Raw genomic sequence first — 230,686 nt, 5'->3', positions numbered from 1 at the left:
CCCTCGTGGACGGTCGCCCCGAACAGCCAGGTCGGCCGGAGCTGCTCGTCCAGCGGGATCATCGGCGCGGACCCGGCGGCCTGGTAGAGCAGATAGAGCAGGGTCTCCGAGGCGTTGTCCGGATGCACCGGACAGCCGGGGATGCAGACGATCGGGATGCCCGCCCCGGACTTCCAGTCCCAGCCCAGATAGTCGGGCACCCCCATCGCACCGGTGGGATTGCCCTCCATGGCGTGGATGCCGCCGTAGGTGGCACAGGTGCCGATCGCCACCACGGCCAGCGCCTTCGGCGCGAGCCGGTCGATCCACTCACTCGTGGTGATGGGCTGGCCGGTCTCGGGATTGTCCCCGAATCCGCACCAGTAGCCCTCGTTCTTGATTTCCTCGTTCGGAATGGATCCCTCGATGACCAGGACGAACGGCTCGATCTCTCCGCGCTCGGCCTTGAAGAACCATTCGATGAAATTGTCCGCGCCCTGGACGGGCCCGCATTCGAAATCGATCAGAGGCCAGTGCACGGCCACCTTGGGCAGACCCGGCAGGGCGCCGAGGGCGATTTCCTCGATACTCGGCTGGGTGGCCGCCGTGAGGGAGACGGAGTCTCCGTCGCAGCTCAGGCCCGCGTTGATCCAGAGAATATGGACGGTGGGGAGTTCTTCCCCGTTCGCTTCGGGAGACGTCGCGCCCCCCTCGGTGACCGATGCGGCGTTATCCATCGTCCCCTCCTCTTCGGGGAAGAGCTTCCCTCCCTGGATAACCGAATCCGGCGGGTTCGGTAAGTGCGGGACGGTCCTATGGATCCCGGTGAACCTCCGGCGAACAACAGCACACCGGCCGGCGAAGTGGGCGATGTACCGCTCAGGACGCCCGTACGGTGACCGGACGATTCTTCGTCGGTCGCGTGTGCGATCTTCGGGTCCGAGGGGGGCACACAGCCGTGGAATGGCTCAGCGCGGAGAATGTCGTCGCCGTGGCCACCGCGGCCCTGGGCATCGTGGCCTCACTGGGGGTGCTCTGGTACGAGCGCCGGGTGCCGCGGCGTGTCCGTATCGGCTACCGGGTACAGCTCGACACCCCGGTGAGCAGCGCGGAGCGCACCGGCAGCGCCGGGGTGCGACTGGGCCTCTTCCAGGACAATCCGCATCTCTCCGACGCCACCCTCGTTCTGCTGCGGATCGAGAACGACGGCTCCCAGAGCATCGCCGACGCCGACTACACCGGACGTGAACTCCACGGTCTGACGGCGGAGTTCACCTCCCGGACGATCCGCGGGGTCGCGGTCACCGCGCCGCGGGGCGCCGACCATGTGCTGGACCACTTCACCCCGGCGGCCGGGCTGCGCCACGCCGACGGCACCGTCTATCTGCCCCGTGTGCCGCTCAACCGGGGCCAGCACTTCAAGCTGCTCGTGCTGCTCACCGGGGGAGCGGTCGGGGACACGATCCGGGTCAGCGGAGGGATCAGGGACGGCGAGGTCTCCCCCAACCGCAGCACGACACCCGACGACACCCCGCCCCTGTTCAGCCGCGCGTCCCGGCTGATCACCGTCCTGCTCACGGTCTGTGTGGTGGCGCTGGCCTCGATCATCGTCGTACGGGACGACGTCCGGCCGCCGATGGGGTGCGCGAAGGGGGAGCTGCTCCTGACCGGCTCCACGGCCTTCAAACCGGTCGCCGAGGATCTGGCGGTGAAGTACGAGCAGGACTGCGCGGGCTCCACCGTCACCGTCGACGCGCGCGGCAGCCGCGAGGGCCTCCTGGAGCTGAACGAGCGGGGCGAGGCGGCGAAGGACGGCTCACCCCCGCTGATCGCGCTGTCCGATGTTCCCAAGGGTGACCGCCTCGCCCTGCTGAGCCCGAACGAGGTGGCCGTCTCCGCCTACACCCTCGTCGTCAACGACGCGGTGCCGCTGAGCGATCTGACGACCGAGCAGGTCCGGGCCGTCTACCGCGGTGACATCCGGACGTGGGACGAGCTGAAGGGCGGTCCCGAGGGCCTGCCCGTCATCCTCGCCAGCCGGAAATCGGACTCCGGCACCCGTGACATCTTCGAGAGGCGTGTCCTCGGCGGTCCGGAGAAGGCGTATTCCTCGGTGGACTGCCGAAGGAAGGACAGTGACCCGTCCTCCCCGGTCTTCCGCTGCGAGCTCGACAGCACCGACCGGGTCCTCGCCACCGTCGCGGCCACCCCCGGGGCCATCGGCTACACCGAGCTGCGCTCCGGCAGGCTGCCGAAGGGGCTCCACACGCTGAGCCTGGACGGACGCGGGGCCTCCCCGGACACGATCGCCGACGACGGCTACCCCTTCCGGGAGACCGAGTACGCGTACACCTACGGAAAGCCGCCCGCCGACTCCCTCGTGGCCAGCTTCCTCAACTACCTGCTGCGCGGCAGCGGCCAGGACGTGGTCCGCACCCACGGTCATCTGCCGTGCTCGTCCCCGAAGGGACGGTTCATCTGCGCGGGCCGCGCCGCTCAGTGAAACTGCGGAACGATCAGATACAGGCCGTACGCGACGGCCGCCGCGCAGGCGAGGAAGCACAGTCCGGCGACGGCCCTGGCCGGCACCGGGGGCCGCCGGCCGCCCCCGCCCGCCCCCGGGCGGCCGTCGGACGCGTCCCGCGGCGAGAGGAGGCGCACGCCCAGGGCGAAGACGAAGACGACCCCCACGGTGGCCCCGACGCTGACGAGGGCCACCTCACCCAGCCCGCTCCAGTCCAGGGCCACAGGGTCCGTACGGTCCATACGGTTCTCTTCCATCAGACGTTCGCCTTGGCGGCCCGGGAGCGGACCGTCACGGTGTGCTCGTCGTTGACATTGCCCGAATTCACCGGATTGCGGCGCGAGACGATCACGATGAAGGTCGCCACGGCCGCGGCGGCCAGGGCGACGACGACGGTGCCGACGGTGCCGCCGTATACGACCATGGCGGCGGCCAGCGCGCCCACGGCCGCGGCGGCGGGCAGGGTGACACACCAGCCGATGACCATCCGTCCGGCGATTCCCCAGCGCACCTCCGCCAGTCTTCTGCCCAGCCCCGCGCCGAGGATGGCGCCGGAGCAGACCTGGGTGGTGGAGAGGGCGAAGCCGAGATGGGCGGAGGTCAGGATCACGGTCGTGGCGGAGGACTCGGCGGTGAAGCCCTGAGGGGCGCGGATCTCGGTCAGCCCCCTGCCCATCGTCCTGATGATCCGCCAGCCGCCGAGATAGGTGCCGAGGGCGATCGACACGCCGGCGGAGGCCACGACCCACAGCGGCGGTCCCGAGTCCGGCGCGAGCGCCCCCGCCGAGATCAGGGTGAGCGTGATGACGCCCATCGTCTTCTGGGCGTCATTGGTGCCGTGCGCGACGGAGACCAGCGAGGCGGAGACGACCTGGCCCAGCCGGAAGCCGCGGTTGACGGAGGAGTCGCGGCCCCCGGCGGTGATCCGGTAGGCGAGATACGTCGCCAGCAGCGCGGCGAGACCGGCGATCAGCGGCGACGCCACGGCCGGCAGGATGATCTTCTCCATCACCACGTCGAAGTGCACCCCGTGCCGTCCCGCACCCACCCACACGGCACCGATGAGCCCGCCGAACAGGGCGTGCGAGGAACTGGACGGCAGTCCCAGCAGCCAGGTCACGAGATTCCACAGGGTCGCCCCGATCAGACCGGCGAAGACCATGCCCGGCGTGACCAGGGTGTCGTCCACGATGCCGCCGGAGATCGTCCGGGCGACCTGGGTGGAGAGGAACGCCCCCACGAGATTGAGGACGCCGCTGATGAGGACCGCGATCCTGGGACGCAGCGCCCCGGTGGCGATCGAGGTCGCCATGGCGTTGGCGGTGTCGTGGAACCCGTTGGTGAAGTCGAACGCCAGGGCGGTCAGGATCACCACGCCCACAAGAAAGGTGATGTGGTCCATTCGCCTCATCCAAGCGGAGCGGCGGACACCCGGCCGAGAGGCGCCGTGGGGACGCCGGGTGCTTCCTCCCAAAGGATGAGCGGACCGTACCCCCTGGTGCTCATGTGCCCTCTGTGAGCTCTGGGGGTCCTGTGTGCCGTGTGCGGGGTGTGTGCGGTGATGCCCGGAATCGCGCCGACGGCCCGTCAGCCGCGCCCGGGGGCACGGAGGGTGCCCCGGCGCCGTGAGGCGGCGCGTCGCGGCGCCCGCGCGCCCGGGAGCGCCGGTTCCGGAATTTTGACATTGCCTTGACAAATTAAGAGCCCATTGCCAGGCTGCAAAACTCTAGCGAGATTCCGCAATTACGTTGACGCCGCATCGAATCCACTCCGCCCCACCGGTACGGCTGTTGCACGGGTGACGGGACATCACCCGAGCGCAGGCTCTTCCCCCAGTGACACGGCAGCGCGATGTCGTGCGCCCATGCCTGACTCACCCCCCCCGCAAGGTCAGGAAGGATGCTCCATGTCAGGACCGTCAGGACTGTCAGGACAGAGGCCGAGACGCCTCTGGTCGCGATGGCTCACCGCGTTGGCACTGGTCGTCGGCGGTGGCGCCGTCGCGGTGCCCGCGGCCGGCGCCCCGGCCGCCGTCGCTGCCCCCGCAGCGCCCGCGGCCATTCCGGCCGGTGACTACCAGCAAGTACAACTCGCCCTTGGTGCCGCCGAGTTGGGCGAGGCAATGTCTCTCGCGGTCCTGCCGGACCGCGCGGTCGTCCACACGGCGCGCGACGGCACGGTCCGGTACACGGACGCCGCGGGCAACACGAAGACGGCCGGCAAGCTGGACGTCTACACGCATGACGAGGAGGGGCTCCAGGGGATCGCCGCCGACCCCGGCTTCGCCTCGAACCGCTATCTCTATCTGTACTACTCGCCCAAGCTGAACACCCCGGGCGGTGACGCGCCCGTCACCGGCAGCGCCGCCTCCTTCGAGCCGTGGAAGGGACACCTCAACCTCTCCCGGTTCACGCTGAGGACCGACGGCACCCTCGACCTGGCGAGCGAGAAGGTCGTCCTCGAAGTGCCCAACGACCGCGGCCAGTGCTGCCACGTCGGCGGGGACATCGACTTCGACGCCGCCGGCAACCTGTATCTGACCACCGGCGACGACACCAACCCCTTCGAGTCGAGCGGCTACGCGCCGATCGACGAACGGACGGACCGCAACCCGCAGTTCGACGCGCAGCGCTCCTCCGGCAACACCAACGACCTGCGCGGCAAGGTCCTCAGGATCAAGCCGACGGCCGCCGGCGGCTACACCGTCCCGGCCGGCAACCTCTTCGCTCCCGGTACGGCGAACACCCGGCCCGAGATCTACGCGATGGGCTTCCGCAACCCCTTCCGGATGTCCGTCGACAAGGCCACCGGCATCGTCTACCTCGGTGACTACGGCCCCGACGCGGGCGGCACCGACGGCGGCGGGCGCGGACCCAGCGGCCAGGTCGAGTTCAACCGCATCACCGCGCCCGGCAACTACGGCTGGCCGTACTGCACCGGCACGAACACCGCTGCCGAGACCTACGGTGAGTACACCTTCCCGAACGGTCCCTCCGGGGCGAAGTACAACTGCGCCGGCGGCCCGGCCAACAACTCGTTCCGCAACACCGGCCAGGCCACCCTGCCCGCGGCCAAGGCGAGCTGGATCAAGTACGGCGGCGACGCCGGCTCCCCGCCCGAGTTCGGCGGCGGCTCCGAATCGCCCATGGGCGGACCCGTCTACCGCTACGACGCGAACCTGAACTCCAACGTGAAGTTCCCGCAGTCCCTCGACGGACGGTTCTTCGCCGCTGAGTACGGCCGTAAGTGGATCAAGGCCATCGAGGTGAAGGCCGACGGCACCCCCGGTGTCATCGAGGCCTTCCCCTGGACCGGCACCCAGGTCATGGACCAGGCCTTCGGCCCGGACGGCGCGCTGTATGTGCTCGACTACGGCACCGGCGCCAACAACCAGGCGCTGTACCGGATCGAGTACGTCGGCGGCAGCAACCGCAACCCGATCGCCGCCGCGGCGGCGAACCGGACCTCGGGCCCCGTCCCGCTGGCCGTCACCTTCTCCTCGGCGGGCAGCTCCGACCCCGAGGGCAGGCCCCTGACCTACTCCTGGAACTTCGGCGACGGCGCCACGTCCACCGCGGCCAACCCGTCGCACACCTACACCACCGCGGGCACCTACCGGCCGACCCTGACGGTCAGGGACCCGGAGGGGCTCACCGGTACGGCGAGTCTCGTGGTGACGGCGGGCAACACGGCGCCGACCGTCAATCTCACCGCCCCCAAGGACGGTGAACTGTTCTCCTTCGGCGACACCGTGCCCTTCTCGGTCACCGTCAGCGACCCCGAGGACGGGGCCATCGACTGTGCCAAGGTCAAGGTGACCTATCTCCTCGGCCATGACGAGCACCGTCACGCGATCACCTCGAAGAACGGCTGCACCGGCACCATCGCCGTGCCGACCGACGGCGAGCACGACAGCGCCGCCAACATCTACGGGGTCTTCGACGCCGAGTACACCGACGGCGCCGGGCTGACCACGCACAGCGCCCGGATCCTCCAGCCCCGCCACCGGCAGGGCGAGCACTTCTCCGCGCAGTCCGGTATCCAGGTGGCCGCGCACGGCAACGCCGAGGGCGGCAACACCATCGGCTTCACCGACAACGGCGACTGGATCTCCTTCAAGCCGTACGCCCTGGGCAACGCCAACCGCGTCACCGCCCGCGTCTCGTCCGGCGGTACGGGCGGCACCATCGAGGTACGGACGGGCTCCGCGACCGGCACCCTGCTCGGCACGGTGACCGTACCGGTGACCGGCGGCTGGGAGACCTTCACCGATGTCTCGGCCAACCTGACCAACGCCCCGGCGGCCTCCACGGAGCTGTTCCTCGTCTTCAAGGGACCGACGGGCCAGGGCAACCTCTTCGACCTCGACGCCTTCACCTTCGCCACCGGCAGCACCCCGTCGAGCCAGACGGTGGAGGGCGAGTCGTACTCCTCGTCGCAGGGCGTCCAGGCCGCCGACCACGCCGCGGCCAGCGGCGGCAGGACGCTCGGCTACATCGAGAACGGTGACTGGGCGGGATACGCCTCCGTGCCCACCGCCGGGGGCAAGACCTTCGCCGCGAAGGTCTCCTCGGCCGGGGCCGGCGGCACCATCACGGTCCGCTCCGGATCGGCCACCGGAGCGGTGCTCGGTACCGTGGCCGTACCGGTGACCGGCGGCTGGGAGACCTTCACCAATGTCTCCACCGCCCTGACCGGCACGGCCAGCTCGGGAGCGCTGTTCCTCACCTTCACCGGCGGCGCCGGCTCCCTGTTCGACATCGACACCCTCACCCTCACCAAGTGACCTACGGGAAAGGGATACTGATGCTCCATCAGCTACGCCGGCTCCCGTCGGCCGCCGCGTCGGCCTTCGTCGTCGCGCTCGCACTCGTGGGGGCCTTCCTGACACCGGCCGTGACCGCGCACGCGGCGGACCCGGCCTACAGGGTGCTCGTCTTCTCCAAGACGGCGGGCTTCCGCCACGACTCGATCCCGGCCGGCACGCAGGCCATCCGTGACCTCGGCGCGGCCAACAACTTCACCGTCACGGCCACCGAGGACAGCGCGGCCTTCACCACGGCCAATCTGGCCCAGTTCAAGACGGTGGTGTTCCTGAGCACCACCGGCGATGTGCTCAACGACAGCCAGCAGTCGGCCCTCCAGTCGTATCTCGACGGTGGCGGCGGCTATGTCGGGGTGCACGCGGCGGCCGACACCGAGTACGGCTGGCCGCAGTACGAGGGGATCGTCGGTGCCTGGTTCAAGAGCCACCCGGCGATCCAGCAGGCCACGCTGAAGAACGAGGACCGGGCCCACGCGGCCACCTCGCATCTCGGCCAGACCTGGTCGCGCACCGATGAGTGGTACAACTACCGCGCCAACCCCCGCGGCAATGTCCGGGTGCTCCAGAGCCTGGACGAGAGCACCTACAGCGGCGGGGAGATGAGCGGCGACCACCCCATCACCTGGTGCCACCCGCAGGGCAACGGACGGTCGTTCTACACCGGGCTCGGGCACACCGCCGAGTCGTACGCCGACCCCGCCTTCCGCTCCCTGCTGCTCGGCGGAATCCGCTACGCGGCCGGCTTCGCCAAGGCCGACTGCCGCGCGGAGACGGGCTACACCCCGCTCTACACCGGCTCGACCACCGGCTGGGCCCAGGCGGGACCCGGCAGCTTCACCAACACCGACGCCACCCTCACCTCCACGGGCGGCATGGGCCTGTTCTGGTACCAGGCGAAGCAGTACACCTCGTACTCCCTGAAGCTGGACTGGCGGATGCCCGGGGACGACAACTCCGGTGTGTTCGTGGGCTTCCCCGCCTCCAGCGACCCCAACTCGGCGGTGAACCAGGGGTACGAGATCCAGATCGACGCCACCGACACCGCGGACAGGACGACCGGCTCGATCTACGGTTTCAAGTCGGCCGACACCGCCGCGCGGGACGGCGCGCTCAACCCGCCGGGCGCCTGGAACACCTATGAGATCCGGGTGGAGGGGGAGCGGCTCCAGGTCTTCCTCAACGGTGTGAAGATCAATGACTTCACCAACACCGACCCGGTGCGCTCCCTCCAGCAGGGACACATCGGCATCCAGAACCACGGCACCGGCGACGATGTGTCGTTCCGCAATGTCCGGATCAAGGAACTGGGTGGCGGCACCACTCCGTCGTCGACCTTCGAGGGCGAGTCGTACACCTCCTCGGCGGGTGTCCAGCCCGCCGACCACGCGAACGCGAGCGGCGGCCGGACCCTCGGCTACATCGAGAACGGCGACTGGGCCGGTTACTCCCAGACCTCCCTCACGGGGACCAGGAACTTCAGCGCGAAGGTCTCCTCGGGCGGTTCGGGCGGTACCCTCCAGGTCCGTTCCGGATCAGCCACCGGACCGGTGCTCGGCTCGGTGGCCATCCCCAACACCGGCGGCTGGGAGACCTTCCGGACCGTCTCCACCCCGCTGACCGGCACCCCGTCGGGACCGGTCTTCCTCACCTTCACCGGCGGGGCGGGCTCCCTGTTCGACATCGACACCTTCACGCTGGAGAAGCAGGCGGCGTTACAGGCCCTGTCGGCGAATGTCCATCTCTTCTACTACCCGTGGTACGGCAGCCCCGCCAAGTACGGCAGCTACCGCCACTGGCAGCAGGGCGGCCGCACGCCGCCGCAGGACATTGGCGCCGATCTCTACCCGAAGCTCGGGGCGTACGACTCCGGTGACTACACCGGCGCCGTCGCGCAGCACATGAAGTGGGTCAAGCAGTCCGGCGCGGGCGTCATCGTCTACAGCTGGTGGGGCAAGGACGGCTACGAGGACACCCTCGCCAGGGGTGTCCTGGACGCCGCCCAGCGGGAGGGCGTCAAGGTGGCCTGGCACATCGAGCCCTACGCGGGCCGCACCGCGGCCTCCGTGGTGTCCGACATCCAGTACATCAACGCCACCTACGGCAGCCATCCCGCCTTCTACCGCGACGCCGAACACAACAACCGCGCGGCCTTCTACATCTTCGAGAGCCTCAGGACGACGGACTGGGCCGCCCTCGACCAGGTCACGCAGAACAACACGGTCCTGGCGCAGACCACCGACACCAGCAAGATCGCGCACTTCTCGGGTCTCTACACCTACGACGGCATCGCGGGCGCCACGGCGCCCGGCTGGAAGCAGGCCGGAGACTACGCGCGCGCGAACGGACTGATCTGGGCCCCCTCGGTCGCCCCCGGCTACATCGACGACCGCGCGGTCCCGGGCAACACCACCCCGACCCTCGGCAGGGAGAACGGCGCCACCTACGACAAGGAGTGGAACAACGCGCTCGACCCCGCCATCGGCGGATCACCCACCTGGGTCTCCGTCACCTCCTTCAACGAGTGGCACGAGGGCAGTTCGATCGAACCGGCCTCCTCCGCACCGCCCGGTGGCTTCGGCTACCAGACCTTCTCGGGCGCGTACGGGAAGACCGGCGCGGACGCCGAGAACGCCTATCTCGACCGCACGAAGCACTGGGTGACCCAGTTCGACGCGCGGCGGGTGCGCTGACGCGAGGACGACATCAGGAACCATCCGCACGGATGAGATACACGGACGGGCCCCGGGGCAACCCGGGGCCCGTTCCCGTGCTCGTCCCGTCGCGCGTCCCCGTTCCCCTGCCGGTCCCCGCGCCCGGCTCCGTAGCCGTCCGTCCTTCGCCCGTCCGTCCTTCCTTTGCCCGTCCGTCCTTCGACCGTCCGTCCGGCCTGTCCGCCTGTTCGTCCCTCGTCCGCACGGCCGGGCTTAAGGCGGTGGCTATGCGCCTGCCACCGGCCCGTGGCGGGGGCGTCGCCTTCCGGCCACCACCTCCTGCGAGCCTCCACAGATGCTCGCCCTGAACGCGGATGTGGACCCGAACCGATGCCGGACCCTGGGGCTCGCGGGTTCTGTCGCGCTCACCGCCGGCGGTCTGACCGCGGGCGCGCTGCCGGTACGTGAGGAACTCCTGCCCACCTCCGGCCGCGCCGCGCTGGGAGTGCTCTGCGCGTACTTCGGGCTCGTCCTGCTGATCGCCGCCTGGTGGTGGCTGGGCCGCGCGGTGCGCGGCCCCCGGCCCCCCACGCCCCGCGCGCTGCTGGTGACCCTCGGCACCTGGGCGGCGCCCCTGCTGCTCGGACCGCCCCTGTTCAGCCGCGACGTGTACAGCTATCTGGCCCAGGGCGCCATGGTCGACGCCCGGATCGACGTCTACACCTACGGGCCCGCGCGGTTGGGCGGCCCGCTCGCCACCGAGGTGCCGCCCGTCTGGCAGCACACCCCGGCACCGTACGGTCCCGTGTTCCTCGCCGCCGCGGCGAAGGCCGCCGACCTGGCCCATGCCGATATGTCCGCCGGCATCCTCGGCATGCGGCTGGTCGCGCTGCTCGGCGTCGGGCTGATGATCGCCTTTCTGCCGCTGCTCGCCGACCGCTGCGGGGTGGAGCGCTCCGCCGCGCTCTGGCTCGGCGCGCTCAACCCGCTGGTGCTGCTCCATCTGGTCGCGGGCGCCCACAACGACGCCCTGATGCTGGGGCTGCTCGGGGCCGGACTCGTGGCGGCCCTGGGCGGATGGCCGCTCAGAGCGGCGCTCCTGGTCTCCCTGGCCGCGCTGGTGAAGGCGCCCGCGGCGCTCGGGCTGCTCGCGGTCGCCGTCCTCTGGTCCGGCCACTTGACCGGACGTGCCCGTACCCTCAGGGCCGCGGCGCTGACCTGTGCCGTCGCCCTCGCCACCACGGTGGCCGTCACGGCCGTCACCGGCACGGGCTACGGCTGGCTCGGCGCGCTGAGCACCCCCGTCTCCCCCGACAACTGGTCGCTCACCAGCGGACTCGGCCGGCTCAGCGGGGCACTGCTGGACGCCGCGGGCAGTGGGCTCGCCGATCTGGCCGTACCCGTGTGGCGGTGGCTCGGCCTGGTGGCCACCGCCGTGGCCGTGGTGGTCCTGTGGCTGCGCCGGGTGCGGCTGGGCCCGGTCTACGCGCTGGCGCTGAGTCTGCTCGCGGTCTTCGCGCTGGGCCCGGCCTTCCGGCCGTGGTACGCGCTGTGGGGGCTGTTCCTCATCGCCGCGGCGGCCCCCGACGGCCGGGTACGGCGCTGGGCCGCGGCCGGCAGCGGTGTGCTCGCCCTGGGGCTGCTGCCCAGCGGCTACCCCCCGGACGGAATGCAGTTGACGCTGGCCGTGGGCGGGGGCGCGCTCGCACTGCTCGCGCTCTGGTGGATGTTCGAGATGTCGGCCCCCGGCGGCGTCCCCTCACGCACCCGGGCCGTGTCATGAGAGGGCAGGCCCTGACCCCGGCGACGGCCGCCGGGCGGATCACCGCCGCCGTGTGCCTGGTCGTGGCCACCGCCGTCTTCCTCGTGACCGTCCCCCTGCACCGCGACTTCTTCGACGTCGGTGTCTACTACGGGACGGTCGACGACTGGGTCCACCACGACGGCCGGATCTACGACTATCTCCGTCCCGGCACCCACTACGGCTTCACCTACCCGCCGTTCGCCGCCGTCTCCATGCTGCCGATGGCACTGGTCTCCTGGCCGGTGGCCGTGGGGATCAGTGTCGCGCTGAGCGTCGTGGCGTCGGCGCTGTTGCTGCACTGGCTGGTGGGCCCGCTCATCCGGCGCACCTGCCGGAGCCGCTGGTTCGCCTTCACCGTGGCCGGCTGTCTGTTCGCGCTGCTCGAACCTGTACGGGACACCTTCAGCTTCGGCCAGGTGAATCTGCTGCTCGTCGCGCTCGTCCTCGCCGACGCCCGGCTGCTGGCGACCGGACGCGGGCGGTACGCCGGGATCGGGATCGGTCTCGCCTCCGCGATCAAGCTCACGCCCGCGCTCTTCATCCTCTATCTGCTGATCACGGGCCGTCGGCGGCAGGCGGGCGTGGCGGCGGGCACTGCGTGCGCGGCGACGCTGCTCGCGGCGCTGATCGACCCCGCGGCCAGCCGTGCCTTCTGGACCGACGCGCTGTGGAACACCGACCGTGTCGGCTCGCTCAGCTATGTCTCCAACCAGTCGCTGCAAGGTGTGCTCGCCCGTCTCCAGCCGGACCACCCCAGCCGCGCGGTGTGGCTGGCCTGTGTCCTCGTCGTGCTCGCGCTCTGGGCCCACCGGGCCCGCGCGGCGGTCCGGGACGGGGACGACCGGGCCGGGTTCGCCCTGACCGCGCTGGCCGCGTGCCTGGTCAGCCCGGTCACCTGGGTCCACCATCTCGTGTGGGTGATCCCCGCCCTCGTCGTCCTGGCGGACACCGCGCTGCGCGGCGAACGGAAGGAACGCCGGGCGCCGTCGGTGCTGCCGGTGCTGTCCGCGCCGTCAGCGCTGTGGGTGGTGTGCGCCGCGCTGTACGTGATCCTGTGCAGCAGTGTCGTCTGGCTCTGGCGCTGGAACTCGACCGGCCCGGACGCCTTCCTCGGCGCGAACACCTATGTGTGGATCACCCTCGGCCTGCTGTTCGTACCGCTGCCGCCGCGGAGCCGGCCACCCGGACAGCCCGGCCCGCACGGGGCGGCGGCCCTGGCCGGGGGAGAGGCCGAGGGACATGCCGGGGCAGGGACGGGCCGAGGGGACCGGAGGAGGATCCACCGCTTTTCGGGGTAAACGCAGGGCGGCAGCACATGGGTCGTCGATGGGCGGGTGAGGTGATATGTCCGAACACATCAGGAGTGTGGTGGTACCGGCCGGGCGGACGCGGCCGGCGGGGGCCCGGGGAGCGGCGCGCCGGGGTGCCGTGGCAGCCGCCGTGGTCCTGCTGGCCGTCGGCACGGCCGCGTGCGGTGGCTCGGGCCCGGGTCCGGGACCAGGCTCCGACGGTTCCGCCGCCGTGGGCTCCGCCGTCACGCCCTCGGCGGGCGGTACGCGGGGGACACCCGGAGCGTCGAGCGCACCGCCTGCACCGGCCGCCCCGGACCGGCCGGCACCGCCGGTCTCCGCCACGCCCCCCGTCTCCTCCGCATCCCGGGCCGCCCCCTCGTCACGCTGTACGGCGGACAGGCTGCGGCTGAGCCTCGGCCCCCCGGACGCGGGCGCGGGCAATATCCGCTACGACCTGCGGCTCACCAACCGGGGACCGGACGCGTGCACCCTGCTGGGCTTCCCCGGTGTCTCCCTGCTCGCGGGGGACGGCGCTCCCCTCGGCACACCGGCCACCCGCGAGGGCCCGTCGCTCGGCGCGGTACGGCTCGCTCCCGGTGCCGGCGCGGAGGTCACCCTGCACACCCTGAACCGGGGGATCAGGGGCTCGTCCTGCGAACCCGCGCCCAGCCTTCTGCGGATCTATCCGCCCGGCTCCAAGGACGCGATGACGCTCCGTACGTCCGTGCCGGTCGTCTGCGGCGGCACCTTCACCACGACGGCGGTCCGGCCGGGCTGAGCGCTCGTGGGGGATCAGGTCCCGCCGAAGAGCTGGGTCCAGTAGGTGCCGGCCGGGCCGCCGCCCGCGAAGCCGACGCCGAGATGGGTGAAGCCGGGCTTGAGGATATTGGCCCGGTGGCCCGGACTGTTCATCCATCCCCTGACCACCTCGCGCGGGCTCCGCTGGCCGCAGGCGATGTTCTCCCCGATGCCCCGGTGGGGGGCGCCCGCGGCGGCCGCGCGGTCCCAGGGCGCGAGCCCCTCGGGGGACGTGTGCGCGTAGAAGGCGCGTGCCGCCATGTCGGCGCTGTAGGCCTGCGCGGCCGCCGCCAGCCGCGGATCGTCGGCCAGCGGACGCAGCCCTGCCGCCGTCCGCTCCGCGTTGGTGAGGGCGAGGACCTCGGCGGCCGTCCGTATCAGTCCGCCGGAGGTGAAGGGGCGTGCCCACAGCGCCGTCCAGTAGACCTCGCCCGTGCGGGCGTCGACGGCGCGGCCGAGTCCGGTGTCGGTCAGGGCCGGGTCGTACAGCGGCTCCCGGGCCGTCCCGTCGCCGAGGCAGTACGCCACGAAGGCGCGGGGCGTGCGGGGCCCGGAGACCAGATGCTGGTCGATACGGAGATAGCGGTAGCCGCCCGAGACGATCCGCTGGAAGACGGAGATCCCGTCCGCGCCCTCCGCGCCGAGCCGCCGCTGTGCCGCCATCGCCGCCGCGTGGGCCCGTGCCGCGGCCGACAGGCCGCTGTGCAGGGTGAGGGCGGGGACCCCCGCCCTGAGCCGCTCGGCCCGGACGAGCGCCGCGAACTCGGCCGCGTCGGCCGGCTCCGCCGACGGGCCGCGCCCCACCGCCCCGGCACTCGTGCGGACGGCCCGCGGCGGGGCGGCGGGCGTGGTGGTGGCTTCCCCGGTGACCTCCACCCCGAAGTCCCGGGCGATTCCGGCCAGCCCGTCCGCGTACCCCTGACCGAGCGCGCGCAGCTTCCATCCGGCGCCGCGCCGGTAGATCTCGGCCAGCAGCAGTACCGTCTCGTGCGCCGGGCGCGCGGGGGTGAAGCGGGCGAGAACGCCCCGGCCGCCGCTCGCGCGGACGGTCAGCGTCGGAACCGGCAGCCGGCCCAGGGCGGTCCCGGGCTCCGCCGGGCTGAGGACCACCGTGACCCGGCTCGCGCCCGTCCGCAGCCGCCGCGGATCCACGCCGATCCCGCCGTCGTACAGCCGGGCGCCGGGCGCCGACGGCTGGTTGTAGAAGACGAAGTCGCCGTCACCGCCGACCTTCCCGCTGTCGCCGGTGATGAGCAGGGACAGGTCGAACGGTCCCGGCACCTCGATCGTCAGCGCCGTGTCCGGCAGGGGCAGATTCCCTCCGGGAACCAGCTCGGTCATCGTCACCGCCCGTCGCGTCCCGTCCCTCAGGAGCGCCGGCCTCACGCGGCGCTGCTGGGGGAACGTCGCGCGGGGCCGCCGCGGTTCCGGGCCGGAGCCGTTCCCCGCCCGGCCGCGCCGCGGGCGCCCGGTCGCGACAGCCCCGGCGGGCCGCGACGGCGGTGGTCAGTCGTGGTTGTGCGTGGACGAGGTGTCGGCGGGCGGGACGGTACGGCCGCCGTCGTTGCCGCTGAGGATCACGGCGAGGAGGGCGATGACGGCCCCCGCCGCGGCGAGGCGCCCGCCGAGTCGCAGGCCCCAGCCCGCGCGGGAGCCGGAGTGGGCGCCGGGGCGCGAGAGCCGCTCGGAGCGGCGCGCGGGACGCAGCAGGCGCCCGAGCAGCAGCGCGGCGATGGGCAGTTGCAGCAGCCAGACGGTGGTGCGGAACCAGCCGTCGTACCAGACGTTCGTGCCGTAGAGCAGGGTGTGCCACACGCTCAGGACATAGACGACGATGACGAACCGGTGCAGGACCCGCCAGGTCTTGGGGCCGATGCGATGTCTGATGTAGAAGAGCAGCCCGAGCGGTACGGCCAGATAGAGGGCGGCCTGGCCGACCGGCATGGCGATCTGGCCGGTGCCCGAGTCGTAGCCGCCCGGCACGAACGCCTCGACGAAGGCGGTGGAGAGCCGCGCGTACCAGCCCGCGGTGTCGTGCCGTACCAACTCCGCGGCGAACAGCAGCGCGTGGGCGAGGATGAGGGCGATCGTGTTGAGGCTGGTCGTGCGGTGCAGCCGCTCCAGGCGCTGGCCCGACAGGGGCAGCCGGCCCGGCCGGGGCCCGGAGAGCAGAAGCCCCAGGACGACCGTGGTCCACGCCCACAGCAGGGCCGCCCAGCCGAAGGCCTGGCTGAGGAAGTACATCCAGAAGCCGCCCGCGTCGGCCATGAAGGGCATGACGGACACGGTCGACGACGTCTTCGCCTTGATACGGGCGTAGAGCAGGACGAAGACACCGGCGGTCACCGCCAGGGCGATCAGACCGTCCGGTATCGACGCCCGGAGATCCGACCTGAGGGTGATCCTGGGCTGCGACCGGTCCGTGGCGGCGGGGGCGGTGACGGTGGTGACAGCGGGCTCGGCGGGGCCGGGGGGACCGGCCGGACCGGTGGGGCCGGCCGGCTCGGGTTCGGCAGGGGTGGGGGACGGCTTCATCTGGGCGGCCTTCTCGACGGCTTCGGCGGGGTCACCCGAGCAGTCGGGTCCCGGCCGGGGAAAGTTCCCCGCGAGACGCTGTGACATGGATCACATCACCTGACTGTCCCTCTATAGCGGCCGAACCATCGACGTATCCGGATCAGCGGCCCTTTTCCGATGCTCCGTCACGGGTGACACGATGACCGCCATGAGAGCCGGGCCCGCACTCCGTCTCACACGCGCCGTGGTGTTCGCGGCCGTGTGCGTAGCGGTGTCCGGACTCGGTCACGCGCTCCAGTCCGGCACCCCGCTGCCGTGGCCCGCCCTGGTCCTCGCGCTGCCGGCCACGGGTGGCGCCGGCTGGTGGCTGGCGGGGCGTGAGCGCGGTGCCCCCGCCGTGGTGGGCGCGAGCGCGGCGGGACAGGTGATCCTGCACGCCCTCTTCAGCTGGACCCATGTCCTGCTGCCGGGTGCCGGCGACGCGCGGGCCATGGACATGCCAAGTTCGAGTCGTCCGGGTACGGCGGCGCACGTCCACGCCGGTACGGCCGAGGGGCCGATGGATGTCCTGACCCTCCTCCTCGCCTTCGACGGCCATTCCCTGATGTCCGGCATGGCCCTGGCCCACCTGCTGGCCGGACTGCTCTGCGGCTGGTGGCTCTGGCGCGGCGAAGCGGCGGTCCTCCAACTCGGGCGCTCGCTCGCGCTGTTCGTGAGCGCCCCGCTGCGCCGGGCCTGGCGGGTGCTGTCCGGCGCCGGACACCTGCCGCCGCGTCCCCGGACCGCCGCGCTCCACCGGCCGCACCGCCGTCCGCGCCGGTCCGTACCGCTCTACGGCATCTCCCGCCGCGGCCCGCCCTTCCTCCCGTCCTTCCTCTGAACCCTCGCCGCCGGCCCGTGTCCCCGGGGTCCGGTGCTCCGGCCGCCCCGGCCGGGCCCGTCCAGCGCGGCCGAGGGTCTCCCAGGCACGCACGCGTGCCTGTTCACAGGCATGCCGGTGAACCGTCGCCTCGGCGCGGAGACCGGCCACCGATGGCGCCGCCCTGTCTGCCCGGCGCGGCGCCGAGGACGTGAAGGACCCGGTGCGATGTTCCCTGCTCCCCCAGCACACCCACACTCCGTCAGATCCGGTCGGCGCGACCGGGAGATCACCGCGTGGGCGCTGGCCGCCGGCGCGGGAGACCGCGAGGCGGCCGAGCACTTCGTCCGTGCGACCTATGACGACGTGCGACGGTTCGTCGCGCATCTCAGCGCCGACGTGCCCGGCGCCGACGACCTGGCCCAGGAGACCTATCTGCGGGCCCTGAGCAGCCTGGCCACGTTCGCGGGCCGGTCCTGTGCCCGCACCTGGCTGCTGTCGATCGCGCGGCGCGTGGTCATCGACCGCTACCGCAACGCCGCCGCCCGGCCCCGGGTCGCCGACACCACCGACTGGCAGACGGCGGCCGAGCGCGCGCAGCCGCGCCATCTGCCCGGCTTCGACGAGACCGTCGCGGTGTTCGACGCCCTGGAGGCGATGGACCCGTCACGGCGGGAGGCCTTCGTACTGACCCAGTTACTGGGACTGTCCTACGCGGAGGCCGCCGGCGCCGCGGGCTGTCCTGTCGGTACGGTCCGCTCCCGGGTCGCGCGCGCCCGACGTGATCTGACCTCCGTGTGGCAGCCCGCCGGGGCCGTCCTCCCGTAAGCCGTGTGTACCGGCGCGCCGGGACCCGTTCATGGGTTCCGGCGGCGCCCCGGCGGTCGGTACGCGGGACCGGCCGGCCCCGCAGGGCCGGACCGTACCCGGCCGGCCGTCAGGAACGGCAGAGCCGGCAGGACCAGGCACTGGAGCGACACCGCGAGCCAGAAGCCGGGGACCATCCCCGCGCTCTCCGCGGCCCCGTAGAGCTGACCGCCGGCCACTCCGCTGGCGAACGCGCCGATCCCGGCGGCCAGCCGCTGACGGCCGAAGACCGTGGCCGGGTCGGCGGACGACCGGGCCAGCGCCTCCAGATCGTTCTTCAGGAAGAGGACGATCTCGCCCAGACAGATCAGCGCCGCCCCCGCGCCGATGCCCGCGTACCCGCCGGCGGCGATGACCGCCGTGCCCGCCGCCATCGCACCGAAGCCCAGCCGGATCGCGGTGCGGTAGGCGAGCGCCGCGATCCACTCCGACAGCAGGGGCTGCGCGACCACGAGCAGACACGCGTACCCCATCAGCACCGCGCCGTAGAACGAGGCCGAGGTGCGGGGGACGGCGTAGAGCGCCAGATAGTGCTGGAAGAACATGAAGACGTACACGCTCAGGAGGGTGACGGTGAAGGGCAGCGCCTCACGGCCGGGACGCGCGCGACCGTCCGCGGCCGGAGCCGGAGCCGGAGCCGGGGCGTCGGGCGTGACCGGCGGGGACGGCAGAGAGGGCGGGGACGGCGGGGCGGGCCGCGGCAGCGGTGCCCGTGGCGCCGACGGCAGGAGCGCGTGTCCGAGACCGACGGCGGCGAACAGCAGCGTCACCCCGGCGAACAGCGCGGTCGGCGAGGTCAGGACGAACGGCGCGGCGGCCGGTGGCCCGAGCGCGATCCCCGCGTTGAACGCGGAACCGCTCGCCGACAGCAGCCGGGGCCGGTCCGTGTCCTTCGCGCCCTCCACCAGATACGCCTTGTTCGCGGGCAGATAGAGCGCCGCGCCGCACGAGACCAGGAACAGCGCGCCGACGGCGACCGCCGGGCTGCCGAGCCCCGGCAGGAACGCCGCGAACCCCGCCGTGCGGACCCCCAGCGCGACCAGCATCGTCGCCCGCAGCCCGATCCGGCGCGCCAGCGCCGCGCCCACCACCCCGCCGGAGAACTGCACCAGCGAGGCGACGGCGAGCACCGCCCCGACCGTGCCGAGGCCGAGCCCCAGCCGCTGATGGAGCAGCACCGACATGTACGGCAGCACGGCGAAACTGCCCAGGGTGATCAGGAACGAGCAGGCCAGCAGGAACGACTGCGGTCCGGTCGGCCGCCGGCCGCCCCGAGGACGCCTCAGCCCGGGGAAGCCGCGTCTCTGCCCCCATTCCTGCCCCTGCCCCCGCCCCCGCCCCCGAGCCCAGGCCCAGGGCCGGGATCGGGGCCGGGCCCCGGTACGTTCCCCTCCGCCGCCCTCGCGCTCACCGCCCACCGTCGGCCACGAGGACGGGACGCACGGCCGCCGCGGCGCTCGCCGCCCGGTGCAGCGCCAGCTCCGCGGTGGCCGCCTCCGCCAGGACCATCCCCGTGCAGCCGCGCTGGTCGGCCACGGTGCCTATCGTGTCGCCGGGCGCCCGCACCGGGTACCAGGCCACCGCGCCGGGGTAGGCCCCGAGCCCGTCGAGCCCCCGCCAGCCCGCCAGTTCACCGGGCCCGTCCGGGTAGACCAGCACGAATCCACAGGCGGGACCGGTGTGTTCGAGCGCCGAGTCCATCAGCCGGGGACGGCGTCCGAGCGCGGTGTCGATCATGGCGTCGTACACATTCGTCCCCAGGGACCGGCACAGCACCTCACCGACCAGGGCCCCGCCGATCCTCCGGTTGATCTCGACCAGCTCGGGGCCCCCGGCGGTGAGGATGAACTCCACATGGGCGAAACCGCTGGTGTGCCCTGCCGTACGCAGCACGCGGCCCACCCACTCCTCGATCCCGGCCGACTCCCCGTGCGGCAGCGCGACCGGGAAGGCGGCGGCCTCCTCCCGTACGGCGTGCTCCCGCGAGGTCTGCCGGCTGAGCACCCCCAGCAGCCGGGTCTCCCCGGCCCAGCTCAGGGTCTCCGCGCTGTAGAGCGGACCGGCCAGGAAGGGTTCCGCGAACAGTTCCCCGGCGAAGGAGCGCCGGCCGGCCTCGGCGAGCGCGGCGCGCAGCGCCTCCTCGTCCCTGACCACCCAGACGTCCCGGGACGAGGTGCCCGCGGAGTCCTTGAGGACGGCCGGCAGCCCGATCGTACGGAGCACCTCGGCCGCGGCCTCGTCGGCGGCGGTGTCGGTGTCCGTATCGGTGTCGGTGTCGGTGTCGGTGTACCGGGCGTGCTCCCCGGCGGGGTACGGGCCGGCCGCCGGGTCCTTCTCCGAAAGGACCGGCACGGCGGGGCCCCTGCTCAGTCCCGCGCGGTGCAGCAGCCCGCGCACACGCGCCTTGTCGCGCAGCACCCGCACCGCGGCCGGATCGGGGCCCGGCAGTCCGAACTCGGCCGCCAGATCCGCGGCCGGGACGCTCCAGGTGTCCGTCGTGTTGATGAGACCGGCCAGACCGGGCAGGTCCGCGAGCGCGCGCCGGGTCGCCGTCCGGTCGAAGGTGTCCACGTCCACCACGGTGAGCGCGCCGTCCGGCAGTGTGTCCAGCTCATGCCGGTAGACGGTCCGGTCACCGGTCAGCAGGGTCAGCCGGTGACCCGCGCCGGCCGCCGCGGCGGCCATCCGGGCCAGTCCGAAGGACAGCGACTCCAGTGCGGCGATCGTCATGAGGGCTCCCCCTGCGCCATCGGCTCCGGCCATGCGCCCGAGCCGTCCTCCGGTCCGATGCCGTCCACGGCCGGCTCCTTGTGGGAGCGGCGCTCCCACTCCATCACCGACCACGGCGGACGCAGCTCGTCGAGGGTGTGGATCCGGTGCGGCCGCAGGGCGCGTCGGTCCAGTGCCTCGGCGTGCCGGGCGAACACCCGCTCCGCGTACCGGTGTCCGGTGTCCGCGCCGATGACAAGATGCTGGCGCCCGGGTTCGCGGTCCGCCTCCCAGCCCGCGACCAGATGGGCGGCCCCCGTGGACAGCCCCGCGAACACGGCGTGTTCACGGAGCAGACCGACCGCGCCCGCCATCGCGTGCCGGAAGTCCACCCAGTGCAGCGTGTCGTACAGCTCGTGCCGGACGTTCTCGAAGGGGATGGAACTCCCGATGCCCGCGATGATCGCCTCCGGGTCGCTGAACCGCTCGCTGCCGAAGGTGACACTCCCGAACGGCTGGATGCCCACCAGCCGCACCGCCCGCCCCGACCCGCGCAGCGCCCGCACCAGTCCGCCCGTCGACGCGCCCGTGCCGACGGCGCCGACCACCGTCAGCGGACCGTCGGGCAGCGCCTCGGAGACCAGTGCCGCGAACTCCCGGTACCCCGCGTAGTGCACGGCGTCGTGGTACTGCCGCATCCAGTGGAAGTCCGGCCTGCGGGCGAGGAGTTCACGCACATGCCGCACCCGCCGCTCCTGGTCGAGCCGGAGGCTCTCCGACGGGGGCATCTGGTCGACCGTGGCGCCCAGGACCTCCAACTGGGCACGCATCACGGCGTCGACGGTCGTGGACGCCACGATGTGACAGCGCAGCCCGTACCGGTGACAGGCCATGGCCAGCGCCAGCGCGTAGATACCGCTCGAACTGTCTATCAGGGTCTGGCCGGGGACGATACGGCCGCGCCGCAGCAGCGTACGGACCGCGCCGAGCGCCGCGTACACCTTCATCGTCTCGAAGCGGGCGAGGACGACATCGCCGCCGAGCCGGATCAGATCGGGGGCCTTGATCGCGTCGGTGATGTGCTCGTGTACGGGTGTCCGGGTCATTTCCGGGTCCCCCGTACGATCAGCCGGCGCGAGCGCTGGTCGTAGCCGGAGCCGTCGAAACCCCCGAAGCACTCGACGTCCGTGAACCCGGCCGCCACGAAGAGATCGTGCAGTTCGGCGGCGCTGTAGAGGAAGGAGGTGATCGACGCCGTACGCGCGGTGGAGCCGCGCACCAGCGTCCAGTCGGTCCGCAGCCGGCGCCAGCTGTCGAGGACGGTGTCGCGCTGGACCACATACGAACCGTCGGGGAGGTCGACCGCCTGCGGCCGGCCGATCCAGCCGGCCAGGACCTCCTTGCCCATCACATCCACCAGGAGCCGGCCGCCGGGTACGAGGGACTCACGCGCGTTGCGCAGGACCCGCAGATTGTCGTCCGGATCGTCGAAGTAGCCGAAGGACGTGAAGACATTGAGCACGGTGTCGAACGAGCCGGGCTCGACGTACTCCAGCATGTCCGCCCTGACCAGCCGCGCCTGCGCACCGGCCGCCGCACACGCCGTCCGCGCCCGCTCCAGCATGGCCGCGCTGAGATCGACCCCGGTGACGGTGTGTCCGCGCCGCGCCAGCGGCACCAGGAAGAGCCCGGGGCCGCAACAGAGGTCCAGCACCCGGGAGCCGGGCGGGAGGTCCAGCAGCGGCGAATCCGCCACGATGTCCGCGACCTCCTGGCCGCGCGCGGCCGAGAACATCGTGGGTGCGAAGTCGGACCAGAGGGAGTCGTCCTCGTACCACTTCAACCGTGCTGCCCTCTTTCTGAGCCTCGACGGCCCTGATCCCGGCCCGGTCACCCGCTTCCTTGTCAGTAGTCGGCCGGTGTCCACGGCTGGTTCCCGGGAAATCCGGGACGCAGCCGACGTGCCCGGCGGCGAGGGCGGCCGCCGGGTCACCGCCGGGGTCACTGCCGGGTCAGCCCTCGCGCCTGGCCGCGGCCAGGGCCGTACGGATCGTCTCCCCGTCCGCGCTCACCGCGGGGACATCGAGGGAAGTGCCGTGATCCCGCAGATCCAGCCCGTACGGCAGGCCGTAGACCGGGGCGTCACGCTCGAAGCGCCAGCTCTCCGCGAGCGGCCCCGCGTCCACGACGTCGTAGCCGAGGAGGTCGATCAGCCGCGTGGCGGAGGCCTTCGCCTCCGGGTCGTCACCCGCGATCGGCAGGGCCGAGCGGTCGGGCGCGCCCGTGGGCCGTGCCAGCGAGGCGAGATGCTTGTAGAAGATGTTGTTGAACACCTTGACGACCTTCGACTCCGGAAGGTGTTCCTGGAGCAGACCGCTGGTGGTGGTCTTCTCCGCGTCCAGCTCGGGGATCCGCCCGTCGCGGTCGGGGTAGTAGTTGTTCGTGTCGAGGACCACCTTTCCCGCCAGGGGCGCCACCGGCACCTGGCGGTAGTGCTTCAGCGGGACGCTGACCACCACCCAGTCACCGGCCTCCGCCGCCTCGGAGGGAGTCGCGGCCCGTGCCCGCGGACCCAGTTCGTCCACCAGGCCGGCCAGGGTCTGCGGGCCCCGGGAGTTGCTGAGGACCACGTCGATCCCCGCGGCGACGGCGAGCCGCGCCAGGGTGCCACCGATGTGTCCACTGCCGATCAGTCCAAGAGTGCTCATGGGGGTGCCAGCCGAGGACACCGCGGCGGTATTCCCCGCCGCGGTGTCCGTGCCCCGTACGGAGCAGGCGCCCGCTCAGCGCCCGGCGGCGGGACCGTCAGCAGTTCTTGTAGTCGGAGCGCGTGGAGTTGTACGAGCAGGTGTCGTGCACCGCGCCCGAGGACCGGGTCAGGGTGGCCTTGTCCTTGTCGTTGTTCCAGACGTAGGCGGCGCGCTGCTGGAACACCGTCGTGCCCGTGTTGGTGCCCTTGCCCGTCCTGACCGTGACGGTCTTCCCGGCCTTGAGGGTGAACGCCTTGAACGTGTAGGCGTGCCGGGAGGCGTCGGTCAGCTTCCAGCCCTTGAGGCTCACCGGCTTGGTGGTGCTGTTCTTGATCTGTACCCACTCGCCGTTGAGGCTCGCGTTGGACCGCTTGTCCGAGCCGGGGGAGTCGTACCAGATCTTCGCTATGTGTACGGAACCGGCGGCCTGCGCCTGTCCGGGGAACATCATCAGGGTGGCGGCAGCCGCCGCGAGGGCGGTGGCGCCGGCTGTGCGGGCACGGGGCATGAAGGAATACGTCCTGTTCAGGGAGGGCGCCGCTCGACAGGGCGGCGCGAGGAACCCGACATTACGCAGCGCGTGCCACTGAAACACTGCTTTCCGGTAAATCAGATCAGAAGTACGCTCACGTCTCCGCTGGCTCAGGTCTCCGCCACCTCACAGCTACGTCAACTCCCGGTCCGTCCGGCGCGGTTGAGGACGTCCCGGGAGCCGGCGGTGAGGCGGCGGCCGTGCTCAGTGTGTCTCCCCGTCACCGTGTCTCCCCGTCACCGCGGGCGGCAGCGAGATGGTGGCCCGCGGCCTGTTCCAGATGGACCAGATCGCTGGAGACGGTGGCGAAGGTGAAGCCCTCGGCCAGACGCCTGGCCGCGCTCGCGCCGTCCGCGGTGTGGATGCCCGCCGCGACACCCGCGGCGGCCGCCGCCTCCCGGATCGTCACGAGCGCCGCCTCGAACCGCTCCTGGACCGCCGGATCCCTCGTGGTGGCACCACCGATGCCGAGGCGCAGGTCGGAGGGGCCGACATAGATGCCGTCGAGGCCCTCGGTGGCACAGATCTCCGCGACCTGCGCCAGACCGTCCGCGGTCTCGATCATCGCCAGGACGACCGTCTGCGCGTGCGCGTCCGCCGGGTCGGGCCCGATCCGCAGGGCGGAGCGCACGGGACCGTACGAGCGGTGTCCCAGCGGCGGATACCGGACCGCCGCCACCGCGTCGGCCGCGTCCTGGGCCGTGTCGACCAGCGGCACGATGACACCGGCCGCCCCCGCGTCGAGCGCACGGCCGATCGGCCCCGCGTCATTGGCCTCGACCCGCACCAGTCCGACGGCGGTGCTCCCCTTGGTGTCGATGGCGGTGAGGGAGGCGAGCACCCCGGAGTGGGCGAGCAGACCGTGCTGGGCGTCCAGGGCCACGTAGTCGTAGCCGAGACGCGCGATCCGTTCGGTGGAGACGGGCGAGTCGAGCACGGACCAGTAGCCGATGAGCCGTTCACGGGCGCGCAGGGCGGTGGCGAAGGCGGCGGGCGTACGGGACTGGTCGTGGGGCATGAGGGCTCCTTCGGGACGGTGGGGGAGGGGCGGCGCCGTAGCGTAGCGGCGGGGGCCGCGGCTCGGCAGGCGGCGCGACCCGGCGGGCGGCGGAGCGGCGCGGCGCGGCAGGGGGCGGCAGGGGGCGGCGGCCTGGCGGAGGGACGGCGGGGACGGCGGGCCGACCCGGCGGCTCTTACGGTTACGGTCAACTTCGGGCAGAGCGGTGCGAGCGGCGCAGCCCGTCACGGGCCGGTCCATTCACGCCCATTCGAGCGCCTTTCCGGTTACCGGTTCCGCAGTCGCGGAATGCGAATCCGGGGAAGGGTCGACTTTCCCTGGGCGACTTACTAGGATGCCCAACAAGTTCTTGGTGCCGGCATTTTCGAAACCCGACAGGACCCACCCCGGCACTCTATTCATCTGTCGGCAAAGCACGGTTAAAGACATCTGGCTGCCTGCTGCGTTCCTGTAAAGATCGTCGTGGAGCGAATACCCAGGTGGTTGGGCGTATCGCGCTGTTACGGGGAGATGGAAAACAGTGGGGCCTGGCAGAGGTCTGTACCAAAGAAGAATGCGGAACATTTCCGTCCGGCGATGTCCCGGCGACGTGATGTGCCCAATCTTCGGCACTTTCGCGCGTCGCGGACCCGAGCGTTGATTCGGGGGGCGGGAGTCGCGTGCGTTTTCAGCTTTTGGGCCCCTTGAGCATTGCCGAGGGGCAGGACGCTGTTGTTCTCAAACCGTCCAAACCGGCCAGCTTACTGGCAGCCTTGCTCATTCATCCCGGATCCGTCGTTTCGACCGGTTATCTGCTGCGCGCGCTGTGGGACGAGGACCAGCCGGCCACCGCCAGGGCCGCGCTCCAGAGCTGTGTCCTGCGGCTGCGCCGCCTGTTCGCCAAATACGGCGTCACGGGCAATGCCATCGAGGCGGTGCCCGGTGGCTACCGCATGAACGCCGACGCCGACACGCTCGATCTGGTGCGCTTCCGCACCCTGGTGCGGGCGGCGGACGGTTCGGGGGACGCGGAGGGCGAGCTGTACCGGCTGAAGGAGGCGCTCACCCTGTGGCAGGGGCCTCTGCTGGCGAATGTGCCGTCCCCGATGCTCCACCGCGACGAGGTGCCGGGTCTCACCGAGGAGCGGCTGCGCGCGCTCGAACGGGCCTGTGACATCGAGCTCGCCCTGGGCCGATGTCGCCAGGTACTGGTCGACGTGTGGGAGGCGGCGCGCAGACATCCCGGGCGCGAGCGTTTCTCCGAACAGCTCATCGAAGCGCTCTACCGCACCGGCCGGCAGTCGGAGGCCCTCAGCGAGTACCGCGCCGTGAAGGGCAGGATGAAGGAGGAGCTGGGCATCGATCCCGGCCCGGGACTCCAGCGGCTCGAACTGGCCATCCTCCGGGGGGACGACCTCGGTCCCGCGGCCGTCGACCGGACGGTGTCCCTCCCCGGCGGTACGCCGATGGCCCTCGCGGCCGCGACCGAGCGCCCGGCACTCGCCGCCGCCCCGGTCGCCGTCACCGCACCTCCCGCGCCGGTCCCGCTGCCCGTACCGCCCGTGCCGTCCTTCACCGGCCGGGCCGCCGAGCGGGCGGCGATCACCACGAGCCTCACCTCGGGAGCCCCGGGAGCCCCGGGAGCCCCGGGAGCCCCGGAAGCGCCGGGAGACTCCGCTGTCCCGGGGGCCCGGAGCGGTTCGGTCTCCCCGGGCGGCGCCACCGTCGTGGTCCTCTCCGGCGCCCCCGGCATCGGCAAGACGGCACTGGCGCTCCAGAGCGCCCACGACTGCCAGCACAGCTTCCCCGGTGGCGTGTTCGTCCTCACCATGACCCGGCCCGACGGATCGTCCGTCACCCCGGCCGAGGCGAAAGCGGACCTGCCAGCGCCCGGCGCCGCCGGCGGCCGGACCCTGATCGTCCTCGACGATGTCACCATCGCCGACCAGGTGCGCCCGCTGCTCCCCGCGGCGGCCGGCGGCGCGGTGATCGTCACCAGCAGACGCGGTCTGGCCGGACTCATGGCCACCCACGGCGGGAGTGTCCACCGGCTCTCCACCCTGGACCCCGAGGAGTCCCAGGAGCTGCTGGCCGCCACCATCGGCGCCGCCCGGGTGCACGCGGAGCCCGCCGCCGCCCGTGAACTGGCCCGTGTCTGCGGCCACTTCCCGCTCAGCCTGCGGATCGCCGCCGCCCGGCTGCTCACCCGCCCGGGGCTGCGGATCGAGGACTGTGTGGCCTGGCTGGCCGAGGACCTCCCGGCCAGGCTCTCCCTCGCCGACGACCCGGGCATGTCCGTACCGCATGTCTTCGGCGGCGCCCTGCACCGGCTGGAGCCGCGCTGGCAGCAGGCCTTCCGGCAACTCGGCGACCAGGACGGGCTGTTGCTCTCCTCCGGAGTGCTCGGTGACTCCGCGGAGGCGGAGGAGGCGCTGGAGCGCCTCGCTGACGCCGGACTGCTCGAAGAAGGGCCTCCCGGCCCCTACCGCATCCATCTGCTGCTGAAAATCTACGCGCGTCGGCAGGCGCGCGAATGGAACCGGAACCAGACGGCCACCGCGCCCCACTGACGGGCGAAGCCCGTCCGACCTCGAACGATCCGGCCACCTTGTCCACGTATCCAGGGGTGTCATTGACATGGGCTCAACCTACGAAGCCGTCGCCACGACCTGTCCGCGTATCCGCCGGGATGTGCTGTTCACCGAGACGGCGGACGGAGTGCTGTTCCACAACGCCGACGGCGGGTTCCAGCTCACCGCCAGGTCCGCCTACCGCTTCGCCACACTGATCGTCCCCCACCTCACCGGGGAACACTCGGTCGCCGACATCTGCCAGGGCCTCGGCGACCGGCAGCGCGCCATGGTCGGAGAGCTGGTGAAGAGCCTGTACGAACGGGACTTCGCCCGCGCCGTGCCGCGGGACGGGACCGAGGCGGTGGACACACCGCCCGACGTGGCCCGCCGCTACGCCCCGCAGATCGCCTATGTCGACCACTACTCCGACGACGCGGAGGCCAGGTTCCGGCGCTTCACCACCGCCCGGGTGGCCGTCCTCGGTGACGACCTCGTCGCCCGCTGGTGTGTGCTCAGCCTGATCCGCAACGGCTGCGCCACCATCGGCCTCCAGCCCGGACTGGACGGCGAGTCGAGGGAGATCGTCGAGGCCGAGGCGCGGGAGGCCGCGGACGACGGCTGCCCGGTGACCCTGCTCGACCTCCGCGCGGACGACCCCCGCCGGCCCCTGGACTGGCCGGACCTCGACGCGTACGACATCGTCGTGGTCACCGGCGGACCGGCCGCGCCCCGGCGGCTGTTCCCGCTGCTGCGCGCGGGTGTCCCCGAGGGCCGTACCCTGCTGCCGGCCTGGTCCTACGGCCACCACTGCGTCGTCGGACCGCTGATGACGCCCGGGGCCACGAGCTGCTGGGCGTGCGCCGTCCTGCGTATCGGCTCCCACGGCGAGGCCGCTGCCGCCGCCGACATCTGGAACGCGCTGGCGCTGCCGGGCACCGATCCGGCCGGTGACCTCCCGAGCCGCCCGCTGGCCGCCATGACCGGCAATCTGCTCGGCTACGAGATCTTCCGGATCACCACCGGCGCGCTGCCCGCCGAGACCGCGGACCAACTGGTCGTCCAGGACATGAAGTCCCTCGACGTGTCCGCCGAACCCCTGCTGCCGCACCCCCGTTGCCCCTTCTGCGCCGACACCACCACGGCAGCGGAGGGCGGCGCCGGATCGGGCACCGAGGGACGTGGCGTCCCGGCGGCGGCCGTCGACCTCGCCACGGCCGGGAGCGGCACACCGCCCATGCCGACGGCCGCCACGGCCCGGGACGCCGACGCCCTGGTGGAGGAGCTGAACCGGCGCTCGGTGCTGGTCCGGCCACGGGCCGGGGTCTTCACCCGGTTCGCGGACGAGCCCCTCACCCAGATCCCCCTCAAGGCCACCGTCGTCGAGTTCGGTACGGGCCACGGTCTCTCGCGCCGTGTCGCCGCCTTCGATGTGCACCATGTCGCCGGAGCCCGGCTGCGGGCGCTGAACGCCGCGGCCGGGGTGTACGCCGAGCATGTCGTCCGCACCGCGGACATACTGACCGGCGGCCGGCTCGCGACGCTCCGCGCGGAGCTGCGCGCCGTGGAGTCCGGCGCGCTGACGACGGCGGGCCCGTCCGCGGCCACCGGCCTGCCGGTGACCGCGTGGACCCGTGCCACCTCCCTGCTGAGCGGGGAGCGGCTCCTCGTGCCGGCCGCCGCGGTGCGGACCCTCGGCCCCCACAACGCGGACCGGCTGTTCGAGCCGACCCGGGCCGGGACCGGCGCGGGAGCCTCGGCGGCGGACGCGGCGGCCGACGGGCTCCTCTCCGCCCTGGCCCATGACGCGCTGACCCGCGCGCTGCGCGGCGCACCGGTGGGCCGGGTACCGCTCAAGACCCTCGGCGAAGGGCCGGACGCGGACGCCGAACTCACCTTCCTCATCCGCTCCGCCGCCGTCCTCGACATCGAACTGGAACTGCTCGACCTGGGGGAGAGCGACCGCTCCGGCGCCCATGTGCTGCTCGCCCGGGGAGCGGGCGGCTGGGCCGTCGGCGCCGGGACCGGCTGGCGCGGCGCCGCCGTCGCCGCCGTCCGCGACCTGCTCGGTACGGTGCAGCTCGGCCGTGACGACTCCGCCGCGCCGTTCGACACCGGGGACCCGCTGCTGCGCGACCTCGACGCGACGACCCTCGACGCGGCCGACGCCGACGGCCTGCCCGCCGCCGCGGACCGGGACGCCGTCTCCTGGTCCGGGGTCCTCGGCCGGCTCCGGGCGGCCGGCCGCGACGCCCTGGTGGTGTCCACCGGCTCCGCCGATCTGGCCGCCGCCGGGATCAGCACCGCCCGGGTGCTTCTCACCGCGGAGGCACCTCGTGGCGTCTAGTGCCCTCGCCGCACGCAACGCACGCCCCGCACGCCCCGCCGGGCCCGCGGACCCGGGAGGTGCCGCGGGCCCGCGCCTCACGGAGCTGCTGGGACGCGCCCTGGAGCGGCTCGGCGGACCCGGGGCGGTCCTCACCGCCCTGGGCGCCGACGACGCGTTCGCCCCCGAGGAGGCCGCCGGCCCGGTTCCCCCGGAGCCCGGGATCCCGGTGCATCTGTACGGCGGCCACGCCGTCGTCGGACCGCTGCCGGGCGCCGGCGGCGCCTCCGGGGCGCCCTGCTCGCGCTGTCTGGCCCGCCGCTGGCAGGCCGTACGGTCGGTGGCGCTCCGCGACGCCCTCGAACTGGGCGGCGAGACCAGGGCGGCGGGGGAGTGGCCCTACGCCACCCCGTTCGCGGCGGACGCCCTCGCCGCGCTCCTCACGGCGCTGTGCGAGCGGCCCCCCGTGTCCGACGCCCCCGTGTCCGACGGGCCGTTCCCCGGGATCCGGCTCGTGGACCTGCGTACCCTCACCGTCCGGCACTACCCGCTCGTCCCGGACCCGGAGTGTCCGCGCTGCGCCACACCCCGGGCCGACACCGCCGAGGACGCCCGCATCACCCTGCGGCCCGCGCCCAAGCACCGGGCGGGCACGTTCCGGCTGCGCCCCATCGAGTCGTACGCCATCGATGTGGCCGCGTTCGCCAATCCGGTGTGCGGCGCGCTCGGCCCCTCGGTGGTCCATGACGTCTCCTCGACCTCCACCTCGGCGACCATCGGCTGCTTCTCGATGCGCTCCGGGGAGTATCTGCGGGAGACGTTCTGGGGCGGCCACGCCGACTCGTTCGGCCGCAGCAACCGGATCGGCGTGCTCGAAGGCATGGAGCGCTATGCCGGCATGCGGGCGCGCTCCCGGGTCACCAGCGTCGTGGGCACCCTGGACGAGTTCGGCGCCGATGCCGTCGACCCCCGTGAAGTCGGCCTGTACGCACCGGAGTTCTACCGGGACAACCCGCATGTCCGGCCGTTCGCCCCCGACCGCGAGATCCCCTGGGTGTGGGGCCACTCCCTGCGCGACGACAAGCCGCGACTGGTGCCCGAGGTGCTGACGTACTACCACGCGCCCGGTCTGGAGAACAGATTCGTCCAGGAGAGCTCCAACGGCTGCGCCTCCGGGGGCTGTCTGGAGGAGGCCGTCTACTTCGGCCTGATGGAGGTCATCGAGCGCGACGCCTTCCTGCTGGCCTGGTACGGGCGGCAGCCGCTGCCCGAGATCGACCCGGCCACCAGCACCCGGGCGTCGACCCGGCACATGGTCGACCGCCTCGCGATGTACGGCTACCGGGCACGGTTCTTCGACACCAGGATCACCTTCCCCGTGCCGGTGGTCACCGCCGTCGCGGAACGCTTCGACGGCGGCCCCGGCCGGATGTGCTTCGGCGCGGGCGCCGGACTCGACCCCGAGTCCGCCCTCGACTCGGCGCTCTGCGAGATCGCCACCGACGCGGTGAACCTCCAGGGCCGCACCGAGCGCGACGAGCCCCGACTGCGCGCCATGGCCGAGGACTTCGACCGGGTGACGGCCCTGCACGACCATCCGCTGGTCTACGGCATACCGGAGATGGGCGAGCACGCGGCCTTCCTCCTGGACGAGCGCGGCCCGGCACGGCGGGGCGCGCCGGAACCCCCGCGCGCGGTGGCCGATCTCCGCTGGCCCGGCCCGTCCGGCGCACCCGCCTCCCCGGACCTCCGGGACGATCTGCGCCGCTGTGTCGACGCGGTGACCGCGGCCGGTTTCGACGTGGTCGTCGTGGACCAGACCATGCCCGAACAGCGCGCGCTGGGACTGCACACCGTCAGTGTGCTCGTCCCCGGACTGCTGCCGATCGACTTCGGCTGGTCCCGGCAGCGGGCCCGCACCATGCCCCGGCTGCGGACCGCCCTGCGCGCGGCGGGACTGCGCGAGCGCGACCTGACGCCGGAGGACCTCAATCCGGCACCCCACCCCTTCCCGTGAACCGACCGTCCAGCAGAGAGGAGCGTTCCGTGGGCTACGCCCATGAGTACGCGGCAGCGATCATGCAGCGCGGCCGGATCCCGATGGAGCCCGCCGATTTCGTCCCCGACTGGGCGGACCGGCCCCGGAAGGCGAAGTACTACCCCGGAGTCGAGGCGTTCCCGCTGCCGGACACGGACTTCCCCGCGACGGCGACCGTCGCGGCGGGCTGTCTGCCCGGCGGGGACCCGCTCGCGCCCGGCCACCACGCCGGGCGGCCCGGAGGAGCGTCCGGGGACCGGCGGTTCACCCTGGACTCGCTGTCCGGGATGCTGCGGGACTCCTACGGGCTCACCGGACGCCGGCTCGGTGTCCAGACCAATACCGATCTGGCGGCCCTGCCCCACTACACCCAGGCCAACTGGTCGCGCGGCACGGCCTCCGGGGGCGGTCTCTACCCGGTCAGCGTCTACTGGATCTCCGGCCCCGGCGGACCGCAGCCGCCCGGTGTCCACTACTACTCCGCTCCGCACCACGCCATGCAGCGTCTGCTCGCCGGTGATGTCACCGGAGAGGTACGCGCGGCGCTCGGCGGGCCCGCGCCGGGAGGGGCCCATGACCAGTTCCTGGTCCTGGGCGTCAAGTACTGGCAGAACGCCTTCAAGTACAACAGCTTCTCCTTCCACGCCGTCAGCATGGACCTCGGCGCGATCCTCCAGACCTGGCGGATCTGGGCCCGCGCGCGCGGGCTGAAGGTCGAACCGGCGCTGTGGTTCGACGAGCACAGGCTCAGCGATGTGCTCGGAGTGGACAACCAGGAGGAGGGCGTCTTCGCCGTCGTCCCGCTGAACTGGGAGGGCGCCGTACCCACCGCCCCCGCGCTGTCCGCGCCGCCCGCCGTCCGGCACACCGACTCCGAACGCTCCCGCAGGGTCCTGCGCTTCGAGACCCTCCAGCGGATCCACACCGCGACCACGGAGGCCGCCACCGCGCGCCCCGCCCCGGGCGCGCTGGCCCCGGCCGCCACCGCCCCGCCCGCCGGCACCGGTGTGACCGTGGCGCTGCCGGCCCCCGCACTGCCCCCGGTGAGTGTCCGTACGGCGCTGCGCGCACGCCGGAGCAGCTTCGGCCGCTTCGACGCCGGTACGCCCCTGACCACCGCGCAGTTGGCCGCGACCCTCGTCGCCTGCGCCGCCGCCTCGCTCGGCAGCGACGCCGAACGGCCCGCCGTGCCTGCCCTGTCCGCCACCGTGCCTGCCGTGCCTGCCGTGCCCGACGTCCCCGCCGACAGCGCGGCACGGGAGCGGCCGGTCACCCCGGGGCTCGTCACGCTCTACGCCTTCGTCAACCATGTCGAGGGCGTCGAGCCCGGCGCGTACGCCTACGATCCCGCCGCCCATGAGCTGCGTCTGGTGGTGCCCGGAGCGCCGGGACCCTTCCTCCAGCGCAACTACTTCCTCTCCAACTACAACCTGGAGCAGGCGGGCGCCGTACTCGTCCCCGCCGTCCGGACCACCGCCGTCCTCGACGCCGTGGGAGACCGCGGCTACCGGCTGGTCAACGGCACGGTCGGGGCCGTCGCCCAGACCTTCTACACGGCGGCGTCGGCCCTCGGACTCGGCGCGGGCGTCGCGCTCGGCTTCGACAACATCTCCTACATCGAGGAACTCGGCCTGGAGCGCACGGGTGAGGATCCGCTGCTCATCATGCTGCTCGGCAACGAGCGCGCGCGGCCCGCCGACTTCCGCTACGAGATCGCCTGACCCGGGACGGGGGACTGCCATGACACCGGGCACGAGTACGAACACCACCACCGGCACGGACGCCGGGGCACCGGCGCGTGCGCCCGCCGCGCCCGCCACGACGGAGACCGCCACGACGGAGACCGCCACGACGGAGACCGCCACGACGGAGACCGACTGGCGGCCGGGCCGGCGCTTCATGCTGCGCGTCGCCGGACTCCCCGTCGAGTCCGTGCACGCGCTGCGCTGCGAGGACAGCGGCCGCTGGGCCGACGACGTCCTCGCGGCCGAGGAACGGCTGCGCGCCCGTGGCGCCGAACTCAGCGATCTGCTCCACGAGGTGGTACGGACCACCGATGTCTCCCCCGACGGGGAGGGCGGGGCGCACCGCCGTGAACTGCTCGCACTGCGCCGCCAGATCTTCAACAACCGGCTGCCCGCGGCCCCGGAGGCCGCCGTACGCCTGGTCGCCGCACTCGACCCGCGCGCCGCGGAACCGACCGCGGAGTGGATCAAGGACCGCCGGCAGCTGGAGAAACTGCGGAGCGAGGGGGCACCGCTGCTCGCCGCCGATCTCGGCCGGACCCGTGCCGCGCTGCGCGGTCTGCTCACCGAGGACCGGCTGCGCCGCGGGCTCCTTCTCGCCTCCCCGACCCTGGAGGGGCAGCTCGACGCCTATGCCGCCAAGGCCGCCTCCGGCGCGCCGCACGACAGGCGGATGCGGAAGATCGAGCGCTCCGTACTGGCGTACCTCTACCGGACGGCCTGCAAGACCAGCCCGTTCAGCACCTTCACCGGTGTCGCCACCGGCCTCTTCGACGACGACGGCGACGATGCCGCCGTCCAGGTCGACGAGGAGTGGTCGAGCCATGTGCGGCTCAATGTCGTCGTGCTGGGCCGGTTCGCCGAACTGATCCTCGCCGACCCGGCCCGGCGGGGCGATCTGCCCGTACGGCCGGCCTCCGGCTGGGAGCGCGACGACGACCGGATCCGTTATGTACGCCAGTGGGTCACCGCGGGCGACGACTCCGCCGCGGTCACCTTCGACGCCGTCAAGGACCGGCTGTTCTTCCTGCGCCGCAGCGGCACCCTGGACCGGCTGCTCGCCCTCTTCGACACCGGCGAGGAACTGCGCTACCGCGATCTCGTGGAGTGGCTCCGCGCCGAGCACGGCGCCGAGCCCGAGATGTGCGAGACCTATGTGGCGGCGCTCCTCCAGCTCGGCATGGTGCGGGTGCCGTGTCTGGACACCGATGTCCACAGCCCGGACCCGCTGCGCGCCTTCCGCGCCGCGCTCGGCGGACTCGGACATCCCTGGGCCGACGCTCTCGCCGCGGCCCTCGAAGGCCCCGCCTCCGTCATCGGCCGTTACCCCTCGGCCGGCCGCACGGAACGGGCGGAACTGCTGCGCGAGCTGCGCGCCGGACTGCGTGCGGCCCAGGCCCTGCTGAGCGACGGCGAGGCCACACTGCCGCAGACCCTGCTGTACGAGGACGTCAGCGCGGGCCGCGAGGTGCGCTGCGGTCTGGGCGCGTGGACCGGACCGGCCGGCGGGGCGCTGCGCTCCGTCGAACGGATCCTGCCCGCCTTCGACCTGACGCTCCCTCAGCGCGTCACCTTCAAGGGGTTCTTTCTGGCCCGGTACGGGCGCGGCGGACGGTGCGACGATCTGCTGGGCCTCGTCCACGACTTCCACGAGGACTTCTTCGACCAGTACCTCTCCTTCGCCGGCAAGCGGCGGCCGTTCGACGACCGGGGCGCGTACGTACCGGAGGAGAACTGGCTCGGCCTGCCCGGGATCCGTGCCGTCGACGCGGCGCGCGAGGTGTTCATCGGCCGGATGCGGCGGGCCTGGGAGGCGCGCGGCGACGCGGCCGAGATCCGGCTCGGGGAGGCGGACCTCGCCCCGGTGGCGGACGAACTCGCCCCGGTCGCGGGCGACTTCGTACCCCAGTCGCACCATCTCCAGCTCGCCCGCGAGGACGGTGTCCCGCTGGTCGTGCTCAACCGCTCCTACGGCGGACTCTCCTTCCCCTTCAGCCGGTTCACCCATGTCTACGACACCCCGGGCCCGTCCGGCGAGGCGGAGGCCTTCTCCCGGGAGCTGCGCGCCACCGCCGCCGCCGTCACCCCCGACGGAGCGGTGCTCGCCGAGATCACCGGCGGCGCGGTCACCAGCAATCTCAATCTGCACAGCCCGCTCACCGACTACGAGATCGTCTGCCCCGGCGAGTCGAGCACCGTCCCCGAGGACCGGCGTATCCACCTCGACGATCTCTCCGTCGAGCACGACGAGGCCACCGACCGTCTGGTCCTGCGCTCCGCCCGGCTCGGCCGTGAGGTCCTTCCTGTGTATCTCGGCTATCTGGTGCCGCTCGCCCTGCCCGAGATCCCCCGCACCCTGCTGCTGATGTCCCCGACCTCGATGGCACCGCTCGATGTGTGGGGCGGCGTCCCCGAGGGCGAGGCCGTGGACGGTGTCACCTCACGCCCGCGTGTGCTGCACGGCGAAGTCGTCCTCAGCCGCCGGAGCTGGACCACCACGGCGGGATCGCTGCCGTCGCGCCGTCCCGGCACCGGCGACCAGGAGTGGTTCCTCGACTGGCAGCGCTGGCGGCGGGCGCACCGGCTGCCCGACCAGGTCTTCGCCACCGTCTCCGGCGGGCCCCGGGGCGGCGCGGGCGCCAAGCCCCAGTACGTGGACTTCCGGAGCTTCCTCTCCCTCACCGCCCTCGAAGCGCTGCCGACGCACCCCGACGACCGGGTCGTGCTGCGGGAGATGCTCCCCTCCGAGGACGGACTGCATGTCCGGTCCGCGCGCGGCAGCCATGTCGCCGAGCTGGCCGTGGAGACCTTCACCTCGACCCGACGCACAGAGGGCGCACCGACATGTCAGAGCTGACCCCCGCTCCCGCCCCGGCCTCCGCCGCTCCCGCCCCGGCCTCCGCGGCCGGCCCGGACCTCGCCGCCGCTTCCGCCGTGAGCCCTGCCACGACCGCCTCCGGTGCGGGCGACTGGCAGGCCCTCCACATCTTCTACGCGGCCAACCCGCAGCCCCTGCTGGTGAACTGCGTTCGCCCGCTGGTGGCGGAGCTGACCGCCGACGGACTGCTCGCCGGCCACTTCTTCATCAACTACTGGCTGGAGGGGCCGCATGTGCGACTGCGGCTCAAGCCCGCCGGCGCCGTCGCCACCGCCGAGGTCCGCCGCCGCGCCGAGGAGGCCGTCAGCGCCTTCCTCCGGGCCAGGCCCGCCCTCTACGAGGTGGACTCCGGCTTCCTCAACGAGTTCTACAACACCCTCTTCGAGATCGAGTTCCCGGAGGGCGACCGCGGCGCGTTCATGGACACGGACGGCCGGATGAACCTGCGGCCCAACAACTCCTACACGTACGAGCCCTATGAGCCCGAATACGGCAAGTACGGCGGCCCGGCCGGTGTCGAGCTGGCCGAATGGCACTTCGCGCACTCCAGCGAACTGGTCATGGACGCCTTCCGCACCATGAATCTGCATCTGCGGACCGTGCTGCTCGGCACCTCGGCCCAGCTCATGATGGTCATGGCGGGCTGCTTCCTGCCCGAACGCGGTGAACTCGGCGCCTATCTCGACCGCTACTACGAGTTCTGGCACAAGGCGTTCCCCGGCACCGGCTTCATCGGTTCGAAGGAGTACGACAAGAACTACGCGGAGATGGCCCCCGGTCTCGGCCGCCGCTTCGAGACGATCCGGCGGGCCGTCCGCACCGGGGAGCTGGGCCGGCTGCCCGCCTTCCTGCGCGGCTGGGCCGAACACTGCCTCGAACTCCGCTCCCGCGCCGAGGAACTGGCCGTCCGGGGCGAGCTGGTGTTCCGCTCCTGGGACGGTACGCGCGACGAGAGGGTCGGCGACCCCGCCGTGGCGCTGCCCCTGCTGCTCTCCCCGTATATGCATATGACCAACAACCGGCTGCATGTGACGATCCGCGACGAGGCGTATCTGTCGCACGTGCTGGGCCGGGTGCTGCGCGAGGACACCACAGGAGCCCCCGCCCCGGCGGCGATCCCATGAGCGGCTCACCCGCCGGCTCCGCCGGGACGGGACCCGTCGGCACGACCGCCTCCGCCGGGCACGTCGGACCGGCCGGGTCCGCCTCCGGCGCCGGGTCGGGGGCCGGGTCCGGGGCCGGTGCCGCCTCGGGTTCCGGTGCCGTTTCCGGGTCCGGTGCGTTCCTCTCCCACCGCCCGGCGCTGCGTCCCGGCATCCTGCTCAGCCCCGCCCTGCTGCACGGCCCGGCCACCGTACATCTGATCAAGGACCCGGACGGCGGCGCGGCCTTCGAGGTGGGGGTGAAGGAGCACTTCCTGATCTCCCGGCTCGACGGCGTCCGCAGTCTCGGGGAGATCGGGGAGGAGTACGCCGACGCCTTCGGCAAACGCCTCTCCGAGCCGCACTGGAAGCGGCTCCTCGGACTGCTCGGCACCCGGGGCCTGCTGGCCGGGGCACCCCCGAGGCCGGCCACGGACCGGGCCCCGGCGGCCGGACCCCTCCACGGCACCCTGCTGCGCGGCACCCTGCGGCTGGTGGCCGACGCGCACGCCACCACGGGCCGGCTCCACCGGCTGCTGCGCCCCGCGCTGCGCGCCCCGGTGCTGCTCCCGCTGACCGGCCTCCTGGTGGCGATGGAGGTACTGCTCGCCACCGCCCTGCCCGAACTGGCCGACGACACCTGGTGGCTGTTCCACCAGCCCGTCGCGCTGGTCGCGGTCTTCACCCTGCTCTGGTTCAGCACGGCGCTGCACGAACTCGCCCACGGAGTCGGCGCCCGCCATTACGGGGGCACCGTCAGCGAGATCGGACTACGCTGGCGGCTGCCCATGGCCGTCATGTACTGCACCGTCGACAACTACCGCTATCTGCGCACCCGTTGGCATCAGTTCGCGGTGGCGGGCGCGGGTGCCTTCGCCAATCTGCTGTTCCTGCTGCCGTTCCTGGCCTGGTGGGCCGCGCTGCCCGAGGGGGACCCGACCCGCCGGGTCCTCTCCGGCCTGCTGCTGCTCGGCAGCGCCCAGGCCCTGGTCAATCTGCTGCCGCTGCCCCCACTCGACGGCTACACGATGCTCGGCCACGCGCTGCGCGTCTCCCGTCTCGCACCGGAGAGCGGGCGGTATCTGCGGCTGCGCTTCGGCGACCGCGAGGCCGCGGCCGGCTACCCGCGCCGGGCCCGCACCCTCTACCTCGGCTATGCGCTGGGGTCGGCCGTACTCGTCGTCCTGATACTGGCAGCCCTGGCAACAGGCCTCTACTTCCACCTAGTTCACTGACCCACAACCCCCGAGGGGCGCAGAACCACATGAGCGAGGCCAGGACCATGGCGTCCGTGCCGGACGAGGCAGCCGCGGACGCGGCGATCGTCGTCGATGCCATCCGCAAGCGATACGGCGACCGCCAGGCCGTCGACGGGGTGTCACTCCAGGTGCGCCGGGGGGAGTTCTTCGGGCTCCTCGGCCCCAACGGCGCGGGGAAGACCACCCTCGTCGAGATCATGGAGGGGCTGCGCCAGGCGGACTCCGGGACCGTCACGGTGCTCGGCGAACCGCCCTGGCCGAGAAATGTGGGGCTGCTGCCGAGGCTCGGTGTACAGACCCAGTCCTCCGCTTTCTTCGTACGCCAGACGGCGCGTGAACACCTCCGTACGGTGGCCGCCCTCTACGGGGCCGGGCGCGAGGACGCCGACCGTACCCTCGGCTCGGTCGGGCTGGCCGAACAGCGCGATGTGCTGGTCGAGAACCTCTCCGGCGGCCAGCGCCAGCGCCTCGCCATCGCCTCCGCGCTGGTCCACGGACCCGAGCTGATCTTCCTGGACGAACCCACCGCCGCGCTGGACCCGCAGGCCCGCCGCGATCTGTGGAAGGTGCTGCGCGACCTCAAGAGCCAAGGCCGCACCATCGTCTACACCACCCACCATCTCGACGAGGCCGAGGCGCTCTGCGACCGGGTGGCGATCCTCGTCTCCGGTTCCGTCGTCGCCCTGGACTCCCCGCACCATCTCGTGGCCGCCGCCGATGTACCGACCCGGCTGATGATTCCCGTCGAGCGGATGACGGAGCGGGACGCGGCCGCCATTGCCGGAGTCGACCGGGTCACGGTGCAGGGCGGCTCGCTCGTCCTGGAGACCGCCGTGTCCGGCAAGGTGCTCCAGGCCGTCGACGCGCTCACTGGTCTGGACGGCGTCCAGACCAGGACCGCGACGCTGGAGGACGTCTATCTCGAACTCACCGGCACCCCGGCCGCGGTCGCGGAGAGCGCCCACGGGACCGACGGCACCACCGGCGTCCACGGCGCCACCGGCACCAACGACACGGAGCGGCAGGGATGAGCGCGTACGCGGCACTGACAGGGGCGGGTTTCCGGGCACAGGTCCGGGACAAGGCCACCCTCTTCTTCACCTTCGCCTTCCCCCTCCTCTTCCTGGTCGTCTTCGGACTGATCTTCCGCGGCCAGGAGGTGGAGGAGACCGGCCGTCCCTACATCTCCTACATCGCCCCGGGCGTCATGTCCTGGGGGGTGGCCAACGCCGCCGTCTTCGGGGTGGCCTTCACCCTGATGCAGTGGCGCCGTGACGACCTGCTGCGGCTCATCAGGATGACGCCGACCCGGCTGCCCGCCGTCCTGGCCTCCCGCTATGTGCTCGCGCTCGCCGTGGGCGCCGTGCAGGCCGTGGTGTTCGTGGGGGTGGCGCTGCTGCCGCTGTTCGGACTGGAGCTGGACTCCCGCTGGCCGCTGGCCCTGCCCGTGCTGGTGCTCGGCATCACCGCGTTCCTCACCATCGGTGTGGTGATCGGCTCCTACGCCGATACTCCCGAGGCGGTCGCCGCCATCGCCAACTTCCTGATGGTGCCGATGGCCTTCGTGTCCGGTTCGTTCCTCCCGCTCGACATGATGCCGTCCTGGCTCCAGGCCGTCTCCCGGGTGCTGCCGCTGCGCTATCTCAACGACGCGGTGTCCGCGGCGCTCTCCGGCCGGGGCGGACTCGACGACATCGCGCTCGGCTGCGGGGGCCTGATCGTCTTCACCGTCATCTTCGGCGCGATCGCGCTGAGGACATTCCGCTGGAGCAATACGACATGACGGCACCGAGCACCCCATCATCCGCCCCATCCACGCCATCCGCGACGTTCGTGCCATCCGCGCCCGCCACGGCGGCCGGGGACCGCATACCGCTGGAGCCCGCACGGGAGCGGCTCCGGCGCGCGCTCGCCGAACGGCTCGCCCCGGCCGCCGCTCCCGTGGTGGTGCCCCTCGGCGCCGCGGACGTCCTCGGTCACGGTGACGGCGACCCGTTCGCCGGGGTACGCCCCGGGGCCACGGTCCATCTCACCGCGCGGACGGTCCTGGTGGGCCCCTGGGGCGGCGACGGCGACGCCCCCGCCTGCGGCCAGTGCCTGGCCATGCGGTGGCAGCGGCTGCGCACCCGTACCGAACGGGACGCCCTGGAGACCGGTGCCCGTACCCGCGCCACCGGCCACTGGCCCCGGCTGACCCCGTACGCGACCGACGCCGTGGAAGCCCTCTACCGAGCGGTCGTCCTCTCGGACTCCGTCCTCCCGCCGGAGCGGGCGGACGCCGACCGCCGACTGCCCCAGGTCTCGCGGCTCGACCTGGCCACGCTCGCGGTACAGACCTTTCCGCTGCTCGCCGATCCGCTCTGTCCGCACTGCGGACCGCGCGGCACCGACAGCCGGGACGAGGCGCGGCTGGGACTCGTCAGCCGGCCGAAGCCCTCCCCCGGCGTGTACCGGCTGCGCCGCGCCTCCTCGTATCCGATGCCGGTCACCGCGCTCGCCAACCCGGTCTCCGGGGTGCTCGGCGCCGGCACCTGGATCAATGTCACCTCGCCCACCACCGCCCCGGTCGCGGGCAGCGTCTTCATGCGCGGATACGCGGGCCTGACCGATGTGACCTGGAGCGGGCAGGCCAACGGCTTCGATGCCAGCCGTGATCTCGCGTATCTGGAGGGCCTGGAACGGTACGCGGGAACCCATCGGCGCACCGGAACCACCCTGCTCACGGCAGCCTTCAACGAGCTGCGCCGGGACGGGCAGCCCGCTCTCGACCCGGCCGAGTGCGGTTTCTACGCGCCCGAGACCTACCGAGACGATCCCATGGTGAGCCCCTTCGACCCCGACCGGCCCATCCCGTGGGTCTGGGGCTACTCACTGCGCGACGAGCGCCCCCTTCTCGTGCCGGCCCGGCTCGTCCACTACAGCGCCGGTCTCTCCTCCGACAACTTCGTCTTCGAGTGCTCCAACGGCTGTGCCATCGGCGGCAGTCTGGAGGAGGCGGTGCTCGGCGGACTGCTCGAACTCATCGAGCGGGACGCCTTCCTGGTCGCCTGGTACGGCGACACCCCGCTCACCGAGATCGATCTGGACTCCGTCGGTGATCCCACGGTCCGCACGATGATCGACCGCGCGGCTCTCCAGGGCTATGACGTCCACGCCTTCGACAACCGGATCGACCTGGACGTACCGGTCGTCACCGGGCTGGCCGTACGGCGCGACGGCGGGCCCGGCACCTTCTCCTTCGGCGCGGGCGCGAGCCTCGATCCGGCGGCGGCGCTGGAGGGAGCGCTGTCCGAGGTGCTCACCTATATCCCGCACCTGCCCCGTCAGGTGGCGGAACGGCGCCCCGAACTGGACGCCATGGCCGAGGACTTCACCAAGGTCCTGCATCTGAAGGACCACGCCCAGCTCTACGGTCTGCCGAGGATGGCCGAGCATGTCCGCGGTTACCGGGAACCGTCCGCCGTCGGGCCGATGGCGGAGGTCTACCGCACCTGGGAGGAGCGCGACCGGCCCCGTACCGGCGATCTGCGCGACGATGTGACGCACTGCCGGGACGTCCTCGTACGGGCGGGGCACGATGTGATCGTGGTCGACCAGACCACGCCCGAACAGCACCGCATCGGGCTGCGCACCGTCGCCACGATCGTCCCGGGCCTGCTGCCGATCGACTTCGGCTGGTCGCGTCAGCGCGCCCCGCTGATGCCGAGGCTGCGGACCGCCGCGTACCGGGGCGGACTGCGCTCCACCGAGCTGACGGACGCGGAGATCCGGAGGGTGCCGCACCCCTTCCCGTAGGCACAGGCACAGGCACAGGCACAGGCACAGGCGTAGGCGTAGGCGCAGGCGCAGGCGCGGGCACAGGCACAGGCCCTGTCCGTGGGGAGGCGGGCGGAACCGCCGTCCCACGACGACGGAAAGCGGACGGTACCCGCGAAAGGTCGCAGGTGCCGCCCGCTTCCGTGCCGAGCGCGTGGGATCAGGCGCTGCAGGAGGTGGTGCTGGTGGTGGAGGAGCAGGTCGACGTCGAGCTGCAGCTCGTGGAGCCCGCGAGCACGACCTCGCTGGCGTCCGAGTAGTCGGAGATCTCGAAGGTCTCCGACTCCAGCTCCATGATCTCGTCGGCCAGGGAGGCGAGGGTGCTCTTGTCAGCCATGGTGACTCCTTAGGGAAGGCCCGGTCTCCAGGGGGCTCCCCGGGGACCTGATCTCGTGACACCCGTATTCCAGCGGACGCCACTTGCCGGACGGCACGTGTTCCACTGACCGCGGGTGTCAGCGGTCTGTACGCGGGGGGCCCGGCCCGTACCGCACCATGGACCGGGTGAGCCCTGTCGCGTACCCCGGAGAGAACACCCCCGTCCTGGCCGGGCTGAACGAGGTCCTGCGCCCCGCGGTCGCCCTCTATCTGGACCTCCACCGCCACCCCGAACTCTCCGGCGAGGAACGGCGCACCGCCGCCGCGCTGGGGGAGTGGCTGCGGGCCGCGGGCTACGCGGTGACCGAGGGCGTCGGCGGCCACGGTGTGGTGGGAGTCCTGCGCAACGGCGAAGGGCCGCGCGTCCTGATCCGCGCCGAACTCGACGCGCTGCCCCTGGCGGAGCGCACCGGTCTGCCCTACGCGAGTGAGGGCCCCGTCATGCACGCCTGCGGACACGATCTGCATCTGGCGGCGGTCGCGGGCGCCGCGTCCCTGCTGGCCCGCTCCCGGGGTGCTTGGCGCGGCACGGTGGTGGTCGTCGGCCAGCCCTCGGAGGAGACCCTCACGGGGGCGCGGGCCCTGCTGGAGGACGGGCTGTACGAGCGCTTCGGGCGGCCCGACGCCGTGCTCGCCCAGCACACCGCCCCCCTGCTCGGCGGTATGGTCGCCCACGGGTACGGTCCGATGCTGGCGGGCAGTGTCGGCTTCGAGGCCGTCATCCACGGCCGTGCCGGACACGCGGGCACCCCGCAGCTCGCGGTGGACCCGGTGCTCACCGGCGCGGCGGCCGTGCTGCGGCTCCAGGGAGCGGTGTCCCGCGAGTCCGCCCCGACCGAGCAAGTGGCCCTGAACGTGGGCTCGTTCCACTCGGGCACCGGCAGCAATCTGGTCCCCGCGCTGGCGACCCTCGGTATCACCGTGCGCGCCCTCTCCGAGCGGGCGCTCGACCGGCTGGCCGGTTCGGTGGAACGGATCGTCAGAGCCGAGTGCGCCGCGTCCGGCTGTCCGCGTGATCCGGAGATCACGGTCGTCTCCCGGTCCCCGGTCACCCATCCCGACCCGGCGGCCACGGCGGCCGTGCGCCGGGCCCATGTGGAGCTGTACGGGCCCGAACGCGTGGCGGTCTGGCCCCCGGCCATGGCCACCGAGGACTTTCCCTTCTACGGGGACGCGGGAGCGTCGGTGCACGGGATGACGGGGATCGCGCTGTCGTACTGGATGCTCGGGGTGGTGGGCCCGAAGACATGGGCCGGCACTCCGGGACCGGCCGAGGAGAAGCTCGCGGCTCTGCCACCGAACCACTCGCCGGAGTTCGCCCCGGATGTCCGCACCGCGCTGCCCACCGGTATCACGGCGATGACATCGGCCGCCCTGACCTGGCTCACGGCCGACGGGGGACGCGCGGACGCCGGTTCCGCGGCGGCCACGGGGACAGCGCCCCGGTGAGGGCACCGGCCGGGCGCCGCACGGGTGTTCCGCACCGCCATGGGGTGGAACACCATGTTCTGGAACCACCTCGGCGCATACGGTTCCGGCCAACCGGCCCACGGCGGCGGCACGCTCGCACCCGGCGGACCGTGACGGCGGCGCCGTACACCGCAGGGGGGACAGCGCTTTTGCGGCGTTCGCCGTCATCGGCCGGGCACGGCCGTCCGCCGGGCGTGAGGATGATCCGCATGTCTGACGCCACGCATCCTGAGCCGCTTCCTTCGCCCCTGTCCCCGTCCCCGCCTCCGTCTCCGTCGCCGCCCTCGCCGCGCCGGATCGCGGACAGCTACGCCGACGCCCTGATCGTGCTGGATCCCGTGCTCGGGACGATCCTCGGCGACCGGGACAGCCACGCCAGACTGCCCGACTTCTCCCCTGAGGGCCGTGCTCAGCTCGCGCGACTGGCCGGGGACACACTGCGCCGTCTCGCCGCGACCGGTCGCCCGGAACCGGCACCGGCACCGGACGATCCGGCGGCGGGCCCGCACCTCCATGGGGGCCCGGATGTCCCCGCGGGCCCGGACCTCCACACGGGCCCGGACGCCGACTCCGCGTCCGACGCGGCGATCGAACGCAACTGCGCCCGGCTCCTGCGCGAGCGGCTCACCGCCGAACTCGCGATGCACGAGTCGGGCGAGACACTCCGCTCGGTCTCCACCATCTTCTCCCCGGTGCACCAGATCAGGACGGCGTTCACCCTCACCCCCACCGCCGACGACGAGGACTGGCGGGCCGTGGAGCGCCGGCTCAGGGCACTCCCCGCCTCGCTGGACAGCTACCGCGCTTCGCTCGCCGAGGGCCTGCGCCGGGGACTGCCCGGCGGACCGCGCCAGATCACCGCGATGACTGGGCAACTGGACGACTGGACCGGCCACGGCGGCGGCTGGTTCAGCCAGTTCGTCGCCCCCGGCCCCCGGACGCTGCGCAAGGAGCTGGAGAGCGCGGCCCGGGAGGCCACCTCCGCCGTCGGGCGGCTGAGCAACTGGCTGAGCGAGGTGTACGGCCCCGGGGTCGCGGGCTCCCCCGAGGTGGTGGGCCGGGAGCGGTACGCCGTCTCCGCCCGCTACTTCAACGGGACCGACCTCGATCTGGACGAGGCGTACGCGTACGGCTGGTCCGAATTCCACCGCCTGCTCGGCGAGATGCGGACCGAGGCGGCCAGGATCCTGCCGGACGCGGAGACACCCTGGACGGCGCTGAGCCATCTCGACACCCACGGCCACGCGGTGGAGGGACAGGAGGCCGTACGCGTCTGGCTCCAGGACCTGATGGACGAGGCCGTCACCCGGCTGCGCGGTACCCACTTCGACATCGCCGGGCGGGTCGCCCGGGTCGAGTCCTGTCTCGCCCCCGCGGGCAGCACCCCGGTGCCGTACTACACCTCGCCGTCGCAGGACTTCACCCGCCCCGGCCGCACCTGGCTGCCGACGATGGGCAGGACACGCTTCCCGACGTACGAACTGGTCTCCACCTGGTACCACGAGGGCGTGCCGGGCCACCATCTCCAACTGGCCCAGTGGGCCCATCTGTCCGACCGGCTCTCCCGCTACCAGACCGGGGTCGGGACGGTGAGCGCCAACGCGGAGGGCTGGGCGCTGTACGCGGAACGGCTCATGGACGAGCTGGGCTTCCTCTCCGATCCCGAGCACCGGCTCGGCTATCTCGACATGCAGATGATGCGCGCGGTGCGGGTGGTCATCGACCTCGGGATGCATCTGGAGCTGAGGATCCCCGCGCACTCGCCGTTCCGTCCGGGCGAACGCTGGACCCCCGCGCTGGCGGCGGAGTTCTTCCGGGCCCACAGCGGCCGTCCCGACGCGTTCGTACGGAGCGAGGTGATCCGCTATCTGGGCACCCCCGGCCAGGCCATCGGCTACAAGCTCGGCGAGCGTGCCTGGCTGCGCGGGCGTGAGGCCGCGCGCACGGCGCACCACCGCGCCGGCCGCGACTTCGATCTCAGGCGGTGGCACATGGCCGCGCTGTCCCAGGGCTCCCTGGGCCTGGACGATCTGGAGGCGGTCCTCGCCCGGCTCTGACGGCTCCGCCCCCGCGCGTCCTCACCGGGCCCTGCCGACCGGGCGCTGCCGACCGGGCCCTGTCGACGGGGTCCTGCCGACCGGTATCCGCCGACCGTACCGACCGGTGCCGACGGGTGCCGACGGGTGTGACCTGGGCACTTCCCTGGACGGTACCGGTTAGGTACCGTAAGCCCATGCCATCTCTGAACATCAGCTTCACCGAGGACGAACTGGAGGCTGTCCGCGCCGCGGCGGCGGCCGAGGGCAAGTCCCTCAAGCAGTACGTCCACGACCTGCCCCTGCGGGAGCAGCAGCGGATCCAGTTCGTCCGCTACGCCGTCACCTGGGGCGAGCGGCACCGGGCGGAGTTCGACGAGGCCTTCCCCCACGAGATCCCACCCGCCGGGCACGGGGAGCGGCAGGTGGACGCCGCCTGATGCCCCTGCTCCATGTCGATGTGGCCTGGCTCCTGGACGTCCAGGAACAGGCCGTCCCCGAAGACGTGTCCGTCGCCGACTACTCGGCCCTGGTGGCCGCCGTCGCGCGGCACAAGACCCGTATCCCGCGTCCGGCCACCAGCGACCCCGATGTGGCCTGGCGCGCGGCGGCCCTCTTCCACTCGCTGGTACGGCTGGAGCCGCTGCCGTTCCGCAACAGCCTGTACGCGTGTCAGGTCGTCGCCGCGTACATGCACGCGTCGGGCGAGGGGATCGACCCCCCGTACGGCGCACTCGTCGAACTGGTGCGCGATGTCCAGTCGGGCAAGGTGAATGTGTACCAGGCGGCGGAGCACATCCGCGGCTGGCGCATCTGACGCGCGGGCCCCTGCTCCCGCGTCCGAAGGCGTCTCCCGTTGCCGGGACCGGAACCCTCTCCTACGGTTGGTGATCGTGCGCCTACACCACCGCGCACCCCCTCTGCGATCGGGCTCCGCGATGACCGACGTACACGGACCAGACGTACATGGACCAGACGTACACGGACCAGACGTACATGGACCAGACGTAAACGGACCAGACGTAAACGGACCAGACGTACACCAGGCATGGGCCTCTCCCGCCTCTCCGGCCGCTTACCCGTTCAACCGGCCGGAGGGCATCGAGCTGTCCGAGGATTACGCGCGCGCCCGTGAACTCCCCGGACTGCTCAAGGTCCGGCTCGCCTACGGGGAGCCCGGCTGGCTGGTCACCCGGTACGCCGACGCCCGGCTCGTCCTGGGCGACCGCCGCTTCAGCCGGACGGAGGACGGGCGTGACGGGCCCCGGCAGTGGCCCGAGCCGCGCACCGGCGGCATTCTCGGCATGGACCCGCCGCACCACACCCGGCTGCGCACCCTGGTGGCCAAGGCCTTCACCGGCCACCGCGTCGAGACGTTGCGGCCCGAGGTCGCCCGGCTCGCCGACCGGCTCGTGGACCGCCTGATCGCGGCCGGACCCCCCGCCGACCTGGTCGAGGACTACGCGCTGCCGATTCCTGTCGCCGTGATCTGCCGGCTCCTGGGCGTACCGGTGGAGGACCGCCCGCTCTTCCGGGCCTGGAGCGACGCCGCGCTGTCCACCAGCGGACTGACCCCGGAGGAGTTCGACCGGAACCGCGAGGAACTGCGCGCGTACATGGCGGGGCTCATCGACCGGCACCGCAAGGAGCCCGCCGACGATCTGATGTCCGCGCTCATCGAGGCGCGCGACGTCGACGACCGGCTCTCCGAGACGGAACTCAACGAGCTCTGCGTCGGCATCCTGATCGCCGGTCACGAGACCACGGCGACCCAGATCCCGAACTTCGTCCACGTCCTGCTCGGCCATCCGGAGCAGCTAGGGCGGCTGAGAGCGGACCCGTCGCTCATCCCGGGCGCCGTCGAGGAACTGCTGCGGTTCGTCCCGCTCGGCGCGGGCGCGGCCTTCCCGCGCTACGCCACCGAGGACATCGAGGTCGGCGGCACCCTGGTCAGGACCGGGGAGGCGGTGCTGGTCGCGATGGGCGCGGCCAACCGGGACGCGATCCGGTTCGGCTCACCGGGAACCCTGGACATCGGGCGCGAGAGCAACCAGCATCTCGGTTTCGGCCACGGTGTCCACCACTGCCTCGGCGCCCCGCTGGCCCGGGTCGAGTTGCAGGAGGCCCTGCGCGCCCTGCTCACCCGGCTGCCCGGACTGCGGCTCGCCGGTGACATCGGGTGGAAGCAGCAGATGATCGTGCGCGGCCCGCGCACCATGCCGATCGGATGGTGACCCATGACCTGGCAGCTCGACGTGGACGCGCAGCGCTGTATCGGTTCGGGCGTGTGCGCGGGTATGGCCCCCGATTTCTTCGTCCTCGGTGACGAGGACCGGGCCCGGCCGCTGGCCGGCCGTCTCGAACCCGACGAGGTGGTACTCGACGCGGCCGACTCCTGCCCCGCGGCGGCGATCACCGTCACCGAGGGCGGCCGGGAGATCGGCCCCCGCCCCTGATCCGGCTTGCGACGGCGTGGTCCCCGCGGAACGGACCTCCCGCGGGGGCCACGCCGCGCGTCACGGCACCCGGACCAGATGCACCGCCGTGCTCGCCCAGTCACCCGGGGGCAGGGCGGGCTCGAAGCCGTATCCGGTCAGCACGGCCGCGGAGTGGACGGCGCCGGTCCGCGGGTCGCGGTAGCGGGCGGCGGGGTCGAGACCGGCCAGCCGGAGCGGGGTGCGCGGGGAGCCATGGCGGGGCGCGCGCCGCCAGACCAGCAGCAGGGCCTCGCTCCCGTCCCGCGCGGTGTACTGCACCGCGGCCGGCCCGTCGTCCACGGGACCGCGCGGCCGGTGCAGAACGCCGTGCTGGACGAGATGGCGTACGCGCTTGTACTCCGCCACCAGCTCGGCGCCCTCGGCCAGTTCACCGTCCGACCAGCGGGTGAGATCACCGCCGACGCCCAGCACCCCGGCCATCGCCACATGGAAGCGGAAGCGCAGGGGCACCGACCGGCCGGTGAGCTGGTTCGGCACATCGGTCACCCACGCGGCCATGGTCCGCGCCGGATAGAGCTGGCCGTACCCGTGCTGGATCCCGACACGGTCCGCGGCGTCCGTGTTGTCCGAGGTCCACGCCTGGTCGGTACGGGACAGGATGCCCAGGTCGACACGGCCACCGCCGCCGCTGCACGACTCGATCCGCAGCCCGGGGTGGTCGGCGCGCAGCCGGTCGAGGATCTCGTAGAGATGGCGCACATACGCCGTACCGACCCGGTCGGCGCCGTCCGCCGTCCCCGGCCAGCCCGCCTCGGTGAACGCGCGGTTCATGTCCCACTTCAGGAAGTCGATGCCATGGGCACCGACCAGCTCGGTCAGCCAGCCGTACGCCCAGTCCGCGACATCGCGCCGGGCGAGGTTGAGCACGAGCTGACCGCGCAGCTCGGTGCGGTCGCGGTGCGGGAAGTGCAGCACCCACTCCGGGTGCGCCCGGTAGAGATCGCTGTCCGGGTTGACCATCTCCGGCTCCACCCACAGCCCGAAGCGCATACCGAGCCGGTGCACCTCCTCGACCAGGGGGGTGAGCCCGTCGGGGAAGCGGTCGGGGGACGGTGTCCAGTCGCCGAGCCCCGCCGTCTCGCCGCGCCGCGCGCCGAACCAGCCGTCGTCCATGACGTACAGCTCGACGCCGAGCGCCGCCGCGCGGGCGGCCAGCGCCCGCTGGCCGGCCTCGTCGACATCGAACCCGGTCGCCTCCCACGAGTTGTAGAGCACCGGCCGGATCTCCCCGGGATGCGGCAGCACATGGGCGAGGGTGTACGCGTGCCAGGCCCGGCTCGCCGCGCCGAAGCCGCCGTCGGTGTACAGACCGGCGAGGAGCGGGGTGGTGAACTCCTCGCCGGGGCCGAGCGGCAGGGCTGTACCGTCCTGTCCCGCGCCACCGGTGAAGCCCGCCCGGCCGTCGGGTGTGCGCTGCACGGTGAGCCGCCAACTGCCGCTCCAGGCCAGGGCCGCTCCCCATACCTGCCCGTGCTCCTCGGTGGCGTCCCCGGCGTCCACCATCACCCAGGGATTGGCGTGATGGCTGGTGACCCCCCGTCTGCTGGTCAGCACGGTCTCACCGAACGGCAGCCGCTCCCGGCGCAGTTGGGTCTCGGCGGACCACTGCCCGGTGACATGGCTCAGCCGGTAGTCCTCCCTGGCCGGAAGCGTCCACGCGGCGGAGTCGGCGCGCGTCAGCACCACCGGGTCCTCGCCGGTGTTGCGCAGCACGGTCCAGCGCTCGATCACATCGCTGTCGTCATGGACGCGATAGTGGAGCGTGACCTCCAGGGGGTAGTGGCGGTCCCTGAACTCCAGGGCCAGTTCGGCCGATCCCGCTCCGGACCCGGATCCCGGTCCCTGGCCCGGTGCCGATTCCTGGCCCGGTTCCGGTTCCTGGCCCGGTTCCGGACCCGGTTTAGTGATCCGGTGGCCGGCCGGCCGCCACTCGAAGGCCCGGGTGCCGTCGGCGAAACGCACCTGGAGCGAGGGGGGACCGAACCGCGCCCCGCCGTCGACGGGCAACTCCTCGCCGACGGCAGGCCGTCCCTCGAAACTGCTGGCCTCGGGCGCCGGAGGAAGGGCCAGCTCGTCCGCCTCCGCCGGCGTCAGCCGTGGTCCCCACGCGAGATGACAGGGCGCCCCCGACGCGTCGACCCGCAGCGCGTACGAGGTGCGCGGAGTGGAGAGCAGCCAGACCCCGGTGTCAGGGGCGAAGGAGATCACAGGCATGGATCCTCACGTTCGAGTAGCGCCACGAGAGCAGTCCGCAGCCAACTCTCCCTTCGATCACCTGTCAATACCCAGGAACAGTCTCTTAATTGCATGATCCGAACCCTTCCAGTTGGCACTTCGAAAGGAGCTTGCTTCTTTCATTGACAGCGGAAAAGAACCCACCTACGTTTCGGCCATGCGCTCGACCCCTCGCACCGAGGCGGTTCCGGTACCGACACCGGCCGCCTCCCTCGTCTTCACCACCGTGCTGTCCCACGGCCCGCTCACACGGCTCGGGATAGCCCGGCGCACCGCGCTCTCCTCGGCCGCGGTCACCAAGGCGGTACGTCCGCTGATGGAGGCCGGCTATCTGGTCGAAGGCGTGGACGAGGAGGCACGGCCCGCCCTCGGACGTCCCGCCAACGCCCTGCGGGTGGACGGCGGCCGGGCCCTGTTCATCGGGGTCAAGGTGACCGGCGACGAGATCATCGCGGTACTCGCCGATCTCTGCTGCCGTATCCGGGTGGCCCGGCACCTCCCGCTCACCGCCCGCGATCCGGGCGCCGTGCTCGCCTCGATCACCGGACTCGTGCAGGAACTGCTCACCGAGGCCGACGGCTTCGGGGTGGAGGTACGCGGGCTCGGTCTCGCCGTCTCCGGTGATGTGGACCGCGCCGCCGGGGTGGTGCGCTACTCGCCGTTCCTGGAGTGGCGCGACATACCGCTCGCGGAACTGGCGAGCACGGTGACGGGGCTGCCGGTCACGGTCGACAACGACGTCCGCGCCCTCACCGTCGCCGAGCAGTGGTTCGGCGCGGGGGCGGGCATCTCCGACTTCGCGCTGGTGACCGTGGGCGCGGGCATCGGCTGCGGTCTCGTGGTGCACGGACGGGTCGTCTCCGGCGCGCACGGCGTGGCCGGTGAGATCGGCCATCTCTCCATCGATCCGCTGGGCCCGCCGTGCCACTGCGGCAACAACGGCTGTGTGGAGGCGATCGCCGGGGACTCGGCCATCCTCCGCCGGGTCAGGGAGGTGACCGGCCTGCCGGTCACCGGCTCCCGGCAGGCCCTGGAACTCGCCCACCGGGGCGACCCCGGCGCCCGGGAGGTCTACGCGCGGGCCGGCGAGGCCATCGGCCGGGCCATCGGGGCCGTCGTCAATGTCCTGGGACCGCGCCGGGTGATCATCTCCGGCGAGGGCCTGGCCGCGTACGACCTCTTCGCCGAGCACATCCGTGACGCGTTCACCGCGTCCGCCTTCGGGACCGCCGCGCAGTGCGACGTGATGACACGTCCGCTGCCCTTCGAGGAGTGGGCGCGCGGGGCCGCGGCCACCGCCATCCAGTCCTTCATCGGAACAGACACGCATTAGGAGTAGCGATGACGCTGAGCCGCACCCTCTCGCACACCAGTGGGCCCGGCCGACGCGGTGTGGTCCGCGGCGCGCTCGGAATCGGTGCCGCGGCGCTGGCCGCGCCCGCCCTGACCGCCTGCGGCGGCGGACCCTCGTCCGACCCCAAGACCGTGACCTTCGGCTCCAACGGCGCCGACGCCACCCCCAAGTCCGCCTACGCGGCCGTCACCGACGCCTTCACCAAGGACAGCGGTCTCACCGTCAGGACGAACACCGTCGACCACGACACGTTCCAGAAGAGCATCTCCACCTATCTCCAGGGCACCCCCGACGACGTCTTCACCTGGTTCGCGGGCTACCGCATGCAGTACTTCGCCAAGAAGGGCCTCGCCCACCCCGTCGACGAGGTGTGGGAGAAGATAGGCCCCGGCTTCAGCGACGCCGCCAAGCAGCTCTCCCGGGGACTGGACGGGAAGTACTACTTCGTCCCGCTGTACAACTACCCATGGGCCGTCTTCTACCGCAAGAGCGTGTTCCAGGAACGCGGATACGCGACGCCCCGTACCTGGAGCGAGTTCACCGCGCTCGCCAAGCGGATGAAGAAGGACGGCCTCTCGCCCATCGCGTCCGGTTACGGCGGCGGCGACAGCTGGTCCATCCTCGGTGCCTTCGACTATCTGAACCTCCGCGCCAACGGCTACGAGTTCCATATGTCGCTGATGCGGGGCGAGGTCTCCTGGACCGACCGCCGCACCGTCAGGACCCTCGACCTCTGGCGCGAGCTGAGCCCCTACTACCAGCAGGGCGCGGGCGGCCGCTCCTGGCAGGACGCCGCCCAGTCGCTGCTCGACAAGAAGTCCGGCATGGCGGTCATCGGACTCTTCCTGGGCCAGCAGATCACCGACGACACGCTCCGCGAGGACATCGACTTCTTCGCCTTCCCCGAGATCGACCCCTCCTTCGGCCAGGACACCGTCGAGGCACCGACCGACGGCTTCATGCTCAGCCGCCGGCCGAAGAACCCGGACGGCGCCAACCGGCTGCTGGAGTTCCTCGGCAGCGCCAAGGCCGAGAATCTGTACATGGGCGTCGACCCGAGCAACGTCGCCGTGAACGCACGGGCCGACACCGGCTCGTACAACGCGCTCCAGAAGAAGTCCGCCCAGCTCATCGCCTCGGCCAAGCACATCACCCAGTTCGGCGACCGCGACAGCGACCCGGGCTTCATCTCCACCGTCGTACTGCCGGGACTCACCCAGTGGCTGGGCCACCCCGACGACGGCTCGGCCCTGCTGAAGACGATCGAGTCCCAGCGCTCGCGCTTCTTCACGGCCTGACCAGGACCCGGGAAGGTTCCACATGTCCTCCGTGCGCCCAGCGCCGCCCTCCCCGTCGCGCCACCGGTCCGGGCCCCGCCCGCGCCGGCTCGGTGCCGGTGACCGTCTCTTCCTCACGGTCCTCATCGGGATCCCGCTCGTCGCCCTGCTGGTCTTCGTCTGGCTGCCGGCCCTCGCCTCCCTCGGACTCTCCTTCACGAGCTGGGACGGCATCGCCCTGTCCGACATCCACTGGACCGGGCTGGGCAACTACCGGGAGATCTTCACCAACTACCCGCCGTTCTGGCCCGCGGTCCGGCACAACGTCGTCTGGCTGCTGTTCACGGCCCTGCTGCCGACCCCGTTCGGTATCTTCCTGGCCTACCAGCTCGACCGGAAGATCCGCTTCACCCGGATCTACCAGACCGCGATCTTCCTGCCCATGGTGCTCTCCCTGGCCGTGGTCGGCTTCATCTGGGAGATCATCTACAACCCCGACAACGGGCTGCTCAACGGCGTCCTCAACGGGGTGGCGCCCGGCCATCACATCGACTGGCTCGGCGACCCGGACCTCAATCTGTGGGCCGTCCTCGTCGCCTCCGCCTGGCGGCACACCGGCTACATCATGATTCTCTATCTGGCGGGGCTGAAGGGCTTCGACCCCGCGCTCAAGGAGGCCGCCGCCCTCGACGGCGCCAACGAACGCCAGACCTTCCTGCGCGTCGTCTTCCCCGCCCTCAAACCCGTCAACATCATCATCCTGGTCGTCACCGTCATGGAGTCGCTGCGGGCGTTCGACATCGTCTACGTGCTCGGCGGGGGAGTCGGCAGCAAGCCCGGCATGGAACTGCTCTCCCTCCTGATCACCGACAACATCATCGGTGAGTCCAGCCACATCGGTTACGGCTCGGCCCTCGCGGTCATCCTGCTGCTCGTCTCGCTCGCCGCCATCGGGACCTTCCTCTTCCAGAACTTCCGCAAGGAGGACCAGTGACCGCGACCGCCACACCGCCGGCCGCCGGCTCACGGACCCGCCGTACCCCGTCCCCGGACGGCGGCGGCCCCTCCCGCCCCCGGCGCGCCACCGGACGGCATCTGCTGCTCGGCGGGATCGCCCTGCTCTGGCTCGTCCCGCTGCTCTGGGCCGTCTACACCTCGCTGCGGCCGTACGAGGACACCAGCAGGAACGGCTATCTCTCCTGGCCGCGCGGGCTGAGCCTGGAGAACTTCGCGGACGCCTGGAACCAGTCGGGGATGCCGCACTTCTTCTGGAACTCCGTGCTCATCACGGTCCCGGCGGTCCTCGGCACCCTGCTGTTCTCCGCCGCGGTGGCCTTCTTCGTCACGCGCTTCGACTTCCGGTGGAACATCGTCCTGCTGATGCTCTTCACGGCGGGCAATCTGCTGCCGGCCCAGGTGCTCATCACCCCGTTGTACCGGCTCTATCTGCTGATCCCGCTGCCCTGGTGGATGAGCGACTCGCTGCTGCTCTACAACTCGGTGTGGGGCATCATCGTGATCCATATCGCCTACCAGTGCGGCTTCTGCACCTTCGTGCTCAGCAACTACATGAGGACGATCCCCAAGGAGATCACCGAGGCGGCGCTGGTCGACGGCGCCCCTGTCTGGCGCCAGTTCTTCCAGATCGTGCTGCCGCTGTGCCGCCCCGCGTTCGCGGCGCTCGCCACGCTGGAATCCATCTGGATCTACAACGACTTCTTCTGGTCGCTCGCCCTGATCGAGACCGGCGACAAGCGTCCGATCACCTCCGCGCTGGCCAACCTCCAGGGCCAGTACTTCACCAATCCCAATCTCATCGCGGCCGGCGCGCTGATGACCGCGGTCCCGACGCTGCTCGTGTACTTCGCGCTCCAGCGCCAGTTCATCAGCGGACTGACCATCGGCAGCGGCAAGGGCTGAGCGGCACCGGGCCGCCGCCCGGACACGGACGCCCGCGCCGCGCCGCGCAGTTCCCCCCTCGGCTCCCCGGCCCCCGTTCCCGTTCCTGTTCCCGTTCCGCGCCGCATCCCTCCCGGTAGCCCTCGCAGGCCCCGTTACCCCCGCCCGTACCTCTCGTACGTTCCGTGCTTCCCCGCACCTTCGCACGCCCCGCTCCGCCATGCCCCGACAACAGGAGGTCCCGGCCCATGCGGTCACCCTCGTACCCCTTGCGCACCCTGCTCGCCCTGGCGCTCACCGCCGGACTGACCACGGCCGTCCCCGCGGCGGTGGCGGCCACTCCCACGGCGCCCGCTGCCCCCGCGGCCGCCGCCCCCGGTGCCCCGGCGGCTTCGGCGCCCGCCCAGAAGCCGTACATGGGCTGGACGAGCTGGAGCATGCAGTCCTCGAAGTACCCGGGGCTCAACCCCGACGGCGACTACAGCTACCTCACCGAGAAGAACGTCCTCAAGCAGGCGGGCGCCCTGGCCGCCAAGCTCAAGAAGTACGGCTACGAGTACGTCAACATCGACGCCGGCTGGTGGCGCGACATGGCGTGGAAGCCGGAGTTCGACGGCCATGCCCGGCAGGCCGCCGATCCCGGCCGCTTCCCGCGCGGGATGAAGCCGGTCGCCGACGACATCCACGCCAAGGGACTCAAGGCGGGCATCTACCTCCCCGTCGGCCTGGAGAAGGAGGCGTACGGCGGCGGCACGGTGCCCATCTGGAACGCCGAGGGCTGCACCACCGCCGATGTCGTCCACAGCGATCTGCGGACCACCAACGGCTGGGACAGCGCCTACAAGCTCGACTTCTCCCGCCCCTGCGCGCAGAAGTACATCGACTCGCAGGCCCAGATGTTCGCCGACTGGGGGTACGACTTCCTCAAGCTCGACGGCGTCGGCCCCGGCTCCTTCAAGACCGGCGACAACTACAACAACGTCGCCGATGTCGCGGCCTGGCAGCAGGCGATCGCCAGGACGGGACGCCCCATCCATCTCGAGATCTCGTGGTCGCTCGACATCAACCATGTCGCCGACTGGAAGAAGTACTCCAACGGCTGGCGGATCGACACCGATGTCGAGTGCTACTGCAACACCCTGGTGTCGTGGGAGAACTCGGTCGACGACCGGTTCGACGACGCCCCCAAGTGGGCCCGGTTCGCGGCTCCCGGCGGCTGGAACGACCTCGACGCCATCGACGTCGGCAACGGCGAGATGGACGGTCTGACCAAGGCCGAGCGGCAGAGCTATATGACCCTGTGGGCCATCGCCAAGTCGCCCCTCTACACCGGTGACGACCTCACCCGCCTGGACGACTACGGCGTCTCCCTGCTGACCAACAGGGACGTCATCGCGATCAACCAGGGCGCCACCCCGCCCGCGCGCCCCGTCACCGCGACCGGTGACCAGCAGGTCTGGAGCGCGAAGAACGCCGACGGCAGCCACACCGTCGCCCTCTTCAACCTCGCCGACACCTCCGCCGCCGTGACCGCCGACTGGCAGTCCCTGGGCTTCACGGGCCAGGCCAGGGTCCGCGACGTCTGGAACAAGGAGGACCTCGGCACGTTCAGGGACAAGGTGACCCAGGCCCTGCCGGCCCACGGCTCGCGCCTGTTCACCGTCACCCCGCGGGGAGCCGCGTTCCAGAGGACGGCCTACGAGGCCGAGTCCCCGTCCAACACGCTCAGCGGCAACGCCTCGATCGGCGACTGCGGCGCGTGCTCGGGCACGCACAAGGTCGGCAACCTCTACCAGGGCGGAAAGCTCCAGTTCAACGACGTGGTGGTGAAGAAGGCCGGCCACTACATGGTCGACGTCTCCTACATCAGCGGTGACGCGCGCCCGGCGAAGATCTCCAGCAACGGGAACGGCGCCACCGGTCTGAAGTTCCCCGCCACCGCCGACTGGGGGACCGTCGAGACCGTCACGGTCCCGGTGACCCTCAAGGCCGGTGCGAACACGATCACCATCGACAGCGGTGACGACTTCGCGCCGGACATCGACCGGATCGCCGTACCGCGGCTCTGAGCCCCGGTCCCGCTCCGAGCCCGCCTCCCGCCCGGCACACCGGTGCGGGGCCCCGATCGCACGGGCCCCGCACCGGCCCCTTCCCCCGCCCCCGGCACCCGCAATGCCCGCACCGCCCTTCCGGAATGGAGCGCACCGTGGACGACCAGCACACCGGCACACCCGCGTCAGCCCCCGACTCCTCCCGCCGCCCGAGCCGGCGGGAGGTCCTCTCCCTCGCCGCCGCGGTGGGCACCTTCACCGCCCTCGGCGGGCTGCCCGCCTTCGCGGCCTCCGCGCCCGTGGTCCGGCAGACCAGGTCCCCGCTGCTTCCCGAGGCGTCGGTCACCGGATTCCGCTACCGGTCCCCGGCCTCGGACACGAACATGATCGAGCAGGGCCTGCCGGTGGGCAACGGCCGCCTCGGCGCCCTCGCGGGCAACGATCCCTCCCGTGAGGTGCTCCTCCTCACCGACGCCACCCTGTGGACCGGCGGTCTCAACGGCACGCTCGACGCGGACGGCCAGTTCCCCTACGGGCGCCAGGACTTCGGCTCGTTCACCCTCCTCGGGCGGCTGACCGTCGACCTGCCGGACCACGACCTGTCGTCGGTCTCCGCCTACCGGCGTGACCTCGACATCAGCCAGGGCGTGGTCTCCTCCTCGTACGTGCGCTCCGGAGTGACGTACGAGCGCCGGATTTTCGCCAGCCACCCCGACGACGCCGTCGTCGTGCACTTCTCGCAGAAGGGCGGCGGACGCTACACCGGATCGGTGAACCTGGCCGGCACCCACGGCGAGGAGACCACGGCGGACCGCTCCCGCACCCACGCCTCGTTCCACGGCTCCTTCCCGGACGGCGGACTGCGCTACGGCGCCGCCGTGACGGCGTACAGCGGCACCGGCACGGTGAGGGTCGACGGCACGCGGATCACCTTCGCGGGCTGCGAGGAACTGACGGTCGTCGTCAGCGGCGGCACCGACTACGCCCCGGACGCGGCCACCGGCTACCGCGACCGCGGCCTCGATCCCGAGCGGCTGGCCAGGACCAAGGTCCTCGCGGCGGCCCGTCACCCGGTCACCACCCTGCTGCACAGCCATGTCGCCGACCACCGCGAGCTGTTCGAGCGGATGGAGATCTCACTCGGCGAGTCGTCGGAGCTCCAGCGCGGCCTGGACACCTGGGAGCGCGTCAGGGCGCGCCACACCGACGGTGAGGCGGACCCCGAACTCGAAGCCTCCTACCTCCAGTTCGGCCGCTATCTGATGATCGCCGGATCCCGTGACAGCCTGCCGGTCGCACTCCAGGGACTGTGGCTGGACGGCAACGATCCGGACTGGATGGGCGACTACCACACCGATATCAACATCCAGATGAACTACTGGATGGCCGACCGGGCCGGTCTGTCCGGTCTGTTCGACGCCTTCGCCGACTACTGTCTGGCGCAGTTGCCGTCCTGGACCCGGCTCACCCACGAGCTGTACAACGACCCGCGCAACCGGTTCCGCAACTCCACCGGGAAGATCGGGGGCTGGGCCGTCTCCTTCTCCACCAACATCCACGGCGGCAACGGCTGGTGGTGGCACCCCGGCGGCAACGCCTGGCTGGCCAACTCCCTCTTCGAGCACTACGAGTTCACCCAGGACACGGCGTACCTCGCCAAGATCTACCCGCTGCTCAAGGGCGCCGTCGAGTTCTGGGAGGCGCGACTGATCACCACGACCGTCACCGACGCGGCCACCGGCAGGACCCGCGAGGTACTCATCGACGACAAGGACTGGTCGCCGGAGCACGGCCCCCAGGACGCCCAGGGCATGACCTACGCGCAGGAACTGGTCTGGGCGCTCTTCGGGAACTTCCGTACCGCCGCCGCCGTCCTCGGCAGGGACGCCGCGCACAGCACGGCCGTCGGCGCCCTCCGGGAGCGGCTGTACCTCCCCGAGGTGAGCCCCACGTCGGGCTGGCTCCAGGAGTGGATGTCGCCCGACAACCTCGGTGAGACCACCCACCGGCATCTCTCCCCGCTCATCGGCCTCTTCCCCGGGGACCGTATCCGCCCCGACGCCTCCACCCCCCAGGAGATCGTCGACGGCGCGGCCGCCCTGCTGACCGCGCGCGGGATGAACAGCTTCGGCTGGGCCAACGCCTGGCGGAGCCTGTGCTGGGCGCGGCTCAAGGACGCGGACAAGGCGTACGAGCTCGTCGTCACCAACCTCAGGCCTTCCATCGGCGGCACCAACGGCACGGCGCCGAACCTCTTCGACATCTACGAGGTCGAGCAGGGACGGGGCATCTTCCAGATCGAGTCCAACTTCGGCACCGCCGCCGCCATGATCGAGATGCTGGTCTACTCGCGGCCCGGCCATGTCGAACTGCTGCCCGCGCTGCCCTCGGCCTGGGCGGACTCCGGCCGTATCACGGGGGTCGGGGTACGGGGCGGCTTCGTCGTCGATCTGAGCTGGCGGGACGGACAGGTCACGCAGGCCAGGCTGTGCAGCGTCGGCGGTCGCACCACCACCGTCGCCCACGGCGGGAGAAGCCGGAAGGTCAGCCTCCGGCCGGGCGGCTCGGTCACCCTGCGGGACCTGGCGTGACCCGGCCGGGGCAGCGGTCGTTGCGCCGCCGCTGTGCGGTGGCCGCCGTCTCCGCGCTGCTCGTCACCCTCTGCGCGCCGGCGACCGCGGTGTCGGCGGCGGCCCCGGCTTCCGCCGGGACCTCCGCCGGGACTTCCGCCGGGAGACCGGCGCCCGCGGGCATGTCCTCCGCGAGCGCGCCGGGCCGGCACCAGGTCGTCACCTGGGGCGCGAGCGCGGACCGGCAGGCAGAGGCGCCCCGCGACCGGAGCTACCGGATGGTGGTGCGCACCAGCGTCGGCGGCGCCGGCACACGGGTCCGGCTGTCCAACGCGTTCGGCGACCGGCCGGTGACCTTCGACAGCGTCCATGTGGGCGAGCGGCAGGAGGGCGCGCGGGTCGTACGCGGTACCAACCGCGCGCTCACCTTCGGCGGCGCGGGGTCGGTCACGGTCGCGCCGGGCGGAAGCGTGGTCAGCGACCCGCTGTCCGGCCGGGTGGCCGCCCGGAGCGACCTGGCCGTCAGCTTCCACGTCCTGAGCGCGGGCGGCCCTTCGACCGGCCACGGCATGGCCATGCAGACCTCGTACGCGACCGCGGGTGACCACGCCGCCGAGGAGGGCCCCGACAACTGGACCGACCGGACCGGGTCCTGGTACTACCTCGACGCGGTCAGTGTGGAGACGGACAGGACCACGGGCGCCGTGGTCGCCCTGGGAGACTCCATCACCGACGGCTGGCAGTCCAGCACCGATACGAACCGCCGCTGGCCCGACTATCTCGCCCGCCGGCTCCAGGCCGCGGCCGGCACGGGCATCAAGGGGGTCGCCAACGAGGGGATCTCCGGCAACAAGGTGCTGGCGGACGGCGCCGGCCAGAGCGCGCTGGGCCGGCTCCGGCGGGATGTGCTCTCCCAGCCCGGGGTCCGTACGGTGTTCCTGTTCGAGGGCATCAACGACATCAAGGCCCACACCGGGGTGACGGCCGCCGATCTGATCGCCGGGTACCGGGAGATCATCGACCGGGCGCACACGGCGGGGCTCTGTGTCGTCGGCGCGACGGTGCTGCCGTTCAAGGGGTGGCCCGAGTTCGACCCCGAGGGGGAGGCCGTGCGCCAGGACGTCAACGAGTTCCTCAGGAACAGCGGTGAACTGGACGCCGTCGCCGACTTCGACAAGGCGCTGCGCAGCCCCTACGACCGGGAGCGGCTGCTGCCGGTCTTCGACGGAGGTGACCATGTCCACCCCAACGACAAGGGCATGCAGGCGATGGCCGACACGGTCGGCATCGAGACCCTGAGCTGCGAGCGCTGACCGACCGCCCTCTCCTGCCGCCGGTGCTCTCTCCCGTATGATCCACCGGCTCCGCTTCCCCTGGGCCCCGTCGGGACCCCGGGGGAAGCGGCCATGTCCGGAAGAACCCACACCCCACGAGGGAGCGCTCCCATGACCGGCGCCAGCGGCACGGCACCGTACGCATCCGAGATCAAGGACCTGATCGGCCGTATGACGGTCGAGGAGAAGCTCGGCCAGCTCCAGCAGCTCTCCTGGACCGGCGACACCGGGCCCGGCGAGGGACAGACCCACGAGGTGGAGACCGCGGCGCGGGCGGGGCTGCTCGGCTCCGTCCTCAATGTCACGGGCGCCCGGCACACCAACTATCTCCAGCGCATCGCCGTCGAGGAGTCCCGGCTCGGGATTCCGCTGCTCTTCGGCCTCGACATCATCCACGGCTACTGGACGACCTTCCCGATCCCGCTCGCCCAGGCCGCGAGCTTCGATCCCGGGGTGTCGGCGCGGGACGCCGAGGTCTCGGCCGGGGAGGCGCGCTCCAACGGGCTGCACTGGACGTTCGCGCCCATGATGGATGTCACGCACGAGCCGCGCTGGGGGCGGATCGCGGAGAGCGGGGGCGAGGACCCGTATCTCAACGCGCGGTTCGCGGCGGCCAAGGTACGTGCCTACCAGGGGGACGATCTCGCCGCCACGGACCGGATCGCCGCCTGCGCCAAGCACTTCGTCGCCTACGGGGGAGCGGAGGGCGGCCGGGACTACAACACCGTCGACGTCTCCGAGGCGCGGCTGCGCAACCACTATCTGCCGCCGTTCAAGGCCGCCGTCGACGCGGGTGTCGCCACCGTCATGGCCGCGTTCAACACCATCAGCGGCGTCCCGGCACACGCCGACCCCCACACCCTGACCGGCATCCTCAAGGAGGAGTGGGGCTTCGACGGTTTCGTCGTCAGCGACTGGACCGGGGTCCATGAGCTGATCGCCCACGGCTTCGCCGCCGACGGCGCGGACGCGGGCCGGCTCTCCCTCAACGCCGGGGTGGACATGGAGATGGTCTCCACGCATCTCGCCGAGCACGGAACGCGACTGCTCGCCGAGGGACTGGTCAGCCCCGAGCGGCTCGACGACGCCGTGGCCCGGATCCTGCGGCTGAAGTTCCGGCTCGGCCTCTTCGAGCGGCCGTACACCGACGAGAGCGCCGTGATCTCGGCGCCGACCGACGCGGCCCGCGCGGCGGCCCGGGAGGCGGCGGCGCGCTGCATGGTGCTGCTGAAGAACGACGGGGGAGTGCTGCCGGTCGGTGCCGGGACCGGATCGCTCGCGGTCGTGGGCCCGTTCGCCGACTCCACCGATCTGCTGGGCACCTGGATCGCGCCGGGGGCCGCCGGCTTCCCCGCGGTCACGGTTCTCGACGCCGTCCGGGCGGCGGCGCCCGCCGCCGAGGTCACCCACGCGCCGGGGGTCGCGGCCCAGGGCCAGGACACCAGCGGCATCCCGGAGGCGGTCGCCCTCGCCCGCGCCGCCGAGCTGACCATCGTGGTGGTGGGCGAACCGGCCGAGATCACCGGAGAGGCGGCCACCCGGTCCGATCTGGCGCTGCCGGGGGCACAGCGCGAACTCATCGCCGCGGTCGCCGCCACCGGACGGCCCTTCGTGGTCGTTCTCGTCAACGGCCGCCCCCTGACCGTCGCGGACTGGCTCGACTCGGCCCCCGCGGTGCTGGAGGCCTGGCACCCGGGCACCGAGGCGGGCCACGCCATCGCCGATGTGCTGTTCGGCGAGGTCAATCCCGGCGGCAAGCTTCCGGTCACCTTCCCCCGTACGGTCGGACAGGTCCCGGTCTACTACAACCACGAGAACACGGGCCGCCCCTACCGTCCGGCGCACTCCGACGAGAAGTACGTCTCCCGGTATCTCGACCTGGCGGACGGGCCGCAGTTCGTTTTCGGACACGGCCTGAGCTACACCGCCTTCACCGTCGGGGAACCGGTCCTGAGCACCGACCGGGTCACGGCCGGGGAGCTGCGCGAGGGCGCCACCGTCGAGGCGGCGGTGACCGTGCGCAACACCGGTGAGCGCACCGGCGACGAGGTGGTCCAGCTCTATGTCCACGATGTGGTGGCCGGGCAGGTCCAGCCGGTGCGCCGGCTGCGCGGCTTCCGGCGCGTCACCCTCGCCCCGGGCGAGTCCGCCACCGTCCGGTTCCCGCTCGGGGCCGAGGACCTCGGGTTCTGGTCGGGGCGGGGTGAGCCCCGGTTCACGGTCGAACCGGGCGACTTCGACATCTACGCGGGCAACAGCGCACGGGCCGACCGGAAGCGGACGCTGACCGTGACCTGATGTGAAAGGTTTCAATACCCCTCGGCGCAGAACCCTTGACGCGACGTACCCGGGTCTCTAGTTTCCCGCCTAGTTTCCCGTGGATGAAACGATTCAACGTCGAGTCGCAACGGAGCCGAGTGTGATCAGCAGAAGACGACTGCTCAGTACCACCGCCACCGCCTTCGGGACGGCCGTCGCCACCGGGACCGTTCCGGCGGCGACGGCCGCCGACGGAAGGTCCGCCGCACCACGCGCCCTGAGGGCGGCGCCCGGCGGGCCGACCGTCGAGTACGTCAGAAACCCGCTCGGCCTCGACACCCCGCGCCCCCGGCTGAGCTGGCCCCTGGACGCGGACCGCCCCGGCCGGACGCAGAGCGCCTATCGGATCCGGGTCGCCACCGACCCGCGCCGGCTGTCCCGGCCCGACGTCTGGGACAGCGGCAGGATCACCTCGGGGGAATCGGTCCTGGTCCCCTACGCGGGCCCGCCGCTCAAGGCCCGTACCCGCTACCACTGGTCGGTGCGCGTCTGGGACACCGAGGGCGGCGTCTCCGGGTGGAGCGAGCCGTCCTGGTGGGAGACCGGACTCCTCGGCGCCTCGGACTGGTCCGCCCGCTGGATCGGCGCGCCCGCCGCCCTCGTCGGCGCGCCCGCGCTCGACGGCGCCTCCTGGATCTGGTTCCCCGAGGGCGACCCGGCGAGCGGCGCCCCGGCCGCGACCCGCTGGTTCCGCGCCCGTTTCGACGTCCCGGCGGACCTGGTCCGCGCGCGCCTGGTCCTGGCCGCGGACGACGGCTGCACCGCGTATGTGAACGGCGCCCGGGTCGCGCACACCGACGCCGACGGCCCCGCGGAGAACTGGCGCCGCCCCGGCGTCGTCGATGTGACCGGCCGGCTGAGCCCCGGCCCCCAGGTCATCGCCGTCTCCGCCACCAACGCCTCGGCCGGGCCCGCCGGTCTGATCGGCGCGCTGGAGCTGACGACCGCCGACGGTGTCCGTACCGTCGTCACCGGCACGGCCTGGCGCGCCACGGACCAGGAGCCCTCCGGCGACTGGCTGTCCACCGGCTACGACGACACCTCCTGGCCCGCCGCCCAGGCCCTGGCTCCCTGGGGCTCCGGCCCGTGGGGCCGGGTGCGGGCCTCGTACTTCCCCGCCGCGCAACTGCGCCACGAGTTCCGGCTCCGGGACAGGGCCGTCGCACGGGCCCGGCTGTACTCCACGGCACTCGGGCTGTACGAGACGCATCTCAACGGCCGGCGCGTCGGGGAGGACCGGCTCGCACCCGGCTGGACCGACTACCGCAAGCGGGTCCAGTACCAGACGTACGATGTGACCGCCCTGCTCCGGCCCGGCGCCAACGCGCTCGGGGCCACCGTCGCGGCCGGCTGGTACGCCGGGAACATCTCCTCGTTCGGCACCCACCACTACGGTGAACGGCCCGCCCTGCTCGCCCAGTTGGAGGTCACCTACACCGACGGCTCCACCGAGCGGGTGCTCTCGGGCACCGACTGGCGCGCCGCGGCCGGCCCGGTCGTCCAGGCCGACCTGCTGATGGGGGAGGAGTACGACGCCCGGCTGGAGACCGAGGGGTGGACACGCGCGGGCTTCGACGACACGCGCTGGAGCCCGGCGGAGGCCGTCGACGGGGTCACCGCCGCACTGGTGGCGCAGGTCGACGGCCCCTCACGCGTGGAGCGCGAACTGCCCGCCCGTACGGTGACCGAGCCCGAGCCCGGCGTCTTCGTCTTCGACCTGGGACAGAACATGGTCGGCACGACCCGTCTGACCGTCTCCGGCGCCGCGGGAACGACCGTACGGCTGCGCCACTCCGAGGTGCTCAACCCCGACGGGACGCTCTACACCGCCAATCTGCGGACCGCCCGCGCCACCGACACCTACACCCTCAAGGGCGGTGGCACGGAGACCTACGAGCCGCGCTTCACCTGCCACGGCTTCCGCTATGCCGAGGTGTCCGGCTACCCGGGCCGCCCCCCGCTCGACGCGGTCGTGGGGCGGGTCATCCACACCTCGGCGCCGTTCACCCTGGACTTCACCACCGATGTGCCGATGCTCAACCAGTTGCACAGCAACATCACCTGGGGCCAGCGCGGCAACTTCGTCTCCGTACCCACCGACACCCCCGCGCGCGACGAGCGTCTCGGCTGGACCGGTGACATCAATGTCTTCGCCCCCACCGCCGCCTACACCATGGAGTCCGCGCGCTTCCTCACCAAATGGCTCCAGGACCTGCGCGACGACCAGGCGGCCGACGGCGCCTTCACCGATGTGGCACCGCTCGTCGGCCCGCTCGGCAGGGGCGCGGCGGGCTGGGGGGACGCCGGGGTCACCGTGCCCTGGGCGCTGTACCAGGCGTACGGGGACAGTCTGATACTGGAGCGGTCCTGGGACTCGATGCTGCGCTGGCTGGACTATCTGGAGGCGCACAGCAGCGGATATCTCCGCCCGGCGGAGGGATACGGCGACTGGCTCAACGTCCGGGACGAGACGCCCAAGGACGTGATCGGCACCGCCTACTTCGCGCACAGCGCGGACCTGGTCGCGCGGACCGCCGAAGCCCTGGGCAAGGACCCGGCGCCCTACCGTGCGCTCTTCCACGCCGTACGCGACGCCTTCCGCACGGCGTATGTGTCCCCGGGCGGCCGGGTCACGGGCGACACCCAGACCGCGTATGTGCTGGCCCTCTCGATGGATCTGCTGGCCGAGACGGACCGCGGCCCCGCCGCGGACCGGCTGGTCGAGCTGATCAGGGCCAGGGACTGGCATCTGTCGACGGGCTTCCTCGGCACCCCGAGGCTGCTGCCGGTGCTCACCGCCACCGGCCACACCGATGTCGCGTACCGGCTGCTGTTCCAGCGGACCTTCCCGAGCTGGGGCTACCAGATCGAGCGGGGCGCCACCACCATGTGGGAGCGCTGGGACTCCGTCACACCGGACGGCGGCTTCCAGGACGCGGCCATGAACTCCTTCAACCACTACGCCTACGGCTCGGTGGGTGAGTGGATGTACGCCAACATCGCGGGCATAGCCCCGGGCGCTCCCGGCTTCCGCAGGATCGTCGTCCGGCCTCGCCCCGGGGGCGAGGTGACGGAGTGTCAGGCCCGCTTCGACTCGCCGTACGGTCCGGTCACCACCCGCTGGAGCGCGGGCGACGACGGCTTCCGCCTCACCGTCTCCGTGCCCGCCAACACCACCGCGGAGGTGTGGATCCCGGCGTCCGTCAGGAGGGAGGTCAGCCACGGCCGGGCCCGGTTCCTGCGGATGGACGACGGCTGCGCCGTCTTCACCACGGGCTCCGGCACCCACCACTTCGCACGCGGGTAGCCGGACCCGCGGCGGACCACACCGGGGGGCCGGTGAACACCCCGTGATTCACCGGACCCCTCCCCTCCGTTCATGAAATATCCACCGCGGGGCAACAACTGACTTGCCCTCACCAGCCCCGTCCGGATAGATCTACCTTCACGACCTGGGGAGGGACGTCGTCGTGGGGGGATTCCTCCGCCGTGCCACGGGCCGGCGGCCGTACAGCGACGCCATGACACATACGGGTGCGCACCACCGTGCGCGGTCCGGGCCGCTCCCCGCCCCGGGGTCCCTGTATCTCACTGGAGGCGGTATGCCCGACCACGCAAGACCCGGGGCCCAGTGGCCCCGCCGTATCACCCGCTCCGCCGTGCTCGGCTGCGCCGGGCTGCTCGTGAGCGGCTCCCTGATGGTCACGGCCTCGGCCGCGGAACCGGGCGCGGGCGCGCACGGCCCGGTCACCCTGCCCGCTCCGGCGGCCGGGGACCGGCCCACCTTCACCATCCCGGGCCGTGGAGACGGCGCTCCCGCCGCCGGGGAACGCCGGCTCTCCGCCGCGCGCGCGGCGGCGGGCGCCGCCCAGCGCACGGACCTGAACGGTGACGGCGCGGGCGACCTGCTGTACCGCCTCAGCTACGGCGAGGTGTGGGCCGACTGGGGCAGCGACGGCGCGCCCGTCATCTCCTCGGACGACTCGCAGGTCAAGGACCTGCTGCTGCCCGGTGACCTCACCGGCGACGGCAGGGCCGACCTGCTCAGCCTGACGCCGACCGGCGCGCTGCGGCTGCACAGCGGGGCGAACGCCACCAGCGCCGGCGGCATGACCTCGTACACCACCCTCAGCTCCGGCTGGCAGGCGTACGACAAGCTGCTCGTCCCGGGCGATCTGACCGGGGACGGCACCCCCGACCTGCTGGCCCGCGGCACCGCGGGACTGTATGTCTTCCCGGGCACCGGCAAGGGGTTCGCCGCCGGGACCAAGGTGGGCGGCGCCGGCTGGAGCCAGTTCGACCAGCTGGTCGGCGCCGACGACCTCACCGGCGACGGCCTGGCCGATCTGATCGCGCGCAACTCCACCGGGCTCTATGTCTATCCGGGCAACGGAGCGGCCTCCGGTTACCCGTTCGCGGAGCGTGTCCAGATCGGCGGCACCGGCTGGCTCCAGTACAACCAGCTCGTCGGCGGCGCGGACTACGACGGCAACGGCACCGCGGACCTGGTGGCCCGTTCCTACGACGGCACCCTGTACTACTACGCGGGCAACGGCACCGGCACCTTCGCCGCCCGTGAACCCGTCGGTACGGAGTGGGGCGCCGTGACCCAGTTCGCGGGCGCGGGCGCCCGGCCGCACTTCGGCAAGGGCGGCGTCTTCGCCCGTACCTCCGGCGGCACGCTCTACTACTACGACGCCACCGGCACCGGCCGGCTCACCGCGAAGTACCTCATCGGTGACGGCTGGGACCGCGCCGCGGCCCGGCTCACCCACGCGGTGTCGCTGCGCGCCAACGGACTGTCCGATCTGATCGAGCACAGCACCTACGACGGTCATCTCTACAACACGGGTGTCTACGCGCTGTCCGATCCGGAGATCGCGGGCGGCTCGAAGTCGTACAACCTGGTGATCGGCCCCGGGGATCTCGACGGAGACGGCAAGAGCGATCTGCTGGCCCGCAGCTCCACGGCGCTGTACTTCTACGCGGGCTCCGGCACGGGTCTGTCGGTGAAGCCCCGGGTCCAGATCGGCGGCAGCGGCTGGCAGCAGTTCAACAAGATCGTCGGAGCCGGGGACCTCACCGGAGACGGCCGCGCCGATCTCGTCGCCCGCAGCTCCGCCGGTCTGTATCTGTACGCGGGTACGGGCGGGGCGGGTACACCCTTCGGGGCGAAGGCCCAGGTGGGCGGCGCCGGCTGGAGCCAGTACACGAACCTCGCCGCGCCCGGGGACCTCAACGGGGACGGAGTGGCCGATCTGCTGGCCTCGAACGCGGCGGGCGAGCTGTACTTCTACGCGGGCACCGGCCAGGCGTCCGCGCCCTTCAAGGCCCGGGTGAAGATCGGCAGCGGAGGCTGGAACCAGTACGCCGATCTGGTCTGACCCGGGCTGGGGCCTGTCCGGCCCGGTCGCCGTTCGCCGCCGGGGATTGAGGCATGGAGACCGTCCTGGGCGGCGCTCCTCGTGAGCCGGCCGTCGCGCGGACCGGGGCCGTTCGGCCCCGGTCCGCGCGGCAGCGGCGGTCTGCGAAGCAGCGCGAGGACCCTCCCGCACCAGCCGGAATGGCCCCGGAGGCCGCCCCGGCCGCCCCCCCCGCTCCAGGGCCGCCCTCGCTCCAAAACCGCCGGCCGGGCCGGCCGGCGGGGCCGGGGAATACCGCTTCGGCCCTCTGCCGTGGATCAGTCTGCCGTGGATCAGTGGGCGAACCGCAGTACATAGCGCCGCTGCCACGGCGTCTCGACGGCCCGGCGGTGGTAGTGCCGGCGTACGTACTCCACCGACCGGTCAGCGGGCACTCCGTCGAGAACGGCCAGACAGGCCAGCGCCGTCCCGGTCCGTCCACGGCCGCCGCCGCAGGCGATCTCGACACGCTCGTCGGCCGCGCGCGCCAGCGCCTCACGGAGGACCTCGCGCGCGGAGGCATCGTCGCTGGGCAGCCGGAAGTCGGGCCAGCGCAGCCAGTGCGCCTCCCAGGGGACCTCGGCGGGCCGCTTGCCGAGCAGATGGACGGCGTAGTCGGGCCGAGGACCGGGCGGCAGCGGCCGGCGGAGCCCGCGCCCCCTGACCAGGCGCCCCGAAGGCAGCCGCAGAACACCGGGGTCGGCGGGATTCCAGGTCTCGGTCATGCGCTCACGATAGCCGCGTGACCACGCCACCGTGCCAATGTTCCGCAGCCCGCAGCCCGCAGCCCGCAGCCCGCAGCCCGCAGCCCGCAGCCCGCAGCCCGCAGCCCGCAGCCCGCAGCCCGCCCGGCTCGGCGGGATGCCCGCTCGGCGGCTGAGCGTTCAGGTCAGGGTCGACGCCGTATGGTGGTGACGGTCGAACGCCACCCGGAAGCGCGGGAACCGTACGGACCTCGGATCCAGCAGATCGAGCGGAGCGACCAACTGCCGCTGGATCCCTTCGAGTCGGACGACCGCGGGACCGACGTCCTCGGCCTCCGACAGCAACGAGCCGCGCCTCTTCCGCAGCGGCCGCCCCGGGCACCTGTCACGGGATGGCGTCACCCGGCGGATCCGCGTGCTCGCGTACGGTGCGCCCCACTGCTCCGAACAGGCGATCCCGCGGTGGAGGCCCGATGATGGAAGGCCAGGAGGGCAGGACGGCGACGGGTAGAGGCTGGACCATGGCCGTGTGGCATGTGCGGGACTTCGCTCCGGACGATCTGGAAGCGGTGGTGCGGCTCGACAGCGACAGCGCCACCACCGACCGGCCCCCCGTCTTCGGCCTCTCCGAGGTCGTCGCCGCGCTCCAGGCCCAGCATCCCAGTGTGGTCGCGCTGGCCGACGATCACCTCGTGGGCGCGGCGGTGGGCCGGGTCGACGGCGACCGGGCATGGGTGCTGCGGATCGGTCTGCATCCGGCCTGGCGGAATCTGGGCCTGGGCACCGCGCTGCTCTCCGCGCTGGAACACCGTCTTCAGGGCGCGGGCGCCAAGACGGTCGCCGCGCTGCTGCCCGAGGAGGAGACCGGCGCCACCGCGCTGTGCAACGCGGGATTCCGTCCCCACCGGGGCCTGAGCTACTACGAGAAGGCGCAGTCGGTGACCGCGCAGGACTCCGCGGTGCTGTCCTCGCTCGGCGCGGTGGTACCCCCGTCCGGACTCTGGGAGAAACTCAGCGGGATGGCCGACGAGAAGCAACTCGTCGAACGGCGTCTGGTGCTGCCGCTGGCCAATCCCGAACTCGCCGACCAGCACGGGGTCGAACCCCCCAGGGCCGTGGTGCTGTTCGGCCCGCCGGGCACCGGCAAGAGCACGTTCGCGATGGCGGTGGCCAGTCGGCTCGGCTGGCCGTTCGTCGAGCTCTTCCCGTCCCGGATCGCCCTGGAGGACGGGCTGGCGAACGGACTCGGCCGCCGCTTCGACGAGATCGCCCAACTCGACCATGTGCTGGTCTTCATCGACGAGGTGGAGGAGGTCGCGGGTGCCCGTAATCTCGCCGACCCGGTCTCCGTCGGCGTGGTCAACGAACTCCTCAAGTCGATCGTCCGCTTCCGTGATCACGACGGCCGGCTGCTGATCTGCGCCACCAACACCGTCGCCGCCCTCGACCCGGCCTTTCTGCGCCACGGCCGCTTCGACTACGTCCTGCCCGTCGGCCCGCCCGATCACGAGGCCCGCAACGCCCTGTGGACCAGCTATATCGCCAAGGCGGGAGCCCACGCCGACACCGAGGTCCTCGCCGACGCCAGCGACGGGTTCACCCCGGCCGACATCAAGCAGGCCGCCCGTACCGTCGCGCAGAGCATCTTCGAGCGCACCCTCGACAGCGGGCAGCGGGCCCGGCCCACCACGGAGGACTATCTCCGCACCATCCGCCGTACCCGCCCCACCGTCACCACTGAGATGGCCCTGGAGTTCGCCGACCACACCATCCGCTACGGCCGCACCTGAACCCCGGTCACCGCGCCCGCCCGCCAGGCGCCGCGTCCGCCGATGAGCCGCAGCCACCGGGACGTCACCTGCTGCCGGGCCAGGGTCCGACCTCCCTGCCGGGTGGCCGTCGGCACCGGCCGCCGGCCATCAGGCCGGTCGTCCTACCATGGTGCCCGTGACCACGATCGATGCCCAGGACGTCCGCCGAATCGCACTGGCGCTCCCGGAGACGGTGGAGAAGGAAGCGTGGAGCATGCCCACGTTCCGCGTCGCCGGGAAGATGTTCATCACGGTTCCCGACGACGAGACCTCGTTCGCCGTGCGCTGCCCCCGGCATGAGCGGACGGAGCTGATCGCCGCGGAGCCGGAGAAGTTCTGGGTGCCGCCGCACGAGGCGAGTTCCGCGTGGGTACGGGTACGGCTCGCGGCCCTGGAGGACCTGGACGAGCTGCGCGACATCCTCGTGGACTCCTGGCAGCAGGCCGCGCCGGACCGTCTGCTGGAGGCGTTTCCCGCCCTGGCGGCCACATCGGACCCCGGCGCCCGCTAGGTCCTGTCGCTGTCGCTCCTGTGGTGGCGGGGGTCGCCGCGGGCACCACCGGGACCGGTTCCGATGTGCGGATCCCGGGTCCCGCGGTACCGCCGATCCGGCCGATCCGGCGGTGGGAGCGTCCCGTTGGCGGACGGGAGCCGGGCGGGCGCGAGCCGCTGACTCTTCCGGGCTAGTCCCGCATGCCCGGCGGAGCTTCCTGACCCCATGCTGATGGGCGAGGCCCCACTCCTTCGTGAAGGGAAGTGCCATGGCTTCATCCATACCCGAGGGTTCGCGGCGCCGGGCGCGGTACGGCCTGGCGGCGACATCCACCGCGGCGGCGGCCGCGCTGATGAGCGGCTGTGCCGGTCCGTCGGGGCTCCCGGCGGCCCCCAACGCAGGTCACCCCGGTGTCGCCGTGGCCCAGGCCACGCCCGCGTACCCGTACGCTCCCTGCGGCAATCCGCCCGTGAAGCTGGAGCCCCTGGACCAGGAGTTCCTGAACCAGCTCGCCGCCGAGGGCGGCCCGCCCCTGTACGACCTGTCGTACGAGGCGGCGCGTGAGGTGCTCAACAAGCTCCAGTCGGGCCCCGTCGCCAAACTGCCCGCCGAGATCAGCGAGCGGACCGTCCCCGGCGGTCCGACCGGGCCCGTGTCCATCCGCGTCGTCCGCCCGCCCGGAGTGGAGGGCCCTCTGCCCGGCATCGTCTACCTCCACGGCGGCGGCTGGATCCTCGGCAACGCGGAGACCCACGACCGGCTGGTGCGCGAGATAGCCAACGGCGCCCGTGCCACGGTGATCTTCGTCAACTACACGCCGTCCCCGGAGGCACAGTTCCCCGTGCCGCTGGAGCAGGCGTACACCGTCGCCCAGTGGGTCGCCGAGCACGGCAGCGAGATCAACGTCGACTCCTCCCGGCTCGCCATCGCCGGCGACTCGGTCGGCGGCGACATGACCGCCGCCGTCACCCTGATGGCCAAGCAGCGCGGCGGCCCCACGTTCCTCCAGCAGGTCCTGCTGTACCCGGTCGTCGACGCGCGCTTCGACACCCCGTCGTACAACCGGTTCGCGGAAGGCTGCTGGCTCACCCGCGAGGCGATGGAGTGGTTCTGGGACGCCTACGCCCCCGACCCCGCGGTCCGCGAACAGCCCCTCGCCTCCCCGCTGCTCGCGACCGTCGACCAGCTCCGCGGTCTGCCCAAGGCGCTCGTGATCACGGACTCCGACGTCCTGCTGGACGGCGCGAACGCGTACGCGGAGAAGCTGCGCAGAGCCGGGGTCCCGGTCACCAACCGTCACTTCGGGAGCATCACCCACGACTTCATGATGCTCAACGCCCTGGCGGACACCGAGTCCAACAAGGCGGCCGTCGCGGAGACCACCAAGACCCTCCGCGACGCCCTGTACGGGGAACAGAAGTCGGGGACCCGTACGAAGTAGGTGAGCCGACGGGCCCGGCCGGGCCCGGCGCCGGTCCTCCGCCGGCCGTCCGGCTCCCTCCCGCCGCTCCACCGGAACCGTGGCCGTGCCCGCCCCCGGGCACGGCCACGGCGTGCGTCCCGGCCCGTTCACGGAGGGGCGGACGGGCCCCTGAACCGCCGGGGCCGTCTCCGTACGGCGGGTCACAGCCACAGCGCCTCCGCGAGGGTGATGCCCACGAAGACCGCGCCGAGCCCGGCGATCACACTGGCGACGACATTGGCGGCCGCGTAGAACGCCGCGCCGTCCTCGGCCAGCCGCAGTGTCTCGTAGCTGAACGTGGAGTACGTCGTCAGCGCCCCGCACAGCCCCGTACCGAGGAACAGCTCCACCGGGGAGGACGCCGCACCCGCGGTGACGGCCCCCGTCAGCAGCCCGAGCACCAGACACCCCACGACATTGACCGTGAACGTCCCCCAGGGGAAGAGGGTGTCGTGCCTCGCCTGCACCGCCCGGTCGGTCAGATACCGCAACGGTCCGCCGATCGCCGCCCCGGCCAGGACGAGGAGCCAGTTCACCGGTCCGCCTCCCGGCCCGCGTACCGGATGACCTCGCAGTCGTCGAGGACGACCAGGCCCTCCGTGACCAGCTCGTCGAGCTGCGGCAGGAACGCGCGGATCTTCTCCCCGGCGTCCACGATCACGATCGCCACCGGCAGGTCCTCGCTCAGGGACAGCAGCCGCTGCGTATGGATCAGCGACGACGCCCCGTACCCCTCGATGCCGCGGAAGACGCTCGCCCCGCCCAGCCCCGCCGCGTGCGCCCGGTGGACGATCTCCGTGTAGAGGGGGCGGTGATGCCACAGATCCGATTCCCCGACGAGGATCGTCGCCCGCAGGGCCGTACCCGCCAGCTTCGTCATGTCTGCCTCCACGCCACGACGCGGCGCGTCACCCACACCGCGGCCCACACCGCCGCGAGAGCCGCGAGCAGTGTCAGTCCCAGATAGGCCATGCCCGCGCGCGCACGGCCGGCATCCACCAGACGCGCGATGTCCACCGCATAGGTGGAGAACGTGGTGTAGCCGCCCAGCACACCGGTACCGACAAAGGGACGGACCAGACGGTGTGCTGTCCACACATCGCTGATCATCACCATGAACACGCCGATCAGCGCACAGCCGGTGACATTGACGGCGAACGTCGTCCAGGGGAACCCGGCCGTGGCGGTGGGCCATATCAGGGAGGCCCCGTACCGGGCCGCGGCGCCGCACATCGCGCCGAGCGCCACGGCGGCCACCACCGGCCACAGCACCCGCGCACGTTCGGGGCGGTGCGCGGGGAAGGAGAGGTCGACATCGGGATCGGTGGGCTCTTCCACCACACGGCTCCGGGGAACTCGCACCACAGGGCGTCTCCTACTCGCTCGGCGCCCTCCGCGGGCGCACTCCTTCGCAAGTAGGGACCGTTGGCGGCTGATCGCCGCGGTTCGGGTACGGCGAGCCCCACCGCCGCGCGGCACCCGGGGGGTGCCTCTCGTTCCAAGGCTAGCCCCAGGGGCCGTCAGGACGCCAACCGCCTCCGCCCGCTGCCGGTCACGACCGGCGCCGTGCGCCGGACTGCCCCGTGCCTAGGACGCCCCGCGCCGCCGGGGCGTGGGATCCGGTTCCGCTGCGTGCAGGTCGGCCAGCAGTTCGGCCTGGCCCGTCAGCACCCCGGACAGGATCGTGCGCGCCACCTTGAGCAGTTCCGCGACCTTCGGGCTGGCCAGGGTGTAGTAGACGGCCGAGCCTTCCCGGCGCGCGGTGACGAGGTTGGCACGGCGCAGGACGGCAAGCTGCTGCGACAGATGGGACGGCTCGACACCCACCTCGGACAGCATCTCGGAGACCGCGTGCTCGCGCTCGCTCAACAGCTCCAGCACCCGGATGCGGACCGGATGTCCCAGCGTTTTGAAGAACTCGGCCTTCAGCTGGTACAGCGGCGCGCTCACCGAACCCGCCCCACGCCGCAGAAGACCGCCGCACGGCCGGATCGCCGCCGCCGTGCGCGCTGAGCGCGTCGCACGCATCGAGAACTCTTCGTCATAGGGCCATCCTCGCGCCTTCCCGCCGAAGTGATGACCTTCGGAACTCCCAAAACCCGCAATTCGTCCGCCGGCGCGTCGGCTCGCCGGCGAGCGCGTCGCGGTCGCGCGGAGCACGGACGAGCCGACGACAACGGACGACAACGGACGAGCGGACTACAGGGGAAGGGTGACCCAGATGCTCTTGCCCCGGCCGTCCGCGTCGCCCCGTACGACCGCGGTCCCGCCCAGCCCGAGGGTGAGTTCGACCACGGTGGCCAGCCCGCCGCCCCCCGCGTCGGTGACCGCCGCGTACAGGGCGGGCTGATAGGGGTGGCGGTCATGGACGGCGAACGCGAAGGTGTCCGGGCCCGCCGCGAAGACGACGGTGATGCTGGGGGACAGGGCGGCGGCGTGGCGCACACTGTTGGTGACCAGCTCGCTCACGATCAGCAGGGCCGGATCCACGCTCGGATGACGATGGCTGATGCCCCACTCGGTCAGCACCCTCTCGGTGGTCTCGCGTGCCAGCCGTACCGCCGTACCCATGGCGGGCAGGGTCAGTACGTGCCGGAGGGGAAGGGCGTCGAGCCGCGTGATCACCGGACCTCCGCGTGGACGGGACGGAAGCCGGCGGCGGTGACGGTCATCGTGAGGCCTCCTCGGCGACGGGAGCGGGCCGGCCGGGCGCGGCGGGCAGGAGTCCGGTGTCCCGCAGATGGGCGCGGGCCGCGGCGACGGCCTCCGGCGTCGTGGCGTACTCCCGCCCTTCCCGCAGGAGCGGTGCGAGGGCCCCGACGGAGTCGAGGGTCCGACGGTGATCCGGCCGTACCCCCGCGACCATGACGGCGATACCGCGCCGGGTCAGTTTCCGCACCGCGTCCTTGAGGGCCAGGGCGCCGGTGGCGTCCACCGTCGACACCCGCGACATCCGCAGGACGACCACCCTGACATCGGCGACCTCGTCCAGTTCCCGCAGGAAGCGGTGGGCCCCGGCGAAGAACAGCGGCCCGTCGATCCGGTAGGCGACGATGTGCTCGGCGAGCAGCGCGTGCTCCTCGTCGGTGTGTCCGCCCGGCAGATCGGGACGGAAGTCCACCCGATCCATCCGGGCCTGTCCGGCCACCGCCCGCAGCGCCAGCGCGCCGGCCACCACCAGCCCGATGATCACGGCTTGGACGAGATCGAGCACGAGCGTGGCCGCCGCGGTCAGGACCAGGACGGCCGCGTCCGAGCGGGTCGCGCGGACCATCGCCCGGAGCGTCCCGGTCTCGACCATGCGGATCGCGGTCGCCAGCAGCACTCCGGCCAGCGCGGCGAGGGGGATCCTCGCGACCAGCGGGGCGGCGGCGAAGACGATCACGCCCAGGACGGCGGCGTGGGTGAGCGCGGCGAGCCGGGAGGACGCGCCGGTACGGACATTGACGGCGGTACGGGCGATCGCGGCCGTCGCAGGGACGCCGCCGAACAGCGGGGCGGCCAGATTCGCCAGGCCCTGCCCGAACAGTTCCCTGTCCGGATCGTGCTTCCGGCCGGCCGTCATGGTCTCCGTCGTACCGCCCGTCGCCCCGCCCGTGGCGCCGGCCGCCGTGTCATCCCTGTCATTCCTGTCATCCGTGGCGCTGTCCGCCGTGCTGTGCGTCATACCGTCCCGCATGCCGTCCGCGACCGTGGCCGACAGGAGCGACTCCAGGGCCGCGAGCGCCGCGACCGCCACCGCCGGAGCGAGCAGCGAGCCGAGCGCGGACAGATCGAGGAAGCCGAGGGAGGGAGCGGGCAGCCCGGACGGCAGGGGCCCGATCGGGGCGGCGGCGTCGAGGTGGAACACCTGCGCGACAACGGTCGCGGCGGCCACCGCGACCACGGAGAACGGAACGGCGGGCCGCCACCGCGCACCGAGCAGCATCACGGTCGCCACGGCGAGGGTGAGGGTGACGGCGGTCCAGTTCGGTGTCCGTACGAACTCCTCGACCGCCCGCCAGGTCACCACCAGGACCTTCTCGCCCTCCGGTTCGGCCACCCCCAGCGCGTTCGGGATCTGCTGGAGTCCGATCACACAGGCGATGCCCAGGGTGAAGCCCTCCACCACCGGGGCGGGGAGGTACCGCATGTACCGTCCCGCGCGCAGCAGGGCGAGCCCGATCAGCAGCACACCGGCCATCAGCCCGACCGTCAGCACACCGCCGGGGCCGTGGGCGGCGACGATCGGCACCAGGACGACCGTCATCGCCCCCGTCGGCCCGGAGACCTGGAGGCCGGAGCCGCCGAACAGCGCGGCCAGGGCGCCCGCCACCACGGCGGTCGCCAGACCGGCCTCCGCGCCGAGCCCCGAGGACACCCCGAACCCCAGGGCGAGCGGCAGCGCCACGACGGCGACCGTGAGACCGGCCAGCAGATCACGACGGGGGTGACGGCCCATGGCCACGAAGTCGGCCCGGACGGGCAGCAGGGAACGGACCCGGCCCCGGGCCCCGGCCGACGGCGCACTCACGCGCATCGCGCGGAAACCCCGGCGCGACCCGGGTGCCGGGCGCCCCGGCCGACGGGGGCGGGGCGGAGCTGATGCGCCGGGCCGCCCGGCGGATCCTGCCCCGGACGCCCGCCGGACGGAACGGGTCGCTGGACGAGCCACGGGAGACCCTCGCGGGTGGCGGTGACGATTGCCGGACCCTCCTCATCAGCCGGGCGCGCCAGAGGGCAGCGCTCCCTGCCGTGCCGTCCGCCGCGCGGGCGGACACCTTCGGAAACAACCCCCACAGCATGGAGTGAATTGCAGAATTTTGCAATTCATGTAGCCGCTAGGTCGATACCGAGGTCCGGCCCGGGACGGAGCCGTCGCGGGCGGGGCAGCCGGCCGGACAGGGCCCGGCAAGATCCGAACGAAAGACCCTAGCTGTCGAAGTCGACCGCCAGGGTCTCGGAGACGGGGAAGGTCTGGCAGGTCAGGACGTATCCCTGCGCCACTTCGGAGTCCTCCAGCGCGAAGTTGCGGCGCATGTCGCCCTCGCCCTCGGTGATCCGGGCGCGGCAGGTGCCGCAGACGCCGCCCTTGCAGGCGAACGGGAGATCGGGGCGGCTGCGCTGCGCGCCGTCGAGGAGGGTGGTGCCCCGGGGGAGCGCGGATGTGGTGGAGCGGCCGTCGAGGGTGATGGTGACCTGGCTGACCGGCCCGGCCGTCACCGGGTCCTCGTGGCGGAGCGAGCGTACGGGCTGGTCGTCGGCGTAGAACAGCTCCCGGTGCACCCGGCCGGAGGGTACGTCCAGCTCCGCCAGGAGCCGCTGGGCCTCCTGGACCATCGGCTGCGGACCGCACAGCCACCAGTGGTCCGTCGTCCCGATGTCGACCAGTCCGCCGATGAGAGCCGTCAGCCGCCCGGCGTCGAGGCGGCCCGAGAGCAGTTCGGCCTCGCGCGGCTCACGGGAGAGCACATGTCCGAGCTGGAGCCGGGTGCGGTAGAGGTCCTTCAGATCCGCCAGCTCGTCGGCGAACATCACCGTGTCCGTACGCCGGTTCCCGTAGAAGAGCGTGACCCGCGAACGGCTGTCGGCGGCGAGGACCGACTCGGCGATCGACAGCATCGGGGTGATGCCGGAGCCCGCCGCGATCAGCACATGGTGGCCGGGCGTGCCGAGGTCGGGGGTGAACGAGCCGGTGGGCGCCATCACCTCGACGGTGTCCCCGGGGCGTACGTCGTGCACCAGCCAGGAGGAGAAGAGCCCGCCGGGAACCATCCGTACGCCGATCCGCGGCGCTGTTCCCTCGGGGGAACAGATGGAGTACGAGCGCCGCTCGTCGCGTCCGTCGATCTCCCGGCGCAGGGTGAGGGACTGTCCTGCCCGGTGCGCGAACTCCCCGGCCAGCGCGGCGGGGATGTCGAAGGCGATCGCCGCGGCGTCCTCGCACAGCCGCTCGACGGCGGCCACCCGCAGCGGATGGAAGGCCGGCCGACGGCGCGTGCCCGCGCTCCCGGCGGTGGTCGGGGCGGTCGGGGCCATCAGATCTCCTTGACGTACTCGAACGGTTCCAGACAGGCGCGGCAGCGCCACAGCGCCTTGCACGCGGTGGCGGCGAAGCGCGAGGTCTCCTCGGTGTCGGCCGAACCGCAGCGTGGGCACGCCACCGCCCGCCGGGTGACCGACAGCTCCAGCGGGACGGGCCCCGCGGGCCGCCGGCGCACCGGGCCGGGCGGCGCGATGCCGTGTTCGGTGAGCTTGCGACGGCCCTCGGGGGTGATCCACTCCGTGGTCCACGGCGGATCGAGTTCCGTCCTGATCTCCACCCGTGTGAAGCCGGCCTGCCGCAGGCGTGACGCCACATCGGCGCGCATCTCCGCCATCGCCGGGCAGCCCGAGTAGGTCGGGGTCAGGCTCGCGACGACCGTGCCGTCCGCCCTGAGTTCGACGTGCCGCAGAACACCCAGATCGGCGAGGGTCAGCATGGGCAGCTCGGGATCCGGGACGCGCTCGGCGACCCGCCGGGCCCGCCGGGCGGTGAGAGAGGCATGCGCGTGCGCGGTCACCATGTCGCCTCCGGATCGGCGCGCGCCACGCTCTGCAACTCGGCCAGCAGGGGCGCCAGATGAGCGGTGTGGTCGCCGTCCCGGCCACTGCCCGCCAGGGGGTCCACATCCGCGAGGGTGAGCCCGGCGGCGTCGAGGACCTGGCCGAGCACCTCCATGACCTCGTCGCGCACGGACGCCGCGTCGACACCGAACCCCGGTTCGGTGTCGAGGAGTTCACCGATGTACGGGGTGATCTCCCGCAGCGCCGCGGCCATCCGGCGGTGGGACTCGTCCGTCCCGTCCCCCAGCCGCAGCGTCCAGTCGGCGGCGAACTGGCGGTGGTAGGCGAGTTCGTTGACGCCCTTGGCCGCGACGGCCGCCAGCACCGGATCCGGCGCCACCGCCGCGAGCCGTCCGAAGACCGCCAGCCGCCAGCAGGACAGCACGAGCAGCCGCACCACGGAGAACGCGAAGTCACCATTGGGGAGTTCGGCGAGGCGTACGTTCCTGAAGTCGTCGGCGTCCCGGAAATAGGCGTACGCGTCCTCGTCCCGTCCGGTGCCGTCGGCCTGTCCCACCCGCGCGTAGAGCAGCCGGGCCTGGCCGAGCAGATCGAGCCCGATATTGGCCAGCGCCACCTCCTCCTCCAGCTCCGGCGCGCGGGTGCACCACTGCGCCAGGCGCTGCGCGCCCACCAGGGCGTCATCGGCGAGCGCGAGACACCGCGCGGTCAGCTCCCGCGCGTCGACCCCGTCCGGCACGGTCGTGTCCACCCCGTGCAGCGGGTCCTCGAAGCCGGTGCCGAACGCCCACCGGGCGTCGCCGTCGTCATGTCCCTCGGCCAGGGAGAGATACACATGGTCGTCGCTCATGCCCGGCTCCTGGATGCGCTCATACCCCGGCTCCTAGATATGGGGGACATCGTCGGGGATGTCGTAGAAGGTCGGATGGCGGTAGACCTTGTCCGCGCTCGGTGCGAAGAAGGGGTCCTTCTCGTCACGGGTGGAGGCCGCGATGTGCTGGGAGCGCACGACCCAGATGCTGACGCCCTCGTTGCGCCGGGTGTACAGATCACGGGCGTGGCTGAGCGCCATGGTGTCGTCGGCGGCGTGCAGCGAGCCGACATGGACATGGTTGAGACCGCGCTTGCCCCGGACGAACACCTCGTACAGCGGCCAGCCGCCGGTGCTCTCCCCGCCCTCCCCGGTGCTCTTTTCGGTGCCGCTCATGCCGCCGTCTCCTTCTCGCTCCGGGCGGCCCGCCTCGCCGCGTGGGCGGTCGCCGCCTCACGGACCCAGGCACCCTCCTCGTGCGCGGCCCGCCGCCGTGCGACGCGTTCGGTGTTGCACGGTCCGTCGCCGCGGATTACCCGCTGGAGCTCGGACCAGTCGGGGGTGCCGAAGTCATGGCGTCCCCGCTCCTCGTTCCAGCGCAGTTCGGGGTCGGGAAGGGTGACCCCGAGCTTCTCGGCCTGCGGCACGGTCATGTCGACGAACCGCTGGCGCAGCTCGTCGTTGCTGTGCCGCTTGATCTTCCAGGCCATCGAGGCCGCGGAGTTGGGGGAGTCGCCGTCGGGCGGCCCGAACATCATCAGCGACGGCCACCACCACCGGTCGACCGCGTCCTGCACCATCGCGCGCTGGGTGTCCGTACCGCGCATCATCGTCATGAGCAGTTCGTAGCCCTGCCGCTGGTGGAAGGACTCCTCCTTGCAGATCCGCACCATGGCGCGGGCATAGGGCCCGTACGAACTGCGGCACAGCGGAACCTGGTTGCAGATCGCCGCGCCGTCCACGAACCAGCCGATCACCCCGACATCGGCGAAGCCGGGCGTCGGATAGTTGAAGATCGAGGAGTACTTCTGGCGCCCCTCGATCAGCCGCTCGGTGAGATCCGCGCGGTCGGCGCCCAGGGTCTCGGCCGCGGAGTACAGATAGAGGCCGTGCCCCGCCTCGTCCTGGACCTTGGCGAACAGGATGGCCTTGCGGCGCAGCGACGGGGCGCGGGTGATCCACTCGCCCTCCGGCTGCATCCCGATGATCTCCGAGTGCGCGTGCTGCGCGATCTGCCTGATCAGCGTCTTGCGATAGCCGTCGGGCATCCAGTCGCGCGGCTCGATCCGCTGGTCCCGCTCGATGGTCGCGTCGAAGTGCGTCTGGAGACGTGCCCCGTCCGGGCCGGTGGCCGCGGTGGCGGCGGCGGACGAGGAGGCGACGGACGAGGCGGAGTCTGTCGTGGTCATCGATACCAGCTTCCCAACCGACCGTTCGTTCGGTATGTAGGGTGACGAGTCTACCGTCGGCGCGCAGGCCCCGCCAAGAGGGTGCGGCGCCGGGCCGGCGGGGCCCGGTGGCCGTCTCCCGTGGCTGTCGTTCACACCCGCTCCACCAGCATCGCCACGCCCTGGCCGACGCCCACGCACAGGGCGGCCAGACCCCGGCGGGCGTCCTCGCGCTCCAGCCGGCCGAGGAGGGTGAGCAGGATACGGGCGCCCGAGCAGCCGAGCGGGTGGCCGAGGGCGATGGCGCCGCCGTCGGCGTTGACCCTCTCCTCGTCGAGCTTCAGCCGCCGTACGACGGCGAGGGCCTGCGCGGCGAAGGCCTCGTTCAGCTCGACCGCGCCCAGATCGCCGGTCTGCCAGCCCGCGCGCGTGAGGGCCTTCTCCGTGGCGGGCACCGGGCCGAGACCCATGAGGTTGGCCTGGACCCCCGCCGACGCGGTGGTGACGATCCGCGCCCGGGGGGTGAGCCCGTAGCGCTCGACGGCCGCCCCGCTCGCCACGACCAGGGCGGCGGCGCCGTCGGAGAGGGGGGAGGAGGAGCCCGCGGTGACGACGCCGTTCTCGCGGAAGACCGTGCGCAGCGCGCCGAGCTTCTCCGGCGTCGTGCCGGGGCGGGGCCCCTCGTCCACGGTCACCTCGCCGCCCTTGACGGGGACCGGCACGATCTCCCGGTCGAAGCGGCCCGCTTCCTGGGCGGCGACGGCCCGCCGGTGGCTGCGCAGCGCGAAGGCGTCGGACTCGGCGCGGGTGATGCCGTCGAGCGCCGCGACCTCCTCCGCGGTCTCCCCCATCGACAGGGTCACCTTCACCGCTTGCGGTCCGGCGCCGGAGGGTACGGCCCGGTCGGCGGCGGCGAAGCGCGGGTTGGTGAAACGCCAGCCCAGCGACGTGTCGTACACCTCGCCCGGCTTGGCCCAGGGGGTGCCGGGCTTCGCCATCACCCAGGGGGCACGGGTCATCGACTCCACACCGCCCGCGACGACCACATCGGCCTCGCCCGAGCGGATCGTCTGCGCGGCGGAGGCGACGGCGGTCAGTCCCGAGGCGCACAGCCGGTTGACGGTGTAGCCGGGCACGGTGTGCGGAAGCCCTGCCAGCAGGACGGCCATCCTGGCCACATCGCGGTTGTCCTCGCCGGCCTGGTTGGCGGCGCCGAGGATCACCTCGTCCACGGCCTCGCCCGGAACGCCCGAGCGCAGCACGGCCTCACCGACCACCAGGGCCGCCAGGTCGTCGGGCCGTACGGTGGCCAGGGCACCGCCGTAACGGCCCTGCGGGGTGCGGGCCCCGTCGATCAGATAGACCTCGTCGGACATCGGTGCGCTCCTCGGCGGACGGGGACGGTCAAGGTCTTCCGGGGCGAAGTCACCCCTCTTGACAGGCGAGGGTGATGCTTGATTTCTTGACAACGCCGACGCTAACCGAATGTTCGGTCGGTCTACAAGGTGGTGGAAACCGTGACGCAGGTCACTGGAAGCGCATCCGGTCCGGTGGAGGAGATGTTCGCCGCGGACCGCGCGTCCCGGGATCTCGGCATCGAGCTGCTCGAACACGGCGCCGGAGCGGCCGTGCTCCGTATGACGGTCACGCCCTCGATGGTCAACGGGCACGGGATCGCCCACGGCGGTTTCCTCTTCCTCTTCGCCGACAGCGCGTTCGCCTGCGCCTGCAACAGCCACGGTCCGGTCACCGTCGCGGCCGGCGCGGACATCGACTTCATCGCCCCGGCCCACGAGGGGGACGTGCTCGTGGCGACGGCGACGGAGCGCGTCCGGTTCGGCCGCAGCGGTGTCTACGACGTCAGCGTCCTGCGCGGCGACGAGGTGATCGCGGAGTTCCGGGGGCGCAGCCGCACCGTCCGACAGGCGAAGGAGACACGATGAGCAGTCCGACGAGCCGGGCGGGCGCGCGGACCCGCCGGGGAGAGCCGCTCCCGTACGACCTGCTCGACGCCGCCGAGCGCATGAGCCGCGAGGAGCTGAGGGCACACCAGCTCACCCGGTTGCGGGCGACCCTGCGCCACGCCTACGACCATGTCGAGCTGTACCGCAAGAAGTTCGACGAGGCCGGGGTCGGCCCCGACGACTGCCGGACACTGGCGGACCTGGCCCGCTTCCCCTTCACCACCAAGGCCGACCTGCGGGACACCTACCCCTTCGGCATGTTCGCCGTGCCCATGGAGGATGTGCGCCGCATCCATGCCTCCAGCGGCACCACCGGCCGCCCCACGGTGGTGGGCTATACCGAGAACGATCTGTCCCTGTGGGCCGATCTCATCGCCCGCTCGATCCGTGCCGCCGGCGGCCGGCCCGGCCACAAGGTGCATATCTCCTACGGATACGGCCTGTTCACCGGAGGCCTCGGCGCGCACTACGGCGCCGAGCGGGCCGGCTGTACGGTCATCCCCGCCTCGGGCGGAATGACCGCCCGTCAGGTGCGGATCATCCAGGACTTCCGGCCCGAGATCATCATGGTCACCCCGTCCTACATGCTGACCCTCCTCGACGAGTTCGAACGGCAGGGCGTCGATCCGCGCACCAGCTCCCTGAAGGTCGGCATCTTCGGCGCGGAGCCGTGGACGGAGGAGATGCGCCGGGAGATCGAGGAGCGCATGGACATCCACGCCGTCGACATCTACGGGCTGTCCGAGGTGATCGGCCCCGGGGTGGCACAGGAGTGCGTCGACACCAAGGACGGGCTGCATGTGTGGGAGGACCACTTCTGGCCCGAGATCGTGGATCCCCTCGGCGATGAACCGACGGCCGACGGCGAGAGCGGTGAACTCGTCCTCACCTCCCTCACCAAGGAGGCGCTCCCCGTCATCCGCTACCGCACCCGGGATCTGACCCGGCTGCTGCCCGGCACGGCCCGCCCGGCCTTCCGGCGCATCGAGAAGATCACCGGCCGCTGCGACGACATGCTCATCCTGCGCGGGGTGAACCTCTTCCCGACCCAGATCGAGGAGATCGTTCTGCGCACCCCGGGCGTCGCCCCGCACTTCCAGCTCGAACTGACCCGCCGGGGCCGGCTGGACCATATGACCGTCCGGGTGGAGGCGCGCCAGGACACCGGGACCGAACGGCGTGAGGCCGCTGCCCGGGAGATCGCCGGAGGCGTCAAGGACGGCGTGGGCGTGAGCGTCGACGTCCTGGTCGTCGACCCCGACACCCTGGAGCGTTCGGTGGGCAAGATCCGCCGCGTGAGGGATCTGCGCCAGGGCTGACCAGCAGACGGGCTGACAACAGTCCGGCCGACCAGCAGACGGGCTGATCAACAGTCCGGCTGGTCAACAGGCCTCCCCGGAGTGGCCGCGCGGTCCGTCCGCTCCGCGCCGGGTCACGGCAGCAGCGCCGCCGCGAGCATACGGGCCAGCCACGGCCGGTACTCGGACGCGGCCCAGCCGCGCCCCCGGGTCAGGCGCTCATGGACCTGGGGGGAGGTCAGCAGCCAGCAGGCGTCGGCCGCCCGGACCGGGTCGAGACCCGGACGCAGCATCCCGGCCGCCCCGAGATGATCGACGAACGCCCTGGTGCCGGTCAGCCGCTCCCGGTCGGTGACGGCGGCCAGCTCGGCCAGCTCGGGATCGGCGGCGGACAGAACGGCCGTCAGGGCGGCCAGCCGCTCATGGACACCCGCCACGAAGCGCGCGTAACCGGCGAGCTTCCCCGCCGGGTCGCTCTCCGCGAACACGGCGCGCAGCTCCGGCCTGGCGTGCAGGGGCACCGGTTCGTCGTCCTGCGCCAGGGTGGTGTCGTAGACGGCCTTCACCAGCTCCCGCTTGCCGCCGAACACCTTGTACACCGTCGGTACGGAGACGCCCGCGCGTACGGCGACGGCCTGGACCGAGGTGGCCCGGTATCCGTCACGCAGCAGCAGCTCCCGGCAGGCGTCGAGGATCGCGGCGCGGTTGCGTGCCGCGACGGCCTGCCGTCCGCTGCTGTCGTAGCCGCGCCGCGTCCGGTCCGGTCCGGTCATGAACCCTGCCCCCTGATTTCGGTATAGTCGATTCTACTGAAAACGGTTCGCTGCCGCGCGGCCGGACAGTACGCCTGGGAGCAGCCATGGAACAGACCCCGCAGTGCCCGCCCGGCGTACACCGGGTGGGCGACGACCTGGTCAACTTCTATCTGGTCGAGGAGCCTGACGGACTGGTCGTCGTGGACACCGGGCTGCCGGGACACCGGCGCGGGCTCACCGACACGCTCGCGAAGCTCGGCGCGTCCGTCACCGACATCAAGGCCGTGCTGATCACGCATGCCCATATCGATCACCTCGGTCTCGCGGCCCGGCTCCACCGCGAGGCGGGGGCCACCGTCTGGGTCCATCGCGCGGACGCGCCCACGCTCGCCGCCGCCCGTCCCGCACGGGCGGGCGTCACGGCGGAGCGTTCCATCGTGCCGTATCTGCTGCGCCGTCCCTCGGCCGCCCTGCTTCCCCTCCGGCTGGCGCTCCGGGGAGGCTTCAGCCCCGAGCCGGTACGGGAGCCCGAGACCTTCGACGGGCGTCGTGTCCTCCGCCCGGTCCCGGGATCACCCGAAGCGGTGCCGCTGCCGGGCCACACCCCCGGGAGCACCGCCTACCTCTTCCCCCGGCACGGCGCCGTCTTCACGGGCGACGCGCTCATCACCCATGACGGCCTCACCGGTGCCCGGGGCCCCCGGCTGATCTGCCGGGCCTTCACCCATGACAGCGCCGCCGCACTCGCCTCGCTCGACCGGCTGGCCGAACTCACCGAGCACGACGGAGAGCTGACGCTCCTTCCGGGCCACGGGGAGCCGATGGCCCACGGTCTCGCCGAGGCGGTCACCCGGGCGCGCCGGCTCGGCGTGGTCTGAACCCTCCCGCGCCCCGACACCCCGACGCCCCGACGTCCCGGCGGACCGGCCGGGAAAGCCGGGGGCGCCCGCGCCCCCACGTAGCCTGACAACCGGGCATCCGCCCGACGGGCGAGAGGAAGGACAACGGATGGCGCAGCCGCCGACCGGAGCCGCGACCAGGGGAAGGGGGAGACCGCCGCGTCTGTCCGAGGAGCAGATCGTCGAGGCCGCCGTCGCCCTGCTGAAGCGCGACCCGGACACCGCGCTGACCATGAAACGCGTCGCGGACGCCGCGGGCTCCGCGCCGATGGCCCTCTACCGCTACTTCCCCGACCGCGACGCGCTCCTCCAGGCGGCGGCCGACCATGTCATGGCGGAGGTGAAGCCGAGCGAACTCACCGGTGACACCTGGCAGGAGCAGATCCGCGCCTGGATGCGCGCCAGCCGGAACCGGCTGCGGCCGTACTCCCAGCTTCTGTCACACATGGCGTCGACCCGGCAGCCCGTGGGGCTGCCGACCCTGGACCGGCTGGCCAGGATTCTGCGCCCGCTGGGCCTGGACGACGACGATCTCGCCCTGGCCCTCGTCCTCATCAGCTCGACCAGCATCAGCTACGCGATCTATGAGACGCATGTACAGCCGGCGGACGAGATCGCCGGCGCGCTGCGGGCCGGGCTGGAGCTGAGGACCGAGGAGGAGAAGCGGAACCTCGGTCCTGTGCTGGAGCGTTTCCCCCCGGCCTTCGCCCGTCTCCACGAGGTGATCGTCGAGCGGACCATCACCACGATCGAGGCCCTCGCGCCGCCCCGGTGACCGGTCCGCCGACGTCCTCGAACGGATCGCACACGGCCGGCGCGGCGAACCGGCACGATGGACCAGCACGCTGAACACGTACGACGGACCAGCTCGGGCATCGGTATCAGAAACCGGCCGGCACGAGGAACTCAGCGAGAGGAGTCACCGGCAATGACCTTCGACGTGGCATCGGTACGGGCGTCCTACCACGCGCTCGGCGACGGAACGGCCTATCTCGACGGCGCGGCGGGCACCCAGGTGCCGGCCGCGGTCATCGACGCGATCACCGCCGTGTACCGGACCGGGATCGGCAACGCGGGCGGTACCTTCACCTCCAGCCGGTACGCGGGGGAGATCGTCGCCGACTGCCGCCAGGCGGTCGCCGATCTGGTCGGCGGGGTCCCGGAGGGCATCGTCCTGGGCCAGAACACCACCTCGCTCGTCTACCGCTTCTCCCAGACGCTGTCCGCCACCTGGCGGCCCGGTGACGAGATCGTGGTCTCCCGGCTCGACCACGACGCGAACGTCCGTCCCTGGGTGCAGGCCGCGGCCCGCGCGGGCGCGGTCGTCCGGTGGGCCGAGGTCGACCCGGCGACCGGCGAACTGCCGGTGGAGCAGTACGACGGTCTGGTCGGCGAGCGCACCCGGCTGGTGGCGGTGACCGCGGCCAGCAATATCCTCGGCACCCGCCCCGATGTCGCGGCCATCACCGCCAAGGCGCACGCGGCCGGCGCCCTGACCTATGTCGACGGGGTGCACGCCACCCCGCACGGCCCGGTCGACGCCGCCGCGCTCGGCGCGGACTTCTACGCCACCAGCGCCTACAAGTGGTCCGGCCCGCACATCGGCGCGGTCGCCGCGGATCCGGCGCTGCTCGACTCGCTCCACCCCGACCGGCTGGCCTGCTCGCCCGGCACCGTGCCCCTTCGCTTCGAGACCGGGACGCCGCCCTTCGCGGACCTGGCCGGGGTCACCGCCGCGGTCGACCATCTGGCCTCGCTGGCCGGATCCGGCACGGGGGACCGCCGCGAGCGGCTGCTCGCCTCCATGGAGGCGGTGGAGTCGGCCGAGCACGAACTGTTCGGGGTGATGCTGCGCGGGCTGGAGGAGCTGCCCGGCGTCACCCTCTACGGAAAGCCCGCGCGGCGCACCCCCACCGCCTACTTCCGGGTGGCGGGACACACGCCGAGGGAGGTCGCCGAACATCTCGCGGCCCGTCGGGTGAACGTCTGGGACGGCCACTGCTACGCGTGGGAGCTGACCGAGGCCCTGGGCCTGCGGGAGACCGGGGGCGCGGTCCGGGCCGGGCTCGTGCACTACAACGACCGCTCCGACGTCGACCGGCTGCTGTCCGGCCTCGGCGAACTGGACGCGGACGCCTGACGGCGACGGCGCTCGCCGGGGGCATTGTCAGTGGCGGGTGCGATCCTTCCTGTCATGGACGAACTGCTACGGCGGCGACGGGTGTACGGAGCCGACCACGACGACCCGGACCCGGGACCGCGGCCCGGTCATGTCTACCGGGAACTGGTCGCCGGGCCGCTGGACGGACTGCTGCTCGATGTCACCGGCTGGAGCGACCGGCGGCTGCGGGAGGGCGCGGTGCTGGACACCGAGATCGGCTCGTACGGGCCCGGCGGCCACACCCTGTACGGGCCGGGACCGGCCGGCCAGGACCGCTGGGAGTGGCAGGGGGACACCCCCTGACCTTCCCTGGCGCCCCCGCGCTTCCGGGGCGGTCAGGGGCGGTCAGGGGGCGCCCCCCCTGGCGGCCGGAGGGCCGGGGTCAGCAGGGCCGGCGCCAGGCGTCGAGAGCGAGGTTCTTGCGCATGGACGAGAACCCCAGACGACGGCTCTGCGCGCAGAAATCCTCTGCGGGCACCGCGTATTCGACATGGAGGACGGCCTTCCCGGCCTTCACGAAGGGGGTGAGCAGCGCGCACTCGTCGTACTGGGCGCACTCCTCGTTCACGGCGAAGTCGAAGGTGCCCACGAGCGCGGGCACCTGCGGCAGATCGTTCTTCAGGCCGACCGACATGCCTCGCTCGTGCGCGATCCGGGCGATCATACGGTTGTAGGCGAGCTGATGGGCGGCGCCGAGCGGGAATCCGGTGTCGTTGAGATGGCCGTCGAGCAGATCGGGTTCGACGGCGTCGAACCCCTTCGCCCGGCACATGTCGAAGCGCTTCTCCATCAGGGGCCCGAGGATGTCCAGCCGCCGGATGTCGAGCCAGCGCTCGCCGTCCCACCCGTTGGCCCGGCCGAGGACGGAGCCGGGGAAGGCACCGCTGTCCGGACGGAAGTCCTCCCAGGCACCGGCGTTGATGTAGCAGATGACCTTCCGCCCGTCCCGGTGGAGACGGGCGACATCGGCGGCGGTGTTCTCGAACCCGTCGATGTCGTACACCGGCACATCGGGCCCCGGATCCACGCGCCCGTCGAGCTGCCACTGCCAGAGGGTGCCGGGCCGGGGTGCCCAGCGCTCCGCCGGGGCCCGCCCCGGGCCGTCCGCCGAGCAGCCGGTCACCAGAAGGAGAAGCACGAGAACCACGGGCATCGGCTTCACGGTGTCTCCCGGAGGAGAGCGAACGGGGGCGCCGCCCATGGATTGGGCAGTTCCCCCGCGACCGGGCAGGAGACGGCCGCGCCCCGCTCCAGCGCGGTGCGTACGGCGAGACGGGTCAGGGCGGGCGGCACGCCGTACACGAGATGGCAGAACCGCTCCGCCGGGTGGCGGGAGGTCCAGCGCGGACGGACGAAGGAGGACAGATAGGCCGTCCAGTGCCCCTCGAAGGTGACGACCACATCGGCGATACGGGCATAGCCGCGCGCCGGATGGACCCCCGGGTTGAGGACGACCGTGTCCGCTCCCCGGCGCCGTGCGGCACGGACCAGCCGGCGGCAGCGGCGCAGTTCCGCGGCCCCGGCCGGCGCGCGGTCCAGGAAGCAGCCGTCGACGTCGTACCACTCGCGGTGGCGGTCGAGATCGTCCCGTACGGCGCTGCCCGGCCGCTCGCCGTAGGCCAGATCGACATAGCCGAGGACACGGGTGCCCGCCTCCCGCAGGGCGCGGGCGGCGGCGGCGAAGGACGGATCGGGGGAACGGCCGGGCCCGTCACCGGGGTTGAGCACGACGCCATGGACACGGTCGGCCGCCGAGGCCAGCAGCCGCCAGGCGGCGGGGTCCTCGGCGGGATGGATGTAGAGCGGTACGAGGAGGGTCATCGGACACGGTCCCCGGCCGGCGCCGGCGCGGGCCCGCCGCGCGTGGAGTCCCACAGGGCGGTGAGGGAGTCCTCCAGTGTGTACCGGGGGGACCAGCCGAGCGCCCGCTCGGCGGCGCTGATGTCCGAACACTGCCAGGGCACGTCGGAGGAGCGCGGCGAACCGTCCCGGCTCTCCTCGACCGTCCCCCGGAAGCCCGCCGCCCGTACCAGACCGTGCACCAGCTCGCGGACCGGGCGGGCCCCTCCGCCGCCGATGTTCAGCACGGGGGGCAGCGGCCCCGCCGCCGTGGCGGCCAGGAGGACCGCGCGGGCGATGTCCCGTACATCGACGAAGTCGCGGTACGCGGAGAGATCACCGAGACGGATGACGGCATCGGGGTCCTCGCCCGCCTGCCGGAGCCGCTGGACGACCCGGCCTGGCAGCCCGGCAGGCGGAGCCCCCGGCCCGACCGGATTGCCCACGCGCAGGACCACGGAGTCCAGCCCGGACGCGGTGACGGCGACGGTGCCCGCGAGCTTGGTGGCACCGTAGGGACCCACCGGGCGGGTGGGGGACTCCTCGGTGACCCGTTCGCCGTGGGCGGTCCCGCCGTACTCGGCGGCGGACCCGAGATGGACCAGCCGCGCCCGGGGCGCCGCCTCGCGCAGCGCGGCACAGAGCACCGCCGGCCCCCGGGCGTTGACCTCGGCGAGTGTCACCGCGTCCCCGCCGACGGCCCCCGCGCAGTTGACAACCGCGTCCGGGGCGAACGCGGCTGTCACATCGGCCAGTTGGCGGGGTCCGACCGTGGCGAGGTCGAGGGCGGGCCCCGGCGCCGTGGTCCGGCCGACGCCGAGCAGCCGCGCACCGGGCAGGGTGCGAAGCTGTTCGGCGGCGTGTCCGCCCAGGTATCCGGTGAGGCCCAGGACGAGGATGCGCATGGAGGGTTCAGGCTCCCTTGAGCAGGAGGGACCGGTAGGTGGTGAACTCGGCGTTGGCGCGGTCGTAGTCGTCGGGGCGGCCGATGTCGAGCCAGTATCCGTCGAACTCGTAGGCGTGCGGGGGATTGCTCGATCTCAGCAGGTCGAGGACGAGTTCGTCGAAGCCGAGCGGCAGCCCGGGGGTGTAGGCGTCGAGGGTCTCCCGGCTGAGCCCGTACGCGCCCATCGAGACCCGGTAGTCCACGCTGGGCTTCTCGGTGAACCCGACGACCCGTCCGGCGTCCGTGGTCAGCACGCCGAAGTCGATGTGCACCTTGCGCGCGTAGGTGGTGATCGTCAGGGGCGCGCCGGAACTCCGGTGGCGCAGCAGGACATCGCGGTAGTCGAGATCGGTGAGGATGTCGCCGTTCATCACCAGGAAGGTGTCGGGCAGCCGGTCCCGCATCGTCAGGAGCGGACCCATGGTGCCCAGCGGGCTCTCCTCGTTGGAGTAGTCCACATGGAGCCCCCAGCGCGAGCCGTTGCCGACATAGGCGCGGATGATCTGCCCCAGATGGCCGATGGCGAGGGTGCAACTGGTGAATCCGGCGGCGGCGAGCTGGCGGAGGACGATCTCCAGAATCGCGTGCTGGTCGCCGATCGGTACCAGGGGCTTGGGCAGAGCCGTGGTGTAAGGGCGTAATCTGACGCCCTTGCCTCCGGCGAGGATCACTGCGTGCATGGGATGTCTCCCTATGTCTGGGGGTGGCCCGCGGGGGCCACCGGTGAGGGTCGTCCAAAGTGCCGTGCCGTGCTGAGCACGCCGTGCTGAGCGACGTGCCGTGCGGTGCGCAGTGCCCGCGCGGTGCGCGGTGCGCGTGCGGAATCGGGTGCGGGTCAGACGTTGTAGATCCCGGCCTTGTAGCGGGCGAGGCTCGCGGGATCCCGGAAGAAGTCGGCGGTCCGTGCCAGTCCGCTCTCCAGGTCGTGCTCCGGTGCCCAGCCGGTGGCCGTGCGCAGCCGCCCGGCGTCCGCGACCAGCCGCATGACCTCGGAGTCGGCGGGGCGGATACGCCGCTCGTCCTCCCGTACGGTCAGTTCGGCGTCCATGACCTTGCCGATCAGCCGGACCAGATCACCGATCGAGATCTCGTCGCCCGTGCCCGCGTTGAAGGTGCGTCCCACGACGGTGGCGGCGGGGGCCGTCCCCACGGCCAGAAAGGCACGGACGGTGTCGGACACGAAGGTGAAGTCGCGGGTGGGGCGCAGATCCCCGAGCGTGATGGTCCGGGAACCGGCGGCGACCTGGCCGATGACGGTGGGGATCACGGCCCGCATGGACTGGCGGGGACCATAGGTGTTGAACGGGCGCAGCACGACCACCGGAGTGCCGAAACTCGCGTGGTAGCTGTCGGCGAGCCGGTCACCGCCCGCCTTGGACGCCGCGTACGGGGACTGGGTGTGGATGGGATGGTCCTCCGTGATGGGCACGGTGCGCGCGGTGCCGTACGTCTCGCTGGTGGAGGTGTGCACCAGCCGGGGCGTGCCCAGGGCGCGGACCGTCTCCAGCACATTGAGGGTGCCGGTCACATTGGTGTCCACGTAACTGTGCGGCGCCTGGTACGAGTAGGGGATCGCGATGAGCGCGGCCAGGTGGTAGACGGTCTCGGCGCCCTCGGCCAGCAGCCGGACGGATCCCGGGTCACGGACGTCCCCGAGGACCACCTCCACCTGGTCGAGGACATCGGGCGGAAGGCCGTCCAGCCAGCCGTAGGAGGAGAAGGAGTTGTACTGCACCATGGCCCGGACCCGGTGTCCTGACGCCACGAGCGCCTCGGTCAGATGCGAGCCGATGAAGCCCTCGGCTCCGGTGACGGCTACGAGCGGTACGGATGTCAACGGGTGTCTCCTCGCGGTGTCTGCGATGTCTGTGGTGTCTGCGGTGGCTGCGGTGGTCAGGGACGGAGTGGGCAGGGGACGGAGGGGCATGGACGGGGAACGGTGCGCGGAGCGGTGGCCCGGTTCCTCGTGCGGGGCGGGCGCGGCGGGCCGGGTCAGGCGTGCGCCGTCGGTCTGCCCAGCCGCCGCAGCGCCCAGCAGAAGAGCACGACCGCCGCGGCGCCGCAGGACAGCGAGAGCGTCAGGGGCCCCGGTGGACCGTGCAGGAGATGGACGGCGGTGAGGCCCGCGGCCGGCGCGGAACAGATCACCGCGGGCGGCCGCCCGACCCCGAACGCCTGGAGCAGCAGGGCCGTCCACAGCGTCGCCCCCAGCGCGGCCAGCGCCACGGGATCCGCCCCGGTCAGCAGCGCTCCCGGTATCAGCGGCAGCACATACGCCGTCAGACAGCCCGTCAGAACGGCCGCGGAGCGCAGCCGGAACCCGCGCGGTGTCGTGGTGGCGCGCAGGGCCGCCACCGAGAGCCCCCGGTAGCGGTACAGCAGCCACTCGGCGGGGCCCATGCTCACGGTCAGGACCACCACCGCGAGGGTGTGGCCGCGCCCCACGGCCAGCACCAGCAGCCCGGCCGCCAGACCGAACAGACCGTACGGCAGGGAGGCCGTCAGAGGAGGCCGCCGGGTGCCGGGCACGGCGGGCGCCCTGAGCGTTCCCCGTACGGCACGGACCGCCGCCGCGGTGGCCAGGACCAGGGTGAGCAGGGGAAGCCCGGTGCGTGGCAGGGGCCCCGGCTCCCACCAGGGCAGCGCCGCCGCGCCCGCGGCCACCGGCGCGAGCGTGGCCAGCAGGACGCGCTCCCCGCCGAGCACCAGCAGCACCCCGGCCGCCGCGAGATAGCACGACTGCGCCACGGCGAAGAGGGCCGCGGAACCGGACCCGGCGACGGCCGCCCCCACCGCCGACGCCAGCAGCGCTCCCGCCGGGGCGCCGACGAGCAGGACCCGGCCGGCCTCGTGGGGGCCGACGGCGAGCCGCAGATGGGTACGGTGCCCGAGGGCCTGGCCCCATGCCCAGGAGAACAGCGCGGCGGCGATCAGCCCCTGGGCACCGCGTCCGCCGTGCCCCAGCGGGGGGACCAGCAGATAGGCCAGCGCAGGCAGGGCGAACAGCGCCCCGCGCAGCGCGCACCGGACATGGTCCGGCGCCCAGGGATCGCGCGGGGGAGGCGGCTCGGGGAAACTGCGGGGCACCTTGTGGAACAGGTCCTCGGCGAGCGAGAACAGATCCGGATGCCCGTACTCGTGCTGTATCCGCTCGCCCGTCAGCCCCTCCGACTCCAGCAGCGCGGCCACCTCGTACGCGTGCACGGCGGGCCCTATCCGTTCGGCCAGTTCGGCCGCCAGCCGGTCCACGGGATCGTCGGTGCGCGAGCGCCCCCCGACATGGCCGGTACGGGGCAGACGCAGCGTGAGCGTCGTGTCCCGCGTCAGCGCCAGGGAGAGGGCGTCGCCCTGTCCGCCGTCGGGCTCCAGGGATATCGGACCGCTCATCCCGCCCTTCCTCCGAGCTCGGCGACGGCCGGGTGCCCGGCCGTCGCGGGAGCGGTACCGGCCGGCGCGAGATCCGCCACCCTCGCCGCGGCCGGGAACCGGAGGGGGGCCACCGCCGGGTGCCCCGCCGCGCCGGCTGTCCACGGCGCGGCCGGAGCCTCGGGGCCGCGCGCCGCCAGCTCCAGATAGATGGCCCGGAAGGTGTCCACCGTCTGCCGGAGAGTGAACTGTTCGATCACCCGCAGCCGTGCCGCCTCGCCCATCGCGGTGCGGCGGGGCGGATCCGCCAGCAGCTCCAGCGCCGCCGCCGCCATGGCGGCGGGCTCGCGCGGAGGGACCACCAGACCGGTCGGCCCCACCGCCTCGCGCACCCCGCCGACATCGGTGGAGACGGTCGCCCGCCCGCACGACATCGCTTCGATCAGGGTGAAGGGGAAGCCCTCGCTGATACTGGAGAGCATCACCACATTGCCCGCCGCGTAGGCGTCCTTGATGTCGTCGACGCGCCCCTCGAAGGTGACCGCGTCACCGTGGCCGAGGGAGGCGGCGAGTTTCTCGCACCGCTCCCGGTACGCCTCGCCGCCGCGCGGGGTGCCCCCGAAGAGCCGCAGCCGCGCCTGTGGCAGTTCCGCGCGGACCCGTGCGAACGCCTGTATAAGGGTCTCCAGGTCCTTGATCGGGTCGACGCGTCCCGCCCAGCTCAGGGTCGGCAGGTGCGGCTCCGGTCCCGCGGGCGGGAACGCCGCGGGATCGACCCCGTTGTAGACGGTGCGGATCAGCCGGGGATCGGCTCCGCCCTGTTCCTCCCAGAGCCGGTTGTACCGGTTCCCGGGGGTGATCAGCGCGGCCCTGCGGTACGTCTCCTCCGCCAGCAGACGGAAGAAGCCCAGCAGGACCGCCTTGACGGGCCAGCGGTAGGGGGCGGTGCGGTAGCCGAGATAGCGCTCCCGCAGATAGACACCGTGTTCCGTCAGCAGCAGCGGGACACCGTGGAGTTCGGCCGCGGCCAGGCCCGGCAGCACGGCGACACCGCCGCTGACCGCGTGGCTCACGCCCCGCTCCGGAGGGCGCGCGGCGAGGGGACGCAGCGCGTGCTCCAGGAGCCCGGTGGCGGTGACCGCGTCGTACAGGGTGGGGCGCGCCTCCCGTACGGGCAGCCCCGGCCTGTTCCACACGGCCGTCAGTATGCGTATCGCGCGGTCGTCGCGCAGGGCGGGGCTGAGCGTTCCGTCCCGCGCGGCGCGCGCCAGCTCGTAGAAGGCGGGCGCGAACCCGCTCTCGGCGGCCGGATCGAGCAGCGCCGTCAGGAACCGTTCGTAGGCGGCCGTCAGCCGGCGCAGCGCCCGGCCGCGCGGCATGGCTCCGTCGGGGGCGGGCCCCCACATGGGGACCGGGTCGAGACCGGTCACCTGCGGGGGCAGCTCCCACACGGCGCTCTCGCGGCCGGTGCCGGTCACCGCGACGACATGGAAGTCCATGTCGGGCATACCGCTGACGAGCTGGTCGCACCAGACGCTCACGCCGCCGTGACTGTGGGGATAGGTGCCTTCGGTGAGCAGGGTGACACGTGCCGCGCCGGGACGTGGCGGGCGGTGACGCAGGGGCATGGAAGCGCTCCACGGCGAGAAGGGTGCGGAGGCGTGACGGGTCCTGCCGGCCGTGCGGCGGGCAGGACCCGGTGCCGGGGAGGGACGTGCCGGGATCAGCGCCCGATGCCGGGCTGTACGGGCCGCAGCACACCGGCGGGCACCGGCAGACGCGGCGCGGTCCGCGGCGCGGGCCCGGCCGTCGGGTCCGGTGCGCCCGCGACGGCCGGCGCGGTGCCGGCGGGCGCCGGAGCCGTGGGCAGCGCGAGGGTGACGCGGTCCTGGCCGGCGGCCCGTGAGGCCCAGCCGGAGACGGTCTCCGCGTACGGCTGTCCGAAGCCGGTGGTCCCGGCCGGAAGGCTCTGCGCGGTCCCGGCCGGCATGGTGGCCGGTACGGCGACCCCCGCCGGGGCCTCCACGGTCACGGCGTCGCCGATCCGGTAGCCGGTGACCGTGCCGTTCCCGACGGCGGTGTTCCAGGCGGTCCGCCGGCGCAGCTCCTCGCCGATGTCGCTCATCCGCAGGTTCACCAGGGGGGTGCTGTCGGCGTGGAGAGCCGCGTACTGGTCGAGGACTCCGTCCAGCACCGGGTAGCCGATCCGGTCCTCGGCGAGGTTGGACTGGTGCATGAAGTGCGGGCGCGGGTCGTTGGCGAGGACGTGCCCCAGGGCGATCCTGGTCTCCAGCGGCACGATGTGGCCGGTGTAGCCGGTCGCGATGTCCAGGGGCGCGTCGAGGCAGGTGGTGTTGGCGAGGTCCTCGCACAGACCGCTGCCGCCCTGCGCCCGGCTGGTGTACAGCCAGTTGTACTCGTCGACCTGCTCGGACGTACGGCCCGCGTTGTAGAAGATGTTGATCGGATACCGGGCCACGGTGAGGGCGGTGCCGACCGCGCGCTGCCCCGGGTCACGGGAGTTGTCGGACGCGAGCCAGGCGACGCCGTTGTCGGAGAGCGCGGGAGCGAGATGGGGGTTGTCGTCGGGCTGCTGGGGGAGCACCTTCAGCCCGGAGTGCTCACCGGTCACCAGCTCGTCGTCGCGCAGGGGGAGTCCGGCCCGCTCTCCCCACTGCCGGTTGTCGGAGATCTGCCCGGAGATGTCCGCACGGCTGACATAGCGGGTGCTGCCGTCGGGGTTGGTCGCGCACGTCCACGGGACGACGGAGACATTCTGCTCGCAGCCGAGGAACGCGTGGTCGTAGGTGTGGTTGACCCAGCGGAAGTCGGCGCGCCTGGCCAGGAATGCGTCGGCGACCGGATCGGCCCCGTCGTGGTCCGCGCGGTGCTGCTCGCTGCCGCCGCCGTTGTACGCGAGATCGAGGGCGAAGCCGCGCCGCTGCGACCAGGCCGAGGCGTCGCGCACATCGTCGACCGACATCCGGATGGGGTTCTGCGTGCCCTGGCCGGGCGGGCAGTCCACATCACCGGGCGTGCAGTTGAGCAGGGGGTCCCAGCGGTCGTCGGCGCCGAAGACGTCGTCCACGTGGACGGCGAAGTAGTTCCGGGAGGCGCCGAGGCGCACCTCCTGCGTCATCCAGTCGACGATGCCCCGGGCCAGCAGCCTGAACTGCTGCTGATACTGGTTGTATACAAAAGTCACCACCAGTTCCCGGCGGCCGTCGTGCCGGTACTCGCCGACCAGGGACCCCCTGGCCGCGGAGCCGGGGATCGGCGCGTCCACATAGGTGGTGAAGTCGGCGCCCGCGCGGGGCCGGGACAGATAGGCGTAACTCTCGCCGACGTCGGGCGCGTTGTCCTCGAAGGGGACCGCCCCGTCCAGATAGCCGAAGGGGCCCGCGCTGCCCGCGGGGGTCACCTGGGCCCGTACCCCGTCCACGGAGCCGCTGTAGCCGCCGCTGGTGGGAACCTCCAGACCGGCCTGCGGCCGCGCGTAGGTGTACGCGTCGACCTGGGGGATCGCGTACGCCTTCTCGTAGGCGACGAGGGCGGCCATCTCGGGCGAACCGGCGGCGAACGGGTTGTCGTTGGGCAGGACGACGGCCTGGAACTTCGCCCGTGGCCGGCCGTCCACCGTGTCGGCCAGGAACGCCGGCCCGATCACGGGCCGGTCGGAGCGTCCCAGATCCACCAGGGTGTACGGCGTACCGGCGGTGTCGAGTTCGGCGGCGATGGCGGCCGTGGCCGGACCGCCGTCGGTGACGACCAGGACCCGCAGATCGATCCGGGGAGCCGGTTCCTCGGCGCTCGCCGGTGCCATGGGTAACGCGAGCGCGAGCAGAAGTGCCCCGGCGGTCAGTGCGGTCGTGCGAATGCTCCGCTTCATGCGGTCGGAATCCCTCCCCGGCGGGTCCGGTCGGCTCTCCCTGCCACCGGACCCCATCCCCCAGCACGGCGCCGGCCCTCGCGGAGAGGACCGGCGCCGCGCTCTGATGTCTCACATCGTGATGGGTGCGTGCGCGTTACGTGCGCCGGTTGTGAAACATGACGGAAAAACGCGGGCGATCCCGGCGCCTCATCCCGTCTTCACCGGCGGGTCTGGCATGTCCGTCATCGTCCATTTTCCGTGCCCCGCCCCCGTGTCACATCGGAAAACGGGATACGGGCGGCCGGCGCGCCCCGCCCGCTCCCGCCGGTGGTGCGTTCTGTCGCCGGACGTCTTGTTCGGCGGGATTGCGACGCTCGTGGTGTTGTGTTACCGCGAGGGCGGCGCGGCCCGGGTGCGGGACGGACGGGCCGTCGGCCGCAGCCGTCAGGCGCGGGCCGCGGCCGGCGCCGGGGGCGTCGCGCAGTTCACCCGGGTGGTCGGGGTGGGGTAGGTGCCGTCCTTCACGTTCTGGCCATAGTTGTACTCGTAGTAGAGGTACGAGTAGAACGCGATGTCGGCGTTGCAGCCCGAGTCGGCGGCGATCTCGTAGGTGAGGGTGACGGTACGGGTCGCTCCGGGCGGCAGCGGAATCTCGTAGTTCACCCCCAGGGTGGTGGTGCCGGTTCCGGTGCAGGCGACGCCGTCGGCGGTGCACGACGTGAAGGCGTACTTCAGGTCCTTGCGCTGTGTGGTGGTCCAGGTGGGCTGGACGGACTGGTAGACGAACCAGATGTCCGTGGCCTGGTTGTTGGTGAGCGTCATGGTGATGTTGACCGTGGAGCCCGGGACCGTGGTCGGCTGGTCGACGGAGAAGGCCAGGTCGGGGGTGTCGGCGCCGGCGGGCTGGGCCAGACCGAACAGGGCGACGGCGAGGGCGAGTACGACGGAGAGACCGAAACGTCTCAGGTGTGTGGTTGGCATGGCGGGGAGGCTAGGAGACCGTTCGGCCCCCCGTCTGCCCCACCGCGCTCCGGCTGTCCCGTACCGGCTCGAACGGCACGCCCGCATCCCGCGCCCCGCGGCCGTGGCTCCGGCACCCGGCTCCCGCGAACGCGCTGGGTAGCGGCATGGCGACACTGTGTGCGGACGAGGGGAGTCCGGAACACGGGCAAGCCCATGAGAATGGCGCATTCCGCGCGCGGAGGAAGGACTGGCATACGGACGGGCCGAGTTGCCCGGCTGTCCGGGGGCCAGCACAGTGGACGGGACGGAGCGGTCATCCGGACCCATGGCCGTGTGCGCGCTCCGGTCGGAGTGTGTGTACCGGTCGGAGTGGAACGCGGGCGGACCAGGGAGACGGCGATGACGCGGCGAGAAGACCTACCGGCACCGTCACAAGGGCTGGTGCTGACGCATTTCCTCACCGTGCGTGATGTGCGTGTGTCGAGCCGCTTCTACGCGGATGTCTTCGGCGGCGAGGTGGTGCTCGCCGAGAATCCCGCCATCGTGAGGATCGCCAACGGCTGGATCATCATGAACCCCGGCGGCGGGCCCACCCCGGACAAGCCCGATGTCGTCCTCACCCCGCCCGCCCCCGGTGACCCTGTGTCGTCCTTACTGAACGTACGGGTCGCCGATCTGGCCGCCTTCTACGAGCAGGCCACCGCGAAGGGCGCGCGCTTCCTGACCGAGCCGCTCGACCGCAAGGCGGAACTCCGCTGCTATCTCCGTGACCCCGACGGATATCTGGTCGAGGTGGGACAGGCCACCGGGATGGTGCACGGCGTCTTCGCGGACCGCCCGCCCGCCGACGGCGGCTGAGCCACCCCGTACGGGCCGGGCACCCGCGGGCAGGGCACCCGTACGGGCCGGATGTCCGTACAGGTCCTGAGGCCGGTCCGTGGGCCGGTGTCAGGTGTACGGCTGCCGGTCCCCGGTGACCGACAGGAGCTGGAGCTTGTCGTAACTCTCCGTCCCGGGAGTGGCGGTGTAGACGAGAAGGGCCTGGGCCTGGTCGTTGTCGAAGAGGACCTGGCAGTGCAGTTCCAGCACGCCCAGTTCCGGATGGCTGATCCGTTTGGAATCGTCCCGGACCACGCCGATCTCATGCGCCCCCCACAGCGCCGCGAACTCCTCGCTCCGTTCGAGGAGCGCGTCGACGATCCGCCCGGCGGGGGAACCGGCGCCCTGGCGCGAGTAGACGGTGCGCAGTTGGGACGCGAAGAACCGGCTGTGCGTGGGGTGGTCGTCCTCCGGATAGATCAGCCGTGCCCGTGGATCGGTGAACCAGCGGTGGATCAGGCTGCGGTCCAGGCCGGTGTGGCGGGTCTCGTCGCCGAGGAGCGCCACCGCCAGTCTGGTCTGGGTCAGGGTCTCCGCGAGCCCGGTGATGACCTGGGCCGGAGTGTCGTCCAGACGGTCCAGGATGCGCATGATCCCGGGATTCACATGGTCGGTGCGGAGCATCCGGCCCGGGGTGTTGTGCCCGGCCGTCCGGAAGAGATGGTCGCGCTCGTCCAAGGACAGACGCAGACCGCGCGCGATCGCGGCGAGCATCGGTTCCGAGGGCTGGGGGCCGCGCCGCTGCTCGATCCGGGTGTAGTAGTCGGTGGACATCCCGCACAGGGCCGCCACTTCTTCGCGGCGCAGACCACGGGTGCGCCGGCGCGGGCCGCGGGGGAGTCCCACGTCCTCGGGCTGGAGGGCCTCGCGGCGGGTACGGAGGAAGTCCGCCAGTTGCGCTCTGTCCATCTGCTCAGTCTCCCTCGTCCTGCTCGGTCTCCCTGCTCGGTCTCCCTGCTCGGTCTCCCTGCTCGGTCTCCCTGTCACGGGTGTCCGGCGTCGCGGGTGGCGCGCGGGGTCGTCGAACCGCGCGCCACCCGCCGCTCATCCACGGCTCAGAGCAGGGTGCCGCCCGACGCCTCGATCCGCTGACCCGTGATCCAGCCGGTGTTCTCGGAGAGCAGCGAGGCGACGACACCCCCGATGTCCTCCGGGCGCCCCACCCGTCCCAGCGCGGTCTGGCTGTCCAGCAGGGCGCGGAACCGCTCGTTGTCGCGGATCACACCGCCGGCGAAGTCGGTGGCCACGGGACCGGGGGCGACCGTGTTCACGGTGATACCACGCGGGCCGAGTTCCTTGGCGAGATAGCGGGTGAGGACCTCGACGGCGCCCTTCACCGACGCGTACGCCGAGGCGCCCTGCCCGGTGAAGCGGGTCAGACCGGTGGACACATTGAGCACACGGCCGCCGTCCGCGATGACCGGTACGAGCCGCTGGGTCAGGAAGTACACACCGCGGAAGTGCACGTTCACCAGCTCGTCGAAGCCCTCGGGGGTGGTCTCCGCGAACGAGGCCGTCAGGGAGCCCCCGGCGTTGTTCACCAGGAAGTCGAAGCTCTCCCGGCCCCAGCGGTCCTTGAGCACCCGGCGTACGTCGTCGGTGAACCGGTCGAACGACTCGGCCCGGCCGGTGTCGAGCGGAAGGGCGACGGCGGTACGGCCCAGACCGGCCACGGCGTCGACGACGGCGTCCGCCTCCTCGCCGTGGGAGCGGTAGGTGATGATCAGATCGACACCGTCCTCCGCGAGCCGGAGCGCGGCACTGCGCCCCAGGCCCCGGTTGGCTCCGGTGATGATCGCGATCTTTGGCTGTGTGGTCATGGGACGGCTCCCTCATGGCGGGTGGCCGCCGCGTGCCGATCACGCGATCCGGACGCACCACCTCGCCACGCCCCAGCCTGGGCGGGGCCCCGGACAGGATGAAGGGCTCACCTGTCCAGGGACCGGCAGTCCCAGGTTCAGCGCCTACCGGCCTACCGGCCTACCGGACTACCGGGCTGCCGGGCTACCGGACGCGCCGGTAGCTGCTGCCGTCCTGGGGGCGGGCCAGCAGACCCGCCACGACGAGGTAACGGCGCAGTGCGGAACAGTCCTCGTGGACCGTGAGCAGCGCGTCGTTGACCTCGCGCTCGCTGTAGGTCCTGTCGCGCTCGAACAGCGTTTCCGTGAGGTGGACGAGAAGCTGCTCCCGGCGGGCCGCCTTGCGTGGGATCGCCGTCAGCCGCCCGTGCGAGAACAGGGCGGCCACCCCCTGGGCACCGCTGGATCCGTTGTCAGACATGGCGGGGAGCCTTTCAGCCCGCCCCTCCGCCGTGCAACGCGTTTTCGCGGGCGGGCGGCAGGGCCCGCAGCCACTGCACCAGCAGCCGGTTGGTCTCGTCGGCGCGTTCCTGCTGGATCCAGTGCCCACAGCCTTCGAGGACATGGGAGGAGAGCAGGCCGGGAAGAGTCGCCGGGTAGTTCTCGATGGCGTCCGCCAGCCAGGTGGTGGACGCGTCGAGGGCGCCGCCGATGAACAGCGAGGGCTGGGTGACCGCAGACCCGTCCCACGCGGCGAGGTCCTCCCAGTCCCGGTCGGCATTGCGGTAGCGGTTCAGCGCCCCGGTCAGTCCGGTCCGTTCGAACTCACCGGCGTAGAAGTCGAGATCGGCCTCGCTGAGCCAGGACGGCAGGGTGTCACCGGGGAAGCGGTCGGAGAGCCGCGCGCCCGGGGGGACGAAGAAGAGACTGTCCTCGCCGGCCGCCGGCATCGTCTCCGCCGAGAGCCCGGCGTAGAACCCGGCCAGCCACTCCCGTACGCCGGGTTCTATCTCGGCCTCCGCGCGGCCGGGCCGCTGGAAGTAGCTGACGTAGAACTCCTCGTCCCCGCCGATCCGCGCGAAGGCGTCGGTGGGCCGGGGTCCGCCCCGTGGGGCGTAGGGAACGCTCAGCAGTCCGACGGCCGTGAAGATCTCCGGCCTGAGCAGGGCGCTGTTGGCGGCGATGGCCGAGCCCCAGTCGTGGCCCACGATCACCGCGGTCTCCTCGCCCAGTGCCCGTACGACGGCGACGTTGTCGTCGACATGGTCGAGCATCCGGTACGCCTCGACCTCGGCGGGCTTCGACGAGCGGCCGTACCCGCGGACATCGACGGCCACCGCGCGGAAACCCGCCTCGGCGATCGCCGGGAGCTGATGGCGCCAGGAGTACCAGGACTCGGGAAACCCGTGCACCAGGAGGACCAGCGGGCCGGCGCCGCACTCCACGAGATGGATACGGCCGGCGGGGGAGTCCACCAGCCGGTGCGTCCGGTCCGGGAGCGAGGCCGGGGCCCGGTCAGGAACCGGCTCCGGAACCCCGGCCGGGACGGGCGAGGGGTGGGCGGGCTGCGACATGCTTCCTCCTGGATTCTCGCACCGGGGTGCCGGGGTGCCGGGGTGCCGGGGTGCCGGGGTGCCGGCGTAGCGAGGGCGGCTGTCCGGCGGTCCGGCGCGAGCGCGTGACCCCGTCCGCGGCACTGCCACGATCATGCGCGGCACCCCGCGGCGACACGAGTTCCGTTGCCGGTCCGGCAAATCCGGGGCGCGGCGCCCGGGAGGGATCCCGTCCGCCGATCCGTCCGCGGCGCGGAGCGGCCGCGCCTACCGTGCCCCAGGGGCTGTTCCGGCAACGAATCATGCCAGTCAGCGCAAAAATCCAACGACTGGACGCAGTTGAGTGGCAATGAAACGAAATCAGTTCGCAGGAACCTTGTGGAACGGGCTGTGCGGGTCCTACTGTCACCTCACCCTCCCGACAGAAACGAGCATTCGATGTCATGGAGCATCACAGGAGCCGCAGTCCGGCAGTCCGGCAGACCGCCGCGCAGGACCGCCGGGGCCGCCAGGGCCGCGAGGGCGGTCGCGGCGGTGACCGCGGCCGCCCTCGGTCTCGGTGTGCTGGCAGGCGGTACGGCCCTCGCGGGCACGGGCGCTGACGGAGCGTCGGCTCCTGTCGTGACGCGCGCCGCTCTCTCCCCCTCGCTGGTCGCGGGCAGGGGCGCGAAGGTCGACTTCGTGGAGCAGGAGGCGGAGAAGGCGGCGACGAACGGCACGGTCATCGGGCCGGACCGGACCGCGTACACACTGCCCGCGGAGGCGTCGGGCCGTCAGGCGGTCAAGCTGACGCCGGGACAGCACGTCGAGTTCACACTGCCGAGCGCGGCCAACGCGATCACCGTGCGCTACAGCATTCCGGACGCTCCCGAGGGCGGCGGCATCACCGCGCCGCTCGATGTCACGGTGAACGGCAAGAACCGCTCCACCATGACCCTCACCTCGCAGTACGCGTGGCTGTACAACCAGTATCCGTTCTCGAACGACCCGAACGCCGGTCTGCTGCACCCCGACTGGTGGATCACCGAGTGCTCCTGCGTGCCGAGCGGGACGACACCCGCCCCGACGATCGACAAGCCGTTCCGGCCCAACCACTTCTACGACGAGCAGCGCCTGCTGCTCGGCAAGAAGTACCGCGCGGGTGACCGGGTACGGCTCACGGTTCCCGCCGGGAGCAGGGCCGCGTGGACGGTCGTCGACCTGCTCGACTCACACCTCGTCGGCCTGCCGCGCGTCGAGCTCGCCGCGGCGAACGTACTGGCCTTCGGGGCCGACCCGTCCGGCCGGCGCGACTCCGCCGACGCGTTCGACAGGGCGATCGCCTTCGCGAAGCGCGCGCACCTGAAGGTGTACCTGCCGCCGGGCACCTACCAGGTGAACCGCCACATCGTCGTGGACAAGGTGACGATCGTGGGCGCCGGCAACTGGTACACGATCATCAAGGGCCGCGAGGTGGACCTCGCCACCCCCGCCCCCGACGGCTCGGTCCACACCGGCGTCGGCTTCTACGGCAAGGACGCGGCGGACGGCGGCAGTACCGATGTCCATCTGTCCGGGTTCGCGATCGAGGGCGATGTCCGCGAGCGCGTCGACACGGACCAGGTGAACGGCATCGGCGGCGCGATGAGCGACTCCACCATCGACGGCCTCCACATCCGGCACACCAAGGTGGGCCTCTGGTTCGACGGACCGATGTCGAACCTCCGGGTCACCAACAATGTCATCGTGGACCAGATCGCCGACGGCCTCAACTTCCACACCGGCGTGACGGACTCGGTCGTGTCGAACAACTTCGTCCGCAACTCCGGGGACGACGGTCTCGCCATGTGGTCGGAGAAGACGTCCAACGCCGGCAACACGTTCGACCACAACACCGTGCAGACTCCGGTGCTCGCCAACGGCATCGCCATCTACGGGGGCAAGGACAACACCGTCTCCAACAACCTCATCGCCGACCCGGTCCGGGAGGGCAGCGCCATCCAGGTCGGCTCGCGCTTCGGCGCCGAGGCGTTCACCGGGCATCTGCGGATCACGGACAACACCACGGTCCGCGCCGGCACCTACGAGCTGAACTGGAACATCGGCCTGGGCGCCATCTGGTTCTACGCGCTGGAGAAGAACATCGACGCCGACATCCAGGTGACCGGCGACCACTTCCTTGACAGCACCTACAACGCGATCATGCTGGTCAGCGACTGGCCGGTGAAGGATCTGTACGCGATCACGAACGTCCACTTCAAGGACATCAGGGTCGACGGTACGGGCACCTCGGTGGTCAGCGCGCGGGTGGCGGGCTCCGCGTCCTTCCAGAACGTGGACGCCCGCAATGTCGGGGCGGTCGGTGTGAACAACTGCGGGTCGTTCAACTTCACCCCCGCCGGCTCGGAGTTCTCGCTGACGGACCTCGGCGGCAACGACGGGGGCGGCACCACCGGTGCCTGGCTCGCCCCGTGGGAACTGCCGAACACCATCACCTGCGACGACCGCCCGCCGGTGGTGAGCCCGCCGGCGCCGTCCCCGTGGTGACACCCGCCGGGCCGCGCGTCCACGGCCGCTGATCCTCCCGCCTCCCACACCTGTCCGGCCCCGGTCCCGACCGGGGCCGGACAGGTGTGGGCCCCGCGGCCCGACCACTCCCGGTCGCCTCGTACGCCGCCGTGCCGGGGCGGACGACGACCGTACCCCGGCGCACCCTGTGGCCCGGTCGACGACGTGCTGGTCAGGAAGGTCCTCCGTAGGCGAGTTCGCTGGCCAGCAGTGCGGCTCCGACGACCCCGGCGCGCGGGCCGAGTTCGGACATCACGATCGGCAGATTCCCCGTGGCGAGCGGGAGCGAGCGTTTGTAGACGACACTGCGGATCTCGGCGAGCAGCACATAGCCGAGCCCCGACAGGCCGCCGCCGATCACTATCATCGACGGGTTCATAAAGCTGACCAGGGTGGCGAGGACCTGTCCGACCCGATGGCCACCGTCCCGGATCAGATTGACGCAGACGTTGTCACCGCCCGAGGCGCATTCGGCGACATCCACGGCCGTCAGCGTCCCCTGGGCGGCGAACCGCTCGGCGAGGGCCGGGGACCGGCCGGAGCGGGCGGCCTCCGTGGCGTCGCGGGCCAGCGCGACGCCGCCGAAGTACGCTTCCAGACAGCCGGTGTTGCCGCAGGAACAGACGGGTCCGTCGGCCTCCACCTGGATATGGCCGATGTCGCCGGCACAGCCCTCCGCACCGCGGTAGATACGGCCGTGATGCTGCATCCCGGAGCCGATCCCACTGCCGATCTTGACGAAGAGCAGATGGTCGACGGCTCGGGCCACACCGCTGTGCGCCTCGCCGAGGGCCATCACATTGACGTCGTTGTCGACGACCACCGGGCAGCCGTGCTCGCGGGCGAGGGTGTCGCGCACGGGGTAGCGGTTCCAGCCCACCATGATCGGCGGCGAGACGGGCACACCGTTGCGGAAACTGACCGGGCCCGGCAGGCCTATGCCTATGGCGTCGAGACGGGTGAAGTGGCCCTGGGCGCGCAGCTTGTGGAGGAGTTCGCTGACCCGGCCCAGCACGGCGACCGGTCCCGAGCGGATGTCGGCGGACTCGGAGCAGGCGGCCACGGGTTCGAGACCGCCGTCGGTGATCTCGATGTCGATCGAACTGGCGCCGAGGTCGACGGCGGCGAACCGGAGACCGGGAGCGAGCTGGACGAGCGTGGAGCGACGCCCGCCGCGTGAGGCGGCCGGACCCGCCTCCAGGACCAGTCCGGTGGCGACCATACGGTCGAGTTCGGCGAGCAGCCGGGGGCGCGGCACCTCCAGCCGGTCCGACAACTGGGCCCGGGACAGTGGACCGTTGTCGCGCAGCATGCTCAATACGCGGTACTGAACGCTCACGGGCTCCACTTCCTCAAAGGCACCTCGGGCCGTCCGGCCGGACCGCCGGGCACCGGTACCCGGCACCCGCGCGGGGCGGATGCCGGGACGTCCGGGCGGCTGTTGTCCAAGCCTTACTGTTCGATCGTATGAAACTTTCGCTCGGCCTGCTAAAAGTTGGCCGAAGCGCTGCCCCGGACATCGGGACAGCGCTTCGGACAGGGCCTCCGGGAGACGTCAGTCGGCCAGCTCTCCCCTCACGGCCCGTGCGTCACGGGCGAGGGCCGCGCCCGCCGCCGCGTCGTTCACCAGCGTGGTGTCTCCGGCCGATACGGCGAACGACTCCAGCACCGCCGCCGCCTGGCTGATCCGCCCGGCCTCGGCGTGCGCCCGTGCCTGGTCGAGCCGGACCGTCAGCCGCTGCCGGCCCTGCTCCGTGAGAAGACCCTCGGCGCGCAGCCGCGGGATCAGCGCGGTGAGATCGGCGAAGGACGTGCTGGTGGTGAAGTGCACGGTCCTCGTGCTGGTGTTGCCCGCCCGGTCCCGGGCCGTGACCTTGAGGTCATGGCCGCCCAGCGGCAGCCGCCAGAGCTGTACGGGCTGACCCGAGGCGACGGCGGTCCCGTCCAGGGTGGCGGTCGCGGTGGCTCCTCCGGACACCGTGTCGGTGGCCGTGATGACCGGCACCGGCTGTTCGGAGTCGCCGTGGCCGCCGTCGGCGTCCAGACCGGTGACCGTCACCGAGGGGCCGGTCCGGTCGATCCGCACGGTGAGGGTGCCGACCTCGGAGACATTGCCGCCGCTGTCGGTGGCCCGGTACGAAACGGTGGTCGTGCCCTCGGCGGAGAGCGTCACGGCGGCGTTGGCCGACAGCCAGGTCGTACCGCCGTTGACCGAGTACTGGCGGCCGCTGACCGTGCCGTTGTCCGTGGCGGTGACGTTCAGCGACACATTGCCGGTGTACCAGCCGTCGCCGCCGTCGGGCCGGGCCGGGCTGAGCGTGGCGGTGGCCTTCGGCGGCGTCTTGTCGGCGACCCCGGGGCCCTGGAAGGCCAGGGAGTCCAGATCGACCCCGCCCGAGGTGGTGACATACAGCCGTCCGCTGCCCGAAGGCGCCTCGGGCAGCGCCGTGGTGACGGTCTGCCAGCCCTCACCGGCCGGCACGGACACGGTCGCGAACGGGGCGGCGGCGGCGGAGTTCCAGCGCAGCGCCAGGGTGCCGGCCCCCGAGGCACGGGTCTTCACCCCGGTGATGCCGGTGAAGGAGACCGGGTCGTAGGAGAGCCAGTCCCCGGCGTCGAAGGAGGTCACCTTGCGCTGACCGGACGCGCCGCTGTCGTCGGTGATCGTGACCCCCTGCGCGGAGTCGTGGTGCTCGGCCTGCATGAGGGCCGGGTTGAGCACCACCTGGGCCTCACCGGTGGCCGGCGGAACACCGCCCGCGCCCTTGTCGGTGTAGGTGACACCGAGCACCCCGAAGACGTTCTCGGTGTCACCGTGCCCGGCGTCGGCCGGTGTCACGACCGCTCCCGAGCAGCCGGTTCCGCTGTTGACCGGGTGGCCGTGCTGGTTGTGCCCGAGCCCGAAGGTCCAGGCCACCTTGGCGCAGTCGGCCTGGTTGCCGTCCTCGACGTCCTCGACCGCGACCCCGTACGGCACGGCGTCGCCCCAGTTGAAGAAGGAGCCGTCGGGCGGCGAGGTGATGGCGACGGCCGGGGCGGTGTTGCCGACCGTGATCTGACGGCTCGACAGCCCCGTTTTGCCCTGGGGGTCGGTGACCTTCAGCCGGGCCTGGAACTGGCCGTTGTCCGGGTAGGTACGGGTGGCCGTGGGGCCGTTGGCGTCGAACGTGCCGTCACCGTCGAGGTCCCACTGATAGGTGAGTTCCCCGTTGTCCGGGTCGCTGGAGGCGGTGGCGTCGAAGGAGACGGACAGCGGTGCCTGGCCGGAGGTACGGTCGGCCTTGATCACCGCGGTGGGCGCCTTGTTGCCCTCGGCGTAGTCGATCCGGTAGAGACCCGCGTCGGGGTTCTGGCGGAAGAATCCGTCGCCGTAGTCCAGCACGTAGAGCGCGCCGTCCGGGCCGAACTCCAGGTCCATCGGGTTGTCCCACGGCGGGATGCCGTTCTCGGACCGCTCGCTGTTGGGGAGTACGTTCTCCAGCTTGGTGACCGGGCCGTCCGGTCCCGCGAGGGTGAGGGCGGCCACGTAGTCCTGCGAGAACTCGCCGAGGAACGCCTTGCCGTCCCAGTACGCGGGGAACTTGCCGGGGGAGGGGTTGTCCGCGTCGTAGTGGTAGACCGGGCCGCCCATCGGGGCCTGGCCGCCGGGTCCGCCGGGGCCGCGGAACGCGGTCAGCTCGGGCCACGGCTGGTCCGTGTCGCGGTCTCCGTACCAGAGCGTGGCCGGGGTGGCCGGGGGCAGTTCCGTCAGACCGGTGTTCCAGCGCGAGTCGTTGACCGGCGCGGCGCAGTCGAAGGCCGGGCCCGGGGTGAGCGTGGCGAAGTCGAAGTCCCGGTAGGGCTTGGTGTTGTCACCCGTGCAGAACGGCCAGCCGCTGTTGAGGGGCTTGGTGGTGGTCTGCCACTCGACATATCCCATGGGACCGCGGTTCGGGTCGGCCGTGCCCGCGTCGGGTCCGTAGTCGCCCCACATCACGGCTCCGGTGGCCTTGTCCACCGACAGCCGGAACGGATTGCGCAGCCCCATCACGAAGATCTCGGGGCGCGCCTTGGCCGTACCGACCGGGAAGAGGTTGCCGTCCGGGACGGTGTAGCTGCCGTCCTCCTCGACATGGATACGGAGGATCTTGCCCCGCAGGTCGTTGGTGTTGCCGGCGCCGCGGCGCTCGTCGAGCCCGGGGTTGTAGGTGGGCGCGTCGTTGATCGGGGTGTAGCCGTTGACATTGGGCCCCGACGCCGGGGTGTTGCCGCCGGTGGCGAGATACAGATTGCCGTCCGCGTCGAAGTCCACGTCTCCGGCGACATGGCAGCACTGGCCGCGGTTGGCCTCGACCCGGATGATCTCCTGGGCGGTCGACAGGTCCAGTTCGTCGCCCGTCCACTTGTAGCGCGTGAGGCTGTCATAGCCCTTCCAACGGTCCCAGTACGAGTCGTTCTCGCCCGCGGGCAGTTGGAGGGGGGCCGAGCCGGCCGGGGTGTTCAGCGGCGGTGAATAGTAGAGATACACCCACCCGTTGGTGGCGAAGTCCGGGTCCAGGGTGACGGTCTGGAGCCCCATCTCCGAGTTCTGGTACACGTTGATGTGATTGACGACCTTGGTCACCCCGCTGCCGGGGTCGGTCAGCCGCAGATCACCGTTGCGCGCGGTGTGCAGCACACGGTTGTCGGGCAGCACGGCCAGGTCGATCGGCTCGCCCGTGTCCTTGGTGAGGGTCACCTTCTCGTAGTTCGCCCAGTCCAGGGCGTGTTCGGTGCCGTCATGGGCCTGGGCGGCGGGCGCGAGGGCCACCATGCCCAGCGCGGGCAGCGCCGCGAGCAGGACGCCTGAGATCAGGCGTCTGAGGGTACGGTGCACGGTGATGCGTCTCCTTGGTCGCTGGCGGTCAGGAGGGTGCGCGACCGGGCCGGCCCGTCGGCCGTACCGTGACAGCGGTACGGGACTCCGGCGGGCCGGGCCGGTGGGGTGCGTGCGGGTGGGGGCTCTCACGCGGAGGCGGTTCGGTCCCGCGGTCCGCCCGTGGTCCGGGCGGCCCGTCCTCAGCCGAGCAGTCCCTTCAGCGCGCCGAAGCTGCGCTCGGCGGCACCGAGGGAACCGGGCGGGTTGGGCTGGGTGTTGGGGGCCGTGTCCTGCTCCCAGATGCCGATGTGGGCGGCGCGGGGGCCGATGTCCCGGATGAACTTCTCGTACGGCAGGTCACCGGCGCCGAACTCGACGATGTCGAAGCCGTCGGCCTTCGACGGGTTGGAGTCGCCGTCCTTCATATGGAACAACGGGTAGCGGTAGGGCTGGTCGCGCACATACGCGGCCGGGTCGAATCCGGGCCAGCGGTACTGGCCGACATAGGCCCAGTAGACGTCCAGCTCCAGATAGACATGGCGGGGATCGGTGTTCCTGAGGAACACGTCGTACAGCCGTACCGAGGGCTGGTCGGTGGCGAAGGCGAACTCGCCCGCGTGGTTGTGCTGGTAGAGCTTGAGGCCCCGGGCGGTCGCCGCGGCGCCCCAGGTGTTGAACTCCTCGGCGGCGGCGAGATAGCCCGCGACCGTGTTCACGTTCGTCGGCGCGTTGGCGGTGCCGATGTGCGGCATGCCGAGGATCTCCGCGGCGTCCAGTTCGGCCTGGAGATTGCCGCGCAGATTGCCGATGCCGACATGGCTGCCGACCGCGCGGAGCCCGTTGTCGTCGAGGAGCCGCCGGATCTCGGGGAGCGTGATCTGCCGGCCCAGGATGGAGGTGTTCTGGGTGTATCCGGCGAACTCGATCTCCCGGTAGCCGATACGGGCCAGCTCCGGCAGGACGACGGCGAAGCCGAGCGCGGTGACCTTGTCGCGGATGCTGTAGAGCTGGATTCCGATGCGGTCCTTGGGGATGGACAGGCCGCTCGTCGCGGCGGAGGCGGTGGCCGCCGTCGCTCCGGTGACCGAGGCGGCGGCGAGTGCCACGGTGGTGCCCACCGTGGCGCGCAGGAAGTCCCTGCGGTCGAAGGACTTGTGCAGATGGCCCATGGCCACTCCTGAGGGAGGAAGTATGCGGTGAGGAAGGTCGGGGGCACCGCGCCGTGCTGCCGCGGTGCGGGGTGTCGCGCTGGTGTGATGCGGCGCCAGTGACGCCCGGCCTGTGACGCCCGGCCTGTGATGCCGGGCCTGTGGCGCCCGGCCTGTGATGCCGCGCCTGTGATGCCGCTCCGCCCCGGGTGTCGCGCCGCCGTCGCGCACCGGTCCCGGCCGACGGGCAGGGGCCGGAAGGGGCTTCGGCGGTGCGGGGCGGCCGCGGTGTGTTACAGGCGGGTGGCGCCCGCGGTCCGGGCGGCGGCACGGGCCTCGGCGGCGCGCTCGGCGGCCTTCTCGGCCAGATCGCTCCCGCGGTCCCGCGGTGCCGCCTTGGCGGAGCGCGCGGCGGCGGCCGACGCGGCCGCGGCGGTCTCCCCGGTTATGCCACCGCGGACCCGGGCCAGCTCGCCGACCTGGAGGACGGGGGAGTTGCCGGTGGCCGTGAGCTTGCCCCGCACGATCGCGTTGTCGAGCACGGCGTTCGCGGTGTTGTCGGTGACCGTGAGGTCCTCGTCGAGGTACGTGGCCCCGGCGCAGGATCCGAGCAGCCCCGCGCCACCGAGCTGGAGCGTGTCGGAGTTGCCCTTGTACACGGCGTCGCCGTACACCTCGGTGGCGCACAGGACGCCGCCCAGCGTGTTCCCGTTCACGGTGAGCGTTCCGTCGACCGTGCTGTCGTAGACGTCCGTGTACTGGTTGCCGTCACCGGTGAGGCTGCCGTCCACGGTGCTGCCGGAGACGTACAACTCGCCCGCCTGGGCTCTGACGTTCCCGTCGAGAGTCGAGTCGACGGCGTACAGGAAGCCCTGGTCGGTGGTGATCGCGCCCTTGACGGTGCTGTCCTGGAGGTGTGCGCCGAAGGCCGCCCGCGCGGTCACGGCGCCCTTCACCGAGGTGTCGGTGAGGTCCACATAGGCGTTCGCACCCACCGTGACCGCCCCGTTGAAGGTGGCGCCCGAGGCGACCAGATCGGCCCCGGCCTCCACCGTCACGGTGCCCTTGACCTTGGTGCCGGTCAGCGTGCACGACGCGCCGGCCGGTACGACCAGGTCGCCGCCGACGGTGACCGCCCCGCCGTCGCCCACACAGGTGGTGTAGAGCGCCGCCTGCGCGGGGCCGGCGAACGCCACCAGACCTCCGGAGGCCACCAACGAGGCCGTGGCGATGAACGTGCGGATCTTCATATCGCTTCCCTTCTCCTGCGGTCACGACCGCGCGGGTTGCGCGGCCGGATACCCCGTGTGACGACGTCCGTCGGCGTGAGCCGAGGGGGGCTGCAACAGTGCGTGCGCGTACGGCCGTCGCGACGGCCGACACACGGCGCCTAGGGACGGGCGGCGGCCCGACCGTGGGGGGAGACGTACAAAGACAGGTGTGGTGCGAGGCGTTCGCGTGAACGCCCGGTGGTCGTGGTGCGGTTGAGCGGTAGTGGTGTTACCGCGACGAAACACGTGCCTGGTCGGGCGAGACATTAGGGCGGCGTATGGGGACTGTCCAGAGGTTCGGATGAAATCTCCGGAACTTTCTCATGATCCGTCAAAAGATAGAGCGCGCAGGTGAAAAGCTGGTCGGCGGCTCGCCGGAGCGTGCACCGGGGGGCCGGGCTGCGGTGAACGGCGCGGACCGGGGCGTTTCTGGGCTGTTCCCGGTGCTCGACACGGAGCCGAGGGCCCGGGGCACATGAGCGGAGGCGGCTTGGGCCCGGAAGTGGGTCTGCGGACCCTGCCGTTGGGCCCGAGTTCATTCTTACGCTGCGTTCCGTTCGGGGGAACGGTTGCGGCGTGGGGTGAGGAGTGAAGGGTGAGGGGCGCCAGAGGTCTCCCGGCTTGGCATGCGCATGGCGATAAAGGCCAGGGCGGGGTGGAGTATGTCGCGATGATCGGGGTCGTCGCCCTGATCGTGGCGGCGATCGTCGGGCTGACGGTGCCCGACGACGAGGCGGTCGGGCTCAAGAACGCCGTGTGCAGAATCATTCATGCCGCCGACGGCGGGTCGGGGTGTGCCTCGGGTGAGGACGGCGGCGGGGGCGGTGGCGGAGGCGGCGGGGGAGGCGGAGGTGACGGTGAGGATCCCGTCGTACCTCCCGACGACCCCTTCCAGCCCGCGAAGTGTCTGCTGTCGCAGGACCAGACCAAGGACACCGTCGTCATCCAGATCCTCTTCATCAAGATCAGCGGCTCGGAGTATGTGAAGCTCCAGCAGTGGTCCGACGGCACGGTCACCCTGGAACGGGTGACCGAAAGCGGAGCCGGTGTCACGGCGAGCATCTCCGCCGGGATCCCCGGACTGAAGGACTGGGGCGGCAGCGCCTCGCTGAGCGGCAGCTATATGGCGAGCAGCGGCAGCGGCGGACAGTGGTTGTTCAACGGGAACAAGAGCGACAATCCTCAGGCGGACCTGGAGGCCAACCTGGAGGACGCCAAGCAGTTCACCGAGTTCCTCAAGGCCCAGGACAAGTGCAACAGCCGTCCCGCGGGCCCCCGTTCGTCCGAACTCGGGATGATCTGCGGCTACCACGCCGACAAGAAGAAGCCCGACATCCCGCCGGAGCGGGCGCCGGACGTCGACATCACCAAGACGACCACCGAGGTGTCCGGCGGGGTGAGTTTCGGCAAGTCGTTCACGAAGGGCAGCGGGAAGGGCGGCGAGGACGGCAAGCCCAAGGAACTCGGCAACATCTCCGGTGAGGGCCTCTCCGGCTCGATGACCGAGGACGTGGTGGTCCTGCGGACCAAGACCGGGCCGGACGCGGGCAAGGTCACCTTCGTCTACACCTTCTCCGTCAGCGGCAAGGCCGGTGAGGTGGGCCAGGTCACCGGCACCCGGATGCAGCAGGTGGCCGTCACCTACGACGCGGCCATGTACGACGAGGAGGAGAAGAACGGCCAGCCGCACCGCCCCCAGAAGATGGTGATCACCACCAGCGAGGAGGCCGGCGAGGGCCCCGGCATCAATGTCGGCGCGGGCGCCAACGCGGGCCCCGTGACGATCGACGTCGGCGGGGGCGGCGGGGAGATCGAGTCCCAGATCCACACCGAGTCCGCCGAACTCGTCCTCGACAACGACGCCGACAGCACCCTCGTCGAGGACTGGCTGCGCGGACGCGGCGACTTCCCCGCCAGTGACGCCCTGCCCTCACCCTCCGACGCGGCCGAGGCACCCGGCGCCGACGCCGGACCCCTGGAACGCCTCCTGCACGACAAGGGCAAACTCTCCCGCCTCGACTACAAGGCCAACACCGACTGGTGGAACGCCTCCCTCGGCATCGGCTTCGGCATCTCCGCGGGACAGGTCACCGTCGGCTTCAAGCTCTTCGGCATCGACATCACCCACGAACACAAGGAACAGACCATCACCGGCAATCCGACCTACGCGACCGGTCCCCAGAGCGGCGGCACACGTCCCTGGGTCGAGTGGAAGAAGTGCACCCAGACCACCCCCATCACCACATGAGGCCCTGACACCCCGACAGTTCCTCTCCGGTGCCTCCTCTCCCTCGACTCCCCCGACGCGGGTGCGCGGCGGGCAACAGGCCCGCCACGTACCCGCGCCGCGCGTCCCGTACCCGCGCCGCGCGGCCGGTCTCAGCCGGCCGGCCGCGCACCGCCACGAGCGGGCCGGCCGAAGCGGACGGGGACGCCGGGCGAGTAGAGCACGCTCACCGGATCTCCGGCCGGCGCGGGCAGCCCCCCGGCCGTCAGCAGGTCCTCGGCACACTCCAGCAACTCGGCGCGGTACAACGGCCAGCGTGGGTGGGTGTTCGGCAGATACACCGTCCGGCCGAGCACGGTGGTGTGCATCCCCCAGCGGGCGGTCACGAAATGTTCCAGGGCGCTGGGCTCCGCGACCGGCTCGCCCACGCGGACCAGGATTCTGCTGTGCGCCCCACGCGGTCCGGGCCATCGCCGCCGCCCGGTGTATGTCAGGGTGTCACCGGCCCGGTCGACGGTCATCCGGGACCAGACGTACGGCAGCCGGAAGACCGTCCGGCCCACCGCCACCGGGATGAGCCGGGAGGCGTCGAGCGAACGGAACACCACACCGCGGCGCCCCTGTGAGTCGACCGAGTAGAGGCGGACATTGGTCTCGGGGAAGCTCCCGAGGTAGGGGACACCGGGCAGCCGCAGCCATCCGACGCGGTGCATCCGGAAGGCCACCAGCCCGACGTATGCCGTTCCGTCGAGCGTGTCGGGGACCGTTCCGGCGGGCAGGAGCGGAGCCACGTCCGAGGGATCGGCGGCCCAGTGGAGAAAGGCGAGGTCCAGCCATGACTGGGTGAGCAGCGGGCGGGGCTCGTCCCGGGGCGGGTCGGGTGTCACGGGCTCCGGCATCGAGGAAGGAGACGGCACCCCGCCAGCATCCCAGAGAGCGCCCCCCCACGCCCCGCCCCCCACGCCCCGCCCCTACGGCCCCGCCGCCCCCACGCCCCGCTCCCGCGTCCCGGCGCCAAGCCCGCCGGGCCCGCCGGGCCGCCGTCCGGGTCGGCCTCCGTCCGCGCCGGGTCATTCCCCGTGTCGTGCCCGTCGCGTCGCCGGTCGCTCGCCCGGTGCGTGTGGGCGACCCCCGCGAGCCGGGCACACCCTGCCCCACGGCGTCTTCGACGGAGCCGGTGTTCCGGCCGGCCTCCTCGGCCTCGACACGGGCGTACGACGGGTCGCGCGGCCCGCTGTCACGCGGCCCGCTGTCCCGCGCGTCCGGCTCCTCGCCGCTCCACGCCACGTCATGTCCGGAGTCGCTCTGCGCATGATGACCATCCCGTCCTCGTTCGGTCGTGCAGGGGTTGCCCCTGCGACACCGGAAGCCTTCTGGCACATCAGTCGAGGAGAAAGACCGATCGGCTGTCCCGGACAGGCACACGCCGCTGACCTGCGTGTTCAGCGGTGTCCCGGACAGGGCCGTCATACCGTCCGGCCCGGACGCAGCCGAAACCGTCCTCGACCGGCGAGCCGACGGGCTCGACGAGGAAACGCCAGGCGGGCTCGTGCTCCGCACGGGTGTACGCCGACAAAGGCGTATATCCCGTGAACACCACGGCAACTGTTGCCTCGCCGGGCCGAGTTGACCGGACCGGCGCTTTACCGTTCTCCCATGACGGAATCCGGGGCAGAGAAGGAACCGGTGCGCCTGAGGCCGTGGTATCTGTTCGTCCGCGTGACCCTGTTCGAGCTCGTCGGTCTCCTCATCTGGGGAGCGCTGACTCTGGTGACGCTGCAGTTCGGCTCCTCTGTGAGCCTGGAACTCGCGGCCGGGACGGCGGGCATGTTCGCCGCCGACACGGTGGTCGACCACTACCGCGCCAAGCCGCCGCGCAGGCGCGCCGCTGCCGCCGCGGCGCTGCTCACCTGGGCGGGGACGACGGTTCTGGCCGACCTGGTAGCCGGCCGGTTCCTCCCGGAGACCCTTCCCGACAGCCTGGGGTTCTTCGTCGGCTACCTCGTCGGGCTCCCCTGCGGTGCGGTCGTCTTCGCCCGGGTGGTCAACCGCGCGAGCGCCGTCTGACCGCCCGCCCCGCCCGGTGCCGTTCGGCGGACAGTCACCCTTCCTCACCGACCGCTCACCGACCGCTCGCCGGGTGACGCCGGTGCTTCCCCGCGCCCCTCACCGCAGGCAGACGGGCACCCGGCGCTCGTACACTGGGTGTTTCCGGGGGTTCTCTCGTCCTCCGACGATGGTGGTGACATGGCGAACCCGACGATCCTGACCGTCGACGACGATCCGGCTGTCTCCAGGGCCGTGGCCCGCGACATCCGGCGCCGGTACGGCGACCGGTACCGCGTCGTGCGCGCCGTCTCCGGAGCGGAGGCGCTGGAGGCGCTGAACGAGATCAAGCTGCGCGGCGAGCGGCTCGCGGTCATGCTCGCCGACTACCGGATGCCCTCGATGAACGGCATCGAGTTCCTCGAAGCGGCGATGGACGTCTTCCCGCTCGCCCGCCGGGTGCTGCTGACGGCGTACGCGGACACCGGCGCCGCGATCGACGCGATCAATGTCGTCGATCTCGACCACTATCTCCTCAAACCGTGGAACCCGCCGGAGGAGCATCTCTACCCGGTGATCGACACCCTGCTGGACGCCTGGGCCGCCACCCCCGACCCGGCCTCGACCGAGACCCGGGTGGTGGGTCACCGCTGGTCCGCCCCCTCCTTCGCCGTACGGGACTTCCTCGCGCGCAATCTGGTGCCGTACCGGTGGCTCCAGGCCGACGAACCCGAGGGCGCCCGGCTGCTGGCCGCCGCCGGAGTCACGGCGGCCGAGGTGCCCCTGGTGGTCACGTCCGACGGCACATCCCTGGTGGCGCCCGCCGAGGGAGAACTCGCCGCGTATGTCGGGCTGAGCACCACACCCACCTCCGACTTCTACGACCTCGTGGTGGTCGGCGGCGGCCCCGCCGGGCTCGGAGCCGCCGTGTACGGCGCGTCCGAGGGGCTGCGTACGGTGCTGGTGGAGCGCGAGGCCACCGGCGGGCAGGCGGGGCAGAGCAGCCGGATCGACAACTATCTGGGATTCCCCGACGGCGTCTCCGGTTCGCAGCTCACCGGCCGGGCCCGCCGCCAGGCCCTGAAGTTCGGGGCCGAGATCCTCAGCACCCGGGAGGTCGTCGCCCTGGAGGCGGCCGGATCGGGCAGGGTGCTGCGGTTCGGCGAGGGGGCCGCGATCACCGCCCATACGGTGGTGCTGGCCACGGGGGTCTCGTACCGACTGCTGGAGGCACCCGGCCTGGAGGAGTTCATGGGCGCCGGGGTGTTCTACGGGTCCGCCGTCACGGAGGCGCCCACCTGCGCGGGCGACGAGGTCTACATGGTGGGCGGCGCCAACTCCGCCGGTCAGGCGGCCGTCCACTTCTCCCGCTTCGCCAAGCGGGTGCACATGCTGATCAGGGGCGCCGATCTGGTCCGGTCGATGTCCTCCTACCTGCTGGAGCAGATCAGCGCCATCGACAACATCGTGGTGCACCCGTGGACCGAGGTGGCCGGCGGGAAGGGCGACGGGCATCTGGAGCAGTTGACGCTGCGGGACGTCCGCTCGGGCGCGGTGGACACGGTCGACACCTCCTGGCTGTTCGTCTTCATCGGCGCGGAGCCGCGTACGGACTGGCTGGACGGTGTGGTCGCGCGCGACGAGCGGGGGTTCGTGCTCACCGGCCCCGACCTGATCGCCGACGGGCAGCGCCGGGCCGACTGGTCCCTGCCACGGGATCCCTACCACCTGGAGTCCAGCGTCCCCGGGGTCTTCGCGGCCGGCGATGTCCGTGCCGCCTCCCTCAAGCGGGTCGCCTCGGCCGTCGGTGACGGCGCGATGGCCATCTCGCTGGTCCACCGTTACCTGGAGGCGCAATGACCTCTTCGGCTCCCTCGGCTTCCGACCGGTTGACGCCCGAGCAGGTGCGCACACTGTTCCTCTTCGAGGCACTGGACGACCGGCAGCTCGCGTGGCTGGCGGAACGCGGCAGGGTGGAGACGCGCGAGGGGGGCAGCGCCGTCTACAACGAGGGCGAACCGGCCACCTGCTTCTTCGTGCTGCTCAGTGGTGCGGTGACACTCAGCCGACGGCTGCACGGGGACGACATCGAGGTCTCCAGGACCGACCGGCGGGGCGTCTACGGCGGGGCGACCCAGGCGTATCTGGGCGATCGTGTGGACCAGGCCTATCCGAACACCCTGCGGGCCGTCAGTGACGCGGAGTTCTTCGTGCTGCCGGCCGACGAGTTCGCCCACGCGGTGCGCACCTGGTTCCCGATGGCCCTCCATCTGCTGGAGGGGCTGTTCTTCGGTACGCGCGCCGCGGAGACGGTCATGGGCGAGCGGGAGCGGCTGGTCGCGCTCGGCGCGCTGTCCGCGGGTCTGACCCATGAGCTGAACAACCCGGCCGCGGCGGCGGTGAGGGCCACCGAGGCGCTGCGTGAGCGGGTGACCGGGATGCGGCACAAGCTCGCGCTGATCGCCGACGGACGGCTGGACGGCACGCGGCTGCGCGGTCTGGTGGAACTCCAGGACGCGGCGGTCAAGCAGGCCGCCGCGGCGTCCGAGCTGTCGGCGCTGGACGCCGCCGACGCCGAGGACGAGCTCGGCGACTGGCTGGAGGAGCACGGGGTGGCGAGTCCCTGGGATCTCGCCCCGGTCCTGGTGTCGGGAGGGGTGGGTGTGCCGTGGCTGTCCATGGTCGCCGAGGCGGTCGGCGACGAGCATCTGGACTCGGCGGTGCGCTGGCTCGCGTACACCATCGACACCGAGCTCCTGATGGGGGAGATCGACGACGCCGTGACCCGGGTCTCCGACCTGGTCGGGGCGGCCAAGCAGTACTCCCAGCTCGACCGGGCGCCCCACCGGACAGTGGATGTGCACACGCTGCTCGACGCCACCCTGACCATGCTGAAGGGGAAGATCCCCGCCGGTATCCGGGTGGTCAGGCAGTACGACCACGAGCTGCCGTCGATCCCGGCGTTCAGCGCCGAGCTGAACCAGGTGTGGACGAATCTGATCGACAACGCGGTCGACGCCATGGGGGACAAGGGCACCCTCACCCTGAGCACCCGCCGGGAGGGCGATCAGTTGCTCGTGGAGGTGGCCGACACCGGGACCGGGATCTCCCCCGAGGTCCGGCCCCGGATCTTCGAGCCCTTCTTCACCACCAAGTCGGTGGGTGACGGTACCGGCCTCGGCCTGGACATCTCGTACCGCATCGTCGTCAACAAGCACCACGGCGACATCAGAGTGGTCTCCCGGCCGGGCGACACCCGGTTCCGGATACTGCTGCCGATCGCGCAGGCGCCTTCCCCGGACCTCACGGACCCCTCGGGCCCTGCGGACTCCTCGCACTCCGCCGACCTGTCGGATCTCTCGTCGGAGGAGTGAGGCGTCGTGACAGGTGGTGGGGGCCGTCGTGACGCGTGACCGGGGCCGTCGTGACGCGTGACGGGGGCCGTGGTGAGACATGACGGTGACGCGGAGCCCCGCGCGGGCGGGCCCCGCGCGGGGCTCCGCGTCACCGGTCCGTCAGCGGTATCCGGTCGCGTCCGCGGGCCCGCCCGCGTCCTGGACCTCGACCAGATAGCGCCAGGCGTCCGGCCGGCTGCCGTCGAGGTCGGTGAAGCCGTAGACCTGGGCGAGCCCGCCGCTGGAGAGCGAGGTGCCGTTCCAGCGTGCGACCTCGGGGTCGGCGGCCAGGGCCGCGACGGCCCGCCCGACGTAGAACGGGGTCTCGGAGATGGCGAAATGGGGCTGGTCCCCGAGCGCGTCGCGCCAGTTCTCCTCCGTCACACCGAAGTTCTCCAGCATGATCTCCGAGCGCAGCCAGCCGGGTGTGAGCGCCACCGCGGTGGCGCCGCGCGGCCCCAGCTCATGGCCCAGGGAGAAGGCCATACGGAGCACGGCGGTCTTGGCGAGGTCGTAGAAGAACGAGACCCGGTAGGTGTCCCGGTTGTAGTCGGCCGTTCCGTCGGTCATCTCGACCACCAGCCCGCCCGGCGTGCGCAGCAGCAGCGGGAGGGCGTGATGGCTCGTGATCGCGTGGGTGTCCACCGCGAGCCGGAGCAGCCGCAGACCTTTGTCGAGGTCGTGCTCCCAGACGGTGGCGTCCCATCCGAAGAGCAGTTCACCGCCCCAGATGTCGTTGACCAGGATGTCCAGCCGGCCCTGCTCGGCCTCCATCCGCTCCACGAGCGCACGCACCTGCGAGGGGTCCAGATGGTCGGTCGGCACCGCGATGCCGAGGCCGCCCGCCGCGGTGACCAGATCGGCGGTGTCCTCGATGGTCTCGGGGCGGTCGTACTCCGAGCGCCGCTCGCGTGTGCTGCGGCCGGTCACATAGACGGTGGCCCCGGCCGCCCCGAGTTCCACCGCGATTCCCCGGCCCGCCCCGCGCGTTGCCCCCGCGACCAGCGCGACCTTGCCTTCAAGTGGTGCTGACATGCCCGTCCTTCCGTGTCTTCCCGCTCTTCAAGCCCTGCTCCGGCCCCGACTGTTCCCGACCGGCCGCTGGACGATGCTGACACCGAAATCCGACATCCTCTGTCGTGTTTTCCGTCGGCGTCCGGCTCCGGCAGGCGGGCAGGAGTGCGCGCGAACCGGCCACCGGGACGCGAGGAAAACGGCTCGTCACCGGGGGTGCTGGGCCCCTAGCATCCGTCCGTGACCGAGAACACGACGGACGAGACGGCGGCGCGGACGGACCGGGAACGGTGCTGGCGGGGGAGGGGAGTCGGGTTCACCCCGCTTGAGGCCGATGACGCCGAGGCACTGCACCGATGGCGTTCCGACCCGGTGGCCGCGCACGAGGTCGGCCTCTGGCCCCGGCCGCTCTCCGCGCTCCGCGAGCGCGTCGAGCGGGACATCGACGACCAGAACCGTGACGACTTCCTCGTTCTGCTCCCCGACGGCACACCGGTCGGCCATGTCGCCCTGCTCGACGAGGACATGGTGGACGGTACGGCGCAGGCCTACCTCATGCTGGATCCGGACCACCGAGGCCAGGGGTACGGCACGGACGCGCTCGACGCGCTGGCCGATCTGGCGTTCGGTGAACTGCCGGTGCACCGCCTGGAAGCGATCACCCACACGGACAACACGGCCGCGCTCGCCGTCCTGAGGAAAACGGGGTTCGTCCCGGAGGGCGTCCGCCGCTCGGCGTGTCTGCACCGGGGACGCCGCTACGACCTCGCCCTCCTGTCCCTGCTGCGCGCCGAGTGGGAGGCGCTGCCACGCCCCCGGTCCTGGGACCTCTGACCGGGGGACCCGCGGCCGGTTCCGCTCGGCGTCCCCTGCCGTCCTCCAGGCATCCCTCTTCCAGGGAGCAGTGGGCCGCCATGGACGGGGTGCTGAGCGGAGGCCTCAGCGGCGCCGCACCTGAGGTGCCGGCACCAGGCGTACGACGGTGTTGAGCACATGGTCGATCGCGTCCCGTGAGGGCTGGTCGGTGAGGTTGGAGAGCAGCCGGGCCAGCATCCTGAGCAGGAACGGCGAGCCCATGACATACCGGTTGAGGACCGGCTGGAAGCCCGACCGGCTGAAGACGAGGTCGGCGGCGGCGTTGCCGAGACGGTAGTAGCGGCCCCAGCGGCGGTTCATCTCCACCGGGTAGTTGTGCAGCGCGCGCTCCCGCCTCGGGCCCTGGGGGAGGGCCAGCGCGAGCGCGGCGTTCTCGGCGGCGACCTCACCGGCCTCCATGGCCTGGGCGATGCCCTCGCCGTTCCAGGGGCTGATCATGCCTCCCGAGTCGCCGACCAGAAGCAGGCCCCGGGTGTACAGGGGGTGGCGGTTGAAGCCCAGGGGCAGAGCCGCGCTCCGTACGGGGCCCTCGGCGTTCTCCTCCCGCAGTCCCCACCCGTGGGGGGTACGGGCCAGCCACTGGTCCAGAGCGGCCCGCAGATCCGCCGTGCCGTACCGCCGGTGCGGCAGTGCGCCGAGACCCACATTGACCCGGCCGTCGCCCATCGGGAAGATCCAGCCGTACCCGGGCAGATAGCGGTCGCTCCCGGGGAAGCGGAGATCGGCCCACAGCTCCAGATACTCCTCCTCGGAGCGCTCGGGGCTGTGGTAGTAGCGCCGGGCGGCGGTCGCGATCTGACGGTTCCTGTCCCGCTCCAGACCGAGGGCGAGCGCGAGACGGGCGGAGGCACCGTCGGCGGCGATGACGATCGGCGCGCGGTACACCGCCGGTTCCTGTCCTTCGGTCACCGCGCCGACACCCGTGACACGTCCGGCGCGATCGGTCTCCGGGCGGGTCACCTTCACCCCGTCGCGCAGCCGCGCTCCGGCCGCGACCGCGTGACGGGCCAGGATGTCGTCGAAATCGTGCCGGCTGCGCGAGAGGCCGAAATCCGGGTAGCGCCCCAGACCGGGCCAGTCGATATGGACACGGTGATCCCCGGCCACCCACCGCATACCGCGTGAACGCATCCATCCCGGGGCCTTGATGTCGACGCCCATCCGGATGAGCTGGTACACCGCTCGCGGGGTGAGGCCGTCTCCGCACACCTTCTCCCGGGGGAAGCGGGACTTCTCCATCAGCAGTACATCGACGCCCGCCTGTGCCAGATGAAAGGCGGCGGACGAGCCCGCCGGCCCCGCCCCCACCACGATCACGTCGGCCTCTTCCGTCGAGGCCGGGGGACGGCCGGACCGTTCGTCCGGCGAGGACCGGTCTGATGTCGTTTCCCTCATCAGGAACTCCCTTCCTGGGACGGCCGACGCGCACCGAAGACACAGCCCCGCACGTCATCATCGGACAGGAGGGGCCGGCGGGGAACCACGCACAGTGATCAACGGGCCCCGGCCGCGGGTGTGTTCCGGCCTCGGCGCCGGACCGGACGGCCCTTCGCCGGACGGGACGATCCCGTACCGGGACGACCGGGACGACCGGGACGACCCCTTACCGGGACGGCTGGTCCGTGTCGGTACGCGCGGCGGACTTGCCGGTGCCGTCCGCCGTGTCGTAGCTGAGCGAGACACGGAACCGTCCGCCTTCGCGCGCGTCGAACTCGTGCACATGGCCGCTCATGCCGTTCGGAACGCGCCATTTCCGGATCGCGTCCGCGTCGAGAAGGGCGCGGTAGACAGCGGCGCGTGGGGCACGCAGGTGCCGGGAGACCTGAGTCGCGTACATGAAGTCAACGTAGCGCGGAAAATTGCGGGTTATGCGGGTCCCCTGTGCAGTACGGTCCCGGCCATGGACGATGACGACGGCTACTTCGACGAACGGGTCGCGGCGACATACGACGCATCGACAGGAGGCCCGTTCGAACCGAGCGCCGTGGAGGCGGCGGTCGACGTCCTGGCCGGGCTCGCGCGGGACGGCCGGGCGCTCGAACTGGCCGTCGGGACGGGACGTGTCGCACTCCCGTTGGCACGCCGCGGGGTCCCGGTCCACGGCATCGACATGTCACGGGCGATGGTCGCGCGGCTGCGCGCCAAACCGGGCGGCGACGAGATCGGTGTGACCATCGGAGACTTCGCGACGACGAGGGTGGACGGAGCGTTCTCCGTCGCGTATCTGGTCTTCAACACGATCATGAATCTGACGACCCAGGCGGCGCAGGTGGAGTGCTTCCGCAATGCCGCGGCTCACCTCGAACCCGGCGGGAGCTTTGTCATCGAGGTCATGATTCCCGAACTGCGGAAGCTTCCGGTCGGCCAGAACGTCGTACCGTTCCATGTGAGTTCCACACGGTGGGCGTTCGACGTCTACCAGGATGTCGCCAGCCAGGCCATGAGCTCGAACTATGTCGATGTGGTCGACGGCCGCGGCGAGTACCGGTCGGTCCCCTTCCGGTATGTCTGGCCCGCCGAGCTCGATCTGATGGCCCAGCTCGCCGGACTGCGGCTGCGTGAGCGGTGGGACGGATGGACGCGGGAGCCCTTCACCATCGAGAGCCGCCAGCATGTGTCGGTCTGGGAGAAACCCGCCGACTGAGGTGCGGTCCCTCTCCCTCCCCCGGCGGTGGTGTCCGGGGCACCGGGCCCCGGACACCACCGATGGCACTCGGCCACCGATGGCACTCAGCGCGGCGCGCGCGGCGCCGTATCCGCCTCGGCGCGTGCGAGTGCCGCCCCATGACCGAAGAATCCGGGCAGCCCTCCGGTGTGCAGAAACACGGTACGTGTGCCGGGAACGATGTCACCGGCCTCGACCGCCGCCATGAGTCCCGCCATCGCGCGGCCGGTGTAGACCGGGTCCAGGACGATGCCCTCCGTCCGGGCCGTACGGGTCAGCGCCTCCATGACCGGTTCGGTCAGGGCGCCGTAACCGGCGCCGACCTGATCGAGCGCGATCCTGAGTTCTCCGGGATCACCGTGTGTACCGGTCACCCCGCCGGCCAGCGCGGACACCGTAGCGGCGGGCTCCCGTACGGCACCGCAGTGGACGCCCAGCACCCGCTCGCCGCCCAGCGCGGCGACCAGGCCGGCCATCGTTCCCCCGGAGCCGAGCGCCACCACGACGGTGTGCAGATCCGGGGCCTGGGCCAGAAGCTCGTGGCCGCACTCGACATAACCCCGGGCCCCGAGCACGCTCGAACCGCCGAACGGGATCAGCGCCGGGACCGCCCCCTGCCCACGGAGCCGCTCGGCCTCCTCCTCGGCTCGTGACCGCAGTTCCCGGTCGTCGGCCTCGCCCGCCCATACGATCGTGGCGCCGAGGAGCCCGTCCAGCGCGAGATTGCCCGACGCCGACGCACCCGGTGATCCGGCCAGGACGAGGACGACCTCCATTCCCAGCCGTGCGCCGGCGGCCGCCGTCAGGCGGGCGTGGTTGCTCTGGGGGGCGCCGGTGGTGACCAGCACGGTGGCGCCCTGTTCCACCGCCGCGCCACAGGTCCACTCGAGCTTGCGCACCTTGTTCCCGCCGCCGCCCAGCCCCATGAGGTCGTCACGCTTGACCCACAGATCGTCCGCGCCGAGACCCAGGGAACGGGCCAGCCGCGGCATGGGCTCAAGGGGAGTGGGCCAGGTCCCCAGCATCACGCGCCGCGCGCTCCCGCCGTTCTCAGCCGCGCTCGCCTTCATCCCGCGCACCGTCCGTTCCGCCTCTGTTCCGCTTCCGCTCCGCCGAGCCGTTCCGAAGATCAGCCTGGCACATCCGATCTCCGGCGGGTCCGGCCACCCGCGACCACCGACGCGTCGGCCGTCACGGGACAGCGGATCAGGCCGGGGAGGAGGCTGGCGAGGCCGAGTGCGGCCGGGGCGGTTCCCAGCCAGGGCGGTGCGCGCAGGCCGTGGGTGTCGATGGCCGGGCCGCCGAGGGAGGATCCGACCGAGCGATGCACTACGGGCGGTGAGTGGGTGTGCCCGCGTCATCGGAGGCCCGCTGGCCATCCCTCCCGGTAATTTCGCTCGGCTCATCAAATCATGACGGCGATCAGTCAAGAATTTTCAGTCCTTCGTCTTGCCCGTGGCCTGCCGCGTCCCTACGTTGTGTGGGGCCGCACCGTGCCCCGGGGCGCGGACACACCTGTCGCACCCCCCACCACGATCCGGAGAGAAGCACCGACCTTTCCCGCACGTCCGTACGCAGAGCCGAATGCGAGGAATTCCGTGGCTGTTTCCAGACGAGCCGTCATCACGTCCGCAGTGGCCGGTGCCGGAGCGGCTGTGGGCCTGGCGGGCCAGGCCCAGAGCGCACAGGCGGCCTCCCCGCCCGGAGATGTCGTCGGCAAGATCACCGTCGGGTACCAGGGCTGGTTCGCCTGTTCGGGGGACGGCGCGCCCATCAACGGCTGGTGGCACTGGTCGCAGAACTGGGGCCAGTCACCCTCCCCCAGCAACACCGCGATCGTGAGCTGGCCCGACGTACGTGACTACACGAACACCTACCGCACCGCCTACCCGGCGCTGGGCAGCGGACAGCCGGCCACCCTGTTCTCGTCCTACGACCAGCAGACCGTCGACACCCACTTCTCCTGGATGCAGCGGTACGGCATCGACACCGCCGCCCTCCAGCGCTTCAACCCCAACGGCGGCGAGGGCGCGACCCGCGACGCCATGGCGGCGAAGGTGCGGAGCGCCGCCGAGAAGTACGGGCGGAAGTTCTACATCATGTACGACGCCACCGCCTGGACGAATATGCAGCCGGAGATGAAGGCCGACTGGATCAACAAGATGAGGGTGTACACGGATTCCCCCGCCTACGCCCGGCAGAACGGCAAACCGGTGGTCGGCATCTGGGGCTTCGGCTTCAACGAGCCCAACAAGACATGGTCGGCCGCGGTCTGTCTCGATGTCGTCAACTGGTTCAAGGCGCAGGGCTGTTATGTGATGGGCGGGGTGCCCACACACTGGCGCAGCGGCAACGAGGACTCACGAGCCGGATACCTCGACGTCTACCACGCCTTCGACATGCTCTCGCCGTGGATGGTCGGCCGGATCGGGAACATCGCGGGCGCCGACAACTTCTACGCCAATGTCAACTCGCCCGACCAGGCACACTGTGACGCCCACGGGATCGACTACCAGCCCTGCGTCCTGCCCGGAGATCTCCAGTCGGGGCACCGCGCGCACGGCGACTTCATGTGGCGGCAGTTCTACAACATGTGCCGGCTCGGTGTCGCGGGGATCTACATCTCCATGTTCGACGAGTTCAACGAGGGCAATCAGATCGCGAAGACCGCCGAGAACTCCCTCCAGATACCGGCGGGTTCCGGTATCCGGGCCCTCGACGAGGACGGTACGGCCTGCTCCGCGGACTACTATCTGCGGCTCACCGGCGACGGCGGCCGGATGCTGAAGGGCCAGCTCGCGCTGACCCCCGTCCGCCCCACCCCCACCGGAGGCGGCACCACCCCGCCCCCCACCGGGGACCTCGCGCTCCGCAAGGCGACGAGTGCGAGCAGCCAGACACAGAACTACGGCGCCGGCAACGCCGTCGACGGTGACAGCAACAGCTACTGGGAGAGCGCCAACAACGCCTTCCCGCAGTGGATCCAGGTCGACCTCGGCTCCGCCCAGCCGGTGAAACGGCTGGTGCTGTCGCTGCCGCCGAACCCCGCCTGGGCCACCCGCACCCAGACGGTGTCCGTCCTCGGCTCGACGGACGGGGCGGGCTTCGCCACCCTGAGTGCCTCGGCCCCCCGTGTCTTCGACCCGGCGAGCGGCAACTCCGCGACGGTCGCTCTCACCTCCGCCGTATCGGCACGGTACGTACGGATCCAGTTCACCGCGAACACCGGCTGGCCGGCGGGCCAGCTCTCCGGACTGAGCGTCTACGCGGAGTGAGACGACGTCGGCGGAGGTCATGAGGGCGTACCACCGACGCTCCGCACCCCGTACCCACGCCCCACGCCCGGCCGGCCGGACACCGACAGGTCCGGCCGGGCGGGCGCCCCCGCGCCGGTCAACGGGCGCACGGCGCGCCCGTCTTCAGACTCGTCTCCCCCTGCCGGTAGGCACCGCACACCACCACGGCCAGCGGGCCCTCGGCCGACTGGCGCAGCAGGACCAGGGTCTTGTCCACGGGCAGGGTGTTACTGCCCTGGTCGTACGAGACGTACCCGGTGGCCCCGTCGAAGGTGACGCCGCCGCCGAGCGCGATGAGGACGGACTCGCGCTCCACGGCGTCGTCGCGCAGCCCGGCCCGGTACACCGCCTGGGACAGCACATGGAACGCGTCGTACGACACGGCCGAGTGCCCGTCCTGGCGCCAGGGGTCCTCGACGGCGCTCCCCACGAACGCGTCGTACGCCTCCACGAACTGGCGGGTCTTGTCGCTGGCCCGCGGGTCCGTGACGGGAAGGCGGTGCGCGCTGTAGTAGAGCCGCAGCCAGGTCTTCCTGTCGAACGCGCCCGTCAGCGCGACATTCGTCAGCTCGTTGCCGCCGAGCACGGTCAGGTCGTCATGGATACAGGTCCCCTGGTTGTCCATGGCGTTGATGAACGCGCTGAAGTCGGCGGCCCGTGCCGACCAGTACACGACGGAGTCGGGCTCCGCCGTGAGCTCCTTGCAGAGCTGCGAGGCCAGTTCGGTGGCGCTCGGCACGCTCAGGGCGCCGGGAGGCGCGTTGCCGAAGTCGCCGTCCTGGTTGAAGTTGATCACCCGGACCGTTCCGGTGAACTCCCTGCGGAACTTGTCCGCGAGACTCCGGCTGTAGAGGTCCGCCGAACTCTCGATCACGATGGCCTGCCGCGCCGGGCTGCATCCGCCGCCGTCACGCCGCGCCACGATGTCGTACCCGCTCGCGAAGTCGGCCGCGATCCGGGCCTCGGTGCTGTTGGGCGGTGTGAACGGCCAGTAGCTGAGGCCCGCCTCGCCGTCCAGCATCTCGTCGGCGGTCGCGGTGGTGCCGACCACGGGAATCTTCTCCTTGCCGAGGATCTGGAGGGCCGCCCTGGTCTCGTCCCGGCTCTGGGCGAACCCGAGGACGCCGACCACCTTCTCGTACTCCTCGCCCTCCTGCTCACGGGCCATGTCCGCGACCAGTCTCCTGGCCGCCCCCTCGGCGTCCACGAAGCCCTTGCCCGTGGTGCGCACATCCACACGGAGCGGCACACTCGCCCGGTCGGCGACCGCGTCGTCATTGAGCTTGCGCTGCCACAGGGCGATACCGCGCAGCTCCGGGATCGTCCCGTCGAACAGCGTCTCCGTCTCGGAGACCGGCCGGCTCGACCCGAAGTGCACCACCGTACGTACGGTCCGTCCCTCGGCGGCGAGCCGTTCCGCCCGCTCGTTCTGCCACTGGATCTCTTCGAACGCCGCGTCGTACCAGCCCTTGGGATCCACCTGGACCGGCTCGGCCCGGGTGGTGGCGACGGTGTCGTCGCCCCCGACACAGGCGTGGTCGTCCTGGGGCAGCAGCATCGGCCCCAGCAGCACGGCCGCTCCCGCCACCGCCAGCGCCGCCGCTCCCGCGACGAGCGAGGTGGCCGTCCGCCAGTCGGTGCGGAACCGGCGGGGTTCCACCTGACGGACGGGCAGCCCCGGCCTGGCGAGGGCCACCTCGCCGAGGGTCACCAGGACCGGTGTGCCGTCCCGCTGGCCGAGGTGCACGCCCGCCTGGGAGAAGTTGCTCTCCGCCGGGTCGCCCAGATCGGCCAGCAGACTCCCGGAGGGCCGGCCCACCGCGACGACGAGCGGTCCGGGCGGCGGCGCGGTGACGCGCGCCCGGTGGTAGGCGCGCAGAAAACGCTCGGCCGCGCGCGCTCCCTCCGTCCCGGGCGGCGGCAGTTCCACCAGCAGCACCGGCCGCGCCGTCCTGCGCCGCCGCCTGGGCAGGATCCGGCCGACGGGCGGCACCCGCAGATCTTCGAGGAGAGCCCGCACCAGGAGCTGGTCGAGTTCCTGCAACGCCGCTTCGTGGCGCGCGTCGTCCGGGGGATGGGCCAGCCGGACGGCCTGCACGGCCGCCACATGATCCATCACCCGGAAGAGCTTGGTGCCGCCCGCGGCGACGGGCTCCGCGGCGAGCCAGCGCCGCATCACCCTGCGCGACATCCAACGGGCCCAGTACCACCGGGGCAGCGTCTGGGTGAACGACAGCCACCCCACACGCAGGAGCCAGTCCTGGATCCCGCCCCCGCCCTGGGGCGGCTCCTGTCCCGCCGGTCCTCGCAGAAAACCCATCATGCCACCGCGCTCGCCCCGCATCGCGGCGGCGTGGTCGCGCAGCTCCCTGGCCCGGGAGCCGGGCCAGCGCTCCGGGTGCTCCACGATGTAGGTGACGAGGTCCCGCACCAGATGGAAGTGCGGGAACCGGTCGGGGGTCATACGCGCGGGCGGCGCTTCCTGCAACGCCAGACCCGCGATCCCGGACAGGAGCGTGGAGTCCTGTCCGGCGGCGAGATGCGCGTACGGCACGAGCTTGCCGCGCTCGTCCAGAGGCGCGCGCAGCGCCTCCACCACGCGGTGCACACCCTGCTCGTACGCCGGGCCGTCCCCCGGTATCCGCAGGATGAACAGCGGCGGCCTGGTCATCAGATTGTCCCGGTTGGCGGGGGCGACCGCCGTCGGGAACTCCCGTACGAAGACATCCGCCCTGTCGTCGTCGGGGAACCCGGCGGGACCGCCGGCACCACCCGGTCCGCCGTATCCGCCGAATCCGCCATATCCGCCGTGAGGAACGGCCATGGGACAACCCCCGTTGCCAACGCGCCGCGACAGAAGCGACGTTGAAAGACTACTCGGCGTCCCCGCCCCCTCACAGGGGATGGTGGAAAGCCCTGCCCCGCCCCCGCTCCCGCACCCGGCGCTCAGCGTTTGATGCGCCCCCGGACGGTGAGAACGGCGAGGCCGAGCAGAACGGGTTCGACGAGCCGGGAGGTCATCTCGCTGTAGGTGCCGACGGTGGTGAGGTCCTGACCGGAGGAACGGAAGATGACCGAGTTGACGACCACCCGCAGGCTCCTCTCGAACCGTTCGGTGCTCAGCCGCTCCTGGAGGGGGCCGGTGGGGTTGACGGGGTCGGGGGTGTCGGTGGTCAGCTCGACCTGGCGCCCGGTCACCGTCCCCGTGGAGACCGGCCGTGGATCGTCGCCGGGCACGCCCCACAGCATCATCACCACCAGGGTCACGGTGATGGAGGCCAGCAGCCAGAGGAGTGCGCGGGTGGCGCGCAGCCCGTATCCGGACAGGGCCCAGTACACGGTGAGCAGCCACCGTTCCGCCGGCGGGGTCTCCTCGTCCGCACGGCGCATCACCATCTCGCCGTAGTAGAAATCCGCCGCGCCCGGCTCGTTCTTCCCGTCCTCGAACGCCTTGCGCAGTGACCGGTACACCGGCTCCAGCACCGCCGGCCCCTCCACCTCCTCCCCGTCCCGGGCCACCGCCCAGCCGGGAACGGCCGCGGGCCGCGCCGCCTGCCAGTACTGCTCCTCGGCGAGCGTGCGCCGCCGGGTGAACCGCACCAGGCGCCATCCGCGCCGGTGGAGCCCACCGGGCGTCGGCGCGAACACCGTGCGCCCCTCCAGCCGTAGCTGGTCCAGATGGACGGTCCCGGCGAACCGGCATACGGACAGGTCCAGGCCGGTCAGGACGAGATGCCCCGCGTCCACGCCCCGCAGGGACAGCATGCGTACCCTCTCGGGCCGCCCGGACAACGCGCCCTCCTCCATCACCCCGTCCTGGGGGAGGGCGAAAGGCTGGGGCCGGGCGGCGACACTGAGCGGATACTCGAAGACGGCTTCGGTGAAATCGACCTCGGCGTACCGCAGCCGCAGACCGGCCGTCGACGACCATCGCGTACGGCGGCACACCACACGCCGGGCGGCCGCCTCGATCGTCACCGGGCTGCCGAACGACGCGGACGTCAGATCGAGCTCCCCCGCACACATCAGCGGGCCCAACTGGGACGTCCGGTCGAACACGGCAGTGGGGAACCGGGCGTTGCGGGCGAAGGCCGCGGAGTCGAAGCGGGCGTGACGGCTGAAGGAGGCCGAGTCGAACCAGGCGTCCGCGCTGAAGGCCGTGGAGACGAACCAGGCGTCCCGGGCGAAGGTGGCCAGGTCGAACCAGGCTATGTCGGTGAAGACGGCGGAGTGGAACCGGGCGTCACGGCCGAAGGAGACGAACGGGAACCAGGCGACACCGGTGAAGGCGGCGGAGTGGAACCGGGCCTCACCGTTGAAGACGGCGGAGATGAAGCGGGCCTCACCCGCGAAGGTGGCGAAGTCGAACCAGGCGTCCCCGGTGAAGGTGGCGGAGTCGAAGCGGGCGTCCCCGATGAAGGCGACGGATTCGAACCGCGCTTCACCGGTGAAGGCGGCATCGTCGAACTGGGCGGTCCCGATCTCGCTGATGCCCGTCCCGGGCACCCGTAACGCGTCGAGCAGCCGACGAAGGAGGTCTCCGTCCACTACGGTGCCGCGGTGGTCGAGGGGGCTGCCCGGGGTGAGGGCGGCGAGGTAGGCGTCCCGCTGGTCCGGGGTGAGATGGGTCAGGCACGCGCGGAACGGCTCCACACGGCGACCGCGACAGCCGACCGGATCGCCTGAAGGATCGGCTCCGCTGCCACAGTGCGGCCAGTCCGACGGTGCGGGGGCTGAGGTCATGACGTAAGGGATACCCGGCGGACACGGGCGAGCGCCGCCGGACCCGAAGCTGTTCAGGTGCACCCGGCGGGCCGGGCAGGACGGGACGGACCGAGGCGGCCCCGGCCCACCGGAGGGGGCCACCGGGGAGGAGGCCGGGGAGGTCGTGATCCGGGCCATACTCGTCTCCGCGGGGCCGCCGGGGCACCGCATGACGAGGGGAGCGACATGGCCGAGGTGTTGCTGTTCCATCACGCGCACGGGCTGACGTCCGGGGTGCGCGCGTTCGCCGGGGGACTGCGGCGGGCCGGTCACACCGTCCATGTGCCGGACCTGTACGAGGAGCGGGTCTTCGACACCATCGAGGACGGTGTGGCCCACGCCCGAAAGATCGGATTCGACGTGCTCATCGAGCGCGGGAGGGCCGCTGCCGAAGGACTGCCCGGCGACCTCGTCTACGCGGGATTCTCGCTCGGTGTCCTGCCCGCGCAGCTGCTGGCCCAGTCGCGGGCCGGTGCGCGCGGTGCGCTGCTGTTCGACGCGTGTGTCCCGACCGCCGAGTTCGGCGGCGCGTGGCCCCAAGGGGTCCCGGTCCAGATCCATGGCATGGACGCCGACGCGTTGTTCGTCGAGGAGGGCGACCTCGAAGCCGCCCGTGCCCTGGTCCGCACAGCCGCCGACGCCGAGCTCTTCCTCTACCCCGGGGACCGGCATCTGTTCGCCGACGACAGCCTGCCCTCCTACGACGGGCCGGCCGCGTCGCTGCTGACGGAGCGCGTGCTCGGCTTCCTCGGCCGCTCATGACCGGCGCGGAGAAGCGAGTGCACCCGGAACCACCGCCCCGGAACCCGTCGGCTGCACGGGAGGGCGCCGCCCGTGCCACCGTGGGACACGGTGGACTGGGACGCCGCCCCTGTGGCGGGACAACGTGACCCGCTTCCGCTCCCGCGCCCTGGTCGCGGAGGCGCCGGCAGACGGCGATAAAATCGCTCACCGTCTTCTATCGCATGGAAGTACGATCAGACGCATGAATATTCACCCGGTCTCCTTCGGCCACCCCGACGCCGTCAAGCTCAACGATCGCGTACAGCTCGAGTACGCGGAGCGCTACGACGACGAAGGGGACCTCACGCCACTCGACCCGGCCATGTTCGAACCCCCGCGGGGCCTGTACCTGATCGTCTACGACGACCAGGGCACCCCGGTCGCCACCGGCGGCTGGCGCAGCCAAGACGAGAACGATCACGGATACGCGGACGGTGACGCGGAGATCAAGCGGATGTATGTGATCCCGGAGGCGCGCGGCCGTGGCCTGTCCCGGCTGGTGCTGTCCGCCCTGGAGGACGACGCCCGCGCCGCGGGCCGCACCCGCATGGTCCTGGAGACCGGTACGAAACAGCCGGAGGCGATCTCCCTCTACACCTCCAGCGGCTACGAACCCTGCGCCAAGTTCGGCCTCTACCGCTTCGACGAACTCAGCCGCTGCTACGCCAAGCCACTGACAGCGTCCCCCACCGTCCCCCCGCCCACCACCGCCGCCGCCCCCGCCGTGGCGACCGGCCCCCGGACCGCGGCTCTCTGAGCCGAATCATCGACCGCAGCGGCCCGCATTTCCGGACCAGGTTCCGGCCTGAGGTGGCGGCGGCCCGCAAGGACAGCGGCGCCTTCACGGCGACCGTGTGGATGCCGCGCCGGACAGTCAACCGCCCTCATGGGCGCGGGATCGCGCACCGGGACCCGAACTCGGCGGCTATTTCGAGGCGCGATGTCAGTGCCATGAGATACAACGTCTTCAGCCAAGGGAGTTGCACCAGCGACCGGCTCGCTCTGCCGGCCAGGCTCTCATTCACGCGTCTCCGGGGGGATACCAATGATCAGATCACGCGCGGTCCGGGCCGTCGCGGGAGCCGCCGTGCTCCTGCTGACCGGCACCACCGCCGCACACGCCGCGCAGGCCGCACCGGGACAGGCTCCCGAAGTGCGGTGGGCGAGCAGCGTCTCGGACGACCTCGGGACCCTGGCCGTCGGCCTCAGATCCGACAGCGCCATCACCGAGATCAAGGCCCATATCGTCTCCAGCGCCACGCAGCAGGAAGTCGCCGTCGTGGGCGATGACAGCTTCGCGCGCTTCTCCGGAACCGCCGAGGACGGCGTCTGGCGTACGAAGGAGCCACTGAAGCTCGACGCTCTCGGCAGCTATACGGTCCACATCGAGGCCACGGACGCGGACGGTGACCACACCACCAGCAACTCGGCGGGGTCCCTCGCCTATTACGTGGTCGCGCAGTTCGAAGACTTCCGTACGGACCGCACGGAGATCGACATCGATCATCCCGACGTCGTCGTCGAGGGCGTGCTGAAGGGGCGGTGGCCGGGGACTCGCGAGCTGAAGCCCCTGGCGGACCGCCTGGTGGACATCGACGTGGACTACTGGACCAGTGCCTCCGCCCGGACCGACGCACAGGGGCGTTTCTCGGCCTCGGTACGTCTGAGCAACGCCGCACCGGTGCAGGCCGTCTATCGCCACTCCAACGAGCTCCCGTACGTCCTCTTCGGCGAGTCCCCGGCCACGCAGATCTCCGTCCAACAGGTGGCCACCCGCTGGAGCGGCGTACGAACCACCTCCCGCAGCGTCGACTACGGCGGGCAGGTGACCGTCACGGCGAAGCTGGAGCGCAGCACCGAGGAGGGCTGGGTGCCTTTCGCCGGTCAGGAGGGTGGCGTCCTGTTCGTCCCGCCGCCGGGGAGCCAATCCGAGACAGTCGGCTATTTCACCACCGCGGATGACGGCACGATCAGCCTTACCCACACTCCCTATCAGGGAGGCCACTTCCTGCTCACGTCCTACAGCGAGGACCCGTTCATCGCCGCGGCCTCCGCGCGGAGCGCCGAGATCAACGTCCTGCGGGCCTCACGGTTCACCGAGTTCGAGGCCACCCGCACCTCGGCCGAGCAGGTGCACGTGCGGGGATCCATCGACTTCCCCGACGGCTGGACGCCCGCGTTCATCGACATACGGGTCCAGTTCTCCTCCGACGGCAGGCACTGGACCGAGGTGGCTGCCACGGAGGCCATCTGGTCCGGCAGCGGGAACGCCTTCTCGGCAGATGTCACCCACCGCCGTACGGGCTACTTCCGCGCCCACTTCCGTGCCACCGACTCGTTCCGGTCGGCCACGTCGGCATCCGTCCACGTAGCCCGATAGCCGGGCGTTACCGGCGCGTTGCCGCCCGGTCGCCACGACCGGGCGGCGGCCGCCACACCACATGCTGCGCGCGGAGCGGTTCCGCCGGAACCGCTCGCCGTGACCCCGCGTCTCTCGCAGGCATGAGCGAAAGAATCATGGAATGGGCCACGCGTGCCCATCCGAAGACCTGGGGCGCCGCCGCACGCTTCTTCGCCGGCCTCGGCGCGGCGACCGGGGCGCTCGTCTGGGCACCGCGGGCCGCGTTCAGCATGGACGGCGGATTCGAGGGCGAGGCCCGTGATCTGAGTGTGGTCTTCGTCGATCTGCCGCTCATCCTGCTCGGGGGCGCTCTGGTTCCGCTCGTCGCCTGGACACTGACCACGAGGTGGGCGCGCCGCCCCTGGGTCGCGGCACCCGCGGCCGTGGCCGCGCTCGCGCTCGGGGTGTGGGGACTCACCGAGTGGTGGACACCCCGTCAGCACCCTGCCCCTGGGTACGGCCCCGGGCTCTGATCGTGGCGCCGCCCACTGCAACCGCGCACAGCAACCACCCCCCCTCCTCGCGGTCACCGACATCCGCATGGCAACCGCCGCGGCCTTCGCCGAACCGGAGCGGTTCCACGGCGTCGAGCCCGGACCGGCGCGGGCGAACCGGCTGCGTGGTCACTTCCTGAGTCGCCGGGGCCGTGCGTCCGTGAAGGTCCGATCGAGGAAGGACCGCATCAGACTCCCGATCTCCGCCGCCTTCTCCTCCAGCGCGAAGTGGCCGGTGTCGAGGGCGTGGAACTCGGCATCGGGGAGGTCGTCGAGGAAGTGCCGCATGGCGGACTCCGGGAACACCCCGTCGTTGGCGCCGGTAGCGATCAGGGCCGGCGGCTGTTCCTTGCGGAGGAACTCCTTCGCCGCGCCGAATACGGTCTCCTGCTTCGAGATGTCGTACAGGAGATCCAGCATGATCTCGTCGACCCCCGGGCGGTCGAGCAGCGCCTGGTCGATCAGCCAGCAGTCAGGGTCGATCAGAGAGGCGTCGTGTGTTCCGTCGAGGTACTGGTCCCTGGTGCATTCCGGCGTCACATAGGACCGGGCGGTATCCCGGTGCTCGTCGGATCCGTCGCCCCAGTAGGGAATGAGGTCCTTCCAGAATCCGTCGTCGCCGCCCTCCGGATACAGCGGCGCGTTCTGGAGGACGACGGCGCTGATCCTCTCGGGGTGTTTGACGGCGAGACGCCAGCCGATGGAGCCGCCGAAGTCCATCATGTAGGGCGTGAACTCCCTTATGTCCAGGCGGTCCAGCAGCTTGTCGATGATGTCGGCTATGTGGTCGAAATCGTAGGTGAATTTCTCCCGGTCGGGTACGTCGCTGTGTCCGAAGCCCGGATAGTCCGGCGCGATAGCGTGATAGCGGTCCGACAGGTGCGGAATCAGATTTCGATACATACGCGACGACGTGGGGAAACCGTGCAGCAGAAGCACGACGGGCGCGTCCTCGGGACCGGCCTCACGGTAGAAGACGTTCACTCCGTCGATGTTCTCGCTGCGGAAATGAGTGGCCGGCCGTTCACGGGTCGGGGTAGCCGTAGACATACATTCCTCCAGTTGCATTGTCCCCGAGGAAATAGTCCCGGACAGCGTCCCGGATAACTCTGTGCACCGCCTCAGTTTACTGGCTCTGCGGATCTCCGGGCGGGGTGGACGAACCTCACGTTGCCGCCGTAGATCACTTCGGTTCGGTCAGGTCAGCGGCGACAGCAGCCGGTCGTACAGTTCCGGCCGCTGAACGGCGTCGGGCCCGTGACCGATCGTCGTGACCGGCCACGGGCTTCCGATCGCCTCAGTTCACCAGCACGATCTTTCCGCGGGCGTGGCGGCTCTCGCTCAGTTCGTGCGCGGCCGCGGCCTCGGAGAGCGGGAACGCCGCCGCGACCGGGACCCGCAACCGGCCCTCGCCGGCGAGCGTGACCGCGATCGTGAGACCGTGCAACGCCAGCGGGTCGGCGGCTCCCACGGCCGCGCCCGTGTCGTCGGCCGGCGCTCCGTGCGACATGTGCACGCCGTGGGCCGCCGCGGTGACGTCGGCGATCGTCACGACGCGCGCCGGGTCCCCGGCGATGGCGACGAGGTCCGGCAGCGCCCCTCCCGCACAGTCGAACACCGCGTCCACCCCCGCCGGCGCCAGCGCGCGGATCCGCTCGACGAGCCCCGTCCCGTACGTTGTCGGCTCCGCGCCGAGAGAACGCAGGAAGTCGTGGTTGTGCTCGCTCGCCGTACCGATGACGGTGGCGCCGCGCGCGACCGCGAGCTGGACGGCGACCGTGCCCACCCCACCGGCCGCGCCCTGTACGAGCACGGTGTGCCCGGCGCCGACCGCGAGCAGGTCGAGGACCCGGGCGGCCGTCTCGACGCCTCCCGCGGCGCCGCCCGCTTCCTCCCAGCTCCACCCGGCCGGTTTGGGCGCCCAGGCGGCCAGGACCGCGAAGTCGGCATTGGCGCCGCGCGCGGCCGAATGGGTCATGCCGAACACCTCGTCGCCGATGCCCACACCCATGACACCGGCGCCGACCTCGTCCACCACGCCCGCGGCGTCGAATCCGGTCCGATACGGGAACGTCAAGGGCACCACGTCACGCAGCTCCCCGGAGCGGATGCGGATCTCCCCGGGCGAGACCCCGGAGGCCCGTACGGCGATGCGGATCTCGCCCGGTCCGGCGTGCGGCGCCGGCACCTCGGCGACGTGTACCACGCCGGGCGGGCCGTACTCGGTGAATTGAATCGCTCTCATGCGCCGACCGTAACGGAGCACCCCGTCCGTTTGGCTAAAGTGAGAGCGGTGACGACTCAAGTGGTAGCGAAGCTCCGCTCGGACGCCCGTGACAACCGCGAGCGCATCCTCGTGGTCGCTCGCGCGGCCTTCGCCGCCGAAGGCCTCGACGTACCGATCCGGGAGATCGCCCGGCGTGCCGAGGTCGGTGTCGCGACCGTCTACAGGCACTTCCAGACCAAGGAAGCGCTGCTGGCCGAGGCCTTTGCAGAGCAGATGGCCTCTTGCTCGGCGGTCGTGGAGGAGGGGCTGGCGGCGAGCGACCCGTGGAGGGGGTTCTGCCTGGTGATCGAGAAGCTCATGGAGGTGCATGCCCTCGACCGGGGCTTCGCCCGCGCGTTCACCTCGCAGCTTCCCCAGGCGGTCGACTTCGCCGCGGACCGCGATCGCACGCTGCGTCTGCTGCTCGAACTGGTGCGGCGCGCGAAGGAAGCGGGCCCCCTGCGGGCGGATTTCGTGCTGGAGGACATCAGTCTGGCGCTGATGGCGAACGAAGGCATCCGCGCCGAGTCACCCGAGCTGAGGGTGGCGGCGTCGCGCCGCTTCGCGGCCCTGATGATCCAGTCGTTCCAGGCGATCCCCGTCCTGACGCCGCTTCCGCCGGCCGTCCGGCTGCCTCTCTCCAGACGCTAGGGCCTCTCGTTTGAGTTCCTGTTCCGCGCGTTCCTGTTCCGCGGAATCCGCGTTCGGATCGCCACGCATCCGTTTTCGCGTCGATCTCACGTTGTGTGCCGCTGGCGCGTCTACGGCCTGTGAGCACCGATTCGTTCGGACAGCGGATTCAGGAGAGGAACCAATTCGATGAGCAGCCAGAGCAACCAGAGGGCTCAGACCATCCAGGGGACCCAGGGGACCCAGGGGACCCAGGGGACCAAGAGGACCCAGAGGACCCAGAGCGCCCGGAGGACTCACCGGACGCATACGGTCATCGACTCGCCGCTCGGCGGGCTCACCGTGGTTGCCGAGGACGGCGCCCTGACGGGGCTGTACTTCGAGTCCCACCGCCGGCGCCCCGCGGCAGAAGAGCTGGGCACACGGAGCGACGAGGGTTTCGAGGAGACCCGGCGACAGCTCGACCAGTACTTCACCGGAGAGCGGCGCGCCTTCGACCTGCCCCTGGCTCCGGCCGGTGACGAGTTTCATCAGCAGGTGTGGGACCTGCTCAAGCGGATTCCCTATGGTCGGACACGGTCCTACGGCGATCTCGCCCGCCAGTTGGGGGATCCGTCCCTCGCTCAGGCGGTGGGCGCCGCCAACGGCCGCAATCCACTGTGCGTCCTCATCCCCTGCCACCGCGTGATAGGGGCCGACGGCAAGCTGGTTGGCTACGCCGGCGGGCTCGACCGCAAGCGGCATCTGCTGGAGCTGGAACAGCCGGCCCGGGGCAAGGCCGATCGGCTTTTCTGAGGTGCCGGTCTCACGTTCGGTACCTCCGGGTCGTTTACCAGATGTGACCAAGCCACCCTTCCAGCAGATCGTGACCGACCACGGGCCCATGGTGCTCCGCGTCGTCCGGGCCGTCCTCGGCCCGGACGACGCGGACGACGCCTGGTCGGAGACGTTCCTCTCGGCGATGAAGGCCTACCCCGACCTGCCGGACGAGGCGAATGTCGAGGCATGGCTGGTGACCGTCGCCCACCGCAAGGCGATCGACGTCACCCGGACCAATGCCCGGCGTCCCCTCCCTGTCGAGGAACTGCCCGAGCACCCGAGCCGCACCGGCCGGCCGCAGGACTGGGACGGGGACCTGTGGCGGGCCCTCAGAGAACTCCCCGACCGGCAGCGGCAGTCGGTCGCGTACCACTACCTGGCCGGACTGCCCTACAAGGAGATCGCCGCCCTCACCGGCGGCAGCACCGACGCCGCGCGCCGGGCGGCGGCCGACGGAATCAAGACCCTGCGCAGCACATATCCAAGAGATACCGACCAGATGGGAGCGGGCCGAAGGTGACGAACACACCAGATTTCGAGAACGAGCGCATGTTCGCGGCGCTGCCCCGGTACGACAACGACGCCATGGCGAGACTGCTCGCGGCATTGGCCTCGAAGGCGGGCCAGGAGGGGGTCCTCGATGTCGCCTACCGCACCGTGGACACACCGGTCGGCTCCCTCCTGCTGGCCGCCACCGAGCAGGGGCTCGTCAAAGTCGCCTACGCGGTCCAGGACCACACAGCGGTGCTCCAGCAGCTCTCCGACACCCTCAGCCCGCGCATCCTCCTGGCCCCCGCACGGCTCGACGAAGCGACCAGGCAGATCGACGAGTACTTCGCCGGCCGGCGCGAACAGTTCGACCTCCCACTGGACTGGCGCCTGAGCAAGGGCTTTCGACGCGATGTCCTGAGCCACCTCACCCGGATCGGCTACGGGCACACCGAGAGCTACGCCCAGGTCGCCGTCGCCTCCGGCAGCCCCCGGGCGGTCCGCGCCGTCGGTACCGCCTGCGCCACCAACCCCCTTCCCCTCGTCGTGCCCTGCCACCGGGTGGTGCGCTCCGACGGCACCGCAGGACAGTACGTCGGGGGCAAGGACGCCAAGCACGTCCTTCTCACCCTGGAGACAGCAGCATGACCACCTCAACGAAGACACAGGACACCTTTGCCCGACGCACCGGCGCCGCAGACTGGCTCACGGTCACTGACGAGATCAACGACTACGGGTGCGCGCTCCTGCCGGAGCTGCTGACCCCCGCCGAATGCGCGGAGCTCGCCGAGCTGTACGAGCGGTCCGATCTCTTCCGGGCCACGATCGACATGCGGCGCCATCGCTTCGGCGAGGGGGAGTACCGCTACTTCGACCGGCCCTTCCCCGAGGCGGTGCGGCGGCTGCGCGAAGAGCTGTATCCGCGGCTGCTGCCCATCGCCCGCGACTGGTACGCCAAGCTCGGCCGCGACGCCGAGTGGCCGGACTCCCTGGAGGAGTGGCTGGAGATCTGCCACTCCGCCGGACAGGAACGGCCCTCACCGATCCTGTTGCGCTACGAGACGGGCGGCTGGAACGCCCTGCACCGTGATCTCTTCGGGGACAAGGTCTTTCCGCTCCAGGTCGTCATCAACCTCAACGCCCCCGGCGAGGACCACAACGGCGGTGAGTTCCTCCTGGTCGAGCAGCGCCCCCGGGCGCAGTCACGCGCCACCGCCACCCTCATTCCCCAGGGACACGGGCTCGTCTTCACCACCCGTGACCGGCCGGTCATGTCGAAGCGCGGCTGGTCCGCCGCCCCCGTACGGCACGGAGTGTCCGCCGTGCGCTCGGGCAGGCGCCACACCCTCGGCCTCGTCTTCCACGACGCCACCTGAACCCATGGAGGAGATGGTGGCGGAGATGAAGGACAAGACCCGCGCCCTCCTCGGAGCCGACCGGGAGACCTGCCCGGGGACCTGCCGGAGGGACCTGCCCGGGACGGTCAGACCGGGAAGCTGACGCCGGTCAGTTCCTCCGAGAGCGTCCACAGGCGGTGCTGGGCGGCCGTGTCGTACGACTGCGCGCTGGACTCGACCACCGTCGGGTGTCCCTTGCTCTGCTGGAAACCGTTCGGGCCGTAGTACTCGCCGCCGCGGACGGCGGGATCCGTAGCGGCGCGCAGGGTGGGCAGCGCACCCATCCGCGGTGACTGCAGCAGAAGCGGCCGGACGACGAGCGCGAACGCCGCCCGGGTGATCGCGGAGGAGTGGGACATCGCCGTCCTGGAGCCCCCGGTGTCGGAGCCGCCGGGGTGCGCGGCGGTGGCGACGGTGCCGCCGCCGTGAGCGGTCAGCCGGCGCTGGAGCTCGTAGGTGAACATCAGGTTGGCCAGTTTGGAGTGCCCGTAGGCGGCGGTGCGGTTGTACTCGCGTGTCTCCCAGCCGAGGTCGTCGAGGTCCATCGGTCCGCCCATCCGGTGGCCCGCACTGCTGACGGTGACCACGCGGGAACCGGGCACCTTCAGCAGCAGGTCGAGCAGCAGCCCGGTGAGCGCGAAGTGGCCGAGGTGATTGACGCCGAACTGCAGCTCGAAGCCGTCGGCGGTGCTCAGGCGCGGGGTGTACATCAGACCGGCGTTGTTGATCAGCAGGTCGATGCCGGGCCGGGTCGTACGCAGTTCGTCGGCGGCCGCGCGGACGGAGTCGAGCGAACCGAGATCGAGGCGGCACACCGTCACGTCGGCGTCCGGTACGGCGGCGGTGATCTCGGCCGCGGCCTGATCGCCTTTGGCCGTGTCGCGTACGGCGAGCACCACGGACGCGCCGTGAGCGGCGAGCACCTTGGCGGTTTCGAGGCCGATCCCGGTGTTGGCGCCGGTGATCACGGCTGTTCGGCCGTGCTGGTCGGGGACGTGCTCGGCTGTCCATCGCTGCTGGCGGGCCATGGTTCCTCCGGTGTGCTGGGGGTGCTGGGGGTGCTGGTGGGGTGTGGGGCGGGGCGTGCTGGGCGTACCGGGCGCAGGGCTGGTGCGGGTGCCCGGTGTGTGGCCCGTGCATGGTGAATGCCATTCACCATGCCGTGGTTAATAGTGTTAACCTAGATGCCCGTGGCAGTCAAACGACGCCCTGCGGGCAGGTGTCACGGAGATCTGCGCAACGCTCTTGAGCAGGCCGGGCTTGTCCTGGTCACGGAACGCGGACCGCACGGCTTCACACTCGCCGAGGCATGCCGACGGGCCGGAGTGAGCGTCTCCGCCCCCACCTCATGCCCGTCGCCCGCCGTATCGCCGCCGAACCGGCGGCGGCCTTCGACCTGCTGGTGCGGGTGGCCGCGGCCGCGCACGGGTCCGCCCTCTTTCTGCGGCAGAACATGCTTCCGGCTGCGGCAGAACATGCTTCCGGCCGGGCGGGACGACCTCGCGGAGGCCGAGGAGCGGGCCGCACACACCGCCCACGCCATCGTCGACCGGGTGGCACGCGCGGAGGGCTGAACCCCTCGGCGCCCCCGCGCGGCGGAACCGGCCCCTTGAAGGATGCGCCGGACGACATGCCGGCACCGGGCGAACCGGGCCGGGTGTGTGAATCCCCCGTTTAGGTGTTTTGCGTAGAATGGACGTGTGTGTGCGGCCCATGAAGCACGTGAGCTAAGGAGAGGGAGGCTCTCTCATGTCGAAGAAGCGCCAGCAGGGAGAAGGCCCGAGCCGATTCGAGGGACGTGAACAGCACGGGTGGGCGCCGGACGTGGACGAGACCACCCAGCAGGCCAATCCCAGTGCCCACCGTTCCTTCCACCCGGACAAGCACGCCCCCGAGCCGGACGCGAAGAGCGGTGCCACTGAGAAGAGCGGGGCCACTGAGGCGGACAAGAAGGCTTCGACGGTCGGTTCCCCCGTCGAGAGCCGCTCCCGGCGCGGCGAGGACCAGGGGAAGGATTCGAAGGGCCAGGGGATGCACGACACCGGCCGCAAGGGCCGCGCGAGGCGTCCCACCGGCACGAAGGACGCGTCCGCCTACACCGGAGTGGATCCGCAGGAGCCGCAGTCGAAGCGGTCCGACTGACAGTCGCGTACGTGATGTGATCCCGGGCTACGACAGTGTGCCGGCGACCACGGAAGCCGCTTCCGCGATCAGTCTGTTGTCGTAGTCGGCCTCTTTCCGGCTGCGGTTCGACATGATCGCCATAACGATGGGGGCGTTGTCGGGCGGCCACACCACGGCGATGTCGTTGCGGGCGCCGTAAGCGCTGCCGGTTCCGGTCTTGTCGCCGACGACCCAGCCCGTGGGCACCCCGGCCCTGATGAGTTCGGCCCCGGTGGTGTTCGTCCGCAGCCACTTCGTGAGCCGCGCGCGTTCCTCCTTGCCGAGGATGTCCCCGAGCACGAACGCGCGCAGATCCTCGGCCATCGCCCGCGGCGTACTCGTATCCCGCGTGGTGCCCGGCGCCCATCGGCTCAATTCGGGCTCGCGGCGCTCCATCCGGGTCACGTCGTCGCCGATCTCCTCCAGTACGGTGTCCAGGCCCCTGGGCCCGCCGAGCGTGTCGAAGAGCAGATTGGCCGCGGTGTTGTCGCTGAAGCGGACGGCGGCCTCACACAGTTCACTCAGGCTCATCCCGGTCTCGACGTGCTTCCCGGTCACGGGGGAGTGGGCGATCAGATCGTCCCTGGAGTACCTGATCACCCGGTCCATTCCGCGCGGGGAGTACTTTCGCAGCACGGCACCGGCGGCCAGCGCCTTGAACGTGGACGCGTAGGCAAACCGCTCGCCGTCGTTGTGGGCCACCTCCCGCCCGGTGCCGGTGTCGACGGCGTAGACACCCAGCCGCGCGTCGAACGAGCGCTCAAGTTCCTTGAACGCACGGGCGAACGGCTCGGCGGTCGCATTCGGCCCCGTAGCCGCGGTCTCACTCGCACTCGCACGCGGCGTCGTTGTCACGGCTGACGGAGACGACGAGTCCGAGGAGTCGCCCTGGCCGCAGGCCATGAGCGGGACGAGGGAGAGCGTGGCAAGCGCACCGAGAACGGCGCGCCGGGCACGGGTGTACTGCATGGTCCAAACCTCCGGGGCGCCCCGCACCAGGGGCGCGTAGGGGACAGAACGACACGGCCTATCTTGGCGCGCCGACCCGACGACCGCCCCGGCATAAGTCCCCCGCACGCACGCCCTGTTGCCGTCGCCGAGTCGAAGGTGGCTCGGCGGGGCGCGTGGGGTGTCACAGAGTGGCCGATTCGCCGGGTGCGAGGACGAGCAGTGTGTCCAGTCCCTGGCGGGCGAACGCGGCGCGCAGGTCGTCGGGGCCTTCGGTGAAGTGCTGCCAGCCCTCGGCGTGCACGGGAACCACGGTGCGGGCCCGAAGGAGCCGGGCGGCTTCGGCGGCCTGCTCGGCGGTCAGCGTCAGGTAGCCGTCGACCAGGGGGGTACGGGCCGCGCCCGCGAACAGGACCGCGACATCGACCGGTGCGAACCGGTCCGCGACCTGCTTCACCACGTCGAGGGAGGCGTTGTCGCCGCTGACGTACACCGTCGGGGCGTCGTCCGCCGTGAGCACGAACCCGGTGACGGGTCCCGTGATGTGGTCGGTGCCGTCCGGGCCGTGCTGCGCCGGTACCGCGGTCACCCGCACGCCGCGCCCGCCGGGGGCGTCCAGGTCCGCGTGCTGCCAGACCGGCATCCCCGAGGCGGTACCTCCCAGCCGTTCGGCGCCCACGGGCGTGGTCAGGGTGAGCGGCACATGGGCCAGCAGTGCGCGGCCCGCCCGGTCGAGATTGTCGGCGTGATGGTCGTGCGAGAGGAGTACCGCGTCCACTGCACCGATCTCCTCCACCGGGACGGCGGGCCCGGCCGTCTTCACGAGGGTGCGGTTCCCGCTGGCGATCGGACCGGGGGCGTCGAAGGCGGGGTCGGTGAGCAGCCGCAGACCCAGGTACTCGATCATCGCGGTCGGTCCCCCGATGAGCCGCATGCCGATGCCGTCGCCGGCAGGGCTCCGGTTCGGTATGTCCATAGGACTCATTGTGTGCACCAGGACTCATTGTGTGCACCGCGCCCACCCCCGCGCCTCGCGACGCAGGGACGACGGGCGCGGGGGGACCGTCGGACACGGGGGGCCGTCGGACACGGGAACGACGCGGTTGCCTCACAACCGCATAACGAGTGCAACGTCCAGGTGAACAACTGTGTCCGTAGCTGCATGAAGATTTCTTTCCTCATTCACAACGCCTATGGGATAGGGGGGACCATCACCACGACGTACAACTTGGCCGGTGCGCTGGCCGAGCGGCATGAGGTGGAAATCGTCTCGGTATTCCGGCACCGCGAGAGCCCCAACCTGACTCCGGACCCGCGAATACGGCTGCGTCCGCTCATGGATATGCGACAGGAGAAGAAACACCCGCTGCATCTGAACCCGGCGAAGGTGTTCCCCTCGTACGAGTACCGCTACGGGCAGTACAGCGAGCTCACCGATCAGCGGATCGGGGAGTTCCTGGGGGCCACGGACGCCGATGTCGTGGTGGGCACGCGGCCGGGCCTCAATGTGCACATCGCCCTCCAGGCCCCGGCCCGGACGGTACGGGTGGGCCAGGAACACCTCACCCTGGACAACCACCCGCCGAGACTGCGCCGCGTACTGCGCCGGGTCTATCCGCGCCTGGACGCCCTGACCACCGTCACCCACGCCGACGCCGCCGCGTACCGCAAGAAGATGCGGCTGCCGGGCGTCCGTGTGGAAGCGCTGCCCAACAGTGTCCCCGACCCGTCGCTCCCGCCCTCGGACGGCACCGCCCCCGTCGTGGTGGCAGCGGGCCGGCTGGTCCCCGTGAAGCGGTACGACCTGCTCATAGAGGCGTTCGCGGCCGTGGTGGCCGAGCGTCCCGACTGGCAGTTACGCGTCTACGGCAAGGGCGAGGAACACGACCGGCTGAGACGGCTCATCGAGGAACTCGGCCTGTACGACAACGTTTTCCTGATGGGCGCCGCGACGCCGATGGAGGCGGAGTGGGCCAAGGGCTCGATCGCCGCCGCGACATCGAACTTCGAACCCTTCGGCATGACGATCGTCGAGGCGATGCGCTGCGGTCTCCCGGTGGTCAGCACCGACTGCCCGCACGGCCCGGCCGAGATCATCGCGGACGGCGCGGACGGCAGGCTGGTGCCCGTCGGCGACCGCGAGGCCCTTTCGGCCGCCCTCCTCGACCTCGTACGCGACGACGACAAGCGCCGCCGGATGGGGCGCACGGCACTGAAGAACTCCGAGCGGTACGCCCCCGGGCCGGTCGTGGCACAGGCCGAGGAACTGTTCGACGCGCTGACGTCGGCGAGGGCGGCCGGACGGCCGGCCGCCGCGCGCACCACCGGCATCGACCGCGCCTTGGTGACCGGCGGCTACGCGGCCCGCGACGCCGCCTACTCGGCGGCCAGCACCCTCCTCAAGACCGTACGGAAGGCGAAGCGATGAGCCCGGACCGCGACGCAAGCGTCAGCGAAGGAAGCGTCCGCGACGGAAACGCGCGCGAGGAGAACGCGCCGGGCGAGAGCACCGAGGACAAGAGCGCCGAGGACAAGAGCGCCGAGGACCGGAGCGCCCAGGACGGGAGCGCCGAGGGCCGGAGTGCCAAGGACGGGAGTCCACGTGAGGAAGGCGGATCCCCCACCGAGGGACCGCGCCCTCGCGCCGACTGCACGGTGGACGGGGAGAACCGGATCGTCATACGGCTGACCGCCCCGGCCGCCCCGGCCACGGCGACAGCCTCCGCCCCGGCTGCGGCCTTCCGGCCCCGACTGCTGCTGCGCCTGCGCCCGCCGAAGGGGCGGCCCGAAGAGGTCAGGCGCGTGTTCGACCTGGAACCGGCGCCCGGCCAGGACCGCTGGCAGGCGACCATCGACCCGGCGCCCGCCTTCGCGGAGGGCCGGTGGGACGCCTACGTCCTTCCCGCGCCCGGCGAACCGCGCCGGCGGCTCCTGTCCGGCGTCCGTGACCTGCGGGCCCTGCTGACGGATCGCGCTCCCGACCGGACTGCCTCGCCCCTGGCGGTCCGCATCCCGTACGCCACCCTGGACGGCTACTTCGCCGTACGCGCCTGGCTGCATCCCACGCACGCGGAAGTGGACCGTATCCGGGTCGCCGACGGCGGGATGACGGTACGGGGCCGGCTCTTCGGCGCCGGACTGGACACCGGAGCGGCGGCACTGCTGCGCCGCCGGGGGAAGGGCGGCACCGTACGGGAGGCGGAGCTGACCGCCGAGGGCGAGCACGCCTTCTCCTTCGTCGTCGGCTACCGGGACCTGCTGGGCGCGCCGGGCGGCAGCGCGGGCCCGGCGGTGTGGGACGTGTTCGTACGCCCCTCCGCGGACGCACCTCGGGTCCGGGTGGCCCGGCTCCTGGACGATCTCGCGGACCGCAAGAAGGTCTTCGTGTATCCGGCCACGGCACTCGACGGCCTGCATGCGCGCCCCTACTACACGGTCGACAACGACCTGTCGCTGGAGATCACGGCAGGCTGACCGGGGCCACCGGGGCCACCGGGGCCACCGGGGCTGCGGGGGACTGCTGGCCGGTCCGGGGCCCGGCGCCCCGGGGCCCGTGAGACTCCCGGGCGCCGGGCGCCCGCACACAGTGGTGACCGCCCTGTGCGGCGGCCCCGGCCGCCGGGCCGGGCCGGGGGGGGGGGGGCGGGGGCCCCCCCCGGGCCCGCCCCCCCCCCCCCCCCCCCGGGCCCCGGGGCGGGGGGGGGGGGGGGGGGGGGGGGGCGGGCCCGGGGGGGGCCCCCGCCCCCCCCCCCCCGGCCCGTGGACCGTGTCCCTTTATCGCGGTGGCGTGGGCGGCTGCCGCGTGTCGGTGTCGGTGTCGGTGCCGGCGGTGGTGGGGAGGTGGTGGTCGCCGTTGTTCTGTCGGAGCCGGCCGGTGTGCCGGCCGATCGTGGCGACGCGGGCGGCGAGATCCGTGTGGTGGGCCGGCAGATGGATGTAGGTGTCGGTCAGCGGTCCGACGAGGTTGGCGGGATCGTTGTCGGCGAGGGCTTCGGCGAGTCTGGCGAGGGGGCCGTCGGCGGCGGTGGGGAGGTCGGTGAGCGCGATGATCTGGCCGGCGATCTGGCGCAGATCGGCGGCGTTGTCGCGGGCCCAGGCGGTGATGCTGCGGTCGGCGGCGCGGCGGCCGCGGGTCGCCTGGACACGCTGTTCGCCGGTGGTGCCGGGGGTTCCGGGGCGTACGCGCAGGTAGCGGCGCTCGGCGGCCTGACGGCTGGCGACGCCGAGGGACGGCGCGAGCTCGGCCCAACTGGCGCCGGCCGCACGGGCTGTCTCGATCAGCCCCGGCTCCCATCCGGCGAGCTGCTCACGCAGTTCTCGCAGCAGGAGCAGGGCGGCCAGGGCCTGTTCCGAGCTGGCTTGCCCGGGTTGGGCACGCTCTCCGGCCGGGGGGCTCTGCGCGGTGCTCACCGCCTCTCTGATCGTGCTCAACGCCGCCGCGGCGGCGAAGAAGGACGTGGGGTCGTTGGGCTGGTCGGCTGCGGTCATGGACGTCCTCCCCTGGATGTCACCCTTCTGACGACATCGCGCTTGTCATCGTTTGGATGACATGCTACAACGGTGTCAGGTGAAGCGCATTGGCAGTTACTGCCCGAACCTTCTGGAGGTGTTTCGCGATGTTGATGCGCACCGACCCGTTCCGCGAGCTCGACCGCATCGCCCAGCAGTTGACCGGAGCCACGGGCACGTGGTCCAGGCCCTCGGCGATGCCGATGGACGCGTACCGCGAGGGCGAGGAGTATGTGATCGCCTTCGATCTGCCCGGTGTCGCGAAGGAAGCGATCGATATCGACGTCGAGCGGAACATGCTGACCGTCAAGGCCGAGCGCCGTCCGGTCGCCAAGGCTGATGACGTGCAGATGGAACTCTCCGAGCGGCCCCTGGGCGTCTTCTCCCGGCAGCTGGTCCTGGCCGACACCCTGGACACCGAGCGCATCAGTGCCGACTACGACGCCGGGGTGCTGACCCTGCGGATTCCGATCGCCGAGCGAGCCAAGCCCCGCAAGATCGCCATCGGCGGGACGTCCGGGCACCGGCAGATCAGCGGCTGAGCACGCAGTCCCGACTCACCCGTGCCGACGGCGCAGGACGGGAACGGTTTCCCTTCCGGTCCCGTCCTGCGTACGTCGTACCACGTCAGCACGAGGGGGCACCCGAGGGGCCGGTGGTGGCCGTGCGACGGGGACACCTGGCACCCCAGGAATGGGGACACCTGGTACCCCAAGAGAAGTCACCCGTCCCCCCGGCAGGTCACCCGGCCCGGCCTTCGGCAGCAGGCTCAGCAGGGCAGGCCGGGGTCCCCGCCCCCGTTTCCTGTCCGTCCACGAGTTCCATGTCCGCCCACGAGAGGCCTCAGGCCGAGAAAGGCAACCGTTCCTCCGATGCTGTCCCTGCCCCAGCCCGCCCCGGTCGCACCGGGCATGACGTTCGACCAGATGCTGGAACGGATCCGTTACGACGGCGCGTATCCCACCCGTGAACGAGCCGAGGACGTCACGCGCTCCGTCCTGGCCGCCCTCGGCCGCCAGCTCACCGGCGAGGAACGAGTCGACCTCGCCGCCTGTCTCCCCGCCGAGGCGGCCCTCGCCCTCACCTCCCAGATCCCCGACACCGAACCACTCACCGGCTGGGGCTTCGTCAAAGACCTCGCTGCCCGCACGGGCCGCACCCCCGCCACGACACGCTGGGACACCGGGGCCGTCCTCGCCACCGTCGCCCACCTCGCAGGGCCCGGACTGCTCGACCGCATCCTCGCTCAGCTCCCCACCGGCTACGCACTCCTCTTCGGCCGGGCCGAACTCACCCAGGCCGCCTGAGGTCCCGAGCGGATACGAGGCCGGCTGCTGCCGCGTGAGGCATGGCTCATATGACGCGTGGCCCAGGCGGACGCTGAACGCGCCTGTCAGTCCAGCAGGCCGCTGAGGCTGACATAGAGGCGGACATGGTCGCCCGGGTCGTCGACCGTGCCGTACTGATTCGACACCTCCTGGACTCCGATGCAGAGGTCGCGCCGGTCCAGCAGCCAGCCGTTGGGGCGGCAGGTCTCGTGGGGGCGGTTGAGTTTCCGAAGGATCTCATCGCGGGAAAGCCCCGTCGTACTGCCGATTTTCAGCAAGTGGGCGCAGCTCGACGAACCGCAGTGGCCGCCCCGCGAGAGCACCGTGAGGCCGGCCGGCAGCGGAGGAATGTCACGGGAGGAGGGCATCGACGCCTCGGTCTGCAACAGGGCATAGAGCAGACAACCGCAGACGGTGAATGCCAGATGGAGCCGCAGGAGGCCGACGGCCCAGTTCCATCGGCGACTCCCTTCCGCGGTCCCGGGCGCTTCGCGATCACGCTCCAGCTTTCTCCCGAAGGCGATGAGCAGCGCCGCGAAGACGGCGTATAAGGCGTGGGCTTCGGCCTTGTACGCGAACACCCGGCCATGCTGCACGGCGATCAGCAGACAGGCGCAGACCAGCAACGCGGCACCGACGGCGGAGCCGACTCCCGGGGTCCGCGCCATCTTCCCCCACGCGATCAGGGGTACGGCGGCGAAGAGCAGGCCCAGAACGCCCCCCATACGGTGCACCTCCAGCAAAGGACGACAGGAACACCGCAGGGGACGTCGCACCGCCGCCGTCCGGTTCCCCCGTATGAGCGGTTTGACGTGCCGTCCGACAGGCGGAGCCGCGCGGGCCCGTCGGGAGTCGCTCCGCCCGTGTCCTGCTCGCGCCACCTGTTGGGACACCGATCACCGGCGTGGACGTCAGATGGCGGTGGCACCGCCGTCCACCGCGAGGATGGAGCCGGTGACGTAGCTGGAGCGGGGGGAAGCGAGGAAGAGGATGGCCTCGGCGATCTCGGTGGGTTCGGCGGTACGGCGCAGGGGGAGGCCCTTGCCGAGTTCGGCCACACCGTCGCCCCATTCGACCAGCACGCCTTCCGTGATGGTCGGGCCGGGGGCCACGCTGTTGACGCGGACACCGCTCGGGCCGAACTCGGCCGCCCAGGTGCGGGTGAAGGAGGCGAGCGCGGCTTTGGTGGCGCTGTAGCCGGAGGCTCCGGGCACGCCCATGGAGGCGGCCATGGTGGTGACGTTGACGATGCTGCCGGCGCCCTTGGCGAGCATCGCCGGTGCCAGGGAAGCGGTGAGGAAGAACGTGCCGCGCACATTGGTGTCGAACATCTGCTGGAACGCGGCGACGCTCTGCTCCACGGTCGTGGCGACCGGGAACGCCGCGGCGTTGTTGACCAGGATGTCGACCGGGCCCGCCTGCTCGGCCAGCGCGCCGACCGCTTCCAGGTCGCCCAGGTCGGCGGCGACGAAGCGCACCGAGCCGGGGCCGTCCCCGATCTCGGCGACGGCGGCGGCGCCACGCTCGGCGTTGCGGCCCGAGATGACCACAGTGGCTCCCTCGCGGACGAACAGCCGGGCGGCCTCCAGGCCGATTCCCGCCGTCCCGCCGGTGATGAGTGCGACCTGATCCTTCAGTTCCATGGTGTGACTTCCTTCGGGTAGTCGAGGCCCGCCAAGCCGCCTGCCGCACGCCGTGCGGCAGGCGGCCGTACGCGGCGGCTGCCGGTCGCACAGTCCTCGCGAGGCATGACCTCGCGGACGCTTCGTCAGCGGTTCTGGGCCGCTGACCTGCGCCTTACGGGGTCATGAGCGATGGCCGCCTCATGTTTTAGAGTGCTCACTCTATAGTGTGGCGGCGGGGTATCCCTGTCAAACGCGCCCCTCCTGACGTCGTATCCCGCGCCGTGTGCCACCCGTATCCCGCGCCGTATCCCGCCCCCATCCCGCGCCGGGTCCACGGCTGGCGAGGCACGCAAAAAGCAAAAGCGGTCCAGCGTTGTGGCTGGACCGCTCGCGGGCGGGGAGGGTGCGTCGGTGGTGGTTTCGAAGGCGGTCAGGTGGCGACGGGCCGGTGCATCACGCGGTGGCGTGGCAGCGGATACGGTCGATCATCGCGTTGAGGACGGCTTCCAGAGCGACGGTGTCGCGGCGGGCCTGCGTCATCAGCAGACCGCCCTGCAACGCGGTGAGCAGCGCCAGGGCCAGATAGTCGGGGTCGGCGTCCTCACGCAGTTCCCCCCGGCCCCGCATGGCCACGAGACCGTCACGGATCGCGCCCTCCCACTGGCTGTAGCCGGCCACGATCTCCGCACGGGCCTGCGGGTCGTGGTCGGACAGTTCGGCGGACAGGGATCCGATCGGGCAGCCGCCCTGGCAGTCGCCGGCGCGCTGGACCTCGATGATGGCGTCCCGCCAGGCTTCCAGCGCCTCGAAGGTGTCCAGCCGGCTCAGCAGCGGGCGCTGAAAGTCGAGGACATACGCGGTCTGATGGGTGATGACGGCCTGGACGAGCGACCGCTTGTCACCGAAGTAGTGGTAGAGCTGCGAAGGGCTGGTGACCCCGGCGGCCTTCACCACGTCCTCGGTGGTGGTGCCCGCGACGCCCCGCTCGAACATCAGCTTCGCCGCGGCCGCCACGATACGGCTGCGTGTGGCCTGCCCCTTGCGGGTCAGCCGCTGCGGAGCGGCGCTGCTTTCCATCGCGTTACCTTCCCAACGATTCCGGAGCCGGGTTTCGCGGCCGGAACGACTCCCGGGTCGCGCCGAGCATCGCTTTCACCCCCGCATGCTAGCAAATTCTAGACTAATCACTCTATACGCAGATCTCCGGCAGTCTCCACGCTCGACCTGCCCCACGGGCACATGACGGACCGCGCACACCACCTGCGGCGACGCACCGGCCGGCCCGGTGCGGGCACACGCACTCCACGCAGGCGTGTGCTGGGTGGGTGCGCCGCACCCAGGCTCATACACCCTTCTCCGCCGTCCTCGTACGGCGAAGACTGGACGTCATGCAGAGAGAGACCATCGCTCCCGAGATCGCCCGGGAAGCGGTCGACGCGTGGGTGGAGCGTTACGTACACGCCTGGCGGACGAACGATCCCGCCGACATCGCCGCGCTGTTCGCCGAGGACGCGGAGTACCACGAGACCCCCTATACGACGCGCTGGGTCGGCCGCGACGAGATCGTGACCGGCTGGCGCGACCGCTGGGAGTGGCAGCAGGGCGGCTGGAGCTTCGAGTGGGAGATCCGTTCCGTCGAGGGTGCCACCGCTGTCGTCCACGGAGTGGGGCATTACACACGGCTCGGCGATTTCGACAACCTCTGGACGCTCGCCTTCGACAAGGCCGGCCGGTGCACTCGATTCCACATGGTGAACACGGAAAAGGAAGACACGACCACGTGACCGACTCCAAGATCGTCCTTATCACCGGTGCCAGCAGCGGCATCGGCGAGGCCACCGCGAGGCGTCTGGCCGCCGACGGCCACACCGTTGTCGTCGGAGCCCGCCGCGCCGACCGGCTGGCCGTCCTCGCGGAGCAGATCCACGTCACCGGCGGAACGGTGGCATTCACCGAGCTCGACGTCACCGACCTGGCCAGTGTCCGGCGATTCGCACGGCTCGCGCTCGACCGCTTCGGCCGCATCGACGTTCTGGTGAACAACGCGGGGATCATGCCGAACTCCCACCTCGCCGAGCTCCGCGTGGAGGACTGGAACCGCATGATCGACGTGAACCTGCGCGGTGTGCTCCATGGCATCGCCGCGGTCCTGCCGGCCATGGAAGAGCAGCGGGCGGGCCACATCGTGAACATCGCGTCCGTCTCCGGCCACCAGGTCGATCCCACCTCGGCGGTGTACTCGGCGACCAAGCACGCGGTCCTCGCGATCAGCGAGGGCCTGCGCCAGGAGAGCACCCGGTTCCGGGTGACGGTGATCAGCCCCGGCCTCACGGCCAGCGAGCTCACCGATCACATCCCCGGTGCGGACACGCGCGCCTATATGAAGGGCCTCACGGACGACAACGGCATTCCGGCCTCCGCCGTCGCCGACGGTGTCGCCTACGCGATCGCGCAGCCCCCCGAGGTCGACGTCAACGAGATCATCATCCGTCCGGCCGCCTTCGCCTGACCTCGTGGGGCCCCACGCGCGGGGGAAGCCCCGCGCGTGGAGGCCCTTTGGTACCCCCCGCCCGTGGCCGGAGGGACCGCACATCCGTACCTGTTCCCCGACCCGAGGTAGCGTGAGAACCATGCCCGCGCACGAGAACCCGCTCGGAGAGTTCCTCCGCGCCCAGCGAGCGCGCGTCTCGCCCCGCGATGTCGGACTGCCCGACATCGGCAGCCGCCGCGTCAAGGGCCTGCGCCGCGAGGAGGTCGCCGTACTCGCGGGCGTCAGCGCCGACTACTACGCACGCCTCGAACAGGGACGTGAACGCTCCCCCTCCGCCCAGGTGATCGACGCGACCTGTACGGCGCTGCGGCTGAGCCCCGATGCCCGCGCCCACGCCTACCGCCTCGCCCGGCTCGCCCCGTCGACGAGGGCCACCGGTGAGACGATCAGCCCCGAACTGGTCCAGTTGATGGACGGCTTCGCCCATGGCGCCGCCTACGTCGTCAACCCGGCTTTCCGTGTGCTCGCCACCAACGCCACCGCCGTCGCGCTCATCGGGCCCGAACAACTCGACGCGGGCGCCATGCCCTATCTGTTCCTGAACCCCGCGGCCCGCGCGTACTTCGTGGAGTGGGAGGTGGTCGCCCGCGCCGCCGTCAGCGCCCTCCGTCTCGCCGCCGGCTACACCCCTGCGCACCCCGAGGTGGGACCGCTCGTCGAACGCCTGCGCCGCGAGAGCCCGTCCTTCGCCGCCCTGTGGGACGACCACGAGGTCACCGGCCTCACCATCACCTACAAGGTGATCGACCACCCCGATGTCGGGCGGATCAGTCTCTCATACCAGACCCTCGACGTCCGCGACGCCCCTGGCCAGCAGCTCATCGTCGCCACCGCGCCGCCGGGCTCGCCCAGCGCCGACGCTCTCGCCCTGCTCGGGTCCATCGATGCCACCCGCCGGGGTCAAGCCGTCGACTGAGCAGGTGAGCAGGCGCCGCCTGCTCATGATCTTCGAGTCCGACAACCTCGGCACACAACCTCGGCACACCCGATAACCTTGATCGGCAGATCGCGTTTGTGATGTCCAGTCGGTCGCTCGATCCGACGGTGGAGGATCCCGTTCCCATGGCGACGTACGTATTGATCCATGCCGCGGCGGTTGACGCGTGGTACTGGGGGCCGCTGTCCGCCGAGTTGCGCGACCGCGGACACGAGGTGGTCGCACCGGACCTGCCGTGTGATGACGCGTCGGCCGGACTCGCGGAGTACACCGACACGGTGGTCCGGGCGATCGGCGGACACACCGGTCTTGTTGTCGTCGCCCACTCGATGGGAGGTTTCACCGGCCCCCTGGTGTGCGAGCGGGTGTCGGCGGATCTGCTCGTGATGCTCCAGGCCCAGGTCCCGGCACCGGGGGAGTCACCGGGGCAGTGGTGGGACAACACCGGTTACGGGCCGGCGCGGCAGGAGGCCGACCGTCGTAGGGGTGTCGCAGAGGGCACGGAGGAGGACGTACTCTCCCTCGTGCTGCACGACACTCCGGTCGACCTGGCCGCCGCGTTCGTGGCGGAGCATCAGCGGAACCAGGCACCGACCCCCTTCGGGGAGCCGTGGCCGCTGGACGCCTGGCCGGACGTACCGACCAGGTTCCTGATGTCGTCCGACGACCGGTTCTTCCCCCCTGAGTTCATGCGTGGGATGGTCGCCGAGCGCCTTGGTCTCCGGCCGGACGAGATGCCCGGCGATCACTGCCCCATGCTCGGCCACCCGAAGGAACTGGCCGATCGCCTGGAGGCGTACCGCGCCGACCTGTGACGGGCCGATCGCGGCACGCGGCGGGCGCGGGTCCGCTCACTCGACCGGGTTCTGCCGGTGGTTGGCGGCGTCGGGATCGTCCGCGGGGGTGGGCAGCTCGCGGTGGCCCTCGGAGTGGTGGTTGACCCAGCCGCACACGCCGCAGCTGTAGCGGCCGTCCAACCCGGCGATCTGGGTGCCGCAGCGCCGGCACTCCGCGTAGGTGATCTGCGGGCCGCCGTCAGACGCCGGGGTGGGCACCGGTTCGACCTCCAGGGGCCGTCCGCTCGACGCGCTCATGGCCGGAGACTACCGCCGTACAGGCAGCGGCAACCCCTGTCCTCCATCCGCACTGCGCGGAGCAGGACCAGGACCCGTCGGGCGCCTGGGAGGCGGACGCCCCGCAGGACGGACAGTTCATACGCCATCAACTCCCCTCTCATCAAAGGGACGTGGCAACGCCCCGGCCGGTTTCCCGAACGGATCGCTGATTCTCGCCCGGAGACGCGGGTGTGAAGGCCGGTCTCTCGTACGTCAACGAACGCGGCGCGTGTCCGTCACGGATCCCTCCGGCCTGGCACCGGGGGATACGCGGTCCGCGCTCACGTGCCGGAGGTCCGGAACGCGGAGTCGGACCGATGGACAACAGAACCCCGCTCTTCCTCCTCATAGAAAATCTGTCACGGCGGCGGTAGACATCCGCGCTTACCGGGGTTAGTGTCTTCCATGTAGCCAAGGAGTCCATGAGGTGCGGCAGAGACGAACTGCCGCACATGCGGGACCGAAGCAGGATGTGGCACGGCGGTGGAGTGGTGGGGCCGGAAGGATCTCGGGGTCCCCTCGCTGACCGCCGGGCCGGGCGGCTGATGGAGGCCGTCGGCAGTACGCAGGACACGCAGGAGCAAGCAGTTCGACCAGCAGGAAGGAAGAAGGAGGCAGACGCCATCAGGATCGCCCGGGTGAGGACGTAACAGCCCGGGTACCGCAGGCCCCGGAACGGAAGGTGGTCCCACGGTCACGCATCCGCGATCCCCGCACTCGCTCCCGTCCCCCGGGCGACAGTGCGGAAAGAGAAGCCCGGCACCGCAGTAAGCCGGCAGATGGTGTTCAAATCCCTCGGGGCCCTGGTGCTGTACGGCATCAGGGCCCCTCGACGCGTTCCCCGATCAGAGGTGCACATGACCGCAGAAAACTCGTTCGGCCGTCTCGACGATGACGATTACCCCGCCTACACCATGGGAAGGGCCGCAGAAATAATTGGCACCACACCCGCCTTCCTGCGCGCCCTCGGCGAAGCCCGTCTCATCACCCCGCTGCGCTCCGAGGGCGGACACCGCCGCTACTCCCGCTACCAGTTGAAGATCGCCGCCCGCGCCCGCGAACTCGTCGACCAGGGAACCCCGGTCGAGGCGGCCTGCCGTATCGTCATCCTTGAGGACCAGCTCGAAGAAGCCCGGCGCATCAACGAAGAACTGCGCCACCAGGCCACCCCGCCCCGCCGCACAGCCGACGCCTGACACCGTCGCGACGTCCCCTCCTGTGCAGTCACCGGAGGGTGAGCCGTCTCGGTTTCATCTCCCGTCCCGTCCTGCCCCAGCCGTCGCTCCTGCCGCTGTCCTCACCCCGTCCGGAGCGGTTACCGCGGTGACCGCGGCAGCACCGCTCGCAACCCGGCCTGCTCGCTCGCAATCCGGTCCGCTCGCTCGGAACCCGGCCGGCGGATGCGGGGCCCGGCCTGGCCCCCGCCGGCCCCCGGCGCATGCGACCGGGCCCGGCCGCCCCGTCCGCGCCGGCGGGCTCGGCCCGGCTCGCCGGCGGTCAGGCGGTGGCCGCGAGGGTGGAGTCCAGCCAGTCGAACATGACCTGGTGTGCCCGGCCCATCGCGCCCATATGGCAGTGCTCGTCGGCCCCCTCGGCCTCGGTCAGGGTGACAAGGGTGGCGGAGGCGTTGGTGAGGGCCTTCTCGACCAGGTGCGGCTGGCCCTTGAGGAACTGGTCGTTCTCGGCGTCCATGATCAGTGTGGGGGCGGTGATCCGGTCGGCGATGCCGTCGAGGGTGTACGCCCTGGTCTTGCGGACCAGGTCGGCGAAGGACGCGGCCCCCATCGCCCAGACGCCGTTGCGCAGCGCCCAGCGCACCTGGGTGCCGGTGCCGGTGCCGGACAGCATCGTCAGCACCGGAACCGCGACGTCGTCGCGCTCCTCGTCGATCCACCGCTCCAGCGCGGGCGGGAGCATCCGGTCGAAGGCGGCGTGGAAGTCATGGACGCCGTCGTCGAGGATGAGCGCGGCGACGCGGTGCTCGAACGCCGCGCTGCGGGCGACCAGATAGCCGCCCAGGCTGTAGCCGAACAGGACGATCCCGTCGCCGGCGATCTCGGGACGGCTCACGGCGTAGTCGACGACCGGAGTGGTCACCGCCTCCCAGTCGGGGCGGAAGACCAGCTTCTGCTCCCGCAGCACGGCGCCCTGCCCCGGCCCGTCGAAGGCCAGCACGTGGTAGCCACGGCGCAGCGCGGCGGCCCCGACGGCGAAGTAGGACTCCTCCAGAGTCGAGTCGTAGCCGCTGGTGTACACGACGGTCGGGCGCGGCGTGCCGGATCCGTCGACCAGATAGAGGTAGCCGGGCAGGGTGGTGTCCTCATAGGGAATGTCCACCGCTTCCACCGGCATGTCGAACAGCCCGGCCGCGGTGGCGAAGGCGTCCCGTGAACGGGTGGACAGCAGGGTCACCTCAGGGTCGGCGGCGGGGTTCTCGCGCAGGAAGAACTCGGCCGTACGGTAGTAGTTCGACGCCCGGAGCAACGCTTCCCGTGCGCTCACACGGTGGCCGTCTGCCAGCGCCCGCTCTCCGATGCCCCGGACCCGTTCGGCCGTCGCCTTCCAGGACCGGTGCCAGCTTTCCTCGTCGCCCTCCGTGATGTTCCGCGCGGTGGCGATGATCTCGCCGAGGTCGGCGCCGCCGTAGTTGGCGAACCCCGCCGTGCGCAGCGTCTCGAACGAGAAGGACTCGTTGTCGAAAAGGAACTTCACCGGACACATCCCCTTGCTATCCGAGTGCTACACGAGACGGACCCGTTCCGCCTCGCCTGAGCCCGACGGTACTCCGGGGGTATGCGAGACGCAACCGTTCCGTCTCGTGTACGGTCGGAGGCATGACCAGCAGACCTGCACCTGCCGGGAAACGGCCTCCGGGGGGACCCGTCCTCCAGCAGGACGTGACACGTGCCCTGGAAACCGCCTTCTTCGAAGAGCTCGCCTCCGTCGGATACGGCAAGCTGTCGATAGAGGCCGTCGCACGACGGGCCGGCGCCGGCAAGGCCGCCGTCTACCGCCGCTGGCCCTCGAAGCAGGCCATGACCGTCGAGCTCGCCTCGCAGGCCGCCCTCAAGGCCGTGCGCGCCCCCGACATGGGAAGCCTGCACGCGGACATCGCCCAGTTCATCCGCGAGACCATGACCGCTCTGAGCCATCCGCTGGTCTCCCGTATCGCTCCCGACCTGCTGGCCGAGACCGCGCGGAACGAAGAGCTGGCCGATGCCCTGCTCTCAGGTATCCGCACCCCCCGGCGTGAGAATGCCGCCCTCGTCCTCCACCGGGCGATCGAGCGCGGGGAACTGCCCGCCGACACCGACATCGAACTCGGCCTGGACTTCCTGGTCAGCCCGGCGTACTGGCGACTGGCCGTGATCAGGACCCCGGTGGACGACGGCTATGTCGAGCGCCTGACCGTCAAGATCATCGCCGCGATGAAGGCCTGAGAAAGCCCGCCGGGCCTCCGCCGCGCCGCGCTCTCGGCGAAGCCCTCGCCAAGGCCCCGGTCAGGCGCGGGGCCGGGCGGCGGAGGGCCGGATCTGGAGCAGCCATTCCTCCGAGCCTCCTCCACGCCGTCGTTGTAGAGCTCCTGCCCGGTCAGGGCGGCCGCCTCGGCCCGGGCGCGACAGTGGACGCGTACGTGACAGGGGCCGGGCGGCAGGCCAAGCGCGTCCCCGACAGGTCCCCCGTCCCAGGTACGCACGCCCAGGACACCGGAACCGGTCACGATATCCGCGTCTTCGATCACGTCCCACGGTGTGTCTTCCACGTCCCACGGTGTGTCTTCGCCGGGTGGTTCCTCGTTCCAGGCTTCGACGCGCACGGCGGGGCAGAAGCCGTTTCCCGCCGTCGGGAGCGGCGCGGGTGAGGTCGCGTTCCGAGATGCCGAGGGCGGCGAGGGCCTCACCGCGCCGGGTGCTGTTCCGCCCGCCTGAGCGGGGGTTGACATCACCATGATGCATATACAACGCTGTAGGTGTGAGTACCTCTTCCATAGACGAGATTGTTGGCGACTGCCTGGCGGTGCGCGTCCGGCTGATCGGTCGGGCTCTCACGAGCCTCTACGACGGTGCCCTCGATGGTCATGGTGTGACCATTGCCCAGGTCAACCTTTTGGCCGCTCTGGGCAAGGTCGGTCCGTGCGCGCCATCAAAGCTCGGTGAGGTGCTGCAACTGGAGAGGTCCACGGTCAGTCGGAATTTGAATCTGCTATTGACCCACGGTTGGATAGAGGTCTTGTCGTCTGATGCGAAAGGAATGCGGGAGGTTGCGCTTACCCGTGTCGGCCAGGCCAAAATCGAGTCCGTGATGCCCGAATGGCGGCAGGCCCAGCGGAAGGCCGCGGAGCTTCTTGGGGTGACGGGCGTGAACGCGGTGCAGAGTATTGCGAACGGTATGGGGTATGCGCCAGGTGCCTAGGTGGACAGACGTTGACTCAAACGCATCACAATAGGCACATGTTGCATATACATCAGGAGGAGGGAGAAGGCTATGAAAGCTTTGTTCGCGAACAAAGTGGTATTGGTCACGGGCGCCTCGCGAGGGATTGGCAGAGCTGTCGCGCTCGCGTTTGCCCGAGAAGGAGCACAGCTGGTTCTCGCTGCTCGCTCGGTCGACCGACTCGCCCAGGTGGAGGAAGAGGTTCGCGATCTGGGTTCAGAAGTGCTGTCGGTGCCGACCGACGTGACCTCCCATGGTGCTGTGGCAGCCCTGGTAGACGCTGCGATGCACCGATTCGGAAGAATCGACGTGCTGGTGAACAACGCAGGGATCGGGAAGGTGGGCGCTATTGAATCGGCGGGGTTCGAAGACGACGTCCGTCAAACACTGCAGGCGAGTCTTTTCGGGATGATTAACGTAACGCAACGCGTACTCCCGGCATTTCGGCAACAGGGGTCGGGCGCGATCGTCAATATGTCGTCCGTAATGGGGCGCAAAGCTTTTTCCCGATTCGGATCCTATGCGATCGTGATGCACGCGGTCTCCGCATTCTCGGACAGTCTTCGCCAGGAGGTGGTCGGCGGAAATATCCGGGTCTCGGTGATCCATCCAGCGCTCACCGCCACCGACCTGTTGAGGGAGGCGGAGGAAGATGAGATGCCTCCCCCGTTCCGACATATGACTCCGCTGTCATCGGAAGATGTCGCGCGAGCCGTGGTGGCTGCGGTCCGGCGTGGGAAGCGACGTGTCGTGCTGCCACGAACGGCTAATATGCTGCTGCTCGGCGAGGCTTTGTCACCTCACATCGGCGACTCGATCGCCACCGCTCTCACGCTGCGGCCCATCGCCAGATTGCTCGGAATGAGCCGCGGGAAGACGTACCACGAAACGATCTTGAGTCACCCAACTCGCTGATAAAGCAGCCTTGGTGAAATCCGTGTACGTAATGCATTGGTGCTCCGGCTGCAGATCGAGATCTGCATGCTTCAGTGGCTTGCCGCTGATAGCGACCGGCTAGGGTCTTTCGTTTGGATCAGGCTGGATGAGGGAGCGGGGTCCGGTGCCGTGGATCGCAAGGCGGAGGAGGGAGCCCACGCGGAGCGTCGGCTCCCTCCTCCGCCGTCAACGCCGCGAGGCGCGGGACCAAGGCACGCGAGCCCAGCACGATCCGAACGAGAGGCCCCTAGGGGATCGGGCCTGGTGTCGGCGTCGCCAGCCGGACCAACTGAGCCGGTGGTCGCGAAACGACCTGCGATCCGGGTCATCAGGCCAATGCATCCTGCCACCGGGCCGGGTCTGCGCTGTGCTGCGGCCACCGCTTGATCGTTCGTTGCCTTCACAAACCACGATGAGCACCGGTGCCCGCAACCATCTCGTCCCTGGTTCGCATGGCGGGACCGCGCGGCGACGGCAGGGATGCTAGGCCATCCAGCAGTACAGGTCGTGCTCCCGAGAGTCTCCCAGGGGGCTGCGGGGCTGCGGGGCTGTGCGGCGAGGTGGCGCGTGGGAAGAGACCTGACCGGCTACGCGGAAGCCCCGTCGTCGGCGAGGGTGAGGAGTGTGAGGCTGCCGGGGAGAGCCGCGACGGCCTCGCGGAAACGGGTGGCGAGAGCCTCGGGGTCCGGACTCCCCGGCGTGAACCGTCCGTCCTGGGTGGGTGTGCCGGCTTCCCAGCCGGCGAGGGCGTAGCGGAACGCGGCGATCATCATGTCCACGGCAAGTCGGGGTCGAGGATCGTCCGGGCCGTCCGCGGCGAGCCGTCGGTCCAGGATCTCCATCGCGGCCCCTGTGGTGCGTTCGCAAAAGTGGAGGCTGTGCGCGTTCACCGCCGGGTTCCGCTCGGTCAGCCGGTAGCTGAGCAGAATGCGGCGGGCCCACTCCTCGTCGCCGAGGCGTTCCAGTGCCGTCAGTACGGCGTCCCGCATCAGTTCCAGAACGGGCTGGCCCACGGGCGCGTCGGCCGCCAACTCCTCAAGGAACGTCTCCCAGAAGTCCTGGAACGGCGTCATCGCGACGTCTTCCTTGCTGGCGAAGTTCCGGAAGAACGTGCGCTTGGACACCTCGACCCGGTCGCAGAGCTCGTCCAGGGTCACGCTGTCGAATCCACGCCGCGTGAACTGGTCGAGAGCAGTGTCGATCAGGAGCTGACGCGTCCGGTGCTTCTTGCGCTCCCGCAGTGAAACCCCTGGCGGAGTGACCGTGCCGTCGGCGGTGGAGAACGTCATGAAGAGAGTGTAGCGCGGGGGCAAATGTCACTTGCATCTTTATGCCACTCGGTGGCATAACTGGGTTGTCGCCTCCCTCCGGAAAGGCCTGACCTCATGCGTGCTCTGCTGATCGACCACTCCGAAGCCTCCGGCCTCCGTCTCGGTGAGGCCCCCGATCCCGAACCCGCTCCGCATCAGGCGCTGATTCGGGTCACCGCCGCCTCGCTGAACTCCGGCGAGGTCAGATACGCGCTCTCGCAGGCGCCCGACGGCGCCGTGCCGGGCTGGGACGCCGCCGGAGTGGTGGAACGCGCGGCGGCGGACGGCAGCGGACCCGGCGTGGGAACCCCCGTCGTCAGCCTGGGGGCGGCGGGTGCCTGGGCGGAGCTGCGGGCGGCCGACACGGCCGCGCTAGGCATCGTCCCTCCGGGCGCCGACCCCGGCGCGATCAGCACCATTCCCGTCGCGGCGGGCAGCGCCCTGCGCGCGCTGCACCGGATCGGGCCGCTGCTGGGCAAACGCGTCCTGGTCACCGGAGCGACCGGCGGCGTGGGGCGCTATGCCGTGCAACTGGCCCGCCTCGGCGGCGCCTATGTGCTCGCGTCCGTCTCGGACCCGCAGACGCAGGGTGACGGACTACGCGCACTGGGGGCGCACGAGGTGCTCGCCGGGCCGGACCGGATCACGGCGCCCGTGCACGGCGTTGTCGACGTCGTGGGCGGTCCGCAGCTTGTCGAGGCCTTCGGGAAGCTGGCGGCGCACGGCACTCTGGTCTCTGTCGGCCACGTGGCAGGGCGGCCCGAGTCATTCCCGCCGGGCGCCTTCAACGGGGACGGCGGCAGGCACAACCGCTCCATCGTCACCTTCTTCCTGGCGGACTGCCCCGACCTGGCCATGGACCTCACCTGGCTGGCGCAGCAGGTCGCGGCCGGAGTCCTCGACCCGCAGATCTCCTGGCGCGACGGCTGGGACAAGGCCGGCGAAGCGGTGAGTGCGCTGGTGGAACGCCGCCTGCACGGCAAAGCCGTTCTGGACATCACATGAACGTCCGACGGCGGCGGCGACGGCGACGTTGATGGCGCCGACAACGTTGACGGCGACGGGGGCAACGTCGACGGCGGGGGCGCTGCGCGCGGGGGAGACGAACCGGCACCGGCAGGCCCGTTCAGAGTGAGGTCGGCCTGCTCGACGCCGCTTTCCGGTCAGCATGAGAACGGCGAGAACGGACCCGAGACCGGAACCTGGAACCGGGCCCCAACAGCGGAGCCTGGCAACGGAGACCCCGACAACGGATCCGGGACCGGAACCCGTGAACGGCACCGAGGAGATCCCTGTGACCCCCCACACCCCCATGATCGCCGTCTCCGACGCCGAGCTGGACGAGCTGCGCTCACGACTGCTCCACACACGGTGGCCGACCCCCTGGCCCACCAGCGGATGGGATGCCGGCACCGACCCCGGCGAACTGCGGCGCCTCGTCGCCCACTGGGCCTCCGGCTACGACTGGCGTGCTCATGAAGCCGCCATCAACGCACTCCCGTCCCATGTCGCGGACATCGACGGAACACCCGTCCACTACCTCCGCTTCGAGGGCGAACATCCCGGCGCCCTGCCGATCGTCCTGACCAACGGGTGGCCCAGCACCTTCCTCGAACTGACCGTCCTCGCCCGTCGGCTGGCGACGCCGTCGCGGTACGGGGGCGACGCCGCCGACGCGTTCACCGTCATCGTCCCCTCGCTGCCCGGATTCGCCTTCTCACCGCAGCGGCCCTCGCTCACGGAGCCGCCGCAGACGCACGAGATCTGGCATCGGCTCATGCACGACGAACTCGGCTTCGAACGCTACGCCGCACACGGGAGCGACCTGGGCGCCGGTATCACCTCCCGGCTCGGCGAAGCCCACCCCGACGCCCTGGTGGGCATCCACCTGCTGGCCGTCGCGGGCCCGGTCTCCTACGACGCCTCCCGTGTCACCCCGCAGGAGCAGGAGTACCTCGATTCCGTCGTGGCGTGGTCCGCGGAAGAGGGCGGGTATCTGCAGGAACAGAGCACCCGCCCCGTCACCCTGAGTTATGGGCTGGCCGACTCGCCGACCGGGCTGCTCGCCTGGATCGTCGAGAAGTACCGTGCGTGGAGCGACTGCGAGGGCAACCTCTCTTCCCGGTTCAGCGACGACTTCCTGCTGACGCAGGCGTCGCTCTACTGGTTCACCCACACCCTCTCGACATCGTTCCGGCCCTACTACGAATACGGCCGGGGCCTGACGAGACGGGTTGAGCGGGTGAACGTGCCCACAGCCCTCGCCCTCTTCCCGGCCGACCTCACCCGGCCGCCCCGTAGCTGGGCCGAGCGCACCTACAACATCACGAGGTACACCCTCATGCCCCGCGGCGGACACTTCGCCGCTCACGAAGAGCCGGAACTCCTCGCACACGACCTCACCGAGTTCTTCCACGAGCACCGGTGAACGGCACCGAGCGGGTTGAGGACGCCGGCGCGCCGAGGACGCCGACGCGCCGAGGGGGCCTGGTGCGGAGGACGCCGGACCCATGGCATGGAGCGGCATCCCGTCGTTCAGGGCTTCGGGACAGGACTGCGGGTGCCGACTTCGCGCCGCGGCGGAAAGCTGGGGGATATGACCGGGAGCGGATGACGGACGAGGTGGATCATGGCCACGCTGGTATCGGTGAACGTGGGGTTGCCGGCGGACGTATCGTGGCACGGCCGCACGGTCCGTACCGGGGTGTGGAAGCGGCCCGTGACGGGTGCCCGTATGGTGCGGCGGCTGAATATCGACGGGGACGGCCAAGGCGACCTCGCCGGGCACGGTGGCGAGATGCGCGCGGTGCTGGTGTACCAGCTCGACTCGTACCGCTACTGGGCGCGGGAGCTGGGCCGCGACGACCTGCGGCCGGGGCACTTCGGTGAGAACTTCACCGTGGACGGCCTGTCCGACGACGAGGTCTGCGTCGGCGACCGCTACCGGATCGGCGGCGCGGTGTTCGAGGTCACCCAGCCGCGGGTGACCTGTTACCGGGTCGGCCTGCGGCTCGGGGAGCCTCGGATGGCGGCGCTGCTCGTGGCGCACCGGCGTCCCGGCTTCTACTTCCGGGTGATCGAGGAAGGCGAGGTACAGGCAGGTCAGGAGGTCGTCAAGGTCGCCTCCGGTCCGGAAGCGATGTCCGTACGGGAGATGGACGGCCTGCTCTATCTGCCGGGGCACAGCCGCGAGCGGGTCGAGCGGGCGCTGAAAATCCCCGCGCTCAGTCCGGGCTGGCAGGCGTCGATGCGTGCGCTGCTCGACCAGGAGGGCGACGGGAGCGGCTCCGCCCCGGCGAGCGGGAACGCGGGCCTGACCGGTGCCGCCGCTCCGCCACCCGCGTGGCAGGGTTTCCGGCCGCTGACCGTCACGGGCGTCCGGCTGGAGAGCAGCAGCGTGCTGTCCCTGACGCTGGCCGCCCCGGACGGGGCGCCGCTGCCGGCCGCGCTGCCGGGACAGTTCGTCACGGCGAAGCTCCGGCCCACTCCGGATGCGGCGCCACTCGTACGCAGCTACTCCCTGTCCGGTGAACCTGGGACGGGCGTCTACCGGATCAGCGTCAAGCGGGAGCCTCACGGCGTGGCGAGCGCGTATCTCCATGCTCATGCGGCCGTCGGCGGCGAACTCCAGGTGGCGGCGCCGCGTGGCACCTTCCGGCTGGTGGCGGGCGCGGGCCCGGTGGCGTTGATCTCCGTGGGTGTGGGGGCCACCCCGGTGCTCGCCATGCTGCATGCCTTGGCGCGGTCCGGTTCCGCCCGAGAGGTCTGGTGGCTGCACGGCGCGCGCAACGGTGCCGAGCACCCGTTCGCCGTGGAGAGCCGGGAACTGCTGGCGGCACTGCCGCGTGGCGTGTGCCGGATCTTCTACAGCCGGCCCGGCGAGGGCGACCGGCAGGGCGTCGACTACACCGACGAGGGCCGGTTCACCCCCGCGCGTGTCGCCGGTCTCGGGCTGCCTTCCGACACGGACGCGTATGTGTGCGGGCCTCAGGGATTCATGGACGACCTCACCGCCGCCCTGACCGAGGCGGGTCTGGATCCGTCGCGGGTGCACACCGAACTGTTCGGGGCGGGGGCGGGCATCACTCCCGGCATCAGCGCCCCGGCGGCTGCCCGGACCCCGCACCAGCCCGCGGGAGAACCGGGCGCCGGCCCCGAGGTGGTCTTCGCCCGCAGCGGCCTGACCGTGCGCTGGCAACCGGACCGGGCGAGCCTGCTGGAGCTGGCCGAGGCATGTGACGTGCCCGTCCGGTGGTCCTGCCGTACGGGCGTCTGCCACACCTGCGAGCTGGCCATGCTCTCCGGGGCGGTCGCCTACTCCCCGGATCCGGTGGAGCCGCCGGCCGAGGGCAACGTCCTGATCTGCTGCTCGGTGCCGGCGAAGGACACGGACGGCGTCGTCCTGGACCTGTGAGGTCGTCCCGGACCTTGTGGAAAGCCCCCGGGCCCCCGGGCCCCGGCCCCGGGCCCGCGCGCGTGCCGCCCCACCGCCCCGCCGTGATGCGGTGACGGGTGACGTGGTGTCGTGGTGACGGCGCGAGAGAAAACACCGACACCCTGCGGTGATTCTTTGTCCGTAAGAGGAAGAAGAGTGAGCGTACTGTCGGGATCGGGGCGTTCGCTGCCGTTGCCGCGCTTCTGACCATGACACCCGGTCTGGACACAGCACTCGTCCTGCGGGCCGCCGTGGTCCAGGGCCCCCGATGCGCCGCACCTCCTTATGGGGCTGGCGCCGACTCTCATACACAACGTCGAGGACGTGCTCTGGTTCAGTCTTCTGTTCTTCGGCGTGCGCCTTTCCGGGGATGGCTCTGCCACCCTGTCGCCCGAGTTGTAGCCCGTATCGATAACCATTGCAGATGTTGTGTGTTGGTGTGTTGGTGTGTTGGTGTGTTGTTAGGTGGTGGGTGGGGTGGTGGGTGGTTGGTTGATGTGGGTGGTGAGGGCGTGGGCGAGGGCGGTGAGGGTGGGGTGTTGGTAGATGTAGTTGGCGGGGAGGGTGATGTGGAGGTCGGTTTCGAGGCGGATGCGGAGTTCGGTGGTGAGGAGGGAGTCGAATCCGAGTTGTTTGAGGGGGGTTTGGGGGTCGAGGGTGGTGGTGGAGAGGCGGAGGGTGTGGTGGATGTGGTTGGTGAGGTAGTTTTCGAGGGTGGTGTGTTGGTCGGTGGGGGTGAGGTGGGTGAGGCGGGTTCGGAGGTCGGGTTCCGGGCTGCTGGTGGTGGTGTTGTAGGTGCTGGTTGTGCTGTCTGCGGTGCCGCTGCCGGTGCCGGTGCCGGTGCCGGTGCCGCCGGGGCTGGTGCCTGTGTCTGTGCTGGTGTCTGTGTTTGTGCTGGTGCTGTTCGCGCTGTTGGTGCCTGTACTGCGTGTGTTGCTGCTTGTGCTGTCTGTGGTGGGTGTGCTGTCTGTGGGTGTGGGTGTGGGTGTGGGTGTGTCTGTGGTGGGTGGGGTGGGTGGGGTGAGGGTGGTGTAGAGGGGGGTGGGGTGGGTGGTGGGGGGGATCCAGGTGTGGGGTGGTCCGGGGATGACGGCGGTTTGGGTGCGTTGGTGGGTGAGGAGGGTGTGGAGGGTGTGGAGTCCTTTGGTGGTGGGGATGGTGTGGTAGCCGCGGTCGGTGTAGTGGGTTGCGGTGCCTGTTTCGCCCCAGGGGCCCCAGTTGATGGTGAGGGTGGGGTGGCCTTGGTGGGTGCGCCAGTGGGCGAAGGCGTCGAGCCAGGAGTTGGCTGCGGCGTAGGTGGCTTGTCCGGGGTTGCCGAGGAGTGAGGTGATGGAGGAGTAGAGGAGGAACCAGTCGGGGTTGTGGTGGGTGGTGGCGTGGTGGAGGTTCCAGGCGCCGGTGACTTTGGGGGCCCATACGTGGTTGAGTTGTGGGTCGTTGATGTTGGTGAGGGTGGCGTCTTCGAGGGTCATGGCGCTGTGTGTGATGCCGCGTAGGGGTGTTCTGTTCTGGGTGGCGGTGGTGACGAGGCGTTGGGCGGTGGCGGGTTTGGTGATGTCGTCGAGGATGACGGTGATTTTTGTTTGTTTGGTGGCGAGTTTTTTGATGGCGCGTGCGGCGGTGAGGGTGGGGGGTGTGCGGCCGTTGAGGATGATGTGGCGGGCTCCTTGGGCGGCGAGCCAGTGTGCGGTGGCGAGGCCGAGTCCGCGGAGGCCGCCGGTGATGATGTAGGCGCCGTCGGTGTGGACGGTGGGGGGTCCGTCGGGGAGGACGGCGGTGGTTTTTCCTTGGTCGGGGAGGGTGAGGACGAGTTTTCCGGTGTGGCCGGCGCGGGCCATGAGGCGGAAGGCGTGGGTGGCTTGGGTGAGGGGGTAGGGGGTGGTGTGGAGTGGTTTGAGATGGTTTTGGGTGATGTGGGTGAGGACTTCGTGGAGGGCGGTGGTGAAGAGGTCGGGGCGGGTGTGCTGGAGTTCGATGAGGTCGATGGTGCTGAGGGTGATGTTGTGGCGGAGGGGGGCGAGTCCGAGGGGGGTGTCGGCGAGGATGTCGCGGACGCCGAGTTCGATGAAGCGGCCGAAGGGGCGGAGGGTTTGGAGTCCGGCGCGGATGGCGGGGCCGGCGAGGGAGTTGAGGACGACGTCGACGCCGGTGCCTTTGGTGGCGGTGAGGGTTTGCTGGGTGAAGTCGAGGGTGCGGGAGTCCATGACGTGTTTGATGCCGGCGGCGCGTAGGTGGCGTCGTTTTTCTTCGGTGCCGGCGGTGGCGAGGATGTCGGCGCCGAGGTGGCGGGCGACGGCGATGGCGGCGGTGCCGGTGGCGCCGGTGGCGGAGTGGATGAGGATGCGTTCGCCGGGGGTGAGGCGGGCGACGTGGTGGAGGGCGTACCAGGCGGTGAGGTAGGCGGTGGGCAGTCCGGCGGCGGTGGTGGGGTCGAGGTGGTTGGGGATGGGGGCGACGGCGGTGGCGGGGAGGGTGGTGAAGGAGGCGAAGGTGCCGCCTTGGAGGTGGATGGCGAGGACGGGGTCGCCGGGTTTGAGGTGGTCGACGCCGGGGCCGGTGCGGGTGATCACTCCGGCGCATTCGAAGCCGATGCGGTAGCGGATGTCGTCTTCGCCGGGCAGGAGGCCCATGGCGGTGAGGACGTCGCGGAAGTTGAGGCCGGCGGCCTGGATGCGTAGTTCGACTTCGCCGGGTCCTGGGGTGCGGCGTGGGGTTGTGGTCAGTTCGAGGCTGTCGAGGTTGCCGGGGTGTCGTGTGCGCAGGCGGAATCCGTCGGTTCCGTAGTGGACGGTGCGGGTGGTGGCGGCGTTGTGTTCGGCGGGGGTGAGGGGGGCGCGGACGAGGCGGGCGACGTGGCGGGTGGTGCCGCGCAGGGCGATTTCGTCTTCGTCGGTGTCGGCGAGGAGTTCTGCGGTGAGGTGGTGCGGGGGGTGGTCGCCGGTGTGGTCGGTGTCGATGAGGGTGGGGCGCATGGAGGGGTGTTCGAGGGCCAGGACGCGTACCACGCCGCGCAGGGCGCTCTGTCCGAGGTCCGTGGTCTCGCCGGGGGTGACGGCGCGGGCGTTGCGGGTGACGATGTACAGGCGTGGGGGGTGGGTGCTGTGGGCGATTGCCTGGGCGATGCCGAGGAGGCGCCGGGTCCGCCGCAGGGCGCCCGTGGTGAGATCGTCCTGGGCGACAGCGCCGCCGGCCCTGGAAGCGCTGCCGGTGGCGGGGGCGCCGCCGGCCCCGGTGCCGGTGCCGGTGCTGGGGGTGTGGCCGGTGGCGGGGTTGTCCTCGGCGCTGGGACCGCCGTCGGCGTGAGTGTCGCCGCCCGTCCCGGAAGCGCTGCCGGTGGTGTGGGTGCCGCCAGCCTCTGAAGCGCTGCCGCTGGTGGGGGTGCCGTCGGTCTTGGAAGCGTTGCCGCTGGTGGGGGTGTCGCCGGTCCCTGAAGGGCTGCTGGTGGTGTGGGTGTCGTCGGTCCGGGGGTCGTTCTCGGCGCCGTGATGGTCGCTGGTCCTGGGTCCGTCGTCGGCGCTGGGGTTGTCGCCGGTGCCTGGGCTGCTGCTGGCCTTGTGACTGCCGCTGGCCTTGTGACCGTTGCCGGTGCGGGGACGGTTACTGGAGCTGGGAGCCTTACTGGTAATGGGGTTGTCGCTGGTCGTGGGGCCGTCGCCGGTGCGGGGGCCGTCGTCGGTGCTGGGGGTGTGGCCGGTGGTGGGGTCGTTGTCGGTGCTGGGGTTGTGGCCGGTGCCTGGGCTGCTGCTGGCTTTGTGACCGTTGCCGGTCTTGTGACCGTTGCTGGTCCTGGGACGGTTTCTGGCGCTGACGTCGCTGGTGGTGGGGCTGTCGCTGGTGGTGGGATCGCCGCCGGTGCGGGGGCCGTCGCTGCTGGTGTTGGGGCCGTTGCCGCTGGTGGTGGGGTCGTTGCCGTTGGTGGTGGTGGGGTTGGTGGTGGGGCAGAGCATGATGATGGCGTGTGGGGGGTGGGGGGTGGTGGCGAGGTGTTCGGTGAGGGTGTTGTTGAGTTGTCCGAGGTGTTCGGTGGGTGGGGGGTTCCAGGTTTCGGTGTGGGCGCCGGTTTGGTCGAGGAGGGCGGCGAGTGTGGTGGCGTCGTTGTTTTCTTCGCTGATGATGAGCCAGTTGCCGGGCGGGGTGGTGCGGGGTGGGGGGTGGGGGGTGGGGTGCCAGGTGATTTCGTGGAACCACTGGTCGGTGGTGTCGTGGGTGGTGGGTGGGGTGTGGCGGGCGAAGCGTACGTCGTCGAGGGCGAGGACGGGTTTGCCGTTTTCGTCGAGGAGGCGGATGTGTCCGGTGGCGCTGTCGGGGGTGGTGGTGGTGATGCGTGCGTGGGCGTAGAGGGCGCTGGCGGGGTCGCCTTGGATGCGTGCGTGACCGATGTGGAGGGGGAGGATGAGTCCGTGGCCGGTTTCTTCGGCGGGTCCGGCGACCAGGAGTTGCAGGCAGAGGTCGACGAGGACGGGGTGGATGTGGAGGGTGTGGGGGGTTCGTGCGGGTGGGGGGATGGTGAGGCGGGCCCAGAAACTGTCGTGGGTGCGGGTGGTGCGTAGTTCGGTGATTCCGGCGAAGGCGGGGCCGTGTTGGAGTCCGCGGGCGCGGAGGTTTCCGTAGAGGGCGACGGGGTCGATGGGGAGGGGGTGTTTGCGGGTGAGGGCGGTGATGGAGGCGGCGCGGGTGCGGGGGGGTGTGGGGAGGCGGCGTAGTTGGGCGGTGGCGTGGGCCTGCCATTGTCCGTTGTTGTCGCGTCCGAAGATTTCGCAGGTGGCCCGGTCGGGGGCGGTCATGGTGAGGGTGGTGTTGAGGTCGGTGTGGTCGGCGAGGCGGAGCATTTCCTTCAGGGAGATGTCGGTGACTTCGATTTCGGTGGGGGTGGCGTCGAAGGCGTGGCAGGCGGTGGTCAGCGCGAGGGCGTAGGAGGCGGCGGCGGGCAGTACGGGTGTGTTGTGGACGCGGTGGTCGGCGAGCCAGGGCAGTGCGGTGGTGCCGGTGTCGGCGCGCCAGTGGTGGCGTACGGGGTTGCCGGGTACTTCGAGGTGCCGGCCGGGGAGTGCGGCTGTGGTGGTGTGTTCTTCCGGGGTGGGGGGCGGGGTGGTGTCGGCCCAGTGGTGTTTGCGGTCGTAGGTGATGGTGGGGACGTCGGCGAGGCTGTCGTGTGCGTACAGGGGTGACCAGTCGATGTCCACTCCGGCGCAGTGCAGGGCGGCGAGCTGGGTGCGGAAGGTGGTGGGCTCGTCCTCGTCACGGCGCAGGGTGGGCAGAACCACCGGCCCCCCCGGCCCCGCCGAACCTGTCGGTCCGCCCGGTCCCGCAGGTCGCGTCGAACCTGCCGGTCCCGCCGAACCTGCCGGTCCGTCCGGACGTGCCGTACCCGCAGGTCGCGTCGAACCTGTAGAGCCTGCCGGTCCGCCAGGTCCCGCCAGTCCTGCGGGCCCCGTCGAACCTGTAGAGCCTGTGGGGCCGCCGGGTCCCGCCGGTCCCGTCGAACCTGTAGAGCCTGTTGAGCCTGCCGGTTGACCCGGTCCCGCCGGTCCCGCCGCTCCTGCCAGTCCTGCCGGTCCCGTTGAACCTGTCGGTCCGCCAGGTCCTGCTGATTCCACCGGTCCGCGCGGTCCCGTCGAACCCGCCGGTCCGCCTGGACCCGCCGGTTCTGCCCGTCCCGTTGAACCCGTTGAACCCGTCGAACCCGATGGTCCTGCTGGTCCGCCCGGACGCGCCGTACCCGCTGGTCCTGCCGGTCCGCCCGTACTCGCCGTACTCGCCGTACTCGCCGGTCCCGTCGAACCAGTTGGTCCCGCCGGTCCGCCGGGTCCTGCCGGTCCGCCCGGACGCGCCGTACCTGTCGAGCCTGTCGGTCCGTCCGGTCGTGTCGAGCTTGCTGGTCCGTCCGGTCCGCCCTGACTTGTCGAGCCCGGCTTACCCGCCGTACCCGCCACCGGTCCTGCCGTGCCTGCTGCACCCGCCGGTCCCGCCAGTCCTGCCGGACGCGCCGTACCTGCCGGTCGTGCCGGTCCTGCTGGTTCTGTCGTGGTGGTGGGTGGGGTGAGGGTGTGGGTGAGGGCGTGGGTGATGACGGGGTGGGGGGAGATTTCGATGTAGACGAGGTTGCGGTCGGCGGCGGCTGCGGTGACGGCGGGGTGGAAGCGGACGGGGTTGCGGAGGTTGGCGCACCAGTAGGCGGCGTCGAAGGCTGGGGTTTCGCCGGGGTTTTCCAGGACGGTGGAGTAGAAGGGGATGTCGGGGGTGCGGGGTGTCAGGCCGGCGAGGGCGGTGTGGAGTTCGTCGAGCAGGGGGTCTACCTGGGGGCTGTGGGAGGCGACGTCGACGGCGATGGGCAGGGCGGGGATACCGCGGGCTTCCCAGGCGGTGATGAGGTGTGCGATTTCTGTGGTGTCGCCGGCGACGACGGTGGAGTGGGGGGCGGCCAGGACCGCTACGGAGACTGTTGTGGTGCCGGCGGTGGCGAGGTCGGCTTCCACGGTGGCCCGGTCCAGGCTCACGCTGGCCATGGCGCCGGTGCCGGCGATGCGGGTCAGGAGCGCGGAGCGGCGGCAGATGACGCGGACGCCGTCGTGGAGGGAGAGTGCTCCGGCCACGACGGCGGCGGCGGCTTCTCCCATGGAGTGGCCGATGACGCCGGCGGGCTGGACTCCGTGGGCGCGCCAGGTGGCGGCCAGGGCGATCTGCAGGGCGAACAGGACGGGCTGTACGGCGGCGCAGCCGGTGACCGGTTCGCCGGAGCGTACGAGGTCCAGGACGGGGAGTGCGGATTCGGCGCGGATGAGGGCGTCGGTTTCGGTCAGGGCGGTGGTGAAGGCGGCGTCGTGGTCCAGGAGTCCGCGTCCCATGCCGGGCCATTGGGAGCCTTGTCCGGAGAATACCCAGACGGGGCGGCGGGCGGCGGTGATGTCCGCTGCTGAGGCGGTGGTGGCCGGGTGGGTGCGGCCGGCGGCGAAGGAGCGCAGCGCGGTGAGGGTGTCGCGCCGTGAGCGGGTCACGACGGCGAGGCGTCCTCGTCCCGGGGTGCGGCGCAGGGCGAGGGTGTGGGCGATGTCGCGCAGGGGTACGTCCGCGCCGTCGTTTTCCATCCAGTGGGCCAGGCGTTGTGCGGCGTGGGGCAGTACGGCGGTGGATCCGGCGGGGACCAGGATGACTTCGGGTGCGGGGGGCGGGGTGCGCCGTGGCCGCGGCACGGTGGCGGCGGCGGTGGTGGTGGTGCGGCGGGTGGTCGCGGGGGGTTGTTCGAGGAGTACGTGGGCGTTGGTGCCGGCGAATCCGAAGGAGGAGACCGCGGCGAGTCTCGGTGTGTCCCGTACGGGCCAGCGGGTCAGTTCGGTGGGGACGAACAGGCGGGTGTTGTCGGGGGTGATGGCGGGGTTCCAGCGGGTGAAGTGGAGGTTGGGGGGGATGAGTCCGTGCTGGAGGCACAGGACGGTTTTGATCAGTCCGGTGATTCCGGCGGCGGGTTCGAGGTGGCCGAGGTTGGTTTTGAGTGAGCCGAGTGCGCACCGGCCGTGGCCTTTTCCGTAGACGTGGGCCAGGCTGGCGAATTCGATGGGGTCGCCGAGGGGGGTGCCCGTTCCGTGGGCCTCGATCATTCCCACGTCCCGGGGGTCGGCGCCGGCGCGCTGGAGTGTCTGGCGGAACAGGGCGCGCTGGGCGCTGGGGGAGGGGGCGGCCAGGCCGTCGGAGTGGCCGTCCTGGTTGACGGCGGAGCCGCGGACGACGGCGAGGATGCGGTCCGCGTCCCGTACGGCGTCGGCCATGCGTTTGAGGACGACGACGCCGCAGCCCTCGCCGCGGACGAAGCCGTCGGCGGCGGCGTCGAAGGTGTGGCAGCGGCCGGTCGGGGAGAGCATGCCCATTCTGGCGAAGGACAGGGTGGTGCGGGGCCGGAGCATGAGGGTGACACCGCCGGCGAGGGCGAGGTCGCATTCTTTCTGGAGCAGTGCCTGGCAGGCGAGGTGGAACGCGACGAGGGAGGACGAGCAGGCGGTGTCGAGGGCGATGCTGGGGCCGTGCAGTCCCAGCAGGTAGGAGATACGGCCGGGGGCGACGCAGTGGCCGTTGGTCAGGATGGAGCCTTCCAGTTCCTGGGGCCGGCCGGCGAGCTGGTCCATGTAGTCGTTGTAGCTGAGGCCGGTGAAGACTCCTGTCTGTGAGCCGGCCAGCCGGCCGGGGGGCAGTCCGGCGTGTTCCAGTGCTTCCCAGGCCACTTCCAGCAGCAGCCGGTGCTGGGGGTCCAGGACGTCCGCCTCGCGGCCGGAGACGCCGAAGAAGTCCGCGTCGAACTGTGACACGTCGCTGAGGTATCCGCCCAGCTCGGGCGGGGCGGGCCGGCCGGGGTGCGGGGCGCGGTCCCCGGGGGCGGGCGGGCTCTCGCGTCCCGGTGGGGGTGCTCCCACCGCGTCGCGTCCCTCCGCCAGCAGCCGCCACAGGGCTGCCGGGGAGTCGGCGTCGCCGGGAAGCCGGCAGCCCATGCCGATCACGGCCACTGATGCCATCGCTGTTCCGGAGGAATGCCTGTGTCGGCCCACGGGAGTTCTCCCTCTCGACGGAATACGGAATAGGGGCACGCATGGATGCGGTAGGAGCACGAAACGAGGAACACGGAGCACGGGACACGGGGTACGGGAGACGGGGTACGGGACGTGGAGCGGGAGACGGGGACGGGGACGGGGGGTGGTGGTACGGAGCGGGGGTGCCGGGTACGGGCGGGCGGTTTCGCGGGGCGGCCTGCTCGGGGGCCCCGGGCAGGGGGCTGGTGTTGTGCCGCCGCCCGGCCCGTACGGCGGACCAGGCCCCCCGGAACAGCCGGACCGGACAGAAACAGGGCGGACCGAGTGGACCGAGTGGACTGGGTGACCGGGCGGACCGGGTGGACTGGGTGGACCGGGTGACCGGGTGGACCGGACCGGGTGCGGGACGGACCGGCGGACCGGGTGACGGGGTGGACCGGACCGGGTGCGGGACGGACCGGCGGACCGGGTGACGGGGTGGACCGGACCGGGTGCGACGGGGCGGGTGCGGGACGGGGCGGGGGCCGCCGGGGCGGGACGGCTTGGGGCGGGGGCCGCCGGGGCGGGCGGCGGACAGGGCGGGGCGGACAGGGCGGGGGCCGCGGAAGCGGCCGGACGGCTCGGGGCCGGGGGCCGCCGGAACGGACGGGCCGGACGGGGTGGGCTGGCTGGGCTGGACGGGAAGGGCCGGGCGGGACGGGCGGGTTGGGCTGACCGGGCCGGGCAGGCCGGGCGGGGCCGGGTGGGCCGGGTGGGGTGGGGGCTCAGACGTCGGGGCTTCCCAGGAGGATCGCGCTCTTCACCCCGCCGACCTGGTAGTTGAAGCTCAGCGCGAGGTCGAAGTCGAGGGAGCGGGTCCGCACGCCGGGAACGGGGTCGAAGGTGAGATTGTCCGCCGGCTGTTCGCAGTTCGCGGTGGGACACACCTCGCCGCGCTGCATCATGAGCAGGGTGAGGGCCACGCCCAGACAGCCCGCGGGAGCACCGTTGTGGCCGAAGCAGCCTTCCTGGGACGACATCAGCAGGTCACGTGCGGCCGGCCCGTACAGTTCCCTGACCGCGTTCGCCTCGAAGGCGGTGACCACCACATTGCCGTCACTGCCGCCGTGGATGTAGGGCACCTGGCCGATGTTCCAGCGCTCGCCCAGACACCGGCGGACGGCGGCCACCAGCTCGCTGCCGCTCTCCTCGCACGCCAGGGGGTTGGCCAGGCCGTCGCGGGTGGTGGCCTGGGCGAGGACCTGGCCGTAGAGGCGGGCGTCGCGCCGTGCGGCGTGTTCCCGGCTCTCCATGACGACGGTCACCGATCCCTCTCCGTGGTTGATGCAGTCGGCACGCCGGTCGTAGGGGCGCATGAGGGAGTCGAAGGACGGCAGGAGGGCGGGCATGTCGTCCGACCGGATCGCGTCGTAGGTGTTCTGCGCGCCCTGCAGAAGACGCTGGATGTTGCGGATCAGTGTGACGCTGAAGACGTCGACACCGGTCACGACCGCGAGGTCGATCTCCCCGTCGGCGATCATGCGCCGGGCGTTGCCGATCTGCACGGCGGAGGACGCGCAGCCGCACGACACCGTGAAGTTGGGGCCCTTCGAGCCGGTCAGCGCTCCCTGGACCAGGGCGACGTCGGAGGGGGTGACGGCCTGTTCCGCCGCGACGAACAGTTCCATCGCGTCCGCGGCGGGGATGGCGTCGGGATCGGCCCGCAGCACGGCGAGATAGCTGTCGATGTTCGCGTCCACCCCGCCGCGCCCGACCAGGACCGCCGCGTCGGTGAGGTCCCCCGAGCGGGGATCGAGCCCGGCGTCCGCGCACGCCTGTGCCAGGGAGACCAGGCCGAACCGGTGCGCCGAGGTGTAGTGACGGGCGAAGAACGGGGGGAGGCCGGGCAGACGCTCGTCGAACATCTCCTCGGACAGGCCCACCGACCCGTAGTAGACGTCGTCCTTCATGAGACAGGAAGCACCCCGGGACGCCACGTTCCACAGGTCGTCCGCGGTGAAGACGGGGCCCTGGTCACCGGGAAGACAGAACCCGAGGCCCGTGACCACCACGTCCCGTGCCCGTCGGCCGCCCGGACGGGCGGCGGACCCGCTCACAACGCGCCTGCGTGCGGCAGAAGAGTCATCATGTCGATCCCCTCGGAAGTCGGTTCACGCCCGCGCGGAGCCCGCCCTGTCCTGCTGAAGAGGGGAAGATGATCCGCGCTGCGCCCGACGGCTTGCGTGCGGGCCTATTCGGCGATGTACGTGCGGTAGGACCAGCGGTAGACGGGCAGGAACTCGCCGCCCGACTCCGTATAGCAATGCGCGAACTCGAAATGCTCGTAGCGGTTGCCGAGGAGAATTCTCACTCTCGGCTCGTTTTTCAGTGACTCCACGTCCCATTTTTCCGGAGTTCCCTCCGGTCCTTCGGTGAGCATCACACGGATCCGTTGAGACACAGCACTCTCCAGCCAGCGAAACGGAATCACAGGGTTCGCCGCGTATTCGTGTACGGGCGCGGCGCGGGACATCATCGCGCGACAGGAGCGGGCACGGCGGGGACCGCCCGCCCCGGCACCGGCCCCGGTGCCGGGGTCAGGAGCAGGACCAGGGCCGGAACCAGAGCCACAGCCAGGAACAGGGCCGGGGCCGGGGCCGGTTACGGTGCCGGAGGCCTGGCCGGGGCGGGGGGTGTGGGTGCGGCCGGCCGCGGGCGGCCGGCGCGTGTATCGCGCCGGCGGCCGCTTTCACCGCCTGGACCACGGTCTGGGCGCAGTGCCCGGCCCGGGTCCAGCCGATCACCGGAATCATGGCCAGTTCCGATGCGAAAAGACAGATTTTGATGAAGGACCGAGGAGGAGAGGACGCTCGCATGATTCCCCTTGACGAGGCTGATGCGAGCCACCGCTTCCCGACCGGGGGCGTTTGCCGCGGCAGAACGTTCCAGGCCGCCCCGGAGCTGACGGGGCTGCTCTGCGACGGAACATCGGTTGCCGTGCCCCCGGAGAGGAGGGCAGCCCACCGGTATGGATGCATGAAGTTATCCAGAGGCGGATAATCCCGCAATGGAATCATCAATGGTTCACCCGTATGGCGCAACATGGTTAATGAATTGCGAAATGCCCGGTACAGGCCGGCCGGGGCGGACCAGGGGCACCCCGGCCGGTTTCCCGAACCGGTCCCGGGCCCCGCCCGCTTCACCGTCCGCCCGGCCACCGACCCGCCCGCCCGCACAACTCCGGCCGACCCGCCCGTCCGCACAGCCCCGTCCGCACAGCCCCGGCCGGCCGGTCCCGTACGGCGTGTTCCGGTGCCGCTGCGCCAATCGGGTGACTCACCGTCAAAAGGGGTTGATGTCGTGTCGCGCATTGCGGTTACTGGAGTCGTGGAACCGGTGGGCCGCCCGTCCCTCTCCGGGAAGCCCGGCAGCGTGCCCGTCCGATCCGCCCTCCTCACGGGCAGGGCCTGGTGAGCTGCACCGCACCGCGGTGGGCTTGCCCGGAGCACGCCACCGGCCGGTGAGCGTGTCCGGCGTGACCGGCGCAGCGGCCCCCTCTTTCCTTGGCGGAGCCGCCCGGTGATGCGCACGCCGCGGCCGAGGCCGGCGGCCACCGGTTCCGTCAGGTCCGCCTCCCGTCCGAGCGGGGCGCGTCACTGTGAGCCACCGCCCCTTTCTGTCTCCCGGGCGGTGGTGTCTTTCCGGTCTGTCCGATCCCGCCCCGGACTCCCGGCTTGGGGCACGGTCCGCGGTCCCGGGCGCTCACGCACCGGGCCCCGGCTCATCCACGTATGGACCGCAGCGGTCCGGCGTTCACCCTCACTGTTCAGGAGGACCCATCATGTCCGCACCCCGACTCGACTCCGACCAGAGCCCCGCGTCCCCCCAGCTGCCCTTCCCCTCCGGCCCGCTGCTCCTGGCGGTGCTGCCCCCTTCGGGACCGGCTGCGGGCGGCAACACGGTTCAGCTCTTCGGGCTGGGTCTCAGCGGTGCCACGGGCGTTCTGTTCGGCACCACGCCGGCGACCATCGTCTCCCAGGACGTGCTGGGGCTCACCGTCACGGTCCTGGTCCCGCCGCACGCCGCGGGCACCGTACCGGTCACCGTCACCACCAGCGGCGGTACGAGCAACCCGGCGTCCTACACCTACGTGGGTGTGACCCCGCCCGTTCCGCCCACGGTCACCGGCATCAACCCGGTCTCGGGACCGGTCGCCGGCGGCAGCCCGTTCGTGATCACCGGCACCGGTCTGACCGGTGCCACGGTCACCTTCAACGGAGTTCCGGCCACCGTGCTGGGGAGCACGGGAACGGCGGTGTTCGGCCTCGTCCCGGCCGGCGCCGCGGGCAGTGCCCCGGTCGTGGTCACCACCACGAGCGGCACGGCCACCGTCCCGGGCGGTTACACCTACGTCTGACGCTCTCTCCGTCACCGCCCCTCCCCGACACGCCGTCACACCGGCCGTCCGGGAGTGTGAACAGGGCCGGCCCGCGGGATCCCTCCCACGGGCCGGCCCTGCCAGCGACCGGCCCCCACCCCCGCCCGCACCCCCCGCCCCCGGCCCGCGCCTGCCCCCCCGGCCCGCCCGCCGGCGGCCCGTGTTGGTCCCCCGGCCTGTCCGGTGTCACGGGCCTGCCCGGCGTTCACAGGGCGGCGGTGTCACGGGGCGGCGGTGTCACGGGGCCGTGGTGTGAGGGGGCCGGCGTGGTGCCGGGGCCGGGGCCGGTTGTCCGTGCGGGGGCCGCGGACCGGGGTTCCCCGTTCGCGGGGTCGGCGCCCGGTCCGCGGCGCGCTGTCGCGGTGTTCCTCACCGGGGTGTCGGCATCCACGCCCAGACCGTACGGCTGCCGTCGGTCTCCAGCCGTGTCCCCAGCGCCTGGACGGACTTGATCACCAGTACCAGGCCCCGGCCGTACTCGGTGTCGTCGGCGCGGCGCGCGCGGGGAACGGCCGATGTCCTTCCCTCGTCCCGGACTTCCACCACGAGCCGTTCGCCGGCCTTGCGTAAGCGGCCGCTGATCGTGGAACTGTTCGTGTGGATGATGGCGTTGGTCATGAGTTCCGAGACCACGAGCAGGACCGTGCGCCGGGCGTTGTCCTCCGTTATTCCCCCGGCGTCCATCCACATCCGGGTCATGTCCCGGCAGACCGGCACCGCTCGCTCCAGGGCCGGCACGCGGAACGAGGCCGGCCGTCCCTTGGGCCAGGCACGGGTCAGGTACCGGGCCGCCAGGGTGTGCGGCCACTGCTCGATCTCCAAGGGGGACAGTGCGACCTGTGCCCCCGACTGTGCGGTCGGCAGCATGGCTGTTCCTCTCGTGCTGGGGTGTACGCGGGTGGCGTGAAGGAAGAAGGAAGGTGCGCGCTCCCGTACGGGACGCGGCACGGCCCGTCGGCCGCGGTGGCCGCGGTGGCCGCGGTGGCCGCGGTGGCCGCGGTGGACGCGGACCGAGGGGGCCGGCGCGCCGGGAACCGGGCGGGTTTCGGTGACGGGCAGGGCGCGGGGTTTCAGCACTGCGCGCAGGAGCCGTCCGGGATACGGCCGGTGCCGGCTGGGGTACGGCCGGTGCTGTCGGGCGTCCGCGGGTGGCCCGGGGCGCGCCCCGCGCGGACGGTCCGGGGCGGGGTTCGGGTGCGGTGGCACGGCGTCAGGGGCCCGGGACGCCGCGGCGGCCGGGGAGCGGCGCTCCCGGGCGCGGGATTCTTCGCCGGGGCGGACGGCCGGTGCCCAGCGGATCGCGGCACCGCGGGGCGCACAGGGCACGGGAGGGCCGTGTCCTTCCGCCCGGTGAGTGCCGCTGTGGAGCGTGGTGTCCGCGTGACCGCACGGGGCGGGCGGAGCCCGCGGTCCTCAGGATTTTTTGAGAGTTCATGACGCCTCCTGGACTCACGCCCCTGGCGAGGCGCGGGGGAGACCCCTTGTTCGGCCACGGCACAGAGAGACCGTCGCCGCCATCGAGATGCCGACCGCAGGGTCACTTCTCACTCTTTTAGAGTGAAGCAGAAATAAATTACCCACGGAAGGCTTGACGGGATTTCTTGAGAAGGCCCGGACAGGGGCTACGTAATATGTGACGATATGAGAAAGGAGGTCAATCGGAATCGCCGGGGATTACTTTATCGTTTTTCCTGGGAGTTGGCCGGAGACGGCCCCGCACACGGAATGCATTCTTGATGACATCTTTTCCACGGGCCGCTTCGGTGCAGTGCAGTGCAGTGCAGTGCAGTGCCGGGCGGGCCGGCGGCCGGAAGCGGGCCGGGCGTGAGGGCGCGCGCGGACGCCGGACGCGCCGCGGACGCGGTGGCCGGGCGGGGGTGAGCGGGGGCGGACGGCCGGCGCGGCCCCGCCGGAGGCGGGGAGATCCGGGGCGGCCGCCGCGGCCGGCGGAGGCGCCGGCCGCCGGCACGCCAGCCGGCACCGTCACCGGCACCGACTGGCGGATCCAAACCCCTCCCACAGGGGTGCCCATCGCGGCAGTCCCGAGAAAAAATGAGCGGCCGCTCCCCCGGAGAGGATGGGCAGCCCACCGGTTTGGATACGAGTAGTTATCCACCCGCATGGCATATGACAGCAACAGTTGCGAGAGCACATCACTCGAATGGCTCAGCCAGGGCGACCGGACAGGACTTACCGGTACATATCACCTCAACCTGCCCTGGTGGTGGGGCTGTTGGCCTTCCCCTGTATGTGGGGGGAGCAACTCGGGTGCGGGGTGGCGGGCGGTGGCGCGGGGCCGTGGCCGGCGGGCGGAGGCTGCCGGCGCGCGGCCCGCCGCCCGGGTCCGCAGGCGGGGGGAGCGGTGGCGCGATGGCACGGGTCCGGCGTCGGATACGGCCCGTCGGATACGGCACCCGGCGGGACCCGGCGGGACCCGGCGGGACCTGGCGGGACCTGGCGGGATCTGGCGGGCAAAGTTCCTTCGGTGGATCCGGATCGCCCGTGCTGTGCCGTGTGGCGGGTGCTCGGGCGCGCGTGGCCTGACCGGCGTGACCTTGACCGGGCGGAGCCGGCGCGCCGGGGCATTCGTGCTGCCGGGGCATTCCTGCTTTCGGGAAATGGAGTACGGGGATGCGTGTCCTGGACGAGTCCGCACCGCGTCCGCGGGTTTCTCCGCGTGCGGCCGGGAACTGCCCGGAGGGGCTGGCCGGCGCCGTCGGCCGGGTATATCGGGAACTCCCCGTGGAGTCTTTATGGATCCGTGACCGGACCGGCCGGCCGGTTCCCGCTCCATGACCCTGGTGATGTGCCGCGGAGGCTTTGAAAAAAGGGGGGCCGGGAATGCGGCCCGGGGCCCGCTCGTACGGACCGGCACCTCGTACGGACGGGCTCCTCCTGCGGACCGGGCTCCTCCTGCGGACGGGCGTTGTGGCCGGTGTTTCGGGCGGGCCGGTGGGCCTGCGCGCCGCTGTTGTCTCCGGCACGCGGGTCGGTACGCGCCGCGCGTTGCTCGGCACTGGTCAGGGCGGGCCGGGCCGGGTCGGGTTGGTGTCGTGTTCGGTCAGGGCTGGTGGCCTGGTGTGATGCGGAGTCTGATCGTGCGGGACTGGGGGCGGAGTGTGAACTCGGGTGAGACGTCGGGTCCGCAGGCCCGTGAGCCGAGGCCGTGCTGGGCGGCGTCGATGATCAGGTGACTTGTGGTGGAGTGGGGGAGTTCGAAGGGGTGTGCGGCTCGGGTGATCTGTTGGGGGGTGTGGCGGCTGAGTGTGAAGCCGGGGCGGTGTCCGTGGGTGTCGGGGAGGGCCGTGAGGTGCAGTACGTGTGTGCTGCCGCTGGTCAGTGTCAGGTGGCGGAGCTGGGAGCGGTGGCCGGTTTCCTGGGGCCGGGCGTAGTTGGTGGAGAGGCCGTGGACGGTGGAGGAGAAACGGCCGGTGCGTGCCGCGTGGAGGCTGTCGGGGTAGGACTCGTGCGGGCCGAGGCCGAACCATTCGGCGCCGTCGACGGGGGCTGTGCCGTCGGGCAGGTCGAAACGGATTCCGATCCGCGGCCATATTGTCGGCCAGCCTCGTGAGGGTTCGATGTCCACGCGCAGTTCGAGTGTGTCGTCTTCGGCGAGTGACCAGAGGGATTCCACGATCACTGACAGGGCGGAGTTCGCGGCGGCGACCCGGGTGGTGGTGCGCAGGGCGTTGGTGGTGCGTTCCACGCGGATGCGGCGTGTGGTCAGCCGGTCGAGGCCGTGGCGGCGCCACAGGTGGGCGTGGGAGAGCGAGGCGGTGGCGGTGTCGCTCTCCTCGGTCTGTCCGGAGGTGCCTTCGTCGTTGTCGGTCGGGGCGCGGAACAGTTCCAGGCGCGGGCCCCTCACGGTGCGGCCGGCGAGGCGTACGAGGGATCCGCCGGTGAATTCGCCGGTTCCCAGGGTGAGTGTGCCCTCGCTGGGCCGCCAGGAGGTGTGGTGGCGGACGGGGGGTGCGGGGCGGCGGGGTGAACGGTCGAGCTGGGCGGTCGCGATGATGTGGCCCTGGGGTGCCCAGGCGGTCGCGGCGGCCAGTTCCGCGTCGATGGTGAGCCAGGTTTCCCCGTGCGGTGAGAGCGGGACCGCGGGGAGCGGGACCCGTTCCGTGCGGCCTGCCGCGATGGCGGGGACCCGTATGTTCCCGTGGTCCACGGGGGTGCCGTCGTGTTCGGCGCGCCAGCGGAAGCGCAGGTCGCGGGTGTCGGCCGAGTGCCGCAGGTTGGTGATCGTGACGTGGCCGGCGTCGAAGGTGAAGCGGAGCGGCTGGGTGACGGCCTTGTATTCGTGCAGGCCGGGGGTGGGGACGTCGTCGCTCAGCAGCATGCCGTCCATGACGAAGTTCCCGTCGTGGACGACCTCGCCGAAGTCGCCGCCGTAGGCGTAGTAGGGCGTGCCGTCGGGGGCTGTGGTCAGGATGCCGTGGTCGCGCCATTCCCAGACGAAGCCGCCGTGCAGCCGCGGATGGGTGTGTACGAGTGTCTCGTACTGGTCGAGTGCTCCGGGCCCGTTGCCCATGGCGTGGGCGTATTCGCAGAGCAGGAACGGTCTGGTGCGCTGGCGGGCGGCCTGTGCGGGGGTGCAGTTCAGCAGGGGGGAGCGGGAGCCGTCGGTTCCGATCTGTTCGGTCTCGGGCACCGACGCGTACATGCGTGAGTAGAGGTCGGTGTATTCGCCGGTGTGGTCGCCTTCGTAGTGGACGGGCCGTCCGGGGTCGCGGGCGTGGACCCATGCCGACATCGCGGCGAGGTTGCTGCCGGTTCCGGCTTCGTTGCCCAGTGACCAGATCACGATGCTGGGGTGGTTCTTGTCGCGTTCGACGGTGCGTTCGATGCGGTCGAGGAAGGCGGGGCGCCACGCCGGGTCGTCGCTGGGATTGCCGGTCCAGTCGAGTGCGGCGAAGCCGTGTGTTTCGAGGTCGCATTCGAGGATGACCCAGAATCCGAGTTCGTCGGCGAGGTCGAGGAGGCGGGGGTGCGGGGGGTAGTGGCTGGTGCGGATCGCGTTCACGTTGAACCGCTTCATGCGGGCGAGGTCTTCGCGGGCGTGTTCCTCGTCGAAGACGCGGCCGCGTTCGGGGTGGGTCTCGTGGCGGTTCATGCCGTGGAAGACGACGCGGCGGCCGTTGACGAGGAACTGGCCGCCGCGGATCTCGACGGTGCGGAAGCCTGTGCGCACGGTGATGGTCTCGGCGGCGCTGGAGACGGTGACGTCGTAGAGGCGGGGCTGCTCGGCCGACCAGGGCCGCACGCCGTCGATGGTGAGGGGGGCTATGTCGGCCGCGGTCGCCCAGACCTGCTCGATGCCGAGTTCGGGCAGGCGCAGGGTGAGCGGGAACGCCGCCGGGCCGGCGGTGATCTGCGTGTCGAGCTGTCCGCGCCCGTGGTCGTACCCGGTGCGCAGCCAGAGGTCCTCGATGCCCCCGGCGGGCCGTGCGCTCACGGTGACGTCGCGGAAGATGCCCGGCAGCCACCACTGGTCCTGGTCTTCGAGGTAGCTGGCGGCCGACCACTGGTGCACGCGGACCGCGACGAGGTTGTCGCCGGGCCGTACGGATGCGGTCACGTCGAATTCGTGGGCGAGGCGGCTGCCGGCGGCGCTGCCGATCTCGTCGCCGTTCACCCACACGGTGAACAGGGATTCGACGCCGTCGAAGCGCAGTACGACGCGCTCGGCCCGCGACCAGTGGGCGGGCATGCCGAAGTGGCGGCGGTAGTCGCCGGTGGGGTTCTCGTCGGGGACGTGCGGCGGGTCGAGGGGGAAGGGGTACTGGACGTTCGTGTAGATGGGCCGGCCCCAGGCCCCGTCGCCCTGGAGCACCCAGTGGGAGGGCACGGGGATGCTGTCCCAGCCGCTGTCGTCGAAGTCTTCGGCCGTGAAGTCCTGTGCCGCGCGCGCCGTGGGGGAGAGACGAAAACGCCAGGGTCCGTTCAGCGAACGTGAGGGGGCGTCGGAGTGCAGCCACGAGCGCGCCGGGCGCAGCGCGCCGCGCCCTGGTGTGGTGTCCGAGACGTACGCGGAAGGGTCGGAGGGCACGAGGTCACCACTCTTTCTCGGTAACGGAAGGGGCCGGACGCCGGCTGCGGGCCGGCGGGGGGTGTGGGTCCGCCGGTCGCCGTGGGCCGTGGGTGCCGGTCGCCGTGGGTGCCGGTGGCCGTGGGGGTTGTCCTGTGTGTGGTGTGTGGCCGCTGTTGTCTAGCGGACCACGACCGTTCGGATCTCCCAGGGGCCGAGGGTGAGTTCGAGGCTGTCCGCGGTGACGGGGGTGGTGGAGAGCGGCCGGCCGAGCAGGTCGACGGTGGTGGCCCGGGTGAAGGTGCCGCTCACGCGGGCGGTGGTGTGCGTGCCGCTCATGGCGGTCAGCCGTATTTCGGTGCCGGCGCCGAGGTCGTCGTCGCTGACGCGGCGGATGCTGGAGACGAGGATGTCCCTTCCCTCGACCCGCAGGCCGGCCGTGTCGGGGGGCAGGAGGCCGCCGGCGGGTGCGGTTCCGCGGGTGACGAGTACGTCGTTGCGGAAGTCTTCGGCGAGGGCGACCGCGTTCGCGTTCTGCCAGCCGGCCGCCGAGGGGATGAGGGCGAGCCGGTTCTCGATGCGTGTGCCGAGATCCTGTGCGCCGGGTGCGGGGATCTCGGTGGCGGCGGGTTCGTCGCGCAGGGGGTGGATGTTGACGCTGATGGAGCCGATCGCGCGCAGCAGGGTGAGGGCGAGTTCGCGGCCCTCGTCGAGGAGTTCGTATTCGGTGGTGTGGTCGAGGAGGACGGTGGCGGCGCCGGCCGATACGAACGAGCCGGCGGGGAAGGTCGGGAGGGGGTATTCGCCCCAGCCGCCCTCGGCGGTCAGTCCGCGTTCGGTGACGGCGAACTGTCCGGCGGACGCGGAGAGGGCTGCCGGCCGGGGCAGGGGCACGTGGAGGCGCAGCCGGTGGTCGGCGCACTGGTTCAGGAATGCCGTGGTCAGGCGGACGAAGGGTTCGCCGGCGCGTACTTCCACGAGGGTTTCCACCGTGGTCGGTGTGGTCCGGGTACTGCGCAGGTCGCGGTCGGGGGAGAGGGCGGCGGGCCATGCGTAGAGGCGGGTGATCCGTATCCGTGAGCGCAGCGGGCCCGTTTCGAGGACGTCGACGGTGGTCCGGGCCGGCTGGGAGACGAGCAGGTCCTGGGCCGGCGGGGCGTAGTTGTAGCTGTCGCCGCGGTCACCGCCGTCGACGAGGCGGCCGACTCCGCGCAGTACGGTGCCGTCGGCGCCGGTCACCTCCAGGGTGCCGTCGTCGGCGACCGTGGCCCGCACCAGCGTGTTGGACAGGGTGCGGGCCGTCGCCGTGGCGGGCGGGAACGCCGCCGGGCGGGCCGCGCTCTGCTCGGCCGGGGCGACCCGGAAGCTTGTGAGTCCGCCGGCGGGGACGTGCACGGGCACGAGTGCGCTCGCGCGGGCTTCCTCCAGGGTCAGCACTCTCCACGGGCCGGGGTGTGCGGCGGCCGCGGCGGCGGTTTCCTGGCGCAGGGTCAGCAGGTCGAACGGTCCGCCGGCCGGCACCTCGGCGAGGTGGAAGACGAGTGATCCGGGGGTGAGTTCGTAGTGGTCGATCAGGCGGCCGAAGAGTTCGCGGCGGTGGATGCGGCGCAGGACGCGTTCGAGCTGTGAGGCGTCCATGCGTTCGTCGCTCAGTACGGTCGGGGCCGTGGCCAGGAGCTGGACGGGGTGCGTCGAGCCGTCGGCGGCGGTCGCGGCCAGGGGGGTGTTCCCGGTGGGGGCCGCGACGTCCACCTCGACCAGGGCCGTGCGCGCGAACGGCAGCGGGTTGGCGGCCAGGTAGCCGTCGCCCGGTACGCGGGCGGCGGGTTCGGCCAGGGCCGCGTCCCGGACCGCGCGCGCGGTGTGCGCGGCTTCGGCGAGCCGTGCTTCGACCTGGGCGGCGGTCTCGTCGGTGCCGGAGCCGACGACCGAGTCGTGTGCGCTGGACTCGATGATCTTGTGCCAGGCCAGGGAGAGGAAGGGGGAGTCGTCGCGCCGGGACCACAGGGCGTTCAGCCGTTCGGCGTGGTCGACGGTGCGTTCGGCGACGGCCATCCGCTGTTTGAGCGCGAGCCGTACGGAGAGCACGCCCGGCAGGATGTTGCCGCGTACGTGGCTGCGCAGTTCACCGGTGACGACGGCGGGGACCTCGTCGCGTGCGTGGGTGCGGATGTACTCGTCGAGTGTCGCGAGGGTGATGGGCCGTGTGTCGCGGGACGCGCGCCGCAGCCAGGCCGCGAGGTGCGGGTCGGGTGCGTTGTGGTCGGTGCCGGCCATGGCGAGCACCGGGTCCCGGCCCCACCGTGCGGCTGTCATCCGGGTGTATTCGTCCAGGGCGCCGCCGATCCGGTCGGGCACCAGCAGGATGTCCAGGCCGTTGTCGTAGCCGTCGAAGAGGAACTCGGTGCGCACCTCGGAGCCGTCGGGGGCGCGCCAGCGGAAGGCGTGGCCGTCGACGGAGCCGGGCACGCCGCGCCACAGTGCGGCGTGCCCGATTCCGGCGCGGGCCAGGATCTGCGGCATCTGTGCGATGTGGCCGAACATGTCGGGCAGGTAGCCGACGGGCATCGGGCCGCCGAGGGCTGTGGCGGCGGCCCAGCCCATCTGCAGGTTGCGCACGATGGTCTCGCCGGAGCAGAGGAACTCGTCGAGGAGGATGAGCCAGGGCCCGATGGCGAGGCGGCCGTCGGCGACCAGGGCCGCGACGCGGTCGCGGTGGGCGGGGCGCATCTCCAGGTAGTCCTCGACCGCGGCCATCTGCCCGTCGACGGTGAACCGGAAGTCGGGGTCGGCCTCGGCCGTCTCCAGCACGGTGTCCAGGGCGGTGACCAGGCGGTGCCGGAACACCTGGAAAGGCTCGTACCATTCCCGGTCCCAGTGGAAGTGGGGCACGAAGACCGCGGAGTTCTGCATGGGGAGAGGGACCTGACCTTCTGTGTCGGCGGCGGAAGCGGCGGAAGCGGCGGAGGCGGCGGAAGCGGCGGAGGCGGCGGAAGCGGGGGAGGCGGGGGAGGCGGGGAAGGCAGGGCCGGGGGCCCGGGGGCGGGGGCGGGGGTGTGGGGTCACTTGAGGGAGCCGGTGGCGAGTCCGGTGCGCCAGAACCGCTGGAGGAGGATGAACACGATGATCACGGGGACGATCGACACGAGCGAGCCGGTGATCACGGATTCCTGGAGGAGCGGCGCGCGGGCGGTCTGGCCGTTCCACTGGTAGAGGCCGAGGGTGATGGGGAAGAGCGATTCCTTCTGGAGCATGACCATCGGCAGGAAGAAGTTGTTCCAGATGGCGACGAACTGGAACAGGAAGATGGTCACCAGCGAGGGTGTCATCAGTCTCATCGCCACCGAGAAGAACGTGCGGAACTCGCCGGCGCCGTCCAGGCGCGCCGATTCGATGATCTCCTGGGGGACGGCGGCGGAGGCGAAGATACGGGCGAGGTAGACGCCGAACGGGCTGACGATGCTGGGCAGGAACACGGCGAAGTAGGTATTGACGATCCCGGTCGCCGAGAACAGCAGGAACAGCGGGAGGGCGAGTGCGGTGGTGGGGACGAGGACGCCGCCCAGGACGACGGAGAAGAGGAACTCGCGGCCCCGGAAGGTGAACTTGGCGAGCGCGTAGCCGCACAGCGCGGAGATCAGGGTTCCCACGGCCGCGCCCAGCACCGCGTAGATGACGCTGTTCAGGGCCCACCGTCCGAAGACGCCGTCGCTGCGGGTGAACAGGGTGCGCAGGTTGTCGAACAGGTTGAAGTGCGAGAACGCCAGCCCGTTGGTGGCGGCGAGGTCGCCCTGCGGTTTTGTCGCGGCGACGATCAGGAAGTAGACGGGCAGCAGGAAGTAGAGGGCCAGGAGGAGCATCAGGGCCATGGCGGCCGTGCGGCTGACGCGGCTTTCGCGGATCGGGCTCTGGTCGCTCACAGTCCGGCCTTCTTCGAGGTCAGTCGCATGAATCCGAAGCTCAGGACGAAGGTGATGACGGCGATGACCACGGAGACCGCCGCCGCCTGCTGGTAGTTGTTCCCGGAGGCCACCGCGTAGGCGAGCATGTTCGGTGTGAACGTGCTGGAGATGTTCGAGGAGATCTGGCGCAGGACGGCCGGCTCGGCGTAGAGCTGGAGTGTGCCGATGATCGAGAACACCGTGGTCAGGACGATCGAGGGGGCGATGACGGGGACCTTGATCCGCCATGCGATCGCCCAGTTGCTCGCGCCGTCGAGCCGGGCGGCCTCGTAGAGCTCCTGCGGGATCGACTGCAGGGCCGAGAACATGATCAGCATGTTGTAGCCGGTCCACAGCCAGGTGGAGACGTTCGCCGCCGACCACAGCACGGCGCCGGGGCCGAGGAAGTCGGGCTGGAGGCCGATGCCTTTCAGCAGGTCGACCAGGGGGCTGAGCTGCGGCGAGTAGAGGTAGGACCACATGATCGCGGCGATGACGCCGGGCACGGCGTAGGGCATGAACGCCGCGATGCGGAAGAACGGCTTGAGCCTGAGCAGGGGGGTGTCGAGCAGCAGCGCCATGATCAGCGCGACGAACAGCATGACCGGCACCTGCACGATGCCGAACAGCGCGATGCGCCCGATGCTGGCCCAGAACTCGGTGTTCTGGAAGACCTGCGCGTACTGCTCGACACCGCCGAAGGCCGTGTACGAGGTGCCGTACTGGCCGCCGGTGCGGCGTACGACGAGGAAGCTCTGCCAGATCGCGTAGCCGACCGGCACCAGGTAGAACAGCACGAACGGCAGGAAGAACGGGGTCAGGAACGCGGCGATGGTGCCCGCCCGGGGGCCGCTGCGGTGGCGGCGGCCCCCGGGCGCCACCGCAGCGCGGCCCGCGCGGGGTGCGGTGTCCGTCACAGGGCGCTCACTTGCCCGCGACAGCCGGGATCGCCTGGTCGCTCATCGACTTCAGGGCGGCTCGCTGGGCGGCCGAGAGCGCGTCGGTGAGCGTGCCGCTGCCGGCCGCGGCCTTGGCCACCGCGTCCTGGAGCGCCAGGTTCACCGTCTTCTGGGTGGGGCCCCAGGTGAAGCCGGTGTCGATGTTCCTGGACGAGCCGGCGAAGACGTCGAAGATCTTCTCGTTGTTGTAGTACGGGACGCCCTGCGAGAGCGCGGGAAGGTCCAGGCCGGCGGTGGCCGCCGGGTAGAGGCCGCCCAGCTTGTTCTCCAGCGCGAGGGCCTGCGGGTCGGTGTTCAGCCAGGAGTTGAACTTGACCGACTCGTACAGGTGCGTGCTGCCCTTCATGAACGCGACGGTGGAGCCGCCCCAGTCGCCGGACGCGGCGTTCGCCCCCCACGTCGGCATCGGCACGACCGACCACTTGCCGGCCTGGTCGGGCAGGTTGTCGCGGAACATGCTGTACCCCCAGGCGGCGCCGACGTAGCTGGCGATCTGGTTCTTCTGGTACGCGGCGTACATCTGGGTCGAACCGTGGGCGAGGTCGGTGCGCACGAGACCGTCGTCGATCAGCTTCTGCCAGTACCCGGCGACCTGCCTGCTCTGCTCGGACGCCACGGTGACATGCCACTTGCCGCCGGAGTAGCTGTACATCTCGGCGTCGTTCTGCCACAGGAGCCCGTTGAACCACTCGGCGTTGTTCGGGTCGAAGAAGGTGATGCTGAGAGAGGGGTCCGCCTGGTGCAGCTTTTGCGCGTCCGCCGCGTACTCGTCCCACGTCCTGGGGACCGTGAGGCCGTGCCGCGCGAAGAGGTCGCTGCGCACGTAGAGGGCCATCGGGCCGGTGTCCTGCGGGAACGCGAACACGCCGGTGCCCCCGAAGCTGGTCTGCGACCAGGTCCACGGCACGAACTTCGACCTGGCCGCGGTGGCGGCCGGGCAGGCCGAGGCGTCCACGAAGGCGTTCTGGGTGCGCAGGGCGGGCAGCTCGTCGTAACCGACCTGGGCGAGGTCCGGCGCCTTGTCCGCCTTGAGGGCGTTGCCGAGGGTGCCGTACTGGTCGTTGGAGATGTTCTTCATCTCCACCTGGATGTCCGGGTTCTTCTTGTTCCACAGGGCGACGACCTGGTCCATGCCCGGAACGGTGTTCCAGTACTGGAGGGTGACTCTGCCCTTCGCGGGCGCGCAGGAGGCTGCGGACGCGTTACCCGAGGGAGCGGGCGACGAGCACCCGGCGAGTACGGCGATGCCGGCCGCCGCGGCGACGGCGGCGAGGCGGATGCGCGTGACGGTGCTGCTCATATTTTCCGTTCCAGAGGACGACTAGCGGCGGCGCTAGACGGGTCGACGTTGACACTCAGGCGGGGGATGCCTTCTGGTTGGAATGGACCTGGTGGGAATGGACAGGACGCAACGGTGCCGGTGCGGCGCCGAGCGCCGGGGCGGGCGCGGGGAAACCATGCATTCCCTGCCCGTGAGCGTTCACGTGAACGCTCACGGGAGCGCTCACGGGAGCGGTGAATTGTTCGGAAGTGTGCGCTCCGGTGCGGTCGAGTGTCAAGACTTCCGGGGGCGTGCACGGGTCCGGGAGGTCAGGCGGATCCGCCCGGCCGCAGTTCGGCCCGCACGACGAGGTCGTCGGCCCCGAGCGGGTTCACCCCGGTCAGCAGCCGTGCGGCCTGGTCGATGGCGAGCGCGCCGAGCTTGCGGGTGTCGAGGGCGACGCTGGTGAGCGGGGGCTCGACGAGGGTGCCCAGCTGCAGGCCGTCGAAGCCGATCACGGCGAGATCGCGCGGGACGCTCCTGCCGAGCCGGCGCGCCTCGCGCAGGGCGCCGATCGCGATGATGTCGTTGAAGGTGAAGACCGCGGTGACGTCGGGGTGGGCGTGGAGCAGGGTCCTGAGCGCCGCTCCGCCGCCGTCGGCCGACTGGTCCGCGCCGACCGCCAGGCCGGCGTCGATCCCGTGGGCCGCCGCGGCCGTCGTGAACCACTGGCGCCGGATGCTCGGCTCGGCGCGGCCGTCGTGGTCGAGCATGCCGATGCGGCGGTGTCCCCGCGCCACCAGGTGCGCGACCGCGGCGCGGACGCCCTCCTCGCCGTCGATGCGGATCGAGCTGAACCGCGCCGTGTGGTGTTCGCGGCCGATGAGGACCACCGGGGCGCCGCGGGTGAACCGCTCCAGATCGTCCTCGGAGCAGCGGAAGTAGCCGACGACCGCGTCCACTTGTGAGGCGATCACCTGCAGTGTGCCGAGTTCCTCCTCGGCCCTGTCCGCGGTGTCGTACACGACGACGTGCCAGCCGCGGGCCCGTGCCGCCTCCAGCGCGGCCGCGGCGACCTCGGTGAAGAACGGGTTGAGCAGGTCCGGGATGACCAGGCCGATGGTGGTGGTGTCCTGGCGGACCAGGCCGCGGGCGAACCGGCTGGGCCGGTAGCCGAGCGCGCGGGCGGCGTCGAGCACACGCTGTTTGGTGGAGCCGTCGATCTCGTCCTTGTCGTTGAGCGCCCGCGACACGGTCTGACGGGACACTCCGGCGGACCGGGCGACGTCATGGATCGTGATCCTGCGGGGTTGCGTTCCCGACGACGACACCATCGCGTACCTCCCGCTGCGCGCGGGCACCCGCGTGCCCGCTGGGCCGAGTATGCCTGTGCCGGGCGCGGCGGCGCGATGCCAGGTGCCCCCGCGGACACGGCCGGCCCGGCCTCCGGACTCCGGCAACGCGCCGCCCGGGAGGGCCCGCGGCGGGCGGGGGATCCCGGTGCGGGCCGGCGGTGTGCTGACGGTGTGTCCTGCCCCGCCGCGGATTGCGCGGCCCGCAGGGGCGGGGGCGGAACCCGGGCGGGGCCGGAACCCGCGGCGGGGGCGGAACCCGCGGCGGGGGCGGAACCCGGGCGGGGCCGGAACCCGCGGCGCCGCCGGGCCGGGGATGCGGCGCCGCCGGGCCGGGCCGCGGTTTCTCCGGTGCGGTCAGACCAGCGACCGGCCCCCGCTCAGCTGCGGATACAGTGCCTGCGCTCCTCCGGAGAGCGCTGCCCGCACCTGTCTGCTGATGTCGTCGGCGAGCACCTCGTGCGATCCGGCCTCGACACCGTCGAGGGCCGCGCGGGCCACCGCGGCGGGATCGGACTTCGGCCCCGTCACGGCCGCGGCCATCTCCGTCGCGAGGTAGCTGACGTGCAGGGCGGTGACCTGGGTGCCCTGTTCCGCGAGAGCCACCCGCAGCGCATTGGTCACCGACCATTCGGCGGCCTTGGCCGCGGCGTATCCGGCGCCGGCCGGGATCGACAGCCAGGACAGCACGGAGAGCACGGAGAGCACATTGGCGATCGCACCGCCGCGATTGTGCCCGAGAACCGGGGCGAAGGCCCTGCTCATGGCGAGTGTGCCGATCACGTGTGTCTCGAACTCCGTGCGGAACGCGTCCAGGCCGGCGGCGAGGATGCCCGCCCGGGTGGTGGAACCGGCGTTGTTGACGAGGAGCGTCACGTCCCGCGCCCGGCCGGCCGCCGCGCGGACGGAGCCGTGGTCGGTGATGTCCACCGCGACCGGGACGGCCCCGGGCACGGTGACCTTCGCGGGGTCGCGGGCCCCGGCGTAGACCTTGGCCGCTCCGGCGTCGAGGAGCGCCCGCACGAACTGCTCGCCCAGCCCGCGGTTGGCGCCGGTGACGAACGCGACGGATCCTCGGACCTTCATGGGAGCACCTTCCCGGCGTGGGCCCGGAAGGCCGGGAGCGGCCCTCGCGACACCGCGCGGCCGGCCCCTCGCCCTCTCTCCGCGAACGTATACCGCCCGGACCCGCCTCACCACCCGCGGTGCGCCGGCCCGCCGGTCCCGGCCGCCCCGGTACGGGCCGCGCCCGGCCGGCGGCGCCCGGCCGCCCGGCAGGAAGCGGGGGCAGCGCCGTCCGCGCGCGGGCCGGGCGGGGCTGGAGCTTTCGTGACAGGCCCTAGAGCGCGGCGAGTTCGCCCAGGACCCGGGCCGCCGGCGCCGGGTCGAGCAGCCACTTCAGGTGGCTGCCCCCGAGCGTGCGGACGTCGTACGGGTTGTCCGGCGTCAGCCGGTTGCCCTCGCGGATCAGCCGGTCCTGCAGGGCGAGCGGCAGGCTCCTGTCGCCGGCCAGGCGTACGAAGGTCTTCGGGATGCGTCCCCAGGTCGCGGCCTGCGCCCGGTCGGCGCGGGTGCCGGTGTCCAGGTTCTCGTCGGGCTGGAAGGTGTTCAGGAAGGCCAGGAACTCCTCGTCGGTTCCGTCGGCGAGGAAGGCCGCCTTGAGCGCGGCGAGGACCTCCGGATCCGCGGTGCGGAAGTTGGTGCGCAGCAGGCCGAGTTCGGCCGGGTTCCCGGCCATCGCCGCAGCCAGGGAGGCGGTGTCGACCGTGGCCATCTCCGGCTCGGAGTAGTAGTCGCCGGCGTCGAGGGCGACCGGGCACCAGGCCGACACGTAGACGATGCGGTCGATGAGGTCCGGCCGTGCGTTGGCCGCGGCGGTGGCCGTGATGCCGCCGCGGCTGTGGGAGACGAGGATCACCGGCCCGTTGCGCCCGGCCCGTTCCAGGATCCCGGTCAGGTGCGCGGCGTTGTCGGCGAGCGTGACGCCCTTGAGCGAGCCGGGCGCGGTGGCGAGCCCTTCGAGATCCTGCGGGGCCTGGTAGGCGCGCGGGTAGGCCGCCCCGAATCCGTGGCCGGGCAGGTCGACGGCGACCGAACGGTGTCCGAGGAGGCCGAGTTCGGCCTGGAGCGGCGCGAAGGAGAAGGAGTTCGCGAAGGCTCCGTGGACCAGTACGAACGTCGGTTGCATCTGCCTGCTCACTTTCCGGCCTCCCGCGGCGCCGGCGGCACGCGCGGAGCCCCGACCCTACCCAGCGGAAGATCATCCGCACTACCCGTCCGTGCCCTTCGCGGCACGCGGCACGCGGTCCGGGGCCGGATCGGCAGGACGGGACCCGTGGATCAGGTCCCGTGGCCCCGCCGGTGTTCCGGCGTGAGCGCGAGATCCGCCGGCCTCCTGGCCGGCCCGTCCGTGGTGCGCGGCGGGGCCTCGCCCCACCTGTCCGCCGGGTCACGCGCGGTGCGGTGCGCCGCCGAATTCCGCCACGGCCTCGAACAGATGGAGTGTCTGGTCGACGACGCCCTCGCGCGAGAAGTGAAAGCTGCCGTCCGCCCAGTTCAGGAGAATCTGGTTCACACCGCCGACCACGGCCAGGGACATCGCGGTGACATCGATCCCCGGGTCGGGCCAGTCCTCGCGGAGCAGCGATTGCACCAGGCCGGCCATCTGCCCCATCCCGCGCCGCCGTTCCCGCGCCGCCAGCGGGCCCGCCGCGAGGGATTCGATGAGTTTGACGCGCCCCTTGCGCGGATCGTCGGTGACCCCTCGGGCCAGGACGTCGAGTATGCCCCGCGCCCTGTCACGGCGGGTTCCGGCCGCATCAAGGGCCTCCTGGCACTTCGCGGCCTCTTCCCGGTTCACCTCTTTGAGGATCTCCGCCATCAGCTCGTCGAGGGACGAGAAGTTCTCCGCGAAATACCTGCCCTGGAGCCCGCTGCGCCGCAGCACCGCGCGGATCGAGGTCCGGGGGTAGCCCTGGGCGTGGAACAGATCGAGCCCGGCCTCCATGATGCGGCGGCGCCGCGCCGAGACGCGCTCCTCGGCGGTCATACCGTCATAAGTTCTCATGCGACCGGACTCCTCAGGCTCCATGCTAGCGGCGGCCCGGCGCTCGTCGGCCCGGCGTCTCCAGGGCGGCTGCGGCGCGTCCGTCCCGTGCGGCGGCCGCACCCGGACCCCATCTGACGGCACGCGTCATCAGATGGGTGTACCCTCGACAACATCAGGAACAAATAAGACAAATCGCCATCCGGTGGGGTCGTCGCCGCCCGCCGGTGGGCCGCCGCAACCGGGTGCGCCCGCCTGTCCTCCGCACCGCGAAGACCCTGCGTGCCGGCCGGGGAGGCACCTCTCGTCCCACCCCGCTCACAGGGCGCGCCCACGACAGCGCAACCGGGAGATGCACGTGCCATGAAGGTGAATCACCTGTTCATCGGCGGGAAGTGGACGGCACCCGCCGGGAGCGACACCATCACCGTCACCTCCGCCAGCACCGGCGAGTACCTGGGCTCGGCCCCGGCGGGCGTGGAGAGGGACATCGACCGCGCCGTCCGGGCGGCCCGCTCCGCGTTCGACGCGCCGGGCGGGTGGCCCGCCTGGGAGCCGGAGCGCCGCGCGGCCGCGCTGGTGAGGCTCGCGGACGCGCTGGACGCAGGACGCGAGGCGATGGCGGGCACCGTCAGCGCGCAGAACGGCATGCCGATCTCCACCGCCGAGTCCTTCGAGGGCGCGGTCCCGGCCCTGCTGCTGCGTTATTACGCCGGCCTGGCCGCCGGCGCGTCCGGTGAGGAACGCCGTGTCGGCCTGCCGCGGGGCAGCACGGTGGTGCGCCGGGAGCCCGTGGGTGTGGTGGCGGCCGTCATGACCTGGAACTTCCCCCAGACCATGGCTTTCTTCAAGATCGCTCCCGCACTGGCGGCGGGCTGCACGCTCGTCCTCAAGCCGGCGCCGCAGACGGTGCTGGACCCGGCGCTGCTGGCGGACGCGATCGGGACGGCGGGCCTGCCCGAAGGCGTGATCAACATCGTGCCGGGCGGGCCCGAGGCAGGCGCGTACCTGGTCTCCCACCCCGGGGTCGACAAGGTGTCGTTCACCGGATCGACCGCGGCGGGCCGTCGGATCGCCGCCGCCTGCGCGGCGCTGCTGCGGCCGGTGACCCTGGAACTGGGAGGCAAGTCCGCCGCGGTCGTCCTGGATGACGCGGACCTGGACGCCCACACCGACCAGCTCTTCATGGCCAGCCTGGTCAACAACGGCCAGACCTGCTTCGCCAGCACCAGGATCCTGGCCCCCCGCAGCCGCTATCCCGAGATCGTGGAGCTCTGCACCGCGATGGCGCGGGGCGCCGTCGTGGGCGACGCGCTCGACCACGCCACGCAGATCGGCCCGCTCGTCAGCGCCCGGCAGCGGGACCGTGTGGAGGGCTACATCCGCAAGGGCCTCAGCGAGGGCGCCCGGCTGACCACGGGCGGGGGCCGGCCGGCCGGACTCGACCGGGGCTGGTTCGTCGAGCCCACGATATTCGCCGACGTGGACAACGCGTCCACCGTCGCCCAGGAGGAGATCTTCGGTCCCGTCCTGACCATCACGCCGTACGAGGGTGAGGACGAGGCCGTACGCCTCGCCAACGACTCCGCCTACGGCCTGGCGGGCACGGTGTGGACGTCCGACCTCGACCGGGGCGCCCGTCTGGCCCGGCGTATCCGTACCGGGACCGTGGGACTCAACGGCTATCTCCCCGACGTCACCTCCCCCTACGGCGGCAGGAAGGCCAGCGGACTCGGCAGGGAACTGGGCCCCGAAGGGCTCCAGGCGTACCAGGAGTTCCAGTCGATCTACTGCCCATGACCCGTGACCCGTGACCCGTGACCCGTGACCCGTGACCCGCGCCGGGGTGCGGTGACCCGGCGCGGGGCCCGAGGGACCACCCATGACCAGGACGGAAAGCTACGACTACATCATCGTCGGCGCCGGGAGCGCCGGGTGCGTGCTCGCCAACCGCCTCAGCGGCGACGGCCGCGCCCGTGTGCTCCTGCTCGAAGCCGGAGGCCCCGACACCGGCGAGAGCCTGCACATACCGGCCGCCCTCGGGACGCTGTTCAAGTCGGACGTGGACTGGAACTACCGGACGGTGGAGCAGTCACCGCCGGGCCGCACGCTCTACTGGCCCCGGGGCAGGACACTGGGCGGATCGTCGTCCACCAACGTCATGATCTACATCCGCGGCAACCGGTATGACTACGACGGCTGGCGCGACGACTTCGGGGCGGACGGCTGGGGCTACGACGAGGTGCTCCCGTACTTCGTGGCATCCGAATCCCACCGCCGCCTGCGCCCGCCCTACCACGGGTCGGACGGTCCGCTGCATGTCGAGGACCGCCTCTACACCCACGAACTGTCCCGCGCCTGGGTGGATGCGGCCCTGGACTGGGGACTCGGCTACAACGACGACTTCGCCGGGCCGTCACCGTTCGGCGCCGGTCCGTACCAGGTGACGTGCCACAACGGGCGCCGCTGGTCCACCGCCGACGCCTATCTGCACCCGGTCCTCACGCGCCCCAATCTCACCGTGCGGTCCGGCACGCTGGTGACGCGGATCGTCCTCGCGGGCTCCAGGGCGGCCGGCGTCTCCTACCTCGCGGACGGGGCGCGGGAGACCGCGTACGCCGACGAGGAGGTCGTCGTCAGCGCGGGAGCCGTCAACTCGCCGCAGTTGCTGCTTCTGTCGGGGATGGGGCCCCCGGACGACCTCAGGGACCTGGGCATCGATGTGCGGGTGCCGCTGGCGGGAGTCGGCCGGAATCTGCAGGACCAGCTGCTGGCCCCCGTCGTGTGGGAGACCAGGAATGCCACCGACATCGTCCGGGACCTGCTCACCCCGGAGCACCTGGACCTGTGGCGCACCACGGGCGGCGGGCCGTTCGCCTCCAACTACGGGGAGGTCGGCGCGTTCCTCGGCTCCACCGAGGGCGCGCGCAGGCCCGACATCCAGCTGGCCGGCGGAGCGACGGCGCTGATCCTCAGCGGGGAGGAGGTGCCCGGCCGACCGGTGTTCACAATGAACTCGACCGTCCTGAATCCGGCGGCGCGCGGGACCGTCCGCCTCGCGTCGGCCGATCCGCGGGCCCATCCGCTCATCGATCCCCGGTACTTCGACGATCCCGCGGACCTCGGCCTGCTGACCGAGGGGCTTCGGGCCGTGACCGGCATCGCCCGCCGTCCGCCCTTCGCCGATCACCTCGCCCGCCCCTACCTTCCGGACACCGCCGACCTCGACTCCCTCGACGACGCGGCGTGGCACGACCACATCCGCAGATGGAGCGCCACGTGCTACCACCCGGTGGGAACCTGCGCGATGGGCCGCGGCGAACAGTCCGTGGTGGACCCCCGCCTCAAGGTGCACGGCGTGGAGGGTCTGCGCGTCGTGGACGCCTCCGTCATGCCGACGGTGACCAGCGGGAACACCAACGCTCCCACCATCATGATCGCGGAGAAGGCCGCCGCGCACATCCGGGCGTGCGTTTAGGGCCTCTCGTTTGGATCTTGCTGGGCTCGCGTGCCCCGGCACCGCGCCTCGCGGCGTTGACGGCGGAGGAGGGAGCCGACGCTCCGCGTGGGCTCCCTCCTCCGCCTTGCGATCCACGGCACCGCACCCCGCTCCCTGACCCAGCCAGATCCACACGAAAGACCCTAGGTCCCCTCCGTCTCTCGGCGCCCGGCCGCCTTCAGGAGCGGCAGCGGAACCGGCCCCTGAGCAGGGGAAAGCAGCCATGAACACTGACCTGTTGGCGGAACATGACCGGCTGTTCACCGGTGGCCGATGGGCTGCCCCGCATTTTGGGCGCACTGGGAGCCCGCGCGGCGGGCGGCGTCGCGGCTCAGGGGGTGAGGACGATACGGCCGCCGACCGAGCGGGTCTCCATCCGCTCGTGCGCGCTCACGGCGTCGGCCAGCGGGAGTATGTCGATCTCGGTGTCGGCCAGGCCGTCCGCGACCGCCCTCAGCGCGGCCTCGGCCGCGGGCCCGAGCTCCTCCATGTGTGCCGGGATGTAGGAGCCCGCGGAGAACCCGGAGACGGTGAGACCCCCCAGCCAGAGCCGGTTGCTGTCGATGAGATCGCCCCAGTCGCCGCTGGCGTTGCCGACCAGCAGGAGACGGCCGGAGGGTGCCAGCAGGTCCAGGCTCCGGGTGCGGACCGCGCCGCCCACGGGGTCGATGACGACGTCGAACGCCTGGCCGTGCAGGGCGTCGGGCAGCTCGGCGGAGTCGACGATCTCGTCGTAGGGCAGTCTGCTGGCGGCGGCCGCCGCCAGCTTGCCGGTGCGGACCGAACCGACCACCCGTGACGCGCCGAGCTGCCGTGCGATGCCGGGAAAGGCGGATGCGAAACCGCCCAGGGCGCCGTGGACGAGGATGCTCTCACCCGCGGACATGCGGGCGACGCGGGTGAGCGCGAGGTAGGCCATCGCCGCGTTGGGGACGGCTGCGACAGCGAGGGCGGGACCGATGCCGGAGCCCTCCGTGGAGATGACGAGGGCCTGGTCGCTGACGAGCACCGAGGCGTACCCTCCCGTGCCGGTGGCGGAGAGCGTGACCACCTTCTCGCCGACCGTGAGGCCGGTCACCCCCTCGCCGAGCGCGCGCACGGTGCCCGCGACCTCGAGGCCGGGAACGAACGGCGGCCGGGGCAGCCCCTCCTGGTCCTTGAACAGCCCCTGGCGGAAGAAGACGTCGATGAGCCCGACAGCGGCGTGGGTGACGTCGATCGCGACCTGCCCGGCCCCGGGGTGCGGATCGGGCAGATCGACGGCCTCCAGCACGGTGGGGTCGCCGAATCGTGTGACGTGGACGGCTTTCATGACGGTTCCTTTTCCCTCGCGTTCTCTCGCGCTGCTCCGCGCGCACTGCCGCTGAAGGCCGCGTTCCAGGAGCCGGCGGACTCGCCGGACACGGCGGCCCGGCGCCGGTCTCCCCCCGGGACCCACGCCGTAACGCACCCTGTGATGCGTTACGGCGAACGTAGCACGAGCCCGGGAGTAGCGCACCTCGCGAGCGTTAGAGTTCGGGCATGCACCGCAGAGCCCGATCGGCCGAGGACAAGACACGCCGCTCCGAAGACCTGCTGGCGGCCGCCGAGGCGCTCGCCCTGGAGCTCGGCGGCGTCCGGCACATCACCCTGGCGCCGGTCACCGAACGCGCGGGCCTGCACCGCACCGGCGTGCGGCGCTACTACGCCAGCAAGGAGGAACTGCTCCTCGAACTGGCCGAGCGGGGATGGGACCGGTGGCGCGACGCGGTCAAGGACGAGGTCGGCGATCGCACCGGGCTCGGGCCCCGGCAGATCGCGGCGGTGGTCGCCGGGACGCTCGCCTCGCTGCCCGTCTTCTGCGACCTGCTCACCCATGTCCCGCTGTCCCTCGAAGGCGACGTCGGCATCGAACGGGCCCGCCGGTACAAGACCCACGCCTTCGCCGCTCACGACGAGATCGCGAGCACACTGGATCGCGCCGGCACGCTGACGGTCGGACAGATCGAGGGCCTGCTGGCCACGGCGGTCGCGCTCGCGGCCGGCTTCTGGCAGGTCTCACACCCGACCCCGACGCTCGCCGCCCTGTACGAGCAGGAACCGCGCTGGGGCCATGTCGCCCTCGACTTCGCCCCGAGGCTCGGCTTCCTTCTGGAAGCGACCGCGGTCGGACTCGCCGGGACGACGGCTCCGCCGGACGCGAACTGAAGAGCCGCCCTCGTCGCCCCTGCCGGGAGTGCGCCGTCGATCAGTTCGGCCAGTTCGGCCAGTTCGGCCAGTTCGGCCAGTTCGGACGCGCAGCGCGAGCCGAGGTGGGCGCCCTGTCCGGCCAGCGGGTCGTTGACGATCCAGGCGTCCCCGAGGGCCGGCGCGATGCGTCCCGAGCCGGGCGTGGCCCAGCCGCGGCGCACCGTCGGGGTGAGGCCGCCCTGGATCACGTCGCCGGCCCGGCGGATCCCGGACTCGCTGTCCGAGATCCGCTCGCGCGGCTCCGGCGCGTACTCCGCGACCAGCGACAGCAGGGTCTTCTCGAAGCCCGCCGGGTCCCCGGCGTGGTCGTAGGAGGCGAGCTGCTCCAGCGGGCCGCCGGGCAGTGCCTCCACGGCCATGCCGTGCGCGGGGCCGTCGGCGGTCAGGATCCGGGTGGAGGAGACGGCCGCCGGAGAGCAGGTCGGTGACGGCCGCGTCCTCGGCGAGCCGCAGCGGGTGGGTGAGACTCGCCGGCACCATGGCGGTGCCGAGCCGCACCCGGCTGGTGCGGGCGGCGACGGCCGCCGGCGCCGGGAAGAGGGAGGGCGACGGCGCCGAGTCCGTGCCGGACATGGCGTGCGTCGCGGTGACCCCTCAGGGGGGCTCTCAGTTGAGGACGCGGCCGAGGAATCCGTGGATGTAACCGCTGATGGCGTCGAGATGCGTCTCCAGGGCGAAGTGGCCCGCGGGCAGGAGGTGGACCTCCGCGTCCGGCAGGTCACGGGAGAAGGCGCGCGCGCCGTCCGGGCCGAAGATCTCGTCCCGCTCGCCCCAGACCGCGAGCGTGGGCACCTGGCTGGTGCGGAAGTACTCCTGGAGGCGGGGGTAGCCGTCGATGTTGCTGGGGTAGTCCCGGAAGAGCGCGAGCTGGATCTCGTCGTTGCCGGGCCGGTCCAGCAGGCTCTGGTCGTGCCGCCAGGTGTCGGGGCTGACCAGGCTTCTGTCCTCGGCTCCGTTCTCGTACTGCCAGCGGGTGGTCTCGGCGCTGAATTTCGCTCGCGCGCCGGGTTCGGTGTCCGGCCCCGGGGAGGAGGCGTAGGCGAACAGGTCGTCCCAGAAGGGCTTGGTGAAGCCCTCCATGTAGGCGTTGCCGCTCTGCGAGATGATCGCGGTCACGTCGTAGGCGGGGTTGAGGGCCAGCCGCCAGCCGATGGGGGCTCCGTAGTCGTGGACGTAGACCGAGAAACGGCTGATCCCGAGCTTGTCGAGCAGGCCCGCGGTGATGGTGGCCAGGTTGTCGAAGGTGTACGCGAACTCGTCGGTCTTGGGCATGGACGACTCGCCGTATCCGATGTGATCGGTGGCGATCACGTGATAGCGGTCGGCGAGTGCGGGGATGAGGTGGCGGAACATGTGGGAGCTGCTGGGGAATCCGTGCAGGAGCAGGACGACCGGTGCGTCGGCGGGGCCGGCTTCACGGTAGAACACCTGCTGGCCGTCGATCGTCGCCGTGCGGTGGTGGGTGGGGGGCATGTCGACCTCCGGGGAATTCCCCGAGCGTATGGTGCTTGCGCGTGACATCCCGGGCCGAGGCCGGGGAGGCGAAGGGGCCGGGCCGCCGGGCTCCGCGAGGCTCTCCGGGCCGCGAGCGGACTGCCACTCCCCAACGCTAGACTCGACGTCGGGCCGTGGCCACTCAGGACAGCGGGCTCCCGCACCGCGGTTCTGCCCGCGCTGAGCTGGGGAACCTCGCCGTCGTCGGCTGCCGGACGGGGGCTGTGCGCCGGTGCCGGCCAGCGACGAGATCCGTTATCGCGCGTCGCGTATTCCGAGGATGTAGGCCGCGGTGAGCGCGACGCCACGGTCTTCGTCGTGGGAGAGATCCGCGAGAGCACGTGACGCTGTGATGCCCGGGATGTCCGCGAGCGCCTGTGCCAGCCGTCGGCGTGCGGACGGTCCGACGGCGGTGCGGGCGAGGCAGGCGACGAGCCCGGCGGCGATCTGATCGGCCAGCGCGGGACGGCTCGCCAGCGCGCTCAGCGCATCGGCCGCATCGGCGTCATTGGTCTCCTCGACGACCATGTCGATCAGCGTCGGGATGGCGTCGGCCACTCCGCGTGCCCCGAGCGCCAGAGCCGCATACCTGCGCACCACGGTGTCGGGGCCGGCGAGGGCGTCCCGCAGCAGTGCGGTCGCCTCCCCGTTCGCGATCTCGGCGAGGCACTGGACGGCACGTTTGCGCACCTCGGGCGCCGGCGAGCGGAGACCCTCCGCCAGCAGGGCCCATCCGCCGTCGTCCGACTGTGCCAGAGCCCACCGAAGGGCTCCGGCGACGTTCGGGTCCGTCTCGCTCAGCACTGCCTCGACCAGCGCTTCCACCGGCACCGGAACCTCTTCGACCGAGGACAGTGCCGCGCGCTGGCGCTTCCCGGCGCTCTTGGACCCCAATGCCTGGAGGAGCGCGGCGATCTGGAGGACGTCCTCCCAGCCGGCGGGTTCCGCGGCACCGATCCGACGGAGCCGGGTCAGCAGCTCCGTCTCCCGTGCGATGCGTTCCCGCGTCTGGCGGATGAGGTCGTCGACGAGCTCCGAGGGCGTGAAGCGGGGATCACCGAGCGCGCGCCTGACCTCACGCAGCGACAGCCCCAGCGACCGCAGGCTCTCGACATGGAAGATCCGCCGGATGTCCTCGCTGGAGTACTCCCGGTAGCCGGCGCCGGTACGACCCGTCGGCCGCACCAGGCCGAGCGAGTCGTAATGCCTGAGCATGCGGGTGCTGACCCCGGACCGTCGCGCCACATCACCGATCAACACGGCCTGTCACCCCTCTTGGCCGGTCCCGCCGAGGGCCACGACGCGCTTCGCCTCCTCGATCGCGAACTCGAATCCGGCCTCCGGGTCGCGCAACAGCCGTTCCGTGGCGTTCGCGTGCGCGCGGACGCGGGGGTCGGGATCCGTCATCGCGGTGTGCAAAGCCGGCGAGATCACCTCACCGAGTGCGATCAGTGCCCGGCTGAGGCTCAGCTGTGTCTCGCGTCCGCCGCGTCCGAGCTGTGTGGACAACACCGCGGCCAGCCCGGGCTTCTCACCGTCGGGCACGAGCACGACCGCTGCCCGCCAGGCGCTCCGCGCCACCTCGTCGTCGGCGTCGGACAGCAGCGCCCGTGTGATCGCCGGCCATGCCTGCCGGTTCCCGATCTTGGACAGTGTGTGCAGCGCCTGGCTCCGTGCCTGCGCACGCTCCGAACGGACTTCACCGAGAAGCTCCGGGACCGTCATCGACGCCGGGTGGCGGGTGAGCGCCCAGGTGAGCATTTCGCGCACGGAGAACTCGGGCTCGACCGCGCACCGTTCGATGAGCTTGTCGATGCACCGCGGGTCAGGGGCCGTGCCGACCGCCAGCGCCGCCCGCAGCCGCACAGACGGGCGGCTGTCCTCCAGCCCCTGGAGGGCCCGTACCGTATCCGTGTCCTGTCGCATGGTCATCGGGACCACCTCCTCGACGCAGTGAAGACCTTGTCACTGTGTCAGGGTCAAGCGGGACCACACCGCGAGACGGCCGTCGCCCGCCCCACGGCCGTCGAAGTGTGCCGTGCGAAGCGTGTCGTCGTCAGCGGGTGCCCGCCTCGGCGCGCGCGTACAACGCGCCGAGCTCATGGGGGTTCTTGGCGAAGACGTCGGTCTGATGACGACGTCGGCGTAGCCCGTCATCGCGCCCGGGACCGACCGCACGACCGCCTCACGGCCCTGGTGTGCAGACCGTCTGAGCGCGGTCGTCTCCAGCGCGCCGCCCGCAACCGCCTCCGAGGACGGCCTGAAGCCGCTCGCCACCTGGTCCGCCACGACCGGACAGGAGCGGGACGCGCGGTCCACGGCCGAACCGCCGGCCCGGGAGCCCTGACGGGCGCCGCCGCCGGCCCACCGGAGGGGCACCGGCCACCGAGGCGGCACGCGCGGCGGGTCTCCGACGCGGTGATCGCGAGGGGCTCCCGTACGCGCGCCCGGTGCCGGCGCGCAGCGGGGCGACACGGGCGCCGCGGTCCGCGAGGGCGCCGGAGCGGGGAGCCGCCGAGTCCGCGCGCTGCCGGTGAGGCCCGTCATGCGCACCCCGACCGCCCGCGGCCGGGAACCCCCCCTCACCAAAGTGTCAACCACGGGTTGACGCCAGACGGGGTGTCAACCTAGGGTTGCCTCATGGTGGAACCGACTCAGATGAACAATCCCGTCCGTCTCGACGACCTCATCGAGGCGATCAAGAAGGTGCACGGCGACGCCCTCGACCAGCTCCGCAGCGCCGTGGTCGCCGCTGACCATCTCGGTGAGGTGGCCGACCACCTCATCGGCCACTTCGTCGACCAGGCCCGCCGCTCGGGCGCCTCATGGACCGAGATCGGCACGTCCATGGGCGTGACGCGGCAGGCCGTCCAGAAGCGGTTCGTGACCAAGGACGAGCCGGCGCCGGACGCGAAGCAGGACTTCGGCAGATTCACCCCGCGGGCCAGGAGCGTCGTCGTGGCGTCCCAGAACAAGGCCCGCGAAGGCGGTCATACGCAGATCGGCACGGGGCATCTCGTGCTCGGCCTGCTCGACGACCCGGAGGCACTGGCCGCCCGGGCGCTCGTCGCCCAGAACGTACGGCTGGAGACGGTCCGTGAGGCCGCGGCCGGGGCGCTGCCGGCACCCTCCGGTGAGCCCGTGCCCGACCTGGTGCCCTTCGACGCGCGGGCGAAGAAGGCCCTGGAACTCACCTTCCGCGAGGCACTGCGGCTGGGCCACTCCTACGTCGGTACGGAACACGTGCTGCTGGCGCTGCTGGAGCAGGAGGACGGCGCGGGCGTACTCAGCGGGCTCGGTCTCGACAAGACGCGCACCGAGGAGCATGTGGCGGCCGCCCTGGCGGCGGTCCAGGAGAAGCCCCAGGCCCAGGAGTAACAGCCCTCCCCGGGGGAGGAGCGATGACGACCCGTGCCGGCGGTACCGGCGCCGACAGAACGGCCCGGCACGCGGGCCACCGTCGTCACCGCCCTTCCCGAGCGGTACGGGCCGGACCGTCCGGCCCCCCGCGGCTCGGCCCGTACCGGAGGGACCGGTACGGGCCGGGCGGGCAACAGGCAGACCGGGAGCATCAGTTGGCGGCCACCGTACGGCGCCGGGCCGTACGGCGCTTCAGCGCTCGCCGCTCGTCCTCGGACAGCCCTCCCCAGACACCCTCGTTCTGGCCGGCCTCCAGCGCCCACTGAAGGCACTGCTCCCTGACCGGGCAGCGGCGGCAGACGGCCTTGGCCTCCTCGATCTGGAGGAGGGCCGGACCCGTGCTGCCGACAGGGAAGAACAGCTCGGCATCTTCCTCCCGGCACATCGCGTGGTGACGCCAGTCCATGACATGTCCTCCGTTCGTTGATCGCGTGGTGATCGTGTCGATCGCGGCCGCTCACGCGGCCCTCTCCTCGCGCCTGCCCCGTAGAGCGGCAGACCCGCACCCCGAACGGAAAACCGCGGCCAGTACGGGGGGTTCAGCGGCGCCGCGGAGCGGCGGGCGCCGGAGAATCCGCGGTGACGGAACGCTCCGGCCGGCGGATGAGCGCTCGATCTGGCGGGGCCGGGCGCCTCAGCCGGCGCGGCCCCCAGGCGTCGGCACGCGTGCGACGCACCCGCCGTACGAGCACCCTCCCGGGCGCCGGGGCACGCGGGCCCGGCAAGATCCACACGAGAGGTCCCGGACCGGGGCGGGCGCACCCTCCCGGGAATCACGGTCCGTCACCCGGCGCGGGACTACCAAGCCAGCTCCGCGTGAACGGTCTTGCCGCTGGGACCGGGGACGACACGCACCCGGCGGGCGAGGCTCTGGACGATGGGCCAGCCGCGGCCGCCGGTCCGGTCGGGGGTCCGGGAGTACGGGGGCCTGGGGCTGGTATCCCGCACGGTGACCCCGATCCCGCCGGGAAGCAGGCCCAGCTTCAGGGTGAGGGGCCCGGGAGCGTGACGGACCGCGTTGGTCACCAGTTCGGAGATGACCAGCAGGACGTCGTCGCGAAAGGCGGTGCGGGCGTCCGGGACGTGGTGGCGCAGGAAGGCGGCGGCGGCTTCCCGCGCTTCGGCGATACAGCCGGCCACGCCGTCGAAGTCCACGCACACCTCCGGAGGCCGGGCGTCGTGCGGAGCGGCCGGCGGGAGTTCCATCCCGGCTCCCTTCCCCCTGGGTACCTCACCGCTGCCGGTGACACCGTCGTGCTGCCGGGGCGCCTTCCCCCCGGCCTTCCCCCACCCAGCAGAGTACCCAGCCGCTGTTCACGGCCTCGCCGTCCCCCGCGGGCCGTGCGCCCGCGCGTTGACCCGCCCGTGCGTGGTGGTGATCCGTCCGGGGAACCCGGGTGTTCCCTTCTAGTGCAGATTCACTATTCTGTACTGGTGCCCACCACCCAGGCAGGGACTACACATGAGAGAAGACGTCATGGTGACCGACCCGTTGTTCCAGGTCAGCACCACGCTCGACGGCGACGTGCCCGGCCTCTGGCTCGTCGGCGAGCTGGACCTGGACGGCACCGCGACCTTGCGTGCCGCCCTCGCCGACTGCTTCGCGCGGCGGTCCGACCGTGTCGTGCTCAACCTGTGGGGCCTGCGCTTCTGCGACTGCGCGGGGCTGAACGTGTTCCTGGAGGCCAAGGCCACGGCGGACAGGATCGGCACCGAGCTGTATGTGGAGGGGGCCCGCGCGCAGGTGGCCCGGCTGTTCGCCCTCTCCGGCGCCGACGAGCTGTTCGCCAGGAGTGTGCAGCGTCTACCACCGAGGACCGCCTGATGCCTTCGCCACCGCAGACCGCACCGGATACCGTGCCGCGCACCACCGGTACGCACATCACCATCCTGCTCGTCGAGGACCACGACATGGTGGCCGAGGCGATCCGGCTGGCCCTGGACCGCACCGACGACCTGGAGGTGATCGGCCGCAGCCTGTCCGTGAAGGACGCGCTGGCCGACGCCGCCCGGCTGCGCCCCGCCGTGGTGGTGCTGGACCGGCGCCTGCCCGACGGCGACGGCATCGCCGCCATCCCCACGCTCAAGGCCGCCGCGCCCGGCACCCGGGTACTGGTGCTGACCGGCGAGGCGACCCCGGCGGCCGCCGCCGACGTCGCCGGGGCCGGCGGTTCGGGACTCATCCTCAAGGCCGGCCACCTGGGCGAACTCCAGGACGCCGTACGCCTGGTGGCAGAGGGTGAAGTGGCCTACAGCAAGGGCCTGCTCAGCGGGGCGCTGGACCGGCTGACCGGCCGGACCGCCGACCTGGGCGCCACCCTCACCCCGCGCGAGCGCGAGACCCTCGGCCTGCTCGGCGAAGGCCTGGGCACCGCCGAGATCAGCCGGCGGCTCGGCGTCGCCCTCAACACCGCGAGGAACCACGTCCAGCGGGTCCTGGAGAAGCTCGGCGCCCGCTCCCAGCTGGAGGCGGTCACCGTGGCCCGCCGCGAGGGCCTGCTCCCATGACCGGGAACAGCCCCGGCGGACAGGCGGGCACCCCCGCCCAGGCCGAGACGGCGTTCACCCTGCTGGTCAAGAGCGTCCTCGACTACGGCATCTTCATGCTCGACCCCCAGGGCTACGTGTCCACCTGGAACGCCGGCGCCGAGCGCATCAAGGGCTACCGCGCCGAGGACATCATCGGCAAGCACTTCTCGGTCTTCTACCCCTCCGAGGACATCGCCGCCCGCAAACCCCACCTGGAGCTGGAGGCGGCCATCGCCGACGGCCGCCTGGAGGACGAGGGCTGGCGCATCCGCAAGGACGGCTCCCGCTTCTGGGCCAACGTCGTGATCACCGCCCTCTTCGACGAGACCGGCGAACTGCGCGGCTTCGGCAAGGTCACCCGGGACATGACCGAGCGCCGCGCCGCCGAACAGGCGCTCAGCGAACGCCGCCGCCTGTTCGCCCACCTGGTGCAGGCACAGGAACTGGAACGCCGCCGCATCGCCTGGGACGTGCACGACGACTCCATCCAGGCCATGGTCGCCGTCGGCATGCGGCTGCAGCTCCTCGCCGACCAGGCGGGCGAGCCCCACGCGAGTGAACTCTCCGAGCTCGACGCCTCGGTGCGCGAGGCGGTGGGCCGCCTGCGCAACCTCACCTTCCGGCTCCAGCCGCCCGGCATCGACCGGCACGGCCTGGTCGAGTCGCTGTCCCAGCACCTCAACGACGTGGTCAGGAGCTGGGGACTTGAGCCCTCCCTGGAACACACCCTGAAGAAGGAACCCGCCCCCGAGACCGCGATCACCATCTTCCGCATCGTCCAGGAAGCGCTGCTGAACGTGCGCAAGCACGCCCGAGCGCGCACCGTACGGGTCAGCGTCACCACCGAGGACCGCGGCCTGCTGGTGCGGGTGGCCGACGACGGCACCGGTCGCCCGGCGGTCGCCCCCACGCTGCACGAGCACTTCGGGCTGATGGAGATGCGCGAGCGGGCCGAGACCGCCGGCGGCTGGTGGACGCTGCGCAGCGAGCCCGGCACCGGCACCACCGTCGAGTTCTGGCTGCCCGACCTGCCGGCCGGCCAGCTCGACGAACCCCTGCCCGGCGCACCCACCAGGATCTTCGACTCCCGGACCGCCCCCCAGGGACCTCCGTGACCCGCCCCGCCACACCCAAAGGCCCCCTGCGGGTGCTGATCTGCGACGACAACGACATGCTGCGCGCGGTGCTGGTGAAGGTCGTCGAGGCCCAGCCCGACCTCACCCTGACCGGCAGCGCGGCCGACGCCGACGAGGCGATCCGGCTCGCCATCGCCCGACGCCCGCACGTCGTGGTGCTCGACGTGCGCTTTCCCGGCGGCGGCCCGTACACCGCCCAGCAGATCATCCGCGCCGTCCCCGGCGTGCGCATCCTGGTGTTCTCCGCCTATGGCGACCAGGGCGCGCGCACCGAGATGGCCGCGGTCGGCGTCGCGGGATACCTCGTCAAGGGCGTCAGCAACGCCCAACTGCTGGCCGTGGTCCGGGCCCTGGGCGCCGAAGCCCTCACCTCCATGACCTCCCTCGCCGAGGCGGATCCGGCGTAACCACGAGGCGGATCCGGCGTAACCGCCGGCCGCCGGTTCGGGAGGCCGAGGGCGCGAGGGGCCGCGGCGGCTGCGGCGGGGGTGTGCGCGGGATCCGCGCGACAACGGTGAAGCCCCCGTCGCGCGGGCCGTTCTCCACCAGGACCTCCGCGACGGCAGCCGGGACGGCCCACCACGGATTCACCATGCTCAGACCGGTGGCCGTCACCGCGGCCGCTGTTCAGAAGGCTCCCCGGACCAAGAGCCTGCCGGGAGACAGCCGTCCCGCTCGGAGTCCCCCTGCTGATCGCCAGCGGCGAGGGGCGGCCCCGGGCCGGAGCGGCGATCCGTCAGGTGGCGGGCGGAGCGCCTGGAGCGGGCGGCTCCTGCCAGGCTTCGGCCAGGCTGGCGTGGATGGTGAATATTCTCCCGGCGCCGGTGGTGGTGAGCAGGCGCAGCATCTGCGGGGGCGGTGCGGCCAGGACGAGCCGGCCGCCGGCCTCCTGGGCGCGGCGGTGGAGCCGGATGAGGGTGTTGAGGCCGGAGGAGTCGCAGAAGGTGACACCGGCGAGGTCCACCATCACGGTGGGATGGCCGCCGAGGACGTCGTCCACTCTGCGGTAGAGGACGGGGGCGGTGTGCAGGTCGAGGTTCCCGGCCACCGTGAAGGCGGCCGCCTGATCGCGGGTGCCGGCGATCTCGACGCGCAGCGCGGCGGTCATGGCCGGCTGCTCCCGGGCTCGACGGGGCTGACGGCGGGGTCGCGGGAGGGCAGCCCGGTCAGGGCGGCCGCCGGTTCGGTGTCGTCCAGAGCGGGGCCGAGCCATTCGCACATCACCACGGTGGCGTCGTCCTGAAGGTGCCCGTCGTGGTAGTCGAGGACGGCGTGGACCAGGCGGCGCAGGGTTTCGGGGACGGGCAGGCCCTCGGCGTGGTGGCGGATGAGGAAGTCGGTGAAGCGGTCGACGCCGAACTCGCTGTCGTCGGGGCCGCGGGCCTCGGTGATGCCGTCGGTGTAGAGCACGATGCGGTCGCCTGGTCGCAGCCGCTGGCGGCAGACGGTGCTGGCCAGCCCGAGGCCGGTGCCCATGGGGTGGGCCGGGGGGCACCTGAGGTGGCTGGTCCACCGGGTTCCCCGGAGGATGACCGGCGGGTGGTGGCCGCGGTTGACCCAGCTCAGCTCGCCGGTACGGGTGTCGAGGGTGGCGAGGATGCCGGTGGCGTAGCGCCGCCGGTCGTACTGGCCGATCAGCGCGGCCTCCACCGCTTCGCCCTGGGCGACGAGACCGGCGCCCTGTCTGCGGGCGTTACGGCAGGCCCCCAGGGCGAGGGTCGCGCACAGGCCGGCGGCGGTGTCATGGCCCATCGCGTCGAAGAGTGTCAGATGGACCAGGGGGCCGTCGAGGGCGTACTCGTACACGTCGCCGCTGATCCGGTAGGCCGGTTCCAGCGACGCGGAGATCACGACCCGCCCGTCGGCGTACGAACGCGGCACCATCAGGTTCCACGCCATCTCCGCCGCGACAGTCATCGGCTCGGTCCGCATCAGCCGGGCCAGTGTGTCGCTGGACGTCCGCTTGGCGACGATCAGCATCGCCAGCAGCGCGGCGAGACGGTCGACGTCCTCCCGGGCGCGGGCATCGTCGTAGGCGGAGCGCACGCGCAGCAGTCCCAGGCGCTCGGTACCGTCCACCAGGGGCACCCACCAGTCGGCGCGTCCCGCCTCCCGCGGTGCGGCGGACGTGAGACGCCCGTACTGATACGCCCGTCCGGGCACCGTGTCCTCGATCCGGATGTCCCGTTCGGTGTCCGGCGGCACCCCGCCGGGGCCGGCCAGCAGATGCAGTCCCTGGCGGTCGAGATCCGCCACGTAGATGAGCACGCCGGTGAAACCCGCGGCCCGGGCATGCTCGCCCACCTTCTCCGGCAACGCGTCGAGGAGCATCAGATGGCTGGCGTTCAGCAGACCGGCGAACATCGCCCGCCCGCCCGCCTCACGGTCCGCATCCACACCCTGCTCCCTCTCCTCGCCCGGCCGTCCCCTCGTACCTCTGGTACCCAGGGCCCAACCGCACCACAGGAGGGCGGCGGACACCAACGGAGCCGGCCGCGGCTTGGGGCGCCCCGATGAAGCCCGGCCCGGAGGCGTTCACGGAGGCCGATCCCAACACCGGAATCCGTGGGATGCTCGCGCACCCCAGAACCATCTCGGGCCGGCCCGTAGGGCAGCGGGCTGTGCCGTGCCCGGCGGTTGCGCCGCGAGGGGGACCGTCCGGCGGGACAGGGGACGAAGTCACCGCGCCAGACGCCCGGACGTGACCGTGGCCGGGCCGGGCCGGGGGAGCCGACCAGGAGCGGCGAGGGTGCGGGACAGACCCACGGGAGCGCGAGGCCCGCATGGTTGATCCGATGCACTGGAACGCTCGCCGGAGCGAGGGGAACGCCTGGAGCAACTCACCGGCGCGGTCCGGCCGCGAGCGGCGCCGTACCCGTACCCGTCCCCGAAGCCGCCGCCGGCCCGGCTCAGCTCACGGCAGCACCCCTGACGGGTGGACCTGGCCGGTCTCCTGTACGCACTCGACCAGGAAGCCGGCCACGATCCCCGTGGCCGGTACGCCCTGCCACCTGCGAGGCACCCCTGCTTGAGGTACCGGTTCACCACCGCCACTGCCACCAGCCGCCCGAGGACGTACCCGGACTCGCAGTCGGCGTGCTCATCGGGCACGACGCTGAAGTGGTCGGCCCGCGCGGCAACATCTGTTGATTGCGGCGGGTCAGTTCCCTTGCGGCGTTCTCGCACACGATGGTTCAGGCCACGAGCAGGCGGAGACCGAGCTCTGCCGCGTCGAGGGCGACGAGGTCGCGGTTGCGCTCGGCCCACCTGCCCGAGGAAAGGTCGTCGCGGAGTCGGTTCACCGCCCGCTGTTCGGCCTCCGGCCCCACTCTGGTCCACACCGATACCGCGCGGCGCACCTGTTCGTCCAGATACGCCTCGGGCCGACGCCAGTGGGCCTCGAAGAAGCCGTCAGCACAGTCCCACGGAATGAGCACCGGCTCCATACGGGCCCCGATCGCGCGGGCCAGCTGGTCCACCGAGGGCCGGCCGGCGACCAGACCGGCGACCTCGGGCAGGTAGTCGCGGGTGAGCCAGAACCGGTGACGCCAGCCGGTGTCACTGGCGTCGTGCGTGAACACCACCACGCGCCGCGCCACGCGTCGCATCTCGCGCAGCCCGGCGATCGGGTCCTGCCAGTGATGGACGGTGCTGAAGGCCATCGCGGCGTCGAAGGACCGGTCCTCGAACGGGAGGCTCTCCGCGGCGGCGGCCACGCACGGCGCCGCGCCGGCGGGACGCTGCGCCCGCATGACCGCCGACGGTTCCACCGCGGTGACGTCACGGCCGGGGGGCTCGTAGGAGCCGGTCCCGGCCCCGACGTTCAGTACCGTCCGTGCGTCCCCGAGCGCATCCCAGACCTTCGCGGCGATCCGCGGCTCGGTGCGCCGCGTCGCTGGGTAAGCGGACCCGATGGTGTCGTACAACTGCGCGCCGAACACTTTCAGTTGTTCCTCCGGCGTCGTCCTGATCCCCATGGCCCGTGCCTCCAGTTCCCTGTCTATGGCCGTCACCATGGCAGCGGCGCGCTCGCGCTGTTCCAGCAGCAGGCCGCGCAGCCGGCGCAGGTGTGCGACCGCGTCGGTGGCCGGGTCGTCAACCAGATTCGCGATCTCGCGCAGCCCGAAGCCCAGCCGCCGGTAGGCGAGCACCTCCCGCAGTCGCTCCACGTCGCCCGCCGAGTAGGCCCGGTAGCCGGCCGAGGTCCGCGCGGACGGCTCCACGAGGCCGATCTGGTCATAGTGATGCAGCGTGCGGACGCTCACACCGGCCAGCTCGGCCACACGTCCCACGGTCAGGTGCTCCTCCACGCCCCCGACTATGTGCCATGACGCCACGTGAGGGTCAAACGCTTTCGCTCCCGGTCGCGCGCCTGGCTGTCCATGACAGGCTCCCCGTGCGTCAACCGCCGCGCATGGCACGCACGCCCGACAGCATCCCGCCCGACACCGACTGCCCGCGCCAGGAGAGCCGCCACCTGAGACAGCGCGACGTTCTGGCCACACACGCCGCACCCACGATCACGGGCCAGTGTCTTCGACCGAACAGCAGTAGGTGATCACCGGGAGGGCAGGGGGCCAGCGGGAGTGGCCGCCCGGACGGCGATGTCGGCGGTGCGCAGGTGCAGGGCCCCGGGGATGCGAGCCCGCGACCGACCACGACGCTCAGCTCTCGGCCCTGTTCTCGTAGAGCCGCTACCGCTAGGGTCTTTCGTCTGGATCATCGGGCTGACCACCGGAAGATGCCCGCGACGCGGAGGCCGGCCAGGTGGGTCGTGGCGGTCTCTCGTCGCGGGTGGGCAAGGCCGCGCCACTGCTCCAGGCGGTGGATGCACCGCTCGACGGTGTTGCGTTGTTGCGTTGTTCGTATGCCTCGGGGTCGAAGGCCGGGGCTCTGCCGCCTCGGCTGCCGCGCCGCGGCCGGTGGCCCCCGCCGGTCCGCCGGGACGGGGATCACCGCCCGGACACCACACGTGCGCAGGTGCTCACCAACGGCGCGAGAGGAGTACGCCTTGTCCGCCGGAACCACGTCCGGCCTCCGAACGGAACGGCCTCACCGGCCGTGTGGCGTCGCGGATCCGCCGATGGCGAATCGCCTTTGGCCGGGGCGCCGGCCGCTCCGGACGGAAGGACATCCCCGTGACTGACGCAGCGTCAAGTCCTTTATCGGTGAGCCGCCTTGGCGGCGGGCGGCCAAACGAGCGGGCAGATCTCGGGGTCGGCGTAGTCGGGCTCGCCGTTGGGGAGGGGCCTGACGAACTGGTCGTGCACGTAGGCCGCCGGGGTCCCGTCGTCGTCGTTCGCAGCCCGGTAGTGGTTGGCCTCGTCCTGATAATGGATGCTGATCGCATTGCGTGCGGTCGCGGCAAGGTTGGCACCGCTGCCGTGCATGGTGAGGGGATGGTGGAAACTCACCTGACCGCGCTTGAGCTCGATCCGCTGGACATCCACCCTCACGTCCTTGGACCTGAGGGACTCGAGCCGGTCCCAGAGCGCGTCATGGTCCTGGGTGATGAAGGTCTTCGCCGCACGCAGCGCCCGGATCTCGTCGGTGTCGGGCCAGCTGTGACTGCCGCTCAGCACCGTCAGCGTCCCCATCGACACCGTGGTGTCCTGCAACGGCACCCATGCCGTGGTCATTCGGTCCGAGGAGCAGGTCGCCCAGTAGGCCCGGTCGCAGTGCCAGCCCACCTGCGCGTACTGCTCCGCCGCGCCCGGACGCTTCCTGATGAGCGCCGTGTTGAAGATCCGGAGCCGGCGGCTGCCGGAGAGCAGCGCGGCGATCTGCGCGAGGGCTGGAAAGGACGCCAGGTCGGCCATGGCCCGGTACTGCAGGGCTATGTACTGGTTGAGTCGTGTCGGTCGGGGCTCTCCGGGCGGCCAGGCGAGGAACTCCCGCAGGCGCTGCGGAATATGGATGTCGCGGTGGTCGCCGTCGAGGTCACGCAGCACCTCGTCCGCGCGGTTGAGGAGCTCTTCGGGGAGGACGGTGCCGGTTGCGTACCAGCCGTGCCGGCGGTAGAAGGCGACGGCCTCGGCGCCGGGGGTGTCACTGGTGACCATGGGCGGAGCTCTCCTTCGAACGAGGGGCGAGTGCCTGCTGGAGGAAGTGACTCTGCGACCGCATCACGCCCTCGATCATGGCGTGCGGTGTCCGGTGCGTTGCGGCCGAGAGCGGTAGCACGGTGTGCGGGCGCCCGGCGACGAGCAGGGCGTGGGAAAGACGAAGAGTGTGTGCCGCCACCACGTTGTCGTCGGCCAGGCCGTGGATCAGCATCAGCGGGCGGCGCAGGGAGGCGGCCTCGGTGAGCGGGGAGTTGGCGGCGTACACCTCCGCCCGGCCGTCCGGGTGTCCGAGATACCGTTCGGTGTAGAAGGTGTTGTACAGACGGCGGTCCGTCACCGGAGCGCCGGCCACCGCGGCGTGGAAGACATCCGGGCGGCGCAGCACGGCGAGGAGCGCGAGGTATCCGCCGTGTGACCAGCCGCGGATCGCCACCCGGTCCAGATCCAGGAGGCCGGGAAACCGTGCGGCGGTCGCGTGCAGGGCGTCCACTTGGTCCTCCACGTTCATCCGGGCCTCGTCGAAGCGGATCGACCTGTCCCAGGCCGGTCCCCGGCCGGGGGTGCCGCGGCCGTCGGCGATGAGGACGGCGAAGCCCTGCTCGGCGAACCACTGGGAGAACAGGTACTTGTCGTGTGCCGCCAGCACGCGCTGTGCCGCTGGCCCGCCGTAGGGGTCGAGGAGGACCGGCAGGCTCCCGGCTTCCGGGCGATGGCCGGTGGGCAGCAGCACCGCGCATCTGAGTTCTCTGGCGCCTACGGTGAGCAGGCGCGGGCGGGGCAGGAGAACGGGCGTCTCCGCGGTGTTCGTCAGAGTGCCTGTGTGCCGGCCCCCGGTGTGCACCTCGACGACCGAGCCGGGGCGGTGCGGCGACTGCGAGACGGTGACCAGCACGCGGCCGGACCGGGTGGCGTGGTGGATCCCCGGAGTACGGGTCAGTTGGCGGGTACCGCCCTCCGGTCCGCAGACGTGGACGTGGATCTGCGTCGGATCGCCGGCGCTTGCGCTGAACAGCACGTCGTCGCAAACGTCGAGCAGGGCGCGGACCTGGAGGCCGTCCGGGGTCACCGGCTTGTCGTCGACCAGCAGCCGGTACGCTCCCCGGCGCACCGCGACGCGGACCAGCCTGCCGTTCCTGGTCCAGGCCGGGGCGCCCGGGACGACCCTCACCCAGTCGGGGTCGGTGTCCGCTGCCCGCACCGTGGTCGTGCCGTCCTCCGCCACCGAGAGGACCTGCAGGGTGCGCTGGTCGCGTGACTGGACTTGGAGCAGGGCCGGGCCGTGCGGAGACCAGTGGACCGCGCTCAGATAGGGCAGGGCGGTCTCGTCCCAGCGGATCCGGTGGCGGGTGCCGTCCAGAGCGACGCGCCACAGCGTGACCTTGGCGTTGGCGGTACCGGCCACAGGATAGGCGACGCGTGCGGGCGGGCGGTGGGGCGCGGCCAGGTCGGACAGGTACCACGTGGTCACCTCGCTTGTGTCGACCCGGGTGACCAGCAGGCTCGCCCCGTCGGGAGCCCACCAGAAACCACGAGTGCGGCCCATCTCCTCGGCCGCGACGAATTCCGCCAGCCCCCAGGTGATGCCGGGCCCTTCGGGCTCGGTCAGGGCGGCATCCGGTCCGTGCGCCGACGTCACGCGCAGGGCACCGTCGGCCACGTAGGCGATCTGGGAACCGGTCGGATCGAGATGGGGGCCGACCGCGCCGGGGGCCGCCTGGATCTCCCGGATCCGGCCCGTTCCGAGGTCCGCGTGGAAGAGCCTCCCCGACAGTGCGAACACGGCCGTCCGCACCGCGCTGTCGACCGTGAACGAGGTGATCCCGGCGGCGGACTCCCTGGTCCGCTCGCGGTGCGCATGCTCGGCCTGGGGCGGCTGGTCCCGCCCGCCGCGCAGCAGTTCACCCGGATCAGCCACCAGCCGCTCCCCCCGGGTATCTGTCTCGCGCACCCACAGGCAGGTCGAAGTGTCCGATCCGGTCCGCGTGCGGAGGAAAGCAATTCGGCCACCGTCAGGCGAGATCCGGAAATCCCGGGGCACCCCCAGGGTGAACTGGCCGGTTCGCGCGTACTGGGCGGGGAAGGTCTCCTCGGGATTCAACTCCCACTCCTGGTCCCGACTTTGAGTCTGTTGACGATGATGGGACAGCGGCATAGCATTCTGTCATGATCCGCAACCTGCTGGCCGAGCGAAGGTATCTCGACCTCGCGCGACTGAATTCATCCTACTGTCGCAGCTGTTGATGTGACCGCTGATTCAGAGCTTTCACCCGGCGTGCGTGAATTGCAGCATCCGGCAGGTGTAAGCCCGGCAGGTGTAAGCAGGGCAGGCCCCCGGCCGTAGCAGCGGCTCATTCATCCTGCCCACGCCTGCATTTGGTGCACAGGATGAGGGGGAGCGTGGCAGAGAAACTTCCGCGGGAAGTACGCGTACTGGTGGCGGCCGGATTTCTGGTATCGATCGGGTACGGATTTGTTGCGCCGGCAATACCGCTGTATGCACGCGGATTCGGTATCAGCTATGTCGCGGCAACCGCGGTGGTCAGTGTCTTCGCTGTCATGCGACTTGTGAGTTCGGCCCCGGCGGGGCAGGTGGTGAACCGGCTCGGCGAACGTGACAGCTACGTGCTCGGGCTCCTGGTCATCACCGTCTCCACCGGCGCCTGCGCCTTCGCGGCCGACTACTGGCAACTGGTGGTCTTCCGCGCCGTGTCGGGGCTCGGATCGGCCCTGTCCACAGTGGCGGGCGGCGTGCTGCTCGCCCGGACGGCACCGCCCCGGCTGCGAGGCCGGGCCTCGGGCGTGTACAGCACGTTCTTCGTCATGGGCGGGATCAGCGGGCCGCTGCTCGGAGCTGGACTGGTCGCTGTCGACCTGCGTACGCCTTTCCTGGTCTACGGCGCCACGCTGCTGCTCGCGGCCCTGTTGATGCTGGCCCTGGTACCCCGTCCGGGCCCGGTCGCTTCCGCCGCCGGCGGAGACCGGAAGCCGACCGCCGGCTTCGCCGAGACGCTCCGCCACCCGGCCTACCGGGCGGCCCTTGTCTCGAACTTCGCCAACGGCTGGATGGTCACGGGGGTCCGCATCTCGCTGATACCGCTGTTCGTGGTCGACGGGCTCGGCCGGGGCGCCGGCTGGGCGAGCACCTCGCTGGCCACCTTTGCCGCGGGCAACGCGGTGGTGCTGTTCAGCGCGGGGGTGTGGTCCGATCGCAGGGGCCGTAAGCCGCCTGTGGTGGCCGGCCTGCTGCTGGCGGGCGTCTCCACCGGTGTCATGGGGCTGACGGAGCATTTCCTGCTCTTCGCCGCAGTGTCCTTCGTGGCCGGTCTCGGCAGCGGCATGCTCACTCCGCCGCTCAACGCGGCGGTGGCGGACGTGCTGGGCCCTGGTGGCCGTGGCGGCCCTGTGCTGGCCGGCTTCCAGATGGCGGCGGACCTCGGCAGTGTGGTCGGGCCGCTGGTCGCCGGCGCGCTGGCGAGCGGGTTCTCCTTCGCCCTCGCCTTCGCGGTGACAGGGCTGTGGGCTCTGCTGAGTGTTCCACTGTGGGTACGGGCGCCGGAGACCCTCCCGGTCGCCGCCCCGCTCGGGGCACCGGATCAGCCGGACCCCCTACGCCTGAAGTAGCAGCTCCTCGCGCTCCCGGGTCAGCCAGGGCCGAGGCTGAAGCATCGCCCGGTGCCGTGGGGAGTGCGTCAGCCACGCCCAGGTGTCCGCCACCGTCTCCTCCACCGGGCGAAACCGCCCGCCCGCGGCGAGTACGCGGGTGACGTCCACGTCGTAGACATCCGCCTCGCCCGGACGTCGCGGAATCCAGAGCGGGAGCTCGCTCCACGGCTGGACACCGCGGTCGAGGAGCCGGTCATCGGCGATCCAGCTCAGTCTGGCGGACCCGCCGGTCACCGCACGGCACGCTTCCAGCAGCCGGCCCGTTGTGGCGTGGCCGGGGGGACAGACGACGTTGTACCCGCCGCCGAGCCGGGCCCGGCCCGCGTCCAGCACCCACGCGGCGAGGTCGCGGGCGTCCACGTACTGCAACTGCCGTCCGGTGGGGCCGGGAGCCAGGACATCGGTGTGGTCGTGCATCCGCAGCAGCCACCAGGGAAGCCGGCCGACGTATTCCCACGGGCCCACCACGAGCCCCGGCCGTGCCAGCAACGCCCGGTCGCCGAAGGCCGCCACCACCTCACGCTCGGCCATGGCCTTGCGTTCCGGGTAACCCGCCCCGTCGTCCGACCTGCCGGCCAGTAACGGCCGGGACTCGGTGAGCGGGGCGGGCGCGGGGTGCCGGTAGACCGTCAGGCTGGAGATGTAGCAGTAGTTCTCCACCGAGCCGGCGAGCAGCCGGGCACTGGCCCTGACGGCTGCTGACGGCCCCTGCCAGGTGTCCACCACCTGGTCCCAGCTCCGGCCACGCAGGGCCGCGAGGTCCTCGCGGCTCGTACGGTCGCCGGTGATGTGCTCCAGCGCGCCGGTCCTGGCGGGGCGGTCCCAGTTGAACGTCGTGACTGCCCAGCCCCGGGACAGGGCGGCCTCCACCACCGCCTTGCCCACGAAGGCCGAGCCCCCCAGCACCAACAACCGCCGCACGCGCCGGTGTTCCTTCCTTCGTCGTGTTCCCGGGGGCGCGGTTCGCCGGCCCCGCGGGTCAGCCCCGGGCGGCAGTCACCGTATGGCGCAGCAGGAGCGCCGTGGTGACCGGGCCGACTCCGCCGGGCACCGGGGTGAGGGAACCGGCGCGGCCCTGGGCGCCGACCGGGTCCACATCGCCGGCCAGGCCGCCGTCATCGGTGGGGTTGGTGCCCACATCGATCACTACCGCGCCCGGCTTGATGTGCTCGGCACCGACGAAGTGGGGCCTTCCGACCGCGACCACCAGGATGTCGGCCTCGGCGCACACGGCGGTCAGCTCTGCGGTGCGGGAGTGGCAGACCGTGACGGTGGCGTGCTCGTTGAGCAGCAGCAGTGCGGCGGGCTTGCCTACCACGGTCGACCGGCCGACCACCACCGTCCGGGCGCCCTCGAGCACGGCCTTCTCCCGGTGCAGCAGCTCCAGGACGGCCGCCGCGGTGGCGGGTGCGAAGGTCGGCAGGCCTGCGGCAAGCCGCCCAAGGCTGGTGGGACTTGCGCCGTCCACGTCCTTGCGCGGGTCGATATGGGCCGCCACCTCCTCGAGGAGCACCCCATCGGGCAGCGGGGTCTGGCAGATGATGCCGTGCACGGTGGGGTCGGCGGAGAGCTTCCTCAGCAGCTCCGCGACATCCTCCGCGTCCGGCTCGGCGAGATGTTCGACCCGGCTGGTCACCCCGGCCCTGGCCGCGGCCCGTTCGATCGAGCGCACGTACCAGGCGGTCGCCTCGTCCCGGGTGGGCACCACGATGGCCAGCGTCGGATCGGTGCCGGCGGCACGCAGCTCGGCTGCGGCGGCGGAGACCTCGGACATGATGTCGGCGGCCACGGCCCGCCCGTCGATGAGCTTCACTTCGCGATCCTCTCCCGGACCTCGGCAACGACGGCGTCGGCCTCGGCGGCGGCGGTCAGGGCGGAGGAGAGACGGGCCCGCACGGCCGCGCAGTGCCCTTCGTCCGTGAGGGCGGCGAGGTTGACCTCCACATTCACCGCCGCGGCGTCCAGGGCCGCCCGGGCAGAGGAGGCGGCCACGGCGACGTCCGACACGACGTTGGCATTGGAACCGGGCAGGATCCTCCGGGCGAGAGCGATCACCTCGGCGGCCAGTTCCGCGGTGCGCAGCGGCACGTCGGCGGCGCCGACCAGGGCCTGCTGGATGGCCGCGGTGCGCGCCCGCTTCTCGGCGTCAGTGGCCTTGGCGAGCTTGTAGGCGGCGATGACGGATCCGAAGGCGGCCGCGTCATCACCGGCCAGCCGGAGAGCCCTGCCGCGCAGTTCCTCCGCCTCGGCCAGCGCCGCGGTCAGCTCCTTCTCGTACTCCGCGTACTTGGGCCGTCCGACGGTCAGATTGCACACCATGGAGATCAGCGCAGCACCGACCGCGGCGTTCATCGCCGCCGCCGCACCTCCGCCGGGCGTGGACGACTCGGAGGCAAGTTCGTCGAGCCATCCGCCAACGGTGTGGTTCTGCATGCAGGCTCCCTCAAAGGGTCGGTACAGAGTAGGGCGAAGCAAAGCGTACACAGCTCACGAAGGTGCTACGGCGACGGTTTCGTGGGCCCGCCGGGGGGACCTGTCACCACGTTAATATGCCCACTACATGGGACACTTGTGACATATATGCTAGTTGGCTCGTACATGTTGCCGCAACAATCTGGCAATGTTCCGTGTATATGATTCAGATCAACATCAACAACGCCCAACTGTTCTCCTGCGCGCCATTCGGACGTTTCGTCACCCGAGAGGAATGGAGCACCACAGGTATGGGCCGTACGGCTGTATTAGGTTTCAGCGGACTTTCGCTGGCCAGGGGATTCAAGGAACGCAGTTGGCCCGGCCTCGAGCCGCGCGAGTACGCCATCGTGCAGGGCGCCGATGCGGCAGCCGCACTCTTAGTCGGCGGCCGGGTGGCCGCAGCCGCTGCCGAGGAACGGTTCGACGGAGTGAAACACTCCTCGTCCTTTCCGGCCGGTGCCGCACAGTTCGCCCTCGAAACCGCAGGGCTCAAGGCATCGCAAATAGACTTAGTGGCACACAGTTTCTCCTTCGGGTCCGAACGGGACTTCTATGTCGGGCAGAGCGACTATTACCGCGGCCTGTACGAAACAGCCCTCGACCCCGAAGTGAACAGGGCCGTCGCGGAACAGCACCTGGGCATCGACCTGACGGGCAGATTCCGCGCCGTGCCGCACCATGCGGCGCACGCCGCCAGCGCCTACTACCCCAGTGGTTACCGCGACGCGCTCGTGCTGGTGTCGGACGGACTCGGCGAGCGGCAGTCGGCGACCGTGTTCGCCGCGGGCACTTCCGGGCTGGAGCCCTTGGCCGAGGTACCCGCCCACTCCTCGCTCGGACTGCTCTACGGGCTGTTCACCCTCTACCTCGGGTTCGCCTTCGGAGACGGCGAGTACAAGGTGATGGGGCTGGCGCCCCACGGTGACGCCACCCGTCACGTCGGGACCATCCTGCGGGACTGGGTGCACCTGGACTCCGGCGGCCGCTACTTCGTGCCGCTGCTGCTCGAGAACGTCAGCGACCTCGACAAGGAGACCTATGGCGCGGCACTGGCCTGCATCGAGCGGGAGTTCGGGCCCCGCAGAGACCCGGATGAGCCGATCGAGCAGCGCCACAAGGACATTGCCGCGGCCCTCCAGGCTGTCCTGCAACGCGCTCAGCTCCACCAGCTGTCCCACTACCGCCGGGAGACCGGTCTCGCCCGGCTCTGCCTGGCCGGGGGAGTGGCGCTGAACTGCGCCGCCAACGGAGTGCTGCTGCGCAGCGGTCTGTTCGAGGACATCTATGTTCAGCCCGCCTCCGGCGATGACGGTGCGGCCCTGGGCGCCGCCTATGTCGCCGCCGTGGAGTCCGGTGAACGCCCCGAGCCCGTCACAGGTACCGCCTACGGGCCCGCCTACGGGCCGCAGGCCTGCGAGCAGGCGGCAGCCGCCGAGCCCGGCCTCCGCATTCGCCGCGCCACTGATGATGCCGAACTGGCCGGTCTGACCGCGCGGCTCATCGCTGACGGCCGGATCGTCGGCTGGTTCCAGGGCGCGATGGAGTTCGGCCCGAGAGCACTCGGGCACCGCAGCATCCTCGCCGACCCGCGGGTGGCCGGCATGCGGGAGCGGATCAACGCACTGGTCAAGAAACGGGAGTCGTTTCGGCCCTTCGCTCCGGCCGTCACCGACGAAGCCACCGCCACACTCTTCGAGATCGAGCCGGAAGACGTCCACCGTTTCGCCGAGATGCTGTTCGTCGGCTACGTACGCCCGGAGTACGCGGAGCAGCTGCCCGCCATCACCCACGTCGACGGCTCGGCCCGGGTCCAGAGCGTCTCGCGCCGCACCTCGCCGCTGTTCTGGTCGCTCATCGAGGAGTTCGGCGAGCTCACCGGCCTGCCGGTCGTGCTGAACACCTCCTTCAACGTCGCCGGCCAGCCCATCGTGCGAACACCCGACGAGGCTGTGCGGACTTTCCTCACCGCCGGCCTGGACGCGCTCGTGCTCGGCCGCCTCGTCATCACCCGGGCCGCCACGGAGCACCGCGCGGCGAGCTGAGCCTGCCGCCCGAAACCATCCCGGGCCCGCCGTGCCACGGCGCGCCCGCAATCGCCTGGGGAGACATGACTCTCGCCGATCCTGGCCTCAGCGCGCACCTCGAACGGGGCGCCGAGGCCGACTCCTTTCCGCTCCTGTCCGCCAGAGCGCCGGCCCCGTCCTTCCGCCGTGCGGCGGGCGAGCTCGCGTACGGATGCGAACTACCGCATCTGCTGGCCGCCTTCGCCGCCGTGCTGAGCCGGCACAACGAACTCCAGCGGGTCGCGGTCGGTGTCCCCTATCTGCGCGGCGACCTGGTGGGTCTGCTGACGCTGCACCTCGATCTCGGCGAAGAGCCCACCTTCGCAACGGCGTTGACGGCCGCGGAGCAGGCGCTGGAGGAGGCACGCGCACTGACCGGAGCGCGGCTGCGGGCCCGGCTGGCGCAGCCCGCCCCCGCCTGCGTCGTCTCGGTCCTCGGCCGGCCCGGCCCCGGCCCGGACCCGCTGGGCCCGGCCGGCCTGCGAGCAGTGCGCCAGGTCCTGGCCCCGACCGAACTCCACCTGATCGCCCGGCCGGACGAGGACCGGCTGAGCTACGAGTTCCGGACAGATGTGTTCGACGCCGTCACCGCGCGCCGCATCGCCGAGCAGACCGGACGGGCCGTCAGCCAGGGAGCGCGCCGGCCGCAAGCCCGGATCGACACCCTGCACCTCGCGGGTGCGCGAGAGCAGGCCGAACTGCTGGCACTCAGCCAGTCCGTCACCGAACCGGTCGAGGCCCGCCTGGAAGAACTGATAGAGCGCCAGATCGCCTGCCGTGCCGACCGGATCGCGGTCTCCTCCGGGGCCTGGCAGCTCACCTACCGGGAGCTCGGAGGACAGGCGAACTGGCTTGCGCTACGCCTCCTCAAGGAGGGCATCGGACCCGGCCGGCGCGTCGGAGTACGGCTGGAGCGTCCCGACCACCTCGTGCCCGTGCTGCTGGCCGTACTCAAGACAGGCGCGTCCTATGTACCGATCGACCCGACCGCGCCCCCGGAGCGGCAGGCCGTCGTCGCCGAACTCGCCGGCATCGCCGTACTGGTGACGGACGACACCGGATCCGTCACACCGGCAGGGACACCGGTGGAAGTGCTGCCGCACCGGTTACCCACGGCGGAGTCCGGGCCCGCACCGGCCGGCTCGCCGGACGACGCCGCCTATCTGCTGTTCACCTCCGGCTCCACAGGCCGGCCCAAGGGCGTCGAGGTCGCCCACCGAAGCGTCGTGAGGCTCTTCACCACCACCCGCGACCTTTTCGGCTTCGGCACGCAGGACACCTGGCTCAACGCCCACGCCATCACCTTCGACGCCTCCGTATGGGAGATATACGGAGCCCTGCTGCACGGCGGCCGGGTGGTGATCGCCCCGCCCGGCACCGCCCGGGACCCCGAGGCGATGGTGACCCTGGTGGAGAACGAGGGCGTCACCATGCTCACCCTCTCTCCCACCGCGTTCGACGGTTTCCGGGACGCCGCACTGGAGCGAGGAACGGCCTTCCCCCTGCTCAGGTACGCCGTGCTCTGTGCCGAGGCACTCAACCCCGCCGCCCTTGCCCCCTGGTTCGAGCGCTGGGGCGAGCGGACACCCACGCTCGTCAACATGTACGGCATCACCGAGACGACTGTGCACAGCACCTTCCACCGGCTGAGCGCGGCCGACGTCCGCGACGGGCGCTCCAGGATCGGCACCGGCCTGCCCGACACTCCGGTGTACGTCCTGGACCGGC

Annotated in this window: 181 protein-coding genes and 4 pseudogenes (2 of these 185 only partly in view); 90 read left to right on the top strand and 95 right to left on the bottom strand. The window is 71.6% G+C overall.

Features of this window, described 5'->3' with window-relative positions; translation table 11 throughout:
• Nucleotides 1-716 carry the 5' portion of a hydrogenase expression protein HypE gene (locus ACFYYH_RS14275; protein WP_388550189.1) on the bottom strand. Its footprint begins 373 nt before the window's first position, so 716 of the gene's 1,089 nt are visible here — the first part of the coding sequence; the start codon lies at nucleotides 714-716; its stop codon lies off the left edge, out of view.
• A gap of 221 nt (nucleotides 717-937) precedes the next feature.
• Between ACFYYH_RS14275 and ACFYYH_RS14270 the strand changes: the two genes are divergently transcribed.
• A complete protein-coding gene (locus ACFYYH_RS14270) occupies nucleotides 938-2,482 on the top strand; it encodes a PstS family phosphate ABC transporter substrate-binding protein (RefSeq protein WP_388550187.1) in 1,545 nt (514 codons plus the stop codon).
• On the opposite strand, the gene ACFYYH_RS14265 is transcribed toward ACFYYH_RS14270, so the two are convergent.
• Nucleotides 2,476-2,760: a hypothetical protein gene (locus ACFYYH_RS14265; protein ID WP_388550185.1), complete on the bottom strand. Its 285-nt coding sequence runs from the start codon at nucleotides 2,758-2,760 to the stop codon at nucleotides 2,476-2,478. The two genes, ACFYYH_RS14270 and ACFYYH_RS14265, sit on opposite strands and share 7 nt — an antisense overlap.
• Complete coding sequence (locus ACFYYH_RS14260) at nucleotides 2,760-3,905, bottom strand: anion permease (RefSeq protein ID WP_388550183.1); 1,146 nt, start codon at nucleotides 3,903-3,905, stop codon at nucleotides 2,760-2,762. The genes ACFYYH_RS14265 and ACFYYH_RS14260 overlap by 1 nt, the downstream gene beginning before the upstream one ends.
• A gap of 504 nt (nucleotides 3,906-4,409) precedes the next feature.
• Between ACFYYH_RS14260 and ACFYYH_RS14255 the strand changes: the two genes are divergently transcribed.
• From ACFYYH_RS14255 to ACFYYH_RS14235, 5 genes are all read left to right on the top strand, one after another.
• Nucleotides 4,410-7,289: a carbohydrate-binding protein gene (locus ACFYYH_RS14255; protein WP_388550180.1), complete on the top strand. Its 2,880-nt coding sequence runs from the start codon at nucleotides 4,410-4,412 to the stop codon at nucleotides 7,287-7,289.
• A 20-nt stretch (nucleotides 7,290-7,309) separates the two neighbouring features.
• Complete coding sequence (locus tag ACFYYH_RS14250; protein ID WP_388550457.1) at nucleotides 7,310-10,018, top strand: ThuA domain-containing protein; 2,709 nt, start codon at nucleotides 7,310-7,312, stop codon at nucleotides 10,016-10,018.
• 316 nt (nucleotides 10,019-10,334) lie between these two features.
• A complete protein-coding gene (gene mptB, locus ACFYYH_RS14245; protein ID WP_388550178.1) occupies nucleotides 10,335-11,762 on the top strand; it encodes a polyprenol phosphomannose-dependent alpha 1,6 mannosyltransferase MptB in 1,428 nt (475 codons plus the stop codon).
• On the top strand, nucleotides 11,759-13,081 hold the full coding sequence (locus ACFYYH_RS14240; RefSeq protein WP_388550176.1) for a glycosyltransferase 87 family protein: 1,323 nt from the start codon (nucleotides 11,759-11,761) through the stop codon (nucleotides 13,079-13,081). The genes mptB and ACFYYH_RS14240 overlap by 4 nt, the downstream gene beginning before the upstream one ends.
• Before the next feature lie 130 nt (nucleotides 13,082-13,211).
• A complete protein-coding gene (locus tag ACFYYH_RS14235; protein ID WP_388550175.1) occupies nucleotides 13,212-13,853 on the top strand; it encodes a DUF4232 domain-containing protein in 642 nt (213 codons plus the stop codon).
• A gap of 14 nt (nucleotides 13,854-13,867) precedes the next feature.
• On the opposite strand, the gene ACFYYH_RS14230 is transcribed toward ACFYYH_RS14235, so the two are convergent.
• A complete protein-coding gene (locus ACFYYH_RS14230) occupies nucleotides 13,868-15,214 on the bottom strand; it encodes a CAP domain-containing protein (RefSeq protein WP_388550173.1) in 1,347 nt (448 codons plus the stop codon).
• 165 nt (nucleotides 15,215-15,379) lie between these two features.
• Nucleotides 15,380-16,408: a ferric reductase-like transmembrane domain-containing protein gene (locus ACFYYH_RS14225; protein ID WP_388550455.1), complete on the bottom strand. Its 1,029-nt coding sequence runs from the start codon at nucleotides 16,406-16,408 to the stop codon at nucleotides 15,380-15,382.
• Nucleotides 16,409-16,598: 190 nt separating this feature from the next.
• On the opposite strand from ACFYYH_RS14225, the gene ACFYYH_RS14220 reads away from it, so the two are divergent.
• Nucleotides 16,599-17,270 (top strand): hypothetical protein, encoded by a 672-nt coding sequence (locus tag ACFYYH_RS14220; protein ID WP_388550170.1) that lies wholly within the window; start codon nucleotides 16,599-16,601, stop codon nucleotides 17,268-17,270.
• Nucleotides 17,271-17,477: 207 nt separating this feature from the next.
• Entirely contained in the window at nucleotides 17,478-18,077 is a 600-nt protein-coding gene (locus ACFYYH_RS14215) for a sigma-70 family RNA polymerase sigma factor (RefSeq protein ID WP_388550167.1), read from the top strand.
• Between the two features lie 29 nt (nucleotides 18,078-18,106).
• On the opposite strand, the gene ACFYYH_RS14210 is transcribed toward ACFYYH_RS14215, so the two are convergent.
• The 7 genes from ACFYYH_RS14210 to ACFYYH_RS14180 all read right to left on the bottom strand — a co-directional run bounded on the left by ACFYYH_RS14210 (nucleotide 18,107) and on the right by ACFYYH_RS14180 (nucleotide 25,125).
• Nucleotides 18,107-19,312 (bottom strand): MFS transporter, encoded by a 1,206-nt coding sequence (locus ACFYYH_RS14210; RefSeq protein ID WP_388550165.1) that lies wholly within the window; start codon nucleotides 19,310-19,312, stop codon nucleotides 18,107-18,109.
• Nucleotides 19,313-19,523: 211 nt separating this feature from the next.
• The gene (locus tag ACFYYH_RS14205) at nucleotides 19,524-20,846 is read right to left on the bottom strand and encodes an ATP-grasp domain-containing protein (RefSeq protein ID WP_388550163.1); all 1,323 of its coding nucleotides are present in this window, start codon (nucleotides 20,844-20,846) and stop codon (nucleotides 19,524-19,526) included.
• Nucleotides 20,843-21,931, bottom strand: coding sequence for a pyridoxal-phosphate dependent enzyme (locus ACFYYH_RS14200; RefSeq protein ID WP_388550160.1), 1,089 nt, complete (start codon nucleotides 21,929-21,931; stop codon nucleotides 20,843-20,845). The genes ACFYYH_RS14205 and ACFYYH_RS14200 overlap by 4 nt, the downstream gene beginning before the upstream one ends.
• Nucleotides 21,928-22,668: a class I SAM-dependent methyltransferase gene (locus ACFYYH_RS14195; protein ID WP_388550157.1), complete on the bottom strand. Its 741-nt coding sequence runs from the start codon at nucleotides 22,666-22,668 to the stop codon at nucleotides 21,928-21,930. Before ACFYYH_RS14195 ends, ACFYYH_RS14200 begins: the two co-directional genes overlap by 4 nt.
• Before the next feature lie 169 nt (nucleotides 22,669-22,837).
• Nucleotides 22,838-23,533, bottom strand: a complete 696-nt coding sequence (locus ACFYYH_RS14190; protein ID WP_388550155.1) for an NADPH-dependent F420 reductase — start codon at nucleotides 23,531-23,533, stop codon at nucleotides 22,838-22,840.
• 97 nt (nucleotides 23,534-23,630) lie between these two features.
• Entirely contained in the window at nucleotides 23,631-24,083 is a 453-nt protein-coding gene (locus ACFYYH_RS14185) for a lamin tail domain-containing protein (RefSeq protein WP_388550153.1), read from the bottom strand.
• Between the two features lie 244 nt (nucleotides 24,084-24,327).
• On the bottom strand, nucleotides 24,328-25,125 hold the full coding sequence (locus ACFYYH_RS14180) for an HpcH/HpaI aldolase/citrate lyase family protein (RefSeq protein WP_388550151.1): 798 nt from the start codon (nucleotides 25,123-25,125) through the stop codon (nucleotides 24,328-24,330).
• Nucleotides 25,126-25,784: 659 nt separating this feature from the next.
• Between ACFYYH_RS14180 and ACFYYH_RS14175 the strand changes: the two genes are divergently transcribed.
• From ACFYYH_RS14175 to ACFYYH_RS14130, 10 genes are all read left to right on the top strand, one after another.
• On the top strand, nucleotides 25,785-27,674 hold the full coding sequence (locus ACFYYH_RS14175; RefSeq protein ID WP_388550149.1) for a BTAD domain-containing putative transcriptional regulator: 1,890 nt from the start codon (nucleotides 25,785-25,787) through the stop codon (nucleotides 27,672-27,674).
• A gap of 67 nt (nucleotides 27,675-27,741) precedes the next feature.
• Nucleotides 27,742-30,021: a TOMM precursor leader peptide-binding protein gene (locus ACFYYH_RS14170; protein ID WP_388550146.1), complete on the top strand. Its 2,280-nt coding sequence runs from the start codon at nucleotides 27,742-27,744 to the stop codon at nucleotides 30,019-30,021.
• The gene (locus ACFYYH_RS14165; protein ID WP_388550144.1) at nucleotides 30,011-32,017 is read left to right on the top strand and encodes a TOMM precursor leader peptide-binding protein; all 2,007 of its coding nucleotides are present in this window, start codon (nucleotides 30,011-30,013) and stop codon (nucleotides 32,015-32,017) included. Before ACFYYH_RS14170 ends, ACFYYH_RS14165 begins: the two co-directional genes overlap by 11 nt.
• A gap of 29 nt (nucleotides 32,018-32,046) precedes the next feature.
• Nucleotides 32,047-33,759, top strand: a complete 1,713-nt coding sequence (locus ACFYYH_RS14160) for a nitroreductase family protein (protein WP_388550141.1) — start codon at nucleotides 32,047-32,049, stop codon at nucleotides 33,757-33,759.
• 178 nt (nucleotides 33,760-33,937) lie between these two features.
• The gene (locus ACFYYH_RS14155; RefSeq protein ID WP_388550453.1) at nucleotides 33,938-36,640 is read left to right on the top strand and encodes a lantibiotic dehydratase; all 2,703 of its coding nucleotides are present in this window, start codon (nucleotides 33,938-33,940) and stop codon (nucleotides 36,638-36,640) included.
• Nucleotides 36,628-37,785 carry a lantibiotic dehydratase C-terminal domain-containing protein gene (locus ACFYYH_RS14150; protein WP_388550139.1) on the top strand — a complete coding sequence of 386 codons (1,158 nt, stop codon included), beginning with the start codon at nucleotides 36,628-36,630 and terminating at the stop codon, nucleotides 37,783-37,785. Before ACFYYH_RS14155 ends, ACFYYH_RS14150 begins: the two co-directional genes overlap by 13 nt.
• A complete protein-coding gene (locus ACFYYH_RS14145; protein WP_388550136.1) occupies nucleotides 37,782-39,038 on the top strand; it encodes a peptidase M50 in 1,257 nt (418 codons plus the stop codon). The genes ACFYYH_RS14150 and ACFYYH_RS14145 overlap by 4 nt, the downstream gene beginning before the upstream one ends.
• 29 nt (nucleotides 39,039-39,067) lie before the next feature.
• On the top strand, nucleotides 39,068-40,093 hold the full coding sequence (locus ACFYYH_RS14140) for an ABC transporter ATP-binding protein (RefSeq protein WP_388550135.1): 1,026 nt from the start codon (nucleotides 39,068-39,070) through the stop codon (nucleotides 40,091-40,093).
• The gene (locus ACFYYH_RS14135; protein WP_388550132.1) at nucleotides 40,090-40,845 is read left to right on the top strand and encodes an ABC transporter permease; all 756 of its coding nucleotides are present in this window, start codon (nucleotides 40,090-40,092) and stop codon (nucleotides 40,843-40,845) included. The genes ACFYYH_RS14140 and ACFYYH_RS14135 overlap by 4 nt, the downstream gene beginning before the upstream one ends.
• On the top strand, nucleotides 40,842-42,857 hold the full coding sequence (locus ACFYYH_RS14130) for a TOMM precursor leader peptide-binding protein (protein ID WP_388550129.1): 2,016 nt from the start codon (nucleotides 40,842-40,844) through the stop codon (nucleotides 42,855-42,857). Before ACFYYH_RS14135 ends, ACFYYH_RS14130 begins: the two co-directional genes overlap by 4 nt.
• 181 nt (nucleotides 42,858-43,038) lie before the next feature.
• Here the strand turns inward: ACFYYH_RS14130 and ACFYYH_RS14125 are convergent, their stop codons facing one another.
• Complete coding sequence (locus tag ACFYYH_RS14125) at nucleotides 43,039-43,215, bottom strand: thiazolylpeptide-type bacteriocin (protein WP_046505532.1); 177 nt, start codon at nucleotides 43,213-43,215, stop codon at nucleotides 43,039-43,041.
• A gap of 167 nt (nucleotides 43,216-43,382) precedes the next feature.
• Between ACFYYH_RS14125 and ACFYYH_RS14120 the strand changes: the two genes are divergently transcribed.
• The 6 genes from ACFYYH_RS14120 to ACFYYH_RS14095 all read left to right on the top strand — a co-directional run bounded on the left by ACFYYH_RS14120 (nucleotide 43,383) and on the right by ACFYYH_RS14095 (nucleotide 49,218).
• Nucleotides 43,383-44,705: an amidohydrolase gene (locus ACFYYH_RS14120; protein ID WP_388550126.1), complete on the top strand. Its 1,323-nt coding sequence runs from the start codon at nucleotides 43,383-43,385 to the stop codon at nucleotides 44,703-44,705.
• 230 nt (nucleotides 44,706-44,935) lie between these two features.
• On the top strand, nucleotides 44,936-46,783 hold the full coding sequence (locus ACFYYH_RS14115; RefSeq protein WP_388550123.1) for a DUF885 domain-containing protein: 1,848 nt from the start codon (nucleotides 44,936-44,938) through the stop codon (nucleotides 46,781-46,783).
• Between the two features lie 176 nt (nucleotides 46,784-46,959).
• Nucleotides 46,960-47,202 (top strand): hypothetical protein, encoded by a 243-nt coding sequence (locus ACFYYH_RS14110; protein WP_388550121.1) that lies wholly within the window; start codon nucleotides 46,960-46,962, stop codon nucleotides 47,200-47,202.
• Nucleotides 47,202-47,579, top strand: a complete 378-nt coding sequence (locus ACFYYH_RS14105) for a toxin Doc (protein ID WP_388550118.1) — start codon at nucleotides 47,202-47,204, stop codon at nucleotides 47,577-47,579. Before ACFYYH_RS14110 ends, ACFYYH_RS14105 begins: the two co-directional genes overlap by 1 nt.
• A 283-nt stretch (nucleotides 47,580-47,862) precedes the next feature.
• On the top strand, nucleotides 47,863-48,996 hold the full coding sequence (locus ACFYYH_RS14100) for a cytochrome P450 (protein WP_388550450.1): 1,134 nt from the start codon (nucleotides 47,863-47,865) through the stop codon (nucleotides 48,994-48,996).
• Nucleotides 48,997-48,999: 3 nt separating this feature from the next.
• Nucleotides 49,000-49,218 (top strand): ferredoxin, encoded by a 219-nt coding sequence (locus ACFYYH_RS14095; RefSeq protein WP_388550116.1) that lies wholly within the window; start codon nucleotides 49,000-49,002, stop codon nucleotides 49,216-49,218.
• A gap of 60 nt (nucleotides 49,219-49,278) precedes the next feature.
• On the opposite strand, the gene ACFYYH_RS14090 is transcribed toward ACFYYH_RS14095, so the two are convergent.
• Nucleotides 49,279-51,474 carry an alpha-galactosidase gene (locus tag ACFYYH_RS14090; RefSeq protein ID WP_388550113.1) on the bottom strand — a complete coding sequence of 732 codons (2,196 nt, stop codon included), beginning with the start codon at nucleotides 51,472-51,474 and terminating at the stop codon, nucleotides 49,279-49,281.
• A 178-nt stretch (nucleotides 51,475-51,652) separates the two neighbouring features.
• Here ACFYYH_RS14090 and ACFYYH_RS14085 point away from each other — a divergent pair, with 178 nt between their 5' ends.
• From ACFYYH_RS14085 to ACFYYH_RS14040, 10 genes are all read left to right on the top strand, one after another.
• Complete coding sequence (locus ACFYYH_RS14085) at nucleotides 51,653-52,828, top strand: ROK family protein (RefSeq protein ID WP_388550111.1); 1,176 nt, start codon at nucleotides 51,653-51,655, stop codon at nucleotides 52,826-52,828.
• 8 nt (nucleotides 52,829-52,836) lie between these two features.
• A complete protein-coding gene (locus tag ACFYYH_RS14080) occupies nucleotides 52,837-54,147 on the top strand; it encodes an ABC transporter substrate-binding protein (RefSeq protein ID WP_388550108.1) in 1,311 nt (436 codons plus the stop codon).
• A 22-nt stretch (nucleotides 54,148-54,169) separates the two neighbouring features.
• Nucleotides 54,170-55,120, top strand: coding sequence for a carbohydrate ABC transporter permease (locus tag ACFYYH_RS14075; RefSeq protein WP_388550107.1), 951 nt, complete (start codon nucleotides 54,170-54,172; stop codon nucleotides 55,118-55,120).
• Nucleotides 55,117-56,046 carry a carbohydrate ABC transporter permease gene (locus tag ACFYYH_RS14070; RefSeq protein ID WP_388550104.1) on the top strand — a complete coding sequence of 310 codons (930 nt, stop codon included), beginning with the start codon at nucleotides 55,117-55,119 and terminating at the stop codon, nucleotides 56,044-56,046. Before ACFYYH_RS14075 ends, ACFYYH_RS14070 begins: the two co-directional genes overlap by 4 nt.
• Nucleotides 56,047-56,273: 227 nt before the next feature.
• The gene (locus ACFYYH_RS14065; protein ID WP_388550101.1) at nucleotides 56,274-58,094 is read left to right on the top strand and encodes an alpha-galactosidase D; all 1,821 of its coding nucleotides are present in this window, start codon (nucleotides 56,274-56,276) and stop codon (nucleotides 58,092-58,094) included.
• A 137-nt stretch (nucleotides 58,095-58,231) separates the two neighbouring features.
• Entirely contained in the window at nucleotides 58,232-60,667 is a 2,436-nt protein-coding gene (locus ACFYYH_RS14060; protein WP_388550098.1) for a glycoside hydrolase N-terminal domain-containing protein, read from the top strand.
• On the top strand, nucleotides 60,664-61,959 hold the full coding sequence (locus ACFYYH_RS14055; protein WP_388550096.1) for an SGNH/GDSL hydrolase family protein: 1,296 nt from the start codon (nucleotides 60,664-60,666) through the stop codon (nucleotides 61,957-61,959). Before ACFYYH_RS14060 ends, ACFYYH_RS14055 begins: the two co-directional genes overlap by 4 nt.
• 132 nt (nucleotides 61,960-62,091) lie before the next feature.
• A complete protein-coding gene (locus tag ACFYYH_RS14050) occupies nucleotides 62,092-64,278 on the top strand; it encodes a glycoside hydrolase family 3 N-terminal domain-containing protein (protein ID WP_388550093.1) in 2,187 nt (728 codons plus the stop codon).
• A 121-nt stretch (nucleotides 64,279-64,399) separates the two neighbouring features.
• Nucleotides 64,400-67,606, top strand: coding sequence for an alpha-L-rhamnosidase (locus ACFYYH_RS14045; protein ID WP_388550091.1), 3,207 nt, complete (start codon nucleotides 64,400-64,402; stop codon nucleotides 67,604-67,606).
• 295 nt (nucleotides 67,607-67,901) lie between these two features.
• On the top strand, nucleotides 67,902-69,683 hold the full coding sequence (locus ACFYYH_RS14040; RefSeq protein ID WP_388550088.1) for an FG-GAP repeat domain-containing protein: 1,782 nt from the start codon (nucleotides 67,902-67,904) through the stop codon (nucleotides 69,681-69,683).
• A 311-nt stretch (nucleotides 69,684-69,994) separates the two neighbouring features.
• Here the strand turns inward: ACFYYH_RS14040 and ACFYYH_RS14035 are convergent, their stop codons facing one another.
• A complete protein-coding gene (locus ACFYYH_RS14035) occupies nucleotides 69,995-70,426 on the bottom strand; it encodes a protein-tyrosine phosphatase family protein (protein WP_388550086.1) in 432 nt (143 codons plus the stop codon).
• 159 nt (nucleotides 70,427-70,585) lie between these two features.
• Nucleotides 70,586-70,750: a hypothetical protein gene (locus ACFYYH_RS14030; RefSeq protein WP_388550084.1), complete on the bottom strand. Its 165-nt coding sequence runs from the start codon at nucleotides 70,748-70,750 to the stop codon at nucleotides 70,586-70,588.
• A 176-nt stretch (nucleotides 70,751-70,926) separates the two neighbouring features.
• Here ACFYYH_RS14030 and ACFYYH_RS14025 point away from each other — a divergent pair, with 176 nt between their 5' ends.
• The 3 genes from ACFYYH_RS14025 to ACFYYH_RS14015 all read left to right on the top strand — a co-directional run bounded on the left by ACFYYH_RS14025 (nucleotide 70,927) and on the right by ACFYYH_RS14015 (nucleotide 74,150).
• Entirely contained in the window at nucleotides 70,927-72,195 is a 1,269-nt protein-coding gene (locus tag ACFYYH_RS14025) for an ATP-binding protein (RefSeq protein WP_388550081.1), read from the top strand.
• A 148-nt stretch (nucleotides 72,196-72,343) separates the two neighbouring features.
• Nucleotides 72,344-72,727, top strand: coding sequence for an MmcQ/YjbR family DNA-binding protein (locus ACFYYH_RS14020; protein WP_388550078.1), 384 nt, complete (start codon nucleotides 72,344-72,346; stop codon nucleotides 72,725-72,727).
• Between the two features lie 250 nt (nucleotides 72,728-72,977).
• Complete coding sequence (locus ACFYYH_RS14015) at nucleotides 72,978-74,150, top strand: alpha/beta hydrolase (RefSeq protein ID WP_388550076.1); 1,173 nt, start codon at nucleotides 72,978-72,980, stop codon at nucleotides 74,148-74,150.
• A gap of 182 nt (nucleotides 74,151-74,332) precedes the next feature.
• Here ACFYYH_RS14015 and crcB (ACFYYH_RS14010) read toward each other — a convergent pair whose 3' ends face one another.
• The 12 genes from crcB (ACFYYH_RS14010) to ACFYYH_RS13955 form a co-directional block, all read right to left on the bottom strand.
• On the bottom strand, nucleotides 74,333-74,707 hold the full coding sequence (gene crcB / locus ACFYYH_RS14010) for a fluoride efflux transporter CrcB (protein WP_388550074.1): 375 nt from the start codon (nucleotides 74,705-74,707) through the stop codon (nucleotides 74,333-74,335).
• On the bottom strand, nucleotides 74,704-75,051 hold the full coding sequence (locus ACFYYH_RS14005) for a DUF190 domain-containing protein (RefSeq protein ID WP_388550071.1): 348 nt from the start codon (nucleotides 75,049-75,051) through the stop codon (nucleotides 74,704-74,706). Before ACFYYH_RS14005 ends, crcB (ACFYYH_RS14010) begins: the two co-directional genes overlap by 4 nt.
• A complete protein-coding gene (gene crcB, locus ACFYYH_RS14000) occupies nucleotides 75,048-75,512 on the bottom strand; it encodes a fluoride efflux transporter CrcB (RefSeq protein ID WP_388550448.1) in 465 nt (154 codons plus the stop codon). The genes ACFYYH_RS14005 and crcB (ACFYYH_RS14000) overlap by 4 nt, the downstream gene beginning before the upstream one ends.
• A 246-nt stretch (nucleotides 75,513-75,758) precedes the next feature.
• Complete coding sequence (locus tag ACFYYH_RS13995; protein WP_388550069.1) at nucleotides 75,759-76,121, bottom strand: ArsR/SmtB family transcription factor; 363 nt, start codon at nucleotides 76,119-76,121, stop codon at nucleotides 75,759-75,761.
• A 249-nt stretch (nucleotides 76,122-76,370) separates the two neighbouring features.
• Entirely contained in the window at nucleotides 76,371-76,796 is a 426-nt protein-coding gene (locus tag ACFYYH_RS13990) for an ATP-binding protein (protein WP_388550066.1), read from the bottom strand.
• 43 nt (nucleotides 76,797-76,839) lie between these two features.
• Nucleotides 76,840-78,690 carry a SulP family inorganic anion transporter gene (locus ACFYYH_RS13985; RefSeq protein ID WP_388550064.1) on the bottom strand — a complete coding sequence of 617 codons (1,851 nt, stop codon included), beginning with the start codon at nucleotides 78,688-78,690 and terminating at the stop codon, nucleotides 76,840-76,842.
• Between the two features lie 392 nt (nucleotides 78,691-79,082).
• Nucleotides 79,083-80,189: a 1,2-phenylacetyl-CoA epoxidase subunit PaaE gene (gene paaE, locus ACFYYH_RS13980; RefSeq protein WP_388550062.1), complete on the bottom strand. Its 1,107-nt coding sequence runs from the start codon at nucleotides 80,187-80,189 to the stop codon at nucleotides 79,083-79,085.
• The gene (gene paaD / locus ACFYYH_RS13975; RefSeq protein ID WP_388550061.1) at nucleotides 80,189-80,716 is read right to left on the bottom strand and encodes a 1,2-phenylacetyl-CoA epoxidase subunit PaaD; all 528 of its coding nucleotides are present in this window, start codon (nucleotides 80,714-80,716) and stop codon (nucleotides 80,189-80,191) included. Before paaD ends, paaE begins: the two co-directional genes overlap by 1 nt.
• Nucleotides 80,710-81,567, bottom strand: a complete 858-nt coding sequence (gene paaC / locus ACFYYH_RS13970) for a 1,2-phenylacetyl-CoA epoxidase subunit PaaC (RefSeq protein ID WP_388550058.1) — start codon at nucleotides 81,565-81,567, stop codon at nucleotides 80,710-80,712. Before paaC ends, paaD begins: the two co-directional genes overlap by 7 nt.
• Nucleotides 81,568-81,600: 33 nt before the next feature.
• Nucleotides 81,601-81,924 carry a 1,2-phenylacetyl-CoA epoxidase subunit PaaB gene (gene paaB / locus ACFYYH_RS13965; protein ID WP_388550056.1) on the bottom strand — a complete coding sequence of 108 codons (324 nt, stop codon included), beginning with the start codon at nucleotides 81,922-81,924 and terminating at the stop codon, nucleotides 81,601-81,603.
• Nucleotides 81,921-82,937 carry a 1,2-phenylacetyl-CoA epoxidase subunit PaaA gene (paaA, locus tag ACFYYH_RS13960; RefSeq protein WP_388550055.1) on the bottom strand — a complete coding sequence of 339 codons (1,017 nt, stop codon included), beginning with the start codon at nucleotides 82,935-82,937 and terminating at the stop codon, nucleotides 81,921-81,923. Before paaA ends, paaB begins: the two co-directional genes overlap by 4 nt.
• Nucleotides 82,938-83,068: 131 nt before the next feature.
• Entirely contained in the window at nucleotides 83,069-84,292 is a 1,224-nt protein-coding gene (locus ACFYYH_RS13955) for a thiolase family protein (protein WP_388550053.1), read from the bottom strand.
• Nucleotides 84,293-84,433: 141 nt separating this feature from the next.
• Between ACFYYH_RS13955 and paaI the strand changes: the two genes are divergently transcribed.
• Nucleotides 84,434-84,859 carry a hydroxyphenylacetyl-CoA thioesterase PaaI gene (paaI, locus tag ACFYYH_RS13950; RefSeq protein WP_388550051.1) on the top strand — a complete coding sequence of 142 codons (426 nt, stop codon included), beginning with the start codon at nucleotides 84,434-84,436 and terminating at the stop codon, nucleotides 84,857-84,859.
• Nucleotides 84,856-86,199 carry a phenylacetate--CoA ligase PaaK gene (gene paaK / locus ACFYYH_RS13945; protein WP_388550049.1) on the top strand — a complete coding sequence of 448 codons (1,344 nt, stop codon included), beginning with the start codon at nucleotides 84,856-84,858 and terminating at the stop codon, nucleotides 86,197-86,199. Before paaI ends, paaK begins: the two co-directional genes overlap by 4 nt.
• A 113-nt stretch (nucleotides 86,200-86,312) precedes the next feature.
• Here the strand turns inward: paaK and ACFYYH_RS13940 are convergent, their stop codons facing one another.
• A complete protein-coding gene (locus tag ACFYYH_RS13940; RefSeq protein WP_388550046.1) occupies nucleotides 86,313-86,951 on the bottom strand; it encodes a TetR/AcrR family transcriptional regulator in 639 nt (212 codons plus the stop codon).
• 86 nt (nucleotides 86,952-87,037) lie between these two features.
• Between ACFYYH_RS13940 and ACFYYH_RS13935 the strand changes: the two genes are divergently transcribed.
• From ACFYYH_RS13935 to ACFYYH_RS13920, 4 genes are all read left to right on the top strand, one after another.
• On the top strand, nucleotides 87,038-87,811 hold the full coding sequence (locus tag ACFYYH_RS13935) for an MBL fold metallo-hydrolase (protein ID WP_388550044.1): 774 nt from the start codon (nucleotides 87,038-87,040) through the stop codon (nucleotides 87,809-87,811).
• Between the two features lie 130 nt (nucleotides 87,812-87,941).
• The gene (locus tag ACFYYH_RS13930) at nucleotides 87,942-88,607 is read left to right on the top strand and encodes a TetR/AcrR family transcriptional regulator (RefSeq protein WP_388550041.1); all 666 of its coding nucleotides are present in this window, start codon (nucleotides 87,942-87,944) and stop codon (nucleotides 88,605-88,607) included.
• A 153-nt stretch (nucleotides 88,608-88,760) separates the two neighbouring features.
• Nucleotides 88,761-89,972, top strand: coding sequence for a cysteine desulfurase-like protein (locus ACFYYH_RS13925; RefSeq protein WP_388550039.1), 1,212 nt, complete (start codon nucleotides 88,761-88,763; stop codon nucleotides 89,970-89,972).
• A gap of 54 nt (nucleotides 89,973-90,026) precedes the next feature.
• Nucleotides 90,027-90,296 (top strand): hypothetical protein, encoded by a 270-nt coding sequence (locus ACFYYH_RS13920; RefSeq protein WP_388550036.1) that lies wholly within the window; start codon nucleotides 90,027-90,029, stop codon nucleotides 90,294-90,296.
• Nucleotides 90,297-90,375: 79 nt separating this feature from the next.
• Here ACFYYH_RS13920 and ACFYYH_RS13915 read toward each other — a convergent pair whose 3' ends face one another.
• From ACFYYH_RS13915 to ACFYYH_RS13875, 9 genes are all read right to left on the bottom strand, one after another.
• The gene (locus ACFYYH_RS13915; RefSeq protein WP_388550034.1) at nucleotides 90,376-91,146 is read right to left on the bottom strand and encodes an endo alpha-1,4 polygalactosaminidase; all 771 of its coding nucleotides are present in this window, start codon (nucleotides 91,144-91,146) and stop codon (nucleotides 90,376-90,378) included.
• Between the two features lie 5 nt (nucleotides 91,147-91,151).
• The gene (locus ACFYYH_RS13910; protein ID WP_388550033.1) at nucleotides 91,152-91,814 is read right to left on the bottom strand and encodes a spherulation-specific family 4 protein; all 663 of its coding nucleotides are present in this window, start codon (nucleotides 91,812-91,814) and stop codon (nucleotides 91,152-91,154) included.
• The gene (locus ACFYYH_RS13905) at nucleotides 91,811-92,737 is read right to left on the bottom strand and encodes an NAD-dependent epimerase/dehydratase family protein (RefSeq protein ID WP_388550032.1); all 927 of its coding nucleotides are present in this window, start codon (nucleotides 92,735-92,737) and stop codon (nucleotides 91,811-91,813) included. The genes ACFYYH_RS13910 and ACFYYH_RS13905 overlap by 4 nt, the downstream gene beginning before the upstream one ends.
• A gap of 7 nt (nucleotides 92,738-92,744) precedes the next feature.
• Nucleotides 92,745-93,458: an NDP-sugar synthase gene (locus tag ACFYYH_RS13900; protein ID WP_388550029.1), complete on the bottom strand. Its 714-nt coding sequence runs from the start codon at nucleotides 93,456-93,458 to the stop codon at nucleotides 92,745-92,747.
• Between the two features lie 155 nt (nucleotides 93,459-93,613).
• Complete coding sequence (locus ACFYYH_RS13895) at nucleotides 93,614-94,615, bottom strand: GDP-mannose 4,6-dehydratase (RefSeq protein WP_388550027.1); 1,002 nt, start codon at nucleotides 94,613-94,615, stop codon at nucleotides 93,614-93,616.
• 155 nt (nucleotides 94,616-94,770) lie between these two features.
• On the bottom strand, nucleotides 94,771-96,165 hold the full coding sequence (locus tag ACFYYH_RS13890; protein ID WP_388550025.1) for a hypothetical protein: 1,395 nt from the start codon (nucleotides 96,163-96,165) through the stop codon (nucleotides 94,771-94,773).
• Nucleotides 96,162-97,772 (bottom strand): GT4 family glycosyltransferase PelF, encoded by a 1,611-nt coding sequence (gene pelF / locus ACFYYH_RS13885; RefSeq protein ID WP_388550024.1) that lies wholly within the window; start codon nucleotides 97,770-97,772, stop codon nucleotides 96,162-96,164. The genes ACFYYH_RS13890 and pelF overlap by 4 nt, the downstream gene beginning before the upstream one ends.
• A 95-nt stretch (nucleotides 97,773-97,867) precedes the next feature.
• A complete protein-coding gene (locus ACFYYH_RS13880; RefSeq protein ID WP_388550021.1) occupies nucleotides 97,868-100,033 on the bottom strand; it encodes a hypothetical protein in 2,166 nt (721 codons plus the stop codon).
• A gap of 426 nt (nucleotides 100,034-100,459) precedes the next feature.
• The gene (locus tag ACFYYH_RS13875) at nucleotides 100,460-100,996 is read right to left on the bottom strand and encodes a hypothetical protein (protein WP_388550018.1); all 537 of its coding nucleotides are present in this window, start codon (nucleotides 100,994-100,996) and stop codon (nucleotides 100,460-100,462) included.
• Between the two features lie 381 nt (nucleotides 100,997-101,377).
• On the opposite strand from ACFYYH_RS13875, the gene ACFYYH_RS13870 reads away from it, so the two are divergent.
• Entirely contained in the window at nucleotides 101,378-101,836 is a 459-nt protein-coding gene (locus ACFYYH_RS13870; protein ID WP_388550017.1) for a VOC family protein, read from the top strand.
• A 90-nt stretch (nucleotides 101,837-101,926) separates the two neighbouring features.
• Here the strand turns inward: ACFYYH_RS13870 and ACFYYH_RS13865 are convergent, their stop codons facing one another.
• The 4 genes from ACFYYH_RS13865 to ACFYYH_RS13850 all read right to left on the bottom strand — a co-directional run bounded on the left by ACFYYH_RS13865 (nucleotide 101,927) and on the right by ACFYYH_RS13850 (nucleotide 105,230).
• Nucleotides 101,927-102,766, bottom strand: coding sequence for a helix-turn-helix transcriptional regulator (locus ACFYYH_RS13865; RefSeq protein ID WP_388550014.1), 840 nt, complete (start codon nucleotides 102,764-102,766; stop codon nucleotides 101,927-101,929).
• Nucleotides 102,767-102,912: 146 nt separating this feature from the next.
• On the bottom strand, nucleotides 102,913-103,677 hold the full coding sequence (locus ACFYYH_RS13860; RefSeq protein ID WP_388550012.1) for an SDR family NAD(P)-dependent oxidoreductase: 765 nt from the start codon (nucleotides 103,675-103,677) through the stop codon (nucleotides 102,913-102,915).
• A gap of 184 nt (nucleotides 103,678-103,861) precedes the next feature.
• The gene (locus tag ACFYYH_RS13855; protein WP_388550009.1) at nucleotides 103,862-104,137 is read right to left on the bottom strand and encodes a DUF2087 domain-containing protein; all 276 of its coding nucleotides are present in this window, start codon (nucleotides 104,135-104,137) and stop codon (nucleotides 103,862-103,864) included.
• Nucleotides 104,138-104,150: 13 nt separating this feature from the next.
• The gene (locus ACFYYH_RS13850; RefSeq protein WP_388550006.1) at nucleotides 104,151-105,230 is read right to left on the bottom strand and encodes an alpha/beta fold hydrolase; all 1,080 of its coding nucleotides are present in this window, start codon (nucleotides 105,228-105,230) and stop codon (nucleotides 104,151-104,153) included.
• Nucleotides 105,231-105,647: 417 nt separating this feature from the next.
• On the opposite strand from ACFYYH_RS13850, the gene ACFYYH_RS13845 reads away from it, so the two are divergent.
• A complete protein-coding gene (locus tag ACFYYH_RS13845) occupies nucleotides 105,648-107,735 on the top strand; it encodes a glycosyl hydrolase family 28-related protein (RefSeq protein ID WP_388550005.1) in 2,088 nt (695 codons plus the stop codon).
• Between the two features lie 193 nt (nucleotides 107,736-107,928).
• On the opposite strand, the gene ACFYYH_RS13840 is transcribed toward ACFYYH_RS13845, so the two are convergent.
• The 4 genes from ACFYYH_RS13840 to ACFYYH_RS13825 all read right to left on the bottom strand — a co-directional run bounded on the left by ACFYYH_RS13840 (nucleotide 107,929) and on the right by ACFYYH_RS13825 (nucleotide 114,991).
• Entirely contained in the window at nucleotides 107,929-109,095 is a 1,167-nt protein-coding gene (locus ACFYYH_RS13840; RefSeq protein WP_388550003.1) for an ROK family protein, read from the bottom strand.
• 216 nt (nucleotides 109,096-109,311) lie between these two features.
• Nucleotides 109,312-112,611, bottom strand: a complete 3,300-nt coding sequence (locus ACFYYH_RS13835; protein ID WP_388550002.1) for a PQQ-dependent sugar dehydrogenase — start codon at nucleotides 112,609-112,611, stop codon at nucleotides 109,312-109,314.
• Between the two features lie 182 nt (nucleotides 112,612-112,793).
• Nucleotides 112,794-113,762, bottom strand: coding sequence for a sugar phosphate isomerase/epimerase family protein (locus ACFYYH_RS13830; RefSeq protein WP_388550001.1), 969 nt, complete (start codon nucleotides 113,760-113,762; stop codon nucleotides 112,794-112,796).
• 272 nt (nucleotides 113,763-114,034) lie between these two features.
• Nucleotides 114,035-114,991, bottom strand: coding sequence for a hypothetical protein (locus tag ACFYYH_RS13825; RefSeq protein ID WP_388549999.1), 957 nt, complete (start codon nucleotides 114,989-114,991; stop codon nucleotides 114,035-114,037).
• A 676-nt stretch (nucleotides 114,992-115,667) separates the two neighbouring features.
• Between ACFYYH_RS13825 and ACFYYH_RS13820 the strand changes: the two genes are divergently transcribed.
• A complete protein-coding gene (locus tag ACFYYH_RS13820; protein ID WP_388549998.1) occupies nucleotides 115,668-117,260 on the top strand; it encodes a hypothetical protein in 1,593 nt (530 codons plus the stop codon).
• A 131-nt stretch (nucleotides 117,261-117,391) separates the two neighbouring features.
• Here ACFYYH_RS13820 and ACFYYH_RS13815 read toward each other — a convergent pair whose 3' ends face one another.
• Nucleotides 117,392-118,138 (bottom strand): YqjF family protein, encoded by a 747-nt coding sequence (locus tag ACFYYH_RS13815; protein WP_388549995.1) that lies wholly within the window; start codon nucleotides 118,136-118,138, stop codon nucleotides 117,392-117,394.
• 757 nt (nucleotides 118,139-118,895) lie between these two features.
• On the opposite strand from ACFYYH_RS13815, the gene ACFYYH_RS13810 reads away from it, so the two are divergent.
• The 3 genes from ACFYYH_RS13810 (at nucleotide 118,896) to ACFYYH_RS13800 (ending at nucleotide 122,659) form a co-directional block, all read left to right on the top strand.
• Complete coding sequence (locus ACFYYH_RS13810) at nucleotides 118,896-119,306, top strand: hypothetical protein (protein ID WP_388549993.1); 411 nt, start codon at nucleotides 118,896-118,898, stop codon at nucleotides 119,304-119,306.
• A 180-nt stretch (nucleotides 119,307-119,486) separates the two neighbouring features.
• On the top strand, nucleotides 119,487-121,145 hold the full coding sequence (locus ACFYYH_RS13805) for an FAD-dependent oxidoreductase (protein ID WP_388549991.1): 1,659 nt from the start codon (nucleotides 119,487-119,489) through the stop codon (nucleotides 121,143-121,145).
• Complete coding sequence (locus ACFYYH_RS13800) at nucleotides 121,142-122,659, top strand: ATP-binding protein (protein WP_388549988.1); 1,518 nt, start codon at nucleotides 121,142-121,144, stop codon at nucleotides 122,657-122,659. The genes ACFYYH_RS13805 and ACFYYH_RS13800 overlap by 4 nt, the downstream gene beginning before the upstream one ends.
• A 141-nt stretch (nucleotides 122,660-122,800) precedes the next feature.
• On the opposite strand, the gene ACFYYH_RS13795 is transcribed toward ACFYYH_RS13800, so the two are convergent.
• Complete coding sequence (locus ACFYYH_RS13795) at nucleotides 122,801-123,715, bottom strand: SDR family oxidoreductase (protein WP_388549986.1); 915 nt, start codon at nucleotides 123,713-123,715, stop codon at nucleotides 122,801-122,803.
• Between the two features lie 219 nt (nucleotides 123,716-123,934).
• On the opposite strand from ACFYYH_RS13795, the gene ACFYYH_RS13790 reads away from it, so the two are divergent.
• Nucleotides 123,935-124,528, top strand: coding sequence for a GNAT family N-acetyltransferase (locus ACFYYH_RS13790; RefSeq protein WP_388549983.1), 594 nt, complete (start codon nucleotides 123,935-123,937; stop codon nucleotides 124,526-124,528).
• 105 nt (nucleotides 124,529-124,633) lie between these two features.
• On the opposite strand, the gene ACFYYH_RS13785 is transcribed toward ACFYYH_RS13790, so the two are convergent.
• Nucleotides 124,634-125,965 carry a geranylgeranyl reductase family protein gene (locus tag ACFYYH_RS13785; protein WP_388549981.1) on the bottom strand — a complete coding sequence of 444 codons (1,332 nt, stop codon included), beginning with the start codon at nucleotides 125,963-125,965 and terminating at the stop codon, nucleotides 124,634-124,636.
• Nucleotides 125,966-126,191: 226 nt separating this feature from the next.
• A pseudogene (locus tag ACFYYH_RS13780) lies at nucleotides 126,192-126,407 on the bottom strand (SRPBCC domain-containing protein); the annotation flags it as partial.
• A gap of 63 nt (nucleotides 126,408-126,470) precedes the next feature.
• On the opposite strand from ACFYYH_RS13780, the gene ACFYYH_RS13775 reads away from it, so the two are divergent.
• On the top strand, nucleotides 126,471-127,214 hold the full coding sequence (locus ACFYYH_RS13775) for a class I SAM-dependent DNA methyltransferase (protein ID WP_388549980.1): 744 nt from the start codon (nucleotides 126,471-126,473) through the stop codon (nucleotides 127,212-127,214).
• 86 nt (nucleotides 127,215-127,300) lie between these two features.
• Here ACFYYH_RS13775 and ACFYYH_RS13770 read toward each other — a convergent pair whose 3' ends face one another.
• Nucleotides 127,301-128,305, bottom strand: coding sequence for a D-cysteine desulfhydrase family protein (locus ACFYYH_RS13770; protein WP_388549978.1), 1,005 nt, complete (start codon nucleotides 128,303-128,305; stop codon nucleotides 127,301-127,303).
• Nucleotides 128,306-128,833: 528 nt separating this feature from the next.
• Between ACFYYH_RS13770 and ACFYYH_RS13765 the strand changes: the two genes are divergently transcribed.
• Nucleotides 128,834-130,510, top strand: coding sequence for a discoidin domain-containing protein (locus ACFYYH_RS13765; RefSeq protein WP_388549975.1), 1,677 nt, complete (start codon nucleotides 128,834-128,836; stop codon nucleotides 130,508-130,510).
• Between the two features lie 118 nt (nucleotides 130,511-130,628).
• On the opposite strand, the gene ACFYYH_RS13760 is transcribed toward ACFYYH_RS13765, so the two are convergent.
• Complete coding sequence (locus ACFYYH_RS13760) at nucleotides 130,629-133,355, bottom strand: ABC transporter substrate-binding protein (RefSeq protein ID WP_388549972.1); 2,727 nt, start codon at nucleotides 133,353-133,355, stop codon at nucleotides 130,629-130,631.
• Between the two features lie 122 nt (nucleotides 133,356-133,477).
• Nucleotides 133,478-135,184: a pentapeptide repeat-containing protein gene (locus ACFYYH_RS13755; protein WP_388549970.1), complete on the bottom strand. Its 1,707-nt coding sequence runs from the start codon at nucleotides 135,182-135,184 to the stop codon at nucleotides 133,478-133,480.
• A 297-nt stretch (nucleotides 135,185-135,481) separates the two neighbouring features.
• Here ACFYYH_RS13755 and ACFYYH_RS13750 point away from each other — a divergent pair, with 297 nt between their 5' ends.
• The 4 genes from ACFYYH_RS13750 to ACFYYH_RS13735 all read left to right on the top strand — a co-directional run bounded on the left by ACFYYH_RS13750 (nucleotide 135,482) and on the right by ACFYYH_RS13735 (nucleotide 138,952).
• Nucleotides 135,482-136,057 carry a dienelactone hydrolase family protein gene (locus ACFYYH_RS13750; RefSeq protein ID WP_388549968.1) on the top strand — a complete coding sequence of 192 codons (576 nt, stop codon included), beginning with the start codon at nucleotides 135,482-135,484 and terminating at the stop codon, nucleotides 136,055-136,057.
• A gap of 223 nt (nucleotides 136,058-136,280) precedes the next feature.
• On the top strand, nucleotides 136,281-136,835 hold the full coding sequence (locus ACFYYH_RS13745) for a GNAT family N-acetyltransferase (RefSeq protein WP_388549965.1): 555 nt from the start codon (nucleotides 136,281-136,283) through the stop codon (nucleotides 136,833-136,835).
• Nucleotides 136,836-137,123: 288 nt separating this feature from the next.
• The gene (locus ACFYYH_RS13740; protein ID WP_388549963.1) at nucleotides 137,124-138,458 is read left to right on the top strand and encodes a hypothetical protein; all 1,335 of its coding nucleotides are present in this window, start codon (nucleotides 137,124-137,126) and stop codon (nucleotides 138,456-138,458) included.
• Nucleotides 138,459-138,580: 122 nt separating this feature from the next.
• Complete coding sequence (locus ACFYYH_RS13735) at nucleotides 138,581-138,952, top strand: hypothetical protein (protein WP_388549961.1); 372 nt, start codon at nucleotides 138,581-138,583, stop codon at nucleotides 138,950-138,952.
• 150 nt (nucleotides 138,953-139,102) lie between these two features.
• Here the strand turns inward: ACFYYH_RS13735 and ACFYYH_RS13730 are convergent, their stop codons facing one another.
• On the bottom strand, nucleotides 139,103-140,023 hold the full coding sequence (locus tag ACFYYH_RS13730) for an alpha/beta fold hydrolase (protein ID WP_388549959.1): 921 nt from the start codon (nucleotides 140,021-140,023) through the stop codon (nucleotides 139,103-139,105).
• Between the two features lie 247 nt (nucleotides 140,024-140,270).
• Complete coding sequence (locus tag ACFYYH_RS13725) at nucleotides 140,271-141,218, bottom strand: NADP-dependent oxidoreductase (protein ID WP_388549956.1); 948 nt, start codon at nucleotides 141,216-141,218, stop codon at nucleotides 140,271-140,273.
• 48 nt (nucleotides 141,219-141,266) lie between these two features.
• On the opposite strand from ACFYYH_RS13725, the gene ACFYYH_RS13720 reads away from it, so the two are divergent.
• The 5 genes from ACFYYH_RS13720 to ACFYYH_RS13700 all read left to right on the top strand — a co-directional run bounded on the left by ACFYYH_RS13720 (nucleotide 141,267) and on the right by ACFYYH_RS13700 (nucleotide 144,553).
• The gene (locus ACFYYH_RS13720; protein WP_388549955.1) at nucleotides 141,267-141,890 is read left to right on the top strand and encodes a TetR/AcrR family transcriptional regulator; all 624 of its coding nucleotides are present in this window, start codon (nucleotides 141,267-141,269) and stop codon (nucleotides 141,888-141,890) included.
• Between the two features lie 168 nt (nucleotides 141,891-142,058).
• Nucleotides 142,059-142,664 (top strand): methylated-DNA--[protein]-cysteine S-methyltransferase, encoded by a 606-nt coding sequence (locus ACFYYH_RS13715; RefSeq protein ID WP_388549953.1) that lies wholly within the window; start codon nucleotides 142,059-142,061, stop codon nucleotides 142,662-142,664.
• A 43-nt stretch (nucleotides 142,665-142,707) separates the two neighbouring features.
• Complete coding sequence (locus ACFYYH_RS13710; RefSeq protein WP_388549950.1) at nucleotides 142,708-143,208, top strand: RNA polymerase sigma factor; 501 nt, start codon at nucleotides 142,708-142,710, stop codon at nucleotides 143,206-143,208.
• A complete protein-coding gene (locus ACFYYH_RS13705) occupies nucleotides 143,205-143,825 on the top strand; it encodes a methylated-DNA--[protein]-cysteine S-methyltransferase (protein ID WP_388549949.1) in 621 nt (206 codons plus the stop codon). Before ACFYYH_RS13710 ends, ACFYYH_RS13705 begins: the two co-directional genes overlap by 4 nt.
• Nucleotides 143,822-144,553 carry a 2OG-Fe(II) oxygenase gene (locus ACFYYH_RS13700; protein WP_388549946.1) on the top strand — a complete coding sequence of 244 codons (732 nt, stop codon included), beginning with the start codon at nucleotides 143,822-143,824 and terminating at the stop codon, nucleotides 144,551-144,553. The genes ACFYYH_RS13705 and ACFYYH_RS13700 overlap by 4 nt, the downstream gene beginning before the upstream one ends.
• A 107-nt stretch (nucleotides 144,554-144,660) precedes the next feature.
• Here the strand turns inward: ACFYYH_RS13700 and ACFYYH_RS13695 are convergent, their stop codons facing one another.
• Nucleotides 144,661-145,602, bottom strand: a complete 942-nt coding sequence (locus ACFYYH_RS13695; protein WP_388549944.1) for an SDR family NAD(P)-dependent oxidoreductase — start codon at nucleotides 145,600-145,602, stop codon at nucleotides 144,661-144,663.
• Between the two features lie 721 nt (nucleotides 145,603-146,323).
• Here ACFYYH_RS13695 and ACFYYH_RS13690 point away from each other — a divergent pair.
• Nucleotides 146,324-146,716 carry a hypothetical protein gene (locus tag ACFYYH_RS13690; protein WP_388549941.1) on the top strand — a complete coding sequence of 131 codons (393 nt, stop codon included), beginning with the start codon at nucleotides 146,324-146,326 and terminating at the stop codon, nucleotides 146,714-146,716.
• Nucleotides 146,717-146,743: 27 nt separating this feature from the next.
• On the opposite strand, the gene bla is transcribed toward ACFYYH_RS13690, so the two are convergent.
• Nucleotides 146,744-147,706, bottom strand: a complete 963-nt coding sequence (gene bla / locus ACFYYH_RS13685; RefSeq protein WP_388549938.1) for a class A beta-lactamase — start codon at nucleotides 147,704-147,706, stop codon at nucleotides 146,744-146,746.
• 163 nt (nucleotides 147,707-147,869) lie between these two features.
• Complete coding sequence (locus ACFYYH_RS13680) at nucleotides 147,870-148,661, bottom strand: MBL fold metallo-hydrolase (protein ID WP_388549936.1); 792 nt, start codon at nucleotides 148,659-148,661, stop codon at nucleotides 147,870-147,872.
• Between the two features lie 186 nt (nucleotides 148,662-148,847).
• On the opposite strand from ACFYYH_RS13680, the gene ACFYYH_RS13675 reads away from it, so the two are divergent.
• Nucleotides 148,848-150,113 (top strand): glycosyltransferase family 4 protein, encoded by a 1,266-nt coding sequence (locus ACFYYH_RS13675; protein ID WP_388549933.1) that lies wholly within the window; start codon nucleotides 148,848-148,850, stop codon nucleotides 150,111-150,113.
• The gene (locus ACFYYH_RS13670) at nucleotides 150,110-151,159 is read left to right on the top strand and encodes a hypothetical protein (RefSeq protein ID WP_388549931.1); all 1,050 of its coding nucleotides are present in this window, start codon (nucleotides 150,110-150,112) and stop codon (nucleotides 151,157-151,159) included. The genes ACFYYH_RS13675 and ACFYYH_RS13670 overlap by 4 nt, the downstream gene beginning before the upstream one ends.
• Nucleotides 151,160-151,459: 300 nt before the next feature.
• Here ACFYYH_RS13670 and ACFYYH_RS13665 read toward each other — a convergent pair whose 3' ends face one another.
• Nucleotides 151,460-152,173 carry a type III effector protein gene (locus ACFYYH_RS13665; RefSeq protein WP_388549928.1) on the bottom strand — a complete coding sequence of 238 codons (714 nt, stop codon included), beginning with the start codon at nucleotides 152,171-152,173 and terminating at the stop codon, nucleotides 151,460-151,462.
• Between the two features lie 128 nt (nucleotides 152,174-152,301).
• Here ACFYYH_RS13665 and ACFYYH_RS13660 point away from each other — a divergent pair, with 128 nt between their 5' ends.
• The gene (locus ACFYYH_RS13660; protein ID WP_388549925.1) at nucleotides 152,302-152,736 is read left to right on the top strand and encodes an Hsp20/alpha crystallin family protein; all 435 of its coding nucleotides are present in this window, start codon (nucleotides 152,302-152,304) and stop codon (nucleotides 152,734-152,736) included.
• A gap of 330 nt (nucleotides 152,737-153,066) precedes the next feature.
• A complete protein-coding gene (locus ACFYYH_RS13655) occupies nucleotides 153,067-153,501 on the top strand; it encodes a DUF2267 domain-containing protein (RefSeq protein ID WP_388549922.1) in 435 nt (144 codons plus the stop codon).
• Nucleotides 153,502-153,587: 86 nt separating this feature from the next.
• On the opposite strand, the gene ACFYYH_RS13650 is transcribed toward ACFYYH_RS13655, so the two are convergent.
• The 3 genes from ACFYYH_RS13650 to ACFYYH_RS13640 all read right to left on the bottom strand — a co-directional run bounded on the left by ACFYYH_RS13650 (nucleotide 153,588) and on the right by ACFYYH_RS13640 (nucleotide 156,224).
• Entirely contained in the window at nucleotides 153,588-154,247 is a 660-nt protein-coding gene (locus ACFYYH_RS13650; protein ID WP_388549919.1) for an MFS transporter, read from the bottom strand.
• Nucleotides 154,248-154,433: 186 nt separating this feature from the next.
• Nucleotides 154,434-155,165: an SDR family NAD(P)-dependent oxidoreductase gene (locus ACFYYH_RS13645; RefSeq protein WP_388549917.1), complete on the bottom strand. Its 732-nt coding sequence runs from the start codon at nucleotides 155,163-155,165 to the stop codon at nucleotides 154,434-154,436.
• A gap of 435 nt (nucleotides 155,166-155,600) precedes the next feature.
• Entirely contained in the window at nucleotides 155,601-156,224 is a 624-nt protein-coding gene (locus ACFYYH_RS13640; protein ID WP_388549914.1) for a TetR/AcrR family transcriptional regulator, read from the bottom strand.
• A gap of 311 nt (nucleotides 156,225-156,535) precedes the next feature.
• Here ACFYYH_RS13640 and ACFYYH_RS13635 point away from each other — a divergent pair, with 311 nt between their 5' ends.
• The 4 genes from ACFYYH_RS13635 (at nucleotide 156,536) to ACFYYH_RS13620 (ending at nucleotide 159,450) form a co-directional block, all read left to right on the top strand.
• The gene (locus tag ACFYYH_RS13635; RefSeq protein ID WP_388549911.1) at nucleotides 156,536-156,931 is read left to right on the top strand and encodes a nuclear transport factor 2 family protein; all 396 of its coding nucleotides are present in this window, start codon (nucleotides 156,536-156,538) and stop codon (nucleotides 156,929-156,931) included.
• Nucleotides 156,928-157,656 (top strand): SDR family oxidoreductase, encoded by a 729-nt coding sequence (locus ACFYYH_RS13630; RefSeq protein WP_388549908.1) that lies wholly within the window; start codon nucleotides 156,928-156,930, stop codon nucleotides 157,654-157,656. The genes ACFYYH_RS13635 and ACFYYH_RS13630 overlap by 4 nt, the downstream gene beginning before the upstream one ends.
• Nucleotides 157,657-157,777: 121 nt before the next feature.
• Complete coding sequence (locus ACFYYH_RS13625) at nucleotides 157,778-158,614, top strand: helix-turn-helix transcriptional regulator (protein WP_388549905.1); 837 nt, start codon at nucleotides 157,778-157,780, stop codon at nucleotides 158,612-158,614.
• Nucleotides 158,615-158,760: 146 nt separating this feature from the next.
• Nucleotides 158,761-159,450 (top strand): alpha/beta fold hydrolase, encoded by a 690-nt coding sequence (locus ACFYYH_RS13620; RefSeq protein WP_388549902.1) that lies wholly within the window; start codon nucleotides 158,761-158,763, stop codon nucleotides 159,448-159,450.
• Nucleotides 159,451-159,486: 36 nt separating this feature from the next.
• Here ACFYYH_RS13620 and ACFYYH_RS13615 read toward each other — a convergent pair whose 3' ends face one another.
• On the bottom strand, nucleotides 159,487-159,729 hold the full coding sequence (locus ACFYYH_RS13615) for a hypothetical protein (RefSeq protein WP_388549899.1): 243 nt from the start codon (nucleotides 159,727-159,729) through the stop codon (nucleotides 159,487-159,489).
• Between the two features lie 878 nt (nucleotides 159,730-160,607).
• Here ACFYYH_RS13615 and ACFYYH_RS13610 point away from each other — a divergent pair.
• The gene (locus ACFYYH_RS13610; RefSeq protein WP_388549897.1) at nucleotides 160,608-160,946 is read left to right on the top strand and encodes a MerR family transcriptional regulator; all 339 of its coding nucleotides are present in this window, start codon (nucleotides 160,608-160,610) and stop codon (nucleotides 160,944-160,946) included.
• A 301-nt stretch (nucleotides 160,947-161,247) separates the two neighbouring features.
• On the opposite strand, the gene ACFYYH_RS13605 is transcribed toward ACFYYH_RS13610, so the two are convergent.
• Nucleotides 161,248-162,462, bottom strand: a complete 1,215-nt coding sequence (locus tag ACFYYH_RS13605; RefSeq protein ID WP_388549894.1) for an alpha/beta hydrolase family protein — start codon at nucleotides 162,460-162,462, stop codon at nucleotides 161,248-161,250.
• Between the two features lie 122 nt (nucleotides 162,463-162,584).
• On the opposite strand from ACFYYH_RS13605, the gene ACFYYH_RS13600 reads away from it, so the two are divergent.
• The 3 genes from ACFYYH_RS13600 (at nucleotide 162,585) to ACFYYH_RS13590 (ending at nucleotide 165,099) form a co-directional block, all read left to right on the top strand.
• Complete coding sequence (locus ACFYYH_RS13600) at nucleotides 162,585-163,190, top strand: TetR-like C-terminal domain-containing protein (protein WP_388549891.1); 606 nt, start codon at nucleotides 162,585-162,587, stop codon at nucleotides 163,188-163,190.
• 532 nt (nucleotides 163,191-163,722) lie between these two features.
• Nucleotides 163,723-164,163, top strand: a complete 441-nt coding sequence (locus ACFYYH_RS13595) for a MarR family winged helix-turn-helix transcriptional regulator (RefSeq protein ID WP_388549888.1) — start codon at nucleotides 163,723-163,725, stop codon at nucleotides 164,161-164,163.
• A gap of 72 nt (nucleotides 164,164-164,235) precedes the next feature.
• Nucleotides 164,236-165,099 carry an SDR family NAD(P)-dependent oxidoreductase gene (locus ACFYYH_RS13590; RefSeq protein ID WP_388549885.1) on the top strand — a complete coding sequence of 288 codons (864 nt, stop codon included), beginning with the start codon at nucleotides 164,236-164,238 and terminating at the stop codon, nucleotides 165,097-165,099.
• 608 nt (nucleotides 165,100-165,707) lie between these two features.
• On the opposite strand, the gene ACFYYH_RS13585 is transcribed toward ACFYYH_RS13590, so the two are convergent.
• Nucleotides 165,708-166,409 carry a TetR/AcrR family transcriptional regulator gene (locus tag ACFYYH_RS13585; RefSeq protein ID WP_388549882.1) on the bottom strand — a complete coding sequence of 234 codons (702 nt, stop codon included), beginning with the start codon at nucleotides 166,407-166,409 and terminating at the stop codon, nucleotides 165,708-165,710.
• Nucleotides 166,410-166,505: 96 nt separating this feature from the next.
• On the opposite strand from ACFYYH_RS13585, the gene ACFYYH_RS13580 reads away from it, so the two are divergent.
• From ACFYYH_RS13580 to ACFYYH_RS13570, 3 genes are all read left to right on the top strand, one after another.
• On the top strand, nucleotides 166,506-167,435 hold the full coding sequence (locus ACFYYH_RS13580; protein ID WP_388549880.1) for a zinc-binding dehydrogenase: 930 nt from the start codon (nucleotides 166,506-166,508) through the stop codon (nucleotides 167,433-167,435).
• A 289-nt stretch (nucleotides 167,436-167,724) separates the two neighbouring features.
• Nucleotides 167,725-168,858, top strand: coding sequence for an epoxide hydrolase family protein (locus ACFYYH_RS13575; RefSeq protein WP_388549877.1), 1,134 nt, complete (start codon nucleotides 167,725-167,727; stop codon nucleotides 168,856-168,858).
• Nucleotides 168,859-169,059: 201 nt separating this feature from the next.
• On the top strand, nucleotides 169,060-170,844 hold the full coding sequence (locus ACFYYH_RS13570; RefSeq protein WP_388549875.1) for an MOSC domain-containing protein: 1,785 nt from the start codon (nucleotides 169,060-169,062) through the stop codon (nucleotides 170,842-170,844).
• Between the two features lie 482 nt (nucleotides 170,845-171,326).
• Here the strand turns inward: ACFYYH_RS13570 and ACFYYH_RS13565 are convergent, their stop codons facing one another.
• The 3 genes from ACFYYH_RS13565 to ACFYYH_RS13555 form a co-directional block, all read right to left on the bottom strand.
• Nucleotides 171,327-179,366 carry an SDR family NAD(P)-dependent oxidoreductase gene (locus ACFYYH_RS13565; RefSeq protein WP_388549872.1) on the bottom strand — a complete coding sequence of 2,680 codons (8,040 nt, stop codon included), beginning with the start codon at nucleotides 179,364-179,366 and terminating at the stop codon, nucleotides 171,327-171,329.
• Between the two features lie 779 nt (nucleotides 179,367-180,145).
• On the bottom strand, nucleotides 180,146-181,477 hold the full coding sequence (locus ACFYYH_RS13560; protein WP_388549869.1) for a beta-ketoacyl synthase N-terminal-like domain-containing protein: 1,332 nt from the start codon (nucleotides 181,475-181,477) through the stop codon (nucleotides 180,146-180,148).
• Between the two features lie 134 nt (nucleotides 181,478-181,611).
• Nucleotides 181,612-181,893, bottom strand: coding sequence for a DUF5988 family protein (locus tag ACFYYH_RS13555; RefSeq protein ID WP_388550446.1), 282 nt, complete (start codon nucleotides 181,891-181,893; stop codon nucleotides 181,612-181,614).
• Nucleotides 181,894-183,201: 1,308 nt separating this feature from the next.
• Here ACFYYH_RS13555 and ACFYYH_RS13550 point away from each other — a divergent pair.
• A complete protein-coding gene (locus ACFYYH_RS13550; RefSeq protein ID WP_388549867.1) occupies nucleotides 183,202-183,777 on the top strand; it encodes an IPT/TIG domain-containing protein in 576 nt (191 codons plus the stop codon).
• A gap of 390 nt (nucleotides 183,778-184,167) precedes the next feature.
• On the opposite strand, the gene ACFYYH_RS13545 is transcribed toward ACFYYH_RS13550, so the two are convergent.
• From ACFYYH_RS13545 to ACFYYH_RS13500, 10 genes are all read right to left on the bottom strand, one after another.
• Nucleotides 184,168-184,665, bottom strand: coding sequence for an ATP-binding protein (locus tag ACFYYH_RS13545; RefSeq protein ID WP_388549864.1), 498 nt, complete (start codon nucleotides 184,663-184,665; stop codon nucleotides 184,168-184,170).
• Nucleotides 184,666-186,859: 2,194 nt separating this feature from the next.
• The gene (locus ACFYYH_RS13540; protein ID WP_388549861.1) at nucleotides 186,860-189,847 is read right to left on the bottom strand and encodes a glycoside hydrolase family 2 TIM barrel-domain containing protein; all 2,988 of its coding nucleotides are present in this window, start codon (nucleotides 189,845-189,847) and stop codon (nucleotides 186,860-186,862) included.
• A gap of 159 nt (nucleotides 189,848-190,006) precedes the next feature.
• The gene (locus ACFYYH_RS13535) at nucleotides 190,007-192,739 is read right to left on the bottom strand and encodes a glycosyl hydrolase-related protein (RefSeq protein WP_388549858.1); all 2,733 of its coding nucleotides are present in this window, start codon (nucleotides 192,737-192,739) and stop codon (nucleotides 190,007-190,009) included.
• 149 nt (nucleotides 192,740-192,888) lie between these two features.
• Nucleotides 192,889-193,746 carry a carbohydrate ABC transporter permease gene (locus ACFYYH_RS13530; protein WP_388549855.1) on the bottom strand — a complete coding sequence of 286 codons (858 nt, stop codon included), beginning with the start codon at nucleotides 193,744-193,746 and terminating at the stop codon, nucleotides 192,889-192,891.
• Nucleotides 193,743-194,684, bottom strand: a complete 942-nt coding sequence (locus ACFYYH_RS13525; RefSeq protein ID WP_388549853.1) for a carbohydrate ABC transporter permease — start codon at nucleotides 194,682-194,684, stop codon at nucleotides 193,743-193,745. The genes ACFYYH_RS13530 and ACFYYH_RS13525 overlap by 4 nt, the downstream gene beginning before the upstream one ends.
• Before the next feature lie 7 nt (nucleotides 194,685-194,691).
• The gene (locus tag ACFYYH_RS13520; RefSeq protein WP_388549850.1) at nucleotides 194,692-196,026 is read right to left on the bottom strand and encodes an ABC transporter substrate-binding protein; all 1,335 of its coding nucleotides are present in this window, start codon (nucleotides 196,024-196,026) and stop codon (nucleotides 194,692-194,694) included.
• Nucleotides 196,027-196,316: 290 nt separating this feature from the next.
• Nucleotides 196,317-197,321 carry a LacI family DNA-binding transcriptional regulator gene (locus ACFYYH_RS13515; protein ID WP_388549848.1) on the bottom strand — a complete coding sequence of 335 codons (1,005 nt, stop codon included), beginning with the start codon at nucleotides 197,319-197,321 and terminating at the stop codon, nucleotides 196,317-196,319.
• A gap of 375 nt (nucleotides 197,322-197,696) precedes the next feature.
• Complete coding sequence (locus ACFYYH_RS13510; protein ID WP_388549846.1) at nucleotides 197,697-198,425, bottom strand: SDR family oxidoreductase; 729 nt, start codon at nucleotides 198,423-198,425, stop codon at nucleotides 197,697-197,699.
• Between the two features lie 253 nt (nucleotides 198,426-198,678).
• Nucleotides 198,679-199,527, bottom strand: a complete 849-nt coding sequence (locus tag ACFYYH_RS13505) for an alpha/beta hydrolase (protein WP_388550443.1) — start codon at nucleotides 199,525-199,527, stop codon at nucleotides 198,679-198,681.
• 261 nt (nucleotides 199,528-199,788) lie between these two features.
• On the bottom strand, nucleotides 199,789-200,406 hold the full coding sequence (locus ACFYYH_RS13500; RefSeq protein ID WP_388549845.1) for a TetR/AcrR family transcriptional regulator: 618 nt from the start codon (nucleotides 200,404-200,406) through the stop codon (nucleotides 199,789-199,791).
• A 342-nt stretch (nucleotides 200,407-200,748) separates the two neighbouring features.
• On the opposite strand from ACFYYH_RS13500, the gene ACFYYH_RS13495 reads away from it, so the two are divergent.
• Nucleotides 200,749-202,185, top strand: a complete 1,437-nt coding sequence (locus tag ACFYYH_RS13495) for an aldehyde dehydrogenase (RefSeq protein ID WP_388549842.1) — start codon at nucleotides 200,749-200,751, stop codon at nucleotides 202,183-202,185.
• 82 nt (nucleotides 202,186-202,267) lie between these two features.
• Nucleotides 202,268-203,863 (top strand): GMC family oxidoreductase, encoded by a 1,596-nt coding sequence (locus ACFYYH_RS13490; protein WP_388549839.1) that lies wholly within the window; start codon nucleotides 202,268-202,270, stop codon nucleotides 203,861-203,863.
• Between the two features lie 352 nt (nucleotides 203,864-204,215).
• On the opposite strand, the gene ACFYYH_RS13485 is transcribed toward ACFYYH_RS13490, so the two are convergent.
• The gene (locus ACFYYH_RS13485; protein ID WP_388549837.1) at nucleotides 204,216-205,196 is read right to left on the bottom strand and encodes a zinc-binding alcohol dehydrogenase family protein; all 981 of its coding nucleotides are present in this window, start codon (nucleotides 205,194-205,196) and stop codon (nucleotides 204,216-204,218) included.
• 209 nt (nucleotides 205,197-205,405) lie between these two features.
• Here ACFYYH_RS13485 and ACFYYH_RS13480 point away from each other — a divergent pair, with 209 nt between their 5' ends.
• A complete protein-coding gene (locus tag ACFYYH_RS13480) occupies nucleotides 205,406-206,071 on the top strand; it encodes a TetR family transcriptional regulator (protein WP_388549834.1) in 666 nt (221 codons plus the stop codon).
• A gap of 165 nt (nucleotides 206,072-206,236) precedes the next feature.
• Nucleotides 206,237-206,425 carry a hypothetical protein gene (locus ACFYYH_RS13475; RefSeq protein ID WP_388550471.1) on the top strand — a complete coding sequence of 63 codons (189 nt, stop codon included), beginning with the start codon at nucleotides 206,237-206,239 and terminating at the stop codon, nucleotides 206,423-206,425.
• Here ACFYYH_RS13475 and ACFYYH_RS13470 read toward each other — a convergent pair.
• From ACFYYH_RS13470 to ACFYYH_RS13450, 5 genes and pseudogenes are all read right to left on the bottom strand, one after another.
• Nucleotides 206,401-206,472 (bottom strand): annotated as a pseudogene (locus ACFYYH_RS13470) (hypothetical protein); the annotation flags it as partial. The gene ACFYYH_RS13475 and the pseudogene ACFYYH_RS13470 sit on opposite strands and share 25 nt — an antisense overlap.
• Before the next feature lie 52 nt (nucleotides 206,473-206,524).
• A pseudogene (locus ACFYYH_RS13465) lies at nucleotides 206,525-206,686 on the bottom strand (LLM class flavin-dependent oxidoreductase); the annotation flags it as partial.
• Nucleotides 206,687-206,719: 33 nt separating this feature from the next.
• Complete coding sequence (locus tag ACFYYH_RS13460) at nucleotides 206,720-207,586, bottom strand: alpha/beta fold hydrolase (RefSeq protein ID WP_388549832.1); 867 nt, start codon at nucleotides 207,584-207,586, stop codon at nucleotides 206,720-206,722.
• Between the two features lie 276 nt (nucleotides 207,587-207,862).
• A complete protein-coding gene (locus ACFYYH_RS13455) occupies nucleotides 207,863-208,867 on the bottom strand; it encodes a HEAT repeat domain-containing protein (protein WP_388549829.1) in 1,005 nt (334 codons plus the stop codon).
• A 6-nt stretch (nucleotides 208,868-208,873) separates the two neighbouring features.
• A complete protein-coding gene (locus ACFYYH_RS13450; protein ID WP_388549827.1) occupies nucleotides 208,874-209,539 on the bottom strand; it encodes a HEAT repeat domain-containing protein in 666 nt (221 codons plus the stop codon).
• A 708-nt stretch (nucleotides 209,540-210,247) separates the two neighbouring features.
• Here ACFYYH_RS13450 and ACFYYH_RS13445 point away from each other — a divergent pair.
• Nucleotides 210,248-210,985 carry a Clp protease N-terminal domain-containing protein gene (locus ACFYYH_RS13445; protein WP_388549824.1) on the top strand — a complete coding sequence of 246 codons (738 nt, stop codon included), beginning with the start codon at nucleotides 210,248-210,250 and terminating at the stop codon, nucleotides 210,983-210,985.
• A gap of 193 nt (nucleotides 210,986-211,178) precedes the next feature.
• On the opposite strand, the gene ACFYYH_RS13440 is transcribed toward ACFYYH_RS13445, so the two are convergent.
• Nucleotides 211,179-211,433: a WhiB family transcriptional regulator gene (locus tag ACFYYH_RS13440; RefSeq protein ID WP_388549822.1), complete on the bottom strand. Its 255-nt coding sequence runs from the start codon at nucleotides 211,431-211,433 to the stop codon at nucleotides 211,179-211,181.
• Between the two features lie 392 nt (nucleotides 211,434-211,825).
• On the bottom strand, nucleotides 211,826-212,233 hold the full coding sequence (locus tag ACFYYH_RS13435; protein WP_388549819.1) for an ATP-binding protein: 408 nt from the start codon (nucleotides 212,231-212,233) through the stop codon (nucleotides 211,826-211,828).
• Nucleotides 212,234-212,489: 256 nt separating this feature from the next.
• Between ACFYYH_RS13435 and ACFYYH_RS13430 the strand changes: the two genes are divergently transcribed.
• The 4 genes from ACFYYH_RS13430 to ACFYYH_RS13415 are packed head-to-tail and all read left to right on the top strand — an operon-like array spanning nucleotide 212,490 to nucleotide 215,099.
• Nucleotides 212,490-212,852 carry an STAS domain-containing protein gene (locus ACFYYH_RS13430; RefSeq protein WP_388549817.1) on the top strand — a complete coding sequence of 121 codons (363 nt, stop codon included), beginning with the start codon at nucleotides 212,490-212,492 and terminating at the stop codon, nucleotides 212,850-212,852.
• A complete protein-coding gene (locus ACFYYH_RS13425) occupies nucleotides 212,852-213,535 on the top strand; it encodes a response regulator transcription factor (protein WP_388549815.1) in 684 nt (227 codons plus the stop codon). The genes ACFYYH_RS13430 and ACFYYH_RS13425 overlap by 1 nt, the downstream gene beginning before the upstream one ends.
• On the top strand, nucleotides 213,532-214,671 hold the full coding sequence (locus ACFYYH_RS13420; RefSeq protein WP_388549812.1) for a PAS domain S-box protein: 1,140 nt from the start codon (nucleotides 213,532-213,534) through the stop codon (nucleotides 214,669-214,671). Before ACFYYH_RS13425 ends, ACFYYH_RS13420 begins: the two co-directional genes overlap by 4 nt.
• Nucleotides 214,668-215,099 (top strand): response regulator transcription factor, encoded by a 432-nt coding sequence (locus ACFYYH_RS13415; protein ID WP_388549809.1) that lies wholly within the window; start codon nucleotides 214,668-214,670, stop codon nucleotides 215,097-215,099. Before ACFYYH_RS13420 ends, ACFYYH_RS13415 begins: the two co-directional genes overlap by 4 nt.
• 329 nt (nucleotides 215,100-215,428) lie before the next feature.
• Here ACFYYH_RS13415 and ACFYYH_RS13410 read toward each other — a convergent pair whose 3' ends face one another.
• The 6 genes and pseudogenes from ACFYYH_RS13410 to ACFYYH_RS13385 all read right to left on the bottom strand — a co-directional run bounded on the left by ACFYYH_RS13410 (nucleotide 215,429) and on the right by ACFYYH_RS13385 (nucleotide 222,672).
• Entirely contained in the window at nucleotides 215,429-215,800 is a 372-nt protein-coding gene (locus tag ACFYYH_RS13410) for an STAS domain-containing protein (protein WP_388549807.1), read from the bottom strand.
• A complete protein-coding gene (locus ACFYYH_RS13405) occupies nucleotides 215,797-217,056 on the bottom strand; it encodes a PP2C family protein-serine/threonine phosphatase (RefSeq protein WP_388550440.1) in 1,260 nt (419 codons plus the stop codon). Before ACFYYH_RS13405 ends, ACFYYH_RS13410 begins: the two co-directional genes overlap by 4 nt.
• 830 nt (nucleotides 217,057-217,886) lie before the next feature.
• Nucleotides 217,887-219,002 carry a MerR family transcriptional regulator gene (locus ACFYYH_RS13400; protein ID WP_388549805.1) on the bottom strand — a complete coding sequence of 372 codons (1,116 nt, stop codon included), beginning with the start codon at nucleotides 219,000-219,002 and terminating at the stop codon, nucleotides 217,887-217,889.
• Nucleotides 219,003-219,485: 483 nt separating this feature from the next.
• Nucleotides 219,486-219,744: pseudogene (locus tag ACFYYH_RS13395) on the bottom strand (IS5/IS1182 family transposase); the annotation flags it as partial.
• A gap of 110 nt (nucleotides 219,745-219,854) precedes the next feature.
• Entirely contained in the window at nucleotides 219,855-220,754 is a 900-nt protein-coding gene (locus ACFYYH_RS13390; protein WP_388549802.1) for a phytanoyl-CoA dioxygenase family protein, read from the bottom strand.
• Nucleotides 220,741-222,672 (bottom strand): prolyl oligopeptidase family serine peptidase, encoded by a 1,932-nt coding sequence (locus tag ACFYYH_RS13385; protein ID WP_388549800.1) that lies wholly within the window; start codon nucleotides 222,670-222,672, stop codon nucleotides 220,741-220,743. Before ACFYYH_RS13385 ends, ACFYYH_RS13390 begins: the two co-directional genes overlap by 14 nt.
• 470 nt (nucleotides 222,673-223,142) lie before the next feature.
• Here ACFYYH_RS13385 and ACFYYH_RS13380 point away from each other — a divergent pair, with 470 nt between their 5' ends.
• Nucleotides 223,143-224,378 (top strand): MFS transporter, encoded by a 1,236-nt coding sequence (locus ACFYYH_RS13380; protein WP_388549798.1) that lies wholly within the window; start codon nucleotides 223,143-223,145, stop codon nucleotides 224,376-224,378.
• Here ACFYYH_RS13380 and ACFYYH_RS13375 read toward each other — a convergent pair.
• Genes ACFYYH_RS13375 through ACFYYH_RS13365 form a run of 3 tightly spaced genes read right to left on the bottom strand, consistent with a single transcriptional unit; the run spans nucleotide 224,364 to nucleotide 226,853 of the window.
• Nucleotides 224,364-225,341 (bottom strand): NAD-dependent epimerase/dehydratase family protein, encoded by a 978-nt coding sequence (locus ACFYYH_RS13375; protein ID WP_388549795.1) that lies wholly within the window; start codon nucleotides 225,339-225,341, stop codon nucleotides 224,364-224,366. The two genes, ACFYYH_RS13380 and ACFYYH_RS13375, sit on opposite strands and share 15 nt — an antisense overlap.
• A gap of 58 nt (nucleotides 225,342-225,399) precedes the next feature.
• Nucleotides 225,400-226,233: a bifunctional 5,10-methylenetetrahydrofolate dehydrogenase/5,10-methenyltetrahydrofolate cyclohydrolase gene (locus ACFYYH_RS13370; protein ID WP_388549792.1), complete on the bottom strand. Its 834-nt coding sequence runs from the start codon at nucleotides 226,231-226,233 to the stop codon at nucleotides 225,400-225,402.
• On the bottom strand, nucleotides 226,230-226,853 hold the full coding sequence (locus ACFYYH_RS13365) for a cyclodeaminase/cyclohydrolase family protein (protein WP_388549790.1): 624 nt from the start codon (nucleotides 226,851-226,853) through the stop codon (nucleotides 226,230-226,232). Before ACFYYH_RS13365 ends, ACFYYH_RS13370 begins: the two co-directional genes overlap by 4 nt.
• 200 nt (nucleotides 226,854-227,053) lie before the next feature.
• Here ACFYYH_RS13365 and ACFYYH_RS13360 point away from each other — a divergent pair, with 200 nt between their 5' ends.
• Nucleotides 227,054-228,937, top strand: a complete 1,884-nt coding sequence (locus ACFYYH_RS13360; protein WP_388549788.1) for a carbamoyltransferase — start codon at nucleotides 227,054-227,056, stop codon at nucleotides 228,935-228,937.
• 65 nt (nucleotides 228,938-229,002) lie between these two features.
• Nucleotides 229,003-230,686, top strand: partial view of an amino acid adenylation domain-containing protein gene (locus ACFYYH_RS13355; protein WP_388549786.1) — the start only. 4,175 nt of this gene lie beyond the right edge of the window; the window shows 1,684 of its 5,859 coding nt (coding positions 1-1,684); the start codon lies at nucleotides 229,003-229,005; the stop codon falls past the right edge of the window.

The sequence above is a fragment of the Streptomyces sp. NPDC002018 genome, from assembly GCF_042890865.1.
Classification (GTDB): Bacteria; Actinomycetota; Actinomycetes; order Streptomycetales; family Streptomycetaceae; genus Streptomyces.
The sequence above is the reverse complement of the archived record's forward strand: the minus strand, read 5'-3'. Positions and strand labels throughout refer to the sequence as shown.

Coding starts and splice junctions, on each gene's coding strand:
- ACFYYH_RS13390 (WP_388549802.1), bottom strand. CDS start 220,754: ATGGTCACCAGTGACACCCCCGGCGCCGAGGCCGTCGCCTTCTACCGC.
- ACFYYH_RS13955 (WP_388550053.1), bottom strand. CDS start 84,292: ATGTCCGACGAGGTCTATCTGATCGACGGGGCCCGCACCCCGCAGGGC.
- ACFYYH_RS13925 (WP_388550039.1), top strand. CDS start 88,761: ATGACCTTCGACGTGGCATCGGTACGGGCGTCCTACCACGCGCTCGGC.
- ACFYYH_RS14075 (WP_388550107.1), top strand. CDS start 54,170: ATGTCCTCCGTGCGCCCAGCGCCGCCCTCCCCGTCGCGCCACCGGTCC.
- ACFYYH_RS13550 (WP_388549867.1), top strand. CDS start 183,202: ATGTCCGCACCCCGACTCGACTCCGACCAGAGCCCCGCGTCCCCCCAG.
- ACFYYH_RS13445 (WP_388549824.1), top strand. CDS start 210,248: ATGGTGGAACCGACTCAGATGAACAATCCCGTCCGTCTCGACGACCTC.
- ACFYYH_RS14135 (WP_388550132.1), top strand. CDS start 40,090: ATGAGCGCGTACGCGGCACTGACAGGGGCGGGTTTCCGGGCACAGGTC.
- ACFYYH_RS13675 (WP_388549933.1), top strand. CDS start 148,848: ATGAAGATTTCTTTCCTCATTCACAACGCCTATGGGATAGGGGGGACC.
- ACFYYH_RS13855 (WP_388550009.1), bottom strand. CDS start 104,137: ATGTCTGACAACGGATCCAGCGGTGCCCAGGGGGTGGCCGCCCTGTTC.
- ACFYYH_RS14015 (WP_388550076.1), top strand. CDS start 72,978: ATGGCTTCATCCATACCCGAGGGTTCGCGGCGCCGGGCGCGGTACGGC.
- ACFYYH_RS13750 (WP_388549968.1), top strand. CDS start 135,482: ATGGCCGAGGTGTTGCTGTTCCATCACGCGCACGGGCTGACGTCCGGG.
- ACFYYH_RS13690 (WP_388549941.1), top strand. CDS start 146,324: ATGTCGAAGAAGCGCCAGCAGGGAGAAGGCCCGAGCCGATTCGAGGGA.
- ACFYYH_RS13450 (WP_388549827.1), bottom strand. CDS start 209,539: ATGACCATGCGACAGGACACGGATACGGTACGGGCCCTCCAGGGGCTG.
- ACFYYH_RS13805 (WP_388549991.1), top strand. CDS start 119,487: ATGGCGAACCCGACGATCCTGACCGTCGACGACGATCCGGCTGTCTCC.
- ACFYYH_RS13905 (WP_388550032.1), bottom strand. CDS start 92,737: ATGCGCATCCTCGTCCTGGGCCTCACCGGATACCTGGGCGGACACGCC.
- ACFYYH_RS13700 (WP_388549946.1), top strand. CDS start 143,822: ATGACCACCTCAACGAAGACACAGGACACCTTTGCCCGACGCACCGGC.
- ACFYYH_RS13600 (WP_388549891.1), top strand. CDS start 162,585: ATGACCAGCAGACCTGCACCTGCCGGGAAACGGCCTCCGGGGGGACCC.
- ACFYYH_RS13615 (WP_388549899.1), bottom strand. CDS start 159,729: ATGAGCGCGTCGAGCGGACGGCCCCTGGAGGTCGAACCGGTGCCCACC.
- ACFYYH_RS14130 (WP_388550129.1), top strand. CDS start 40,842: ATGACGGCACCGAGCACCCCATCATCCGCCCCATCCACGCCATCCGCG.
- ACFYYH_RS14025 (WP_388550081.1), top strand. CDS start 70,927: ATGGCCGTGTGGCATGTGCGGGACTTCGCTCCGGACGATCTGGAAGCG.
- ACFYYH_RS13890 (WP_388550025.1), bottom strand. CDS start 96,165: ATGAGCGGTCCGATATCCCTGGAGCCCGACGGCGGACAGGGCGACGCC.
- ACFYYH_RS13735 (WP_388549961.1), top strand. CDS start 138,581: ATGAGCGAAAGAATCATGGAATGGGCCACGCGTGCCCATCCGAAGACC.
- ACFYYH_RS14215 (WP_388550167.1), top strand. CDS start 17,478: ATGTTCCCTGCTCCCCCAGCACACCCACACTCCGTCAGATCCGGTCGG.
- ACFYYH_RS13680 (WP_388549936.1), bottom strand. CDS start 148,661: ATGGACATACCGAACCGGAGCCCTGCCGGCGACGGCATCGGCATGCGG.
- ACFYYH_RS14105 (WP_388550118.1), top strand. CDS start 47,202: ATGCCCCTGCTCCATGTCGATGTGGCCTGGCTCCTGGACGTCCAGGAA.
- ACFYYH_RS14090 (WP_388550113.1), bottom strand. CDS start 51,474: ATGCCTGTGATCTCCTTCGCCCCTGACACCGGGGTCTGGCTGCTCTCC.
- ACFYYH_RS13650 (WP_388549919.1), bottom strand. CDS start 154,247: ATGGGGGGCGTTCTGGGCCTGCTCTTCGCCGCCGTACCCCTGATCGCG.
- ACFYYH_RS14140 (WP_388550135.1), top strand. CDS start 39,068: ATGAGCGAGGCCAGGACCATGGCGTCCGTGCCGGACGAGGCAGCCGCG.
- ACFYYH_RS13985 (WP_388550064.1), bottom strand. CDS start 78,690: ATGCGCGTGAGTGCGCCGTCGGCCGGGGCCCGGGGCCGGGTCCGTTCC.
- ACFYYH_RS14145 (WP_388550136.1), top strand. CDS start 37,782: ATGAGCGGCTCACCCGCCGGCTCCGCCGGGACGGGACCCGTCGGCACG.
- ACFYYH_RS13365 (WP_388549790.1), bottom strand. CDS start 226,853: ATGCAGAACCACACCGTTGGCGGATGGCTCGACGAACTTGCCTCCGAG.
- ACFYYH_RS13555 (WP_388550446.1), bottom strand. CDS start 181,893: ATGTCCCGCGCCGCGCCCGTACACGAATACGCGGCGAACCCTGTGATT.
- ACFYYH_RS13825 (WP_388549999.1), bottom strand. CDS start 114,991: ATGAAGATCCGCACGTTCATCGCCACGGCCTCGTTGGTGGCCTCCGGA.
- ACFYYH_RS13520 (WP_388549850.1), bottom strand. CDS start 196,026: ATGAGCAGCACCGTCACGCGCATCCGCCTCGCCGCCGTCGCCGCGGCG.
- ACFYYH_RS14150 (WP_388550139.1), top strand. CDS start 36,628: ATGTCAGAGCTGACCCCCGCTCCCGCCCCGGCCTCCGCCGCTCCCGCC.
- ACFYYH_RS13665 (WP_388549928.1), bottom strand. CDS start 152,173: ATGACCGCAGCCGACCAGCCCAACGACCCCACGTCCTTCTTCGCCGCC.
- ACFYYH_RS14200 (WP_388550160.1), bottom strand. CDS start 21,931: ATGACCCGGACACCCGTACACGAGCACATCACCGACGCGATCAAGGCC.
- ACFYYH_RS13880 (WP_388550021.1), bottom strand. CDS start 100,033: ATGAAGCGGAGCATTCGCACGACCGCACTGACCGCCGGGGCACTTCTG.
- ACFYYH_RS13585 (WP_388549882.1), bottom strand. CDS start 166,409: ATGACGTTCTCCACCGCCGACGGCACGGTCACTCCGCCAGGGGTTTCA.
- ACFYYH_RS13845 (WP_388550005.1), top strand. CDS start 105,648: ATGTCATGGAGCATCACAGGAGCCGCAGTCCGGCAGTCCGGCAGACCG.
- ACFYYH_RS13360 (WP_388549788.1), top strand. CDS start 227,054: ATGATTCAGATCAACATCAACAACGCCCAACTGTTCTCCTGCGCGCCA.
- ACFYYH_RS14125 (WP_046505532.1), bottom strand. CDS start 43,215: ATGGCTGACAAGAGCACCCTCGCCTCCCTGGCCGACGAGATCATGGAG.
- ACFYYH_RS13830 (WP_388550001.1), bottom strand. CDS start 113,762: ATGGGCCATCTGCACAAGTCCTTCGACCGCAGGGACTTCCTGCGCGCC.
- ACFYYH_RS13785 (WP_388549981.1), bottom strand. CDS start 125,965: ATGAGGGAAACGACATCAGACCGGTCCTCGCCGGACGAACGGTCCGGC.
- ACFYYH_RS13695 (WP_388549944.1), bottom strand. CDS start 145,602: ATGGCCCGCCAGCAGCGATGGACAGCCGAGCACGTCCCCGACCAGCAC.
- ACFYYH_RS14190 (WP_388550155.1), bottom strand. CDS start 23,533: ATGAGCACTCTTGGACTGATCGGCAGTGGACACATCGGTGGCACCCTG.
- ACFYYH_RS13495 (WP_388549842.1), top strand. CDS start 200,749: ATGAAGGTGAATCACCTGTTCATCGGCGGGAAGTGGACGGCACCCGCC.
- ACFYYH_RS14185 (WP_388550153.1), bottom strand. CDS start 24,083: ATGCCCCGTGCCCGCACAGCCGGCGCCACCGCCCTCGCGGCGGCTGCC.
- ACFYYH_RS13435 (WP_388549819.1), bottom strand. CDS start 212,233: ATGGAACTCCCGCCGGCCGCTCCGCACGACGCCCGGCCTCCGGAGGTG.
- ACFYYH_RS13910 (WP_388550033.1), bottom strand. CDS start 91,814: ATGACCCTCCTCGTACCGCTCTACATCCATCCCGCCGAGGACCCCGCC.
- ACFYYH_RS14080 (WP_388550108.1), top strand. CDS start 52,837: ATGACGCTGAGCCGCACCCTCTCGCACACCAGTGGGCCCGGCCGACGC.
- ACFYYH_RS14155 (WP_388550453.1), top strand. CDS start 33,938: ATGCTGCGCGTCGCCGGACTCCCCGTCGAGTCCGTGCACGCGCTGCGC.
- ACFYYH_RS14095 (WP_388550116.1), top strand. CDS start 49,000: ATGACCTGGCAGCTCGACGTGGACGCGCAGCGCTGTATCGGTTCGGGC.
- paaD (WP_388550061.1), bottom strand. CDS start 80,716: ATGGTGACCGCGCACGCGCATGCCTCTCTCACCGCCCGGCGGGCCCGG.
- ACFYYH_RS14005 (WP_388550071.1), bottom strand. CDS start 75,051: ATGACGAAGCTGGCGGGTACGGCCCTGCGGGCGACGATCCTCGTCGGG.
- ACFYYH_RS14230 (WP_388550173.1), bottom strand. CDS start 15,214: ATGACCGAGCTGGTTCCCGGAGGGAATCTGCCCCTGCCGGACACGGCG.
- ACFYYH_RS13515 (WP_388549848.1), bottom strand. CDS start 197,321: ATGGTGTCGTCGTCGGGAACGCAACCCCGCAGGATCACGATCCATGAC.
- ACFYYH_RS13420 (WP_388549812.1), top strand. CDS start 213,532: ATGACCGGGAACAGCCCCGGCGGACAGGCGGGCACCCCCGCCCAGGCC.
- ACFYYH_RS14035 (WP_388550086.1), bottom strand. CDS start 70,426: ATGACCGAGACCTGGAATCCCGCCGACCCCGGTGTTCTGCGGCTGCCT.
- ACFYYH_RS13745 (WP_388549965.1), top strand. CDS start 136,281: ATGAATATTCACCCGGTCTCCTTCGGCCACCCCGACGCCGTCAAGCTC.
- ACFYYH_RS14180 (WP_388550151.1), bottom strand. CDS start 25,125: ATGCCCCACGACCAGTCCCGTACGCCCGCCGCCTTCGCCACCGCCCTG.
- ACFYYH_RS13770 (WP_388549978.1), bottom strand. CDS start 128,305: ATGAAGGCGAGCGCGGCTGAGAACGGCGGGAGCGCGCGGCGCGTGATG.
- ACFYYH_RS13590 (WP_388549885.1), top strand. CDS start 164,236: ATGAAAGCTTTGTTCGCGAACAAAGTGGTATTGGTCACGGGCGCCTCG.
- ACFYYH_RS13430 (WP_388549817.1), top strand. CDS start 212,490: ATGAGAGAAGACGTCATGGTGACCGACCCGTTGTTCCAGGTCAGCACC.
- ACFYYH_RS14220 (WP_388550170.1), top strand. CDS start 16,599: ATGAGAGCCGGGCCCGCACTCCGTCTCACACGCGCCGTGGTGTTCGCG.
- ACFYYH_RS13460 (WP_388549832.1), bottom strand. CDS start 207,586: ATGCCCCCCACCCACCACCGCACGGCGACGATCGACGGCCAGCAGGTG.
- ACFYYH_RS13410 (WP_388549807.1), bottom strand. CDS start 215,800: ATGACCGCCGCGCTGCGCGTCGAGATCGCCGGCACCCGCGATCAGGCG.
- ACFYYH_RS13475 (WP_388550471.1), top strand. CDS start 206,237: ATGCGTCCCGAGCCGGGCGTGGCCCAGCCGCGGCGCACCGTCGGGGTG.
- ACFYYH_RS13815 (WP_388549995.1), bottom strand. CDS start 118,138: ATGCCGGAGCCCGTGACACCCGACCCGCCCCGGGACGAGCCCCGCCCG.
- paaA (WP_388550055.1), bottom strand. CDS start 82,937: ATGACCACGACAGACTCCGCCTCGTCCGTCGCCTCCTCGTCCGCCGCC.
- ACFYYH_RS14260 (WP_388550183.1), bottom strand. CDS start 3,905: ATGGACCACATCACCTTTCTTGTGGGCGTGGTGATCCTGACCGCCCTG.
- ACFYYH_RS13935 (WP_388550044.1), top strand. CDS start 87,038: ATGGAACAGACCCCGCAGTGCCCGCCCGGCGTACACCGGGTGGGCGAC.
- ACFYYH_RS14170 (WP_388550146.1), top strand. CDS start 27,742: ATGGGCTCAACCTACGAAGCCGTCGCCACGACCTGTCCGCGTATCCGC.
- ACFYYH_RS13405 (WP_388550440.1), bottom strand. CDS start 217,056: ATGTTCGCCGGTCTGCTGAACGCCAGCCATCTGATGCTCCTCGACGCG.
- ACFYYH_RS14205 (WP_388550163.1), bottom strand. CDS start 20,846: ATGACGATCGCCGCACTGGAGTCGCTGTCCTTCGGACTGGCCCGGATG.
- ACFYYH_RS14240 (WP_388550176.1), top strand. CDS start 11,759: ATGAGAGGGCAGGCCCTGACCCCGGCGACGGCCGCCGGGCGGATCACC.
- ACFYYH_RS13930 (WP_388550041.1), top strand. CDS start 87,942: ATGGCGCAGCCGCCGACCGGAGCCGCGACCAGGGGAAGGGGGAGACCG.
- paaK (WP_388550049.1), top strand. CDS start 84,856: ATGAGCAGTCCGACGAGCCGGGCGGGCGCGCGGACCCGCCGGGGAGAG.
- bla (WP_388549938.1), bottom strand. CDS start 147,706: ATGCAGTACACCCGTGCCCGGCGCGCCGTTCTCGGTGCGCTTGCCACG.
- ACFYYH_RS14110 (WP_388550121.1), top strand. CDS start 46,960: ATGCCATCTCTGAACATCAGCTTCACCGAGGACGAACTGGAGGCTGTC.
- ACFYYH_RS13380 (WP_388549798.1), top strand. CDS start 223,143: ATGAGGGGGAGCGTGGCAGAGAAACTTCCGCGGGAAGTACGCGTACTG.
- ACFYYH_RS13920 (WP_388550036.1), top strand. CDS start 90,027: ATGGACGAACTGCTACGGCGGCGACGGGTGTACGGAGCCGACCACGAC.
- ACFYYH_RS14115 (WP_388550123.1), top strand. CDS start 44,936: ATGTCTGACGCCACGCATCCTGAGCCGCTTCCTTCGCCCCTGTCCCCG.
- ACFYYH_RS13850 (WP_388550006.1), bottom strand. CDS start 105,230: ATGTCGCAGCCCGCCCACCCCTCGCCCGTCCCGGCCGGGGTTCCGGAG.
- ACFYYH_RS13610 (WP_388549897.1), top strand. CDS start 160,608: ATGACCGCAGAAAACTCGTTCGGCCGTCTCGACGATGACGATTACCCC.
- ACFYYH_RS13760 (WP_388549972.1), bottom strand. CDS start 133,355: ATGGCCGTTCCTCACGGCGGATATGGCGGATTCGGCGGATACGGCGGA.
- ACFYYH_RS13775 (WP_388549980.1), top strand. CDS start 126,471: ATGGACGATGACGACGGCTACTTCGACGAACGGGTCGCGGCGACATAC.
- paaE (WP_388550062.1), bottom strand. CDS start 80,189: ATGGCCCCGACCGCCCCGACCACCGCCGGGAGCGCGGGCACGCGCCGT.
- ACFYYH_RS13740 (WP_388549963.1), top strand. CDS start 137,124: ATGATCAGATCACGCGCGGTCCGGGCCGTCGCGGGAGCCGCCGTGCTC.
- ACFYYH_RS13640 (WP_388549914.1), bottom strand. CDS start 156,224: ATGGAAAGCAGCGCCGCTCCGCAGCGGCTGACCCGCAAGGGGCAGGCC.
- ACFYYH_RS13715 (WP_388549953.1), top strand. CDS start 142,059: ATGAGCAGCCAGAGCAACCAGAGGGCTCAGACCATCCAGGGGACCCAG.
- ACFYYH_RS13865 (WP_388550014.1), bottom strand. CDS start 102,766: ATGGACAGAGCGCAACTGGCGGACTTCCTCCGTACCCGCCGCGAGGCC.
- ACFYYH_RS13570 (WP_388549875.1), top strand. CDS start 169,060: ATGGCCACGCTGGTATCGGTGAACGTGGGGTTGCCGGCGGACGTATCG.
- ACFYYH_RS13490 (WP_388549839.1), top strand. CDS start 202,268: ATGACCAGGACGGAAAGCTACGACTACATCATCGTCGGCGCCGGGAGC.
- ACFYYH_RS13635 (WP_388549911.1), top strand. CDS start 156,536: ATGCAGAGAGAGACCATCGCTCCCGAGATCGCCCGGGAAGCGGTCGAC.
- ACFYYH_RS13500 (WP_388549845.1), bottom strand. CDS start 200,406: ATGAGAACTTATGACGGTATGACCGCCGAGGAGCGCGTCTCGGCGCGG.
- ACFYYH_RS13620 (WP_388549902.1), top strand. CDS start 158,761: ATGGCGACGTACGTATTGATCCATGCCGCGGCGGTTGACGCGTGGTAC.
- ACFYYH_RS14040 (WP_388550088.1), top strand. CDS start 67,902: ATGCCCGACCACGCAAGACCCGGGGCCCAGTGGCCCCGCCGTATCACC.
- ACFYYH_RS13625 (WP_388549905.1), top strand. CDS start 157,778: ATGCCCGCGCACGAGAACCCGCTCGGAGAGTTCCTCCGCGCCCAGCGA.
- ACFYYH_RS14250 (WP_388550457.1), top strand. CDS start 7,310: ATGCTCCATCAGCTACGCCGGCTCCCGTCGGCCGCCGCGTCGGCCTTC.
- ACFYYH_RS13810 (WP_388549993.1), top strand. CDS start 118,896: ATGACGGAATCCGGGGCAGAGAAGGAACCGGTGCGCCTGAGGCCGTGG.
- ACFYYH_RS13860 (WP_388550012.1), bottom strand. CDS start 103,677: ATGACCACACAGCCAAAGATCGCGATCATCACCGGAGCCAACCGGGGC.
- ACFYYH_RS13480 (WP_388549834.1), top strand. CDS start 205,406: ATGCACCGCAGAGCCCGATCGGCCGAGGACAAGACACGCCGCTCCGAA.
- ACFYYH_RS13645 (WP_388549917.1), bottom strand. CDS start 155,165: ATGGAACTGAAGGATCAGGTCGCACTCATCACCGGCGGGACGGCGGGA.
- ACFYYH_RS14050 (WP_388550093.1), top strand. CDS start 62,092: ATGACCGGCGCCAGCGGCACGGCACCGTACGCATCCGAGATCAAGGAC.
- ACFYYH_RS13915 (WP_388550034.1), bottom strand. CDS start 91,146: ATGCCCGTGGTTCTCGTGCTTCTCCTTCTGGTGACCGGCTGCTCGGCG.
- ACFYYH_RS13505 (WP_388550443.1), bottom strand. CDS start 199,527: ATGCAACCGACGTTCGTACTGGTCCACGGAGCCTTCGCGAACTCCTTC.
- ACFYYH_RS13545 (WP_388549864.1), bottom strand. CDS start 184,665: ATGCTGCCGACCGCACAGTCGGGGGCACAGGTCGCACTGTCCCCCTTG.
- ACFYYH_RS13535 (WP_388549858.1), bottom strand. CDS start 192,739: ATGCAGAACTCCGCGGTCTTCGTGCCCCACTTCCACTGGGACCGGGAA.
- ACFYYH_RS13580 (WP_388549880.1), top strand. CDS start 166,506: ATGCGTGCTCTGCTGATCGACCACTCCGAAGCCTCCGGCCTCCGTCTC.
- paaB (WP_388550056.1), bottom strand. CDS start 81,924: ATGAGCGGCACCGAAAAGAGCACCGGGGAGGGCGGGGAGAGCACCGGC.
- ACFYYH_RS13870 (WP_388550017.1), top strand. CDS start 101,378: ATGACGCGGCGAGAAGACCTACCGGCACCGTCACAAGGGCTGGTGCTG.
- ACFYYH_RS14255 (WP_388550180.1), top strand. CDS start 4,410: ATGTCAGGACCGTCAGGACTGTCAGGACAGAGGCCGAGACGCCTCTGG.
- ACFYYH_RS13565 (WP_388549872.1), bottom strand. CDS start 179,366: ATGGCATCAGTGGCCGTGATCGGCATGGGCTGCCGGCTTCCCGGCGAC.
- ACFYYH_RS14225 (WP_388550455.1), bottom strand. CDS start 16,408: ATGAAGCCGTCCCCCACCCCTGCCGAACCCGAGCCGGCCGGCCCCACC.
- ACFYYH_RS13940 (WP_388550046.1), bottom strand. CDS start 86,951: ATGACCGGACCGGACCGGACGCGGCGCGGCTACGACAGCAGCGGACGG.
- pelF (WP_388550024.1), bottom strand. CDS start 97,772: ATGCCCCTGCGTCACCGCCCGCCACGTCCCGGCGCGGCACGTGTCACC.
- ACFYYH_RS13440 (WP_388549822.1), bottom strand. CDS start 211,433: ATGGACTGGCGTCACCACGCGATGTGCCGGGAGGAAGATGCCGAGCTG.
- paaC (WP_388550058.1), bottom strand. CDS start 81,567: ATGAGCGACGACCATGTGTATCTCTCCCTGGCCGAGGGACATGACGAC.
- ACFYYH_RS13485 (WP_388549837.1), bottom strand. CDS start 205,196: ATGAAAGCCGTCCACGTCACACGATTCGGCGACCCCACCGTGCTGGAG.
- ACFYYH_RS13800 (WP_388549988.1), top strand. CDS start 121,142: ATGACCTCTTCGGCTCCCTCGGCTTCCGACCGGTTGACGCCCGAGCAG.
- mptB (WP_388550178.1), top strand. CDS start 10,335: ATGCTCGCCCTGAACGCGGATGTGGACCCGAACCGATGCCGGACCCTG.
- ACFYYH_RS13510 (WP_388549846.1), bottom strand. CDS start 198,425: ATGAAGGTCCGAGGATCCGTCGCGTTCGTCACCGGCGCCAACCGCGGG.
- ACFYYH_RS14265 (WP_388550185.1), bottom strand. CDS start 2,760: ATGGAAGAGAACCGTATGGACCGTACGGACCCTGTGGCCCTGGACTGG.
- ACFYYH_RS13425 (WP_388549815.1), top strand. CDS start 212,852: ATGCCTTCGCCACCGCAGACCGCACCGGATACCGTGCCGCGCACCACC.
- ACFYYH_RS13875 (WP_388550018.1), bottom strand. CDS start 100,996: ATGCCAACCACACACCTGAGACGTTTCGGTCTCTCCGTCGTACTCGCC.
- ACFYYH_RS14085 (WP_388550111.1), top strand. CDS start 51,653: ATGCGCTCGACCCCTCGCACCGAGGCGGTTCCGGTACCGACACCGGCC.
- ACFYYH_RS13670 (WP_388549931.1), top strand. CDS start 150,110: ATGAGCCCGGACCGCGACGCAAGCGTCAGCGAAGGAAGCGTCCGCGAC.
- ACFYYH_RS13900 (WP_388550029.1), bottom strand. CDS start 93,458: ATGCACGCAGTGATCCTCGCCGGAGGCAAGGGCGTCAGATTACGCCCT.
- ACFYYH_RS13725 (WP_388549956.1), bottom strand. CDS start 141,218: ATGAGAGCGATTCAATTCACCGAGTACGGCCCGCCCGGCGTGGTACAC.
- ACFYYH_RS13660 (WP_388549925.1), top strand. CDS start 152,302: ATGTTGATGCGCACCGACCCGTTCCGCGAGCTCGACCGCATCGCCCAG.
- ACFYYH_RS14020 (WP_388550078.1), top strand. CDS start 72,344: ATGGTGCCCGTGACCACGATCGATGCCCAGGACGTCCGCCGAATCGCA.
- ACFYYH_RS14065 (WP_388550101.1), top strand. CDS start 56,274: ATGCGGTCACCCTCGTACCCCTTGCGCACCCTGCTCGCCCTGGCGCTC.
- ACFYYH_RS13730 (WP_388549959.1), bottom strand. CDS start 140,023: ATGTCTACGGCTACCCCGACCCGTGAACGGCCGGCCACTCATTTCCGC.
- ACFYYH_RS13795 (WP_388549986.1), bottom strand. CDS start 123,715: ATGTCAGCACCACTTGAAGGCAAGGTCGCGCTGGTCGCGGGGGCAACG.
- ACFYYH_RS13655 (WP_388549922.1), top strand. CDS start 153,067: ATGCTGTCCCTGCCCCAGCCCGCCCCGGTCGCACCGGGCATGACGTTC.